The organism is Thermophilibacter provencensis, from assembly GCF_900128445.1.
GTDB lineage: Bacteria > Actinomycetota > Coriobacteriia > Coriobacteriales > Atopobiaceae > Thermophilibacter > Thermophilibacter provencensis.
On sequence record NZ_LT671417.1, the window covers coordinates 2,158,046 to 2,384,580 of the forward strand.

The 226,535-nt window shown below is 69.5% G+C and carries 205 protein-coding genes (1 of these 205 cut by a window edge); 80 read left to right on the forward strand and 125 right to left on the reverse strand.

All coding sequences use genetic code 11. The features are described from left to right. The 5 genes from BQ7391_RS09740 to BQ7391_RS09760 form a co-directional block, all read left to right on the forward strand. A protein-coding gene (locus BQ7391_RS09740; protein ID WP_083662188.1) for an ABC transporter ATP-binding protein crosses the window boundary here: on the forward strand, positions 1-1,683 show its 3' portion. It extends 342 nt beyond the left edge of the window; 1,683 of the gene's 2,025 nt are visible here — the last part of the coding sequence; its start codon lies off the left edge, out of view; it ends in the stop codon at positions 1,681-1,683. A gap of 225 nt (positions 1,684-1,908) precedes the next feature. Beyond that, positions 1,909-2,373, forward strand: coding sequence for a MarR family winged helix-turn-helix transcriptional regulator (locus tag BQ7391_RS09745; protein ID WP_083662189.1), 465 nt, complete (start codon positions 1,909-1,911; stop codon positions 2,371-2,373). Between the two features lie 23 nt (positions 2,374-2,396). Further along, positions 2,397-4,220, forward strand: coding sequence for an ABC transporter ATP-binding protein (locus tag BQ7391_RS09750; RefSeq protein ID WP_394805980.1), 1,824 nt, complete (start codon positions 2,397-2,399; stop codon positions 4,218-4,220). Next, positions 4,213-6,141 carry an ABC transporter ATP-binding protein gene (locus tag BQ7391_RS09755; RefSeq protein ID WP_075280412.1) on the forward strand — a complete coding sequence of 643 codons (1,929 nt, stop codon included), beginning with the start codon at positions 4,213-4,215 and terminating at the stop codon, positions 6,139-6,141. Before BQ7391_RS09750 ends, BQ7391_RS09755 begins: the two co-directional genes overlap by 8 nt. A 209-nt stretch (positions 6,142-6,350) precedes the next feature. After that, entirely contained in the window at positions 6,351-6,743 is a 393-nt protein-coding gene (locus BQ7391_RS09760) for a MerR family transcriptional regulator (RefSeq protein ID WP_075280414.1), read from the forward strand. Positions 6,744-6,771: 28 nt separating this feature from the next. Here the strand turns inward: BQ7391_RS09760 and BQ7391_RS09765 are convergent, their stop codons facing one another. Next, complete coding sequence (locus BQ7391_RS09765) at positions 6,772-7,608, reverse strand: MBL fold metallo-hydrolase (protein ID WP_075280416.1); 837 nt, start codon at positions 7,606-7,608, stop codon at positions 6,772-6,774. Positions 7,609-7,752: 144 nt separating this feature from the next. Between BQ7391_RS09765 and BQ7391_RS09770 the strand changes: the two genes are divergently transcribed. Then, a complete protein-coding gene (locus tag BQ7391_RS09770) occupies positions 7,753-8,229 on the forward strand; it encodes a universal stress protein (RefSeq protein WP_075280417.1) in 477 nt (158 codons plus the stop codon). A 128-nt stretch (positions 8,230-8,357) separates the two neighbouring features. On the opposite strand, the gene BQ7391_RS09775 is transcribed toward BQ7391_RS09770, so the two are convergent. After that, positions 8,358-9,035 (reverse strand): Crp/Fnr family transcriptional regulator, encoded by a 678-nt coding sequence (locus tag BQ7391_RS09775; protein WP_075280418.1) that lies wholly within the window; start codon positions 9,033-9,035, stop codon positions 8,358-8,360. Positions 9,036-9,147: 112 nt separating this feature from the next. Between BQ7391_RS09775 and hcp the strand changes: the two genes are divergently transcribed. Next, entirely contained in the window at positions 9,148-10,713 is a 1,566-nt protein-coding gene (hcp, locus tag BQ7391_RS09780) for a hydroxylamine reductase (RefSeq protein WP_200799606.1), read from the forward strand. A gap of 72 nt (positions 10,714-10,785) precedes the next feature. Beyond that, a complete protein-coding gene (locus BQ7391_RS09785) occupies positions 10,786-11,154 on the forward strand; it encodes a DUF488 domain-containing protein (protein WP_075280419.1) in 369 nt (122 codons plus the stop codon). A 166-nt stretch (positions 11,155-11,320) separates the two neighbouring features. Here BQ7391_RS09785 and BQ7391_RS09790 read toward each other — a convergent pair whose 3' ends face one another. Next, on the reverse strand, positions 11,321-11,920 hold the full coding sequence (locus BQ7391_RS09790) for a TetR/AcrR family transcriptional regulator (RefSeq protein ID WP_075280421.1): 600 nt from the start codon (positions 11,918-11,920) through the stop codon (positions 11,321-11,323). A 151-nt stretch (positions 11,921-12,071) separates the two neighbouring features. Between BQ7391_RS09790 and BQ7391_RS09795 the strand changes: the two genes are divergently transcribed. Continuing rightward, the gene (locus tag BQ7391_RS09795; protein WP_075280422.1) at positions 12,072-13,514 is read left to right on the forward strand and encodes a radical SAM protein; all 1,443 of its coding nucleotides are present in this window, start codon (positions 12,072-12,074) and stop codon (positions 13,512-13,514) included. 178 nt (positions 13,515-13,692) lie between these two features. Here the strand turns inward: BQ7391_RS09795 and BQ7391_RS09800 are convergent, their stop codons facing one another. The 3 genes from BQ7391_RS09800 to BQ7391_RS12400 all read right to left on the reverse strand — a co-directional run bounded on the left by BQ7391_RS09800 (position 13,693) and on the right by BQ7391_RS12400 (position 15,398). Beyond that, positions 13,693-14,232 (reverse strand): redoxin domain-containing protein, encoded by a 540-nt coding sequence (locus BQ7391_RS09800; RefSeq protein ID WP_075280424.1) that lies wholly within the window; start codon positions 14,230-14,232, stop codon positions 13,693-13,695. Between the two features lie 117 nt (positions 14,233-14,349). Beyond that, positions 14,350-15,255 carry a DMT family transporter gene (locus BQ7391_RS09805; RefSeq protein ID WP_075280425.1) on the reverse strand — a complete coding sequence of 302 codons (906 nt, stop codon included), beginning with the start codon at positions 15,253-15,255 and terminating at the stop codon, positions 14,350-14,352. 2 nt (positions 15,256-15,257) lie between these two features. After that, positions 15,258-15,398, reverse strand: a complete 141-nt coding sequence (locus BQ7391_RS12400; RefSeq protein ID WP_159437362.1) for a hypothetical protein — start codon at positions 15,396-15,398, stop codon at positions 15,258-15,260. 168 nt (positions 15,399-15,566) lie between these two features. Between BQ7391_RS12400 and BQ7391_RS09810 the strand changes: the two genes are divergently transcribed. Genes BQ7391_RS09810 through BQ7391_RS09820 form a run of 3 tightly spaced genes read left to right on the forward strand, consistent with a single transcriptional unit; the run spans position 15,567 to position 18,914 of the window. Continuing rightward, positions 15,567-16,724, forward strand: a complete 1,158-nt coding sequence (locus BQ7391_RS09810) for an ABC transporter substrate-binding protein (RefSeq protein ID WP_075280426.1) — start codon at positions 15,567-15,569, stop codon at positions 16,722-16,724. Between the two features lies 1 nt (position 16,725). Further along, positions 16,726-17,763, forward strand: a complete 1,038-nt coding sequence (locus BQ7391_RS09815) for a FecCD family ABC transporter permease (RefSeq protein ID WP_083662190.1) — start codon at positions 16,726-16,728, stop codon at positions 17,761-17,763. Continuing rightward, positions 17,760-18,914, forward strand: coding sequence for an ABC transporter ATP-binding protein (locus BQ7391_RS09820; RefSeq protein WP_083662191.1), 1,155 nt, complete (start codon positions 17,760-17,762; stop codon positions 18,912-18,914). The genes BQ7391_RS09815 and BQ7391_RS09820 overlap by 4 nt, the downstream gene beginning before the upstream one ends. A gap of 19 nt (positions 18,915-18,933) precedes the next feature. Here BQ7391_RS09820 and BQ7391_RS09825 read toward each other — a convergent pair whose 3' ends face one another. The 3 genes from BQ7391_RS09825 to BQ7391_RS09835 all read right to left on the reverse strand — a co-directional run bounded on the left by BQ7391_RS09825 (position 18,934) and on the right by BQ7391_RS09835 (position 22,462). Next, positions 18,934-19,743: a CHAD domain-containing protein gene (locus BQ7391_RS09825; RefSeq protein ID WP_075280428.1), complete on the reverse strand. Its 810-nt coding sequence runs from the start codon at positions 19,741-19,743 to the stop codon at positions 18,934-18,936. Between the two features lie 65 nt (positions 19,744-19,808). Next, the gene (locus BQ7391_RS09830; RefSeq protein ID WP_159437363.1) at positions 19,809-21,149 is read right to left on the reverse strand and encodes a lipase family protein; all 1,341 of its coding nucleotides are present in this window, start codon (positions 21,147-21,149) and stop codon (positions 19,809-19,811) included. Next, a complete protein-coding gene (locus tag BQ7391_RS09835; protein ID WP_075280430.1) occupies positions 21,149-22,462 on the reverse strand; it encodes a putative ABC transporter permease in 1,314 nt (437 codons plus the stop codon). The genes BQ7391_RS09830 and BQ7391_RS09835 overlap by 1 nt, the downstream gene beginning before the upstream one ends. A 224-nt stretch (positions 22,463-22,686) precedes the next feature. On the opposite strand from BQ7391_RS09835, the gene BQ7391_RS09840 reads away from it, so the two are divergent. From BQ7391_RS09840 to BQ7391_RS09860, 5 genes are all read left to right on the forward strand, one after another. Further along, positions 22,687-23,094: a hypothetical protein gene (locus BQ7391_RS09840; protein ID WP_075280432.1), complete on the forward strand. Its 408-nt coding sequence runs from the start codon at positions 22,687-22,689 to the stop codon at positions 23,092-23,094. Positions 23,095-23,256: 162 nt separating this feature from the next. Continuing rightward, positions 23,257-24,192, forward strand: a complete 936-nt coding sequence (locus BQ7391_RS09845; RefSeq protein ID WP_075280433.1) for a LysR family transcriptional regulator — start codon at positions 23,257-23,259, stop codon at positions 24,190-24,192. Positions 24,193-24,250: 58 nt separating this feature from the next. Beyond that, a complete protein-coding gene (locus tag BQ7391_RS09850) occupies positions 24,251-25,033 on the forward strand; it encodes an SDR family NAD(P)-dependent oxidoreductase (RefSeq protein WP_075280435.1) in 783 nt (260 codons plus the stop codon). A 4-nt stretch (positions 25,034-25,037) separates the two neighbouring features. Beyond that, a complete protein-coding gene (locus BQ7391_RS09855; RefSeq protein ID WP_075280436.1) occupies positions 25,038-26,180 on the forward strand; it encodes a Gfo/Idh/MocA family protein in 1,143 nt (380 codons plus the stop codon). Positions 26,181-26,232: 52 nt separating this feature from the next. Then, positions 26,233-26,517: a hypothetical protein gene (locus tag BQ7391_RS09860; protein WP_075280438.1), complete on the forward strand. Its 285-nt coding sequence runs from the start codon at positions 26,233-26,235 to the stop codon at positions 26,515-26,517. A gap of 59 nt (positions 26,518-26,576) precedes the next feature. On the opposite strand, the gene BQ7391_RS09865 is transcribed toward BQ7391_RS09860, so the two are convergent. Then, positions 26,577-27,104: a flavin reductase family protein gene (locus BQ7391_RS09865; protein ID WP_075280440.1), complete on the reverse strand. Its 528-nt coding sequence runs from the start codon at positions 27,102-27,104 to the stop codon at positions 26,577-26,579. A gap of 57 nt (positions 27,105-27,161) precedes the next feature. Here BQ7391_RS09865 and BQ7391_RS09870 point away from each other — a divergent pair, with 57 nt between their 5' ends. Together BQ7391_RS09870 and BQ7391_RS09875 are read left to right on the forward strand one after the other, a co-directional pair. Then, a complete protein-coding gene (locus BQ7391_RS09870) occupies positions 27,162-27,824 on the forward strand; it encodes an MBL fold metallo-hydrolase (RefSeq protein ID WP_075280441.1) in 663 nt (220 codons plus the stop codon). A gap of 44 nt (positions 27,825-27,868) precedes the next feature. Then, entirely contained in the window at positions 27,869-28,339 is a 471-nt protein-coding gene (locus BQ7391_RS09875; protein WP_200799607.1) for a prolyl-tRNA synthetase associated domain-containing protein, read from the forward strand. Positions 28,340-28,687: 348 nt separating this feature from the next. Here the strand turns inward: BQ7391_RS09875 and BQ7391_RS09880 are convergent, their stop codons facing one another. After that, positions 28,688-29,308 (reverse strand): DNA-3-methyladenine glycosylase I, encoded by a 621-nt coding sequence (locus BQ7391_RS09880; protein WP_075280445.1) that lies wholly within the window; start codon positions 29,306-29,308, stop codon positions 28,688-28,690. Between the two features lie 63 nt (positions 29,309-29,371). Here BQ7391_RS09880 and BQ7391_RS09885 point away from each other — a divergent pair, with 63 nt between their 5' ends. Beyond that, a complete protein-coding gene (locus tag BQ7391_RS09885) occupies positions 29,372-29,809 on the forward strand; it encodes a DUF1810 domain-containing protein (protein ID WP_075280446.1) in 438 nt (145 codons plus the stop codon). Positions 29,810-29,822: 13 nt separating this feature from the next. Here the strand turns inward: BQ7391_RS09885 and BQ7391_RS09890 are convergent, their stop codons facing one another. The 7 genes from BQ7391_RS09890 to BQ7391_RS09920 all read right to left on the reverse strand — a co-directional run bounded on the left by BQ7391_RS09890 (position 29,823) and on the right by BQ7391_RS09920 (position 37,524). After that, on the reverse strand, positions 29,823-31,070 hold the full coding sequence (locus tag BQ7391_RS09890; protein WP_075280447.1) for an MFS transporter: 1,248 nt from the start codon (positions 31,068-31,070) through the stop codon (positions 29,823-29,825). A gap of 31 nt (positions 31,071-31,101) precedes the next feature. Next, entirely contained in the window at positions 31,102-31,758 is a 657-nt protein-coding gene (locus tag BQ7391_RS09895) for a response regulator transcription factor (protein WP_075280449.1), read from the reverse strand. Further along, positions 31,755-32,900 carry a sensor histidine kinase gene (locus BQ7391_RS09900; protein WP_075280450.1) on the reverse strand — a complete coding sequence of 382 codons (1,146 nt, stop codon included), beginning with the start codon at positions 32,898-32,900 and terminating at the stop codon, positions 31,755-31,757. Before BQ7391_RS09900 ends, BQ7391_RS09895 begins: the two co-directional genes overlap by 4 nt. A 48-nt stretch (positions 32,901-32,948) precedes the next feature. Next, the gene (locus BQ7391_RS09905; RefSeq protein WP_075280451.1) at positions 32,949-34,154 is read right to left on the reverse strand and encodes an ABC transporter permease; all 1,206 of its coding nucleotides are present in this window, start codon (positions 34,152-34,154) and stop codon (positions 32,949-32,951) included. After that, positions 34,141-35,343 carry an ABC transporter permease gene (locus BQ7391_RS09910; RefSeq protein ID WP_075280452.1) on the reverse strand — a complete coding sequence of 401 codons (1,203 nt, stop codon included), beginning with the start codon at positions 35,341-35,343 and terminating at the stop codon, positions 34,141-34,143. The genes BQ7391_RS09905 and BQ7391_RS09910 overlap by 14 nt, the downstream gene beginning before the upstream one ends. 9 nt (positions 35,344-35,352) lie before the next feature. Then, positions 35,353-36,312, reverse strand: coding sequence for an ABC transporter ATP-binding protein (locus tag BQ7391_RS09915; RefSeq protein ID WP_075280453.1), 960 nt, complete (start codon positions 36,310-36,312; stop codon positions 35,353-35,355). Positions 36,313-36,618: 306 nt separating this feature from the next. Next, complete coding sequence (locus tag BQ7391_RS09920; RefSeq protein WP_075280454.1) at positions 36,619-37,524, reverse strand: DegV family protein; 906 nt, start codon at positions 37,522-37,524, stop codon at positions 36,619-36,621. A 445-nt stretch (positions 37,525-37,969) separates the two neighbouring features. Between BQ7391_RS09920 and BQ7391_RS09925 the strand changes: the two genes are divergently transcribed. Beyond that, complete coding sequence (locus BQ7391_RS09925) at positions 37,970-38,419, forward strand: MarR family winged helix-turn-helix transcriptional regulator (protein WP_075280455.1); 450 nt, start codon at positions 37,970-37,972, stop codon at positions 38,417-38,419. On the opposite strand, the gene BQ7391_RS09930 is transcribed toward BQ7391_RS09925, so the two are convergent. The 3 genes from BQ7391_RS09930 to BQ7391_RS09945 form a co-directional block, all read right to left on the reverse strand. Then, positions 38,416-38,790, reverse strand: coding sequence for a type II toxin-antitoxin system HicB family antitoxin (locus BQ7391_RS09930; RefSeq protein ID WP_075280457.1), 375 nt, complete (start codon positions 38,788-38,790; stop codon positions 38,416-38,418). The two genes, BQ7391_RS09925 and BQ7391_RS09930, sit on opposite strands and share 4 nt — an antisense overlap. A gap of 274 nt (positions 38,791-39,064) precedes the next feature. After that, positions 39,065-39,493 carry a type II toxin-antitoxin system VapC family toxin gene (locus tag BQ7391_RS09940; RefSeq protein WP_075280459.1) on the reverse strand — a complete coding sequence of 143 codons (429 nt, stop codon included), beginning with the start codon at positions 39,491-39,493 and terminating at the stop codon, positions 39,065-39,067. Beyond that, on the reverse strand, positions 39,486-39,767 hold the full coding sequence (locus BQ7391_RS09945) for a type II toxin-antitoxin system RelB/DinJ family antitoxin (protein ID WP_075280460.1): 282 nt from the start codon (positions 39,765-39,767) through the stop codon (positions 39,486-39,488). Before BQ7391_RS09945 ends, BQ7391_RS09940 begins: the two co-directional genes overlap by 8 nt. A gap of 87 nt (positions 39,768-39,854) precedes the next feature. On the opposite strand from BQ7391_RS09945, the gene BQ7391_RS09950 reads away from it, so the two are divergent. After that, positions 39,855-40,262: a hypothetical protein gene (locus BQ7391_RS09950; protein ID WP_075280461.1), complete on the forward strand. Its 408-nt coding sequence runs from the start codon at positions 39,855-39,857 to the stop codon at positions 40,260-40,262. A 228-nt stretch (positions 40,263-40,490) separates the two neighbouring features. Here the strand turns inward: BQ7391_RS09950 and BQ7391_RS09955 are convergent, their stop codons facing one another. Both BQ7391_RS09955 and BQ7391_RS09960 read right to left on the reverse strand, forming a co-directional pair. Beyond that, positions 40,491-42,104, reverse strand: coding sequence for a peptide chain release factor 3 (locus BQ7391_RS09955; protein WP_075280462.1), 1,614 nt, complete (start codon positions 42,102-42,104; stop codon positions 40,491-40,493). 253 nt (positions 42,105-42,357) lie between these two features. Continuing rightward, positions 42,358-43,371, reverse strand: coding sequence for a helix-turn-helix domain-containing protein (locus tag BQ7391_RS09960; RefSeq protein WP_235858659.1), 1,014 nt, complete (start codon positions 43,369-43,371; stop codon positions 42,358-42,360). A 134-nt stretch (positions 43,372-43,505) separates the two neighbouring features. Here BQ7391_RS09960 and BQ7391_RS09965 point away from each other — a divergent pair, with 134 nt between their 5' ends. From BQ7391_RS09965 to BQ7391_RS09985, 5 genes are all read left to right on the forward strand, one after another. Beyond that, the gene (locus tag BQ7391_RS09965; RefSeq protein WP_075280464.1) at positions 43,506-45,341 is read left to right on the forward strand and encodes an ABC transporter ATP-binding protein; all 1,836 of its coding nucleotides are present in this window, start codon (positions 43,506-43,508) and stop codon (positions 45,339-45,341) included. After that, positions 45,342-47,075, forward strand: coding sequence for an ABC transporter ATP-binding protein (locus BQ7391_RS09970; protein ID WP_075280465.1), 1,734 nt, complete (start codon positions 45,342-45,344; stop codon positions 47,073-47,075). It begins immediately after the preceding gene. Between the two features lie 99 nt (positions 47,076-47,174). After that, complete coding sequence (locus tag BQ7391_RS09975) at positions 47,175-47,843, forward strand: DUF3793 family protein (protein WP_075280466.1); 669 nt, start codon at positions 47,175-47,177, stop codon at positions 47,841-47,843. Between the two features lie 38 nt (positions 47,844-47,881). Continuing rightward, positions 47,882-48,310 carry a flavodoxin gene (locus BQ7391_RS09980; protein WP_075280467.1) on the forward strand — a complete coding sequence of 143 codons (429 nt, stop codon included), beginning with the start codon at positions 47,882-47,884 and terminating at the stop codon, positions 48,308-48,310. A 72-nt stretch (positions 48,311-48,382) separates the two neighbouring features. Further along, positions 48,383-49,015 (forward strand): DUF6796 family protein, encoded by a 633-nt coding sequence (locus BQ7391_RS09985; RefSeq protein WP_075280469.1) that lies wholly within the window; start codon positions 48,383-48,385, stop codon positions 49,013-49,015. 25 nt (positions 49,016-49,040) lie between these two features. Here BQ7391_RS09985 and BQ7391_RS09990 read toward each other — a convergent pair whose 3' ends face one another. The 6 genes from BQ7391_RS09990 to BQ7391_RS10015 all read right to left on the reverse strand — a co-directional run bounded on the left by BQ7391_RS09990 (position 49,041) and on the right by BQ7391_RS10015 (position 54,019). After that, positions 49,041-50,210, reverse strand: coding sequence for an ATP-binding protein (locus BQ7391_RS09990; RefSeq protein ID WP_075280470.1), 1,170 nt, complete (start codon positions 50,208-50,210; stop codon positions 49,041-49,043). Between the two features lie 296 nt (positions 50,211-50,506). Then, a complete protein-coding gene (locus BQ7391_RS09995) occupies positions 50,507-50,929 on the reverse strand; it encodes a YjdF family protein (RefSeq protein WP_075280472.1) in 423 nt (140 codons plus the stop codon). Between the two features lie 136 nt (positions 50,930-51,065). Further along, entirely contained in the window at positions 51,066-51,707 is a 642-nt protein-coding gene (locus BQ7391_RS10000) for a class I SAM-dependent methyltransferase (RefSeq protein WP_075280473.1), read from the reverse strand. Between the two features lie 75 nt (positions 51,708-51,782). Continuing rightward, entirely contained in the window at positions 51,783-52,373 is a 591-nt protein-coding gene (locus tag BQ7391_RS10005) for a TetR/AcrR family transcriptional regulator (protein ID WP_075280475.1), read from the reverse strand. A 191-nt stretch (positions 52,374-52,564) separates the two neighbouring features. Then, positions 52,565-53,302: an alpha/beta fold hydrolase gene (locus tag BQ7391_RS10010; RefSeq protein WP_075280477.1), complete on the reverse strand. Its 738-nt coding sequence runs from the start codon at positions 53,300-53,302 to the stop codon at positions 52,565-52,567. Positions 53,303-53,638: 336 nt separating this feature from the next. After that, positions 53,639-54,019, reverse strand: a complete 381-nt coding sequence (locus tag BQ7391_RS10015) for a hypothetical protein (RefSeq protein ID WP_075280478.1) — start codon at positions 54,017-54,019, stop codon at positions 53,639-53,641. Here BQ7391_RS10015 and BQ7391_RS10020 point away from each other — a divergent pair. The 4 genes from BQ7391_RS10020 to BQ7391_RS10035 all read left to right on the forward strand — a co-directional run bounded on the left by BQ7391_RS10020 (position 54,018) and on the right by BQ7391_RS10035 (position 58,203). Continuing rightward, positions 54,018-54,260 (forward strand): hypothetical protein, encoded by a 243-nt coding sequence (locus tag BQ7391_RS10020; protein WP_235858660.1) that lies wholly within the window; start codon positions 54,018-54,020, stop codon positions 54,258-54,260. The genes BQ7391_RS10015 and BQ7391_RS10020 overlap by 2 nt on opposite strands. Positions 54,261-54,889: 629 nt before the next feature. Next, positions 54,890-55,189 (forward strand): DUF6110 family protein, encoded by a 300-nt coding sequence (locus tag BQ7391_RS10025; protein ID WP_083662194.1) that lies wholly within the window; start codon positions 54,890-54,892, stop codon positions 55,187-55,189. A gap of 8 nt (positions 55,190-55,197) precedes the next feature. Continuing rightward, positions 55,198-57,273, forward strand: a complete 2,076-nt coding sequence (locus BQ7391_RS10030; RefSeq protein WP_075280480.1) for a heavy metal translocating P-type ATPase — start codon at positions 55,198-55,200, stop codon at positions 57,271-57,273. A 48-nt stretch (positions 57,274-57,321) separates the two neighbouring features. After that, entirely contained in the window at positions 57,322-58,203 is an 882-nt protein-coding gene (locus BQ7391_RS10035; protein ID WP_075280482.1) for an acyl-CoA thioester hydrolase/BAAT C-terminal domain-containing protein, read from the forward strand. 77 nt (positions 58,204-58,280) lie between these two features. On the opposite strand, the gene BQ7391_RS10040 is transcribed toward BQ7391_RS10035, so the two are convergent. From BQ7391_RS10040 to BQ7391_RS10070, 7 genes are all read right to left on the reverse strand, one after another. Next, the gene (locus BQ7391_RS10040; RefSeq protein WP_075280484.1) at positions 58,281-60,188 is read right to left on the reverse strand and encodes a heavy metal translocating P-type ATPase; all 1,908 of its coding nucleotides are present in this window, start codon (positions 60,186-60,188) and stop codon (positions 58,281-58,283) included. 107 nt (positions 60,189-60,295) lie between these two features. Continuing rightward, positions 60,296-60,571, reverse strand: a complete 276-nt coding sequence (locus tag BQ7391_RS10045) for a metal-sensing transcriptional repressor (RefSeq protein WP_075280486.1) — start codon at positions 60,569-60,571, stop codon at positions 60,296-60,298. Positions 60,572-60,660: 89 nt separating this feature from the next. Then, positions 60,661-61,029, reverse strand: coding sequence for a heavy-metal-associated domain-containing protein (locus BQ7391_RS10050; protein ID WP_075280487.1), 369 nt, complete (start codon positions 61,027-61,029; stop codon positions 60,661-60,663). Between the two features lie 73 nt (positions 61,030-61,102). Further along, positions 61,103-61,489, reverse strand: coding sequence for a YbaN family protein (locus tag BQ7391_RS10055; protein WP_075280488.1), 387 nt, complete (start codon positions 61,487-61,489; stop codon positions 61,103-61,105). After that, positions 61,486-61,848 carry a nitrous oxide-stimulated promoter family protein gene (locus tag BQ7391_RS10060; protein WP_075280489.1) on the reverse strand — a complete coding sequence of 121 codons (363 nt, stop codon included), beginning with the start codon at positions 61,846-61,848 and terminating at the stop codon, positions 61,486-61,488. Before BQ7391_RS10060 ends, BQ7391_RS10055 begins: the two co-directional genes overlap by 4 nt. Beyond that, positions 61,845-63,485, reverse strand: coding sequence for a thiol reductant ABC exporter subunit CydC (cydC, locus tag BQ7391_RS10065; RefSeq protein ID WP_328586776.1), 1,641 nt, complete (start codon positions 63,483-63,485; stop codon positions 61,845-61,847). The genes BQ7391_RS10060 and cydC overlap by 4 nt, the downstream gene beginning before the upstream one ends. After that, positions 63,482-65,251, reverse strand: a complete 1,770-nt coding sequence (locus BQ7391_RS10070; RefSeq protein WP_075280490.1) for an ABC transporter ATP-binding protein/permease — start codon at positions 65,249-65,251, stop codon at positions 63,482-63,484. The genes cydC and BQ7391_RS10070 overlap by 4 nt, the downstream gene beginning before the upstream one ends. 276 nt (positions 65,252-65,527) lie before the next feature. On the opposite strand from BQ7391_RS10070, the gene BQ7391_RS10075 reads away from it, so the two are divergent. Next, a complete protein-coding gene (locus BQ7391_RS10075; protein ID WP_075279029.1) occupies positions 65,528-66,646 on the forward strand; it encodes an IS1249 family transposase in 1,119 nt (372 codons plus the stop codon). A gap of 152 nt (positions 66,647-66,798) precedes the next feature. Here BQ7391_RS10075 and BQ7391_RS10080 read toward each other — a convergent pair whose 3' ends face one another. The 7 genes from BQ7391_RS10080 to BQ7391_RS10110 all read right to left on the reverse strand — a co-directional run bounded on the left by BQ7391_RS10080 (position 66,799) and on the right by BQ7391_RS10110 (position 72,338). Continuing rightward, positions 66,799-67,230: an HIT family protein gene (locus tag BQ7391_RS10080; protein ID WP_075280491.1), complete on the reverse strand. Its 432-nt coding sequence runs from the start codon at positions 67,228-67,230 to the stop codon at positions 66,799-66,801. Positions 67,231-67,467: 237 nt separating this feature from the next. After that, positions 67,468-68,262 (reverse strand): anti-sigma-I factor RsgI family protein, encoded by a 795-nt coding sequence (locus tag BQ7391_RS10085; RefSeq protein ID WP_075280492.1) that lies wholly within the window; start codon positions 68,260-68,262, stop codon positions 67,468-67,470. Further along, positions 68,259-68,744, reverse strand: coding sequence for an RNA polymerase sigma factor (locus BQ7391_RS10090; protein ID WP_200799608.1), 486 nt, complete (start codon positions 68,742-68,744; stop codon positions 68,259-68,261). The genes BQ7391_RS10085 and BQ7391_RS10090 overlap by 4 nt, the downstream gene beginning before the upstream one ends. 30 nt (positions 68,745-68,774) lie before the next feature. Further along, positions 68,775-69,074: a hypothetical protein gene (locus BQ7391_RS10095; protein ID WP_075280493.1), complete on the reverse strand. Its 300-nt coding sequence runs from the start codon at positions 69,072-69,074 to the stop codon at positions 68,775-68,777. A 153-nt stretch (positions 69,075-69,227) separates the two neighbouring features. Continuing rightward, complete coding sequence (locus BQ7391_RS10100) at positions 69,228-70,988, reverse strand: ABC1 kinase family protein (protein WP_083662195.1); 1,761 nt, start codon at positions 70,986-70,988, stop codon at positions 69,228-69,230. A gap of 171 nt (positions 70,989-71,159) precedes the next feature. Further along, entirely contained in the window at positions 71,160-71,507 is a 348-nt protein-coding gene (locus BQ7391_RS10105) for a phasin family protein (protein ID WP_075280494.1), read from the reverse strand. Positions 71,508-71,663: 156 nt separating this feature from the next. Beyond that, positions 71,664-72,338, reverse strand: a complete 675-nt coding sequence (locus BQ7391_RS10110; protein ID WP_075280495.1) for an HAD family hydrolase — start codon at positions 72,336-72,338, stop codon at positions 71,664-71,666. Between the two features lie 334 nt (positions 72,339-72,672). Between BQ7391_RS10110 and BQ7391_RS10115 the strand changes: the two genes are divergently transcribed. From BQ7391_RS10115 to BQ7391_RS10130, 4 genes are all read left to right on the forward strand, one after another. Beyond that, positions 72,673-73,929 (forward strand): DUF1015 domain-containing protein, encoded by a 1,257-nt coding sequence (locus BQ7391_RS10115; protein WP_075280496.1) that lies wholly within the window; start codon positions 72,673-72,675, stop codon positions 73,927-73,929. A gap of 41 nt (positions 73,930-73,970) precedes the next feature. Further along, positions 73,971-76,229, forward strand: a complete 2,259-nt coding sequence (locus BQ7391_RS12695; protein WP_075280497.1) for a tetratricopeptide repeat protein — start codon at positions 73,971-73,973, stop codon at positions 76,227-76,229. Continuing rightward, positions 76,229-76,891, forward strand: a complete 663-nt coding sequence (locus tag BQ7391_RS10125) for an HAD family hydrolase (protein ID WP_075280498.1) — start codon at positions 76,229-76,231, stop codon at positions 76,889-76,891. Before BQ7391_RS12695 ends, BQ7391_RS10125 begins: the two co-directional genes overlap by 1 nt. A 223-nt stretch (positions 76,892-77,114) precedes the next feature. Continuing rightward, positions 77,115-78,092: a helix-turn-helix transcriptional regulator gene (locus BQ7391_RS10130; protein WP_075280499.1), complete on the forward strand. Its 978-nt coding sequence runs from the start codon at positions 77,115-77,117 to the stop codon at positions 78,090-78,092. A 200-nt stretch (positions 78,093-78,292) separates the two neighbouring features. On the opposite strand, the gene BQ7391_RS10135 is transcribed toward BQ7391_RS10130, so the two are convergent. The 12 genes from BQ7391_RS10135 to BQ7391_RS10190 all read right to left on the reverse strand — a co-directional run bounded on the left by BQ7391_RS10135 (position 78,293) and on the right by BQ7391_RS10190 (position 94,070). Continuing rightward, positions 78,293-79,567 carry an ISL3 family transposase gene (locus BQ7391_RS10135; protein ID WP_075279643.1) on the reverse strand — a complete coding sequence of 425 codons (1,275 nt, stop codon included), beginning with the start codon at positions 79,565-79,567 and terminating at the stop codon, positions 78,293-78,295. 725 nt (positions 79,568-80,292) lie between these two features. After that, a complete protein-coding gene (locus BQ7391_RS10140) occupies positions 80,293-81,204 on the reverse strand; it encodes an IS3 family transposase (RefSeq protein WP_075280500.1) in 912 nt (303 codons plus the stop codon). Next, entirely contained in the window at positions 81,197-81,667 is a 471-nt protein-coding gene (locus tag BQ7391_RS10145) for a helix-turn-helix domain-containing protein (protein ID WP_235858661.1), read from the reverse strand. Before BQ7391_RS10145 ends, BQ7391_RS10140 begins: the two co-directional genes overlap by 8 nt. A gap of 528 nt (positions 81,668-82,195) precedes the next feature. After that, positions 82,196-83,527 carry an RsmB/NOP family class I SAM-dependent RNA methyltransferase gene (locus BQ7391_RS10150; protein WP_075280501.1) on the reverse strand — a complete coding sequence of 444 codons (1,332 nt, stop codon included), beginning with the start codon at positions 83,525-83,527 and terminating at the stop codon, positions 82,196-82,198. Next, entirely contained in the window at positions 83,528-84,481 is a 954-nt protein-coding gene (gene fmt, locus BQ7391_RS10155; protein ID WP_075280502.1) for a methionyl-tRNA formyltransferase, read from the reverse strand. An 8-nt stretch (positions 84,482-84,489) separates the two neighbouring features. Continuing rightward, positions 84,490-85,038 (reverse strand): peptide deformylase, encoded by a 549-nt coding sequence (def, locus tag BQ7391_RS10160; RefSeq protein WP_075280503.1) that lies wholly within the window; start codon positions 85,036-85,038, stop codon positions 84,490-84,492. Positions 85,039-85,082: 44 nt separating this feature from the next. Next, positions 85,083-87,386 carry a replication restart helicase PriA gene (gene priA, locus BQ7391_RS10165; RefSeq protein ID WP_075280504.1) on the reverse strand — a complete coding sequence of 768 codons (2,304 nt, stop codon included), beginning with the start codon at positions 87,384-87,386 and terminating at the stop codon, positions 85,083-85,085. A gap of 86 nt (positions 87,387-87,472) precedes the next feature. Continuing rightward, positions 87,473-88,762, reverse strand: coding sequence for a type II toxin-antitoxin system HipA family toxin (locus BQ7391_RS10170; RefSeq protein ID WP_075280505.1), 1,290 nt, complete (start codon positions 88,760-88,762; stop codon positions 87,473-87,475). Positions 88,763-88,764: 2 nt separating this feature from the next. Next, entirely contained in the window at positions 88,765-89,136 is a 372-nt protein-coding gene (locus BQ7391_RS10175; protein ID WP_129584007.1) for a helix-turn-helix domain-containing protein, read from the reverse strand. Between the two features lie 82 nt (positions 89,137-89,218). Further along, on the reverse strand, positions 89,219-90,145 hold the full coding sequence (locus BQ7391_RS10180) for a hypothetical protein (RefSeq protein ID WP_083662196.1): 927 nt from the start codon (positions 90,143-90,145) through the stop codon (positions 89,219-89,221). A gap of 127 nt (positions 90,146-90,272) precedes the next feature. Next, positions 90,273-90,665 carry a hypothetical protein gene (locus BQ7391_RS10185; RefSeq protein WP_075280507.1) on the reverse strand — a complete coding sequence of 131 codons (393 nt, stop codon included), beginning with the start codon at positions 90,663-90,665 and terminating at the stop codon, positions 90,273-90,275. 165 nt (positions 90,666-90,830) lie between these two features. Next, positions 90,831-94,070 carry an ABC transporter ATP-binding protein/permease gene (locus tag BQ7391_RS10190; protein ID WP_075280508.1) on the reverse strand — a complete coding sequence of 1,080 codons (3,240 nt, stop codon included), beginning with the start codon at positions 94,068-94,070 and terminating at the stop codon, positions 90,831-90,833. Positions 94,071-94,252: 182 nt separating this feature from the next. Here BQ7391_RS10190 and BQ7391_RS10195 point away from each other — a divergent pair, with 182 nt between their 5' ends. The 5 genes from BQ7391_RS10195 to BQ7391_RS10215 all read left to right on the forward strand — a co-directional run bounded on the left by BQ7391_RS10195 (position 94,253) and on the right by BQ7391_RS10215 (position 98,767). After that, complete coding sequence (locus BQ7391_RS10195) at positions 94,253-94,963, forward strand: response regulator transcription factor (RefSeq protein ID WP_075280509.1); 711 nt, start codon at positions 94,253-94,255, stop codon at positions 94,961-94,963. Between the two features lie 189 nt (positions 94,964-95,152). Continuing rightward, complete coding sequence (locus BQ7391_RS10200; protein ID WP_075280510.1) at positions 95,153-96,103, forward strand: ABC transporter ATP-binding protein; 951 nt, start codon at positions 95,153-95,155, stop codon at positions 96,101-96,103. Continuing rightward, on the forward strand, positions 96,100-96,900 hold the full coding sequence (locus BQ7391_RS10205; protein ID WP_075280511.1) for a hypothetical protein: 801 nt from the start codon (positions 96,100-96,102) through the stop codon (positions 96,898-96,900). Before BQ7391_RS10200 ends, BQ7391_RS10205 begins: the two co-directional genes overlap by 4 nt. Further along, on the forward strand, positions 96,897-97,718 hold the full coding sequence (locus BQ7391_RS10210) for a hypothetical protein (RefSeq protein WP_075280512.1): 822 nt from the start codon (positions 96,897-96,899) through the stop codon (positions 97,716-97,718). Before BQ7391_RS10205 ends, BQ7391_RS10210 begins: the two co-directional genes overlap by 4 nt. Beyond that, positions 97,715-98,767 (forward strand): sensor histidine kinase, encoded by a 1,053-nt coding sequence (locus BQ7391_RS10215; protein ID WP_235858662.1) that lies wholly within the window; start codon positions 97,715-97,717, stop codon positions 98,765-98,767. The genes BQ7391_RS10210 and BQ7391_RS10215 overlap by 4 nt, the downstream gene beginning before the upstream one ends. Here BQ7391_RS10215 and BQ7391_RS10220 read toward each other — a convergent pair. Next, complete coding sequence (locus BQ7391_RS10220) at positions 98,764-99,306, reverse strand: hypothetical protein (RefSeq protein ID WP_075280513.1); 543 nt, start codon at positions 99,304-99,306, stop codon at positions 98,764-98,766. The two genes, BQ7391_RS10215 and BQ7391_RS10220, sit on opposite strands and share 4 nt — an antisense overlap. A 248-nt stretch (positions 99,307-99,554) precedes the next feature. On the opposite strand from BQ7391_RS10220, the gene BQ7391_RS12540 reads away from it, so the two are divergent. The 3 genes from BQ7391_RS12540 (at position 99,555) to BQ7391_RS10235 (ending at position 101,841) form a co-directional block, all read left to right on the forward strand. Next, positions 99,555-99,860, forward strand: coding sequence for a YgjP-like metallopeptidase domain-containing protein (locus BQ7391_RS12540; protein ID WP_075280514.1), 306 nt, complete (start codon positions 99,555-99,557; stop codon positions 99,858-99,860). Beyond that, a complete protein-coding gene (locus tag BQ7391_RS12545; protein WP_075280515.1) occupies positions 99,817-100,233 on the forward strand; it encodes a M48 metallopeptidase family protein in 417 nt (138 codons plus the stop codon). The genes BQ7391_RS12540 and BQ7391_RS12545 overlap by 44 nt, the downstream gene beginning before the upstream one ends. A gap of 222 nt (positions 100,234-100,455) precedes the next feature. Beyond that, complete coding sequence (locus tag BQ7391_RS10235; protein ID WP_075280516.1) at positions 100,456-101,841, forward strand: TrpB-like pyridoxal phosphate-dependent enzyme; 1,386 nt, start codon at positions 100,456-100,458, stop codon at positions 101,839-101,841. Positions 101,842-102,245: 404 nt separating this feature from the next. Here the strand turns inward: BQ7391_RS10235 and BQ7391_RS10240 are convergent, their stop codons facing one another. Then, complete coding sequence (locus BQ7391_RS10240; RefSeq protein WP_075280517.1) at positions 102,246-104,048, reverse strand: carbon starvation CstA family protein; 1,803 nt, start codon at positions 104,046-104,048, stop codon at positions 102,246-102,248. A 212-nt stretch (positions 104,049-104,260) separates the two neighbouring features. On the opposite strand from BQ7391_RS10240, the gene BQ7391_RS10245 reads away from it, so the two are divergent. The 5 genes from BQ7391_RS10245 to BQ7391_RS10265 all read left to right on the forward strand — a co-directional run bounded on the left by BQ7391_RS10245 (position 104,261) and on the right by BQ7391_RS10265 (position 110,762). Further along, positions 104,261-104,953: a response regulator transcription factor gene (locus BQ7391_RS10245; RefSeq protein WP_075280518.1), complete on the forward strand. Its 693-nt coding sequence runs from the start codon at positions 104,261-104,263 to the stop codon at positions 104,951-104,953. Beyond that, entirely contained in the window at positions 104,950-106,002 is a 1,053-nt protein-coding gene (locus BQ7391_RS10250; RefSeq protein WP_235858663.1) for a sensor histidine kinase, read from the forward strand. The genes BQ7391_RS10245 and BQ7391_RS10250 overlap by 4 nt, the downstream gene beginning before the upstream one ends. 208 nt (positions 106,003-106,210) lie before the next feature. Beyond that, positions 106,211-106,891 carry an ABC transporter ATP-binding protein gene (locus tag BQ7391_RS10255; protein WP_075280519.1) on the forward strand — a complete coding sequence of 227 codons (681 nt, stop codon included), beginning with the start codon at positions 106,211-106,213 and terminating at the stop codon, positions 106,889-106,891. 92 nt (positions 106,892-106,983) lie between these two features. Further along, on the forward strand, positions 106,984-109,956 hold the full coding sequence (locus BQ7391_RS10260; RefSeq protein ID WP_129583959.1) for an ABC transporter permease: 2,973 nt from the start codon (positions 106,984-106,986) through the stop codon (positions 109,954-109,956). 143 nt (positions 109,957-110,099) lie between these two features. Continuing rightward, positions 110,100-110,762, forward strand: a complete 663-nt coding sequence (locus BQ7391_RS10265; protein ID WP_075280521.1) for an HAD family hydrolase — start codon at positions 110,100-110,102, stop codon at positions 110,760-110,762. 78 nt (positions 110,763-110,840) lie between these two features. On the opposite strand, the gene BQ7391_RS10270 is transcribed toward BQ7391_RS10265, so the two are convergent. Further along, positions 110,841-111,791: an SPFH domain-containing protein gene (locus BQ7391_RS10270; protein ID WP_075280522.1), complete on the reverse strand. Its 951-nt coding sequence runs from the start codon at positions 111,789-111,791 to the stop codon at positions 110,841-110,843. A gap of 121 nt (positions 111,792-111,912) precedes the next feature. On the opposite strand from BQ7391_RS10270, the gene BQ7391_RS10275 reads away from it, so the two are divergent. From BQ7391_RS10275 to BQ7391_RS10305, 7 genes are all read left to right on the forward strand, one after another. Next, positions 111,913-112,956, forward strand: a complete 1,044-nt coding sequence (locus BQ7391_RS10275) for a hypothetical protein (protein ID WP_075280523.1) — start codon at positions 111,913-111,915, stop codon at positions 112,954-112,956. 170 nt (positions 112,957-113,126) lie between these two features. Beyond that, positions 113,127-114,278, forward strand: a complete 1,152-nt coding sequence (locus BQ7391_RS10280) for an aldo/keto reductase (protein ID WP_075280524.1) — start codon at positions 113,127-113,129, stop codon at positions 114,276-114,278. 93 nt (positions 114,279-114,371) lie between these two features. Then, entirely contained in the window at positions 114,372-115,352 is a 981-nt protein-coding gene (locus tag BQ7391_RS10285; protein WP_075280525.1) for a hypothetical protein, read from the forward strand. Between the two features lie 160 nt (positions 115,353-115,512). Then, entirely contained in the window at positions 115,513-116,091 is a 579-nt protein-coding gene (locus BQ7391_RS10290) for a xanthine phosphoribosyltransferase (protein WP_075280526.1), read from the forward strand. 257 nt (positions 116,092-116,348) lie between these two features. Further along, entirely contained in the window at positions 116,349-116,672 is a 324-nt protein-coding gene (locus tag BQ7391_RS10295; RefSeq protein ID WP_075280527.1) for an ArsR/SmtB family transcription factor, read from the forward strand. A 10-nt stretch (positions 116,673-116,682) separates the two neighbouring features. After that, on the forward strand, positions 116,683-116,901 hold the full coding sequence (locus BQ7391_RS10300) for a cation transporter (RefSeq protein WP_075280528.1): 219 nt from the start codon (positions 116,683-116,685) through the stop codon (positions 116,899-116,901). Between the two features lie 83 nt (positions 116,902-116,984). After that, positions 116,985-118,889 carry a heavy metal translocating P-type ATPase gene (locus BQ7391_RS10305; RefSeq protein WP_075280529.1) on the forward strand — a complete coding sequence of 635 codons (1,905 nt, stop codon included), beginning with the start codon at positions 116,985-116,987 and terminating at the stop codon, positions 118,887-118,889. 107 nt (positions 118,890-118,996) lie between these two features. Here BQ7391_RS10305 and BQ7391_RS10310 read toward each other — a convergent pair whose 3' ends face one another. Further along, on the reverse strand, positions 118,997-119,257 hold the full coding sequence (locus BQ7391_RS10310) for a glutaredoxin family protein (RefSeq protein ID WP_075280530.1): 261 nt from the start codon (positions 119,255-119,257) through the stop codon (positions 118,997-118,999). 164 nt (positions 119,258-119,421) lie between these two features. Beyond that, positions 119,422-120,462 carry a D-alanine--D-alanine ligase family protein gene (locus BQ7391_RS10315; protein ID WP_083662197.1) on the reverse strand — a complete coding sequence of 347 codons (1,041 nt, stop codon included), beginning with the start codon at positions 120,460-120,462 and terminating at the stop codon, positions 119,422-119,424. A 100-nt stretch (positions 120,463-120,562) separates the two neighbouring features. On the opposite strand from BQ7391_RS10315, the gene BQ7391_RS10320 reads away from it, so the two are divergent. The 3 genes from BQ7391_RS10320 to BQ7391_RS10330 all read left to right on the forward strand — a co-directional run bounded on the left by BQ7391_RS10320 (position 120,563) and on the right by BQ7391_RS10330 (position 123,717). Next, positions 120,563-120,994: a hypothetical protein gene (locus BQ7391_RS10320; protein ID WP_075280532.1), complete on the forward strand. Its 432-nt coding sequence runs from the start codon at positions 120,563-120,565 to the stop codon at positions 120,992-120,994. 209 nt (positions 120,995-121,203) lie between these two features. Then, on the forward strand, positions 121,204-122,394 hold the full coding sequence (locus BQ7391_RS10325; RefSeq protein ID WP_075280533.1) for an MFS transporter: 1,191 nt from the start codon (positions 121,204-121,206) through the stop codon (positions 122,392-122,394). 312 nt (positions 122,395-122,706) lie between these two features. Continuing rightward, on the forward strand, positions 122,707-123,717 hold the full coding sequence (locus BQ7391_RS10330) for a dipeptidase (protein WP_075280534.1): 1,011 nt from the start codon (positions 122,707-122,709) through the stop codon (positions 123,715-123,717). A 143-nt stretch (positions 123,718-123,860) separates the two neighbouring features. On the opposite strand, the gene BQ7391_RS10335 is transcribed toward BQ7391_RS10330, so the two are convergent. From BQ7391_RS10335 to BQ7391_RS10345, 3 genes are all read right to left on the reverse strand, one after another. After that, positions 123,861-125,105, reverse strand: a complete 1,245-nt coding sequence (locus BQ7391_RS10335) for an FAD-dependent oxidoreductase (RefSeq protein ID WP_075280535.1) — start codon at positions 125,103-125,105, stop codon at positions 123,861-123,863. 2 nt (positions 125,106-125,107) lie between these two features. Next, a complete protein-coding gene (gene eda / locus BQ7391_RS10340; RefSeq protein WP_129583960.1) occupies positions 125,108-125,755 on the reverse strand; it encodes a bifunctional 4-hydroxy-2-oxoglutarate aldolase/2-dehydro-3-deoxy-phosphogluconate aldolase in 648 nt (215 codons plus the stop codon). Positions 125,756-125,819: 64 nt separating this feature from the next. Then, the gene (locus BQ7391_RS10345) at positions 125,820-126,851 is read right to left on the reverse strand and encodes a sugar kinase (protein WP_235858664.1); all 1,032 of its coding nucleotides are present in this window, start codon (positions 126,849-126,851) and stop codon (positions 125,820-125,822) included. Between the two features lie 132 nt (positions 126,852-126,983). Here BQ7391_RS10345 and BQ7391_RS10350 point away from each other — a divergent pair, with 132 nt between their 5' ends. Continuing rightward, positions 126,984-128,000: a LacI family DNA-binding transcriptional regulator gene (locus tag BQ7391_RS10350; RefSeq protein WP_075280536.1), complete on the forward strand. Its 1,017-nt coding sequence runs from the start codon at positions 126,984-126,986 to the stop codon at positions 127,998-128,000. A 95-nt stretch (positions 128,001-128,095) separates the two neighbouring features. On the opposite strand, the gene BQ7391_RS10355 is transcribed toward BQ7391_RS10350, so the two are convergent. From BQ7391_RS10355 to BQ7391_RS10380, 6 genes are all read right to left on the reverse strand, one after another. Further along, positions 128,096-128,935, reverse strand: a complete 840-nt coding sequence (locus BQ7391_RS10355; protein WP_075280537.1) for an IS3 family transposase — start codon at positions 128,933-128,935, stop codon at positions 128,096-128,098. 14 nt (positions 128,936-128,949) lie between these two features. Next, on the reverse strand, positions 128,950-129,447 hold the full coding sequence (locus tag BQ7391_RS10360) for a helix-turn-helix domain-containing protein (RefSeq protein ID WP_075280538.1): 498 nt from the start codon (positions 129,445-129,447) through the stop codon (positions 128,950-128,952). A 112-nt stretch (positions 129,448-129,559) separates the two neighbouring features. Continuing rightward, positions 129,560-130,096, reverse strand: a complete 537-nt coding sequence (locus BQ7391_RS10365; protein ID WP_075280539.1) for an ECF transporter S component — start codon at positions 130,094-130,096, stop codon at positions 129,560-129,562. After that, positions 130,093-130,824, reverse strand: a complete 732-nt coding sequence (locus BQ7391_RS10370; RefSeq protein ID WP_075280540.1) for an energy-coupling factor transporter transmembrane component T family protein — start codon at positions 130,822-130,824, stop codon at positions 130,093-130,095. Before BQ7391_RS10370 ends, BQ7391_RS10365 begins: the two co-directional genes overlap by 4 nt. Next, entirely contained in the window at positions 130,821-131,663 is an 843-nt protein-coding gene (locus tag BQ7391_RS10375; RefSeq protein WP_075280541.1) for an ATP-binding cassette domain-containing protein, read from the reverse strand. The genes BQ7391_RS10370 and BQ7391_RS10375 overlap by 4 nt, the downstream gene beginning before the upstream one ends. Continuing rightward, positions 131,654-132,478: an ATP-binding cassette domain-containing protein gene (locus BQ7391_RS10380; protein WP_075280542.1), complete on the reverse strand. Its 825-nt coding sequence runs from the start codon at positions 132,476-132,478 to the stop codon at positions 131,654-131,656. Before BQ7391_RS10380 ends, BQ7391_RS10375 begins: the two co-directional genes overlap by 10 nt. A 251-nt stretch (positions 132,479-132,729) precedes the next feature. On the opposite strand from BQ7391_RS10380, the gene BQ7391_RS10385 reads away from it, so the two are divergent. From BQ7391_RS10385 to BQ7391_RS10400, 4 genes are all read left to right on the forward strand, one after another. Further along, positions 132,730-133,542, forward strand: a complete 813-nt coding sequence (locus tag BQ7391_RS10385) for an FAD binding domain-containing protein (RefSeq protein WP_159437364.1) — start codon at positions 132,730-132,732, stop codon at positions 133,540-133,542. Positions 133,543-133,544: 2 nt separating this feature from the next. Then, complete coding sequence (locus tag BQ7391_RS10390) at positions 133,545-136,340, forward strand: molybdopterin-dependent oxidoreductase (protein ID WP_075280544.1); 2,796 nt, start codon at positions 133,545-133,547, stop codon at positions 136,338-136,340. Positions 136,341-136,649: 309 nt separating this feature from the next. Beyond that, entirely contained in the window at positions 136,650-138,377 is a 1,728-nt protein-coding gene (locus tag BQ7391_RS10395; RefSeq protein WP_075280545.1) for an ABC transporter ATP-binding protein, read from the forward strand. Continuing rightward, a complete protein-coding gene (locus BQ7391_RS10400) occupies positions 138,374-140,146 on the forward strand; it encodes an ABC transporter ATP-binding protein (RefSeq protein ID WP_075280546.1) in 1,773 nt (590 codons plus the stop codon). The genes BQ7391_RS10395 and BQ7391_RS10400 overlap by 4 nt, the downstream gene beginning before the upstream one ends. Positions 140,147-140,371: 225 nt before the next feature. On the opposite strand, the gene BQ7391_RS10405 is transcribed toward BQ7391_RS10400, so the two are convergent. Next, on the reverse strand, positions 140,372-141,754 hold the full coding sequence (locus BQ7391_RS10405) for a M14 family zinc carboxypeptidase (RefSeq protein ID WP_075280547.1): 1,383 nt from the start codon (positions 141,752-141,754) through the stop codon (positions 140,372-140,374). A gap of 89 nt (positions 141,755-141,843) precedes the next feature. Here BQ7391_RS10405 and BQ7391_RS10410 point away from each other — a divergent pair, with 89 nt between their 5' ends. After that, entirely contained in the window at positions 141,844-143,463 is a 1,620-nt protein-coding gene (locus tag BQ7391_RS10410; protein ID WP_075280548.1) for an ABC transporter substrate-binding protein, read from the forward strand. A 207-nt stretch (positions 143,464-143,670) separates the two neighbouring features. Here BQ7391_RS10410 and BQ7391_RS10415 read toward each other — a convergent pair whose 3' ends face one another. From BQ7391_RS10415 to BQ7391_RS10585, 35 genes are all read right to left on the reverse strand, one after another. Beyond that, positions 143,671-144,252: a DJ-1 family glyoxalase III gene (locus tag BQ7391_RS10415; RefSeq protein ID WP_075280549.1), complete on the reverse strand. Its 582-nt coding sequence runs from the start codon at positions 144,250-144,252 to the stop codon at positions 143,671-143,673. 36 nt (positions 144,253-144,288) lie between these two features. Next, positions 144,289-144,747, reverse strand: coding sequence for a PTS sugar transporter subunit IIA (locus BQ7391_RS10420; RefSeq protein WP_075280550.1), 459 nt, complete (start codon positions 144,745-144,747; stop codon positions 144,289-144,291). 83 nt (positions 144,748-144,830) lie between these two features. Continuing rightward, positions 144,831-145,886 (reverse strand): Holliday junction branch migration DNA helicase RuvB, encoded by a 1,056-nt coding sequence (gene ruvB, locus BQ7391_RS10425; RefSeq protein WP_075280986.1) that lies wholly within the window; start codon positions 145,884-145,886, stop codon positions 144,831-144,833. Beyond that, on the reverse strand, positions 145,886-146,518 hold the full coding sequence (ruvA, locus tag BQ7391_RS10430; RefSeq protein ID WP_075280551.1) for a Holliday junction branch migration protein RuvA: 633 nt from the start codon (positions 146,516-146,518) through the stop codon (positions 145,886-145,888). Before ruvA ends, ruvB begins: the two co-directional genes overlap by 1 nt. After that, positions 146,515-147,021 (reverse strand): crossover junction endodeoxyribonuclease RuvC, encoded by a 507-nt coding sequence (ruvC, locus tag BQ7391_RS10435; RefSeq protein WP_075280552.1) that lies wholly within the window; start codon positions 147,019-147,021, stop codon positions 146,515-146,517. The genes ruvA and ruvC overlap by 4 nt, the downstream gene beginning before the upstream one ends. Positions 147,022-147,084: 63 nt before the next feature. Further along, positions 147,085-148,905, reverse strand: a complete 1,821-nt coding sequence (locus BQ7391_RS10440) for a nitrilase-related carbon-nitrogen hydrolase (RefSeq protein ID WP_075280553.1) — start codon at positions 148,903-148,905, stop codon at positions 147,085-147,087. A gap of 118 nt (positions 148,906-149,023) precedes the next feature. Further along, positions 149,024-149,404, reverse strand: coding sequence for a desulfoferrodoxin (locus BQ7391_RS10445; protein ID WP_075280554.1), 381 nt, complete (start codon positions 149,402-149,404; stop codon positions 149,024-149,026). A 152-nt stretch (positions 149,405-149,556) separates the two neighbouring features. Further along, positions 149,557-153,387: a DNA polymerase III subunit alpha gene (dnaE, locus tag BQ7391_RS10450; protein WP_075280555.1), complete on the reverse strand. Its 3,831-nt coding sequence runs from the start codon at positions 153,385-153,387 to the stop codon at positions 149,557-149,559. A gap of 373 nt (positions 153,388-153,760) precedes the next feature. Continuing rightward, positions 153,761-157,315: a UvrD-helicase domain-containing protein gene (locus BQ7391_RS10455; RefSeq protein ID WP_129583961.1), complete on the reverse strand. Its 3,555-nt coding sequence runs from the start codon at positions 157,313-157,315 to the stop codon at positions 153,761-153,763. Further along, positions 157,312-160,575 (reverse strand): PD-(D/E)XK nuclease family protein, encoded by a 3,264-nt coding sequence (locus tag BQ7391_RS10460; RefSeq protein WP_075280556.1) that lies wholly within the window; start codon positions 160,573-160,575, stop codon positions 157,312-157,314. Before BQ7391_RS10460 ends, BQ7391_RS10455 begins: the two co-directional genes overlap by 4 nt. 67 nt (positions 160,576-160,642) lie before the next feature. Further along, the gene (locus BQ7391_RS10465; protein WP_075280557.1) at positions 160,643-160,948 is read right to left on the reverse strand and encodes a YerC/YecD family TrpR-related protein; all 306 of its coding nucleotides are present in this window, start codon (positions 160,946-160,948) and stop codon (positions 160,643-160,645) included. 177 nt (positions 160,949-161,125) lie between these two features. After that, positions 161,126-161,689 carry an elongation factor P gene (gene efp, locus BQ7391_RS10470; RefSeq protein WP_075280558.1) on the reverse strand — a complete coding sequence of 188 codons (564 nt, stop codon included), beginning with the start codon at positions 161,687-161,689 and terminating at the stop codon, positions 161,126-161,128. Positions 161,690-161,804: 115 nt separating this feature from the next. Then, complete coding sequence (locus BQ7391_RS10475) at positions 161,805-162,188, reverse strand: DUF956 family protein (protein WP_075280559.1); 384 nt, start codon at positions 162,186-162,188, stop codon at positions 161,805-161,807. A gap of 106 nt (positions 162,189-162,294) precedes the next feature. Beyond that, entirely contained in the window at positions 162,295-163,239 is a 945-nt protein-coding gene (locus BQ7391_RS10480) for a PTS system mannose/fructose/sorbose family transporter subunit IID (protein ID WP_075280560.1), read from the reverse strand. A gap of 18 nt (positions 163,240-163,257) precedes the next feature. After that, positions 163,258-164,070, reverse strand: a complete 813-nt coding sequence (locus BQ7391_RS10485) for a PTS mannose/fructose/sorbose transporter subunit IIC (protein ID WP_075280561.1) — start codon at positions 164,068-164,070, stop codon at positions 163,258-163,260. Between the two features lie 13 nt (positions 164,071-164,083). Beyond that, positions 164,084-165,058, reverse strand: coding sequence for a PTS sugar transporter subunit IIB (locus tag BQ7391_RS10490; RefSeq protein WP_075280562.1), 975 nt, complete (start codon positions 165,056-165,058; stop codon positions 164,084-164,086). Between the two features lie 244 nt (positions 165,059-165,302). Then, positions 165,303-166,424, reverse strand: a complete 1,122-nt coding sequence (locus BQ7391_RS10495) for a M24 family metallopeptidase (RefSeq protein ID WP_075280563.1) — start codon at positions 166,422-166,424, stop codon at positions 165,303-165,305. 85 nt (positions 166,425-166,509) lie between these two features. Further along, the gene (locus BQ7391_RS10500; protein WP_083662199.1) at positions 166,510-167,685 is read right to left on the reverse strand and encodes a hypothetical protein; all 1,176 of its coding nucleotides are present in this window, start codon (positions 167,683-167,685) and stop codon (positions 166,510-166,512) included. Next, on the reverse strand, positions 167,682-168,227 hold the full coding sequence (locus tag BQ7391_RS10505; RefSeq protein ID WP_075280989.1) for a shikimate kinase: 546 nt from the start codon (positions 168,225-168,227) through the stop codon (positions 167,682-167,684). The genes BQ7391_RS10500 and BQ7391_RS10505 overlap by 4 nt, the downstream gene beginning before the upstream one ends. Before the next feature lie 690 nt (positions 168,228-168,917). Continuing rightward, positions 168,918-169,418, reverse strand: a complete 501-nt coding sequence (locus BQ7391_RS10510; RefSeq protein ID WP_075280564.1) for a YqeG family HAD IIIA-type phosphatase — start codon at positions 169,416-169,418, stop codon at positions 168,918-168,920. Between the two features lie 9 nt (positions 169,419-169,427). Next, positions 169,428-170,741, reverse strand: a complete 1,314-nt coding sequence (gene mltG / locus BQ7391_RS10515; RefSeq protein ID WP_075280565.1) for an endolytic transglycosylase MltG — start codon at positions 170,739-170,741, stop codon at positions 169,428-169,430. Positions 170,742-170,750: 9 nt separating this feature from the next. After that, positions 170,751-171,164: a Holliday junction resolvase RuvX gene (ruvX, locus tag BQ7391_RS10520; RefSeq protein ID WP_075280566.1), complete on the reverse strand. Its 414-nt coding sequence runs from the start codon at positions 171,162-171,164 to the stop codon at positions 170,751-170,753. Between the two features lie 5 nt (positions 171,165-171,169). Further along, complete coding sequence (alaS, locus tag BQ7391_RS10525) at positions 171,170-173,833, reverse strand: alanine--tRNA ligase (protein ID WP_075280567.1); 2,664 nt, start codon at positions 173,831-173,833, stop codon at positions 171,170-171,172. 155 nt (positions 173,834-173,988) lie between these two features. Then, positions 173,989-175,296, reverse strand: a complete 1,308-nt coding sequence (locus BQ7391_RS10530; protein ID WP_075280568.1) for an AI-2E family transporter — start codon at positions 175,294-175,296, stop codon at positions 173,989-173,991. A gap of 41 nt (positions 175,297-175,337) precedes the next feature. Continuing rightward, positions 175,338-176,156: a SigB/SigF/SigG family RNA polymerase sigma factor gene (locus BQ7391_RS10535; RefSeq protein WP_075280569.1), complete on the reverse strand. Its 819-nt coding sequence runs from the start codon at positions 176,154-176,156 to the stop codon at positions 175,338-175,340. Beyond that, on the reverse strand, positions 176,146-176,514 hold the full coding sequence (locus BQ7391_RS10540) for an ATP-binding protein (protein WP_075280570.1): 369 nt from the start codon (positions 176,512-176,514) through the stop codon (positions 176,146-176,148). The genes BQ7391_RS10535 and BQ7391_RS10540 overlap by 11 nt, the downstream gene beginning before the upstream one ends. Continuing rightward, positions 176,514-177,056 carry a hypothetical protein gene (locus tag BQ7391_RS12405; protein ID WP_075280571.1) on the reverse strand — a complete coding sequence of 181 codons (543 nt, stop codon included), beginning with the start codon at positions 177,054-177,056 and terminating at the stop codon, positions 176,514-176,516. The genes BQ7391_RS10540 and BQ7391_RS12405 overlap by 1 nt, the downstream gene beginning before the upstream one ends. Before the next feature lie 53 nt (positions 177,057-177,109). Continuing rightward, the gene (locus BQ7391_RS10550) at positions 177,110-178,468 is read right to left on the reverse strand and encodes a replication-associated recombination protein A (RefSeq protein WP_075280572.1); all 1,359 of its coding nucleotides are present in this window, start codon (positions 178,466-178,468) and stop codon (positions 177,110-177,112) included. 185 nt (positions 178,469-178,653) lie between these two features. Next, positions 178,654-179,658, reverse strand: a complete 1,005-nt coding sequence (locus BQ7391_RS10555; RefSeq protein ID WP_083662200.1) for an alpha/beta hydrolase — start codon at positions 179,656-179,658, stop codon at positions 178,654-178,656. 112 nt (positions 179,659-179,770) lie between these two features. Further along, entirely contained in the window at positions 179,771-181,018 is a 1,248-nt protein-coding gene (locus tag BQ7391_RS10560) for a deoxyguanosinetriphosphate triphosphohydrolase family protein (RefSeq protein ID WP_075280574.1), read from the reverse strand. A 9-nt stretch (positions 181,019-181,027) separates the two neighbouring features. Beyond that, a complete protein-coding gene (locus BQ7391_RS10565) occupies positions 181,028-182,419 on the reverse strand; it encodes a hypothetical protein (RefSeq protein WP_075280575.1) in 1,392 nt (463 codons plus the stop codon). A gap of 187 nt (positions 182,420-182,606) precedes the next feature. After that, positions 182,607-184,415: an SGNH/GDSL hydrolase family protein gene (locus BQ7391_RS10570; protein WP_075280576.1), complete on the reverse strand. Its 1,809-nt coding sequence runs from the start codon at positions 184,413-184,415 to the stop codon at positions 182,607-182,609. Between the two features lie 115 nt (positions 184,416-184,530). Continuing rightward, positions 184,531-185,304, reverse strand: a complete 774-nt coding sequence (locus BQ7391_RS10575) for a metallophosphoesterase family protein (RefSeq protein WP_075280577.1) — start codon at positions 185,302-185,304, stop codon at positions 184,531-184,533. Between the two features lie 111 nt (positions 185,305-185,415). Next, positions 185,416-185,961, reverse strand: a complete 546-nt coding sequence (locus tag BQ7391_RS10580) for a very short patch repair endonuclease (protein ID WP_268874304.1) — start codon at positions 185,959-185,961, stop codon at positions 185,416-185,418. Further along, positions 185,955-186,920: a hypothetical protein gene (locus tag BQ7391_RS10585; protein WP_075280578.1), complete on the reverse strand. Its 966-nt coding sequence runs from the start codon at positions 186,918-186,920 to the stop codon at positions 185,955-185,957. Before BQ7391_RS10585 ends, BQ7391_RS10580 begins: the two co-directional genes overlap by 7 nt. Positions 186,921-187,139: 219 nt before the next feature. Here BQ7391_RS10585 and BQ7391_RS10590 point away from each other — a divergent pair, with 219 nt between their 5' ends. Together BQ7391_RS10590 and BQ7391_RS10595 are read left to right on the forward strand one after the other, a co-directional pair. Next, positions 187,140-188,366, forward strand: a complete 1,227-nt coding sequence (locus BQ7391_RS10590) for an MFS transporter (protein ID WP_075280579.1) — start codon at positions 187,140-187,142, stop codon at positions 188,364-188,366. 429 nt (positions 188,367-188,795) lie between these two features. Then, complete coding sequence (locus BQ7391_RS10595; RefSeq protein WP_075280580.1) at positions 188,796-189,905, forward strand: hypothetical protein; 1,110 nt, start codon at positions 188,796-188,798, stop codon at positions 189,903-189,905. 262 nt (positions 189,906-190,167) lie between these two features. Here BQ7391_RS10595 and BQ7391_RS10600 read toward each other — a convergent pair whose 3' ends face one another. The 7 genes from BQ7391_RS10600 to BQ7391_RS10630 all read right to left on the reverse strand — a co-directional run bounded on the left by BQ7391_RS10600 (position 190,168) and on the right by BQ7391_RS10630 (position 196,414). Continuing rightward, complete coding sequence (locus tag BQ7391_RS10600) at positions 190,168-191,436, reverse strand: aspartate aminotransferase family protein (protein ID WP_235858666.1); 1,269 nt, start codon at positions 191,434-191,436, stop codon at positions 190,168-190,170. A gap of 15 nt (positions 191,437-191,451) precedes the next feature. Then, positions 191,452-192,333, reverse strand: coding sequence for an acetylglutamate kinase (gene argB / locus BQ7391_RS10605; RefSeq protein ID WP_075280581.1), 882 nt, complete (start codon positions 192,331-192,333; stop codon positions 191,452-191,454). Between the two features lie 69 nt (positions 192,334-192,402). After that, complete coding sequence (gene argJ / locus BQ7391_RS10610) at positions 192,403-193,689, reverse strand: bifunctional glutamate N-acetyltransferase/amino-acid acetyltransferase ArgJ (RefSeq protein WP_075280582.1); 1,287 nt, start codon at positions 193,687-193,689, stop codon at positions 192,403-192,405. A 164-nt stretch (positions 193,690-193,853) separates the two neighbouring features. After that, positions 193,854-194,927, reverse strand: a complete 1,074-nt coding sequence (argC, locus tag BQ7391_RS10615) for an N-acetyl-gamma-glutamyl-phosphate reductase (RefSeq protein WP_075280583.1) — start codon at positions 194,925-194,927, stop codon at positions 193,854-193,856. Positions 194,928-195,078: 151 nt separating this feature from the next. Beyond that, positions 195,079-195,282 (reverse strand): hypothetical protein, encoded by a 204-nt coding sequence (locus BQ7391_RS10620; protein ID WP_075280584.1) that lies wholly within the window; start codon positions 195,280-195,282, stop codon positions 195,079-195,081. Continuing rightward, on the reverse strand, positions 195,282-195,632 hold the full coding sequence (locus tag BQ7391_RS10625; protein ID WP_075280585.1) for a tautomerase family protein: 351 nt from the start codon (positions 195,630-195,632) through the stop codon (positions 195,282-195,284). The genes BQ7391_RS10620 and BQ7391_RS10625 overlap by 1 nt, the downstream gene beginning before the upstream one ends. Before the next feature lie 59 nt (positions 195,633-195,691). Continuing rightward, on the reverse strand, positions 195,692-196,414 hold the full coding sequence (locus tag BQ7391_RS10630; protein WP_075280586.1) for a hypothetical protein: 723 nt from the start codon (positions 196,412-196,414) through the stop codon (positions 195,692-195,694). 102 nt (positions 196,415-196,516) lie between these two features. On the opposite strand from BQ7391_RS10630, the gene BQ7391_RS10635 reads away from it, so the two are divergent. Beyond that, positions 196,517-196,882: a phage holin family protein gene (locus BQ7391_RS10635; RefSeq protein ID WP_075280587.1), complete on the forward strand. Its 366-nt coding sequence runs from the start codon at positions 196,517-196,519 to the stop codon at positions 196,880-196,882. A gap of 84 nt (positions 196,883-196,966) precedes the next feature. Here the strand turns inward: BQ7391_RS10635 and BQ7391_RS10640 are convergent, their stop codons facing one another. Both BQ7391_RS10640 and fucO read right to left on the reverse strand, forming a co-directional pair. Next, positions 196,967-198,157, reverse strand: coding sequence for an Mbeg1-like protein (locus BQ7391_RS10640; RefSeq protein WP_075280588.1), 1,191 nt, complete (start codon positions 198,155-198,157; stop codon positions 196,967-196,969). Positions 198,158-198,400: 243 nt separating this feature from the next. Then, positions 198,401-199,564 (reverse strand): lactaldehyde reductase, encoded by a 1,164-nt coding sequence (gene fucO / locus BQ7391_RS10645; RefSeq protein ID WP_075280589.1) that lies wholly within the window; start codon positions 199,562-199,564, stop codon positions 198,401-198,403. 220 nt (positions 199,565-199,784) lie between these two features. Here fucO and BQ7391_RS10650 point away from each other — a divergent pair, with 220 nt between their 5' ends. After that, entirely contained in the window at positions 199,785-200,954 is a 1,170-nt protein-coding gene (locus BQ7391_RS10650) for a M20/M25/M40 family metallo-hydrolase (RefSeq protein ID WP_075280590.1), read from the forward strand. 94 nt (positions 200,955-201,048) lie between these two features. Here the strand turns inward: BQ7391_RS10650 and BQ7391_RS10655 are convergent, their stop codons facing one another. After that, the gene (locus BQ7391_RS10655) at positions 201,049-201,276 is read right to left on the reverse strand and encodes a hypothetical protein (RefSeq protein ID WP_075280591.1); all 228 of its coding nucleotides are present in this window, start codon (positions 201,274-201,276) and stop codon (positions 201,049-201,051) included. Positions 201,277-201,560: 284 nt separating this feature from the next. On the opposite strand from BQ7391_RS10655, the gene BQ7391_RS10660 reads away from it, so the two are divergent. Then, positions 201,561-202,427, forward strand: coding sequence for a LysR family transcriptional regulator (locus BQ7391_RS10660; protein WP_075280592.1), 867 nt, complete (start codon positions 201,561-201,563; stop codon positions 202,425-202,427). A 146-nt stretch (positions 202,428-202,573) separates the two neighbouring features. On the opposite strand, the gene tatA is transcribed toward BQ7391_RS10660, so the two are convergent. From tatA to BQ7391_RS10680, 4 genes are all read right to left on the reverse strand, one after another. After that, complete coding sequence (gene tatA, locus BQ7391_RS10665; RefSeq protein WP_075280593.1) at positions 202,574-202,798, reverse strand: twin-arginine translocase TatA/TatE family subunit; 225 nt, start codon at positions 202,796-202,798, stop codon at positions 202,574-202,576. Between the two features lie 137 nt (positions 202,799-202,935). Further along, positions 202,936-203,364 (reverse strand): amino acid-binding protein, encoded by a 429-nt coding sequence (locus tag BQ7391_RS10670; RefSeq protein WP_075280594.1) that lies wholly within the window; start codon positions 203,362-203,364, stop codon positions 202,936-202,938. Next, positions 203,364-204,665 carry a phenylacetate--CoA ligase family protein gene (locus BQ7391_RS10675; RefSeq protein ID WP_075280595.1) on the reverse strand — a complete coding sequence of 434 codons (1,302 nt, stop codon included), beginning with the start codon at positions 204,663-204,665 and terminating at the stop codon, positions 203,364-203,366. The genes BQ7391_RS10670 and BQ7391_RS10675 overlap by 1 nt, the downstream gene beginning before the upstream one ends. A 397-nt stretch (positions 204,666-205,062) precedes the next feature. Continuing rightward, positions 205,063-205,482, reverse strand: coding sequence for a hypothetical protein (locus BQ7391_RS10680; protein ID WP_075280596.1), 420 nt, complete (start codon positions 205,480-205,482; stop codon positions 205,063-205,065). Between the two features lie 183 nt (positions 205,483-205,665). Between BQ7391_RS10680 and BQ7391_RS10685 the strand changes: the two genes are divergently transcribed. Then, positions 205,666-206,745 carry a 6-phosphofructokinase gene (locus tag BQ7391_RS10685; protein WP_075280597.1) on the forward strand — a complete coding sequence of 360 codons (1,080 nt, stop codon included), beginning with the start codon at positions 205,666-205,668 and terminating at the stop codon, positions 206,743-206,745. 200 nt (positions 206,746-206,945) lie between these two features. Here BQ7391_RS10685 and BQ7391_RS10690 read toward each other — a convergent pair whose 3' ends face one another. The 3 genes from BQ7391_RS10690 to BQ7391_RS10700 form a co-directional block, all read right to left on the reverse strand. After that, on the reverse strand, positions 206,946-208,283 hold the full coding sequence (locus BQ7391_RS10690) for a M18 family aminopeptidase (RefSeq protein WP_075280598.1): 1,338 nt from the start codon (positions 208,281-208,283) through the stop codon (positions 206,946-206,948). Between the two features lie 289 nt (positions 208,284-208,572). Then, entirely contained in the window at positions 208,573-209,538 is a 966-nt protein-coding gene (locus BQ7391_RS10695) for a 3'-5' exonuclease (RefSeq protein ID WP_075280992.1), read from the reverse strand. Between the two features lie 83 nt (positions 209,539-209,621). Beyond that, positions 209,622-210,143 carry a nitroreductase family protein gene (locus BQ7391_RS10700; protein ID WP_075280599.1) on the reverse strand — a complete coding sequence of 174 codons (522 nt, stop codon included), beginning with the start codon at positions 210,141-210,143 and terminating at the stop codon, positions 209,622-209,624. Positions 210,144-210,496: 353 nt separating this feature from the next. Between BQ7391_RS10700 and BQ7391_RS10705 the strand changes: the two genes are divergently transcribed. Next, positions 210,497-212,431: an alpha-amylase family protein gene (locus tag BQ7391_RS10705; protein ID WP_083662202.1), complete on the forward strand. Its 1,935-nt coding sequence runs from the start codon at positions 210,497-210,499 to the stop codon at positions 212,429-212,431. Between the two features lie 71 nt (positions 212,432-212,502). Here BQ7391_RS10705 and BQ7391_RS10710 read toward each other — a convergent pair whose 3' ends face one another. Continuing rightward, positions 212,503-213,393, reverse strand: a complete 891-nt coding sequence (locus BQ7391_RS10710; RefSeq protein WP_075280600.1) for a LysR family transcriptional regulator — start codon at positions 213,391-213,393, stop codon at positions 212,503-212,505. A 272-nt stretch (positions 213,394-213,665) separates the two neighbouring features. Here BQ7391_RS10710 and BQ7391_RS10715 point away from each other — a divergent pair, with 272 nt between their 5' ends. After that, positions 213,666-213,920, forward strand: coding sequence for an HPr family phosphocarrier protein (locus BQ7391_RS10715; RefSeq protein WP_075280601.1), 255 nt, complete (start codon positions 213,666-213,668; stop codon positions 213,918-213,920). A gap of 86 nt (positions 213,921-214,006) precedes the next feature. Here the strand turns inward: BQ7391_RS10715 and BQ7391_RS10720 are convergent, their stop codons facing one another. Then, a complete protein-coding gene (locus BQ7391_RS10720; protein ID WP_075280602.1) occupies positions 214,007-214,516 on the reverse strand; it encodes a DNA-deoxyinosine glycosylase in 510 nt (169 codons plus the stop codon). A gap of 117 nt (positions 214,517-214,633) precedes the next feature. Between BQ7391_RS10720 and BQ7391_RS10725 the strand changes: the two genes are divergently transcribed. From BQ7391_RS10725 to BQ7391_RS10755, 7 genes are all read left to right on the forward strand, one after another. Then, complete coding sequence (locus BQ7391_RS10725; protein ID WP_075280603.1) at positions 214,634-215,617, forward strand: LacI family DNA-binding transcriptional regulator; 984 nt, start codon at positions 214,634-214,636, stop codon at positions 215,615-215,617. A 315-nt stretch (positions 215,618-215,932) separates the two neighbouring features. After that, a complete protein-coding gene (locus BQ7391_RS10730) occupies positions 215,933-217,912 on the forward strand; it encodes a PTS sucrose transporter subunit IIABC (protein ID WP_075280604.1) in 1,980 nt (659 codons plus the stop codon). Between the two features lie 65 nt (positions 217,913-217,977). Then, complete coding sequence (locus tag BQ7391_RS10735; protein ID WP_075280605.1) at positions 217,978-219,417, forward strand: glycoside hydrolase family 32 protein; 1,440 nt, start codon at positions 217,978-217,980, stop codon at positions 219,415-219,417. Between the two features lie 240 nt (positions 219,418-219,657). Further along, the gene (locus BQ7391_RS10740) at positions 219,658-220,638 is read left to right on the forward strand and encodes a DMT family transporter (RefSeq protein WP_235858667.1); all 981 of its coding nucleotides are present in this window, start codon (positions 219,658-219,660) and stop codon (positions 220,636-220,638) included. A 126-nt stretch (positions 220,639-220,764) separates the two neighbouring features. Continuing rightward, complete coding sequence (locus tag BQ7391_RS10745; protein ID WP_075280606.1) at positions 220,765-222,195, forward strand: 6-phospho-beta-glucosidase; 1,431 nt, start codon at positions 220,765-220,767, stop codon at positions 222,193-222,195. Between the two features lie 31 nt (positions 222,196-222,226). Continuing rightward, positions 222,227-224,149 carry a glucose PTS transporter subunit IIA gene (locus BQ7391_RS10750; protein WP_075280607.1) on the forward strand — a complete coding sequence of 641 codons (1,923 nt, stop codon included), beginning with the start codon at positions 222,227-222,229 and terminating at the stop codon, positions 224,147-224,149. A gap of 200 nt (positions 224,150-224,349) precedes the next feature. Further along, complete coding sequence (locus BQ7391_RS10755; protein WP_075280608.1) at positions 224,350-225,303, forward strand: carbohydrate kinase family protein; 954 nt, start codon at positions 224,350-224,352, stop codon at positions 225,301-225,303. A 104-nt stretch (positions 225,304-225,407) separates the two neighbouring features. Here the strand turns inward: BQ7391_RS10755 and BQ7391_RS10760 are convergent, their stop codons facing one another. Next, positions 225,408-226,118, reverse strand: a complete 711-nt coding sequence (locus BQ7391_RS10760; protein ID WP_235858668.1) for a TVP38/TMEM64 family protein — start codon at positions 226,116-226,118, stop codon at positions 225,408-225,410. Positions 226,119-226,535 lie beyond the last annotated feature (417 nt).

Here is a 226,535-nt window from a genome sequence, read left to right on the forward strand (position 1 = left end):
CTCACGCTCGTGGGCATCTACGTGGTGTCGCTCGTGCTCAGCTTCACCTGGACCCGCGCGATGGCCATCATCACGCAGGGCTCGCTCGAGAAGTTCCGCGAGCGGCTCTTCGGCCACATGCAGGACCTGCCGATCAGCTACTTCGACGAGCACCAGCGCGGCGACATCATGAGCCACTACACCAACGACATCGACGCCCTGCGCCAGATGATCGGCCAGTCGCTGCCCAACATCACGCTCACCTTCGTCACCCTCATCTCGGTCTTCTCGGTGATGATCTACTACAGCGTGTGGATGGCCGCGGTCATCGTGGCGGGCGTCCTGTTCATGAGCTACATGACCAAGGTGCTGGGCTCTCGCTCCGCGCGCAACTTCGTGGCGCAGCAGAAGGAGATCGGCGTCGTGGAGGGCCACGTCGAGGAGGTCATGAACGGCCAGCGCGTGGTCAAGGTCTTCTGCCACGAGGACGCCGCGCAGGACGACTTCGACGTGCTCAACCGCAGGCTCTTCGAGGCGAGCCGCGCCGCCAACATGTACACCAACACGCTCGGCCCCATCCTCATGAACCTCGGCAACCTGATCTATGTCATCGTGGCGCTCGTGGGCGGCGTGTTCATCGAGACCGGCGTGCCCAACCTCTCCATCTCGGGCCTGCCCTTCTCGATTGCCGTCACGGTGCCGTTCCTCAACATGACCAAGCAGTTCGCCGGCCAGATCGGCCAAATCTCCCAGCAGATCAACTCCGTGGTCATGGGCCTCGCGGGCGCCGAGCGCATCTTCGAGCTCATGGACGAGCCCGTGGAGCAGGACCAGGGCTACGTGGAGCTCGTGGCCTGCACCATCGACCGCGAGGGCAACGTCACCGAGTGCGACCGCCGCTCCGAGAACTGGGCCGGCCAGTGGGCGTGGAGGCACCCGCACGGCGACGGCTCGCTCACCTACACCCCGCTCGCGGGCGACGTGCGCCTCTTCGACGTCGACTTCGCCTACCGCAAGGGCCACACCGTCCTGCACGACGTGAGCGTGTGGGCGAAGCCCGGCCAGAAGGTCGCCTTCGTCGGCGCCACGGGCGCGGGCAAGACCACGATCACGAACCTCATCAACCGCTTCTACGACATCGAGGACGGCAAGATCCGCTACGACGGGATCAACATCAACAAGATCAAGAAGAGCGACCTGCGCCGCTCCCTGGGCGTGGTGCTCCAGGACGTGAACCTCTTCACGGGCAGCGTCATGGACAACATCCGATTTGGCCGGCTCGACGCCACCGACGAGGAGTGCATGGCGGCGGCGCGCCTCGTGGGCGCCGACGGCTTCATCAAGCGCCTGCCGGACGGCTACAACACGATGCTCACGGACAACGGCTCCAACCTGTCCCAGGGCCAGAGGCAGCTCCTCTCCATCGCCCGCTGCGCCGTGGCGGACCCGCCGGTGATGATCCTCGACGAGGCCACGTCCTCCATCGACACGCACACCGAGGCCATCGTCCAGCGCGGCATGGACGCGCTCATGACCGGGCGCACCACGTTCGTCATCGCGCACCGCCTCTCGACGGTGCAGAACTCCGACGCGATCATCGTCCTGGACCACGGCCGCATCATCGAGCGCGGCAGCCATGACGAGCTCATCGCCAAGAAGGGCACCTACTACCAGCTCTACACCGGGGCCTTCGAGCTCGAGTAGCGCGGGTCCTCGACAAAGGTTGACAAAGGTGACAGGGTCATCTGTCAGGTTTTTCCTGACAGATGACCCTGTCACCTTTGTCAACCTTTGTCATGACCTCTCGGCGACGCTGCGTCGCATTGCTCGGTACCGCGAGGTTTTTCGCATGGTACCTTGACTTCACCGCGCGAGGGTCTCAGAGTGTGGTTTGGAACGTTTTCAGATTCGGGAAGGAAGGAGGCTGCCGTGCGTGAGAAGGGGGACGGCACGCGGCCGGAGAGCGAGGCGCTGCGCATCATGCGCAACCTCGGGTTCTTTGGCTACTACCTCCACGTGCACTGGGGCGGCAGGAACGGGAAGCAGCACATCCTCGTGGAGCTTCTCGCCCACGAGGGAAGGATGACGCAGCGCGACCTCCAGGAGGCGTCGTGCATCACGTCCGCCTCGCTCTCCGAGGTCATCGCCAAGCTCGAGGCCGAGGGCCTCGTCGAGCGCGAGCGATCGGAGACCGACCGCCGCCAGCTCACGGTGACGCTCACCAAGCCGGGGACGGAGCGGGCGCGCGAGGTGCTGCGCACGCGCGAGGAGTTCGAGAGGCTCGCCTTCGACTGCCTCTCCCCCGAGGAGACCACGCAGCTCGCCAGCACGCTCGACCGCGTGGCCGCCCGCTGGATGGAGATCGAGGCCGAGAAGAGGGGTGATGACCGATGAGCCTGCTGCCGAAGAAGCCCGTCATGGACCAGGAGTTCGTCAAGACCGCCGCGCACGTGAACTACGCGACGGTGGGCCGCAAGCTCACCGAGAGCGTGCGCGAGTACAAGACCGCGGCCGTCGTCACCCCGCTGCTCGTCCTCGGGGAGGTCGTCTTCGAGGTCATGATCCCGCTCTACACGGCCGACCTCATCGACGCCATCAAGTCCGGCGCCAACCTGAGCCAGATCCTCTCCACGGGGGGCGTGCTCGCGCTCATGGCGCTCGTCTCGCTCGCCTTTGGCGCCGCGGCCGGCCTCACGTGCGCGAAGGCCTCGACCGGCTTCGCGAAGAACCTCCGCAAGGACATGTTCTATAACATCCAGACCTTCTCGTTCGCCGTGATCGACCGCTTCTCCAGCTCGTCGCTCGTGACGCGCATCACCACGGACGTCATGAACGTCCAGATGGCCTACATGATGCTCATCCGCACCGCCATCCGCTCGCCGTTCATGCTCGTGCTCGCGTTCATCGCGGCCTACAGCATGGCCGGGTGGCTCGCCCTCGTCTTCGTGGTCATCATCCCGGTGCTGGCGGTCGCCCTGTTCGCCGTGATCCGCAAGGTCGTGCCCGTGTTCCGGCGCATCTTCCGCAAGTACGACGCCCTGAACGAGCGCGCCGAGGAGAACCTCGCCGGCATCCGCGTGGTCAAGTCCTACGTCCGCGAGGACTACGAGAAGGAGAAGTACGACCGCGCCGCGACCGAGGTCCAGAACGACTTCACCTACGCGGAGCGCATCCTCGCCCTCAACGCGCCGATCATGAACTTCTGCATCTACACGGTCATGGTCTTCGTGATCTACGCCGGCTCCTTCGCCATCGTCTCCACGCGCGGCGAGCTGCTCGACGTGGGGCAGTTCTCCTCGCTCATCACCTACGGCTTCATGATGCTCATGCAGCTCATGATGCTCTCGATGATCTTCGCCCAGGTCGTCATGAGCGAGGAGAACGCGCGCCGCATCTACGAGGTCCTCGACGCGAAGACCACGATCGACCAGCCGGCAGACCCCGTGACCGAGGTCGCCGACGGCTCAATCGACTTCGACGGCGTCGGGTTCTCCTATCGCGGGGACAGGGACCACGAGGCGCTCCGAGGCATCGACCTTCACATCAGGAGCGGCGAGGTCATCGGCGTCATCGGGTCGACGGGCTCCGCCAAGTCGACCCTCGTCCAGCTCATCCCGCGCCTCTATGACGTCACGGAGGGGTCCGTCCGCGTGGGCGGGCGAGACGTGCGCGACTACGACCTCGAGACGCTGCGTGACGCCGTCGCCATGGTGCTCCAGAAGAACGTGCTCTTCTCGGGCACCATCGCCGAGAACCTGCGCTGGGGCAACGAGCACGCCACCGACGAGGAGGTGCTCGAGGCGGCGCGCCTCGCCCAGGCGGACGAGTTCGTCCAGACCTTCCCCAACAAGTACGACACGTACATCGAGCAGGGCGGCACCAACGTCTCGGGCGGCCAGAAGCAGCGCCTCTGCATCGCGCGCGCACTCCTCAAGCGCCCCAAGATCCTCATCCTCGACGACTCGACCTCGGCCGTCGACACCAAGACCGACCGCCTCATCCGCGAGGGCTTCAGGAACTACCTGCCCGAGACCACCAAGGTCATCATCGCCCAGCGCACCTCGAGCGTCGAGGACGCCGACCGCATCGTGGTCATGGACTCGGGCACCATCAACGACATCGGGACCCACGAGGAGCTCCTGCGCCGAAACGCCATCTACCGCGAGGTCTACCTCTCGCAGAACAAGCAGAGCCACGACGAGCGCGAGCTCGGCGAGCTGGAGGTGAGCGCCGATGAGTAGGAACATGCACCGCGGGCGGGCGCCCAAGTCGATGGGCAGGACCGCCCTCAGGGTCCTCAAGATGCTGCGCGGCTTCTACCCGATCATGCTGCCGGCCGTCGCGTGCTGCATCCTCATCCAGTGCGTCGTCCAGGCGATGCCGAACGTCTTCATGGAGCGCGCGCTCACCGTCGTTGGGCAGACCTGGGAGTCCGGCGACTGGGCCGCGGCGCAGCCGCAGATCTTCGCCAACGCAGCGATCCTCGCCGCGCTCTACTTTGCGAGCCTCATCTGCAACGCCGTGTGGCAGCAGTGCATGGCCATCATCACCCAGGGGTCGCTCAAGAAGTTCCGCTGCCTCATGTTCGACCACATGCAGGACCTGCCGATCAGGTACTTCGACACGCACCAGCACGGTGACGTGATGAGCTACTACACCAACGACATCGACGCCATGCGCCAGATGATCGCCCAGTCGCTCCCCCAGCTCTTCCTCACGATGCTCATGCTCTGCTCGGTCGGCTGCATCATGCTCTGGTACAGCCTGCCGCTCACGCTCGTCGTGGTGGGCGGCGCGGCCATCATGGCGCTCCTCGGCAAGACGCTCGCGAGCCGCTCGGCAAAGAACTTCCTGCGCACGCAGCGCGCCGTGGCGGCCGTGGAGGGCCTCGTCGAGGAGGTCATGAACGGCGAGAAGGTCGTCAAGGTGTTCTCCCACGAGCGCCAGATCGAGCGCGCCTTCGACGAGCTCAACGACGAGTACCAGGACGCCGCCTGCACGGCCAACTCCTACGCCAACACGCTCATGCCCATCCTCATGAACGCCGGCAACCTGCTCTACGTGATCGTCGCCGTGGCCATCGGCGTCTTCCTGGTGCTCGGCATCCCCAACCCCGCCATCTCGGGGCTGCCGCTCACCATCGCCGTGGGCGTGCCGTTCCTCAACATGACCAAGCAGTTCGCCAACCAGATCGGCCAGATATCCAACCAGGTGAACTCCGTGGTCATGGGCCTCGCGGGCGCCGAGCGCATCTTCGAGCTCATCGACGAGGAGCCCGAGCAGGACGAGGGCTACGTCGAGCTCGTGGCCTGCACCATCGACCAGGACGGTACCGTGCGCGAGTGCCAGCGCCGCGACGGGCACTGGGCCGGCCAGTGGGCGTGGAAGCACCCGCACCAGGCCGACGGCACCGTCACCTACACACCGCTCGCGGGCGACGTGCGCCTCTTCGGCGTCGACTTTGCCTACGAGCCGGGCCACACGGTCCTGCACGACGTCTCGCTCTACGCCAAGCCCGGCCAGAAGGTCGCCTTCGTCGGCGCCACGGGCGCGGGCAAGACCACGATCACCAACCTCCTCAACCGCTTCTACGACATCGAGGACGGCAAGATCCGCTACGACGGGATCAACATCAACAAGATCAAGAAGCCGGACCTCAGGCGCTCGCTCGGCGTGGTGCTCCAGGACGTGAACCTCTTCACGGGCACCGTCATGGACAACATCCGCTACGGCCGGCTCGACGCCACCGACGAGGAATGCATCGCCGCCGCGCGCCTGGCCGGGGCCGACGACTTCGTCAAGCGCCTGCCGGACGGCTACGAGACCATGCTCACGGACAACGGCACCAACCTCTCGCAGGGCCAGCGACAGCTCCTCTCCATCGCGCGCGCCGCGGTCGCGGACCCGCCGGTCATGGTGCTCGACGAGGCCACGTCCTCCATCGACACGCGCACCGAGGCCATCGTCCAGCGCGGCATGGACGCGCTCATGACCGGGCGCACCACGTTCGTCATCGCGCACCGCCTCTCCACCGTGCGCAACTCCGACGTCATCATCGTGCTCGACCATGGCCGCATCATCGAGCGCGGCACGCATGACGAGCTCATCGCCAAGAAGGGCACGTACTACCAGCTGTATACGGGCGCCTTCGAGCTCGAATAGCGAGAAGGACCCCGAGCGGGGCGACAGGGGTCATGACAAAGGTGACAGGGCCATCTGTCAGGAAAAACCTGACAGATGGCCCTGTCACCTTTGTCATGACCCCTGTCGACCTTTTTCAGGCGCCCACGGCGCAAAACTCGCAGGTTCTTCTCGCTTGACGCCGACGTTGCGTCGCCGTCTACCCTGAGGTCACAGGAAAGGAGACCCTCATGAACGCACAAGGCTACACCGTCGGCGAGCTCGCGGACCTCGCCGGGGTCACGGTATTCACCCTGCGCCACTACGACCAGCTCGGCCTGCTCCACCCGTCGCGCGACGCGCACAGCAGGTATCGCCACTACGGTCCCAAGGACGTCGACCGCCTGCAGGAGATCTTGCTGTTCCGCCGCATGGGCGCGCCGCTCTCTGACATCGCGCCCCTGCTCAAGGGCAACCGCGCGGCCCGGCGTGCGGCGCTCGCCCAGCAGCTTGAGGCGCTTCGCGCGGAGCACGAGGAGACCGACCGCCTCATCGCCACCGTCGAGCGCTCGATCGAGGCCCTCGACGGCAAGGCGAAGATGACGGACGAGGAGAAGTTCGAGGGCCTGCGCCACACGGCCTAGCCCCTCCTGCCGCGCGCGGCGCGGCGCCTCACAGCTCCGCCCGGCTCCCCACATGCAGGTAGCGCACCCGCCCGCCGAGCTCGTCTCGCAGGATGGCGAAGGCGTCGGTTCCGGTGCAGTGGAACGTGAGGTAGCTCGCCCCGCGCGCGGCGAGCTCCGCTGCGAGCGCGCGCGTGAGGGCCTCGTCCTCGACGGTGCCGCCGCTCGGGTCCATGAGGTGGAAGCCCGCGACAACCGCGTTGAGCGGCGCTCCGGCGATTGCCTCCGCCTCGTCCATGAGGTTCAGGATGCCCCCGTGCGAGCAGCCCGACACCAGGGTGCGACGCCCCTCCTCCTCGACGAGCAGGCTCTGCTCGTGCAAGAACCGGTCGGGCTCGAGCGCGCCCCCGCGACGCTCCAGGAGGCGACCGTTTGAGCGCGCGACGGGACGGGCCCGCCGCGTCGTGGTGAACAGCGTGAGCCCGCCGCCCAGGGCGTGGCGCTCCCCCACCATGCGAACGCGCGGGTCCGCCGCGAGGGCCGGGTCGAGGCCGATGGCGTGATGGCGCTCCGGCGTCCCCGACGCATGCTCCTCGAAGGCCCGCTCGCGCGCGTAGACCGGGATCTCGCGCCCCGCAGCCGAGCACATCCCGAGAAACGCGGCGAGCCCGCCGCCGTGGTCATAGTGGCCGTGGCTCACCACGGCGAGGTCCGCCTCTCCAACGTCCACGCCGAGCGCGCGGGCGTTGGAGAGAAACCCGTCGTCCGGCCCCATGTCAAAGAGGACGCGCCGGCCGTCCGCGAGCTCGAGCCAGAGCGAGAGCCCGTGGCGCGCCAGCAGGCGGCTCGAGGGCGTCGAGTTCTCCATCAGCACCGTCACGCGCATCGCATGCCTCCGCTCGTCCCAGCCTCCCCATCTCGCATCATACGCCTGCGGGCTTCTCCCGTGCGCTCGCCGAGGCAGAGGCCCCCTCGGCGCCGAGGGGGTATAACCACCTCAACAGTACGCAACGTCACGAGGGAGGTAACCATGTACTTCAAGAACATCCTGGTCCCCTATGACGAGTCCGAACACGCCAAGAGCGCCCTTCACATCGCGCTCGGGCTGGCGGGGCCCTACCCGGAGGCGCGGGTGAGCGTGCTGACCGTCATCGCCTCGGCCGCGCTGCCCAACCCCACGCTGCTCGGGGACGGGGGGATCGGCACGCCCTATGCCATCGCGGACCCGGCAACCTATGAGCGGCTCATGGACTCCGTCGTCAAGAACGCCCGCGCGGACGCGCAGGAGATCGTCGACCAGTCGCTCGACGGCGCCGAGTGCAAGGTCGTGGCAGACGCTGTCATCTCGAACTCCCCGGTCGAGGGCATCGCCGAGTACGTGAAGAGCCACGACATCGACCTCGTGGTCATGGGGCGGCGCGGCCTCGGCGCCCTGCGCGGCATGATCGGCAGCGTGAGCTTCGGCGTGCTTCGCTCCGTCGACGTGCCGGTCCTCACCGTGAAGTAGCGTGACGGGGGCGAAGGCGCCGTCGCCGCCCCGCCCCGTCACATGCGCCCAGACAGAGCCAGCCGACGTTCTTCTCCCCTTCCGGGGCTCAAAACGTCGGCTGGCTCTGTCTGGGCGAGATGGGAACGTCAGCCCCGGCGCCCACCCGGGCCGGCGAGAAGCTCGAAGTGGCTCCTGCGGGTCACGATGAGCCCGTCGCGCTGCATGCGCGAGAGCTCGGCGGACAGGGCGCTTCGGTCCACCCCGAGGTAGTTCGCGAGCTCCTGGCGGGAGAACGGGATGACGAAGGAGCGCGACCCGCGCTCGACCGCCTGCTCGGAGAGATAGGAGAGGACGCGCTCCCTGATGGTGCGCGGGGCGATGTGCATCATGCGCCGCGAGAGCGCGACGTTCTTCTCGGCGGAGACGCGCAGGAGGTTGCCGATGACGCGGTGGTGTCGGGAGCAGGCGCGCTCGCAGGTGGCGAGCAGGGAGGAGGTCCGCAGCAAGAGGACCGTCGCGTCCTCGGCGGCCACGATGTCCACCAGGGTCTCGCCGCCCGGGATCGCCGAGTACGCCTCGGCGAAGATCTGCCCGGGGCCGAGATGCGCGAAGATGGCCCGCTCCCCCCAGTAGTAGTTCGCCTCGACGTTCACGCCGCCCTCGAGCACGACCCCCAGGCGCGTGACCACGTCCCCCGCGCGATAGACGCGCTCCCCTCGCCCCAGCCTCAGCTCGCGCGCGTCCAGACAGGGGAGCATCCCCTCTATGTCCCCGGGGTCCACGCCCTCGAAGAGCGCGGAGTGTGAAAGCGCGATGTAGTCCATGGGAGCCTCCCTCTATGTTGTAGAAACAACATACGCCTTCCCCCGCGAGCGGTAAACCTTGTCAGGAAGAGGCCGTCCGCCGGATGGCCGCCCCGAGGGCAAGGAGGCCCAGATGGCTACGACAGGAAACGAGATGTTCTGCTTCCAGTGCGAGCAGACCGCGGGCTGCAGCGGGTGCACCGGGAGGGCGGGCGTGTGCGGCAAGCCCGCCGACGTCGCCCGCCTGCAGGACGAGCTCACGGGGGCGCTCGTGGGCCTCGCGCGCGCCGTGAGCGAGGAGGGCGCCCCCGCCGGGGTCGCGAGGCTCGTCCTCGAGGGGCTCTTCACCACCGTCACCAACGTGAGCTTCAACGCCCAGACGGTGCGCGAGCTCACGGCGCGGGTGCGCGGCGCGCGCGAGGCCCTCTCCCCCGCCCGCGACGCGAGGGAATACGACCTCGACCTCATCTGGAACGACCCCGACGAGGACGTGCGCTCGCTCAAGTCGCTCGTGCTCTTTGGCCTCCGCGGCATGGCCGCCTATGCCTACCACGCCATGGTGCTCGGGTACACGAGCGACGAGCTCGACCGCTTCTTCCTCAGGGCGCTGCGCTCGCTCGGCGAGCGGCTCGGCCAGGACGAGCTGCTGCCCCTCGTGCTCGAGGTCGGCGAGAAGAACTACGCGTGCATGGAGCTCCTCGACCGCGCCAACACACAGACGTACGGCGTCCCCGAGCCCACCGAGGTCTCGATGCGCATCGAGCGCGGGCCCTTCATCGTGGTCTCCGGACACGACCTCTTTGACCTGCACGCCCTCCTGGAGCAGACCGCGGGCACCGGGGTCTCCGTCTACACCCACGGCGAAATGCTCCCCGCCCACGGCTACCCCGAGCTCAGGAAGTACCCCCACCTCAAGGGCAACTTCGGCACCGCGTGGCAGAACCAGCAGCGGGAGTTCGACGGCATCCTGGGCGCCGTCCTCTTCACCACCAACTGCCTCATGCCGCCCCGCCCGAGCTACGCCGACCGCGTCTTCACCACCGAGGTGGTCTCCTACCCCGGGCTCGTGCACGTCGGTGACGACAAGGACTTCTCGCCGGTCATCGAGCGGGCGCTCGAGCTCGGCGGGTATCCCGAGGACGTGCAGATGACCGGCATCAACGGCGGCACCACGCTCACCACGGGCTTCGGGCACGGCGCGGTGCTCTCCGTGGCGGACAAGGTGGTCGACGCGGTGAAGTCCGGCCAGATCAGCCGCTTCTACCTCGTGGGCGGATGCGACGGCGCCAAGCCGGGGCGCAACTACTACACCGAGCTCGTGGAGCGGACCCCCGCCGACAGCGTGGTGCTTACGCTCGCCTGCGGCAAGTACCGCTTCAACGACCTCGACCTCGGCACGGTCGCCGGGCTGCCGCGCCTCATGGACATGGGGCAGTGCAACGACGCCTTCAGCGCCGTGACCGTGGCCTTGGCGCTGGCCGACGCCTTCGGGTGCGACGTCAACGAGCTGCCGCTCACCATCATCCTCTCCTGGTACGAGCAGAAGGCTGTGTGCGTCCTTCTCACCCTGCTCTACCTGGGCATCAGAAACATCAAGCTCGGGCCCACGCTGCCCGCCTTCGTCTCTCCCAACGTGCTCGCCTACCTGGTCGAGCACTTCGGGGTCTCCCCGATCTCCACGCCGGAGGAGGACCTCTAGCCCCGTGCGGGGGCGGGGCACCCGCCGCTCCGCCCCCGCACGAATTGACCGATCGAGAGAGGGGGACAGGGCATGTTCGAGCTGAGGTGCAGGCGCGTCTATGACGGCCCGGAGGCGGGCGACGGGGCGCGCGTGCTCGTTGACCGGCTCTGGCCGCGCGGGCTGCGCCGCGAGGCGGCGGCGCTCGACGCATGGGAGAAGGGCGTCGCCCCCTCGACGGAGCTCCGCAGGTGGTTCGGGCACGACCCGAGCCGCTTCGAGGAGTTCTCCGCGCGCTACCGCACCGAGCTCGACGCGAGCGAGGCCGCGGCCGAGTTCTCCGAAAGGTGCCGCGCCCTGCTCGCGCGCGGGCCGGTCACGCTGCTTTACGCGGCGCGCGACGAGCGCTGCAACCACGCCCTCGTGCTCGCCGGCTGGCTGCGCGAGCGTCTCATGGCGTGACGGGGGCGACCTCGCCGTCCCCGCGCCCTCCCTGTCGCATTCGCCCAGACAGAGCCAGCCGACGTTCTTCTCCCCTCCCGGGGCGTAATACGTCGGCTGGCTCTGTCTGGGCGAAATGGGGACGTCAGCCCCGGCGCCCGCCCGGGCCGGCTGAGCGGAGGGGCCGTCACACGCCGGCCTCGAGGAGGGCGCCGGCGCGGCGCGTCACCTCCTCGAGCGGCACGCTGCGGTCCGACAGCAGCCACCAGCGGTACAGCGAGAGCAGGCCGCCGACGCCGAATGCGAGCAGCATCTCCAGCTCCGTGTCCGAGAGCTCGCCGCGCACGAGGCCGCGCGCGGCGATCTGGCGGGCGAGCGGGCGGGCGAGGTGGTCGAAGAGCAGCTCGGTCGGCACGTGCTCGCAGTAGCGCTGCCGGAGCACGGCGTTCTTTCCCAGGTGCACCGAGAGCGCGTCGAAGAAGGCGGACAGCGGTCGGACGTCCTCGCCCGCCCCCACGCGACCGCGCATCGTCTCCTCCACCTCGTCGAGCAGCTCCGACACCGCCTCCTCGACGATGGCGTCGAGGATCCCGTCGACGCCGCCGAAGTGCTGGTAGACGGTCTTCCTGTCGACGTCCGCCTCGCGCGCCACGGCGCTCACGGAGATCTGCTCGAAGGGCGTCGTCATGATCAGCCGGTCGAAGGCGCCCATCATGGCGCGGCGGCTCCGGCGCACGCGCCGGTCCACGGCCCGACCGTTCTTCTCGCCCTGTGCGCAATCCCCCATTGTCCGCCCCTCTGTGGAATAGTGGCCAACTCGCTCCCCTTCATGGAAGAGACATACCTAGTATTCCACAGTTGTGGATTTATTCCTAGATGGGTATAAACAGCACCGTTCGGTTCCAGAAACCATAGGGATCGCGTCGGAAGGACCAAGGATGTCGCTTACCCAGACGGCGGAGCGCGCGGCGCTCTACAAGCTCATCGACTACGTGGACGAGGACCCGGAGGCCCGCATCCCCAAGATCATGGACACGATCGACCGCTACACGCCCAAGGACGTCTTCCCCACGCAGCGTGCGGCGTTCAGGAACGCCATCGACGGGCGCAGCAACTGGTACGAGCTCATCCTCAAGGCGTTCCGGCTCAACCCCGAGGTGCGGACGCGCCTGCTCAAGGCCCTCATCGTGGACGCCAACATCCTCGCCTGGCCCGTCCAGGAGAAGGCGCGCGAGAAGTACCGGTGCAACATCCCGTGGGCGATCCTCCTGGACCCCACGAGCGCCTGCAACCTGCGCTGCACCGGCTGCTGGGCGGCAGAGTACGGCCACGCGCTCAACCTCTCCTACGAGGACATCTGCTCGATCATCGACCAGGGCCGCGAGCTGGGCTGCCACATCTACATCTACACGGGCGGCGAGCCGCTCGTGCGCAAGGACGACCTCATCCGCATCTGCGAGAGGTACCCCGACTGCGCCTTCCTCTGCTTCACCAACGCCACCCTCATCGACGAGGCCTTCTGCCAGGACATGATCCGCGTGGCCAACTTCGTGCCCGCCATCTCCGCCGAGGGCAACGAGCACACCACCGACGCGCGCCGCGGCGACGGCACCTACGTCAAGATCGAGCGCGCGATGGATCTCCTGCGCGAGCACGAGCTGCCCTTCGGCATCTCGGCGTGCTGGACGCGCGCCAACGCAGACGCCATCGCCACCGAGGAGAACATGGACTGGATGATCGGGAAGGGCGCGCTCTTCTGCTGGTACTTCCACTTCATGCCCGTGGGGCGCTCCTCCACGCCCGAGCTCATCCCCACGCCCGAGCAGCGCGAGCGGATGTACCGCTTCGTGCGCGAGATGCGCGACAAGAAGCCGCTCTTCACGATGGACTTCCAGAACGACGGCGAGTTCGTGGGCGGCTGCATCGCCGGCGGGCGCCGCTACCTGCACATCAACGCCGCGGGCGACGTGGAGCCATGCGTCTTCATCCACTACGCCAACGCCAACATCCACGACGTGAGCCTGCTGGACGCGCTGCGCTCCCCGCTCTTCATGAAGTACTACGAGGGCCAGCCGTTCAACACCAACCACCTGCGCCCCTGCCCCATGCTCGAGAACCCCGACGACCTGCCGCTCATGGTGGCCGAGACGGGCGCCCGCTCGACGGACCTCGTGGAGCAGGAGACGCCCGAGCAGCTGCGCGAGAAGACCGAGGCCGCGGCGGCGGCCTGGGCGCCGGTGGCCGATCGGCTCTGGGCCGACGAGGGCGACCCCATGCACGAGACGCGGCAGCGGTGGAACGAGGGGCAGGCCGCGACAGACGTCTCGCGCCTCGGGCGCCTCGGGCGGGACCTCACCCGGCAGCCGGAGCCCAAGCTGTAGCCCCCCATGGCGGGGGCGGGGCGGGGGCGTCATCCCCTCCCCGCCCCTCGGCCCCTCTCCCCCGCGTGCCTTGGCGCCCGGGCCCCCGCGGGCGGGGGCGGCCTGGGCGCCGGGCTCCGCCACGAAACTTTGCGCCTTGAGGAGGCGCCGGGGGTCCTCCGCGGTGCGCCCTCGTCCCCTATCGCCCGAGTGCCTTGGCGCCGGGACGCCAGCGGGCGGGGCAGACCTGGTCGCCGTGCTCCGCAACGAACTTTGCCGCCTGGAGGAGCCGCAGGAGCTCCTCCGCGTTGCGGCCGATGCCGCTCGCGGTGACCTCGTAGACCTGGATCCTGCCCTCGGGGTCCACGATGAAGGCGCCGCGCTCGGCGATGCCGGCAGGCTCGTTGAGGACCTCGAAGTCGCGCGCGAGCACGTGCGCCGGGTCGGCGAGCATGGGATAGGTCACCCTGCCCACGAGCTCGGACCCCTCGTGCCACGCCTTGTGGACGTAGTGGGTGTCGCAGCTGACGGAGTAGAGCTCGCAGCCCTCCGCCCTGAAGGCCTCGTAGCTCTCCTCGAGGTCCACGAGCTCGGTCGGGCACAGGAGCGAGAAGTCGGCCGGGTAGAAGAGGAACAGGCTCCACCTTCCCAGCACGTCCGCCTTGGTCACGGTGCGGAACTCGCCGTTCTGGTACGCCTTGACGCTGAAGTCTGAGATCTCCTTGCTGATGAGGGACATGGTCGGCTCCTTTGCCGGTAGCGGTGGGTCCCCTCCCCTGAGGGGGTCGGTGATTTGTTACCCATTTACTAGCATTTGTAGTCACGACCGAGACGCCGCAGAGCGGGCCGGGGCGGCCTACGCCTCCCCCGCGCGCGGCGTCACGAGCCAGGCGCCGAGCACCATGAGCGCAAGGGCGAGGAGAAACGCAGGCCCCGGCACGGTCTGGAACAGCGCAAGCGAGAGCGCCGCGCCGATGAACGGGTTCACCGCGTAGTAGGCGCTCGTGCGCGCGGCGCCCAAGCCGCGCTGCGCGTACACGTAGAAGAAGATCGAGAGCCCGTAGGCGACGAAGCCCAGCGCGAGGGCCGCGGCCGCGTCCGGCAGCGCGGGCAGCGCGTCACCGGCGAGAAGCGCCACGGCCAGGGCCCCCGCGCCCGACCCCAGCCCCTTTACGACGACCACCTGCGCCGGGTCCCTCTCGGAGAGGCGGCTCGTGCAGTTGTTCTCCACGCCCCAGCACAGGCATGCGCCGATCACCATCAGAGAGCCCGCCGAGAAGCTCAGCGCGCCCCCGCCCTCCAGGCTGAGCAGCGCGCACGACAGCGTGATGACCGCGATGCCCGCCCACGTGCGCGGCGCCACCCGCTCGCCGAAGGCGAGAAGGGCGATCACGGCCGTCGCCACGATCTCGAAGTTGTTGAGGAGCGCCACGTTCTCCGGGGCCGCATGCGAGAGGCCCGCCATGAGCAGGATCGGCGCAGCCACGTCCAGCAGCACCATCGCCACGACGTACGGGGCGTCGGCGCTCTCGAGGGGCCTCTCGTCAGACGTGCCGCGACGCACTGCCGCCCGCAGGCCCGCGAGCGCCGCCATGCCCACGCCCGCGCCCAGGTAGAGCAGGGCCGCCATCATGTTGGGCGCCACGTCGGAGAGAAGGACCTTGGAGCACGGCGTGGAGAGCGCGTAGAGGCATGCCGCCAGGAAGGCCGCCGCGACGAAGCGCGCCGGGCGCGCACGCTTCGAGCCGCCCCTCTCCCCCACGGCTACTCACGCTCCATGGGCGCGCCCAGGCGCGTCAGGCGGCGCGCCGACCTGCCCTCAGCGCTGTCCCGCACAGAGGCCGCGGGCGCGGCGGCCCTGGACCCGCAGCCCGATCCGCGCGGCACGGCCTTCTCGACGCGCATGGCACCCTCCCTCGCTATCCCCTCGTGACAAGTGTACTGGTTATGGGACTCCCCCATGCGTGGCGACGGCATCCGGCCCACGGCCCCGCGCGCCGCGCGGCGCCAGCGACGGCGTCCGGCGAAGGGCGTATCATGGGTGAGTTGACCTCACCGCGAACGGAGACCCGCATGGCAGCCCGCTCCATCTCGCGCAGGGGCGCGGTTGGACTCGCGCTTCTCGCCTCCGCGTCGCTCGCCCTCCCCGGATGCTCGCCGACGGGCGAGAAGGACGACGGCGACCGCGGCCTCGCCGCGCTCGGCGAGCCGACGCCCGTGGCCCTCTCTCACGCCACGCAGTTCTCGCTTGACGCCTACGAGAGCGGCTACCGGCTCGCCACGCTCGCCAGCGGGGAGCGCCTCCTCATCGTGCCCGAGGGCGCCACGGTGCCAGAGCGCCTCCCCGAGGACATCGCCGTGATTCGCCGGCCGCTCGAGAACGTCTATCTGGCCTCCACCGGCATGATCTGCCTCGTGGACGCCATCGGCGCGCTCGATGCGATCGGCGTGTCGTCCGTCCGCGCCGAGGACTCCCCCGTCCCGGCGTTCGCGGAGCGCCTGGAGAGCGGCGAGATCTCCTACGGCGGCATCTATCGCGCCCCCGACTACGAGCTCATCGCCGCCACGGGCTGCCCGCTGGCCATCGAGAACACCAACATCGACCACGTGCCCGAGGTGCGCGCCAAGCTCGAGGAGCTGGGCGTGGCCGTCCTCATGGAGCAGTCCAGCCGTGAGGGGGACATGCTCGGCCGGCTGGAGTGGGTCAAGCTCATGGGCGCCCTCTTCGACCGCGAGGACGAGGCCGCGGAGGTCTTCGACGACGTGGCGAGGCGCGTGGAGGAGGCCGCCGCGGAGGGCCCCGCGGGCAGGACCGTGACCTTCTTCTACGTGAACGAGGACGGGGCCGCCGTGACGCGGCGCTCCGGCGACTACTTCTGCCAGATGATCGAGGCGGCGGGCGGCGCGTACGTGAGCTTTTCCGAGGAGGGCGCGACCGAATCCTCCCCCACCACCGTCACCGTCGAGATGGAGCGCTTCTACGAGGGCGCGCGAGACGCCGACGTCATCGTCTACAACGGGACGATCGACGGCGGCGTGACCAGCCTCGAGGCGCTCGTCGAAAAGAACGCGCTGCTCGCGGACTTCCGCGCCGTGCGAAACGGGGACGTCTGGACCTGCGACTCCAACCTCTATCAGCAGATCACCAGCATGGCGGACATCATCTCCGACCTGCGCTCCGCCATCGCCGGCTCGGGGGAGCCCACCACCTTCGTCTGGAGGCTCGAGTAGCGTGGGTGACGCGAAGGTCAGCGGCGGCGGACGGGGGCGGCGGGCGACGGCCTACGACCTCATCGTCCTTCTCGGCCTTCTGGCGCTCTTCGCGGCCAACCTATGCCTGGGGAGCGTGGGGACGTCGCCCGCGGAGGTGCTGGGCATCCTTCTGTCCGGGCCCGGCGACACCTCCACTGCGGCCCAGGTCATCTGGCAGATCCGCCTGCCGCGCGTCATCGAGGCGGCGCTTCTGGGAGGGGCGCTCTCGCTCTCTGGCTTCCTGCTGCAGACGTTCTTCAACAACCCCATCGCCGACCCCTTCGTGCTGGGGGTGTCCTCTGGCGCCAAGCTCGTGGTGGCCGTCGTGATGATCGTGGTGCTCGGCGCCGGCCAGCCCATGAGCCCGGCGGCATCCGTGGGCGCGGCGTTTCTCGGCTCGCTCCTCACGATGGGCTTCGTCCTCCTCATCTCGCGCCGCGTGCGCTCCCAGGGCATGCTCATCGTGGCGGGCGTGATGGTGGGCTACATCTGCTCCGCCGCCACGAACTTCCTTGTGGCGTTTGCCGACGACCAGGCGATCGTGAACCTGGACAACTGGTCGCGCGGGAGCTTCTCGGGCGCCACGTGGCCCGACGCGGGCATCATCGCCGCGGCGGTGGTCGCCATGGCGGCCGCGGTGTTCGCGCTCTCCAAGCCGCTCGGCGCCTACCAGCTCGGCGAGCCCTACGCGCAGAGCGTGGGAGTCAACGTGCTCGGCCTGCGCATGCTCATCGTGCTCGTTTCGAGCCTGCTCTCGGCGTGCGTGGCGGCCTTCGCGGGGCCGGTCTCGTTCGTGGGCATCGCCGCGCCGCACCTCGCGCGGCGCGGCGTGGGCTCGTCTCGGCCACTCCTCGTGACGCCCGCGTGCTTCCTCACGGGAGCGGCCTTCTGCTGCGGGTGCGACCTCGTCGCGCGCACGCTCTTCTCGCCGGTCGAGCTCTCCGTGAGCGCCGTCACCGCGGTCTTTGGGGCGCCCGTCGTGATTGCCCTCATGCTTCGCGGGAGGGCGGGCCGATGACGTGCAAAGGTGCCTGTCCCCCTTCCACGCCTTCCACGCTTGCGCTTGAGCTGCGGGGGCTGGACGTGGGGCACGGGCGAAGGGCGCTCGTGCGGGACATCTGCCTCGCCGTGCGACCCGGGCAGGTGGTGGCGCTGATCGGACCCAACGGCTCGGGCAAGACCACGATCCTGCGCACCGTCGCCGGGCAGCTGAGGAGGCTGGGCGGCGTCGTGGAGCTCTTCGGCCGCCCCCTCGACGGCGTCCCCGCGGCCGATCGTGCCCGCAGCATGTCCGTCATGCTCACCGGGCGCCCGCGAACGGAGCTTCTCACCTGCCGCGACGTCGTGGAGGCGGGCCGCTACCCGTTCACCGGGAGCCTCGGGGTCCTCGGCGAGGGGGACCGGGAGGCCGTCGTCTCGGCGATGGCCGCAACCGATGTGCTCGGGCTCGCGGAACGCGACTTTGCCCACGTGAGCGACGGCCAGCGGCAGCGCGTCCTTCTCGCCCGGGCGCTCTGCCAGGAGCCTCGCGTGCTGCTGCTCGACGAGCCCACCTCGTATCTGGACGTGCGCTCCCAGCTTGAGGTTCTGCAGCTCCTGCGCCGGGAGGCGCGAGGGCGCGGCATCGCCGTCGTGGCGTCGCTGCACGAGGTCGACCTCGCCCAGAAGGCCGCCGACCACGTGATCTGCGTCAAGGGCGGCCGCGTGGCGTTTCAGGGCGCGCCCGACGAGGTCTTCACGGCAGAGCGGGTCGCCGAGCTCTACGACCTCGCGCCGGGCGCCTATGACCCGACGTTCGGCAGCGTCGAGCTCGCGCGGCCAGAGGGGGAGCCCGAGGTCTTCGTCATCGCGGGGGGCGGCACGGGGGCGACGTGCTTCCGGCGCCTCGCGCGCGAGGGCACGCCGTTCGCCGCGGGGGTGCTGCACGAGCACGACGTCGACGGCCTGCTCGCACGGAGCCTCGCCGCGCGAGCCGTCTTCGAGCGGGACTTCGAGCCCGTGAGCAAGCGCGCCGTTTCCGAGGCGCGCGAGGCCCTTCTCGCCTGTCGCGAGGTCATCTGCTGCGTGAGCGAGTTCGGCACGATGAACGCCCGCAACGCCGAGCTTCTCGACGCCGCCCGCTCGGTCGGCCTCTGCAAATTGGGGACAGTCCCCGATTCGCAGATATGATTTATATCAAATATATGTGTTAATTGGGGACTGTCCCCGATTCGAAGAAGGAGTCCACAAGGGCCTGGTTCTGGGCGAGGAGGGCCCCGAGGGCGCTGCGCGCCTCGTCGGAGAGCCCCCTCGTAGGGAACTCGCGCGCCATCGCCACGTTGACGCGGGCGTCGCAGATGTCCCCGAGCTCGTCCTGCACGAGCTTCATGCGCGCTCCCTCGGCGACGGCGTCATGCCCCAGCAGGTCGCCGAAGCTCTCCCCGACGTAGCGCACGCGCTTGGCGCGCTTGCGCAGCGTGTGCACGGCGTCGGCGTCCGCGCGGTCGACGCGCGCGTAGCGCTCGTCAACGCTGCGGACCAGCTCGTCGAACGCCGCGCGCACGTCCCCCCGCGTCACGCCCGCCTCGCGAGCGCGCCGCCGCCAGGGCAGCTTCTCCATCGCCTTCCTCACGCGTCGCAGGGCGCGGCGCGCGTGGCGCCCGCGCATGACGTCGACGACGTGGTTGCGCTCGAGCTCGCGCAGCTCGCCGATCTTCTCGTCGAGCTCGCCGTAGGGGACGTCGAGCGCGCGGACCTGCCTCAGCAGCACGTCGTACTCGCGAAGGCGCGAGGTCTCTATCACCACGGAGCGCAGGTCGTCCTGGAGCAGCCGGTACCGGCGACGCCTGAGGAACGGCGAGGAGAACGCGAGCAGGCTGCGCAGGGTGCGGATGGAGATGCGCAGGCGGTGGATGGTCTCGACGTCGTCCGGGTCGGCGAGAAACGCCTCAAGCCGGCGCTCCACCGTCCGCTCGCCCTCGCGCAGCACGCGTGCGAGCTCCTTGCGCACGTCCCCCATCGCCCGTCTCCCATCCGTCCGTCTGCAAATTGGGGACAGTCCCCAATTTGCAGATATATTTTATATCAATCAGTTGTGTCAATTGGGGACTGTCCCCAATTGACAGACTGCATGTAGGCGATGTAGACGCTCGGGTAGTGGCCGTAGAGCACCTGCACGGGGTTCACGTCGGCGAGGAGGTCGTGCGCGAGGGAGAAGACCCCGCCCGCGCTCGCGAGGTCGTCGGCCGTGGGAATCTCGCGCGCGAGGTCCTCCACCAGCCTGTCCACGCGCTCGCGGTCCTCGGGAACGTAGGGGCACCCCACGCCGGTGTTAGCCTCGAAGATCTTGCACATAGCCTCGTACTTCTCGCCAAAGCCCTCGTCGCCGTGGCCGGGAAGCCAGAGGTCGTGCCCGTAGCGTTCGTAGCCCCAGGAGGCGAGCGGCAGGCGCGGTACCAGGTCGCTCGGGTTCATGACGTTGAAGACGTTGTCGTAGAGGGCGTCGCGCGCGTTGTCGAAGGTCGTGACCTCGGGCGTGGCGAAGGTGTAGCAGTAGATGCCCTCAAGCGGCGCCAGCACGCGCAGGCCCTGCGACATCTCGTCGGCGTACGCGGCGGCGATGTTGGCCACGGCGGCTCCGCGCGAGTGCCCGGTGAACAGCAGGCAGATGTCGTCCGTGCCGTCGAGGCCCGCCTCCTCGGTGACGCGCTCGGCGAGCACGTCCACGATCTCGCGCGCGGCCTGGGCAAAGCCCTCGTGCGTGATCTCGTCCATGTCGTAGGCGGCCGCGTCGCCCATGTTGAGGTCGCTCAGCCACTCGGAGCCGTAGCTCCCGCGGATGGACACGAGGAAAAGGGTCTTCTCGGCGGCGCCCTCGCCCGTCACGCGCTTGGCGGCAACCGAGTAGGCAACGACGTCATCCGTGCCGGTGATGAGGTCTACGACCTCGTCGAAGATCTCGCTGCGGTATTGATACGACGCCGTGGAGATCTCCTCGAAGCCCAGCGCCGCGAGCGCAGCCTCCATGTGGGCCGGCGAGTCCGAGCCCGCCTGGTAGTACGCCGACTCGGAGTTGGCCACGGTAGAGAGCACCGAGCACGTGGTGGCAAGATCGTGGTTGTAGACGGTGGGATCCCGGAAGAACCAGTCGTCGTCCCAGGCCACCTCCGTGGAGATGGTCTCCGAGCCCGTGGCCATGCTCGTGAAGTCGATGCGCGTCGAGAAGGACCCCGTGCGCCCGGACGAGCCCTCCAGCGCCGCGAACTCGCTCGGGGCCTGGACCACGCCCAGGCCCGCCTCCCTCTGCGCGAGGCGCCGCTGCACCGCCAGCCCGAGCGCGACGACGGCGACGGCCAGGGCCGCCAGCAGGGCAAGAAGGACGCGCCGCCCCCAGCGCGGCCTCGCCGGGGCCTCACCCGGCGCCATCATGCCTCCGGGGCCGCCGAGACGTCAGCCACGGCGCGCGCCGCCCCGTCCACGCGCGCGGAGTCGTCCGGCGTGATGGTCATGGACTCGAAGCGGTGCGCCATGTAGTCGTTATCGTAGTTCTCGGCATAGAACCGCTCGACGGGCGTGGTCTGCGGGATGCCCGAGAGGCGCTCGAACCAGCAGTCCAGCGCCTCGAGCGTCATGACGCCGTTCACGAGCATGAGGACGGCGCAGAGCGTGGTGAAGGAGTAGCGGACCTTCCACGGGATGAGGTTGATGAGCCTGAGCATCCACGGAAGGCAGAGCTTGATCCACATAAGGCCGAGGGCGCCCCACATGCACATGAAGAGGGTCGAGGTGCGCCCGCCAAAGACGGCCGCGATGGGGTCGGGGAAGGCCCCGAAGATCGTGGAGCCGGAGTAGTCCCAGGCCACCGCGCCGAAGCCGAACTCCATGAAGAGCGAGGTCGCCGCCTCGAAGAGGCCGCCGATCACGGCGGAGACGGCGAAGATGACCACCGGGTTGGCCTTGTAGAAGCGGTTGAGCGCCGCCGTCATGAGCACGGCGCCAAAGCCGTAGATGGGCGAGAACGGGCCAAAGAGCAGGCCGGCGCGGTCCTGGATCTCTCCGGGCACCACGATGACGAAGTGATACACGGTCTCGATGACGAGGCCGAGGAAGCAGCAGATCACGAAGACCCAGAACAGGTTGAAGAAGTTGAGCTCGATGTAGCCCTTGCCCTCGACGTCGCGGCCGAGCATGCCCTCCTCGGCAGCCTCGCGCTCCACCATGTCGCGCACGTGGCGCTCGAGCGCGCGCTCCTTCTTGAGCGACGGATCAACTGTGACGGAGACCGCGATCAGCAGGAAGAGCTGAATGGCGTCGGGGATGAGCGAGAGGTCGATGCCCTGCAGCATGATCTTGAGCAGGACCTGGACGACCGACGTGCCGATGAGCACGTGCGACCAGCGCGCCGCGTTGCGGCGCCGGCTCTTGCGCAGCGAGCGCCCAAAGACGACGAGCGCCGCGCCGTTGCCAATGGTGACGAGGTAGCTGATGGCGAGAAGGACCACGGGCAGCGTGGGGTCGGTGCCCACGATGATCAGGGACGGGTCGGTCTGGAGCGCCCACGTCATGAGGGCGGCGAACACGATGACAGAAAACAGGGTGAACACGCCGAGGACCGTGCAGAGGGCCCCGTAGAGCCGCATCGCGAGCGGGATCTTCGCGGCCGCGGCGTCGCCCTCCGAGGCGGGGGCGCCCGCGCGCATGTCGGCGTCGATGGTTTCTGGCTGCGCCTTTGGGGTCATGTGAGCTCCTCGAGGCCCGGTCCAACCGAAGGGTAAGCAAGCGTTCCCACGATAACCGAGAGGCCCTCTCGCCCCGATGGGAAGGGCCCCGCCGCCCCATACTCAAGGAATCGTTGAATCGCCCCGTTCTTCTCGCCCCGATTGACCGGGCGGAGGCCGCCTGCGTATACTTCCCGGTTTGATGTGCAGCCAGCCCCACGATACGGCACCACGGAGGGAAGCCCATGACCAAAGAATGCAGCATCGTGAAGGGAATCAGCATCTTCCTTTCCCTTATCGGCATCGCCTCGATCGCGATGGCGGCGATCGCCTACTTCCTCGGCCCCACCGTCGACCTGGGCATCGAGGACCAGGGGGCGATGGTCCTCGCGGCCGCCGTCGTCCTGCTGTTCATCGGGGCGCTCGAGCTTGTCACGGGCGTCATGGGCATCCGCCTCTCCAAGGACCCCGCGCGCCTCAAGCCCTTCGTCGTCTCCGCGACCATCCTCACGCTCGTGAACCTCTTCGAGGTCTTCATGAAGATCGGCTCCGACGAGGACGGCCCGATCTGGGTCAACCTGCTCTACGCCGCGCTCGCCTTCACGGCGATCGTCTATGCCTCGCGCGCCATGAAGGGTGCCGACGCCCAGTAGCGCCCCTTGGCCTCGCCCGCCCCAGGAATCCGGGACGGGACGTCGGCTATAGTCTCTGTATGGCCGAGACCAGACGGTCCTTCTCCGGCCGCCGCCACCCCCGACATGGCGGCGGCCGCACTCTTTGCCGGAACATATCTCCTTGCCGGGACATGGGGGCGCATGAACGTCAGACAGCTCAGATTCTTCTGCCTCGCCGCCCGCGACGGCACCTTCTCCGCCGCGGCGAGGGAGGAGGGCGTCACAGTCCAGGCGGTCTCCAAGTCCATCCACGAGCTCGAGGAGGAGCTGGGCGGGGCGCTGTTCGCCAGGGCCGGCAAGGGGATGGCCCTCACGCCCCTTGGCGAGAAGATCCTCGAGCCGGCGCGCGCCGCGGTCATGAGCTTCGAGTCCGTGGAACGCGCCGCGGGCGCCGGGCGCGCGGCCGAAAGAAGGGACGGCCTGGAGCTCGCCCTCGTCTCTCCGCCCTTCTCCAAGCATGAGTTCATCTGCGGCGTCATCTCTCGGCTCGCGACGCATGCCCTCGGGGTCAAGACCCGCCTCTCGGTCTCGGTGGGGGCCAAGGCGCTCGCGGGCCTTCGGGCGGGAACGGTGGACGCCCTGTTCACCATCGGCCGGCTCAGGGCGCCGCAGTGCGAATGCACGCAGATCGGGTCGGTCTCGCCGGGCGTCTTTCTGGGGAGGGGCCACCCGCTGCGCGGGAAGGGGACGCTCTCCTTTGCGGACCTGGAGCCGTACCCCGTCCTCTGGTCAGACGAGGTCGACGGGTTCAACGAGACGGTCCTCGTCACCTGCCAGAGGGCCGGACTGAGCTCACCCGTGGTCCCCATCGAGACGAGCGAGGAGGTCGTCGACTTCCTCGAGAGCCGCAACGGGTTCATCATGGGCGTGAACCTCAAGGCGCTCAGCATCAGGCCCTTCGCCATGATGCACGGCCTCGACCCGGCGGACGCCCCCTCGGTCCCCGTCTGTATTGTCACGCTCGAGGGATCGTGCCGCCCGGAGGTGGAGCGCCTGAGGCAGTTCGTCTGCAACGAATTCTCCCTCCTGGCGCGCACGCTGGGGACGGCCTCCGGCCCGCAGAAAGACCTATCATAAAGCCGGACAGGCGGGGGACCGTTCCCAGCGCGCGCCGCCGCGCGGAAGGAGGCCGACCATGACCAGCATCGCGATCGTCACCGGAGCTTCGTCCGGCCTTGGCGCCGAGCTCGTGCGCCTGCTCGTCGAGGGCGCCTTCGGGCCGCTCGACGAGGTCTGGGCCGTCTCGCGCCATGCCGCGCGCACGTCCCCGCGCGTGCGCCCGTTCGCGCTCGACCTCACGGAGCCGGCGTCGTTCGACGCGCTCGAGGCGGCGCTCGCCGAGACGCCCGGCGCCCGCGTGGCGCTTCTCGTCAACAACGCCGGCTTCGGGACGTTCGGCGACTTCGCGGACATGCCCGCGGCCGACAACGCGGACATGGCGCGCCTGCTCATGCTCGCGCCCGTGGAGCTCACATACCGCGCGCTGCCGTACATGGCGGCGGGCTCGCGCGTCCTCAACGTGGCCAGCGTGGCCGCCTTCATGCCGCAGCCGGGCCTCGCCACGTACTCGGCGGCCAAGCGGTTCGTCCTGGACTTCTCGCGCGCGCTCGACGCGGAGCTCGGGGACGTGGGCATCCACGTGACGGCGCTCTGCCCCAAGTTCATGCGCACGGGGTTTCTCGACCACGCGGGGGCGGGCGACGTCGCCGCGCGCATGGCGGGCCTCACCGGCTTCGAGGACGTGGCGCGCGTGGCGGAGCGCGCCCTCGCGGCCGCCCGCGCCGGGCGGGCGCTCTGTATCCCCTCCCCCGACATGCGCGCGTTCTACGTCGCCGCCAAGCTGCTCCCCTACCCGCTGCTCCTGCGCGCCGAGCGCGCCCTCATGGGCCTCGGGGCCGCGCACGGGGAAAGGGGCTGACGCCATGGGCGAGAAGGACCTGGGCGGGGGCGCCGCCACGAGGGACCGCGGCGCGGCGGGCGCCCGCGCGGTGCGCTGGGGGATCGTCGGCGCGGGCAGGATAGCCCACCGGTTCGCGCGCAGCCTCGTGCACGAGGGGCGCTCCGAGCTCGTGGCCATCAGCTGCCGCCGCGCCGGGCGGGCGGAGGCCTTCGCCCTCGAGCACGGCGTCCCCGAGGGCGGCGCCCTCTCCGACGAGGCGCTCGGCGGAGTCGCGGGGGCGGCCCACGCGGCCCTTCTCGCCCGGCCGGACGTCGACGCCGTCTACCTCGCCCTCCCCCATGCGATGCACCTCGAGTGGGCGCTCGCGGCGCTGCGGGCGGGCAAGGCCGTGCTCTGCGAGAAGCCGGCCTGCGTGGACGCCGAGGAGGCGCGCGAGCTCGCGGGCGCGGCCCGCGAGACGGGGACCCTCTTTATGGAGGCGATGAAGACGCGCTTCTCCCCGCTCTACCGGCGCGTGCGCGAGCTCGTCGCGGAGGGCGCCATCGGCGAGGTCCGCCGCGTGGAGGCGCTGCTCGAGAACGACATGGGGGAGCGCATCGCGCGCGGGGGCGACTACCTCTCCGCCGCGCGCGGGGGCGGCATCCTGCTGGACTCCGGCATCTACTGCTCCTCCTGGGTGGAGGACTACCTGGGCGGCCCCCTCGAGGTCGTGGGCGCGGCCGCGCGCTGGGACCACGGCCACGACTGCTTTGTCGAGGCCGAGCTCGCGCGCGGAGAGATGACGGCGCGGCTCGTCACCGCCGCCGACGCGGCCGGCCCCCGGGAGGCCCGCATCATCGGGGCGGCGGGGACCATCGTGGTGGAGGACATGCACCGCCCGCAGCGCGCCCGCCTGGAGCGCCCGGGCGAGGACCCCGTCGGGCTCGAGCTCCCCTACCCCGTCGACGACTTCTACGACGAGATCGGGCACTTCGTCGACCTCGTGGTCTGTGGAAGGGCGGAGTCTGACGTCATGCCGCTCGCGGCCACGCTGCGCTGCGCCGAGCTGCTCGACGCCGTGCGGGCCGCCATCGGACCGGAGGGGGACGGGCCGCGCGCGGACCGCCCTCAACCGCCCGCGGACGCCGGCCGAACGCGGCTCGCCCCCGAGCGGGCCAGCAGGTAGTCTAGAGCCCCAGAGTCGAACGCGCCCCCGGCGCCCAAAAGAAAGGACCCCCATGGACATCCAGGCCATCATCTCCCAGGTCTCCGCCGCCCTCGCGGACGCCCCCGAGAGGCTCCAGGACCTCCTTGCCGACCCCAAGGGCACCATCGAGGAGCTCACCGGCCAGCCAATCGGAGACGCCGACCTCTCGCAGATCGTCGACGGCGTGAAGAGCGGCATCGCCGACGGCAGCCTCGACCTCGGCGCGCTGGACCTCGGCAACCTCGACCTCGGCGCGCTGGCCGGCGGCCTCGGCGGCATGCTCGGCGGCCTGGGCGGCCTTTTCGGCAGGAAGTAGCGCCCGCATAAGCGCGTGACAGGGGGACGGAGCGGTGACAGGCCCTCCGTCCCCCTGCCCTATCTCAGGACGTAGGCGGAGACGATCTCCGCATAGTACGCGGTGTGCGGGGCGTCCGTGGAGTAGTACCTCCCGCGCAGGTCCTCGCGCAGCAGCGACTCGTCCTGCTCGCGCCTGTAGAGCACGCGGCACTCCAGCGTGAGCGGGAGCTCCCGGACGGCGGGGGCGCCGACCTCCTCCCCCTCGACGAGCGTGAGGCCGAGCTCGGCCACCTTGTCCAGGTCGCGCCCGCTCTTGGAGCCGCAGACCGCAAGGATCTGGCTGATACGCCGGTCGTGGTCCTTCTCGCCTGCGCGCATGGGCACGCTCACCGTGAACTCGCCGCTCTTCTCGATGAGGCCGTACGTGAAGCGGCTGCTGCGGACGTAGGCCACGAAGAGGAGCTTGCCCCATTCGACGCCCAGCGTGCCCCACCCGATGGTCATGGGGTTGGCGCGACCACCCGCGCGGGCGGTGAGCAGCACGCCCTTGGGCAGCTCCCGCAGGATGGTGGGTGCGTACTCGGCGACGTCGATCTTCTCGCGCATGCGTGCCTCCCGCCCAACGTACAATCAGATAACCCGATTATAAGGAGGGGAGCCGCCATGGGCAGCCTCGAGAACGTCCGCGTGTTCACCCAGAGCGCCATCCGGATCGAGGGGGCGGGAGGGACGGTCGCGTACTTCGACCCCTTTTCGCTCGCGGCCGCCGAGGCCGCGCACGACGCGGGCTACGTGCTGATCACGCATGCCCACTACGACCACCTCTCGCCCGAGGACTACGCGCGCGTGGCCGGCGAGAATACCGTGGTCGTGGCGCCGGCGAGCATGGCGGGCGAGATAGCGGGGCTGGGCGCCGCCGCGACGCACCTCATGGGCGCGGGCGAGAGGATCGAGCTGCCGGGGATCTGCGTGGAGGCCGTGCCCGCCTACAACGTGGAGCCCGAGCGCCTGGGGATGCACCCGCGGGCAAACGGCTGGCTCGGCTACGTGGTCACGCTCGACGGCGAGCCCACGCGCTACTACGTCTCCGGCGACACGGACCAGAACCCGGACAACGAGGCCGTGGGCTGCGACGTCGCCCTCGTGCCGATCGGCGGCACCTACACCTGCGACCCGCACCAGGCCGCGGCCTTCGTGAACGTCCTGCGCCCCGCCGCCGCGGTGCCCACCCACTACGGCAGCATCGTCGGCACCTACGCCGACCTCGACGCCTTCGCCGCCGAGGTGGACCCCGCCATCGCCGTCATCCCCAAGCTCGAGCGATGACGTGCAAAGGGGACAGGCACTTTTGCACGCTTGGCAAGGGCGAGGTGCTGCGGCTGCTTGACCGGTCCGGAATAGCCTACGAGCTCTACGAGCACGATGCCGTCTTCACCGTGGAGCAGGCGCATGCCGCGGGCATCCCCCATCAGGAGCTCGGCGCCAAGAACCTCTTCCTGAGGGACGACAAGCACCGTGCGTACTACCTCGTCTGCCTTCCGGACGAGAAGAGCCTATCGCTGCGGGAGGTCCAGGAGCGCCTGGGCTCGCGCCGCCTCTCGTTTGCGAGCGAGAAGGACCTGGGGGAGATGCTCGGCCTCGCGCCCGGCTCCGTCACGCCGCTCGGGGTGCTGAACGACGCCGAGAGGCGCGTGGAGGTCGTGATCGACCGGGAGCTCGTCGACGCCGGCCGCGTGACCGTGCACCCGTGCGACAACACCGCCACTGTCCTTCTCGCCACCACGGACCTGATTGCGCTGCTGCGCGGGCGCGGCCGCACCGTACGCGTGGTCGACCTCTAGAAGTTGCGACCTGCAATCTCCCGGTTTTTTAAGCGGCAAATGCAATCGTTCTACCTGCTATTATTCGAGTTTCCTCAGGTAGAAAGCTGCTTAAGAATCTGGGGTAGTTGCAGCTCATCTCACAGCGAGAAGAACACTCCCGCGGTGGGAGACACCAATTCGAGACACGGCGCGTCTCGAATTGTGCACACGATGTGTGCACTTTCTTGACGCATTGCGTCAAGAATCTTCAGCCCAAGGATTCGGCACACGGTGTGTGCCGAATCCAAATTGTGAGCGCATTGAGCTCACAATTAGTCTGTCGCAAACTTCGCGTTCTGATCCAAAAGGGGCCTGTCCCCTTTTGACTTACTCGTAGTGCCGCACGTCCTTCTCGAGGTAGCGGCGCCTCTCGACCGTGGGGCCCATGGCGTTGACCGCGGCGTAGCGCGGGCACTCGCGGGCGTGGTCGTTGATGATGCCGCAGGCCTGCAGGTGCGAGTAGACCGTCGTGGGACCCAGGTACTTGAAGCCGCGACGCTTGAGGTCAGCCGCCACGCGCGCCGAGAGGCCGTTGCTCACCGGAATCCACCCGTCGGCGTGCTTGTTGTAGAGGATCGTCTTGCCGTCCGAGAAGCCCCAGAGATAGGCGTCAAAGCTGCCGAACTCCTCACGAACCTGCTGGAAGCAGCGCGCGTTGTTGATGATAGCCTTAACCTTGCGGCGGGAGCGGATCATCCCCGGCGTCTCCAGGATGCGCTCGACGTCCTCCGGCCCGAACGCCGCCACGGCATCGTAGTCGAAGCCCGCGAAGCACGCGCGGAGCACCTCGCGCTTGTGCGGCATCATGGTCCAGTTGAGCCCGCACTGCATGACCTCGAGCGAGAGGAACTCAAACTGCCCGCGGTCGTCGTGCAGGGGCACGCCCCACTCCTCGTCGTGGTAGCGCAGGCAGAGCTCGTCGGTGGTGCCCCAGTCGCAGTAGGACATACAGGTCTCCGCTCTTCTCGGCAGGCAACGGGTCTATTATCTGACAAACGGGAGGGGTGGCGCATGACCGCAGGTTTTGACATCGAGCGCTTCGTGCGCGCACAGGCGGGCGGCGTCTTTGAGGAGGCGCTCGCCGAGATTCGCGCCGGCCGCAAGCGGAGCCACTGGATCTGGTTCGTCTTCCCGCAGGCACGCGGGCTCGGGCGCAGCCCCATGGCGGAGCGCTATGGCATCGCCAGCCGCGACGAGCTTGACGCATACGTCAACCATCCCCTGCTCAGGGGGCGTCTTCTTGAGATCTCGCACGCACTTCTCGCCCTGCCGGGAGGCGACCCCGTCGCCGTGCTGGGGAGCATCGACGCCCTCAAGGTCCGCTCGTCGATGACGCTCTTCGAGCTCGCGGGCGTCGACCCCGTCTTTGGTGATGTGCTGGACAAGTACTATGCCGGCGGCCGCGACGAGCTCACGCTGAGGATTGTGAACGAGTCCTGGGCTCGGTAAAACACGTCCCCAATTACTCCTCGATGCGGCGGATGGCGGGGATTGACCAGGTCACGCCGGCGAGAAGGACCATCGCAGCCCCGGCGCCCACGAACCACGCCGGGGCGCCCACCGCGTCCGCAAAGACGGACGAGAACGCCAGGCCCAGCGGCAGCGCCCAGGACATGATGGCCCCGTAGAGGCCGAAGACGCGCCCCAGGTACTCGGGCGGGACCTTCTCCTGCATGAGGGCGGTCTGCGGGCCGGAGTAAAACGGCGAGCTCAGACCCATGAGGAAGCTCATGGCGAGAAACGCGACAAAGCCGCCGGCGTCGAGCAGGCCCGCCGCGAGCGTGGCTACGCCGTAGAGCGCCGTCGCCGCCACGACGGTGAGCGCACGGTTCTTGAGGCCGCCCGTTGCCGTGAGCAGCGCCGAGCCCGCGATCATACCCACCGAGAACACGATCTCCGCCGTGGCCGCGTCGCCCGTGGTGCCGCCGAAGTGGTCGAGCGTCATGAGCGGGAAGAGCGCCGAGATGGGCGAGAAGACCAGCGTGAAGGCAAAGCCGCACCAGAGAAGCGCGAAGAGGCCACGGTAGCCGCGCAGGACGCGGTAGCCGTCGGCGGTCTCGGCGGCGAGGGCGCGGGCCTGCGCCGCGAGGCCGAGGTTCTTCTCGCCCGCCTGTGTGCCCTGCCCCGCGCCGCCCACATTGAGCCGCGCCGCCAGCACCGCCGCCGTGGCGATGAGCGCCCCGGCCACGTCGAGCGCAATCATGGCCGTAAGACCCCAGAGCGGGTAGATCACCGCCGCGATGGCCGTGCCGAGGATGTAGCCGCCGGACTGCACCGCCTGCGTCACGCCCGCGAGGCGCGTGAGGTGCTCGGCAGGCGCCACGAGCGGCGTGAGCGCCTGGAAGGCCGGCGTGTGCAGGGAGCTGCCGATGGCGCGCACGAAGAGCGCGGCCATGACCACCCACACGGGCAGTGTCCCCGTGAGCGAGACCACCGCCACGACGGCGCTCACCGCGGCGATGAAGAGGTCGGCCCCCACGAGCGTGACCCTGAGCGGCAGACGGTCCACGACGGCCCCCGCGAAGGTGCCAAAAAGCGCGAGCGGCAGGAAGCCCGCGAGGGACGCCAGCGAGAGCATGCTCGCCGAGTTCGTGGTGAGCGTGATGTGCCAGACGAAGCCCATCTGCAGGACGGAGCTCGTGAGCACGGAGACCAGCTCGCCGCCCCACACGCACGCGAGCTTGGCCTTCCAGCCGCTCTCCTCGTTCATTGCACTCCCTCTCTGGTAATTGGGGACGGGTTCATCTGAGCGCCCTCCAGTATGCCACGGCGATCTGCGTGCGGTTGCGCAGGTGCAGCTTGGCCAGGATCGAGCTGATGTGGTTGCGGACGGTGCCCTCGCCCATGTAGGCGGCCGCGGCCACCTCGCGGTTGTCGAGGCCCTCGGCGATGAGCGCCACGACCTCGCGCTCGCGGTCTGTGAGCTGCGGGAAGACCGTCGCGAGGTCGGGCTTCTCGGCTGTCGCGCCGGACGCTCCGGCGGCCCCGCCGGCGCCGAGCGCGACCGCCCGCTCGAGCACCTCGCCCTCGAGGACGCTCCGCCCCGCCATGACCGCGCGCAGCGCCGACGCCACGCCTGCCACGTCCTGCTTGATGAGGTAGCCCGCCGCCCCCAGGGAGAGCGCCCGCACGATGTACTCGTCATCGGAGAAGGTGGTGAGAAAGACCACGCGCGGAGGCCGCGGCGTGGCGAGGATCTGCTCGGCGGCGGCCAGGCCGTCCATGCCGGGCATCTGGATGTCGAGAAGGACCACGTCGGGCGCGGCGTCCGCCGCCAAGCGCACGGCGTCGGCCCCGTCCGTCCCGCAGCCCGCGACCTCGATGTCCGGCTGCGCGTCCAGTACGATTCTGAGCGACTCCACCACCACGGCGTCGTCGTCTGCGATGACCACCCTCATGTCTCTCCCCTCGAGCGTGGAAAAGTGACTGTCCCCTTTCCACGCGGGACGCTGGCGAAGACGGTCCAGCCGCCGCGCTCCCCGGGGCCGGCGCGGAAGGTGCCGCCGAGCGCCCGCACGCGCTCCTCCATGGAGGCGAGCCCCATGCCGGAGCCGTCGCCGCGCCCGGCGCCCCCGCGACCGTCGTCTGTCACCGTGAGCCGCCAGAGGCCGGGATGCTCCACGAGCTCCACGCCCACGTGGCGCGCGTCCGCGTGGCGCAGCACGTTGGAGACGGCCTCGCGCACGACCGCCGTGAGGCAGCTCGCCACGGCGGCCGGCGCCTCCCCCGCCTCCACGCGCACCGTGGGCGCGAGCGGCGTCCCCGCGCAGGCGCGCTCCACGACGGCGCGCACCTGCACCGAGAGGTCGCACGCGTCGTCGCGCAGGTCGTGCACACTCGCGCGAACCTCGTCGAGCGCCGCGCGCACCGTGTCCGCCACGGCCGCGAGGTCCTGGGCCACCGGCTCCCCCGCGTGCGCCACGCGGTACGCCTCCGCCTGCACGACGGCGCGCGTGAGCAGGTGGCCCACGTTGTCGTGAATCTCACGGGCGATGCGCGCCCGCTCGGAGAGCGTGGCCAGGCGCACCTCGTAGTCCTGGGCGTCCAGGAGCTCGCGGTTCTTCTCGGCCAGGGCGAGGCGCGCGGCGGTGAGGTCGTCCCGGGTGCGGAGGGCGTCGCGGCGCCGCAGCTCGGACGCCCCAACGCGCAGGCCGAGCCAGCCGCCCACAACGACCCCGACCGCGGCGAGAAGAACCGCACGTTCGTCAGGCACGCCGCGCGCTGCGCCACAGGCGAGCGGCACGAGCACGGCGGCGGGCACGGCACGCACGCATCCCCGCTCCCCGGCGCTCACGCGGCACAGATCGTAGGCGGCCACGCCGAGAAGCGCCACGGCCTCGGACAGAACGCACGCGAGAACGCAGAGGACAAGCGGCGGCACGAGGACCGACCGGCCGCGGGCGAGCTCGCAGAGGGACGCCAGGGCAACCGCCGCCAGCAGCGCGACCACGAGGCCGGCGCCGGCCGACCCACCCGCCGCCGCGACGAGCGCGGGCAGGCAGGCGACGAGCACCACGAGCTTGTCGGCCAGTCTCTCCATGGGGCGATTCTAGCAGCGCGGCCGGACAACAACACACACGGGCGTTGCTCACGCCGCGCCGGCGACGCGGCGGCGCGCGCGGCCGAGCGCGAGTCCCACGGCAAAGAGCGTCACCGCAAAGAGCAGAACGATCCCCAGGTTGGTCCCCAGCTCGGCGGCCAGCTCGGGCGTGAGCGCCTCGGCGTGCAGCGCCGCCGCGACCGCCTGGCTCACCCAGTACGAGGGCGAGAGGCGCGCCGCCATCTGAACGACGTCGGGCAGCATGGAGAGCGGCACCCACGCCCCGCCGAGAAACGAGAGCATCGTGGCGCCGATGTTGCCGCAGGCGTTGACCGCGTCCTCTCCGAGGCCGAGCTGCGCGAGCAAAAACGCCAGCGCGAGCGGCACCAGGGCAAAGGGCAGCACGCTCGCGAGCGCGCAGGCCACGAGCGCCGGATCCGTCCCCGCGAGCGCTCCCCCGCACGACGCGAGGGCCACGGCGCAGGTCCACGCCCACACGGCCACCGCGAGCACGAGGCACGCCGCGACCTGCCCCGCAGAGAGGCATGCGGGCGAGACGGGACCCGCCGCCGTGCGACGCCGCAGCTCCGGGCGCTGGAACGCCGCGAGCGAGACCCCAGCCACCACCACGATGGAGCTCATGACGGAGTACGTCGAGAAGTTCAGGTACGTGGCGAGCCGGTCGGCACCGCCGAGCGCACCCTCTGACTCCCGCACGTCCACCTCGGCCCGCTCCGCCGCCGCAACCAGCGCGAGGTCCGCGACCTCGGACGCCGACGCCTGCGGCTCGAGCGCCGCCGCGGCGGCCGCGAGCGAGACCCAGCGTGACGCCGCCTGCGCCGCGAGCGCCCCCGCCTGCACGTCCTGGCCGTAGGCGACCTCGAGCGCCGGCACCTCGTCCCCCGCGCGCGCCGCCTCGAGCAGCTCTCGCTCGAAGCCCCCCGGCAGCACCACGAGGCAGTCCGCCTGACCCGTGGCCACGGCATCCTGCAGCGCGAGCGGCTCGTCCGCAACGTCCACGAGCTCGAAGGCGTCACTCACCCACGCCGCAAGCGCGTTCGAGAGCGCCGTGCCGTCGCGGTCCACCACCGCGACGCGCGCCTCGTAGGCGGCATAGCCGCCCTTCTCGCCCGCGGTGGCCGCACCCATGTCCCCCACCACGAACACGCCCATGAGGGAGAGAAACACCACGTAGACCGCGAGGTAGATGGGGTGTCCGGCAACCACGCGCAGGGCGGTCCTAAAGGTGCTCATAGCTCTGCCTCCTAAAGATGGCGCCGGCCACGGCGAGAAGGGCGAGCGCGCCCGCCACGCAGGCGGCGAGGCGCGCGGCAAACGGCGCGAGCGAGGTGTAGTAGTAGAGCGCGTAGAACGTGTCGCACACGAGCTTGGCCGGGTTCACCCAGCTCGTCCACGGCAGCGTGTGGGCGAGGTTGTCCGCGAGCTCCATCGCCGCAGTTCCGTAGAGGCCGGCAAAGAGCGAGAGCACGCAGGTCAGCGCCGTGAGGATACCCGAACGTGCGGAGATGCCGGCCGAGAGGGGCAGCGCCCCCACGCACGCACCGAGCGCCGTGGCGAGCAGCGCGCAGACGGCAACGGCCACAAGCGCGAGCCCCTCTCGGCCGCCAAAGTCCACGCCCACCACGAGGCGCAGAAACGCGAAGGCCAACGTCAGCGCCACGGTCGAGACCGCCCATGCACCGAGCACGCAGCCGGCGAGCTGTCGCAGGCGCGAGGTGCCCGAGACCGCCCGGCGCGCCCCGAGCGCCGAAACGCCGGGCTGGGCCTGCGCCACGGCGAGCATGCCCGCCTGGGTGGCCATGAGCGCGCCCATGCCGAGAAGCGCGTAGTAGTAGCGCACGATCTCCTCCGGCCGGGCGTGCGTTATCTGCGTCTGCTCCACGTCAACCTGGGTGCCCAGGGCATCCGCCACCGCGGCGGGGTCTGCGAGCGCCGCGGAGTCGCGCTGCGCCACCTCCTCCAGAAGGGCCCGCGACTGCACGTAGGAGCTGGCGACGGTCTCCAGGATCGTGCGGTTGACCGCCGTCGCGCCGTCCGCGCTCGCGAGCGTGTAGGCCGAGCCCACCGTGAGCGCGGGCGTACCGTCGGGTGCGAGCTCAAAGTAGCCGTCGACCTCGCCGGCAGCGAGAAGGTCCGCAGCATCGGCGGCGGTCTCCACGTGCCGCAGATCGAGCAGCTGGTCCTCCCCCGGCTCCGCGAGGACGTCCACGACCTGGGCGAACGAGCCCGCGGGCGCGCCGTCCTTCTCGCCCGCCGGCGCCACGAGCGCCACCGGCACCGGATCCACCACGCCGTCCGTACGCATGCCGGAGAACATGAAGAGGAAGATGGCGGACATGATGAGGGGAAACGCCAGCACCCACACGATCACCGCGGGCGTGCGCGCGAGGCTCTTGACGCTCACCAGAAACGAGGTTCCCATGGCAGCCCCCTAGTCGCGCAGCTCGCGGCCGCAGAGCTCGAGGAAGACGTCGTTCAAGGTGGGCGGCTCGGACCACACGCGCCCCAGGCGCACGCCGGCCGCGGTCAGCACGCCGAGCGCGTCGGTAAGGTTGTGCGCGCTCGCCTCGCAGGTCAGGCTCAGCATGCCGTCCGCGCAGTCCGCTGAGAGCACGTGCGAGAGGCCGCGTAGGCGCTCGAGCGTGCCCTCGGGAAGCTCGCCCACCTCGGCCGTGATCTTCTCGCCGAGGCTGATCATGCGCTTGAGCTCGTCGGCGGTGCCCTGCGCCACGGCGCGCCCGCGGTCGCAGATCATGATGCGGCCGCATATCTGCTCGACCTCCTCCATGTAGTGGCTCGTGTAGACCACCGTGGCACCCTCGTCGCGCAGGCGGCAGATGCCGTCCAGGATGTTCGCGCGGCTCTGCGGGTCCACGGCGACGGTGGGCTCGTCGAAGAAGATGAGCTCGGGGCGGTGCGCGATGCCGCACGCGATGTTGAGCCGCCGCGCCAGGCCGCCGGAGAGCTTGGCCGGGCGGAAGCGCGCGTAGTCGCCGAGGCCCACGAAGTCGATCGCCTCGTCCACGAGCTGGCGGCGCCGGCGGCGATCGCGCACGTAGAGCGCGCAGAAGGCGTCCACGTTCTCGCGCACGGTGAGCTCGTCGAAGACGGCCACCTGCTGCGGGACCACGCCCACGCGCGCCTTGAGGTCGTAGCGGTTGGGTGCCATCGGCTCGCCGAAGAGCTCGATGGTGCCGCGGTCGTAGGAGAGCAGCTGGAGGATGCAGTTGATGGCCGTGGTCTTGCCCGAGCCGTTGGGGCCAAGAAGCCCGAAGATCTCCCCCTGGCGGACGGCGAGGTCCAGGTGGTCGAGCGCGACGAGCTCGCGGTAGCGCTTGACGAGCCCGGTGACGCGGACGACGTCGGGTGATGCGGCGTGCGTGTGTGGCATGGCGGCCCCTTTCTCTTGGCGCCATTGTCACAGGCGGCCCGCACCCGCGGAAGTGAGTTTTGTCACGAGTGCGGCGGCGCGGCGCGGAACACGGACCGGCTCCCGCGTGCCTCCAGCCAGCAGAAACGAAGATTGCTGGAAAGATGCGATTTTGCATGCCGAGAAGGACGCACGATCGAAATTCCTTGGCTCAAGCGTCGCTTTTAAGCCGCACGCGGACAGTTTTTCTCGTCCGTGCGTTCTTTTAGCATGCAGCATCGAAGGTTGCCAGTAATCTTCGTTTCTGCGTTCGGGCACCGCACGATCTTACAGCGACAAGAACATCTCCTCGCTCCTGAGCGTCGGGCTATGAAGGGACGCCGGGTAGCTCATGACCCCGATCGCGCCCTCCCCCACATGCGTGGCGATGCAGGGACCGATGGTCGCGCAGCCTCCGCACCAGCTGACTGCGCCATGCTCACCGATGGCGTTAGCGAGGCGCTCGACGCTCTTCTCGGCCCGGGTGTGCAGCGTGAAGTAGATGAGCTCCCCCTGCTCCTGCCCCTGGTCGGCAAGGCTGCGCGCCATGTAATCAGCAGCCCGCCCCATCCCGTGCGCCTTATGGACAACCTGCATCTCACCCTTGCAGTTGAAGCTCATGACGGGCTTCACGCTGAGTGCCGAAGCAGCGAACGCCTGCAGCACGGTCGCCCTCCCTCCCTTGACCAGGTTGGTGAGCCGCTTGGGAACAAACTGGATTTTGATGAGATCTCGAATGGTGAGCGCCTTCGCGGCCGCCTCCTCGATACTGCCCCCTGCTGCGGCAACCGCCGCTGCCTCGAGGACCATCGCCCCCTCCGCGACCGATGCGGCCCGGCTGTCGATAACCTCGATGTGGACGTCGTTGAACATCGTGCCCGCAAGGAACCTCGGAATCTCAATGGTCGAGGACAGCGAGCGCGAAAGGTGGATGGACAGGATGTCGGTGTACCCCTGTATCGCAAGAGAGCGATACGTCTCCATGAAGTCGGTCGGGCTTGGCATCGACGTCCTCGGCAGCTGCTGCAAGCTTCCCAGCTGATCAAGGTACGGACCAATCTGCACGTCAACACCATCGCGCAGGTCATCACCACCCATGTTGATACGCATGGGGGCCACGCGCACCCCAAGCTTTCGGGCCGTTGCGGGAAGGATATCCGCCGCGCTGTCCGTGACGATAGCCAGTTTTCTCATGATGCATCCCCTCGTTATGCCGCCGTTCTGCCAGCGCCAGGCGCATGCCGACCTGTTCGCCCGGACCCGGCCTTCCCCCTTCGCGCGGACGCCTTGCCCGAGTCGCCCAGCTCCTTGTCGAGTCTCTGCACGGCTCTCTTGAGGAAGCCCCTCACGTCGAGGCCGAGCCCCTCACCGACGAGGCCCGCTCCGACAAGAATGAGTGCCACCCCTGGGCCGGGAAGGATGAGCAGCGGAACCCCGACGAGCGCAACCAGCGAACCCCCCCGCGATCTTAACGAGACGTCTTGAGAACTCTCGCCTGCTCATGTCGTCCTTCATGCCACGTCGCCTCGGCTCTCTACACATAAGTACGAATTCGGATTTCTAGCTACTCGGAATGATATCCAAATTCGGATTACAATTATCGACAAACGCGCTCCCGACGAAAAAACACGAGGTGCCCATGTCCCAGACAGAAGACCACGTCACCGCCCGGCTCAACCAGCTCTACCTGGAGATCGAGGGGCTCTACCATGACTACGCAAAGCGTCACGGCCTCTCCGACTCCATGCTGTGGCTGCTCTACTCCCTCCAGCTGCACCGCGAGCAACCAACGCAGCGAAGGCTCTGCGACGAGTGGCACACCTCGCCGCAGACCATGAACTATGCCCTGAAGACCCTTGAGGGGAAGGGCTACGTCAGCCTCGAGCCGCTGCTCGGAGGTCGACATGACAAGGCGATCGTCATCACGGAACGGGGGCGGACCCTCATCGATGACGCCATCGAACCGCTCATGCAGGGAGAGCGGCGGGCATTCCACGCCCTCGAGAAGGACGAGCAGAGCCAGCTGCTCTCGCTGACCGGCAAGCTCGTGACCGCCCTGCGCGACGCGCTGGAGCCCGGAGAGAGCTAGACATCCTTGCTGAGCACGGCAACGCGTTGCTGCGAGAGCCCAACGAGAGACGCGATGTCTCGCAGGGTGAGGCCCTCGTCACGAAATCGCCTAATCACCTCTCTGGTGAGTCCCGAGGAGATACGCTGCTTCTCCTCTGCCTCCTTGCGTGCAGCCTCGAGTTCTTCAAGCATTCTTTGCGAGTCAGAATCAAGAATGGGCGCAACCTCAACGGCTCCCACGTCAACACCGAGTAGAGAACCCGCCTCGCGAACCATGTCGGCGACCTGATCGAGCCTACGAGCCTGCGTGAACAAACCCGGAATCTCATCGACCGAGACTGCCCACCAACCGTCACTGCGCGTTACGCGTGCCGTCACGTCCTTTGCCATGTCACTCGCCCCCAAATAGGTAGCGAAGTATCGCGCGGGAGGTAATCTCGTTGACCTCAGAATGACGAGGGATTGTCGTCTGCTTGCCCCCAACACTCACCTTTGTATGGCTCGAACCCTCTTCCCAAACTACCAAAAGCCCTTTTGACCTTGCCAACTCGGAGATTCGTCTTCTGAGAACACGATACTTCATTAAGTACACCCCCATTGATAACACAACTCAATAGATATTGTCTAAATAAGGTTATGGGGATTGAGTTGGACAAGCGAATGCCTAGCCAAAGAGCTCCAGGTACTCCGCGCAGGTCATGGCGCGGACCTTGGAGCGCTTGAACGCAGCTGTGTCGCGCGTGAGGATCACGTCCACGTCGTTGAGCTCCGCACAGGCGCGAATGAGCCCGTCCTCAAAGTCCGGCTCCCCGCAACCGAGCGAGAGCTCGCACTCCTCCGCGCCCAGCGGCGCAATCACGAGCAGTTCGCGCAACCACTCGATCGACCTTCTCGCCCACACCTCGTCGTACTGACGTTGAAGCACGTAATACGCGTCCTTGAGGGACCCCACGGCAACGATCCCCAGGTCTCCCCCGCCATTGCAGCGGCGCAGCACCTCGCAGGCCTCCGCAGACTGCGGCCGCTCCCTGCAGACCGCGTCGAGAAGAACGTTGGTGTCAAAAAGCAGCCTCCTGCTGTTGAAGTCACGCATAGCGGCTCGCAATCATGTCACGCATCTGCTCCTTGGTAAGGTTCACCAACCACGGCTCGGCCTCGGGAAGGCTCTCCCGGAACTCCATGAAACGTTCCCAGGCGCCGCGAGGCTCCTCCGCCTGCTCCTCAGTCGGCACCTCGCCCGTGCGCGCGATGTTCTCCCACACCACCTTGATCACCTCGGCGGGCGTGGACCCCGCCGCGCGGATGTAGGCGTCCGCGCGCTGACGGACCTTCTCGTCCACTCGCCCCGACACCACTGCCGTTGCCATGCGCGCCTCCTTCGTAGACGTGTCTACATACAACATAACACGACAGCGCATGGGGTACCCTAGAGACAACCCCAGAGGAGGTGCCCCATGAAGAAGCGTCTCATCAAGGCTACGCTCATCTACGGCGTGACCTGGCTCGCCTGTCTTGTCCTGTACTGGGGGTCCCTCGCGACGGGTGTGCTCGGCGGCGGTGGCATCATGGGTTACACGATCTTGTCGCTCTACATTGCCCTGCCGATAGCCGGCATCGTCTCAGCGTTTCTGATTGGCCGCATGACCGAGCTCCGCTGGCGGCGCCTGGCCGCACCGGTCGCTATCGACGCGCTCCATGCGCTCTTCATCGCAGCGACGTTTGGCCTCTCCAACGCCCTCGGTCTCACCAACATCGCGGCCGCCGACCTCTCCGCATTTGCATACGGCCTCGCTCCCGCGATGGTAGGTCTGGCAATCGGCTGGGTCACCGCGCGCCACCCCGCGACGACATCCAAGCTCTGACGAACGTGTGAGCGCTCAACATTATCGACTGATTCGGCTTCATTTTCATACAGGCAAACGAGCGCTCCGTCCTTCTCGCCAACCGAGAAGGACGGAAAGCGCGCTTGGGGACGGGTTATTTCTCTCAGAGCTTTTGGGACAGGCCCCGCCGGCTGTGTAACCGGCGGGGCCTGTCCCAAAAGCTCTGAGAGAAATAACCCGTCCCCAAATGCCGCCCGTCCCCAAATGCTAGAACGTGACGTTGCCGAACTCGGAGAGGCGCAGGTCCGGGTTGTGCTCGATCGCCCAGTTGAGGTTCCACGGGCTCGTGAAGAGAAGCAGCCTGCCGCCGCGCATGTCCTCCACGCGCAGGGTCTCGCGCGTGAGGTTGAGCCTGGCCACGTCGACCTCGCCGTCCTTCTCGTCAATCCAGCGGATGAGGCCGTAGGGCAAGGGCGAGCGGCGCACCTCGACGTGGTACTCGCTCTTGAGGCGCTGCTCCAGGACCTCGAACTGCAGCACGCCCACCACGCCCACGATGACGCGCTCCATGCCGGCGCCGAACTCGCGGAAGATCTGGATGGCGCCCTCCTGGGCGAGCTCCTCCATGCCCTTCACGAACTGCTTGCGCTTGAGGGTGTCCACCTGCTCGATGCGCGCAAAGTGCTCCGGCGCGAAGGTGGGGATGCCTGCAAACTGCACGCGGCGGCCCACCTTGCAGAGCGTGTCGCCGATCGAGAAGATCCCGGGGTCGAAGAGGCCCACGATGTCGCCGGCGCTCGCCTCGTCCACCGTGGCGCGGTCGTCAGCCATCATCGCCGTGCCCGTGGCCAGCTTGATCTTGCGGTCGCCCTGCACGTGGAAGGCGTCCATGCCGCGCACGAAGCGCCCCGAGCAGATACGCAGGAAGGCGATGCGGTCGCGGTGGTTCTTGTCCATGTTGGCCTGGATCTTGAAGACGAAGCCCGAGAAGTCCGGGTCCGTGGCCTCCACGGGCTCGCCCGTGAGCGCATCCGTGTGCGCGCCGGGAGCCGGCGAGAGGCGTAGGAAATCGCGCAGGAACGGCTCCACGCCAAAGTTGGTGAGCGCCGAGCCAAAGAAGACCGGCGTGAGCTTGCCCGTGCGCACGGCCTCGAGGTCGAACTCGTGGTCCGCGCCGTCCAGAAGCTCGATGTCGTCCATGAGGGCGCGGTGGTTCTCCTCGCCGATGAGCTCGTCGAGGGCGGCGTCGCCAAGCTCCGCCTCCACCTCGGCCACGCGCTTGGTGGCGTTGGCGCGGCCGTCGCCCTCGAAGGCGAGCACGCGGCGGCTCGCGCGGTCGAAGACGCCGCGGAACGTCCGCCCGTTGCCGATGGGCCAGTTCATGGGGTAGGTCCCGATACCCAGGACGCTCTCGATCTCCTCCATGAGGTCGAAGGGGTCGCGCGTCTCGTGGTCGAGCTTGTTCACGAAGGTGAAGATGGGGATGCCGCGCAGCGCGCACACCTTGAAGAGCTTGACGGTCTGGGCCTCCACGCCCTTGGCGCCGTCGATCACCATGACCGCGGAGTCCGCTGCCATGAGCGTGCGATAGGTGTCCTCGGAGAAGTCCTGGTGACCCGGGGTGTCGAGGATGTTCACGCAGTGGCCCTCGTAGGTGAACTGCAGGACGGACGAGGTCACGGAGATGCCGCGCTGCTTCTCGATGTCCATCCAGTCGGAGACCGCGTGCTTGGCGCTGGCCTTGCCCTTGACCGAGCCCGCGCTCTGGATGGTGCCGGTGTAGAGCAGCAGCTTCTCCGTGAGCGTGGTCTTGCCCGCGTCCGGGTGCGAGATGATGGCAAAGGTGCGGCGAGAAGAGATCTCCTCCTCAAGGCTTGGCATGCGCGTCCTCCTATGCAGATGATACGAAGGGACAGTCCCTTCGTATCATTTTGTGGCTCGAGCCCAGCTATTGTAGCGGATGCGTCTCCCCCGGGACATGGATGCTGCTCTCCGGAGGCACACCCCATCTCCGGGTGCGTACGAAGTTGCAAAAATAATGATGTACCGAACAATCAAAGAAACGCAGGTGGAGCATTTGGCGAGAAGAACATCAATTGTGCAATCTCGTACACACCCGGAGGAGGCCATACGCTCATCGGGTACATCGGGTAGGTGCGCCATCCTCCATCGCAGCGCGCTCCCTCCATGCACGAGGGGGCATGCCCGTAAAGTCAGAGAAGGCGTGGCAGAAGGCCGAGGGGCTCGGGTAGCCGAGAAGGACGGCGACCTCGGAGACGCTACGATCCCCGTCCCCGAGGAGTCGGCACGCGCGCTCCATCCGCAGCTGGCGCGCATATGCGCCCACGCTCTGTCCCATCTCGCGCCTGAACGCGTCGCAGAGCCGCGACCGGCTCACGTAGAGCCTGCGCGCGAGCGCGTCGACGGAAGGTGGTGCGTCACCCTCCTCGACCGCAGCCGACAGGAGCCTCCTCGCGTGGCTCACCAGCGCACCCTCGTCTTGACCGAAGCCCTTCTCGTCCGCCGCCAGAGACGCCACGAGGGAGGTGACGGTCGAGAGAAGCCCGAGCGACCCACCGGGGCCGAGCGGAGGACTCGCGGGTAAGCTGTCGAGCGCATGACGAATCGCCCCCTTGGACTCGGGACCCCAGGCGCCGTCAAACGCCGAGAAGAGCCCGCCGAACTCCCCCGGATAGCTACGATCCAGCTCGTCGAAGAAGTCGGGCAGACAGATGATGGAGCGGGAGCGGTAGACGTGGTCGGCGAGCAGGCGACTCGAGAGCGAGCGGGGGCCGTGCTCAACGAACGTGGCAACCTCGTCATGCGGACGGCGCGCGCCGCCCCCGGCGCCGACGAGCCTGATCGGCAGGCCACAGTCCCGTGAGCACGCCACCGCGTCGTCCCCCATCGTGCAGGCGCAGGCATACGACCCGAGCGACCCCTCGAAGAGCGGCATGTCCTCAAGCGGGGTGACGTCGTGGCAGAGCACGAGGCAGTGCGGCATAGGCGCGCAAAGCCACATCGAGCCTGTCGCCACGGAGCCCCGCGCCTCCCCCACCCAGATGCCGCCCCGGCGCTCGAGGAGCACGCCGAGCTGCTCGACCTGCGGCTCGAAGAGCGCGACGAGCTCGCGGGGAATGTCGCCCATGCCCGTCATCTTGAGGGTTCGTCCGCCTCCCTTGAGGAATCGTCCACAGTTAGTTAACCGTAGCTAACAAGTAACGGATCCCATGATACGGTGCGGCGGAATGCCAATCAAGACACGAGGGCAAGGAGGCTTCGATGTCTGACACTCAAGCAACCAAGGCGAGTGACGTGCGCGGCAAGGGCGCCGTGAGCCGTCTGCTCGCCTTCGCCGGTCCGCGCAAGGCGCTCACGTACCTGGGCTGCGCGCTCTCGGCAGTCTCGATGCTCGTGAGCTTTGGCCCGTACGTCTGCGTCTGGCTCGTGGCGCGCGACCTCATCGCCGTGGCCCCCGACTGGGGCGCGGCCACTGGCATCGCAGCGTACGGCTGGTGGGCGTTCGGCCTTGCGGCCGCGAGCATCCTCATCTACTTCGCCGGGCTCATGTGCACGCACCTCGCGGCCTTCCGCTGCGCGTCCAACATGCGCAAGCGCACCACGGACCACCTCATGCACGCGAGCCTCGGCTACTTCGACACGCACGCGAGCGGCGCGCTTCGCCGCGTCGTGGACGGCTGCGCCGCCGAGACCGAGGGTCTTCTCGCCCATAAGCTCCCGGACACCGCAGGCAGCATTGCCATGATCGTCGGCATGCTCGTGCTGTTCTTCGTCTTTGACTGGCGACTCGGTCTCGCGTGCCTTGTCGCGGTGATCATCTCGCTCGGCTGCATGTTCTACATGATGGGCGGGCGTGGCATGGACTTCATGACGCGCTACATGGAGTCGCTCGTCAAGATGAACAAGACCGGCACCGAGTACGTGCGCGGCATCCCCGTGGTCAAGGTCTTCCAGCAGACGGTCTACAGCTTCCGCGCGTTCCATGACGCCATCGAGGAGTTCACGCGGCTCGCGCAGGACTACGCCGTAAAGTGGTGCCAGACGCCGCAGTCGCTCTCGCTCACCATCATCAACGGAGTCGCGATCTTCCTCGTGCCGGCGGCGATTCTCGTTGCGCCCGGAGAGGGGGACTTTGCGCGCTTTTTGGCCAACGTCGCGTTCTACGCGATCTTCTCGGCCGTGATTCCCACCGCCATGACGCGCGTGATGTTCATGTCCGAGGCGTTCCAGTCCGCCGCGGACGCGGTCACGCGCGTCGAGGAGGTGCTGGCCGCACCCGTGATCTCCGCCCCTGTCGCACCTCGCACGCCCGCGGGCAACGCCATCCGCTTCGAGGACGTGAGCTTTACCTACGAGGGCGTGGACGCTCCGGCGCTCGACCACGTGAGCTTTGAGGTGCCGGCCGGCGCGACGGTGGCGCTCGTGGGCCCCTCCGGCGGCGGCAAGACCACGGCGGCGAGCCTCGTGCCTCGCTTCTGGGACGTGGGCGCCGGACGCGTGACGCTCGGCGGCGTGGACGTGCGCGAGATGGACCCGCACGACCTCATGGACCGTGTGGCCTTTGTCTTCCAGGCCAACCGGCCCTTCCGCCAGACGATCCTGGAGAACGTGCGCGCCGCGCGCCCCGAGGCCACTCGCGAGGAGGCGCTCGCCGCCCTCGAGGCCGCCCAGTGCGCGGACATCCTGGAGAAGCTCCCCCAGGGCGCCGACACGCTCGTGGGGACAGGCGGCACCCACCTCTCCGGCGGCGAGGTGCAGCGCCTCATGATCGCCCGCGCGATTCTGAAGGACGCTCCGGTGGTGGTGCTCGACGAGGCGACGGCCTTCGCCGACCCTGAGAACGAGGTCAAGATCCAGGCCGCCTTCAAGCGACTCGCCCGCGGGCGCGACGGCTCGCCGCGCACCGTCCTCATGATCGCGCACCGCCTCTCCACGGTGCGGAACGCCGACAAGATCGTGGTGCTCGACGCCGGGCGCGTGGTCGAGCAGGGCACGCACGACGAGCTGCTGGCGGCGGGCGGCCTCTACGCCCGCATGTGGGCCGACTACGAGAAGTCCGTGAGCTGGCGCATCACGAGCGCCGCGGAGGTGGAGTAGATGAGTATCCAGGAGAAGTACGCCCTCACCGACGAGGGCATGCGCAATGTCAAGCTCGGCGCCGTGTGGACCGCCGCCTCGAACCTCGTGGTGTTTGGCGGCGTGGGTGCCCTCTACCTGCTCATGAGCGAGCTCGTGGCGCACCTCACCGAGGGCGCGCCGCTGCCGGACCTCCTCCCGTACGCAGCTGGCCTCGTCGCCTTTGCCGTCGCGCTCTTCGTGGCGGAGTACTGGGCCTACTACTACCAGTACGGCGTCATCTACAAGGAGAGCGGCCGGCAGCGCATCGGCCTCGCCGAGCGCCTGCGCAAGCTGCCCCTGGGCTTCTTCGGCCGCCGCGACCTCGCCGACCTCACCGAGACCCTCATGACCGACGTCAAGACCACCGAGCACGCCTACAGCCACGTGCTGCCCGAGCTCTACGGCGCCTACATCACGCTCGCCGTGGCGGCCGTCTGCCTGTTCTCCTTTGACTGGCGGCTCGCGCTCGCGTCGCTCTGGAGCTGCCCGGTGGGGCTCGCCATCCTCTTCGGCGCGCGCCGCGCTCTCCAGCCCATGATGGAGGCCACGCGCATGCGCGGCCTTGCAACCTCGGAGGACATCCAGGAGGCGCTCGAGTGCGTGCGCGAGGTGCGCGCTACCAACCAGGAGGGGCGCTACCTCGAGCACATCCACGCCGACGTGGACGCCGCGGAGCGCCAGGCCGCCCGTTCGGAGATCGCCTGCGGCATCGCCGTCAACGGCGCCCAGATCGTGCTGCGCTTGGGCCTCGCCACCACGGTCCTCGTGGGCGCGGCGCTCATCCTGGAGGGCTCCTGCACGTTCATGACGCTTTTCGCGTTCCTTCTGGTGGTGAGCCGCATCTACGCGCCCTTCGACCAGTGCCTCATGCTCATAGCCGAGCTTTTCTCTGCCAAGACCGCTGCGGCACGTATGAAGAGCTTCTACGAGGAGCCGCTCGCCGAGGGCGGCGAGACGTATGAGCCTGCCGGGCACGACGTCGCCTTCGAGGACGTGTCCTTCTCCTACGATCGTGGCGAGAAGGTCCTGGACGGCGTGACGTTCACGGCGCGCGAGGGCGAGGTCACGGCGCTCGTGGGTCCGTCCGGCTCCGGCAAGTCCACCTGCGCCCGTCTGGCAGCGCGCCTGTGGGATGCCGACGCGGGGCACGTTGCCGTGGGAGGCGTTGACGTGGCGGCCGTGGACCCCGAGGTCCTTCTCGGCGACTTCTCCGTGGTCTTCCAGGACGTGCTGCTCTTCGACGACACGGTGATGGGCAACATTCGCCTGGGTCGGCGCGGCGCCACCGACGAGGAGGTGCTCGCCGCGGCGCGCGCGGCCAACTGCGACGAGTTCGTGAGCCGCCTGCCGCAGGGCTACGACACGATGATCGGCGAGAACGGCGCGCGCCTCTCCGGCGGCGAGCGCCAGCGCATCTCAATCGCCCGCGCGCTGCTCAAGGACGCGCCGGTCGTGCTTTTGGACGAAGCAACGGCGAGCCTGGACGTGGAGAACGAGACGCAGGTCCAGGAGGCGCTCTCGCGCCTGCTCGCCGGCAAGACCGTCATCGTGATCGCCCACCGCATGCGCACCGTCATGAGCGCGGACAAGATCGTGGTGCTCGAGGACGGCCGCGTGGCCGAGCAGGGCTCTCCGGAGGAGCTGCTCGCCGCGGGCGGCCTCTTCGCCCGCATGGTCCGCCTGCAGACCCAGAGCGCAGACTGGACGCTGTGATCCAAAAGGGGACAGTCCCCTTTCGGATCATGGACAATATGTTAGCTATGGTTTACTCTATGCTCAACAGAGTTAGACACAGCTAACTATTGGAGGCGTATGGGTCAGGGGATGGACATCTGTCTTGCCGTTGACGCCAGCGACGCCTCGCCTCACGAGCGTCTTGAGGCGAGGTTCGTGCGCTGCCTCGTCTGTCAGGCGGGCATCGTGCTTGCGGGATGCAAGCCGGCCGCAGTCTTTGGCTTCCGGATGCCGCCCGACGATGCCGCGCGTCCGACGTCCATGTGCCGCCTCCGCGTAAAGACCCTCATCGGGACCTACGCGTGGCACCTCCTACGCTTTGGCGTGCGCGCTTCCCTGCTGGGATGGCGAGAAGGGCGGGCGATGCTGCTCGTCTGGCGTCCGCGCCGCATCCGGCGTCTTCTCTCCGACGCGGGGGCGCACGAGTTTCTCGCCAAGAACCACCTCCCCTCTCGAAGCGGGGCGCTCATGGGAGAGCTCAGGCGTCGCCTGCGCGCCTACTACAACGACAGGACCCCCTTTCCCCATGAGATCGGCTTTGTCCTCGGCTACCCCATCGAGGACGTCGACGGCTTCATGTCGGACGGGGGCCAGGGAGCACGGGCGTGCGGACGCTGGAAGGTCTACGGAGACGTGGACGAGGCGCTGCGGCGCTTCAAGGAGCTCGAGCGCGAGGAGCTCAGGATCAGGAGGCTCTACTCCGAGGGAACGCCCCTGCGGGGGCTTCTTCGGATGGCAACGGCATAGCAAGGGCGGCCGAGCCCGCACGACGGAGGGAGACTTCCATGAGCAAGAACATCGCAATCGTGTACTGGACGGGAACGGGCAACACCGAGGAGATGGCCCGTGCGCTCGAATCGGGCGTCGCCGCAGCAGGGGCCGAGGCTCGTGTCGTGCCCGTCGCGGACTTCTCGGCAGAGGATGTGTCCGGCTATGACGCGCTTGCCTTTGGCTGCCCCGCCATGGGCGCCGAGGAGCTTGAGTCCGACGAGTTCGAGCCCGTCTGGGAGGCGTGCCGCGACGCGCTGGGCGACAAGCCCGTGGCGCTGTTCGGCAGCTACGGCTGGGGCACCGGCGAGTGGATGGAGGCCTGGCGGGCAGACGCGGAGGGGGCTGGCGTGAACGTGGTCTGCACCGTGATCGCCAACGAGGCCCCCGATGACGATGCCATCGCCGAACTCGAGACGGCCGCAAGGAGCCTCGTCGAGGCGTAATGGCTCAAGCTGAGGCCCCGGAGCCGAGAGGGCTCCGGGGCCATCTGACGCCCACGATGGATGGGAGGCGCCATGCCGTTGACACTCGTACTTCTCGCCCTGGGACTCCTGGGCTCGATTCTCATGTTTGCCGGGGACATGCTGCTCTACTTCACGCCCGGCGCCTACGACATGGACGGCACGCTCAGGCCGTATATGCGCATCATGCGCGACGTGCCCGCCGGCCGCGCGCGGCTTGGAGGGGTACTTGGGCCGATCGCCGCGTTCCTGTACGTGCTCGGCTTTGCCGGGCTCGCGCTCACGGCGCGCGGCGAGATGGACTGGCTCGTCTGGCTGGCCGCGGTGCTGCTCGCCTTCGCCCTCATCTGCGGCGGCGCCTATCACGCTCAGTACGTCTATCTCTCCGTCATCGCCAAGGCGGGGCGAGAAGAACTGTACGACGAGATCGCGGGCAACATCATGTTTGTCATGCGGTTTGCCACCGTGCCCATGTACCTGGGCTTTGTTGTGCTCGGCATTGCCATAGCGCTGGGACAGACGGTCTTTCCCGCGTGGTTTGTCGTCCTCACGCCGCTGGTCACGAGCTTTCTCGGCCTTGAGTGGATGCGCGTGCCGCAGCCGGCGCGGTGCATTCTCTTCGGAGGGTGGAGCAACCTCGTCTTCACGGTCATGTTCGCCGCGATGCTCGCGTTCGTGGTCGTCTGATGACAAGTGGACGACGTCATCCATGCTACGAAAGCAGCCGCTCCATCTCCGTCCACGAAACGAGCTCCCCCATCCGCGTGGAGAGACACTCCGCACCACCATATACCACGGCCTGCCGCTTGGCATCGAGCTCCAGGCGCTCGCCGGCAATGCGGTTGAGCGTCTCGAAGTAGCGGCTGCGATATGTCGCGGAGGACTTGCACTCCACCGCTCGAGCGACATCTCTCCCCCGCTCAATGAGAAGGTCTATCTCCTGCTTGTGGTCGTCTCGCCAGAACGAGAGGCGCGGCGTCCTTTTGCGCGCATACAGGCGCTTCGATACTTCGGCAACGACCGCGCACTCGAAGAGCCGACCCGTTGCCTCATCCTCATACAGGTCGTCGGCGGATTCGAGCCCTATGAGATGCGCCGCCAACCCAGTATCATGGAAATAGAGCTTAGGTGACTTCACGAGTCGCTTCGTGCGGTTTGAATAATACGGGCGCAGCAGAAACACGATGTGGCTCGCCTGGAGAATGGAGAGCCATTCGCGGGCCGTGGTGGGTGAGATGCCGCAGTCGGCAGCCAGCGAACTCACGTTAAGCAGCTCCCCGCACCGCAGCGCGCAGAGCTGCAGGAAGCTTTGGAAGCCGGCAAGGTTTCTCACGCCCAGCTCGGCACGGACATCGCGCTCGAGATACGTCTGCACGTAATCGGGAAAGAAGTCTCGCGGGTCGCGGACGGCATCGTACAGGCGCGGGTACCCACCCCTGAACAACCACTCTTGTAGTGTCGACGGCAATTTGCCCGATGCGGCAAGCTCGAACTGAGAAAGCGGGAGGAGGGTGAACAGCGCGACCCTGCCCGCAAGCGACTGGCTGACAGATTTCATGAGCAGGAAGTTCTGAGAGCCCGTGATGACAAACTGCCCGAGCTGTCCCGACTCGTCGACGACTCCCTGCAGATACGAGAAGAGCTCCGGAACACGCTGCGCCTCGTCAAAGATGACGTGCGACCCATGACGTCTGAGAAAGGTCACCGGATCATCCTCGAACGAACTCCGGACATCAGGATTCTCGAAGGATAGGTACTCATAGTCGGGGAAGGAGCTCTTGGCAAGGGTGCTCTTACCGCTCTGCCTGGGACCGGTAATCGACACGATGGGATACTGCTCGGAGAGCTCGAGCAGCTTTGCCGTCATCTCACGCTCGATCATGTTGACCGCTTTCCTGGGGCGTTTACTTTATACTGGTCGATTATCGCATATTCTACTAGTCAATCACCGCAAGTTCCAGTAGCCCATTGGCGCAATTCGATGAATCTGCCCTGGCTGCCGCAACACGAATGGTGGAGATTCAGGGCGAGAGGTCGGTGGGCGTCTATGCGCGAGCGGTCCATGGCGGCTTCCTTCTTCACGAGCAGCTACAGGACGACGCGGGTGAAGTCAGAAGCCATATGGCGCACGCGGTATAACAGCACTGTCTTGCGCTTCCCGTCCGCCCGATTGGCCCGCTAGCGTCCCCGACGCTTCCGCTTCGCCTTCTCATGCCTCTGCTCGAAGCGTCGGCGCCTCTCCTCTTCTCTGCGCTCCTTGTCGCGGGCGGCGGACTCCTGCGCCAGGGCCTCGCGCTGCTCGGCGAGCGCGACCTGGGCCTTCGTCGAGGGACCGCGCTGCTTCAGCTCGCGGGAGGCCTGGCGTGCACGGCGCTTCGGGTTTCTCGCCATCGCCCGCTCCTCGCAGGCGACGGCGGGGCCGAGGGGTAGCCTCGCCCACTCCCTGAGCACGAAGTCGAGGACCTCCTCGTTCGAGGGCTCGGCGCCGAACACGACGCGGCACGAGCTCAGGGCGCCGTCCTCGACGCGCTCCACGATCCCCACCCAGAACTGGCCGTCGAAGCACACGGTAAGGGTGGAGGACACGGTTGTCTTCCGCATGGCAAATTCCTCCTTTATGTGAGAGCCACGCGGAGAAGGGACAACCAAGGAGGCAGGTTACTGACGGGCGGCGCCCGCACCCCGACTACCCAACGGGGTCGTGTTTTCATCTCCGATGCGCCGATTATATCGCTCCTCAGGCACCCTTGCGCGCGACGGCGACGCAGGCGGCCGAGCCCACGCGGCGCCAGGACACGTCGCTGAACCAGGTGCCGAGGATGCGGCGCATCTCGACCTCGGAGTAGATGCGGACGTCGCCCTCCTTCGAGTGGGGCATCCACGCGTTCATGATCGCGCGGGCCGGTGCCGGCTGCCACGCGTCACCGATGATAAAGGTGCCGCCGGGCGCGAGCACGCGCCACGCCTGGAATGCCGCGCGCTCGGGGTCCGGGTAGTGGTGGAAGGAGTCATTGCACCACGCGGCGTCGAACGAGCCGTCGCGGAAGGGCAGGCGCTCGGCGTCGCAGAGCAGGACGTCGGCCCGCTCTCCCAGGCGCGCGCGGGCCGCCTCGGCCATCCTCGGCGACAGGTCCACGCAGCTGAGGCGCGCGCCCGGGACCCCCTCGAGCACCAGCGCGGCGAGGGAGCCCGTGCCGCAGCCCAGGTCGAGCAGGCGCGGGGCTGGGCCACCCGCCACGGCGCGCCTCACCTCCGCGAGCACGTGCGGGTAGAGGCGCCTCGCGTGCTCTCCCTCCGTCCCGGTGTCGTAGGTCGGCGCCTGCGCGTCGAAGGCCGCGCGGGAGCGCGAGCGCAGCAGCTCGGCGTTCTTCTCGTCCATCTTGTGTCCTTTCTGTTGAGCATTGTTCAATACAATCGGCCGAAAAGAGCCCCGGCCGAAGCCGGGGCGGGATCCCTAGTCGGCGGCGCCCGCCGAGCGAAACTCGGCAAGAAGTGCGCAAAGGTAGCGGCGGGCAGCGGCGGCCGCGGCCCCGTCCGGCATGCCCGGACCCGAGGCGAGGCCGACCGCGCCGTAGGTCATGATCGCGGCGAGCTCGTCGGCGTCGGGCGCCGATGAGCCGCGCGAGGCGGCGTCGGCCTCGAGCGCGGCGCGCAGGTGCGGCCGCACCGCCTCGCACATGGCGAGCGAGAGCCGGTCGTGGAGGGCGCCGTGCCCCTCGGCGTGGAAGTACGCCTCGTGCGGGAAGGAAGCGTGGCCCGACGCGAGGGAGACGGCGCGGTCGAGCCTCTCGTCCAGCGAGGGGCCCTCCTCGTCCAGGATGGCGTTTATCCCCTCGGCGCAGCGGCGAGCGTAGTCCCCGATCGCCTCGGCGAACATCCTCTCCTTGGAGTCGAAGTAGTGGTAGGCGAGCCCCGGCGCCACGCCCGCGGCGCGCGCCACGGCGCGCACGGACACGTTGTCGTAGCCCTCCTCGGCGAAGAGCCTCATGGCGCACGCCAGCAGCTCGCGCCGGCGCTCCCCGGGGTCCATCACGGTTCTGGTCACGGCGGCCACCTCCTCGGGAGGGATCGTACACCTCTATTGAACATTGGTCAATACTGAGGCATGTACGGAGGTCCGCCCGTGGGGACTGTCTTTTGGGCTGCCTGCCCGGGGAGGCGCCGCGCGGGCGTTCTTCTCGTCCAATTTTGATACGCAACGCCTTGCATCTGCCGTAGCGGTGCTCGGGCGCTTGCTTATGGACGACCCTCGAGCGCCTCGAGATAGACCCCGGGATGCCACAAGCTCGCCTCGCCGTGCCGCCAGCCAGGGTGCTCGACAAGCGTGCTGCCCGGCATGGCCTCAGCCAGGGCGCGCGCCGAGCGCACCATGATGCGGGGCTCCTTCCCGCCGACAAGGATGGTGGCCCGCGCCCCGCAGCCTGCGAGCTCGGGCTTCAGCCGGTAGGAGCTGTTCGCCCGCATGAAGGCGATCATGTCCCGCTTTGATATGGCGCAGCTGTCACGGTAATAGGACTCGTAGAGCTCCTTGGGGAGGTGGAGGCTCGCGAACTGCGCCCGCGAGAACCAGGGACGCCGCACGAGCGGGTAGCTCAGGGCGACGGCGGGCGCGACGAGGGCGCGGGCGGCGCGCATGGGGAGCACGAGCGCGCTCTCGATGACGGCGCGCTCCGCGATCCGCGGCCGCTGCGCAAGGGCCTCGAGAGCGACCTGCGCCCCGAGGGAGACGCCGCCGAGCGCGTCGACGCGCCCGCCGAGCTCGCGGTCGATGAAGGCAACGAGCTCGGAGGCATTGTCCTCGATCGAGGTGAACGGTCGGTCCGAGCCGGCGTGTCCGTCGAGCACGGGGAGCACGACACGGTACCCGTTGGCGGCGAGCAGGTCGGCGACTGCCCGGTAGTTCCACCACGAGAGGCCGCCCCCGTGCAAGAGCACCGCCGTCCGCGTGCCCGTGCCGAGCGTATGAGTGATCATCTGGATCCTTTCGACGGGGACATTGCCCGGGCGGCGCCGTTGGAGGCGGGCGCGCTTAGGCCAGCGCATGGTCGCGCGGCTCTTCTCGTCCCGTGCGCCCCATTATAAGGGCGGCGTGCGGGAGTTTCCCACATCGGGGGCCCCGGGCGCTCTTCTCGGCATGAGACGCTTTGGAACACGGGGCGACGCTTCGCGCGGAGCGCCGAGAGGTTGTCGACAGGTTCTCGCGGGAATGTGCAAAATCGCTGGTGGCGGTGCATGCGCGGTCGTTCTTCTCGCCTATAGCATTAATTAAGTTGATTACTGAATTGAGGGCGTTCTTCTCGCCCGGCGAAACTACCTCGCGCCCGCCGCCTTGGCCTGCTTCCAGACCTGGTAGAGGATGTCCTTGAGCGCGAGCATGGCGTCGAGTTCGGAGTAGCCGCGCTCGGCCTTGAGCTCGTCGAGCATCTGGCGGATGCGGCGGGCGTAGAGGGGCACGTTGACCTCGCCCTGGTAGCGGGCGAGGATGGGGTACCTCTTGGCCCAGGCGCTCCAGTCGACCTTCTCCGTGACCTCGTCGCTCGTGCGCTCGATGGCCTCCTCTACCTGGGCGACGTCGAGGTCGAACGAGATGAGCTCGTCGAGCGTCACCCCGTAGGCCGTGGCGAGCCGCTTGGACTGACGGATGTCGGAGAGCGTCTCGCTGGCGGAGCACCCGGATTTTCCCCGGCTCATGGCTGACCTTGAAATCTATGTGAACGGCGTGGCAGTGAAGCAGGTGCAGACCGCAAACGCTATCGTGGACACCATGGGCGCAACGATTATGAAGCAATATAATCCCGGCTTGACCGACCCGCAGTTAAGACAGCTTGTTGCCGCCCACATTAACGATGACAGCTTTTGCCGCTATGTTATACAGCAGGACATAAACGGAATAGCCCTTGACCTGCGAGAAGCCCACAGGGACGATTTTTAGGTCTCGTGTGGATGCGCGTGCCGCAGCCAGCGCGGTGCATTCTCTTCGGCGGGTGGAGCAACCTCGTGTTCACGATCATGTTCACTGCGATGCTCATCTGCCTGCTCGCCTAATCACCACCGGACCTATACTATATGTAGACCGTCACGATCGTCTGTGGATCGCTTATCGGGGAGTCTCTTTGAAATCCACGCGAACGACCCGCAAATGCAGCGACAGTCGACGAACCGGGCAAGAAGGCGGTGGACGGGCGGCACGCCCGGCACCTTGAGCTTCTGTTAGCCCTGCATGTACCCGCAACTGGAAACGGAGAGCAGCGGCAACCAGGGCTCCAACTACGCTTGCGCATCCTTCACGGAGAAGTACGCGCCGATGTCCGCGATGCCCGTCTGCTTCACCCAGGTCTTGAGCATCAGCTTGACGGCGGTTCTCCCTCGCCACATCGAACGCTAGCCGCCCGCCGGGAAAGCGCTCCGCCATGAATGCGACCAGCCGCCGCATTCTTTCGAATTCTTGGCGGCAAGTTCTTCCCAATTCACAAATCACACCACTCCTCTCCTCAAAGTGAACTACAGTTAACTTGAAATTGTTTACCAAGGCGTACTGTTGTGCGCAGAGAGGAGTTTTGCATGAGTACTCTGGGCTTTCTCAAGGGGACGCACGGCCTGCTTTTGGGAGCGGGCGTACTGATCGGGTCTGTTGGCGCCAAGGTGCTTACGAGCGACGGGGCGAAACGCGTCTACGTCGAAGCCGTCGCGGCAGGGCTGCGCGCGAAGCAGGCCTGTGAAGACACCGTCGAACGCGCACGCGCCGAGATGGACGACATCGTCGCCGAAGCCGCGTATCTCAATGAAACCGTCTACGGCGTCGAGGACGAGGAAGACAGCGCGTCGGATACCGCCGCAGAGACCGTCCCCGCTAAGGCGTAGGCGCGCCCGTGCGATACGTCATCGAACACGAGGTGCCGGGGCGGCTGCGCCTTACGTTTGCCGATCACCTTGACGCGTCCGACGCCCTCGCCCTCGAGACCTCGCTCTCTTCGTGGACAGGCGTCGAGCGCGTGCGCTCCTACCCGCGCATTCGCTCGGTCGCCATCTGGTACCGCGACGCCCTTGCAAGAACCGCCCTGCTCGATCGGCTGAACGAGCTCAGCCGCGTCCAGCTCGATGCGGCGCGCGCCCAGGCGCCCACGGCGCTCGCGCCCGCGGTCCCGTCCGCCGCGCGCAGCATCATCCGCCTAGTGGGCAACCATCTCATCCGCCGCTGGCTCCTCCCGCCCGCACTGAGGGCGGTATGGGCCGGCCTTCACTACCTCGGGTTTCTTCGCGCCGGCCTCACCTCGCTCATGCGGCACCGCCTCGATGTGCCGGTACTCGACGCCACGGCCATCGGTCTGTCGTTTGTCAAGCGCGACCCCAAAACCGCGGCGAGCACCATGTTCCTCCTCGACCTGGGAGAGGTCCTCGAGGACGCCACTCGTGAACGCTCAGAGCACGAACTCATTCGCTCCCTCATGGCCATTCCCCAAAACGCCCGGCGCCTCGAGGACGGCGAGGAGGTCACCGTGCCCGCCCAGAGTCTCCGCGCGGGCGACCTCGTCGTGGCGCGCGACGGCATGCCCGTGTGCGTCGACGGCGTGGTGGTACGCGGTGCGGCCATGGTCAACCAGGCGGCACTCACCGGCGAGCCGCTTGCCGTCGAGCGCATGGCCGGCGACGACGTCTTCGCCGGCACCGCGGTTGAAGAGGGCGAGATCGTCATCCGCGTGGGCGCCGAGCCCGCATCGACCAAGCTCCGCTCCATCGTGAATCTCGTTGAAGCCTCCGAGCAGCTCAAAAGCGAGATCCAGACGCGCCGCGAGCACCTCGCGGACCGCTTCGTGCCGTGGAACTTCCTGCTTGCGGGGCTTGTGGCGGCGACCACGAAAAGCCTTGCCAAGACATCGGCCGCCCTCATGGTCGACTACTCCTGCGCCCTCAGGCTCACGTCGTCCATCAGCGTGCTCGCCGCCATGAGCCAGAGCGCGCACGAGGGCATGGCCGTCAAGGGTGCCAAGCATTTCGAGGCCATCGCCGCCGCCGACACCATCGTGTTCGATAAGACGGGAACGCTCACCGAGGCGACGCCCCGGGTCGCGCGCGTGCTCGCCCTCGTGCCCGATTGGACCGAGGACGAGGTGCTGCGCACCTCGGCCTGCCTGGAGGAGCATTTCCCGCATCCCGTGGCGCGCGCCGTGGTGGCGGCCGCCGCCGCGCGCGGCCTCGAGCATCGCGAACGCCATGCCGAGGTCGCCTATATCGTGGCGCACGGCATCGCATCGGCGCTCGATGGCAAGCGCATCGTCATCGGTGGTCGCCACTTCGTGATGGAGGACGAGCACGTCGAAGTCGCCCCCGAGGCAGAGGCGCGCATCGACGGCGACCTCGAAGGCCTCTCACCGCTCTACCTCGCCCAAGACGGAAAGCTGGTGGGCGTGCTCGGCATCGAAGATCCCTTAAAGGCAGGAGTGCCCGAGGCAATTGCGGCACTTCGCTCACAGGGCATCGGCCACATCATCATGCTCACCGGCGATAACGAGCGCACCGCCGCACGCATCGCCGCCGAGGCGGGCATCACCGAGTACCGGGCTGACCTGCTCCCCGAGGACAAGCATGCCTACGTGGAGGCGCTCGTGGCTCGCGGACAACGCGTCGTCATGGTGGGTGACGGCGTTAACGACGCGCCGGCGCTCTCCGCCGCCGATGTGGGCATCGCCATGGGCACGGGCACCGCCATCGCGCAGGAGGTCGCCGACGTCACGCTCGCCGCGGGCGGGCTCGACGCCATCGTGCGCCTGCACGCGCTCAGCCGCTCCCTCATGGGGCGCCTCGACCGCTCGTTCACCGCGGTTATGGGCATCAACTCGGCGCTTCTCGCTGCGGGAATCGTCGGCATCATCCGACCCCAGACCTCGGCGCTCCTGCACAACGGCACCACCATCGCGCTGGCCGCAGAAAGCGCTCGACGTCTCTAGGAAGCATCAATCGGTCCGCTGTGGGGCCTGTCGTTGGGAAGTGGAGACATGGAGCGGTTCACCGTCGAGCAAGACGGCTTCTTCGGATTCCTCCACTTGCCGGAGCGGCACGTCGAAGCGTACTCCGGCAAGGCGCTCATCGTGCTCGGCGGCAGCGAGGGCAACGAGAACATCCCGCGCAACCTCGGTGCGCGTTTCGCACGGGAGGGCATCGCCGCGCTCGGCCTGTGCTACTGGAACGTGCCGGGACTCCCCGATGAGCTCATCGAGGTGTCGATCGAGCCAATCGAGCGTGCCGTCGCCTATCTCCGGCAGCGTGGCTTTGACCGCGTGGGGATCTACGGCATCTCCAAGGGCGGCGAGCTGGCGCTTCTCGCCGCCTCGCTCATGCCTCAGATCACCTGCGTCGTCGCCATCTCCCCGCTCGCCTGCGCCATGCCGGGCATCACCGGCAACAAAAGCCTTGCCGGCAAGGGTCTGAGCGACCGCTCGAGCTGGACCTGGCGCGGCGAGCCCGTGCCCTGCGCGCGGGGCGGCGGGAGGCTCCCCTACCTCGGCATCATCCGCCGCATCGTCACCGAGCGCCAGCTCGACATGCGCTTCGTCTACGAGCGGATCGTCGAGCGCGCGCCCAAGGAGGCCTGGATTGCCGTGGAGCGCATCAACGGGCCCGTCCTTCTCGCCAGCCCCTCGCATGACGCCATGTGGCCGAGCGACGAGGCCTGTCGGATCGTCGAGCAGCGCCTCGCCAAGCACGCCCATCCCTTCGAGATCACGCGACGCTCCTACGAGTACGCGAGCCACATCCTCGTGCCCATGGAGACACCCTCGCTCAAGCTCTTCCGCGTCGAGCGCGCCCACCCCGAAGCATGCCGGCAAAGCCGCGAGGACGCCTTCACCCAGACGCTCGCGTTTCTCGCCCGGTGGTAACGGATGCTTCTACAGCGACGCCTCGTAAGCGTCAATCATCAAGCTCGCCGCTAGGCCGAATACCGCCCCTAGCAGCCTTACCGAACGCGCGGCTTCCATCCCAGTAGAAGCGCGGAGTTGACGATGACGAGCACCGACCCCGCATTGTGCACGAGCGCCCCCACCACGGGGTTCAGGACGCCCGAGATGGCAAGTGCGATCGCGATGAAGTTGAGGGTCATCGAGAACGTCAGGTTGATCCTGATGGTCGTCATCATGCGGCGCGCGAGGCGCAGGAGGTGCGGTAGCTCGGCGATGTCATCGTTCACGAGTGCGATGTCCGCCGCGTCGACGGCGATATCGCTGCCGATGCCGCCCATGGCGATGCCCACGAGCGCGCGCTTGAGCGCAGGCGCGTCGTTGACGCCGTCGCCGACCATACAAACTCCCTTGCCCGCGCGCTCCGAGTCATCGATGAAGGAGAGCTTGTCCTCGGGCAGGCAGGCGGCCTTGTAGGTGGTGATGCCGAGTTCGGCAGCCACGTGGGCGGCAGCCGCCTCGTGGTCCCCCGTGAGGAGCACCGGCTCCACGCCCGTCTCCCGCACTGCCGAAAGCGTAGCGGTGGCGTTCTCGCGCACGCGGTCGGCGAGCGCAATGAACCCCGCTGCCGCGTCGCCCCAGCCGAGATAGGTAATCGTTGCCCCCTCGGCGCGCGCAGCGTCCACGCGCCTCCCCAGCGCGTCCGGTATAGCCAGACCGTGCTCCGCCAGCAGCGCGGCGCTGCCGGCGTACACCGTGCGCCCGCCCACCTCGGCCACCACGCCGCGACCGGGCACCATGGCAAATGACGTCGGGTCCTTCGGCGCCGCTCCGGCGTGCTCCGTGGCCGCGGCCACGATGGCGCGCCCGAGGGGGTGCTCGGATCGCTTCTCGGCCGCGCCAGCAACCGCGAGCAACGCGTCCTCGCTCACGTCCTTCTCGCCCGCGCACACGGAAACCACCTGCGGCTCCCCCGTGGTGAGCGTGCCCGTCTTGTCAAAACACACGCGCCTGACCTGCGCCAGGCGCTCGAGCGCGTCCCCCTCGCGCACCAGAAAGCCGTGCCTGGTGGCGTTGCCGATCGCCGCCATGATGGCTGTGGGCGTGGCGAGCACGAGCGCGCACGGGCAGAAGACGACGAGGATGGTGACCGAGCGGATTATCTCGCCCGTCACGAGATAGGTGAGAACTGCTGCCACAAGGGCGATGACGACGATCCACACCGCCCAGCGGTCGGCGAGGTTCACGATCTTGGCCTTGCCGGCGTCGGCCGACTGCACGAGGCGAATCATCCGCCGGATGGACGAGTCCTCGCCCACGCGTGTCGCGGCCATGTCGAACGAGCCGAACTGGTTGACCGTGCCGGACGACACCTCATCCCCCGGGCCCTTGTCCACCGGCAGGCTCTCGCCGGTCATGACCGCCTGGTTGACCGAGGTCTGACCGGAGACGATGACGCCGTCTACGGGCACGGCCTCCCCGGGCAGCACGCGCAGGATGTCGCCCACCTGAACGGCTTCCGCCGCGATGGTCTCCTCCGCCACGGGGCGCGGCTCGGCCCCCTCGGCGGACGCGCGGGCGATGCGCCGTGCCGTGCGCGGCGTCAGATGGACGAGCCGTTCGATGCCGGCACGGGCGCGCGCCACGGTGAGCTCCTCGAGCAGGCCGCCGAGCTGCATGATGAAGGCGACCTCGCCCGCAGCGAAGTCCTCGCCGATGAAGACGCTCGCGATGAGGGCGAGCGAGACGAGCACGTCGGCCGTGACGTCGAACTCGGTCACGAGGCCGATGACGGCCTCTAGGATGATGGGCACGCCGCACAGGATGATGGCCACCCACGCGATCGAGAACGGGAACGGCTCGACGCCCGCGAGCGAGAGCACGAGTGCCACGCCCGAGACGGCGAGAAAGGCAATGTCGCGCCTGGTTCCGCCCCACGCCAGCAGTTTCTCCAGGCCTTCGATCATGAGCGTCCCCGTCCTTCTCGCCGGCGCGTTTTGATACCTATACCCCTATGGGTATATCGCTTTGAGGAAGAGGGGTCAAGCCGAAGTTCTTTTTTTCAGCTGGGGCACTAGATCATGTTGGCGAAGCGCTCGACGGCCTTGGTGAAGTCGGCGACGGTCTTGTCCGCGTCCCCGTGCTCGATGCCGTCGCGCACGCAGTGCTGGATGTGCCCTTCGAGCACAACCTGGCCGCACCGATGCAGGGCGCTTTTCGCAGCGTTAATCTGCGAGAGGATGTCCTCGCACGGCACGTCCTCGTCTACCATGCGATCGATGGCCTGCACCTGGCCGATGATCTTGTGCAGGCGCCTGTGGAGGTTCGCCGCATCCATGCACTGCCTCATCGAGTCTCCTCCCCGCACGCGCACTGCCGCAATAGCATCCTGCCATCATAGCGCGTCGGGTGATTCAAAGGGGGGCGTCTCCTTTTGAATCACCCTTGGGTCACCCGGTAGCCGGCGGACTCCACGGCTGCGGCCAGCGCCGCAGGGTCGATCGGGTCCTTGGAGAGCACGCGCACGCGGTCGGGCAGGCTCGCACGCGCCCACACGCCGCCGATGCCGTCGAGCGCGGTCTCCACGGCCGCGAGGCAGTGCTCGCAGCGCATTCCCTCGACGGTGAGGTCGGCCGAGTAGGGGTAGTGCGCCTCGTTGGTGTCGGCAACCGTCGGGCGCGCGACGTGGGACTCTCCCCCGCCGGAGCACCCGCAGCCGCAGCCGCCCTGACGGAGCGTCCGCAGGTAGCGACGGGCGGCGAGAAGGACGACCGCCACCACGGCCAGGACGATAACGACGTTGATCATGGCAACCCCCTTACGAGCTCACGTTCTTCTCGCCCGCCAAATGGGTCAAAAGGGACTGTCCCCTTTTGACCCATTACGCCTCGGCGGGGACGCGGCGGGTCTTCACGCCGAAGCAGAAGTACAGGATGTGGAACACCCACACGCACGCGAGGACGATCTGCCCCACGCGCACCTGATGCATCATGACAAAGCCGATGGACATGAGCATGGTCACCGTGACCATCACGCGGATCTTGGCGGCCCAGTCCATGCCCTGGCCCCTCACGTAGCTCTCGAGGTTCTTCTTGTAGAGCTTGGTGCTCGTGAACCACGTGTGCAGCCGCTCGGAGCTCTTGGCAAAGCAGAACGCCGCAAGCATGAGAAACGGAAACGCCGGCAGCAGCGGCACCACCGCTCCCACAGCCCCCAGAACAAGCCCCACGCAGCCCAGCGCAACGAGCAGCACCTTCTTGACGTTCATGCATCCTCCCTGGAAAGTCGTCTCTTCTCGGCCTTGGTCTCCATGACGTGGCGGATGGCCGCCACGGGGTGATGGAAGATCATGCGCGGCCCCGAGAAGCGCATGACCTCGCGGATCTTCTCGCGCATCTCGGGCTTGTAGCAGTGCACGCGGCAGTTGGAGCAGAAGGTCTTGGTCTCCATGAAGGGGCAGCGGTCGCTGCGGCTGCGCGCGTACTTGGCGAGCTCGGCGCACTCCGGGCAGAGCGCGCCGCCGCGCGTGCCGTGGCGCCTGCGACAGTAGAGCGCGATCATCTCGGACACCATGCGCTTCTCGCGCTCGCGCTTTTTCATGACAGATGACCCTGTCACCTTTGTCATGAGACCCTCCCGTCCTCGACGCTGACAACGGTGTCGGCGATGCGCATCGTGGACGGCCTGTGGGAGACGAGAAGGACCGTCCGACCGGCGCGCTCCTCGGCTATCGCGCGCAGGATGACGGCCTCGTTCAGGCTGTCGAGGTTGCTCGTGGGCTCGTCGAGCAGCATGAACGGCGCGTCGTGGAGGAAGGCGCGCGCGAGCCCCAGACGCTGGCGCTCGCCGCCGGAGAGCGTGTCGCCGAGCTCTCCGACCGGGGTGTCGTAGCCCTTGGGCAGGCTCATAACGAAGTCGTGGACCGATGCCTTGCGGCAGGCCTCCTCGATCTGGTCGTCCGTGGCGTCGAGCCGCGCGATGCGCAGGTTGTTGCGGATGCTGTCGTGGAAGAGGTGGGTCTCCTGCGTGACGAGGGACTCCAGCTCGCGCAGGTTGGCGGTGTCCACGCCCCGCACGTCGCGCCCGGAGACGGAGACGCTCCCCTCGTCCGCATCCCAGAACCGCATGAACAGGCGCAGGAGCGTGGACTTGCCCGAGCCGGAGCGGCCGGTGATGCCCACGATCTTGCCTGCGGGAGCCTCGAGCGAGACGTCCGCGAGCACGCGCTCGCCCCCGTAGGAGAATCCCACGTGGCTCGCCGCGGCGCCGTCGAAGCCCACGCGCGCCCGGCCCGTGACCTCCGGCGTGACCGGCTCCTCGTCCAGGATGGCGAGCACGCGCTCCCCCGCCGCGAGGGTGGGCTGCAGCGTGGACCCCAGGTTCGCGAGCGCCACGACCGGGCCGAACGAGCCCATGAGCGCGAGCACGGGGATGAGCACCCCGTCAAAGCCCACGGTGCCGGCGCGGTGAAGCGCCGCCGCCGCGAGCAGCATGACCAGGTCGCAGGCGAGAATGACCGTGTTGGTGAGCGCCGTCGCGCGACCGGCGGCCCGCTTCATGCGCTCCTCGTCCGAGGCGAGGGCGCGAGACCGCTCGTCCATCTGGGCCAGGCGATCCGCGCCCGCGCCGTACTGCAGGACCTCGTCCAGGCCGCGCAGGCCCTCCAGCACGAAGCTCGAGAGCTCGCCCGCTCCGGCGCGGAACCGCGCACCGGCGTCCCCGGCGAGGCGCGCCGCGACGAGCGGGCACGCCACGCCCACGGCAAGATACGACGCCACGGCTACGACGGCGAGCAGCGGGTGGAAGCTTCCGATGAAGGCGCAGGCGCCCGCGCAGAAGAGCAGCGCGATCGCCGCCGGTGATATGGTGTGCGCGTAGAAGACCTCGAGGAGCTCGATGTCCGAGGTGATGAGCGAGATGAGGTCGCCGCGGTCGCGCCCCTCGAGCTTGGCCGGGGCAAGCCGGCGCAGCGCGCGGAACACGCGGTCGCGGACGAGCGCGAGCAGCTTGAACGCGATGAAGTGGTTGCACGCCTGCTCGCCGTAGCGGAGAAGCCCGCGTGCCACGGCGCAGGCCGCCATCGCCCCGACGAGGCCCGCAAGCGGGCCGGCGGCGGCGCCTGCGAGCACCGCGAGCGCGCCGTAGCCGCCGAGCACCGTGATCGCCGCCGCGCAGACGTGGCCGAGAAGGCCCATGAAGATCGCCAGCGCCATGAATCCCGCGAGCGGGCGCACCAGGCCCACGAGCCGAAGCATCACCCTCATGCGCTCCCCCTCTCCGTCGTGACAGACGACCCTGTCACCTTTGTCACGACGCCGTAGTCCTCGAGCTCGCGCTGGGCACGCCAGAGCGTGGCGTAGCGCCCGCCGGCGGCGACGAGCTCGTCGTGGCGCCCGCACTCTGCCACGCGCCCGTCGTCGAGCACGAGGATCTTGTCGGCCCCCATCACGCTCGCCAGGCGGTGAGAGATGAGGATCACCGTCGCGCGCCCCGCCAGGCCGCGCACCGCGCCCATGATGGCGTCCTCGCTCTCCGCGTCCACGTTGGAGGCGGCCTCGTCAAAGACGTAGACCGGCGTCTCGTGCAGGAGCGCCCGGGCAATGGCGAGGCGCTGGCGCTGCCCGCCCGAGAGGTTGGAGCCGCGCTCCGCGAGCATCGTGTCCAGCCCGTCCTCACCGCGGAGGAAGGGCGCCAGGCGCGTGGCCTCGAGTGCGGACCACAGCGCATCGTCGCTCGCACCAGGAGCTGCGACCAGCAGGTTCTCGCGCACCGTCCCCTTGAAGAGGTAGCTCTCGTGCCCCACGTAGGTCACGTGGGCGAGCAGGTCGGCCGCGTCGAGCGCGCCGACCTCCACGCCGCCCACCGTGAGCGAGCCGCGATACCCGCGCAGCCGCCCCAGAAGGAGCGCCGCGAGCGTGGACTTGCCGCAGCCGGACTCGCCCACCACGGCAACGAAGCCGCCGGCCGGCACGTCCAGGCTCACGCCGCCCAGCACCTCACGCTCGCCGTCGTAGGAGAAGCGCAGGTCGCGTGCGCGCACGTCGCAGCGCGCGGGGAATGCCTCCCCGCCCGCCGGGGGCTCCGGCAGGCCCAGCAGCCGGAAGATCTTCTCGCTCGCGGCCATGCCGTTCATCGCCACGTGGAAGAACGACCCCAGCTGGCGCATGGGAATGAAGTAGTCCGCCGCCAGAAGGATGACGGCAAGGCACCCTCCCAGGTCAATCGCGCCGGCGGCCATCTGCGAGAGCGCCACCGCCACGCCGGCGGCCGCCCCGCCATACGCCACGAGGTCCATGATCGTGATGGAGTTGAGCTGCATCGTGAGCACGCGCATCGTGATGCGCCGGAACTTCTCGGCCTGCTCGTTCATCTCCGCCTGCTTGAACTCGTCGGCCTGGTAGACCTTGAGCGTGGTGAGGCCCTGGAGGTTCTCAAGGAACGTGTCTCCGAGCTCGGTGTACTGGCCCCAGTAGCGGCCGAGCAGCCTCTTTGCCCAGGTCTGCACCGCTGCGATGGCGACCGGGATGAGCGGTACGCACACGAGCAGCACCACGGCAGACGGAACGTTCACGAAGGAGAGGGCCACGAAGAGCGTGAGCGGCGCGAGCATGGCGTAGAAGAACTGCGGCAGGTACGCGCCGAAGTAGGTCTCGAGCTGGTCGCATCCCTCAACGGCCACCTGCACGACCTCGGAGGTGCGCACGTCCTCGCGGTAGCTCGGCCCCAAGCGCAGGAGCTTCTCATAGATGCGATGGCGCAGCGTGCGCTTGACCTCGCGGCTGGCGAGAAACCCCATGCGCGCGGAGCCCATGGCGGCAAGCCCGCGCACGACGGCCGCCGAGACCACGCAGACGGCGAGAAGCACGAGGTCCTTCTCGCCCGCCGTGCCCGCCCGGAGCGCGGAGAGCGTCCGGCAGATGGCGAGCACCATCCCCATGTTGGCCACGAGCGACGCCCACTGGAGGGCCACGCTCACGCCCACGTACCTCATGCTCCCCGGCACGATGCCGATGAGCCGCTTGTCGATCATCACGCGCGTCGCCCCTCACGTCCGCCTTCATCTGTTAGAAACAGTAAACTATCTGGACGTAGAGGTTAGACGAATGCAACTCAATTTGTGGGATATAGGACAAAATGTGTGTCCGTTTCAGGGGCATCGACGCAGGTCGATGCCCCTTTTTCTCGGCCTTAAATCCATGTGGCGAATTTAACCACTCGGACAGAAAGTGTGTCCGTTCGCAACTCGTTTCCGCAGGTCGATGACGGAAAATCCGACCGTTAAACCCGGCGGAATCGAGGTTCGCGGATGAAGGCGGTCAGGTGCCCCTCCTGCGGGGCGGCGATGAAGAGGAACGGGAAGACGAGCGCAGGCGCGCAGAGGTGGAGGTGTGGCTCCTGCGGCGCCTCCACGACGCTCTCCTACGACGACACGGCCGCGAGGCTCGGTGAGTTCCTGGCGTGGCTGACCTCGAAGGACACCCAGCTCTCGATGCCCGGCCAGGGGCGCACGTTCAGGAGGAGGACCGCCGGGTTCTGGCGGGTGTGGCCCATGCCCGAGCCGACCGGGGAGGTCCGCAGGGTGCTCTTCGTCGACGGGATATGGCTCGCCCGCGACCTCGTGGTCCTGATCGCGCACGACGGGAGCTTCGTCGTGTCGTGGTACATGGCGCAGTCGGAGACCTCGAGGGCGTGGGAGGCCCTGATGGCGCCGATCCCGGCCCCGGACGTGGTGGTGTGCGACGGCGGGACGGGCTTCGAGAGGGCCAGGCGCCGCGCGTGGCCGAGGACGCGCGTGCAGAGGTGCCTCTTCCACGCGTTCTGCCAGGTGAGGCGCTACACCACCTCGCGCCCGAGGCTCCAGGCGGGCAGGGAGCTCTACGCGCTCGCGCTCGAGCTGATGCACCTCGAGACGCTCCGCCAGGCCGACTGGTGGGTTGAGCGCTACCTGCAGTGGTGCGAGTTCTGGGCCGACTTCCTCGAGGACGTCTCGTACGTCGACGGGAGGCGCCAGTTCACCCACGAGAGGCTCAGGAAGGCCCGCTCCTCGCTCTCGCGGCTCGTCTCGCGGGGGACCCTCTTCACCTACCTGGACCCCGCACTGACGGCGGAGGGGCCGCTGCCGCGCACCAACAACGCGATCGAGGGAGGGGTCAACGCGCAGCTCCGGGACATGCTCAGGAACCATCGCGGCATGTCGACCATGCGGCGCGTGAAGGCGGTCTTCTGGTGGTGCTACCTGCACACAGAGAGCCCGAGGGACGCGCGCGGAATCCTCGCCTCCATGCCAACGGACGACGACATCGACCTGCTCTACAGGACCTACTCGGCATCACCCAAGCGCGACGACGGGGGCCCGGAGTGGGGCGACCGGGTAGTCTGGGAGGAGCTCCACCACAAGGACCCGTATACCTTCTGGCTGGACTAGGACAGGCGTTCCGCCGAGACACACATTTTGTCCTATAACCCCAATTTGTTAGATGCACATAACTTTATGCCTCCGGCATGACAAAGGTGACAGGGTCAACTGTCAGGAAAAACCTGACAGTTGACCCTGTCACCTTTGTCATGCCGAGAGCGCTACAGGGCGGCAGAGATCTTGTCGATGAGCTCGGCATACTCGGCGTCGGAGAGCGTCACGCGGCCCGGGTTCATCGCGAACACGTCGCCGAACTCGAAGGGGTCGTCCGCGTACTTGGGCACGAGGTGGAAGTGCAGGTGATGCATCGTGTCTCCATACGCCCCGAAGTTGATCTTGTCGGGAGAGAAGGCCCGATGCAGCGCGGAGGCCACGTGGCGGACGTCGGCCATGAAGGCGGCCGACTCCTCCTCGGTGAGGTCGCTGATGTCGTCGACGTGGCGCCTGGAGGCCACGATGCACCGGCCGCGGTGGCTCTGCTCCCTGAAGAGTATCAGCTGGCTTGCCGGCAGCTCGCGTATGGGGATGCCGAAGGCGCCCACCAGCTCGTCCTTCTCGCCAATCATGCAGTATGCGCAGCTTTCGTCCCTCATGGTCTCCCCTTTCTCGCATGCTCCCGATGGCTCAACTGTAGCGCCGGGGTCGCCGCGCGCGGGGGACACGTCGGCAAGCGTGCGACGCCACGTTTGCGCGAGCAGCCATCCGCGGCCGCCGCGTTTGCACGAGCAAACGTCACGCCAGGGCGGGGCGAGAAGAACCGACCTGCGGAAACGTCGCCGAAGAGGAGGCGCCCGCCGCGTTTGCACATGCAAACGCGGCGGGTCGGCGGGTCAGTCGTGCCCGGCCCGCCCCCGGTGCCGCCCTCCGTGATGGCTGGAAGAGGACCCCGCGCCCTCCAGCAGCTCCGCGAGCTCGCGCACGCTCATGTCCGCCGCATCCTCGGCGGTGAGGTCGGAGCCCGCGTCCACGAGCTCGCGCCAGACGCGCCACTTCCCCACGCCGAGCCCCTCCTCGTGCGCGGCATGGTGCTCCTCCTCGCTCGCGTGCGAGCAGCTCACCTCGGCGGCGGAGGCGCCCAGGCACCGATGGCTCGCATCCTCGATGGCGCCGTACTGGGCATCGTCCCCGCAGCTCACGGTCACGCTCACCGCCGAGTCCGCCGTGAGGTAGCCGGCGGCCTCCATGCCCTCGACGAGCGCGCGCACGGCATCCTCGTACCCCATCCACGTCACGTCCGTGGCGGAGAGCACGTCCTCCCCGTCCTCGTTGAGGCCCCGCGCGCTGACCACGTGGTCGAAGCGGTTGAGGCCGAGCTCGATCGAGGGGTTCACGTCGATGTCCACGTACGCGGTCGGGGTGGCGACGGCAAGCCCGAGAAGGCCCGCGCCCACCGCGGCGACCACGAGGCAGGCGGCGAGCAGCAGTCGCGCGCGGCGCCGGGCGCGCGGGCGAGAAGGACGCGACCCCGTCGCGGCGACGCTCGCGGCGGGCGCGGGCGCGTCGGCGCGCTCCCCCTCGCCGTGGCGGGCCTCGATCGCGGCAAGCGCGCGGGCCTTGACGCCCTCGGGGGCATGGACGGACGCGAACGCCTCGCGCACGCGCCTCTCGGCGGCACCCTCCCTCATGACAGCACCTCCCTGAGCCTGCGCTTCCCCCGCGAGATCCAGGAGTAGACCGTGCCCACGGGCATGTCGCAGATCCCGGCTATCTCGCGCGCGGTGTATCCCTCGCACAGGGCGAGGTAGAGCTGGGTCCGGGGCGGGTCCCCGAGCGCGGACATGGCGTCGAGCACCTCGCGCAGGCCGAGCTCGGAGGGCACCTCGGCGTCGACGGCCCCCTCGCCGAGCCGCTCCATGCGCTCGTCGAGCGAGACGTCGCGCCTCCGGGCCGCGCGCAGGGCGTCCTTGCAGCCGTTGATGGCCACGCGCAGGAGCCAGGCGCGGGCGTGGGCGTCGTCGCGGAACGGCCCGTCGTGCAGCGCGTACTTGAGGAAGGTCTCCTGGAAGACGTCCTCGGCATCCGCAGCGGGCAGGTAGACGAGGCAGGCGCGCCACACTGCGTCGGCGTGGGCGCCCATGGCGCGCTCTATGTCCGCCGCGTCGCGCACGTGACCTCCCCCTCGCTTCCCTCCATCATGCTACCAGCAACGATGCGCCCCGCCGCGGCCGCTCCGCACGCCGGAGCCGCAGCCCCGGCCGGAATGGTGGCCACGTCCGCAGCCCCTCCCGGCGCACGTCCCGTCCTCGCGGTTGTCGCACACCCCGTCGGCGTCCACGTCCACGTAGACGCATCGGTCCGTGGCGGCGTCGACCCTGCGCTCGATCGCCTGGCCCGTGAGCGACGACCGCGCCGCGGCGGCCGGCGTCGCCAGGCATCCCAACGAGAGCGCCCCCGCCGCGGCGAGGCCGGCAAGCCCCAGGCAGATTCCCCTCAGCATCGCAATCACTCCCCCGCTCCGTGGGGCGACCCTCTCGCCCCTCATCACAGACACGAGCCAGGGACGGGAATCCTTGCAGGCCTTCTCGCGTTTTTTTCGCCACGCCCTTCTCGCCCAGTGCGGGCCATCGACCGGCGACGGCGAAACGGGAGGCTACCTGCGCCGGCGACGGCGGCTCTCGCGGATGACGTCGTGCGCGACCCACACGCCGAGGATGAAGGCGGCGAGGTAGCCGATGAAGCCGATGATGGGGATGCCAAAGATGACCGGCTGGATGCGGGCGTAGTAGACGACGGACGATCCGATGAACAGGCCCGCCACGATGACGCTCATCGTGAGGCGGTTGGCGATGCGCGAGAGGTCCTCGAGCGGGTCGGCCGTGCCGGCGAGGTCGAGGTTCACGCGGAGCTGGCCGCGCGTGAGCATGCGCGTGATGAGGCTGAGGTCGCCCGCCGCCCCGAGCAGGCCGTGCGTGGCGGCAACCGTCTCGCGCGAGAGGCGCGAGAGCTCCTGGCGCACGAGCTCGTCAGGCGCGGCGTGCGCGCGCAGGTGGCTCTGGATGATCTCCACGATCGAGGCATCCGGAAGGAGCGTGTGCACCACGCCCTCGAGCGTCACGAGGGAGCGGGCGAGCATGGTGACCGACCCCGGGAGCTCGATGCCGTTCTTCTGCGCCATGGAGATGAGCGCGTTCATGAACGAGCCGATATCGAGGTCGGAGAGGTCGGCGAGGCCGTAGTCGGCGACGATCGCGTCGAGGTCGGCGAGCAGGTGCGCGTGGTCGACCTCCGAGGTGTCGGACGTCGAGAAGCGCAGCAGGCCGTCGGCGAGCGCCGGCGAGTCGCAGCGCGCGACGGCGAAGACCATGTCGCGCACCGCGCCGCGGTCGTGGCTGGAGAGGCGGCCCATGATGCCGAGGTCGAGGTAGACGATCTTGCCGCCGTTGATCACGAGGTTGCCGAGATGAGGATCCGCGTGGAAGAAGCCGTCGTCGAGCATCTGGCTCGTGTAGTTGTCCGCGAGCTTGGTGCCGATCTCCGCGAGGTCGTAGCCCTCGGAGACGAGGCGCGCGGTGTCGTTGATGGGGATGCCCTCGACGTAGTCCATGACCACCACGCGCCGCGTGCAGAGCGCGGGGTAGGGCTTGGGGCAGTCGACGAACCGGCAGCCCGCGTTGTTGCGGCGGAACTCCTCGAGGCTGCGCGCCTCCACGAGGAAGTCCGTCTCCTCGCGGAACGACTGCCAGAGCTCGTCCACCACCGACTGCAGGTCGATGAACTGCTCGTCCCCCATGAAGCGGCTCGCGTAGCGCGCGAGCGAGCGGATGATGGAGATGTCGCGCGCCATGATCTCCTGCACGTGCGGCCGCTGGAGCTTCACCGCCACGACCTCGCCCGTCACGAGGCGCGCCTTGTGCACCTGGGCGACGGAGGCCGAGCCGAGCGGGCGGTCGTCGATCGCGTCGAAGATGTCCTCGAGCGGGCGGTCGTACTCGGCGCGCAGGGCGGAGATCACCGTGTCGCGGTCCATGGGCTCCACGCTCGTGCGGAGCTTCCCGAGCTCGCGCGTGAAGCTCTCCGGCAGGATCTCCGAGCGCATGGAGAGGATCTGCCCCGCCTTGACGAAGGTGGGGCCGAGCTCCTCGAGCATGCGCCGCAGGCTCTTCGGCGTGAGGCCGTGGAAGATGTCGTAGCGTCGGACGATGTTGACCATCTCGCCGATGCGCGCGAGGCGCGACCCCGTGGTGAGGCCGTAGTCGTCCGCCCCGTCCGCGCGCCCGCCGAACAGCCCGATCGTCTGCGACGAGTCGCGCTGCTCCTCCCGCTTCCTCACGGCGGAGTACCAGGCGTCCAGGATGTCGTCCGGGGTCTTTGCCGTGGTGGGGACCTGCCGCCTGGGCAGCTCGGTGCCCATGACGCAGCCCCACGCGCGCCGCCCCTCCCCCTCGGGGGGGACGTCGCCCGCGGGGGGCGCCTGCTCCGCGGGCGACGTCGTGGCCCGCGGGTCCTGCCGAGCCGGGGTCGCGTCGTCGGCGCGACCCCGGCCTGTGTCGCTTCGAGCTTCCGTCACGTGCTCCCCAAGCCGCTACTCGGCGTCTTCCTCTTCTCCCTCGGCGTCCTCGACGTCGACCGTGACGGTCTGCGCGTCGATGTCCGCGGACATCTGGGCCACCTTGGCGGCGTACGCCGCGCGCTCCTCGGGCGTCATGGACTCAAGGCGGGCGCGCAGGGCGGAGTCTCCGGCGCCGTCGATGACCTCCTTGGCCTTGCGGGTGAGCTCCTGGTTGAGCGTCTTGCCCTGCTCGACCGTCAGCTCGCCCTTCTTGACCAGCTCCTCGACGACCTCCTGGGACTTCTCGGCCCCCATGGCAACCGCGCCCACGCTGGCCAGGAAGAGCTTGCGGATGCCCTCGGTCACGTCAAAGTCTGCCATGTCTGCTCCCATCTCTCGAGACCGGCGGGACGCCCCTCGCATCCCTCTATGCTCGTCCTTCTACCCATATCCCGGCGGCGGGGCCCGGCATTTCTCGGCAAGCGGCATGGCCCGGTCCGCCTGGAGACGGCCGCAGGAGGGGGCCGCGCGCGGCGGTCACGAGCCGAGAAGGGCGCGGCGGAGCTCGTCGACGCTCGCCGCCACGGCGCACGCCCCGGCGGCCTCGAGCTCGCCCGGGGCGGCGGTGCCCGCGTACGTCACGCCCACGCAGGGCACGCCGCACGCCGCAGCCGCCTCCACGTCATGGTGGCGGTCCCCCACCATGACGGCTTCGCCCGGGCCCACTCCAGCGCGCTCGAGGACACGCCCGATCGTCGCGGCCTTGTCCCCCTGCGCGTCGGACGCCTTGCCGAGCACCGCGAGGAAGAGCCCCTCGACGCCGTTGTCGGCGACGGCGCACTCCACGATCCTCTGGCGCTTGGAGGAGGCGACGGCGAGCGTCCTGCCCGCGGCGCGCAGGTCGACGAGGAGCTCGCGGACGCCCGGGTAGAGCGGCCATCCCTCAGGGCCGAGGCCCAGGTAGATGGCACGATACTCCTCGGTCACCTGCGCGGCTTCCTCCTCGGAGAGCCCGTAGACGCTCGAGAACGCCTGCGGGAAGGGCGGCCCGATGATCCTGCGCACGTCGCCTATCTCCTCCTCGGTGAGCCCGTGGCGGAGCAGGACCGTGCGAGCCGTTGAGATGATGCCGGCTATCGTGTCCGCAAGCGTCCCGTCAAAGTCGAAGATCACGAGCCCTCTTCCGGTGACGTCCTCGCCTGTGAGCGCCATGCGCGCCTCCCTTCGTCCGTATCAGGGTAGCACCCCTGCCGGCGCCCTGCGCGGCGCGCGGGCAAGGCGCGGCGGGCCCAAGCGGGCCCGGGTCCGCGCTGCGGTCGAGCATGCCCCCGCGCCCAGACAGAGCGAATCGACAAAAACGCGCCCTCGGGCGGCCAAAAACGTCCGCTCGCTCTGTCTGGGCGCACAGCGCGGGCCGGGGGCGGCGCGCAAAGCGCGGGCCCGGGCGGCGCCGGGCGGCAAGGCGCGGCGTCGAGCGGAGGGAGCGGGCGGGCGACGGAGCGCGCCCGCGGGGTATCATGTCCTCATACGCAAGCGAGGAGGCCCCATGCACGCTGAGCCCATAACCTGCCACCGCCCGCGACCGGACGCCGCCCCGGAGTTCGCCGCGCCGCCCTATGACGTGTTCGACCGCAACGGGGCCGCCGCGTACGCGTCCGAGCACCCGCGCTCCTTCCTGGCGATCGACCGCCCGGAGACCGCCTTCCCGCCCGGGCACGACCCGTACGCGGAGGACGTCTACGAGCACGCCCGCGACCTGCTCGCCGAGCGCGTCGCCGACGGGACGCTCCTGCGCGACGCCACGCCCTGCTACTACCTCTACCGCCTGCGCAGGGACGGCCGCGAGCAGACCGGCATCGTCGCCGGGGTGGCGATGGACGACCTCGCGGACGGGACCGTGCGGGCGCACGAGCTCACCCGCCCGGAGAAGGAGGCCGACCGCGCCCGCCACATCGAGGCGACGGGCTGCCAGACCGGCCCCGTCTTTCTCGCCTACCGCGACAACGCGGTCATGGACATCCTCGTGGAGGCCGCGAAGGCGGCCGACCCCCTCTACGACTTCACCGACGGGGAGGGCGTCCGCCAGACGGTCTGGCGCGTGGCGCGCCCGGCGGCCGTCGAGAGCTTCCGCGCGATGCTCGGCCAGGTGGACCGCGCCTACATCGTCGACGGGCACCACCGCGCCGCCGCGGCGGCGGGCGTCTGCCGGCGCATGCGCGAGGAGGCGGGCTCGGGCCTGTCCGGCACCGAGCCCTACAACTTCCTGCTCTGCGCCCTCTTCCCCGCGAGCCAGCTCGCCGTGCTCCCGTACGACCGCGTGGTCGCGGACACAAACGGGCTCGACGAGGGCGGGCTCGTGGCGGCGCTCGAGGCGGCGGGCGTCACCGTCGGGGGGCGCCAGGAGGCGCCGGTGTGCCCGGCGCGGCGCGGGCAGGTGGGCATGCGCGCGTTCGGGGCGTGGCGTGAGCTCTCCCTCGGGGACGCGCGGTCGGACGATCCGGTCGACGGCCTCGACGTCGCCATACTGCAGGACCGGGTGCTCGGCCCCGTCCTCGGCATCGGGGACCCGCGCTCCGACGGGCGCATCTCGTTCGTGGGCGGCGCCGAGGGCCCCGAGGCGCTCGCGCGGCGCGCGGGCGAGCGGGGCGTCGCGTTCTCGCTCTTCCCGGTCTCCATGGGGGAGCTCATGTCCGTGGCCGACGCCGGGAGGCTCATGCCGCCCAAGTCGACCTGGCTCGAGCCAAAGCTCAGAAGCGGGCTCTTCATCAGGAGGGTCGGCCCCGGCGGGAGGGGCGCGCGCTAGGCCGCGCGAGGGACGGCAAGGGGACGAGAGGGGGCAAGGCCATGGCAGAGGAGGAGCGGACGGGACGGCTCGGGAGGCTCTTCGCCGCGCTCGTGAACGTGGGGGACGAAGACGGGGGCGAGGCGTCGCCCGAAGGGGCGGGCCCCGCCGGCCAGGATGCCGAGAAGGACCCGGCGGGTGGCAACACCACCGTCCTCGACCTCGAGGGGCTCTCGCGCTCCCTCGCCTCGTCCCCCGACCCCATGGCCCTTCTCGCGGGGCTCGTCGTCGACGTCCGCGCGCGGGTCGGGGCGACCGGGGCGCCCGAGCTCCCGGGCGAGGCGCCCAAGCTGCTGCCGAGCCCGCTCGAGGTGCATCTCGCCACGAGGCTCGTGGAGGCGGGCCTCCTGGAGGCAGACGTCGAGCTTCCGGGCGTCCGCGTGGTACGCCCGCGCACCTCGGGCCTCTTCTACCTGCGCATCGAGGAGGAGCGGGTCAGCTACCTCGCCAAGCTCCGCGTCCTGCAGGTCGAGTCCGCGCTCAACTCCGTCCTTCTCGCGGCCCATGCCCTCGCGAACCCCAACGACGCCCCGCTCGATGCGATCGTGCGGGCCGAGCAGCGCGTCACGAGGTCCGTCGCCGGCCAGGCGCGCGAGGTCGCGGAGCGACTCGAGGGGCCCGTGCGAGGGGAGTGGGACGTGCGCTACGCGCTCGCCTACGGCATCGAGGCCTTCCGCCTCCCCCACCGCCTCACGGCGCGCTTCCGCGTGAACGCGCGGGCGGGGGTCGCCGCCTTCGAGCTCGACCTCGTCCCGCCGGAGGCGTGGCCGCGCTCGGCCTTCGTCGACGGCCTCGGCGTGGTCCCCGCGACCGAGCAGATGCGCCGGCGCGCCGCCGGCACCTACAACGCCCGGCTCGCGGCGCTCGTGGCGGGCTACGCCCTGGCCGCCGCCCCCGAGCTCGGCGAGGTCTGGGTGGCGGGCGTCATCGACACCGCGCGCGACCACGCCTGCCTCTACTCCGCCCGCATCTCGCGGGAGGCCCTGGAGGCCTTCGACCGAGGGGGCTCGTTCGACCCCGTCGCGCTGCTGCGCTCCTGCGGGGCGGCCATCTCCCCCGACGAGACGGGCGGCCTCGCCCCGGTCCGCCAGGGCTTCTCCCTCGACGACGAGACGCTCTGCCCGCGCGAGCGCTACGACGCCCCCGAGCTCTCCGAGGCGACGCTCGCCGGCGAGCTCGGCGACGCGCTCGGCTGCTGGCGCGTGAGCGACCTCGGGATCGACGAGGGCGCCCGGCGCAGGCACGTCGCCGACGAGCTCGCGCGCCACCTGACGGGCTCCACCGAGAAGAACGTCCAGGCGATCCTCGCCGCGGCGCGCGAGGACGGGCACCCCGACGTCATCGAGGCGGCGCGGCGCTGCGTCTCCGGCCTCATCGACGGAGAGCTGGAGGACGACGCCCTCGCCATCGGCGAGTCCTTCGTGGAGGGCGGCGACCTCCAGCGCGGCTGCGCCCGGGCGCGCGACGCGCTGCTCTCGCACGACCTCGAGGCCGCGGGGAAGTACGCGACGGACGCGCTCCTGCCCATCGACGGGCTCGGGTCCTTCGACGGGTCGGACGGGCTCGTCTGGCGCGGCTTTGGGTCCTATGCCGACCGCGCGCTCTACAACCGGCTGATCGCGGCCCCCGGAGAGCGCTGCGCCCTCGTCCCCGCCGCCTACCTCGAGGCCCACACCATCGCCGCCGCCTCCGCCCTCGCCCGGGGCCGCGCCGAGGAGGCGCTCGAACACGCCCGGCGCGCCGCGGAGGTGGCCCCGCTCTCCTCGCAGGCGAGCCTCAACCTGGCGCAGTGCCTCGAGGCGACGGGCGACCCCGAGGCCGCCGGGCGCGAGCTCTGCCGCCTGCTCTCGCTCGCGCATGACCCGGAGTCGATCGGCCTCGGCTACCTGGGCATGGCGCAGCTCCAGTGGCAGGGCGGCCACGTGCTCACCGCTCAGGCCTGCTACCAGCGCGCGACCCGCCACCTCGGCGCGCCCGCGCTCGTGGCGCGGCTCGCCATGGCGGCCCTCATCGGCCAGGCTGGGGCCTCGGCGGGAGGCGAGCTCTCGCCCGACCAGGCGGACTCACTCCTGGAGGCGGCCGGGATCCCGCTCGCCCCGACCGAGACCGTGAGCGCAGCCTTCCTCGAGGCCACGCGCGCCGCCACGGACGCCGGCATCTTCCGCGTGGCGCGCGACCTCCTGCGAAAGCTCTGCATGATCTCGCGCGACGACGTCTACTTCGGCATGCTCCGCTCCGTCGAGGACGAGCCGGACCGCTGATGGCCGCGCCCTCGCTCCTCCCGCCGTCCTTCTCGGCGGGCATCTTCGACTTCGACGGGACGCTCGCGGAGACCTGGCACCTCTGGCGGCGCGTCGACGAGATCTTCTTCTCCACGCGCGGGCTGCCCTTCGACGAGGATGCCTCCGCCACGCTCGCCACGCTCGGGTTTTCCGCCGGGGCCCGCTGGTGCGTCGAGCGCTACCGCCTGCGCGACGAGGTGTCCGACATCGTGGACGAGTGGAACCGCCTAGGTGCGGCGCTCTACGAGGAGGAGGTCCGCCTGCGCCCGGGCGCCGAGGCCTACCTGCGCGCGCTCCGGGAGGCGGGCGTACCGCTGGCCCTTGCCACCACAAACGACCCGCACGTGCTGGGCGCCATGCGGCACGTGGACGTCTACGGCCTCTTCGACGAGGTGGTCTGCGGGCGCGAGGTCGCGCGCGGGAAGGACCACCCCGACATCTACCTCGAGGCGTCCCGCCGCCTGGGCGCGGCGCCGGGCGCGTGCTGCGTCTTCGAGGACATACTGCCCGGCACGCTCTCGGCCGCCCGCGCCGGCATGACGACGGTGGCCGTGCGCTGCGAGGACCCGCGCCAGCCCGCCCGCGAGCTGCGTCGCGCGGCCGACCTCTGGATCGAGGGCTGGGAGGGGCTCGCCGACTGAGGGCCCGCCGTCCCCGCCGAGCACCCGAACTTCTGTACATTGCTGCCATAGTGCGCCGGGAATCGCGCCTCCTACAATGCAGGATATGCCTCGGCGACGTCGAGAAGATTGACCCATCGCACATCAAAACCCGTGGCAATCGGGATTCATGCCCTCTTAGCACAGACCTCCTCACTACGGGGATATACGATGCTCGAAAGAGGCCTAGGTGATAGGAGCTACCATGAGCGACCAGCGACGTTCCACCCATGAGACGCCCGGGATTCCGCACGCCTCCGACGAGGCCGAGCGCTCGTTCTCTGAGCATGGCCTCACTGAGCGAGAGGTCGACGCCGCGCGCTCCGTACTCGCCGGCATGACCGCTGAGATGGCGGCGAGGGAGATGGGCATTGAGGCATCAACGGTGGGTGGCTTCAGGCAACGGGCGTATCACAAGCTCGGCGTGGAGGACGGACGCGAGCTCGTGCGACGCTACGGGCCACATGGCGACAAGGACGTGAACGAGCTCGCGAACAATATCGAGGGCTTTCGCAGCGCCCTTGAGAACAGGGGCCTTTCGGACACCCAGCTCGACGTCCTCGCACGTGCTGCGGCGGGAGTTCCCACGACAGAGATTGCCCGGGAGCTCTGCGTGGCGCCTGGTACCGTCGGATGCGCGAGGTCCAACGGGTACCGGCTCCTCGGCGTTCGCTCACGAGAGGAGCTCCTCTCCATGCTCGAAGGCGAATGCGCGGAACGTGAGAGGAGGCAGAGGAGGGGAAAGCGTCTCGCTCTCGGATGCATGGTCACGGTAATTGCCGTCGCCGCGCTTCTCGCAATCGCTGAAACTTTTCTCCCAGTCGACGCCATTAGGGAATTCCTGAGCGGCGAGGCCGTGGGCATGCGCAGCGTCAACGGCGTCCTTTATGCAATCAACGAGAATGACCAGACCTTTGGCTCAATCGAACGCGCTAACCTGCCCGAACCATGGGACGAGTTTCTTGAGCATCCCTCTGTAACGGAATCCGATATGCGTGAATGCCTGCCCGACCTCATTGCGACAACGTCAACGTCCTGGAACACATATGGAGAGGCCGGCTACATCAGGAAAGAAGACTTCTTAAGCGGCGCGAGAAGCCCCGATGGTTACGTGATTGTCTGGGAGGCCAACGGGAGGAGGGAGATGGGCTCGATACAAATCGGCAAGTTCACAGCACGATAAGCGAAAGGAGCACGTCTTGAAACCGAAAAACAAATAGCTGGATTTTATTATTTGCCTTCTCTTCGTCATGGGTATCGTTATTTCCCCAATGACCGCGCAGGCGGGGGAAATCGCGGACTCAGTCAACGGCGTTATTTCCTTTGAGGAATACTATGCAACCCTCCGTTCGGAATACTCAAAAAGGGGGCTCTTCCGCGTTTCTAGTGGGTAGCACATGCCGACGCGGGCCGGGCCGAGAAATCCAGCCTCCCCAGCCTGAGGAAGATCATCGTTGTGAAGTAGCCGACGTTCCTGAAGCCCCTGGACGCCCTCTTGAGCGACTGTATGATCGAGTTCATGCCCTCCAGGAAGCCGTTCGAGGACCTCGCGGAGAACCAGTTGAGAACGCCCTCCCGCTCGTCGCGGATCGTCCGCGCCGCCGCCTTCATCAGGGGCACGTTCGAGTGCATGATCCAGGAGATCGCCCGGTCGAGCTCGGCTGCGGCCTCCTCCCTGGTCGCGCACGAGTAGACCGCGCGGACCGCCTCCACCATCGCGCAGGCGCGCGCCGTGAGCAGGTGCTCGGAGGCGAGCGACGCCCTCGTCTCGGCCTGCCGCCCGGTGAGGTTCTCCGGGCGCTTGAGCCAGACGTACTTGGTGCCCCTGAGCAGGCGCCTCTTCTCCTCGCAGCTCCTCGCCTCGGCGTTCCTGGTCCTGTCGAGGGCCCTCGTCAGCAGCTGCATGACGTGGAAGCGGTCCACGGTCTGGGCGGCGCCCGGCATGGCGTCGGCGCAGCCCAGCGAGTAGGAGCTCGCCATGTCGCGCGTCACCTCGGAGATCGCGGACCTGTCGCCGCCGCGCTCCTCGAGCTGGTCGCAGAGCCTGCCGGCCGCGCCGCGGTCCCTGCCCTCGGTGACGGCGACCACGCGCCGGCCGTCGACGTCGGCCATCACGGATATGTAGCGCTGGCCGCGGGCGCGGGCCGTGTCGTCGATGCCGACCCTCGTCACGTCCGAGTAGTCGGCGCCGGCCCTCGCCTCGGCGACCGCGCGGCCGAGCATCGCCCATATCCTCGAGTCGGACTCGCGGACCCGGCGCGCGATCTCCGTCACGGTCGCGCCGGACATCGCCATCACGAGCACCTGCGCCTCGAACAGGGCGGTGAAGTGGGAGTTCGGGCGCACCTCCCAGGGCATGCGGACGGTCCTGGGGCCGTGCTCGGGGCAGTCGGCCCGGGGCACGCGGCAGTGCACGACGGTGCGGAACTGCCAGATGTCGAGGTGGCGCCAGGTGCGCTCGCGGGCGTCGTAGACCCCGCAGCGGGCGCCGCACTCGGGGCACCTCACCGCCCTGCCGGGGACCCTGCCCACGCGTATGTGCAGCTCCTCGTCGCCGGACTCGGGCGACTCGAACCAGACGTCCTCGACCCGCCATTCCTCCCCGAGCCCCATCGAGTGCTCGAAGAGCCTCGCCAGCATCACCGCCTGAGCGTCCATGTGGGAGCCCCTCTCCTCCGCCCGTCGGCAGAATGGTACCGCTCGGGGTACCCGCGGTCACGGGGGACGGGGCGTGCTACCCACCAAAAGCTTCGATGAGCCAAAAAGGGGCGTCAACTTCACCATCATTAACCCAGACACTACGAAGACTTATACGAAAGAACAGCTCGAAAAAGAGATCTCACAGATTTGCGAGGAACCCGTCAGGGAAGTAGCCGTCCAAGATAGTACGACAGAGCTTCTCAGAAATCTCTCACCGCAGTCAGTAAATCGGACGCCCATGCCCATAAATAAAACCTATCATACCGAGAGAGTAGTATCACCCAACAACAGGCCAAGCTGCTATGCCACCATCCGTATGGAGGCAAGTGCGGTGATAGATCTGCAGTACAACCAAATCATGTCTGTAAGTGGCTGTACTACCTATCGAACTGGAGAAGCATCAAATTTCTATTCTTGGAGACAAAACGGCGCACGAGCATGGTCCGAAGGCACCAAAACAATAGCGGCAACCGCAAACGGACAGGTAGTGTTCCACGAACAGGCTGACGGAGGTCAAGTCAATGTATACGAGGTGAATGTTAACTTTGGCACTATGCATTGGACAGCATAGGACAAGGGTCGTTCAGCACGTACAACTCGACACCCGAACCAAAGCAATAGCGTGCCCTCCCGGGCCCTCCATGAACTGCGCCCCAAAACTTGGATGCGTTAAATCATAACCGCTAGGCTGCCGCTCGAAGGGCCTGCTCCCGGAACTCGACCGGGGTCAGGCCCTTCAGCCTGACCTGGCGCCTCACGTGGTTCCAGTGGTGTATGTACTCCTCCAGGTCGCGCTTAAACTCCTCGAACGTGCCCCAGTCCCTGCCCCTGAAGAACTCGTCCTTCAGGTAGCCGAAGACCTGCTCGGTGGCCCCGTTGTCGATGCAGTTGCCCTTGCGCGACATGCTCTGGGTGAAGCCGTTCTCCTCGAGCCTCTTCACGTAGGTCGCGTGCTGGTACTGCCAGCCCATGTCGGAGTGCAGGATGGGCCTCGCGCCCTCGGGTTTGGCCCCGATGAGCATCCCGAGCATCTCCTCCTGCTGGGCGAGGTCCGGGTGCTCCGAGACCGACCACGCCACGATCTCCTTGCTGCCGAAGTCGTAGACGGGAGCGAGGTAGGCCTTGCCGAAGGAGAGCCTGAACTCGGTGACGTCGGTGCCCATCTTCTGCCACGGGCCGTCGGCGGCGAAGTCGCGGCCTAGCACGTTCTCGAAGGTCTCGCCGACCTCGCCCCTATACGAGTTGTACCTGTGGTAGTCGGTCTCGCGGCGTATGCCGCACCTGAGCCCCATCTCGTTCATCATCTTGAGCACCGTCTTGTCCGCTATCCGGGCGCCGTCGACCGCCCTCAGCTCCATCGCCACCTGCCGGTGGCCGATGCCGTTCGGCAGCCTCCCGAAGATCTCGGCGACTCTGGGCCGGAGCTCGGGCCTCGTTGGGGCCTTGGGGTGCGCGAGCGCGTAGTGGTAGCTCGACCTCGCCAGGCCGGCGGCCTCCAGTAGGTCGGACGTCCTGTGGCCCAGCCCTGAAAGCTCGGCGACCGCTAGGGCCTTCTCCCGGTTCGGGAGCGCAGCTCCGCCTTCAGGGCTATCGATTTTTTAGGTACGCCACCTGGGCCTCGGGCCTGCGGACGCGCTCCTCGAGCTCCTGCTCGCGGGTCTTGGGCGCGCCCTTCGCGCCGGGTCCCCTGGGCCTGCCCTTGGGCCTGGGCCGGAGCGCCTCCGCGCCGCCCTCGCGGTACAGGCGGCACCACTGCTTCAGCGGCGTCGCGCTCGCGATCCCGAAGCGCTCCATCGCCTCGGGCTTCGCCATGCCGCCGTCGACCACGGCGCTCGCCGCGGCGACCTTGGTCTCGTAGTCGTATCTTGCCTGTCCTCCACCCATGGCGAGAAGTCCGTCCCTCCCGGTCGCGCGGTACGTCTTCTGCCAGTTTCTCACGGCCTCGTCCGGCACGCCAAGCTCTCTGGCGGCGGATTTGTAGCCGAGGCCCCTCTCGAACATCTCGGCTGCGCGCTCGCGCAGCGAGCGGTCGTGCCTCAATCTCAGGTCGACGGACATGAAGAAGCCTCCCATCTCTCGGACTTCAATTTCCTTGTCCAAGAAATGGGAGGCAGTTCACCATGGAACTCGGGAGGGGCTTAGCTATTTCTAAGGCGGGCGCCGCGCGCTTAGGAATCGCCGGTCGTTGCGGGAATACCGGGCACTCGGGTTAGAGACTCGGGGTCGTTGCGCGACGGTGCCGTCGGCCGATTAGGAATCGCCGCCCGTTGAGGAGCACGTGCCACAACGGCCGGCAATCCCTAGCAAACGGCGGCCCGATGGCCCTTCTCGCCCCGACGCCTCCTGCAACGGCCGCCATTCCCTAACGCGCGCCCGCCGAAATCCCGCAACGACCCCAAAAGACTAAGCAGCCCCGACGGGGCTCGGGGCGGAGTATCCAAACTTCTGCATATTGCTGGCGAGAAGAACGGTCTCTCGTTGCGTTATCGCAGGTGAAGACGTCGGGCGTACCGACGTGGTCCTCGGGCACGGCACAATGTGCAGAAGTTTGCCCGGAGCGGCGACGGGTCGGCGCGCGGGCGCGCCCTACCGGCGACGCAGGCGCGCCACGAAGTGGGTGTCCGAGCCCGGCTGGTCGGTGCGGCGGGCGTCGAGCAGCTCGAACCGCCCGCCCGTGGGGCAGGAGAGAAGCGCCTCCACGACGCGCTCGTCCTCCTCGGCGAGGACCGAGCAGGTCGAGTAGACGACGAGCCCGCCCGGCGCCACGCGCGCCGACGCGGCGCGCAGGATGTCCGCCTGGAGCGCGGCGAGGCCGGGGAGCGCCTCCTCGCGAAGCGACCACGCGATCTCCGGATGGCGCGCGAGCGTGCCCGACCCCGAGCACGGGGCATCAACGAACACAAGGTCGAAGCTGCCGAGAAGGTCGTCGGGCAGGCCCTCGCCCGCGAGGGCGCGCCCGTCGGCCACGACGCAGCGGACGTGCTCGGAGATCCCGGCCGCCGCCATGCGGCGCCCGGCGAGCTCGGACTTGGAGGCGTCAACCTCCACGGAGACGATCTCGCAGGGGCCGCCCGCGGAGACGGAGGCCCCCTCGATCAGCACGGTCTTGGTGCCCCTGCCCTGGCCGACCTCGAGCACGCGCGAGCCGGGCTCGGGCGAGCAGGCGAGCGCGACCTCCTGGGCCGCGAGGTCGCACGGCAGCACGTCGACGCGCTCCACGAGTCCGGAGGCGGCGAGCCGGGCGGGGGCGCCGAGCGTGAACGACCCGGCCAGCGGCCCCTCCTCGGGCGCGCAGCCGGCGGCCTCGAGCAGGCGGCGGGCCTCGTCGTCCTTCCAGCGCGCCCGGTTTGCGGCGACGGCGGGGGCGGCGGGGGCGAGTGCCGTCACGGCCCAGTCGGCGGCGCGCCCGTTTCCGAGCGAGGCGAGCGCCCGCGCGCAGAGCCACTCGGGAAGGGCGCCGACGCGGGCGAGGTCGCGGGCGTCAAAGGCCCCGGCCGCGACGCGCTCCCGCGCTCGGGCGAGCGCGGGGACGTCCTTCTCGGCGACGCGACGCAGCACGGCGTTGGCGAGCCCGGCGGCACGCGGGGACACGCCGCGCACGAGCTCGACGCCCTGGCTCACGCAGACGTCGTCGCGCGTGCCGAGGTAGAGGAGCTCGAAGGCGGCGAGGCGCAGAGCGTCGCGAACCCGCGGCTCGAGGCGCGCGCCCCGGCGGAGGTGGGCGTCGATGACGCGGTCCAGCTCCCCTTCCGCGGCAACGGTCCCGAGCACGAGGCGCGTGGCCTGGGCGCGCTCGCGCTCCGAAAGGGCCGAGAGCTCATCGGATGCGCGCAGCAGCTCGCGGGCGCGGGCGTCGCGGCGGCGACGCTCCGAGACGAGCGAGAGCGCGCTGCGCCGGGCTGCCGTCGCGCGCGCCACCTAGACGCGCCCCCAGGAGAGGCCGCCGCGCAGGCCGGCGGCCCAGGCGGATGCCTCCATCTCCCGCTTGCCGTCGGGCTTCACGCGCATGACCTCGAGCGAGCCCTCGGCGCAGCCGAGAAGGACGCGCCCGTGCGCGGCCGCGACCTCTCCCGGCCCGACGTTGCCCTCGCCCCGGCGGGCGAGGGTGACGCGGGCGCCGCGGCCCGCCACCGAGCAGCGGGCCGGCGCGGCGTCCGAGGACGCCAGCACGCGCAGGACGTTGTCGGCAGCGGGGTCGGCCGGGTCCAGCATGAGCTCGGCCTTGGAGATCTTGGCGGCATGGGTGACGCGCGCCTCGTCCTGCTCCACCCATGAGGCGGTGCCGCCCACCACGGCGGGGAGCGTCTCCACGAGAAGGTCCGCCCCCAGGCGGGCGAGCTCGCGCGTGAGCTCGGTCGCGGTCTTTCCGGCCACCGCCGTCGAGGCCTGCGCGCAGTAGGCGCCGGTGTCCACGCCATGGCCGATGCGCATGATCGAGACGCCCGTCTCGGCGTCCCCGGCGAGAATCGAGCGCTGGATGGGCGCCGCGCCGCGCCAGCGCGGGAGGAGCGAGGCGTGCACGTTCACGCATCCGGCAGGTGCCATCGTGAGCACCTCGTCCGGCAGGATGCAGCCGTAGGCGGCCACGCAGAACACGTCTGCCGTCGCTTGGGAGAGGGCCGCGAGCGTCTCCGGCGTCATGCGGGAGGCCTCGAGCACGGGAAGCCCCAACTCGAGCGCGCGGGCCTTCACCGGAGAGGGCTCGAGTCGCCGTCCGCGCCCGCGCACGGCGTCCGGGCGCGTGACCACGAGGGCCACGTCGCACGCCTCGGCGAGCGCGGAGAGGGACGGCACGGCGAACTCCGGCGTCCCCATGAAGACGACGCGCGGGCGGCGGGCCCCCGGGGCGGCCGCGTTCTTCTCGTCAGCCATGGCGCCCCCTACTCCACCTCGGTGTCGCCGGGGCGCGCGCCCGCGGCGAGGGCGGCCTCGTACTCGCGCTGCGCCTCGGCGCGGCGGATGGGCGGCAGGTGGTCGAACATCGTCACGCCGTGGACGTGGTCGATCTCGTGCTGGAGGCAGACGGCGAGCAGGTTGTCCGCCGCCTCGTACTGCATGAGGTCGCCGTCCAGGTTGAGCGCCTGCACCACCACGTGGGAGGGGCGGCTCACGCGCACGCTCACGCCCGGGAAGGAGAGGCAGCCCTCCGAGCCCTCCCTCTCGGGCCCGTCGGCCGCGACGATGCGCGGGTTGATGAGCACGTACGGGTTCTTCTTGCCCCCGCGCCCGGCGTAGTCGACGTCGATGACCACGATCTGGCGCATCTCGCCAATCTGCGGGCCCGCGAGGCCGCAGCCGTCGGCGGCGTACATGACCCTGAGCATGCGCTTGGCGAGGGCGCGGACCTCGTCGTCGATCTTCTCGACGGGGGCGCACTCCTGGGAGAGGCGGGGGTCGGGCGAGAGCACGATCTCTTTGAGCTCGTTCATGGTCCTCCTTCCGGGCGCCGGGCTCTGGGCCCCGGCGCCGAGGGTCACATCATGTCGTATGCGTCGATGTCCACTGCCATGTTAATACCCGGCAGGCGGCCAAGCGAGGCGGCACACGCGGAAAGCATCCCGCCGAGGTCCGCCCCCACGGGGGCCTTCACCATCACGTGGCGGCGCACCTGGTCCTTCGCCCGCGCCCTGACGCAGTCGGCGGGGCCGAGCACCTCCCAGCCGGGGGCGTCTGCCACGCGCTCGCGGACCGCGTCGGCGAGGCGGGCCGAGGCCTCCCGCACGCCCCGCTCCGAGCGGCCCCACACGACGGCGTTGGCGAGGCGGCCGAACGGCGGGTATCCCGCCTCGGCGCGCTCGGCGAGCTCCGCCTCGAGGAAGACGGAGCGGTCGTGGGACGCCACGGCGCGCATGGCGGGGTGCGTGGCCCACCAGGTCTGCACGATGACCTCGCCGGGACGCTCCCCGCGGCCCGCGCGGCCCGCGACCTGCTCCAGGAGGTCGTAGGTGCGCTCGGCGGCGCGGAAGTCCGGGAGCTTGAGCATCGTGTCCGCGTTGATGACGCCCACGAGCGTGACCTCCGGGAAGTCGAGCCCCTTGGCGATCATCTGCGTGCCCACGAGCACCGCGCACCCCGCGGCGTCGAACTGCTCGAGCAGGCGCTGGTGGGCGCCCTTGGCGCGCGTGGTGTCCGCGTCCATGCGGATGACCTCGACGTCTGCGGGCAGCAGCATGGAGAGCTCGTCCTCGACGCGCTGCGTGCCCACGCCGAAGGCGGCGAGGTAGCGGCTCCCGCAGTTGGGACAGCTCGTCGAGGGGTCGGGGTAGGCGCGCACGGGCCAGCTCCTCCCGCAGGTGTGGCAGGCGAGCAGGTGCCCGCGCTCGTGGTAGGTGAGCGCCGTGGAGCAGTGCGGGCACTCGGGCACGCAGCCGCAGTCCCGGCACATGAGGAAGTTCGCGAAGCCCCGGCGGTTGAGCAGCAGCACGGCCTTCTCGCGCCGCTCCGCGACGCCCTCGAGCGCCCTCACGAGCGGCGCCGAGAAGATCGAGCGCCCGCCGCCCCTGAACTGCTCCCCCATGTCGACCACGGTGACGCGCGGCAGCACCGACGCGCCGGGGCGCTCCGGCATCTCCACGCGCGTCCAGCGGGCGCCGCCGAAGCCGCCCTCGCGGCAGCGCTCGAGCGCCTCGAGGGAGGGCGTTGCCGACCCCAGCACGAGCGCCGCCCCGCGCTCGCGGGCAAGCCGGGCCGCGACCTCTCGCGCGTGGTAGCGCGGGGACTTGTCCTGCTTGTAGGAGCCCTCGTGCTCCTCGTCGATGATGACGAGCCCGACCTCGGCGAGCGGGGCGAAGAGCGCCGAGCGTGCGCCCACCACCACGTGGGCGCGACCGGCGCGGACGAGGTCCCACTGGTCGAAGCGCTCGCCGGCGGAGAGGCGCGAGTGGAGCACGGCCACCTCGTCGCCGAAGCGGCTGCGAAAGCGGCCCACGGTCTGCGCCGTGAGCGAGATCTCGGGCACGAGGACGAGCGCGCCGCGGCCGTCCGCGAGGGCGCGCTCGATGGCCGCGAGGTAGACCTCGGTCTTGCCGGAGCCGGTGACGCCGTCGACGAGCACCACGTCTCCCCGGCCGGCGGCGCGCGCCTCGTCGATGGCGGCAAGGGCGCGGCGCTGCCCCTCCGTGAGGCGCTCGGGCCGCGGCGCCGCGGCGGACGAGAGCGTGGTGTCGTCCGAGCCGCGGATCTGCCGACGGCTCTCAACCGCCACGACGCCCCTCTTGGCGAGCGCCGCCACGGCGGACGTGGCGCCCGGGATGGTGGCGGAGAGCTCGGCCACGCGCTGCGGGCCCTGGCGCAGGGCCTCGATCACCGCGCGCTGGCGCGAGGCGGTCCTGGCGGGGACGAAGTCGTTCGCCGCGGGGGTGAGGCTCGCCCAGCGGACGTCCACGGCGCCGGCGCGCTCGGTCTGGAGCTCCCAAGGGGCGTCCTCGGCAGCGCGCGTCACGCGGAGCTTCTGCCCCGGGGCCAGAAACGGGCGCACGGCATCACAGAGCGGGCACGCGTACTCGCGCGCCATCCACATGGCCACGCGGGCGGCCGCCTCGTCGAAGGCGGGCGGCGCGAGGACCTGGAGCACGGGCTGGACCCGCTGCGCCGAGACGCCCTCGGGGGGCTCCTCGGAGACGGCGAGCACGTAGCCCACCGCCATGCGGTGCGAGAAGGACACGAGGACCGTCGAGCCCGTCCTGGCCTCGCCCGCGAGCTCGGGCGGCACCGCATAGGAGAACGCGCCCTCGAGGTGGCGCGTCGGTATGTCGAGCACGACGCTCGCGTAGGGCATGGACTCGGGTCCCCCGTTCTTCTCGCTGGGTGTCCGGACTCTCAATTGTACCCGGCGGCGCCGTCCGCGGCGCCGCGCCGCGCGGGCTAGAGCAGCGCCAGCGTCTGCCGACAGTTCTCAGTCACCGGGCCGAGCAGCCGCTCGCGCAGCTCGTCGGCGCCCGGCAGCGCGAATGACTCCTCGAACACCTCCTCCATGGCAACGGGGACCTCTTGCGCGAGGTCAGCCATGAGCGCGAGGCACGACTTCGTCGTGAAGCCCGCACGGCCGAGCAGCCCCGCGAGCTCAGCGTCGCCCTCGCCCGCGTAGCGGCGGATGGCTCCAGCGCCCACGCGCCCCACGCGATTCTCTCCGCCGACGGACATGGCAAGACGCGCGCGGCACCTCATGCGCTCGTAGGCAAGGCCCGAGGCGACGTCGTACATGGGGGCAAGGCCGGCGTTTCTCCCCAGGCCGAGCAGCACGGAGTAGTTCTTGGCATGGGCGTCGGGCGCGCCAATGAGCACGTTGAAGAAGAGCTGGTGGGAGAAGAGCAGCAGATTGAGCTTGCTGTGGACCGTCCTGGCGAACAGCCTCAGGACGTCACGCGCCGTAGGGCCTCCGTCCGCGGTGTACTTGTTGTCCGGCATCACCGAGAGCGCCTGGCAGAGGTCCTCCTGGTGCAGGCGCGCCACCGCGCCCGTGGCGTCTACCACGCGGTCGTAGCGCTCCACGACAAGCGCCGGCTCGTCCTCGAAGAAGCGGTAGTCCACGCTTGCGGCCGAGACGCCGCAGCGCTGGGCGCACCGCATGCACACGTACTCGTTGAGTGCCTGCAGGCGAAAACCCGCCACCCCGCTCTTGAGGATGTGCGTGGTCGGGGCTGCACCGCGGCACTCGTACCATCTGCCGCCCCTCCCCGCAAGCGCTAACTTGCCCTGGCTCCCGCCGAGCGACCAGCGCTCCCCCATGCCCATCCACGTGACGTCCCCCTCGTCGCGCACGGTCCTGAGTCGCAGGGCGACCTCGTGGTCCGCGAGCTCGCGGAGCTCCCCCGTGCGCGTCACGACCTCCCCAAGGCGCTCCGGACGCACGAACTGCACCGCCCCCGGGCAGTCCAGGCCAATGTGATCGAGCAGCGCCACGGGGTTGTTGGCGCTCACGTCATGCTCGCGCCCTATGGCGCGACGCTGGCGCTCGCCGTCAGGAAGCAGGCCGAAGAGGTACGGGCGAACCACGTCCTGCCCGTAGGTCCGGTTCGAGACGGGCATGGAGAGCGAGAGCGGGACGCCGCGGTAGGACTCGTCGTAGCGAAAGCTCATCAGACCGCGCCCGTCCTGGTGAAGCGTCCCTGCGGGAACGCCGGCGATAAGGACGCGGAGATCGACGACGGCCACGGCTACGTCCCCTCTCCGACAAGGGTGATTCCCTGCTCGCGCGCGATCTCGCGATAGAGCTCGTCATAGGAGGACACCTGGGGCGACGGGGCGACGGGCGCCTGTCGCGGGGCGGGATCTCCGACCGCGGGGAGCGCGACGCCCGCCGAGCCGGCGGCAACCCCCTCCCCCTGCACCGTGAGGGAGAGCCCGAGCGCCCCAAAGACCCCGAGTAGCTTGTCCAGCCGGATTCCCGTGGCGTCACCGAGCTCGAGCGAGGCGAGCAGCCGCTCCGAGACGCCCGACTCCGCCGCGAGCCGGGCACGGGTCATGTCCCGCGCCTCGCGGGCGCGTCGCACGTAGATTCCCGCCTGGCGCGGCACGTCGATGGGCATCGCGTCCACGTTCTTCTCCCCTCACGACATGCAAAACTTTGCAGATAGATTAATATGCAGAGTTTTGCATGTCAACGCGGGGCTAGCGACCCCTCCGCGCGGGGACGAGGCGCCGCGCCCGGCCGCGGAGCGCCCCCATGGGGGCGCTGACGTCGATCCCGAGGATGGCGTTTGCCACCCAGAGGAAGAAGAGCAGCACGATCACGGGGATCACGCAGGACGTCACGATCATCACGGCGAGCCACTCTATGAGGGCGTTCACCTGGTCGAGGACGCCGTCCGTGATGCTGGTGAGCCCGTCTGCCACCATGCTTGGCAGTTTGAGGATGAAGTCGAGCGGAGAGCCGCCCTCGTCCGACTGCTCGTCCGGCTGCGTCTCGGCGACCTCCTCGACCGGGGCGACGGAGTCCGCATAGGTGTCGTCGATCATCCGCGTGACGGCGACGCTCGCCGGGATCGTGACGAGGATGACGAGCGCGAGCGCCACGAGCTTGGCGGCGAGCCGGGCGAGCGCCCCGTCCCAGGAGACTCTCCCGGCGAGGAGCACGGCGGCGGCGAGCAGCGCGCAGGCGGCGGGGACGAGTATCCCGAAGGCGGCGAGGCCGAAGATGGTGAGCAGGTACTTCTCGAGGTAGAGGACCGAGAGCACGATGCCGAGGTCCCCGGAGACCTCCATGAGCTTCTCGGCGACGGGGGTCCCGGTGTCATCCGGGATGGCGGTGATCGCGGCGGAGAGGGCGGTCGAGCTCGCCACGAGGCCGAGGACGTTTGCCTTCTTCTCGTCGATGGTGGCGATGGTGTCGGCGTAGGTCTCCGGCGCGGAGAAGTGCTCGCGCAGCGGGAACCCGCTCACGAGGGCCACGACCACGAGCGCGACGGCGATGGCCGCCCGCGCGCGCAGGGAGAGTCCGGACGCGGCCGAGGGCCTGTCGAGCTCATCCGCGGGAAGCACGTAGACGGCCTCCCCCATCTCGTCGTCGGCGGCCTGGCGGCGCTCGAGCTTGTCCATGTTGGCCTCCCCCTCATTCTTGGCGCGTCGTCACAACCTTACGTCCCCCGAGGGCGGCCGCGCAACGCCAGGCCCCGCAGGGGGCCGTCGCCGCGTCTGCATGGCGCGCGGACGGGCGGCGGGCGCCCTACGAGAAGAGCTCGGCGTCGAGCGAGGAGAGCTCCGCGGGAACCGCGGCGGGGTCGCAGTCGAAGGACTCCGCAACGGCGCGCGCCTGAAGGCGCCTGAGCCCGGCGAGGTCGCCCTCGCCGCGCGCCTCGTAGACGCGCGAGAGCCTGTCGAGCGCATAGCACACGTACGCGGCGACCGTGTCGCCCATGCCGGAGAGAACCATCATCGTCACGAGGGAGTCGGGGGCGAGAGAGAGCGCCGTCGCGCGGTCGAGCTCGAGGAGCTCCGCCACCTGCGACTCAACGTCCTCGCACGCGCCGGCCTCGCCACCGAGCGCCCGGCGCAGCGCCTCGCTCACGCCGTCCACGAACTGACCCACGATTTCCAGGATATAGTCTCGCTGCAGCATCGATGCTCCTCTCGTCACCCCGAAAGCATAGCGCGGACGCCAGCGGAGGTTGCCGACAAAGGTGACGGGACCTGACAAAGGTGACAGGGTCAACTGTCAGGAAGCCTTTCCTGACAGTTGACCCTGTCACCTTTGTCAGCATCGTCCCTGTCAGCGCGCTCTCCATCACTCGCTCCTCAGGGCCTCCACCGGGTCGCGGCGGCTGGCGGCGGAGCTCGGGATGAGGCCCGCCACGAGGGTCAGCACGACCGATATGCACACGAGCACGGCGGCCGAGGTCCAGGGTAGGCTCATGATGTTTTCCACGTTGTAGTCCGCGAGCACCCAGGCGTTCACCGGGACCGAGACGGCCACCACCACGGCGATGGCGAAGAGGCCCGAGATGAGACCCTCGATGAAGGTCTCGGCGTTGAACACGCTCGCGACGTTGCCCTTGGAGGCGCCGATGGCGCGCAGGATGCCGATCTCCTTCTTGCGCTCGAGGACGGAGATGTAGGTGATGATGCCGATCATGATGGAGCTCACCACGAGCGAGATGCTCACGAAGGCGATGAGCACGAGCGAGATCATGTTCACGATGTCGGTGACGCTGCCCATGATGACGCCCATGTAGTCGGTGTAGGTGATGACCCCCTCCTCGTTGCCGGCGGCGCGCTGCTGGTCGTTGTAGGCGTCGATGACGTCGATGACGCGCTCCTTGGCCTCGAAGTCCCTGGGGTAGATCTCGATGGCCGCCGGGTCGTCGGGCGTGGCGTAGCCGAGCGTCTGGAGGTTGTTGTCGTAGGTGAGCTGGCTCGCGTTGGCGTAGCTCTCCATGAGCGAGGTCAGGTCCTCGGCGTCCATGTTGAACTGCACCGCGCTCGAGAGCGCGTCCACGTCCACCGAGAACGCGTCCTGGAGGTTGGAGAGGCTCGCGGCGGCCTGGCTCGCGTACTGGGAGAGCACCTGGGTCATGGCGGCCTGGAGCTGGGACGAGATGGCCGAGCCGATCTGGGAGGACATGCTCTGCATGAAGCCCTGGAGGTAGGGGGCGAGGTCGTTCGAGACGTAGCCGCGCACGATCTCCTCCACGCGGCCGCGGACGGCGGGGCCGGCCACGGCGTCGATCTGGGCCAGGATCGCCCGCGCGCCCTCGGTCGCGAGGTACTGCTCGAAGTACCCGACCACCTTCTGGGCGAGGTCGGGGTCCTCGGGGTCGAGGGCGCCGGCGTTCGCGCCCCACCACGCGACGAAGTCCTGCGCGAGCTGGCCGCCAAGGGTCGCGACCTCCTCGAGCTGCTCGGTGGTGAGCGTGGGGTCGGAGAGCTCCTGATCGAGGATGGACGAGAAGTCCGGGGCGGGCACCCCCGCGACGAGCGACTCAACGTCGATGGAGTCCGCCACGCCCGAGAGGTCGACCGAGAGCCCCGAGAGGTCGAGCCCCGAGGGGTCGAAGCCCGCCGCGAGGCCGGAGGTGTCGAAGGAGAAGGCGGAGCGCAGCCTGTCCTCGTCAACGGTGAAGAGGCTCTCAAGGTCCACGCCCTGGCGCGCCTCCTCCTGGAGAGTATCGAAGGACTTGCCGGTAAAGACGTCGACCTCGGGGTCTGCCAGCTGCTGCTGGACGATCTGCGAGCTCGCGGCGCGGTCCATCAGCTCGAGCGTGAGCTCGGGGGTGTAGGCGATGCCGGCGGAGAGCGCCTTGGCGTCGGAGGACTCGTTGGGGCGCACCACGCCCACGACGTGCAGGTCGAGCCCGTTGTCCACGGCGCTGGCCATGAACTGCTCGTCGGAGGACATGTTCGTCCAGCCGCCGGTCTCCTCGTTTCTTCGATAGGCGTCCGTGGGGGCGATCACCTTGAAGGAGAGGCCGAGCGCGTCGTCGTAGGTGAAGTCGACGTCCTCCCGCTCTACCGTATTGTCGCCCGCCGTGCCGCTCATCGCGGAGTTCACCATCTTCGTGAGCTCGGCAGGGTCGAGCACGCCGATTCCGTAGAGCGTGTAGTCGCTGATGCGGCCGCTCTGGGTGAGCACGAGCACGCACTCGTCGGCCGCGATGGCCCAGCGTCCGGCCACGACGTCGTACTGGGACTCGAGGAGCTCCTGGTCGTCGATCATCTCGTTGAAGACCGACATCCCGCCGGTGGACATGCCCGCCGTGGCGGTTCCGGACGCGCCGCCGGTCATGGCCGTGGAGAGCGCGTTGGGGTTGAGCTGGACCGCTCCCCCCGAGGTGTCCGCCTTATAGACGAGCGGCGTGAGGCCGTAGTCGTACTGGATGGCGTTGACGTCCTCGTCGAGGCCCTCAGGGTTGGTCTCGAGGTAGGACTTGAGACCGGAGAGGTCGTTGGAGCCAACGGAGGCGAACATGTCCGTAAGCATCATGAACTCGGGAATCTGCCCGTCCCCGTCCTTCTCGCCGTCCCCCTCGCCCTCCTCGGACGCGGCGGCGCCGTCGCCCGGGCCCGCGTCCTCCGAGAGCATGCCCGAGATGTCCATGCTCTGCTTGCTGATGGTGAGCGGGTAGCTCGAGAGCGTGTCCTCCTCAACCTTGGCGATGTACTCGTTGACGCCGTTGGCCAGGGCCAGGATCGCGGCGATGCCGATGATGCCTATGGAGCCGGCGAAGGCCGTCATGATGGTGCGGCCCTTCTTGGTCATGAGGTTGTTGAAGGAGAGCCCGAGCGCGGTGAGGAAGCTCATGGAGGTGCGCCGGGCATGCTTGGCCTCGCGGCGCGGAGCCGTGGCCGGGTCGAAGGGGCCGGAGTCCGCCGTGATGCGGCCGTCGGCAAGCTCGACGATGCGCGTCGCGTACTGGTGGGCGAGCTCGGGGTTGTGCGTGACCATGATGACCAGGCGGTCCCGCGCGACCTCCTTGAGGAGGTCCATGACCTGCACGGAGGTGGCCGAGTCGAGGGCGCCGGTGGGCTCGTCCGCGAGCAGGATCTCCGGGTCGTTGATGAGGGCACGCGCGATGGCGACGCGCTGCATCTGGCCGCCGGAGAGCTGGCTCGGGCGCTTGTTCACGTGGTCGGCGAGGCCCACGCGCGCGAGGGCGTCGAGCGCGCGGCGGCGGCGCTCGGCACGCCCCACGCCCGAGAGCGTGAGCGCGAGCTCGACGTTTGCGAGGATGGTCTGGTGCGGGATGAGGTTGTAGCTCTGGAACACGAAGCCGATGCGGTTGTTGCGGTAGGCGTCCCAGTCGCGGTCCTTGTACCTGCGGGTGGAGATGCCGTCGATCACGAGGTCGCCCTCGTCGAAATGGTCGAGGCCGCCCACGATGTTGAGCATCGTCGTCTTGCCGGAGCCGGAGGGGCCGAGCACCGCCACGAACTCGCTGTCGCGGAAGGCCACTGAGACGTGGTCGAGCGCGACCTGCGTGAAGCCCGCCGTGACGTAACGCTTGCAGATGTCATTGAGCTCGAGCATGTGGTTCCTCCGGAATGGCAGCAGATCCATTCATGGTACCCAAACCACCCTCCCCTCAGACCTTGCCTCACAATCGACGCCGCGGAGACACCCCGGTCGCGGGGGCGCCGCGCGCGGCGCCCTCCCGCCGCCGCCCGCCCGAAGATTTGGCACAATGGGGGCGGTCGAGAGGAGTCAGGCGCATGGCACGGGTTCTGGTCATAGAGGACGACGCGGCGATCAACGAGGTGGTGGCGACGAGGCTCTCCCGCGACGGCCATGCCGTGACGCAGGCGTTCTCCGGGTCCGAGGCGCGTCTCCTCCTGGGCTCGGCGGGCGAGAAGAGCAGCGGCTTCGACGTCGTTGTCTGCGACCTCATGCTGCCCGGCGCCACCGGCGAGGAGCTCGTCGGCCTCATTCGCTCCCGCGGCTCCGAGACGCCCGTCGTGGTGATCTCCGCCCGCACGACGGCCGCCGACAGGGTGGACCTTCTGCGCCTCGGCGCGGACGACTATCTCTCCAAGCCCTTTGACCTCGACGAGCTCGCCGCGCGCGTCGAGGTGCAGCTGCGCCATCGCGGAACGCCCGCCCCCGACGGCAGGACGCTGCGCTGGCGACGCTGGGAGCTCGACCCGGAGGCCCGCACGCTCGCGGTGGCCCCCGGCGAGGGGGACGAGCGGGGCGGCGCCGTCTCGCTCACCAGAATCGAGTTCAACATCCTCGAGGCGCTCGTCCGCCGGCCGAACCGCGTGTTCTCGAAGTCGGAGCTCTTCGAGCTGGCCTGGGGCGAGCCCTTCGCCGGAGACGACTCCACGGTTGCCGTGCACGTCTCAAACATCCGCTCCAAGCTCCGCGAGACCGGCACGGACGACTACGTCAAGACCGTCTGGGGCATGGGCTTCAAGCTCGCCTGAGGCGGCGAGGCGGAGCCTGACAAAACCTGACAGAGGTGACAGGGTCAACTGTCATGAGCCTTTCATGACAGTTGACCCTGTCACCTCTGTCGGGTTCCGGCCGCATCCTCAAACTTTCTTAAGACTTGCCTCATGGTTTCTAAAGGCCCTCCTGCCAGACTGGAGGCAGCCTCTAGAAAGGAGCTCAGCGTGAACGTCATCGAGACGCACGGCCTCACCAAGCGCTATCGCCGCAAGCTGGCCGTGGACGGCCTTGACATGACCGTCGCCACCGGCGACATCTACGGCTTCGTGGGCAAGAACGGGTCGGGCAAGTCCACCACGATGAAGATGGTCTGCGGCCTGGCACGCCCCACGGCGGGCGAGGTCATCCTCTTCGGCGACCCGGAGCGCGGCGGCGCGACCCCGCAGGGCTTCTCCCGCATCGGCGCGCTCATCGAGAGCCCGGGCGTGCTCGCCAGCCTCACCGCGCGCGACAACCTCGTCGCCAAGGCGCTCGCGCTCGGCATGACGCACGCGGGCCAGGTGGCGGACGACCTGCTCGCCCTCGTGGGCCTGGACCCCGCGGACCGCCGCCGCGTGAAGGCCTACTCGCTCGGCATGAAGCAGCGCCTTGGCCTGGCGCTCGCGCTCGTGGGCGGCCCCGACCTCCTGCTTCTGGACGAGCCGTTCAACGGGCTCGACCCCGAGGCCACGCGCGCCATGCGCCTCGCGCTCGTGCGCCTCAACCACGAGCGCGGCGTCACGATCATGATCTCCAGCCACGTGCTCGACCAGCTCGACCGCGTGGCCACGCGCTTCGGCGTCATCGCGGACGGCCGCCTCGCCGCCGAGTTCACGGACGAGGAGCTCCACGAGCGCTGCGGCAGCTCGGTGCGCGTGCGCCTGGCCGCCCCCGAGCGCGGCCTCGCCCTGCTCGAGCAGGCGCTGCCGCAGGCGACCTTCCGCGCGGAGCCGGACGGGGCGCTCGTGGTGACGGGCGCCGCGCTCGGCGAGGTCAGCTCCGCGTGCTTCTCGTCCGGCGTCGAGGTCCGCGAGCTCGCCCAGCAGGAGCGCGACATCGAGGAGTACTTCGTCGAGCTCATGGGCGTGCAGAAGGGACAGGCACCTTCGCACGCGGAGGACGGTGAGGCACGATGATCGCCCTGCTGCGCTCCGACGCCTACCGCGTCCTGCGCTCCCGGTGGATCTGGGCTGTTGCCGCCATCGTGGTGTTTCTCACGCTTGCTCCCGCCCTCATGATGCGCTGGACCAACATGGGGCCCGTCTGCTACGACAATCTCACCGGCTCGGCGCTCGCCATGAGCGGCGTCCAGCTACTCGCCGCGGCCCTGACGTCGATCGTGTGCTGCGACCGAACCGACATCGGCTTCGCCCGCTCGATACTCTCGTCTCTCGGCGGGCGCGCCCGCATGGTCTGGTTCGCCGAGAAGAGCGTCTTCTCGCTGGCGCTTGCCGCCGCGCTGACCGTGCTCGCGTTTGCGGTTGGGCTTCTCGGCCTGCTGGCCTCCGGGGTTCCGGTGGCGAACCCCGAGCCCGCGTGGCAGGTGGCGGCCTGGCTCGGCTGCACGTGGCTCTGCGCGGCGCCTTATGTCGTGCTCACGGTGCTCGTTGCCCATCTCACGCGCAGCGAGGGCGTGACCATTGCGTTCGCCATGCTCGGCGCCGGGGGGCTGCTCGAGGGCGGCCTGCTCATCGGGATAGACTTCCTGCACGCGCTTGCCGGCGGCGAGTTCCTCGCGGTGACGTCCGCCGTGGGTCCGTGGCTGCCTGCTGAGATTGCGTCTGCGGTCGGTGCCGGCGCGCAGGCGACGCTCTCCGCCGAGAACGCCGTCCAGCTGGCTCCCGCCCTGCGCGCGCTCATCGTCTGCCTGCCGCTCGCCGTTGCCGCCATCGCCGCCGACGCGCTGCTCGTCTCGAGGAGGGATGCCGCATGATGGCACTGCTCAGGTCCGACCTCCACCGCATCCTGCGCTCGCGTTGGCCGTGGGCGGTGCTTGGCATCGTCGCGCTCGCCACCTTGGGCTCCGCCATCCTCACCATCTGGTGGCCGCTCGAGTCCGGCGTCGTCTATGACGGCCTCACCGGGCGCGCCGGGGCGCTGCGCCTCGCCGGGCGCGGGTCCTCGATCTCGCTCGTCTCGACCATCGCCCCCTTCGTGGCGGCCCACCTCTCCTGCGCGGACTCCGACGCCGGCTTTGACCGTACGCTCCTGTCATCCCTTCACGGTCGTGCCGCATACTACGCCGAGAAGTACCTGCTCGCGGCCCTGCTCTCCGGCGCGCTTCTCGTCGCCTACCTCGCATTCGGGGGGCTCGGCGTGCTCGTGACCATGCGGCCCGTGGAGAACGTCGAGCCGCTCTGGCAGGTCGTCGCCTGGGCGGGCGAGGGCTGGCTCATCTCATGCGTCTACGCCCTCGCCGTCCTGCTCGTGGGGCAGCTCGTCCGCAGCCGCGCGATTGCGTTCATCGCCGCGTTCCTCCTGACGTCGGCAGCCGTCGAACAGGGGTTCTTCTCGTTCCTGCTGCTCGTTGACTCGGCGCTCGGCTTCGGCTGGGCCCCGGCGCTCGAGGCGGCCCTCGCCTGGATGCCCTACGCCGTGCTCGTCTCCGTCGGCAACGGCGCCGCCGACATGCTCGCCGTGGACGCGACGGGCCTCTCCCCCGCCTTCCGAGCCCTCGCGGTCTGCGTGCCGCTCTGCGCGGTGCTCGCCGGCGCGGGGACGCTCGCGACCTCCCGCCGCGACGTCTCATGACAACGGACGCGCTCCTCGAGCCGCTCTACCGCTGGCTGCGATCCGCGGCGCGGTGGCTGCTCGCGAGCTCTACCATGGACGGATGGCTCGACCTCTACGAAAGGCTCCACATGGCTGAGGGACTCCTGCTCGTGGCGATGCTCGCGCTTGGCCTGGCGATCGGCGCTGCGCTCGTCGTTGCCTGCTACGCCACAGAGCTCGGGCGCCAGGCGCGCTTCCTCTCCCGGCGCGAGCGCCTGAGCAACGCGCGGCTGACCTGCGGGAGCCGCCTGCCGGGCACGGTCGGCATGGTCGACGCCGTGAACGCCGAGATCGACGCCGCCGACGCCGAGCGCGTGGGGGCCCTGCGCGCGGCGGACGAGTTCTCGCGCGGGCTCACCGCGCTCAGCCACGATGTCAGGACGCCGCTCACGGGCGCGCGCGGCTACCTGCAGCTCGCGCTCGGGGAGGCGGACCCGGCGCGCAGGGACGCGCAGCTCGCCGCCGCCGACGCGCGGCTGGCGGCGATGTCAGGCCTTCTGGACGAGCTCTTCTCGTACGCCCGCGCGACAGACCCCGACACCCCGCTCGATCTGGGGCCGGTCGCCCTGCGCCCGATGCTCGAGCAGGTCCTTCTGGGCCACTATCCCGAGTTCGAGAAGCGCGGCTGGGAGCCTGCGCTGACCTGCGGAGACGTCATGGTGGACGCCGACGCCGAGGCGCTCGCGCGCATCGTGGAGAACCTCGTGGCAAACGCCCTCCGGCACGGCTGCGGCCCGCTCTCGGTGAGCGCGCGGGCGGAGGAGGCGCCGGGGGGCGAGGGGGGCGGCGTCGCCGTGGACTTCTCCAACCCCGTGCCCGACCCCTCCGCCATCGACGCCGACCGCCTCTTCGAGCGGTTCTACCAGGCAGACGCGTCGCGCGCCACGGCGGGCTCGGGTCTCGGCCTCTCCGTTGCCGCAAAGCTCGCCGAGGCCCAGGGGATGGGCCTGTCCGCCCGCCTCGACGGCGACGTCCTCACCATCACCCTGGCGATGGCAGGAGGCCGCATCCCCCCGTCCCCCCTCTAGCGAGCCGTGCCCACGAGCGCCCCGGCGGCATACGCCACGCGGCCGGCCCTTACCAGGAGGTCGTCGTCGACCGCCCCCGACCCGAGCGCCGAGAGCGCGTTGGCGAGAAACGCGTTGACGCCGTCGTCCGACCTCCCGACGCGCGCCGCACGCCGGGCGTCCGCGGCGACTCCCCGGAGCGTGGCGAACAGAAGCGCGGCGCGCGCGTCGTCGAGCATGGGAAACACCGCCGCCCCCAGCGCGACGCCGCGATGCTCGCTCACGTGCTCCGCGCGGGCGCGCGCGGACGCCCCGGCGGCCGCGAGCTCGCGCGCGTCATCGGACCCCGTCACGGCGCAGAGGCCCTCGACGAGCTCACCGAAGGCGTGCCCGCAGGGGACGAAGCCCGGGGCGGCGTCCATCGCGGACGTCATCGTGGACCCGAGGGCGCAGAGCTCCGCCATGAGCTCGAGGCGGGCCCGCTCGACCTCCGCCTGGGCCTCGGGGGTCGTCGTTGCGACGACGTCGCCGTGTGTCACCCGGACATCATTGCTGGACATGGCATGTCTCCCTTCTCGTGTTCCTCCCTTGAGCCTACGCGCCCCGGAACCCCCGCCCCCTCCCTTCCCATAAATGACACAAAATGAATAGCAATTAAGCCTGACAAAGGTTGACAAAGGCGAACGGGGAAACTGTCAGGAAAGGCGCCTGACAAAATCGAACGGGGCAACTGTCATAACCGGGGAAACTGTCATGAACGGGCGTCTGCCATGAGACACTCTCTTGCCCGGCGCGCTACAATGCCCGCATGGAGAAGAACCCGACAAAGCGGACGCTCTTCGCGGGAGGCCCGCGCGGCGTTGCCGTCGAGGTCGAGCGCAGGCGCGTGCGACGCCTCAACCTGCGCGTGCGCGCGGACGGCACCGCGCACCTCTCCATCCCGCCGCGCGTCACGCTCGCCGCGGCCCAGCGCTTCATCGACGGGCACGCCGACTGGCTCCGCCGGCACGTCGACCGGCGCCTGGCGTCTGCGGCCGAGGCCACGCCCGCAGACGGGCTCGTCCCCCTCTGTGGCCGGCTCGTCCCGCTGCCCGGGGGCGCCGCCCCCCGATGAGGTCTACCGCGCCGAGGTCGCCCGCCGCCTGCCCGAGGTCGCCGCGCGCATGGAGAGGGCCGTGGGCGCACGCGCCTCCGGCTGGCAGCTGCGCGCGATGTCCACGCGCTGGGGCTCCTGCACGCCCGGGACGGGGCGGATCCGCATCAACGTCCGGCTTGCCGCCTATCCGCCCGCCTGCCTGGACTACGTCGTTGCCCACGAGCTCACGCACCTCCTGGAGCCCGGACACGGCGAGCGGTTCCACGTCCTTCTCGCCCGCGCGTACCCAGACGAGCGCGCAATCCGGGCCCTGCTGCGCAGGCCCCCGCACGACGTCGCGGCGACCGATTCGTTTCCTGCCGGCAACACGCACGAAACAGCCGCCGGGTAAGCTCCCCTCAACCGTCACCGAAAGGACGAGACCCATGACCCTCCTCGCGCACACCGCACTTCTCGGCGCCCCGGCCGCGGCCGGCGCTGGCGCGTGGTGGTGGACAAGGACGACTCCCCTCTCGGACTGACGAGGCCACTCGCGCGTGCATAAGGGCCCTCGGACTCAGCTCCGGGGGCCCTTTTCTTGTGCGCCGAGAAGCAACCACGAAAGGAGCGCGTCATGACCGGCACCACCCCCTACCGCACCTACCTCAGCGAGCAGCAGATTCCGACCGCCTGGTACAACCTGCGCGCCGACATGCCCGGGAAGCCCGAGCCCATGCGGCTGCCATCAGGCGCCGTGGCCACGCACGCCGACCTCGCGCCCGTCTTTGCCGACGCCCTGATCGACCAGGAGCTCGACGACGAGACCGCCTACTTCGAGATCCCCGAGCCTGTGCGCGAGATGTACAAGGTCTACCGCCCGAGCCCGCTCTGCCGCGCGTACAACCTCGAGCGCGCGCTCGGCACGCCGGCCCACATCTACTACAAGTTCGAGGGCAACAACACGAGCGGCTCGCACAAGCTGAACTCCGCGCTCGCGCAGGCCTACTACGCCGCCGCGCAGGGCCTCACCAACATCACCACCGAAACCGGGGCCGGCCAGTGGGGCACCGCCCTTGCCGAGGCCGCGGCGCACTACGGCCTTGACCTCGACGTCTTCATGGTCAAGTGCTCATACGAGCAGAAGCCGTTCCGCCGCAACATCATGGAGACCTTCGGCGCCACGGTGACGCCGTCGCCCAGCGCCACGACCGAGGCCGGCCGCAAGATCCTCGCCGCGCACCCCGACTCCTCCGGATCGCTCGGCACCGCCATCTCAGAGGCCGTGGAGCGCGCGCTCCACGTGCCCGAGAACCGCGGCCGCTACCAGCTCGGCAGCGTCCTCAACCAGGTGGTGCTGCACCAGAGCGTCATCGGCCTCGAGAGCTACGAGGCCCTGCGCGAGCTCGGCGAGTACCCCGACATCGTGATCGGATGCGCGGGCGGCGGGTCCAACCTCGGCGGCCTCATCGCCCCCTTCATGCGCGACAAGCTCCGCGGCGAGCGCCCCGACACGCGCTTCATCGCCGTCGAGCCCGCGAGCTGCCCCTCGCTCACGCGCGGCCGCTACGCCTACGACTTCGCCGACACGGGCCAGACCTGCCCGCTCTGCAAGATGTACACGCTCGGCAACGGCTTCATCCCGAGCCCCGACCACGCGGGGGGACTCCGCTACCACGGCATGAGCCCGATCGTCTCCAGGCTCAGGCACGACGGCCACCTCGAGGCCGTGGCGGTGCGCCAGACCGAGGTCTTCGAGGCGGGCGAGAGGTTCGCCAGGCTGGAGACCATCCTGCCCGCCCCCGAGAGCGCCCACGCCATCCTCGTGGCCATGCGGGAGGCCGAGCGCTGCCGCGAGACCGGCGAGGCCAAGACCATCCTCTTCGGCCTCACGGGCACGGGCTACTTCGACATGGTCGCCTACGACAGGTTCAACCGCGGCGAGATGGAGGACCACGTGCCCTCCGACGAGGAGCTCGAGGCTGGCTTCGCCACGATCCCGAGCGTCCCCGGGATCCAGTAGCGCCCGCGCGCGGCGAGAAGGACCTGGAGCCGCGGGTCCTTCTCGCCCGGCGGCCACCCGGCCGCTGCGGAATCGGGAGTCGTGGCATTTTCTCGGCCCGCGGCGTTGCGCCGTTGGGGGGTTATGGCAGGCGAGAAGAACGGCGACCTGCGGGTCTCTCGGCCTCCGTTGCGAGATTCGGGCTCATGGCAGGGCAATCGCTGCCATGAGCCCGAATCCCGCAACGCTCCCCCGCCGCGGGCCGCCACGACCCCGGATCTCGCAACGCTCCCCCGCCGCAGGCTGCCACGACCCCGGATTCCGCAACGCGACAGGGCCCGAGCCGGGGCCAGAGGCGGGGCCCGCCACGAGAAAGGCCCCGTCGTCCCAGGACGACGGGGCCGCGGGAGGGCTGTCGACGGGCCCTACTCGCCGCAGTTCCTCCGGCCGAGCTCGGACCACTCGGGCTCCTCGTCGGGCAGGGAGCCCGCGCTCTTGGTGAAGAGCTCGCGCAGGCAGTTGTAGGCCACGATGAGGCCGAGCACCACGAGCAGAATCGCGAAGACGAGCTGCAGACCCGAGGTGGCGATCACGGCCGCGCCGCTCGCGGAGAGCGCGCTCACGCAGCCGATGATGCTCTGGACGAGCGAGGTGAAGGTGCTCACCAGCAGGAAGGCCACGGGCACGTAGAGCATGAAGCCCTTGCGGCCGGTGCACTTGCAGAAGACCGCGAGCATGATCATCGTCATGCCGCCGAGCAGCTGGTTGGACGCGCCGAAGAGCGGCCAGATGTTGTTGTAGCCGCCGAAGGCGAGGGCGAGACCCAGCGCCAGCGTGAGCACGGTGGCCACCCAGGTGTTGGAGAAGAACCTGGCCGCGCCCTCGGCGCCCGCCCCGGCCTCCTCGGCCGCGTCGTTGCTCTTGGCGAAGAACTCCTGGAAGGAGAGGCGGCCGATGCGCGCCACGGCGTCGACGGACGTGAGCGCGAGCGCGGAGACGCACATCGTCATGAAGACGGTGGCGAGCGTGGAGTCCACGCCGAAGGCCGTCATGCCGCGCGCGACGCCCTGCGAGAAGATCTGGAACGGGGTCGCAGCGGCGCCGTTGTTGAGCAGGCCCGTTCCGGCGGTGTTGAGGTCGGAGAACATGATCGCCGCGAAGACGATGGCGAGCACGCCCACGAAGGACTCGAGCACCATGGCGCCATAGCCCACGGGCAGCGCGTCCTTCTCGCTCGACACCTGCTTGGAGGAGGTGTTGGTGGAGACGAGGCTGTGGAAGCCGGAGAGCGCGCCGCACGCCACGGAGACGAAGAGCAGCGGGAAGACGTAGCTGCCCTTGGACGCGAGGGCGCCGAGGTCGGCGACCATCGGGGCAGTCATGGTGGCCTGGCCGCCCGCCCCGAGCACGAAGACCCCGATGACGGCGCACACGATCATGACGAGCATCATGATCGAGGTGAGGTAGTCGCGCGGCTGCTTGAGCGTCTGGATGGGCATGGCCGCAGCGAAGAGCAGGTAGACCATGATGACGGCGAACCAGCCGTTCTTGTCCAGGTAGACCGGGAACTGCATGCCCACGGCGAACATCAGGACGAAGAGGACGACGGCGAGCAGGAGCTCCTTCCACCCGGTGAGGCCGAAGCGGCGGTTGATCCATCCGAAGGCGATGGCCACGAAGGTGAAGAGGATCGAGATGGTGCCGGCCGCGCCGCCCGCATAGGAGGCGGCGGCGTCGACGGCGCCCGCGGCGTCGAAGGTCGCCCTGAACGTGCCCGCGACCATGTCGACGAAGGCGGCGATCACGATGATTGTGAAGAGCCAGGAGAAGATCAGGAACAGGCGTCGGCCGGTGTGGCCGATGTACTTCTCGATGAGCTGGGCGAGCGACTTGCCGTTGTTGCGCATCGAGGCGTAGAGCGCGCCGAAGTCGTGCACGGCGCCGAAGAAGATGCCGCCCACGAGGACCCACAGCAGCACCGGCAGCCAGCCGAACATCATCGCGGCGATGGTGCCCGTGACGGGGCCGGCGCCGCAGATGGAGCTGAACTGGTGCGAGAAGGCCGTGAAGCACGATGCGGGCGAGAAGTTCTTCCCGTCCTCCATGCGACGCGCCGGCGTGATGGCCTCGGCGTCGATGCCCCACGTGCGCGCGAGCCAGCGGCCGTAGAGCAGGTACCCGGCGACCAGGACCACGGCCGCAACGAGCACGATGACGATTCCGTTCATGTTTCCCCCTTACGCTTGCAGGAACCCCGGACATGTTGCGCGCGCAACATCCGCTCGGACCTCCACGATTCCCACATAGTTCCCGACCGCTAACCGGCAGGAAACATGCCGTTCACGGACAGGCATGCCTCCGGCGTCGGCGGCACGTGACGAAACCGTCATGCGAGGACGCGCAGCGCCACCCTATACTCTGAGGTGACGAAGGGAGTGCCATGCAGCGCATACTTCTCGCGGAGGATGACCAGCTCATCGTGGAGGGGCTCTCGGAGCTCCTCGCCAACGAGGGCTTTGTCGTTGACTCCTCCCCCACCCAGGCGGGCGCCGTCGAGCTCGCCTGCCGGCCCGGCGCGGGCTACGCCCTCGCGCTCGTGGACCTCACGCTCGCAGAGGGCAACGGGTTTGCGGTCTGCAACGCCATCAAGACCGCGGCGCCCGACGTGCCGGTGATCTTCCTCACCGCGGCCGACGACGAGCTCAACACCGTGACGGGCCTCTCCATGGGGGCGGACGACTACGTGGCCAAGCCCTTCCGCCCGCGCGAGCTCGTGGCCCGCATCCACGCCGCCATCCGCCGCGCGCACCCCGAGCGCACCGTGCTGCGCCTGGGGCGGGTTGCCATCGACCCCGACCGCGCGCACGTTGAGCTGGACGGCCAGGAGGTCGCGCTCTCCGCGCTCGAGTACCGGCTGCTGCTCCTCTTTGCCAAGAACGCGGGACGGCTGGTCACGCGCGACATGATGCGCGAGGCGCTCTGGGACGACGCGGGCGCCTACGTGGAGGAGAACACGCTCTCCGTCTACATCAAGCGCCTGCGCGACAAGCTCGAGGACGACCCGTCCGACCCGCAGCTCATCGTCACCGTCCGCGGCCTGGGGTACCGTGCCGGCGGGGAGGGCGCGGCGTGATCGGAAGGAACCGCGAGGTGCTCCGGACCGTCGCGGCGTTTCTCGCCGTGGGAGCGGCGTGCGCGCTCGCGGCCTGGCTCGCCGTGGGCGCCGAGGCGGCGGCCTGCGTCGGGTGCGCGACGGCGGCGCTGCTCGCCGTCCTGCTCCTCGCGACCAGGGCCCGCTACCGCGCGCTCGCGCGGCTCGCGGAGCAGGTGGACGAGGTGCTGCACGGCGGGCGCGACGTGAGCTTCGAGCGCATGCGCGAGGGGGAGCTCGCGATCCTCGCCTCCGAGCTCGACAAGATGAGGAGCAGGCTCACCCTCGCCGCCGAGGACCTCGAACGCGAGAAGAACGCGCTTGCCGACGCGCTGGCCGACATATCGCACCAGCTCAAGACCCCGCTCACCTCGCTCGGCCTCATGACGTCGCTCGTGCGCGGCCGGCTCGCCGCCGCAGGCGGGCACGAGGCGGAGGTCGCGCGGCTGCGCACGATGGAGCGTCTCGAGGACCGCGTGGAGTGGCTCGTCTCGTCCCTGCTCAAGCTCGCGCGCATCGACGCCGGCGCGGTGAGGCTCGCGCGGACCCGCGTGGACGGAGCGGAGCTCGTCCGGCACGCCGCCGAGCCGCTCGCCGTGGCCTTCGACCTCGCGGACGTGGCGCTCGTGTGCGACGTGCGCCCGGGCGCCGGCTTTGAGGGGGACCTCGCCTGGACCGCCGAGGCGCTCGAGAACGTCCTCAAGAACTGCCTCGAGCACACGCCCCCCGGCGGCGAGGTACGCGTAAGCTGCACGGAGGACGCGCTCGCCTTCCGCCTGCGCGTCGAGGACACGGGGCCCGGCATCCCCGAGCGGGACCTCCCGCACGTGTTCGAGCGCTTCTATCGCGGCGCCCCCGCTCCCGGCGCGGCGGCCGTGCCGGGCGGCTCCGAGGTCGACCCCGCCGGCGTGGGCATCGGCCTCGCGCTCGCGCGAAGCCTCGTGACGGCGCAGGGCGGCTCCATCCGCGCCGGCAACGCGCCCGGCGGCGGGGCGCGCTTCGACATCGTCTTCTTCAGGGCCACGGTGTGACGCGAGCGGCGTGCAAGGCGTGCGAAGGGGGCAGCGTGCAAAGGGGACAGTCACTTTTGCACACAAGCACCTGTGCAAAAGTGACTGTCCCCTTTGCACGCTGCCCCCTTCGCACGGCCGGGTGACGAATCCGTCACGCGCGCGTCATCGCGGCGCCGGGATCCTCTGCCATCATAGGGTCAACCGAGAAGGAACCGAGGAGGGACGATTGGACATCCTGCAGGTGGAGCACCTCACCAAGACGTACGGGAGCGGGGACACGGCCGTCACCGCCCTCGACGACGTGAGCTTCTCCGTCGCCGCCGGCGAGTTCGTGGCCATCATCGGAAGCTCGGGCTCAGGCAAGTCGACCCTGCTGCACATGATGGGCGGCGTGGACCGGCCCACCTCCGGCACCGTGCTCCTGAATGGGGAGGACGTCTTCCGGCGCACCGACGAGCAGCTCGCGGTCTTCCGCCGGCGCGAGGTGGGCCTCGTGTACCAGTTCTACAACCTCGTCCCCGTGCTGGACGTGGTGGAGAACATGTGCCTGCCGGTCCTCATGGACGGGCGGGCGGTGAACGAGGGGCGCCTCGTGGGGATGCTCCGCGCGCTCGGGCTCGAGGGGCGCGAGCACCACCTTCCCAACCAGCTCTCGGGCGGTCAGCAGCAGCGCGTGGCCATCGGCCGCGCGCTCATGAACGCGCCGGCGGTCGTGCTCGCCGACGAGCCGACCGGCAACCTCGACTCCCGCAACTCCGCCGAGATCATGGCGCTCCTGCGCGCGTCCAACCGGGACCTCGGCCAGACGCTCGTCGTGATCACGCACGACGAGGACATCGCCCTCTCCGCGGACCGCGTAATAGCGCTCGAGGACGGCCGCATCGCCTCCGACACGAGGGCGAGGTAGCCGTGGCGACCAACAGGCCGTGCAAAGGGGACAGGCACTTTTGCACGCGTAGCCGTGCAAAAGTGCCTGTCCCCTTTGCACGGTCCGTGTTCGTGAGGTACACGCTCCGCTCGCTCGCGGCCAACCGGGTGCGGACCGCCGTCACCGTTGTGGGCATCGCGCTCGCGACGGGCCTGCTCATGGCCGTGCTCACGAGCGTGACGAGCCTCCAGAACGGCCTCGCCAACCAGAGCCGCGAGAGCGGCGGCGTCTGGCAGGTGGAGTTCAGGGAGACCGACGACGGCGAGCTCCAGGCCCTGCGCGACGCCGCCGGCGATCTGCTCGACCGGCTCGCCCTTCGACGGGACCTCGGGGCCGCGCCCTTCTCCGCCGAGGACGCGGAGCGCCGGGGCACCTACCTCTCGGTGCTGACGCTCCCCGAGGAGCAGGGCGGCACGGCCCGCGCCAGGGGCGACCTCGACTACGAGGTGACGCCCGCGCCCACGCTCGCGTCAGGGCGGCTCCCCGAGAGGGACGGCGAGATAGCCCTGGACTCCGGCCTCATGGGGGCCGAGCTCGCTGAGGGCGCCTCGGAGCTCCCCGGCACGGAGGCGGGCGTGTCGGCGGACGGGCCGATCGAGGTGGGCTCCACGGTCACGCTCTCCCTCGGCAGGCGCGTCGCCCACTTCGAGGACGGCACGAGCCAGGAGGTCGGCGCGGAGACCGGAGTGATGTACCAGAGCGTCATCGAGGGGACCGACCCCGACGGCACCCCCAACGTCGAGCCCGTCCAGATCGCCGAGACCCTCGATGGCGTCTCCGCGCCGCGCTCCTACACCGTCGTCGGGTTCGTCGAGCCCGACTGGTCACTCCCGGGCACCGTGGCCTACGTGAGCCCCGACGACACGGGCGGCGCCGCCTCGACGCGCGCCGACGCGTACTTCTCGACAAGCTGCGCGAGCCACGAGGAGCTCACCTCCCTCGTGAATACCGTGCGCCCCGCCGCGGGCGCACGGCCCACGGTCCTGAACGGCGGCCTTCTCGCCTACGAGGGGCTCACGGGAGACCGGCGCGTCTTCGACAGCCTCGGCATGTTCGCGGCCACGCTCGCGACGGTGATCGTCGTCGCCGCCGTGAGCCTCATCTCGAACGCCTTCACCATCTCCGTCTCGGAGCGCACGCGCCAGTTCGGCCTGCTCTCCTCGCTCGGCGCCTCACGGCGCCAGCTGAGGGGCGCCGTCCTCGTGGAGGCGGGGGCGCTCGGGCTCGTGGGTATACCGCTCGGCGTGGCGCTCGGAATCGCGGGCGCCGCGGCCGCCTTCGCCGTCACCGGCACCGGCTGGGCGCGCATCGTGGGGACCGACACCGCCGTGACGCTCGTCGTGCGCCCGTGGTGCCTCTGGCTCACGGTGCTTCTCGCCTCCGCGACGCTGCTCGTGAGCGCCGCGGTGCCGGCACTCCGCGCGGGACGCGTCTCCGCCGTCGACGCCATCCGCGGCTCGCGCGACGTCCGGCCGGGCAGGCGGCTGCGCCGCGCCTTCTCGCGCCGTCGCCGCGCCATGGACGACTTCTCGGAGGACGGCAGCAGGCCGCGCGGGCTCGCAGCGCGCCTCGGCGGCGTCCCGGCGTTCCTCGCGCGGCGCACGCTCGCCGCCAGCGCGGGCAAGGCGCGCGTGGCCGTGGTCTCCCTCGCCGTCTCGGTGGCGCTGCTCGTGACGGCGGGCGTGACGGGAGACATGCTCTCGGGCGCGACGGGCGCGGGCCCCCTCACCATGACGGGCTACGACCTCGAGCTCGTGGCCGCCGACGAATCCGACGCGCTGGAGGCCCCCGAGCGCTCCGCAGTCCTCGACGGGGCGGACGAGGCGCTCGAGGAGATCGCCGCGCTCGACGGCGTCGAGGGCGCCGCCTACGTCTGCGAGTCGTCGACGACCGTGCGCCTCTCGGGAGGGCTTCTCGGCTGGAACGCGTCCGCGGACGCGGGCGGGGAGCTCTCGGGCAGCCTCGCCGTCGCCGCGGACGGGATCGCCACCGCGAACGTGCACCTCGTCGACGACGCCACCTGGCGCGCGCTCGCGGAGGCAGGGCACGTCTCCCCCGAGGCGGCCGACCCCGCGCGCCTCTCCGCCCTGCTCGTCGGAACCGTGGACGTAAACGACGGGGTTCGCTACGGCACGCGCCAGGCGCTAGCCGCCGGAACGACGGGCACCGTCGAGCTCCTCGTCCTCGAGGGCAGGGAGGGCTATGACGACCCCCTCGTCTCCTGGGGGCTCGACGAGGCGAGCGCCTACTACCCGCCGCTCTCGGGGTCGGACGGCGCCGAGGGTATCGAGCTCCCCGTGAGCGAGGTCGCGAGCGTCGTCGCGGAGGTTCCCACGACCGTGGTCCCCGACGACCTCGGGAGGGACTTTCCCGTGGCGGCGGCGCAGATGCGCGCGCAGTTCCCCACGCTCGTGATGCCCGCCCGGGCGGTCCGCGCGTCCGCGAGCGCCCTCGGGGCGCTTCGCCAGGGTCGCCAGACGACCTGGGCGTACTTCTACGCGCGCCTCGCCGAGGGTGCCGACGCCTCCCAGGCGCTGAGGGGGATGACCGACGTCGCGACCGGCCTGCCCGGCGTGGAGTCGCTCGGGACCACCAACCTCGCCGCCGTCCAGCGCGACGCCCGCGCGGTGTCGTTCACGGTGCGCGTCTTCCTGTACTGCTTCGCCGCCATTCTCGCCCTCATCGCGGTGGCCAACGTCTTCAACACCATCGCCTCGGGCATGATGCTGCGCGCGCGCGAGTTCGCCGCGCTGCGCTCCGCCGGCATGGGCGAGCGCGCGTTCCGGCGGATGATCCTCGTGGAGTGCGCCGATTACGCGCTGCGCGGGCTCGCGCTCGGCGCCTTGCTCTCTCTCGTCGTGGAGCTCTTCCTGTGGCAGGCGATGTCGCTCTCCGTGAGCGGGATCACGCCCGCGGTGCCCTGGGCGCACATCGCCATGGCGTTTGCCCTGGTGGTGGCCGTCCTCGCCGCAAGCGCCATCTACGCGCTCAGGAAAACGCACGCGATGAACCTCGTGGAGGCGCTGCGCGCCGACGCGCTCTAGCCCGACACAGGCGACCTGACAAAGGTGACAGGGTCGTCTGTCATGTTTTTCATGACAGACGACCCTGTCACCTTTGTCAGGTCCGCGGTGGAGGTCCTGCGATACAATGCGGCCTCGAACGAGACTCAGGCGAGAGGAACCCTATGCAGACGCCCCGGGCGGTTATCTTCGACATGGACGGAACGCTCGTCGACACCGAGCGCGTGAGCCAGACGGCATGGCGTCGCGCGGCGTCCGACCTCGGTATCGAGGTCCCCGAGCGCATCTGGGACGCCTTCGTCGGCTGCAGCATGCCCGACGCCCGAGCGATGATCGACGCCGAGTTCGGCAACCCCGCCCTCACCGACCGGCTCTTCTCGCGCCAGCACGATCTCTACTTCGTCATTCGCGAGCAGAGCCTCGAGCCCTGCGAGGGCGCGCTCGACGCACTCCGGGCGCTCGCGGACGCCGGCATGACGCTCGCGCTGGCCACCTCCACCGCCCGCGAGCACGCCCTGCCCCTCATGGAGCGCTTCGGGATGACGCCGTTCTTCTCGTCCATGACCTTTGGAGACCAGATCGAGCACGCCAAGCCGGCGCCCGACATCTACCTCGAGGCAGCCAGCCGGCTTGGCATCGACCCCATCAGCTGCGCCGCCGTGGAGGACTCGGTCAACGGGGCGCTCGCCGCCTGCGCAGCGGGCATGACCACCTACCTCGTGCCCGAGTGGGCCACCCCCACGCCCGAGGTCATCGAGAGGTGCGCCGCAGTGCTGGGAAGCCTGCGCGAGCTCCCCGCCGCCGTGCTGGGCCGGAGCCCTCGCTAGGCGAGAAGGGCGGGCCGGGCGCCCTCGACAGGAGGGACGACCCAAGCCCGCCCAAAGCGGAACTCGAGAAAGCGGGGGCTACTTCTGCGGGGACGCAGGCGGGACCTTGGAGCCCTCGTTCGCCTGCCCGGCCGCGAGCATCTGCTCGAACATGCCCGCGGTCTGCGTGAAGTCGCTCGGCAGCACCACGGTGGACGCCTTGCCGGTCTTGGCGAACTCACCCATCATCTCGGTCCACTGCGTGAACATGAAGAGCTGGTTGGCCTCGGCCGCGGAGACGCCCGTCTCCTGGATCGTGGCGAGGGAGTCGGAGATGCCGGCGGCGATGGCCTTGCGCTGGTTGGCGATGCCCTCGCCGGACTTCTCCATGGCCTCGGCCTCGGCCTGGGCCTCGGTCACGCGGCGGATGCGGTCTGCCTCGGCCAGGTCCTGCGCCGCCGCCTTCGTGCGCTGTGCGGCGTTGATCTGGTTCATCGAGTCCTCGACCTCGGCGGGCAGCGCGATCTTGGTGATCAGCGTCGAGACGAGCGTGAAGCCGTAGGCGGTCATCTGCTCGGACACGGTGTCGTTGACGTCACGCGCGATGTCGTCCTTCTTGGCAAAGACCTCGTCGAGCGTGTAGACGGGGATCGACGAGCGCAGCGCGTCGGTGATGAAGTCGCGCATCTGCGCCACCGGCTGCTGGAGCATGTAGTAGCTCTTGTACACGCCGGACTGCTGCGGGGTGGCACCCGTCTCGTAGCTCACGTGGTACTGCGCGGAGACCTCGAGGCCAATGGTGACGTTGTCCTGCGTCTTGACGTCGATGTTAAAGCCGTTCTTCATCGTGCGCAGAGAGACCGTGGCGGCCTTGCGGTCCACGAACGGAATCTTGGCGTGGAAGCCCGCGCCAACGATGCGGTGGAACTTGCCCAGGCGCTCGATGATCACGGCGTGCTGCTGCTTGACCACATAGAACAGGTTGCCCGTGACGAGGCCTACGATCAAGAACACAACAAGGACGAGAAGAACGAAGCCGAAGAGCTCCATGGTCACTCCCTAGAACGGCCAATAGGTTCCTCTCAGCATACCCATCTGGCCGGACAACAATATACTGGGAGCAGAGTTTTTACCGTGAGCTGGCATTTCCGCCGGATGGAGGGAGCCTCCCATGCCCGCTTTCCGCTTCTCGCGCCACGACGAGTCACAGGTCGACCCCTTCAACGCGGGCGAGCCCGTCCTGCCCTGGGACGAACCGGGCGCGCTTGCGGACGAGGGGGACGTCTTCGACGACCGCCCGTACGAGCGGATGGGAGAGCCGGAGCAGCAGGCGGGACCCGTCGAGTACGCGCCTCACGGCGAGCCAGGCGGCCAGCCCCACAAGCTCGAGGACAACTACCAGGCGCCCACCACGCGGGGGCGCGACTACGACGCCCCCTCCGTCGACGAGCCGGCGGCGAGCCGGCGTCGGGCGCGACGAGCGCCGCGGCCCGCGGCGGCCGAGCCCGTCAGCGACCGCAGGCCCTCGAGCGCGAGGCTCGGAAGGCTCATCGCGACGGTCGTCGTCGTCATCATCGCCGTGAACGTGGCGGTGCCCGTCATCACGCTCGTGGGCGAGTTCGCGGGGGACGCGTCCTCGTCCACCGAGGACACGTCCTACCTGATCTACGAGAGCGACGAGGCGGACGAGGGCGCCATGGAGCTCGCCGCGTCATCCGCCCTCTCGGGCGCGCTCGCAGACCCCGAGTCCGGCGCCCTGCACGACCTCATCGCCGGCTACCTGGACGACAAGCTCCTCTCCATCGAGGGCTACACCGCGGAGGAGCTGGGGATAGACGCGGACGCCTTCGCCTCGTGGGCGATCGCCAGCACGTCCTTCTCGACCGACGGCGCGTACGACCGCGGGGACGGGACGGCCGTCGTGTACGCCGACGTCGTCGCGCCAAGCGTCAGCGACGTCTTCTGGGCCTTCGACGACGCGATCGCGGACTACCTGGTGGAGCAGGACCTCTGGGGCATCTACGGAGGGGGCCAGGCGTCCGACCTCACCGACGAGCAGCGGGCGCACGTGGGAGACGTCTTCGCGGGCGTCCTCGAGGAAGCCGAGGGCGTCGAGGGCTTCAGCTCGATCAGCCTCCGACGCGATGGCGACGGATGGGCGGTCGACTCCGACGGGCTCGCCGACGCCTTCACGAGCATCTACGGCCTCTGGTAGGGCGCATGTCGCCCGCAGCCCATGGGCCGTGCGAAGGGGACAGTCACTTTTGCACGCAATCCACCTTGCGTGCAAAAGTGACTGTCCCCTTCGCACGGCCCGCGACCGTAGGCCACCTCCTCGGGGGGACGGCGTACAATGGACCCGGGTCAACGAGGGAGAGGGAGCCCATGATCGAATCGAAGACCACGCGCGTCGCGCCGTTCCAGGACGCTAGGGGCAAGCTCGGCTTTGGCTGCATGCGCCTGCCCAAGCTCGAGGACGGCAGCATTAACATCGCCACGTTCACGCAGATGGTGGACGCCTTCCTCGACGGGGGCCTCAACTACTTCGATACCGCGCGCCCCTACCACTCCGGCGGCTCCGAGCCGGCGCTCGCGCAGGCGCTCGCCTCCCGCCACGACCGCTCCGAGTTCCTGCTCGCGGACAAGCTCTCCCCCAACGGCTTCGAGCGCCGCGGGGACATCCGCCCGCTCATCGAGGACCAGCTGCGCGCCTGCGGCGTGGACTACTTCGACTTCTACCTCATGCACTCGCAGGGCATGGGCAACTACGAGAAGTACCAGAGCGAGCACGCCTACGAGGAGGCGTTCGCCGCGCGCGACGCGGGGCTCGTCCGTCACGTGGGCTTCTCGTTCCACAGCAATGCGGCCTTCCTGGATCGCATCCTGACCGACCACCCCGACGTCGAGTTCGTCCAGTTGCAGGTCAACTACCTCGACTGGGAGAGCGGCGTCATCCAGAGCCGCGCGTGCTGCGAGGTCGCCGCCGCCCACGGCAAGCCCGTCATCGTGATGGAGCCCGTCAAGGGGGGACGCCTGGTCAACCTGCCCGACGAGGCCCGCGATGCGCTCGCCGCCGCAGGAGAAGGCTCGCCCGCGAGCTTCGCGCTTCGCTTTGCCGCGGGGCTGCCGGGCGTGGAGATGGTCCTCTCCGGCATGGGCACGCCCGAGATGATTGCGGAGAACGTCGCCACCTTCTCGCCGCTCAGGCCGCTTTCCCCCGCCGAGTGCGACGCCATCGACCGCGCGACGCAGATTCTGCGCGGCCAGAACGCGATCGAGTGCACGGCCTGCCGATACTGCGTGGACGGCTGCCCCAAGAAGATCAACATCCCCGACGTCTTCTCCTGCCTCAACGCGAAGCGCGCCTACGGGGAGGGCTCCGCCGGCTTCTACTACAAGTCGGTCCACACGGGCCACGGCCACGGCCTTGCGTCCGAGTGCGTGGGCTGCGGCGCCTGCGAGCGCGCCTGCCCGCAGCACCTGCCCATTCGCGAGCTCCTCAAGGAGGTCGCGGCGGAGTTCGAGGACGAGGCCTAGACGAGCCAGATGGTTTTTCTCTCCACGTGAATACGAGCGGGTCTCGCGGGGAACAAAACACTGTCTGAAAAACGATGAGACCCGGGAGGCCCCATGGAAGAGACGCACGCCGAGAAGGACACGGCCCCCGAGCAGGTCGCTCACTTCGCGAGCCCCGGTATCTTTGAGGTCGGCCGCTCACCCAACGAGATCGTCCCCGCCGCGGACGGCCCCGAGCCGATTGAGGGGCGCCTCCGCAAGGCGCCGCTGCGCGTGCCGGACAACTACGAGGAGTGCAGCGGGTTCACGCTCTTCGGCCGCCGCATCCGAACGCTGCTCTACTCCACCGACGTCGCCGCGATCCGCAACTCCAACGCGGACGCGATCTTTGCCGTCTACCCGTTCACGGCACAGCCCGCCATCACGCAGGCGCTGCTCACGGTCGCCGAGGCTCCGCTCTTCGTGGGCGTGGGCGGCGGCACCACCACGGGTCGGCGCGCCGCGGAGCTCGCCGCCGTCTCCGAGATGCAGGGCGCCGCCGGCGTGGTCCTGAACTCCCCCGCCACCCCGGAGATGGTCGCGCAGGTCGCCTCCACCGTGGACATCCCCGTGATCGCCACGATCACGCGCTTTGACAACGAGGCCGCCGAGAAGATCCAGTCCGGCGCGCGCGTCATCAACGTGGCCGCCGGGCGCCGCACGCCCGAGGTCATCGCCGAGCTGCGCGCCGCCTTCCCCGCGCTTCCGATCATCGCCACTGGCGGGCGCGACGACGCGACCGCGGCCGCCACCATCGCCGCAGGCGCGAACGCGCTCATCTGGGCGCCGCCGAGCGTCGTGGAGCTGCAGCGCAACATGATGGTGCGCTACCGCGAGAAGGCGGAGGCGGCCGCCGAGGCCGCGGGCGAGGAGCGCCCCGTCGCCACCGTCGTCCCCGACATCACCGACATGCCCGTCGCCGACGTACCCAACGGCGTGGTGGAGAGCGTGCCGCCCGAGGTCGAGGCCGCCGAGCAGATCGGGGACGAGGACTTCGTGAGCCCGTACCGCGGACGGCTGCCGCGTCTGCCGTTCTTCGGACGGCGCGCCAAGTAGCGGGCGCACGTCCTTCTCGCCTTGCCCCTGGCACGCGCCCCGGCGCCGCCGGCTGTTGGCTCTCGATAATAACGGGCAAAGTTTCAGGTGAGCGAAACCAAAGGCGCGTCGAGCGTGCATAATGGACGGAACGCCAACACCACACGAGAGGGGCAGGCACATGCTGGAGCTTGAGGACCGCATCCGCAGGGACGGGATCGTTCGCGAGGGCAACGTCCTCAAGGTTGACAACTTCCTCAACCACCAGTGTGACGTGGCCCTCTACGACCACATGGGGGCCGAGTGGGCGCGCCTGTTTGCCGGGAAGCGCATCGACAAGATCCTCACGATCGAGGCCTCGGGCATCGGCATCGCGTGCGTGGCGGCAACCCACTTCGGCGGCGTGCCCGTGGTCTTTGCGCGCAAGACCGAGTCCAAGAACCTCGACGGCGACCAGTACCGCACCAACATCACGAGCTACACCAAGGGGCGCGAGTACCAGGTCATCGTCGCCAAGCGCTTCCTCACGCCCGGCGAGCACGTGCTCATCATCGACGACTTCATGGCCATGGGCTGCGCGATGAGGGGCCTGCTCGAGATCTGCGACGAGGCCGGCGTCGTCGTCGAGGGCATCGGCATCGCCATCGAGAAGGGCTTCCAGCCGGGAGGCGACGAGCTGCGTCGCCGCGGCTACCAGGTGGAGTCGCTTGCCGTGGTCAAGTCGATGGACGCCGAGACCGGCGAGATCGTGTTCGCGTAGACGCGGCCCCTCCCCTGGCCTCGGCTGCTGGCGCCTCTCCGGACGAGCCTCTCGCGCTGCCCTGACCGCGCCCTTCTCTGCCTGCGCTTCTTGGCTCCTCGCGTCTCCTCCGCCGAACCTCCCGCCCCAACAGCCACCGCGGAGAAGCAAGGCGCAAGATTCCCGTTGACATATGAACAGATGCTCATATAATCATGTGTAAGAAAACGTATGAGCATCCGTTCAGATGTTCATTCTCACGTGAGAGGAGGCCCATCATGGCCGAGAAGGTGGCTGCCGGGGAGGCTCCCGACGAGATGCCCGACGAGGAGCTGCTCTACGACCTCGCCGACCTGTTCAAGGTCTTCAGCGACACCACGCGCATCAAGATCCTCTACGCGCTCATGGGCCGCGAGCTCTGCGTCGCGGACATCTCCGAGGAGACGGGCTCCACACAGAGCGCCGTCTCCCACCAGCTGCGAACCCTCAAGTCGGCACGCCTGGTGAAGTTCCAGCGAGACGGGCGCAACGTCCTGTACTCGCTTGCCGACGACCACGTCTACACGATGCTCAACCAGGGCATGTCCCACATCTGCGAGTAAGGAGGCCGCGATGCGAAAGTCATACAGGCTCGACGAGATCGACTGCGCCAACTGCGCGCGCAAGCTGCAGGAGGAGCTCGCCAAACTGGACGGCGTGGACGCCGTTTCGGTGAACTTCATGACGCAGAAGCTCACGCTCTCCGCGGCCGACGACCGCTTCGATGACGTGCTGGGCCGCGTGGTCGCGCTCGCGGCCAAGATCGAGCCCGACTGCGAGATCATCCGCTAGCTCTGCAAATTGGGGACAGTCCCCAATTTGCAGAAAGGTTTTATGTGAAATGGGGACTGTCCCCAATTTGCAGAGGAGCTGCTGTGAACAAGAAGCAGAAGCGGTGGCGCAACCGCATCATCATCGCCCTGGCCCTCTTCGCCGCGGCGTTCGGCCTCGAGGAGAGCGGCCTTCTCGCCGCGCTCTTCGGGACGCCGGGCGACGTCTACGCGAGCTTCGCGCTCTTCCTCGTCCCCTACCTCGTCGCCGGCCACAAGACGCTCCTCGAGGCGGCGCGCAACATCCGTCGCGGCGACCCCTTCGACGAGGCGTTCCTCATGTCGGTCGCGTCCCTCGGCGCCTTTGCGATGGTCCTCTTCCCCGAGACGGAGCCCCATATGGCGGAGGGCGCCGCGGTCATGCTTTTCTATCAGGTGGGAGAGCTCTTCCAGAGCTACGCCGTGGGCCAGAGCCGCAAGTCGATCGCGGCCATGATGGACATCGCCCCCGAGTACGCCAACGTCGAGAAGGACGGCCGGCTCGTGGAGGCCGACCCTGCCGAGGTTGCCGTGGGAGAGACGATCGTGGTCAAGCCCGGCGAGCGCGTGCCGATAGACGGCGTGGTCACAGACGGCGTCTCCCAGCTCGACACCGCCGCCCTCACCGGCGAGTCCGTCCCGCGCCACGTGGAGCCGGGCTCCGAGGTCATATCCGGCTGCGTCAACATGACGGGCGTCCTGCGCGTCCGCACGAGCAAGCCCTACGGCGAGTCCACGGTGGCCCGCATCCTCGAGCTCGTGGAGAACGCGAGCGAGAAGAAGGCCCGCACCGAGAACTTCATCACCCGCTTCGCCCGCGTCTACACGCCGGCCGTAACGCTCTCGGCGCTCGCGCTCGCGGTGATCCCCCCGCTCGTCGGCATGGGCGCGTGGTCCGACTGGATCTTGCGCGGCCTCACCTTCCTCGTGGTGAGCTGCCCGTGCGCCCTCGTCATCTCCGTGCCGCTCAGCTTCTTCGGCGGCATCGGCGGCGCCTCGCGCCTCGGCATCCTCGTCAAGGGGTCCAACTACCTCGAGCTTCTCGCCCACGTGGACACCGTCGTCTTCGACAAGACCGGCACGCTCACGAGCGGCACCTTCAACGTGGTGGCCATCCACCCGGAGACCGGCGTGGACCCCGACTACGTGCTATCCATGGCGGCGCACGCCGAGTCCTTCTCGGACCACCCCATCGCCGTCTCCGTGCGCGCCGCCTACTCCGGCCAGATCGACCGCGGGAGGATTGCCGAGGCGCGGGAGGAGTCCGGCCACGGCGTCAGCGCGCTCGTGAACGAGCACCTGGTGCTCGTGGGCAACGACAAGCTCATGGCCGAGCACGGGGCCGCCTGGCACGACTGCGACCTCACGGGAACGATCCTGCACGTCACGGTCGACGGCGAGTACGTGGGCCACATCGTGATTGCCGACGTGGTGAAGGACGACGCCGAGGAGGCGGTCCGAGACCTCCACGCCGCCGGCGTGCGCCGCTGCGTCATGCTCACCGGCGACCGCCAGGACGTGGCCGAGGCCGTGGCGGGACGCCTGGGAATCGACGAGGTCCACGCGCAGCTCCTCCCCCAGGACAAGGTCGACGCCGTGGAGCACTTGCTCGCAGGCGAGAAGGACGGCGCGCGTCTGGCCTTCGTGGGCGACGGCATCAACGACGCGCCCGTGCTCATGCGCGCCGACGTGGGCGTCGCCATGGGTGCGATGGGCTCCGACGCCGCGATCGAGGCGGCCGACGTCGTCCTCATGGACGACCGCCCCTCCAAGATCGCCCAGGCCATGCGCGTGGCGCGCAAGACCATGCGAATCGTCTGGCAGAACATCGTATTCGCCATCGGCGTGAAGGTGCTGATCCTCCTGCTCGCCGCGTTCGGCATCGCCAACATGTGGCTCGCCGTCTTCGGCGACGTGGGCGTTGCCATGATCGCGATCCTCAACGCCATGCGCTGCATGCGCACGGAGTAGCCGCGCAGAGGCCGCGTGAAGGGGGGCGTGCGAAGGGGACGGTCACTTTTGCACGAATTCTACCCGTGCAAAAGTGACTGTCCCCTTCGCACGCCCCCCTTCACGCGCTAGCGGAGGTTCGCCCCAAGGTAGGCAATGATGTCATCCGACTCGTACATCGGCTCGCCATCGACGAAGAGGCAGGGAACCTGGCCCTTGCCGCCCACGCGGACGAGCTCGTCGCGCGCGGCGGGGTCGGAGGTTATGTCCTCCACCGCCACGCGCCCGTCATCGAGCCCGACGCGGGCGAGGTACGCGAGGACCTTCTGACAGTAGGGGCAGCCGGGCATGACGAACAGGCGGTATGAGGGGGAATTGGGCGCGGGCATGGGGGCTCCTCTCTGGTCGGGTTCTTCCGCCCGTATCCTACCCACGAAGCGCCATAGGATGCGCCCTCCACGAAATCTCGCCCGGAGAGCCGGCGCGAGGGGGCGGCGTGCGCGCGTCCGGCGGCCTCGGCCACGCGGGCTCGGGGCCGCCCTGGCGAGCGCGCCTAGGCGAGCCTCTCGGCGACGAGGGACTCGAGCACGTCGCCGAGCTCGTGGCCGGCGACGCGCATCATCTGGGGGAAGCGCGAGTAGTACGTGAGGCCAGGCATGGAGTTGACCTCGTTGAAGACGACCTCGCCCTCCGGCGTGACGAAGAGGTCCACGCGCGCGAGGCCCTCGCAGCCGAGCGCCTCGTAGACGGCCGTCCCGGCGGCGCGGACGCGCGCGAGGACGTCGTCGGGGAGCTGGGCGGGGCAGCGGAGCTCGGTGTTTGCGCCCGGTTCCTTCTCGAGGTGGATGCGGAAGAACCCGTCACCGGAGACCACGATCTCGTCGGGCTCGCCCATCCAGGTGCCGCGCACGGCGTCGCCCACGATGGCGCAGCCCACCTCGACGCCCGTGATGGCCTCCTCGACGGCGACCTTCTCGTCGAGCGCGAACGCGGCGTCGAGCGCCCCTGCGTACGCGGCCTCGTCGGCGACGCGGGAGACGCCGATCGAGGAGCCGCCGCGCGCGGGCTTCACGAAGACCGGGTATCCGCCGCAGGCCGCGACGGCCGCGGCGCACTCCTCCGGGGAGCACCCGCGCCAGAGCACCTCGCAGCGCGGCGAGCGAACGCCGGCCGCCGCGGCCAGCCGGTGAGACGCGTCCTTGTCCATGCACACGGCGCTCGCCATGACGCCGCAGCCCACGTACGGGACGCCGGCGACCTCGAGCGCGCCCTGGACGGTCCCGTCCTCCCCGCCCTGGCCGTGCAGGACGGGGAGGGCGACGTCAACCGCGAGGGGACGCGTGGCGCCGCCCTCGGCCAGCTCGACGAGGCCCGATCCCGGGAGGAGTGCCACGGGCGTGCAGTCGTGCCCCTCCCACGACCCGGTGAGCTCTGCCGGGTCCCCCGCGTAGCGCAGCCAGCGCCCGTCGCGCGTGATGCCCACGAGCACGAGCTCGAAGCGACCGTCCAGCGCGGAGACGACGTTGTCCGCGGACTTGCAGGAGATGTCGTGCTCGGTGGAGACGCCACCGAAGATGAGTGCAACCCTCGTCATGACCAACCCTTCGTCGGATACCTTCACGCGCCCCATTATAAGGATGGCGGGGTGACGGCTCGCGGTATAGTTGGGGTGACCGTCACCCTAAGGAGGAACCATGTCAAAAGAGCGCAAGCTCCTCAAGATCGTCTGCTTCCTGTACGTCCTCGATGCCCTCGCCTGCCTCGTCTTCGGCGGCTTCACGCTCGCCGGCATGGGGCTTCTCGACCCGGCCGACGTCGTGAGCGTGGGCGGCATCGACTTCAACCTGCAGGCCTGGGCCGTCGTCTTCGGCATCTGGGGAATCGCGTCCGGCGTCTTCTACCTCATCTACGCCGGGGCGGGCATCCGCGGGGCCAACACCCCGCGCAGGATCGGGCCCTTCCGCGCCATGAGCCTCGTCGCCGTCGTCTTCTCGGTGGTCGGCCTCGTGCTCGGCGTCGCGCTCGATGGCGCTGCCGCCAACATGAGCATGTACGTGGTCTCGATCGCCTTCGCGGTGCTGTGTTTCGTGCTGTCCGGCAAGATCAAGGAGCAGACAGATCGCTAGGGCGAGAAGGACGTGCCAGCGGGCCCCTTCCATGCGCCGCCCGCCCCACGGGGGCGGGCGGCGCTCGCATGTGCGCAGCGCCTTCGGTCCGCCCGAGGAAGACCTCGCAAGGGGATATGGCACCTAGCACCATGCTGCTATCCCCCGGAACCTGATTGCGCTAGAGTCTCCCCCGGAAAAGCCGGACCACGACCGCACGAAGGGAACCCATGGCCGACCCCACACCCCGCATGTCGACGCGAGAGCTCCTGCCGCTCGTCGCCCTCACCCTGTCAGCCTTCCTGCTCAACACCTCGGAGTTCGTGCCCATCGGCCTGCTCACGGACATCGCCGGGGCGTTCTCCCTCAGCGAGTCGGGCGCCGGTGCCATGATTTCCATCTATGCGTGGGCCGTGGCGCTTCTCTCGCTGCCGCTCATGCTCGCCGCGAGTCGCGTCCCCCCGAGGGCCCTCATCGTCTCGGTGCTCGCCGTCTTCTGCGGCGGGCAGGTTGCCTCCGCCCTCGCCCCCACGTTCGAGCTGCTCGTGGCATCTCGCCTCATCGTCGCCGCCGCGCACGCGGTCTTCTGGTCGGTGGCCTCCCCCTTTGCCGTGCGCGTGGCGGCGCCCGAGCGGTCGGCGCTCGCCATGAGCATGATCGTCACGGGAACCTCGGTCGCCATGATCTTCGGGCTGCCGCTCGGGCGCGCGCTCGGGCTCGCGCTCGGCTGGCGGATGACCTTCGTATGCGTGGGGGCGGCCGCCGCGGCGGCGCTCGCCGGCCTCATCGCGTTCTTCCCGCGGCTCGAGGCGGGCAAGCCGTTCACGCTCGACCGCCTGCCCGAGCTCGCTCGCAACCGCGCTCTCATGGGGCTCTACCTCGCCACCATCCTCTTCGCGACCGGCTACTACACGGGCTACAGCTACATCGAGCCCTTCCTCCAGCAGGTGGCAGCCATGCCCGACGCGCTCATCACCGCCGCGCTCACCGTGTTCGGAGTCGCGGGGCTCGTCGGAAGCGGGCTCTTCGCCCGCTTCTTCGACGCGCACCGACGCCCCTTCCTCACCGCCACGATGCTCGGAATGGCGGCGGCGCTCCTCCTGCTCCTCCCCCTCGCAGGGGTGCCGGCCGGGCCCTTTGCGGTCTGCGTCATCTGGGGCGTCTCTGCGACGGCATACAACGTCGCCGCGCAGGCCGAGGTCATCCGCAGCACCTCGCAGGCCACCACCCCGGTCGCCATGTCGGTCTTCTCCGGTCTCTTCAACGTTGGGATCGGCACGGGCTCGATCGTCGGCGGCCTGGTGTGCGACGCCGCGGGCCCCGCCGGCGTGGGGCTCGTGGGAGGCGCCGTCGCGGCCGCCGGGGCGCTCTACTGCCTCGTGCGCCTCGGGAGCCTCCTCGAGGGCGAGGCGCAGCGCTGAGCCCGGCTCCCCGATGCCCCGGTGCGGCCATCGTCTGCAATTTGGTCGATAGTGCGGAGTTTTCCCCGCGCGGCCTGCAATCAGGCGGATAGTGTGAAGCCTTTTTTCTGCCTCGCCCTCAAGGGGCACCGTCGCCAACTGGCCTTTTTGCCTCGGGTGGGACATGGCCACCCGACGGGGCGCCTCGGAAGGCGGAAAATTGCTTCGCACTATCCGCCTGACTGCAGGCCGGTCTGCAGATTCTTCGCACTATCCGCCTGATTGCAAGGCGGGCGGGCCCCGCCCCCCCGCTCGCGCTCCCAAGGAGGCCTCATGAGCCACCCTGTCTTTGACCTGCATTGCGACACCGCCGACCGCCTCGCGTGGCAGACGCTGCCGGAGGACCTGCGCCTCGCCTGCGGAGCGGACTTCTACGGCCCCGACGACGGGGAGGACCCCACGGGCTGCCGCGAGCTCGCCCGAAACCGCTGTCACGTCTCCCTCGAGGTCGTCGGCGAGACGCCCTGGGCGCAGTGCTTCGCCTGCTTCATCCCCGACGAGCTCGCCCCCGAGCCCGCCGTCCGCTTCTACCGTCACGTCGCGGCATACCTCGAGGCCGAGGTTCAGAAGAACGCGAGTGCCGTGGCCCTCGTGAGCGGCGCCGACGAGATCCGCCCCGTCCTCCAGTCAGGCCGCATGGCGGCCATCCGCACGATCGAGAACGCGCGCCTCTTCGCCGCGGACCTCGGGCTCGTCGGGCGCCTCGCAGAGCGGGGCGTCCTCATGGCCTCTCTCAGCTGGAACGCGGAGGGCCCGCTCGCGAGCGGCTGCGACTCCCATGCCGGGCTCACTCGTCTCGGCGAGCAGACGCTGACGGAGATGGAGCGCGCGGGCATGGTGCTTGACGTCTCCCACCTCAACGACGAGAGCCTCGCGGACGTGCTCGCCCGCGCGACGCGCCCGGTCGTGGCGAGCCACTCAAACTCCCGCGCCGTCTGCGCGCACCCGAGGAACCTCACCGACCGGCAGTTCCTGGAGATCCGCGACCGGGGAGGCCTCGTAGGCCTCAATCTCTGCCGTCACTTCCTGCGCGAGGGGGAAGGCGACGTCACGTTCGATGACGTGGTTGCCCACATCGAGCACTGGCTCGACCTCGGGGGCGAGGGGGTCGTCGCGCTCGGGGCCGACTTCGACGGAGCCACCGTCCCCGCCTTCCTCGACGGCGCACAGACGCTGCCCTCCCTCCAGGCCCTTCTCGCCAGGCGCCTTGGCGAGGGGGTCTGCGAGCGGATCTGCGCGGGCAACGCGCTCGCGTTCTTCGAGCGGGTCGGACGCGGGCGCTAAGGCTCCTCGGCGTTCGCTCTGCGCACCGGGCCTTACGAAGACGCCGCGCCCCACCTGCTGTGAGGTGGGGCGCGGCACTGGAAAGGAGGCTCGGCGAGGGGTGCATGGCGGGACCCCGCGTCGAGAAGGGTCATCGATGACGGCTAGGGCGCTGTCGGGGCAGCGTCGGCGGAAAGGCCCATGTAGGCGAGCATCCCCTCGACGGCACGCTTGGCCCCTGCGACGGCGTGGACCACGGTGCGCGGGCCGGTGGCCACGTCGCCCGCGGCGAAGACGCCCGGGACGGTGGTCATGCAGGACTCGTCGACCTCGAGCAGGCCGCGCTCGTTGGTGGCAAGCCCCGTCGTGGTGAGCACGAGCTTGTTCTTGGGGAGCTGGGACACGGCGATGATCACGGTGTCGCAGCGCACGTGGTCGGGCTCGTCCTCGTAGCCGACGACGTCGTTCTTCTCGTCGAAGATCGCGGTGCGGAAGGTCGGGCCCTCGTCGTCGATGGAGACGACGTCCTTGCCGTAGACGATCTCGGCGCCCTCGAGCTCCGCGTACTCGACCTCCTCGGAGCTGGCGGTGACGTCGCGCGTGTTGGAGTAGAGCGTCACGCGCCGCGCCCCGTGGCGCAGAGCCGAGCGGGCCACGTCCATGGCGACGTTGCCCACGCCAATGATGGCCACGTCGCGGCCGATGGAGACGCTCGAGGGGTCGACGAGGTAGTCGATGCCGAAGAAGACGTTTCCGCGCGCCTGGCCCAGGATGTCGAGCTTGCGGGCGCGCCAGGTGCCGGTGCCCACGAAGACCGCATCGTAGCCGTCGCGGAAGAGGTCGTCGATGTGCAGGGCTCCTCCGATCGTGGTGGAGGGGCGCACGCGAACGCCGAGCGCGCACATGACCTCGCGATACCGCTGCACGAGCTCCTTGGAGAGGCGGAACTCGGGGATGCCGTACTGCAGCACGCCCCCGATCTCCGTGCGCTGCTCGAAGACCGTGACGGCGCAGCCGCGCTCGGCGAGCTTGATCGCCACCGTGATCCCCGCCGGGCCCGAGCCGATGACGGCGACGGACTTCCCGCAGGGCTCCGGCCGCTCGGGCTCCAGCCGGTCGAGGTAGGTGCTCGAGATGTAGTGCTCGATGCTCGAGAAGTGCACGGGGTTGCCCCTGCGCGCCTGGACGCAGTTGCCCTCGCACTGGTTCGAGTGGTTGCACACGAGCGAGCACACGGCGCTCATGGGGTTGTTCTCGAAGAGCAGGGCTCCAGCCTCATCCATCCGGCGCTCCTTGAAGAGCCGGATGACCTCGGGAATGGGGGTGTGGACGGGGCAGCCCCGCTCCTGGCACATCGCCCGTCGGCAGCCCAGGCAGCGGTTGGCCTCCTCGATGACGTGAACGGCCACGGCTAGCCCCTGATCTCGCGAACGAGCGCGGCGGCCTCGGAGGTGAGCTCGAGCATGCGGTCGAACTCGCCGGCTCGGATGAGGTCGGGCTTGACCATCCAGGTGCCGCCACAGGCGAGAATCGCCGGGCACTCGAGATACTCGCGCAGGTTGGACGCGGACACGCCGCCGGTGGGCATGAAGCGGTGCCCCACGAAGACAGAGGCGAGCGCCTTGATGGTGGCGAGCCCTCCGTACTGCGCGGCCGGGAAGAACTTGGTGACCTCGAGCCCCGCGTTCACGAGTGCGGTGACCTCGGTGGGGGTGACGCCGGCCGGCAGCACCGGCACCTCGTGCTCGAGGCACCAGTTGACCACCTGCATGTTGTAGCCCGGAGAGACGATGTAGCGCGCGCCCGCGTCCACGGCCCGGCGCGCCTGCTCGAGGTTGAGCACGGTGCCGGCGCCCACGAGCAGGTCGGGGCACTTCTCGCTCATCTCGTGGATTGCGTCGGCGGCGCAGGCGGTGCGGAAGGTGACCTCGGCCGAGGGCAGGCCGCCCTTCACGAGCACGTCAGCCACCGGCAGCGCGTCCTCGACACGGTCGAGCACGACGACCGGCACCACGCCGACCCTCTCCACCTCGCGATAGAACCCGTCCATGTACCCCATGTCTCTCCCCTCCTGCCGGAAGCCCCGGCAAAACCTGACAGTTGACCCTGTCACCTTTGTCATGCTAGCGGGCGACGCGCGTGCCGGCGCCCTTCGATGCCACTGCCTCGATCTCGGCGGGCGTCACGAGGTTGGAGTCCCCGTGGATCGTGAGCTTGAGGACGCTTGCGGCGATGGCGTACTCGCTCGCGTGGTCGAGGTCGAAGCCGTGGAGCAGCGCGTGGACAAGCCCCGCGCCGTAGGCGTCTCCGGCGGCCACGCCCTCGAGCACGTGCACGTGATGGACGGACGAGAAGTGCGGCTCGCCGTCGGCGTAGACCATGCCCATCCAGTCGGAGTCCTCGACGGAGCGGACGTCGCGGATGACGGAGGCGACCATCCCGCACCCGTAGCGCTCGCAGATCTGACGAGCCATCTCCACGTAGTCGTCGCGCTCCTCGATCCCGTTGGAGAGCGAGCCGGAGACGCAGGTCATCCCCAGGGCTGAGGGCGCGTCCTCGTCGTTGGCCACGCAGACGTCGACGTGCGGCATGAGGCGCGCCATCACGGCCTGGGCACGCTCCGGGCTCCAGAGCTTGCCGCGGTAGTTGAGGTCGAGGATGGTGGTGATGCCGCGCTCGCGGCAGGCGGCGAGCGCCTCCTCGCAGGCGAGGGCCATCTCCTCGGAGACGGCGGGCGTCACGCCGGAGACGTAGAAGGCGCCCACGCCCTCGAGGATGGCGCCCCAGTCGAGCTCGTCGTGGCCCGCGAGCGAGATAGCCGAGTACTTGCGGTCGTAGACGCAGCCGTTGGAGCGCACCGACGCGCCCACCTCGAAGAAGTAGGACCCGAGGCGGTCCCCCGAGCGGACGACGCGGGAGACGTCGACGCCGTAGGACGCGAGCGAGCGCAGCGCGCAGTCGCCGATGCGGTTGGCGGGGACGATGGAGACGAAGGCCGCGTCATCGCCCTGGTACGCGAGGGAGAGCGCCGCGTTGGCCTCGGCGCCGCCGTAGCGCACCTCGAACGTCGATGCCTGCTCGAGCCGGAGGTTGTCCGGCGGCGAGAGCCGCATCATGATCTCGCCGAACGCGAGCACCTTGGTCTTCTCGTTCACCACGTCTCCCATCTTTAGCGTGTCTAGCTTTAGGAAATCGATTTCCCAACAGTATGTAGTATAGTACCGAGAAGAACAATCTGCGCGCGGAGGAGCGCGCACACGAAGTCTCGACAAACACGAGGGGGCGGCATGGCGCGCACGAGCATCAGGGACGTCGCACGCGAGGCGGGAGTGAGCCCGGCCACGGTGTCGCGGTTCCTGAACGGCCGCTGGACCTCCATGTCCGCCGAGACGCGCGAGCGCATCGCGGAGGTGGTGGAGCGAACGGGATACCGGCCGAGCAGCGTGGCGCGCAGCCTTCGCCTCGAGACCTCCCACACGCTCGGGGTGGTCATGGCCGACGTCCGCAACCCCTACTCCGGAGAGGTCCTGCAGGAGCTCTGCGACCAGGCCGAGTCCGCTGGCTACACGCTCATGTGCTCCTTCTCGGAGAACGACCCCACTCGCGAGGCCGAGGCCGTCGAGCGGCTCGTGGACGCACGCGTCGACGGCCTCGTGGTCAACACGACCGGCGGCAACGACGAGCTCATCGCCAAGACCGCGGCGCGCGTCCCAACCTGCCTGCTCGACCGCGCGATCTCGGGCCCGGACGGGAGCACGTGCGCGGTCGACCTCGTGACCTCGGACAACGCCCGGCTCGTGGAGAACCTGCTCGACCTGCTCGCGCGGCGCGGGGCGAGAAGGGCCGCGCTGCTCACGGAGCCCGTCTCCACGAGCGCCACGCGGCGCGCCCGCGCCGACGCCTTCGCCGAGGGCCTCTCCCGGCACGGCATGGGAGGCTCCGTCGAGGGGCTCGGCGAGGGGGGCGAGGGCATCGAGGAGGTGCTCGCCCGCCTCGCTCGCGGGCGCGGGGAGGGGCCGCTCGCCATCGTTGCGGTGAACGGCCTCGTCTTCCTGCGCCTCGCCGAGGCGATCAGGGGGAGCGGCCTTGCGGTCGGGCACGACGTCGCCCTCGCAACCTTCGACGACTACGCCTGGAACCGCGTGCTCTTCGGCGGCGTGACCACGGTCGCGCAGGACACCGCGCGCGTTGCCGGCGAGGTCCTCGTGCGCGTGCTCGCGCGGGCGAAGGACCCGACCCGCCCGACGGGGCGCGTGGAGGTGCCCGGCACCGTCATCGAGCGCGCGAGCACGCGGCTGTCGTGACGGCGAGGCGTCCCTCCCCTCATGCCGGAAACGTCGCGACGGCCCCGCGGGGCAGTGAACTGCGGCCCAAAACTTGGACGCAATAATAATAGCCGCTAGGCGGCGTCGCGAAGGGCCTGCTCCCGGAACCCCACCGGGGTCAGGCCCTTCAGCCCGACCTGGCGCCTCGCGTGGTTCCAGTGGTGGATGTAGTCCTCGAGATCCGCCTTGAACTTCTCGAACGTGTCCCAGTCGCGCCCGCGGAAGAACTCGTCCTTGATGTGCCCGAACACCTGCTCGGTGGCGCCGTTGTCGATGCAGTCGCCCTTGCGCGACATGCTCTGGACGATCCCCATCCCCTCGAGCGCGGCGACGAACTCGGCGTGCTGGTACTGCCAGCCCATGTCCGTCTGCATGACCGGGCTGGCCCACCCGGGCTTGGCCTCCGCGAGCATGGAGAGCATCTCGCGCTGCTGCTCGAGGTCGGGGTGCTCCGAGATCGAGTGCGCCACGATCTCCTTGCTCCCGAAGTCGTACGCCGGCGCGAGGTAGGCCTTGCCGAAGGAGAGCCTGAACTCGGTGACGTCCGTCCCCATCTTCTGCCACGGGCCGTCCGCCTTGAAGTCGCGCCCGAGCACGTTCTCGAAGGTCTCGCCGACGACGCCCTTGTACGAGTTGTACCTGTGGTAGTCGGTCTCGCGGCGGATGCCGCAGCGCAGGCCCATCTCGCGCATCATCCTGAGGACGGTCTTGTCGGCCATGCGGGCGCCGCCCACGGCCCGCAGCTCCATCGCCACCTGCCGGTGGCCGACGCCGTTCGGGAGCCTTCCGAAGATCTCGGCGACCCTGTCCCGGAGCTCCGGCCTGGTCGGCCCCTTCGGGTTCGCGAGCGCGTAGTAGTAGGTCGACCTCGCGAGGCCGGCCGCCTCGAGCAGGTCGGCGAGGTCGTGCCCCAGCCCTGAAAGCTCGGCTACGGCCGCCGCTCGCTCCCGAGCGGCAAGCCCAGCTCCACCTTCAGGGCTATCGTTTTATTTAGGTACGCCACCTGCGCCTCGAGCCTGCGAACCTCGCGCTCGGGCTCCTCCTCGCGCGTCGCCGGGGCGCCGGGAACCTTGCGCGGCCTGCCCTTGGGCCTGGGCCTGAGGGCCTCGGCGCCGCCCTCCCGGTAGAGCCGGCACCATGCCTTCAGGGGTGATACGCTGGCGATTCCGAAGCGCCTCATCGCCTCCGGCTTGGCCATCCCGCCGTCCACGACCGCGCTCGCGGCCGCCACCTTGGTCTCGAAGTCGTATCTCGCATGGCTCCCCATGTCCAGCAGCGCATCCCCTCCCACGGCGCGGAACGTCTGGTGCCATTTTCTCACGGCCTCGACCGGGAGGCCGAGGACGCCTGCGGCTGCATCCCGGCCCAGCCCGCGGTCGAAGAGGTCGCACGCGCGCCCCCTCGCCGACCTGTCGTAGATCGTCATGGAAAAAGCCTCCCATCACTCGGACTCTACTTTCCAGTCCAAGAAATGGGAGGCAGTTCACAACCATGCGGGGCCCTGGCGACGAATACGAACGGACGGGACGACCGCTCGGCTACTCCTCAGGGTAGCGCGGCGGGACGAGCCCGGCGCGCTCGAGCGAGACCACGATCGGCACCACGACGGCAAGCTGCAGGACTATGCCCATGATGGCCGTCACGAAGGAGGCCGTGAGCCAGGCCTCGAGCGAGTAGGCGCCCGGAGAGAAGATCAGCGCGCGCAGCACGCCCGCGACCACGCGCCCGGCGAGCATGGCGCCCACGAGCGAGATGTAGAGGTCGGCGGTGGCGTTGCCGGTGCGCACCACGCGGGAGAGCAGGCCGGAGACCAGGCCGTAGACAAGAAGCTCGCAGGTCATGGGCGGCAGCATCGGCGCGGGGGGCATGCCCGTGAGCAGGCCGGACAGCACGGGCGCGAGCACGCCGGTCGCGGCGCCCGCGACGGGGCCGGCCACGAGGCCGGAGATCATCACGGGGATGTGCATGGGCAGCCACGTGGCGCCCGCGTTGGGGATGGAGTGGAATGCCATCGGGAGCACGATCCCGAGCGCCGCGCACACGGCGGCGACGACGACCTTCTTCACCTGGCTCATTGGTGCCTCTTTCCCTCTCCCGCCGGAGCGGCGGCGCGCGGGCGGTCGATCCGGTACCCGCGGGCTTCCATGGCGCAGGAGAGCTCGTCGGCTCGCCTCATCGCCGAAACGAAGATGGGTACGAGCAGCCGTACGTAGCTGACGGCTCGTCGCACAATACCATGAGAAGCGACGCCTCCGCAACGTATTTCCTGGGCCCGCATGAGCTGGCGGCTCTCCCGCAGGAGCGTCGGCACGAACTGCACCGTCACGCCCACGGCGAGCGCGGCAGCCTCCGCGGGAAGGCCCAGGCGGCCGAGCGGGCGCAGCAGGCGCCTCACGCCGCCCACGAGCTCCTGGGGGCGCGTGGTCGCCGTGAGGAGGGTGCCCAGGACCACCACCAGAAGCGTCCGCACCACCACGCGCGCACCCTGCGCGAGCCCCGCGAGGGTGAGGTGCGCGGGCCCGAGCGAGATGAGGGGGGCGGCGTCGCTGAAGAAGAGCGCGTTCATCGCAAGGACCATGAGCAGGAACCAGCGCAGGCCCCACGCAGCCCGTCCGGCGGCGCGCCAGCCCACGCGCGAGGCGGCAACGAGGGCGCAGGAGCCCGCCGAGACGGCGAGCAGCTCAAGCGGAGTCGTGGCGAGCACCACGAGAAGGGCGCAGGCGAGAAGGCCGACGAGCTTGAGGGCGGCCCCCATGCGGTGGAGCGGAGAGTCCGCCCACACGTATCCGGAGGGCGACCTCACGACGCCCTCCCCCGCGCGATGGCCGACGCGAGCTCCTCGGCCGTGAGGGGGGTGCCCGGCACGTCGACGCCGGCGCGCCTCAGAGCGGAGGCGGCGCGCGCGGCGCAGGCGCCCTCGAGGCCGTGGGCGCGCATGAGCCCCGCGTCGCCGAGAAGGGCGCGCATCGGCCCGTCGAGCGTCACGCTCCCCGCCTCGAGCGCCACCACGCGGTCCGCGACCGCGGCGAGCGTGTTGGCGTCGTGGCTGGCCACGACGACCGTCGCCCCGCCCTCGGCCGCGGCGCGCACCGCAGCGAGGCACGCCGCGCGTGCGCGCGGGTCGAGCCCGGCCGTCGGCTCGTCGAGCAGCAGCAGCGCGGGGCGCAGCGCCAGCACGGACGCGATGGCGACGCGCCGCTGCTGGCCCCCCGAGAGCGCGAACGGGGAGCGGCGGCCGATCTCGTCGAGGTCGAGCCCCATGAGCGCGAGCGCGCTCGCCGCCCGCTCGCGCGCCTCGCGGGCCCCCGCGCCGCGGGCGAGGAGGCCGAAGCAGACCTCGCGCTCCACCGTGGACTCGAAGAACTGGCGCTCGGGGATCTGGAACACCAGCCCGACGGACGCGGCGAGACGCCGCGCCCCGGGGCCTCGCAGGGCGTCCGCGCCGTCCACGAGAAGGCGCCCGGAGTCGGGCGGCAGCACGCCGGCGAGGACCTCGAGCAGGGTCGACTTGCCCGAGCCCGTCTGGCCCATGAGCCCGGTGACGCCGCCGTCGAGCGAGAGCGTGACGTCGTCGAGCGCGCGGTTTCTCTCGCCCGCCGCCCCCTCGTAGGTGACGCTCGCCCCCTCGAGCCTCACTCGCACAGCGCGCTCACCAGCCCCTCGACCGTCACGGGCGCGGGGCCGGCCACGACGCCGGCCCCCTCGAGCTCGCGCCAGACGCGAACCACGAGCGGCGGCTCCAGGCCGGCCCCCTCGAGCAGCGCCTCATCGGCGAGGACGTCCGCCGGGATGCCGTCGGCCGCGACCTCGCCTTCGCGCATGACCACGACGCGGTCGGCGCGGGCGGCGAGCTCCATGTCGTGGGTGATCCAGATGACGGTGGTGCCCCGCTCATCGCGCGCCCGCGCCACAGCACGCACGAGCTCGTCGCGTCCCCGCGGGTCGACCATCGAGGTCGCCTCGTCGAGCACGATGACGTCGGCGTCGCACGCGAGCACGCCCGCGAGGGCCACGCGCTGCTGCTGGCCTCCGGAGAGCGCGTGCGTGTCACGTCGCTCGAAGCCCGCGAGCCCCACCGCGGAGAGGGCCACCGACGCCGCCTCCCGCGCTTCGGGCTCGTCGGCGCCGAAGTTCAGCGGCCCGAAGGCCACGTCCTCCCCCACCACGGAGGAGACGAACTGGTTCTCGGGGTTCTGGAAGACCATGCCGCAGGCGCGGCGGAGCTCCCAGACGCGCGACGGGTCGCCGGCGTCGATCCCGGCGACGCGCAGCTCGCCGTCCTGCAGGGGGATGAGCGCGTTCAGGTGGCGCGCGAGCGTGGTCTTTCCGGAGCCGTTCTCGCCCACGATCGCCACAAGCTCGCCCCGGGAGATGTCGAGCGAGACGCCACGCAGCGTGGTGCGGCCCCTCACGTACGCGTGGCCAATGTCGCGCGCTTCCACGATCTTCTCGCCCATCCCACCCCCTCGATAGCCGACGCGGAGTCGATTATTTTACCTCACGCCCGGGTGCCGGGGCGGCCTGACAAAGGTGACAGGGTCGTCTGTCATGATTTTCATGACAGACGACCCTGTCACCTTTGTCAGGCCGCCCCGCCAGGCCCCACATGCTGTCCGTTGTCTCGCCGAAAGTATAACGACGCAACGCGCGATGCCGCCTACCTGCGGTATTCTTGATGTGCTACCGAGAAAAACCAAGAGGAGGACACGTGCTCACCTTCGAGAAGTACGTCCGCCCCGGCACCACGCGGCAGGCCTACGAGCTCCTGCGGGAGAACCGCCAGGCCACGGTGATCGGCGGCATGATGTGGCTTCGCCTCGCCGACCGGACCTCGCCGCTCGGGATAGACCTCTCCAACTGCGGCCTCGACAAGATCGAGGAGACGCCCGCCGGGTTCAGGATCGGGGCCATGGTGACCCTGGGCCAGCTCGAGGGCCACGAGCGCTTCCAGGCGGCGACCTGCGGCATCTTCGCCGAGGCGGTCCGCGACATCGTGGGGACGCAGTTCCGCAACCTCGCCACCGTGGGAGGATCGCTCTATGCGCGCATGGGCTTCTCGGACGTCGTGTGCGCGCTGCTCGCCCTGGACACCGAGGTGGAGCTCGAGGGCGCGGGCACCATGCCCATCATCCCCTTCGTGGAGCGCGGCGCGAGAAACGACGTCCTCACGCACGTCGTCGTGCGCAGGCACCGCTACCGCGCGGCCTTCGAATCCGTGCGCAACGCGGCCACGGACTTCTCCGCCCTCAACGCGGCGGCCGCCTGCTGGCAGGGCTCCTGGCACGTCGCCGTGGGCGCGCGCCCCAAGAAGGCCACGCTCGTCACCGGCGGGGAGCGCATCCCGCTGCGCGCCGAGTTCTCCCCCGCCGAGCTCGACGGCGTCTGCGAGCTCGCCGAGAGCCTGGACTTCGGCGACGACCTGCGCGGCACCGCCGCGTGGCGCCGCGCCGTGGCGCCCGCGCTCGTCCGCCGCGCCGTGGAGCGCGCCTCAGGGAAGCCTCACGCAGAGAAGGAGGCCTAGGGATGCTCGTCAACCTCACCTTGAACGGCGCGCGCCTCGAGGAGGACGTCCGCCCGGACATGACGCTCCTCGACTTCTGCCGCGCCCACGGCTACAAGTCCGTGAAGTGCGCGTGCGAGACCTCCAGCTGCGGGCTCTGCACCGTCCTGCTTGACGGCGAGCCCGTGCTCTCGTGCTCGATCATGATGGCTCGCGCCGACGGCCACGAGGTCACCACGCTCGAGGGCATGCGCGACGGACGCCGCGAGCTCTTGGCCCAGTGCCTCGCCGAGGAGGGGGCCGAGCAGTGCGGCTTCTGCGCGCCGGGCCTCGAGATGGCCGTGCTCGCGCTCGACGCGGCGCACGCGCACGCCGACGACGAGACCGTGCGCCGCTACCTCTCCGGCAACCTCTGCCGCTGCTCCGGCTACGCGAGCCAGATGCGCGCGATCCGCCGCTTCCTCGCCCGTCACGAAGCCGGCGGCGAGCTGCCACCGCGCGAGGTCCCGGACGACCCGACCACCGAGTCGGGCGAGAGGCACGCCCAGATCGCCCGTCCCGTGGCCAAGAAGGACTCCGGCGCGCTTCTGGCCGGCGCGCCCGTCTACACCGCCGACCTCGCGCCCGAGGGCGCCCTCGTGGTGAGGCTCGTGCGCAGCCGCCACGCCAACGCGCTCGTCACGGACGTCGACAAGAGCCGCGCGCTCGAGGTCCCCGGCGTCGTCGCGGTCTTCGGCCCGGACGACGTTCCGCACAACCGATTCACCCTGGCGGGCCAGAGCTTCCCCGAGCCGAGCCCCTACGACACCGTCCTTCTCGACCGCCACGTGCGCTACGTGGGCGACGAGGTGGCCATGGTCGTGGCCGAGACCGAGGCCGCTGCCGCCGCGGGCGTGAAGGCCGTGAAGGTCGCCTACGAGCAGCTTCCCGCCGTCGTCGACGTGGAGGAGGCGCTGGACAACGCCACCGTCATCCACGACGAGGACGACTGGACGCCCGGCGGCGACAGGTCGGGCGACCCGTCGCGCAACCTCGTGGCGCACGGCGAGCGCGTCCACGGGGACCTGGACGCCGCCTTCGCCGCCTCCGACGTGGTGATCGAGCGAACCTATCGCACGCAGGCCACGCAGCAGTCCATGATGGAGACGTTCCGCTCCTTTGCCTACACCGACGCCTTTGGCCGCCTCACCGTGGTGAGCTCCACGCAGGTGCCCTTCCACATCCGCCGCCAGGTGGCAAACGCCCTGGGGATCCCCAAGCGCCAGGTGCGCGTCATCAAGCCGCGCGTGGGCGGCGGCTTTGGCGCCAAGCAGAGCGGCTGCAACGAGCCCTTCGCCGCGTTCGCCGCGATGAAGACGGGCCGCCCGTGCGTGTGCACCTACACGCGCGCGGAGACCATGAGCTGCTCAAACACGCGCCACGAGATGGTCCTCAAGGTGCGCGTGGGAGCCCGCCGCGACGGCACGATCGAGGCCATCGACCTCTACGCGCTCTCCAACGCCGGCGCCTACGGGTACCACGGCACCACCACGGTCACGCTCGTGGGCGGCAAGGCGCTGCCGATCTACAACCACGCCTCGGCTAGCCGCTTCAGCTATGACGTGGTCTACACCAACACCACGCCAGGCGGCGCCTACCGCGGCTACGGCGCGACGCAGGGCTGCTTTGCCGTGGAGTCCGCGGTCAACGAGCTGGCCGACGAGCTGGGCATGGACCCGTGCGAGCTGCGCCTCAAGAACCTCGTCAAGCCCGGCGAGACACTCTGGCAGCTCAACGACGAGCACCTCTACAGCTGCCGCCTCGACGAGTGCCTCGAGCGCGCGATGGACATGGTGGGCTGGAAGGGCCGACCCCTCCGCGAGGACCTCGGCGACCGCGTGCGCGGCCTGGGCGTGGCCCTCACGATGCAGGGCTCCGGCATCGCGATGGTGGATATCGCCAACGTGGACATCCGCCTCGAGGACGATGGCTTCTACGTGCTCTCCATCGGCGCCACCGACGTGGGCACCGGCGCGGACACCATCCTCGCCCAGATGGCGGCCGAGGCGCTCGGCTGCGACGTGGACCGCATCGTCACCAAGGGCGTGGACACCGACACCTCCCCCTTCGACACCGGCGCCTACGCTTCCTCGGGCACCTACACCACCGGCGGCGCCGTCGTGCGCGCGGCCGAGGACCTCGTGCGACAGATCCGCGAGCAGGCGGCGCGCGTCTTCGGCGTGACGGCTGACGACGTCGAGTTTGACGGCGAGTCCGTGCGCTGCGCGGGCGCGGGCGGCGCCGAGCAGGAGATGACCGTCGCCGCGCTGGCCAACAGGCTCATCGGCTTCGGCCTGCACCCCGGCATGCTCGAGGGCCACGGCACCAACGCCCAGCCCACCTCGCCGCCGCCCTACATGGCCGGCGTCGCCGAGGTCGAGGTCGACAAGGCCACCGGCAAGGTCACGGTCACCGACTACGCGGCCGTCGTGGACTGCGGCACCGTCATCAACCCGGCGCTCGCGCGCGTGCAGGCCGAGGGCGGCATCGCCCAGGGCATCGGCATGGCGCTCACGGAGCAGGTCTCCCGCGACGAGCGCGGCAACCTGCGCACCGGCGACCTCATGACGTACAAGCTGCCCACCCGCATGGACGTGCCCGAGCCGCGCGTCGAGTTCATGCCCAGCTTCGAGCCCACGGGGCCCTTTGGCGCCAAGTCCATCGGCGAGGTCGTCATCAACACGCCGTCGCCGGCGGTCATGAGCGCCGTAGCGCACGCGACCGGCCGCTATGTGCGCGACCTGCCCATCACGCCGAGCAAGGTGCTTCTCGGCGAGTAGCCGCCGCGGCGGGCGGCGAGACGGCCCGCGAGCGCGCGGATTCGCAACCTGGGATTGTCGAGAATCCCCGCCCACGCATTGGCCTTCGGATGCGTGGGCGGGGATTTCTCGTCATGGTGCGCTCGTTTCCGCGGCGGCGCATCTGATGGTTCAGCCTATATGACGCGCAAGCTCAGATGCCCGGCAGCGGCGAGCCGCGCACGACGAGGCAGTCGGGCACCGCGCCACGGACGGCGGAGGGGCCGAGAGGGGCCTCGGCCCGCGGCGCGCGCTAGAATCAAACGGTTGACCGCTCTTTCCGGAGGCCAGATGTTCAGGCTCAGACGCTACCTCGCCGGGCACTACGCCGAGTGCGTGCTCGCCCCGCTCTTCAAGATGCTCGAGGCGCTGCTCCAGCTCCTCGTCCCCCTTGTGATGGCGCAGGTGATCGACGTCGGGATAGCCACGCGCGACGTCCCCTACGTGCTCTGGCACGGCGCGCTGCTCGTGGGCATGGGCGTCTTCGCCTGGGCAATCTCGGTCACGGCGCAGTACTTCTGCTCCAAGCTGGCCTCCGCCTTCGGCACCGCCCTGCGCGACGACCTCTTCCGCCACGTGCTCAGCCTCTCGCGCGCCGACGTGGAGCGCCTGGGCAAGTCCACGCTCGTCACCCGCATCACCAACGACTCCCAGCAGGTGCAGGACGGCCTCAACATGTTCTTCAGGCTCATCCTGCGCTCGCCCTTCGTGACCTTCGGCACCGTGGTCGCGGCCTTTCTCGTGGACGGCGTCGAGGGGGCGGCGCTGCTCGCCGCCGTGATCGTCTCGGGCGCCGTCGTCATGGGCTTCATGCGCGTGACCACGAGCCGCTACCGCGAGATTCAGCGGGGCCTCGACGACGTGCTCCTGGCCACCACGGAGAACCTCGAGGGCGTGCGCGTGCTGCGCGCCTTCCGCCGCGAGGCCGCGGAGCGCGCCGCCTTCTCCGATGCGGCCGGCACCGTGCGCGACCGCCAGGTCTCCACGGGAGACGTCTCCGCCCTCGTGAACCCGCTCACCTACCTCGCCATAAACTGCGGCCTCATAGCCCTGCTGTGGTTCGGGGGCCTGCGCGTCGACGCCGGCCACCTCACGCAGGGGCAGCTCGTGGCGCTCGTGAGCTACGTGAGCCAGGCGCTCGTCGAGCTCCTCAAGCTCACGAACCTCATCGTGCTGCTCTCCAAGGCCTCAGCCTGCGCCAAGCGCGTGAACGAGGTCTTCGAGACGCGCCCCTCCATGGCCGACGGCCCGCGCGAGGCCGCGCTCCTGCCGGGCGAGCCCGCACTCGCCTTCGACGACGTGAGCTTCACCTACGCCGATGGCGCCGGGCACGCCCTCAGCCACGTGAGCTTCGCGCTGGCGCCCGGCGAGACGCTCGGGGTCATCGGCGGCACGGGATCGGGCAAGTCCACGCTCGCGAGCCTCGCCATGCGCTTCTACGACGCCACCGAGGGCGCGGTCCGCGTGGGCGGCGCCGACGTCCGCGAGCTCACGCGCGAGAGCCTCCGGCGCGAGGTCTCGCTCGTGGAGCAGGGCGCCGCGCTCTTCTCGGGAACCATCGAGTCCAACCTGCGCTGGGGCGACGCAGGCGCGGGCGAGAAGGACCTCGAGGCCGCGCTCGCCACGGCGCAGGCCGCCTCGGTCGTGGACGGCAAGGGCGGGCTTGCCGCAGATGTCGAGCAGTTCGGCCGCAACTTCTCCGGCGGGCAGCGCCAGCGCCTCGCCATCGCGCGGACCCTCGCGCGGCGCCCGGGCGTCCTCATCCTCGACGACGCCTCGTCGGCGCTCGACTTTGCCACGGACGCGGCGCTGCGCCGGGCCATCGCCCGCGACTGCGCCGGCACCGCCGTCGTGACCATCTCGCAGCGCGTGACCGCCGTGCGCCACGCCGACCAGATCCTCGTGCTCGACGGTGGGCGCCAGGTGGGGCTCGGCACCCACGAGGAGCTCCTTGAGGGCTGCCCCGTCTACCGCGAGATCTGCGAGTCCCAGCTCACCGCCGAGGAGGTGTCCCGATGAGCGAGAAGAACCCGCGCGGGGGCGTCACGCGCCCCTCGGACGGCACCGTCCGCCGCATGGCCGGCCTGTTTGCCGGGCGGCGCGGTGCGCTCGCGCTGACCGCCCTGCTCACCGTCGCCGTCGTGGTGGGCACGCTCTCGCTGCCCGTGCTCTCCGGCCGTGCGGTCGACTGCGTGGTGGGCCCGGGCGAGGTCGACTTCGCCGGCCTGCGCGCCTCGCTCGCCTGGATCGCCGGGGCGCTCGCCGCCACGGCTGCCTGCCAGTGGGCCCTCACGGCCGTGACCAACCGACTCGCCTTCGGCGCGACGCTCGACCTGCGTCGTCGCTGCTTCGACCACCTGCAGGAGCTCCCGCTCTCCTACCTCGACTCCCACGGCCACGGCGACCTGGCGAGCCGCATCGTCACGGACGCCGACATGCTCACGAACGGCCTGCTCATGGCCTTCCAGCAGCTCCCCACGGGCATCCTCACCATCGTGGTGACGCTCGTCTTCATGTTTGCGCTCAACCCCGCCATCGCCGCCGTGGTGGCGCTGCTCACCCCCGTCTCGGTCTTCACGGCGCGCTTCATCGCCACGCACAGCGCGAAGCACTTCTCGGGCCAGTCGCGCATCCGCGGCGAGCTCACCGCCTACGTGGAGGAGATGGTCGGCGGCATCTCGGCCGTCGAGACCTTCGAGACGCAGGGGGCCGTCGCCGCGCGCTTCGCCGAGACGGACGACGCCCTGGGGGAGGAGAGCTTCAAGGCGGTGTTCTTCTCGTCCCTGGTGAACCCCACGACGCGCTTCGCGAACTCCCTCGTGTACGCGGCGATCGGCATCTTCGGCGCGTTCGTGGCCATGGGCGGCGGCATCACCGTGGGCGGCCTTTCGGCCTTCCTCGGCTACGCCGACCAGTACGCCAAGCCCTTCAACGACATCTCCGGCGTCGCCACGGAGCTCCAGAACTCCGTGGCGTGCGCGCGGCGCCTCTTCGCCCTGCTCGACGAGCCCGCCGAGGCGCCCGACGCCGAGGACGCGGCCGCGCTCGCCGAGCCCCGCGGCGAGGTGCGCCTGGACCACGTGGCGTTTGGCTACGACGCCGACCGCCTGGTGCTGCGCGACGTCGACCTCGAGGTGCGCCCCGGCATGCGCATCGCCCTCGTGGGCGAGACCGGCTGCGGCAAGACCACCCTCATCAACCTCATCATGCGCTTCTACGACGTGAGCGCGGGAGCCGTGCGCGTTGACGGGCGTGACGTGCGCGAGTGGACGCGCGAGAGCCTGCGCGCCGGCTGGGGCATGGTGCTGCAGGACACGTGGGTCCGCCGCGCGACGGTGCGGGAGAACGTGAGCATGGGCCGGCCCGACGCCACGCTCGAGGAGGTCCGCGCCGCGTGCCGCGAGGCCTACGCGGACGACTTCATCATGCGCCTGCCGCAGGGCTACGACACGGTCCTCGACGGCTCGAGCGCGCTCTCGGCGGGCCAGCGACAGCTCCTGTGCATCGCCCGCGTGATCCTCGCGCGCCCGGCGATGCTCATCCTCGACGAGGCCACCTCGAACATCGACACGCGCACCGAGCTCCTGGTCCAGCGGGCCCTCGCCAACCTCATGGCGGGTCGCACGAGCTTCGTCGTGGCGCACCGCCTCTCCACCGTGCGCGACGCCGACCTCATCTGCGTCATGGCCGACGGCGTGATCGCGGAGCGCGGAACCCACGACGAGCTCCTTGCCGCCGGCGGGCGCTACCGGCACATCTACGAGTCCCAGTTCGCCCCCACGGAGTAGGCGACCTGACAAAGGTGACAGGGTCATCTGTCATGTTTTTCAGGCGTGCAAAGGGGACAGGCACTTTCGCACGGGCGCGCCCGTGCGAAAGTGCCTGTCCCCTTTGCACGCCCCTGCACGCCACAACTGGCCGAGTGACTGGTTTCGTACCAACGGAGCCCCCCATGGGGCCTCATCCGTCCAAAACCCGTCACTCACGCAGAGGGGCCGAGCGGGGTGGGCGCGTCACATGAGCCCGCGCACGTGCGCGACGGCGAGAAGGGCGCTCTCGAGCTGGGTGGCAACGAGGTCGCGGATGGGAATCGCCCGGTAGCTCGAGCGCGCCTCGAAGTCGGCGCAGGCCTCGCGCAGCCACGACTCCGCCTCCGCCCCGACCTCCGCCGCGACGACGCGCTCGGAGGAGGAGAGCCGGCGCTCGGACGCCTCCCAGTCGATCGCGGAGAGCAGCATGCCCACGTTCCTTGATCGGTAGAAGCGGCGCACGACGTCGGCGTCAAAGGCCTCGGCGACGGTCGCCTCGCGCGCGAACGCCGGGTCGTCCCGCGCCTGACGCCGCAGGGCCGCGTCGGAGGCCGCGAAGGACTCCGCGGCAAGCGCCCGGCGATACGGGTTCTTCTCGCCCAGGACGCCGCCGAGCTCCCCAATCCACCCCTCGACGAGCCTCCCGCACGCGCCGACCCAGTCGAGCCGGGCGAGAAGTACCTCGGAGAGGGTGCGCCCGCACCCCGAGCCGTCCTCGATGGCGCGGTCGTAGAAGTAGGGGATCTCGCACACGAGGCCGAAGGTGCCGTGGCGGCGCGCCGCATAGGCCGCGCTCGTCGTGCCGTGCCCCACGAGCGCGGCCGGGTCCTCGGCACCGAGGGACTCATAGTAGTCGTAGGCGTCCTCTGCCCCGAGGGCCCCCAGGACGGCGGGCGCGAGCTGTTTGGCGTAGGGCATCTCGGGCGTCGAGAGGTCGAGCGGGACGCCCCTGCGGCGAGCCGCGTCGCGGAGCGGCTCCCAGAGCGCGGGGGTGGGCTCCGTCTCGTACCAGTAGGCCCCGCCGAAGCTGCAGTTGTGAAGCGAGAGCAGAAGGTCGGGCCGCACCTCGTCGATGAGGAGCATCCCGCAGGACGCCTCGGGCGTGGGCGCATTGAACGCGAGCCGCTTGTGCCGCACGGGGAAGGTCCAGTCCGGCTGGTCGGCGAAGTCGGGGCGGAAGTAGTGGCGCGCGTAGTCGAAGAGCGTGTAGGGCCCCTTGAGCCAGCCCTCGTTGAAGGCGAGCCCGTCTATGTCCCACGCCTTGACGAGGTACCAGGTGACGCCCAGCTCCGCGGCGAGACCCGGGTCGGCGGCGAGGCGCTCCGCGAGGTAGCTCACCGCCATCACGCCCACGGGCTCGTTGGGGTGGGGCGCCCCGAGCGCCGCAGCGGCGCACTCCCCCGCCCCGACGGTGAGGCACCTGACGGGCCGGCCGCCCCGCGAGCGCCCGAGCTCCGTCACGCGCACGGCGTCGGGATGGGCTCGGGCGAGCCCGTCGGTGGCCGCCTCGAGCTCGTCCACGGTCAGAAAGCACGGGTAGTCCGGAACGCCCCGGAGAAGGTTCTCGCACGCGCTGGCAAACGACATGGCGCCTCCCGCAGACCTGATGACGTAGCGTCGCCTTATAGTTGCTACGATACGCTACATCCGCACATTAAGATACCTTGGAGGCCACCATGTCGCACCCTGACCCCACGACAGCTCCGCTCATCACCCGTCGCTGCGCGCTCGCCGGAGCGGGGGCGCTCGCGCTCGGGCTCGCCGCGTGCTCGGATGAGGGGGGAGCATCAGGCGACGCCGCCCAGGAGCGCATCTTCACCTGGGGCGTCAAGAACACCAAGGAGACGCTCGACATGCAGCACTCCACGCAGAACGGGACCATCCCGGGCGCGATCTGCGAGTGCCTCGTGTCCTTCTCGCAGGACGACGGCACCGTGTCCCCCGTCCTCCTCACCGGCCTTCCCGAGGCGAGCGAGGACGGCCTCACCTACTCCTTCGAGCTCGCGGAGGGCATCGCCTTCCACGACGGGTCCACCCTCACCGCGGAGGACGTGCGCTACACCTTCACTCGCATGTTCGTCCCCGAGCAGGCGTCCGTGTGCTCCGGCTACTACGTGATGATCGTCGGCGCCCAGGCCATGCTCGACGGCGAGGCCACCGAGCTCGAGGGATTCACCGTGGAGGACGATCGCCACTTCACCATCCGGCTCGAGTACCCCTACTCCCCCTTCGTGAGCGCGCTCACGCTCGCCTTCGCGGAGATCTTCCCCCGCGAGGCCTGCGAGGCGGCGGGGGACGACTGGGGCATCGGCACGCTCGTGGGCACGGGCCCCTACCGGCTCGTCTCCAGCACCGAGACGGGCGTCTCGCTCGAGGCCTTCCCCGACTACCACGGCGGGGCGCCGGCGCTCGACCGGCTCGAGATCGTCTACATCGACGACAACAACACCAAGATGCTCAACTACAAGGCAGGCGACGTCGACGCATGCGAGCTCGACGCGACCCTGCTCTCCCAATACCAGGGAGACGCCGAGGTGGCCGACCAGATCGTCTCCTACGAGCCGATGGGAACCTGCTTCGTCAACGTCAACCTCAACATGCCTGAGTTCTCCGACACGCGCGTGCGCGAGGCGCTCTCCCTCGCCATCAACCGCCAGGAGCTCGTTGACACCCTTCTCTCGGGAGCGGGCACGCCCGCGACGCAGTTCCTGAACCCGCGAGAGATCGGCTACGACGACTCGCGCGAGGCCTACGCCTACGACCCCGAGCGCGCCCGCGAGCTGCTCGCCGAGGCCGGGGCCGAGGGCCTCTCCTTCACCGCGATGACGCGCGCCTCCGAGCAGAACATCATGGTGGCGCTCCAGGCCTACTGGGCCGAGATCGGCGTCGACGTGAGGGTCGAGACGCTCGACAACGGCGTCTGGACGGACACGCGCGCCCAGGGCGGCATGCCCGCGACCATCGTCACCTGGCTCACCACCGTGCCGCTCGAGGGTGCCGTGCACCTCTCGTCGTGGTTCAAGACCGAGAACGCGTCCAAGAGGAGCTCCTTCTACGCCAACCCCGAGTTCGACGCCACCTGCGACGAGGCCCTCTCCGAGCTGGACGAGGACAGGCGCGCCGAGCTCGCCCAGCAGGCCGACCGCATCCTCACGCAGCAGGACTGGGGCACGATCCCGCTCTACTATCCCAAGCGCCAGATCGTCCAGAGGCCGTGGGTGTCCGGCATCGAGTTCCAGAACGCCATCATCGTGCTGAACGACGTCTCGGTGGACATGGGGCAGAAGAGCGCGTAGCGAGAAGGACCGCGGCGCCAGCGAAGGCGTGCAATGGGGACAGGCACTTTCGCACGGACCCTCCGTGCGAAAGTGCCTGTCCCCTTTGCACGGCCCCCTTTGCACACCGACTCGTTTTGAACAGACGAGGCCCCAAAAGGGGCCTCGTCTGTTCAAAAGCTGTCACTCTCCCTCGCCCGGGACGGGACGGGCCGCAGGTCGGGAGGCCTAGCGCAGGACGACGCCCTCGCGGACGCGCCCCACCGCCTCGTCCCCCAGGTAGTGGCGGACGATCTCGAGCGCGAAGAGCATGGCCGTGCCCGCGCCCTGGCTCGTGATGAGGTTGGCGTCCACGACCACCGGCTCGTCGGCGAGGAGAACGGCGCCGTGCTCGGCGAGCACGTGCTGGAAGCCGGGGTTGGAGGTGGCGCGCCGCCCCTCGAGCAGGCCGAGCTCGGCAAGGATGGACGGGGCGGCACAGATCGCGGCGAGCGGCCGGCCCGCCGCGGCGCGGGCGGCGAGCTCCTCGCAGAGGGGCGCGCACGCCCTCAGGTTCGGCGTGCCGGGGATGCCCCCGGGCAGCACGAGCATGTCGTAGTCGTCAAACGAGAAGTCCTCGTCGAAGAGCGAGCGCTTGCAGACGATCGTGACCTCATGCGATGACGTCACCGTGCGCTCGGGCGTAATCGCCACGGTGTCGCAGGGGATGCCCGCACGAAAGAGGAGGTCAACGACCGTGAGGCCCTCGATCTCCTCGAGTCCCGGCGCCACGAACACGGCCACGCGCTTCTCACTTGCCTGCTTGAACATGTCATCCTCCTCCGAGCTGCGTCGCGCGCCGCCCTACTAGTCCATCTCTATTCCCGCGTTGATGGCGTCCGCGATGGCCCGCGGGTCGTCAGTGCCGCGAATGACGGTCTTGAAGTCGTCCTTCATGAGTAGGACGGCGGTCTTGGAGAGGAGCCTGATGTGCGTGGTGCCCGCCTCCCCCTCCGGGACGAGCAGGGAGATGGCAACGTCGATGGGCTTGTCGTCGAAGCTCGGCCAGGGGATGGGGTGGTCGTTCTTCACCACGATGACCGAGGCCTCGAGAATGGCGGGCGACTTCGCGTGGGGCACGGCGAAGCCGTCGGTCATGCCCGTCTCCCCCATCGCCTCTCGGGCGAGGAAGGCGTCGCAGACCACCTCGGCGTCGCTCGCAAAGCCGAGCTCGACCGCCCGCTCCGAGATGAAGCGGAGCATGTCCTCCCGCGTGTCGATGCTCTGGCCGATGAAGACGCTCTCTGCCCTGACGAAGTCGCTCACGTGAGTCTCCTTTGTTCCCGCGGGCCCCCGAGGCCCGCCCTGTGCCCCATGATAGCGGTTGCGCGGTGGAGGCGCAGGACACGCTACCGTGCCGGAGGCTCGATCCCCAGGTGGTCGAAGGCCGCAAGCGTGGCCTGGCGGCCCTGCGGCGTTCGCACGATGAGGCCGCGCTGCAGCAGGTACGGCTCATAGACGTCCTCGAGCGTGGAGGGGTCCTCGGAGACGGCGCTCGCGACCGTGGTGAGCCCCACCGGACGGCCGCGGAAGGTGCTGCAGAGCGCGGTCAGTATGCGCACGTCCATGGTGTCGAGGCCCATGGCGTCGATCTCGAAGAACTCGAGCGCCTCTGCGGCGACCTCCCAGGTAATCGTTCCCTCGCGCTTGACCTGCGCATAGTCGCGCACGCGCTTGAGCAGGCGGTTGGCGAGGCGCGGCGTGCCGCGCGAGCGCGAGGCTATCTCGGCCGCACCCTGCTCGTCGATCTCAACGCCCAGGATGTGCGCCGAGCGGCTCACGATGACGCCGAGCTCCGCAGGGGTGTAGTAGTCGAGGCGGTACGAGATGCCAAAGCGGTCGCGCAGGGGGCCCGTGAGCAGGCCCGTGCGCGTGGTTGCGCCCACGAGCGTGAAGTGGGGGACGTCGATGCGGATGGAGCGCGCCGCCGGCCCCTTGCCGATGACGATGTCGAGGAAGAAGTCCTCCATCGCGGGATAGAGGATCTCCTCGATCTGGTGGTTGAGGCGATGTATCTCGTCCACGAAGAGGACGTCGCCCGCCTCGAGGTTGGTGAGGATGGCGGCGAGGTCCCCAGCGCGCTCGATGGCGGGGCCCGAGGTGGTGTGCATCTTGGCCCCCATCTCGTTTGCCACGATGCCCGCGAGCGTCGTCTTGCCGAGGCCCGGGGGGCCCGAGAAGATCACGTGGTCGAGCGCCTCGCCGCGGTCGCGCGCGGCCTGGATGAGCACGCGGAGGTTCTCCCGCACGCGCTCCTGGCCGATGTACTCGTCGAGCGTCCTCGGCCTGAGCGTGCGGTCCTGGTCGAGGTCGTCGGCGGTGAGCTCGCCCGTGACGTCACGCGGGCCCGCGGGGCGGGCGGGCGCGGCGCCGGCGAAGAGGTCCTTCTCGCTCGCCTCCCACATCATCGGCCACTCCCCAGGCGCCTCAGGGCGTAGGCGAGGACCTGCTCGATGGTGACGGCGCCGGCCTCCTCATGCCCCTCGAGGGCGAGCTCGGCCTCCTGGGAGGTGAAGCCCATCGAGAGCAGCGCCTCGGTCGCCTCGGCGGCGACGCCCGCGCCCGAGGCGGCCACCGGCAGCGGCGCGGCGTCGGGCTCGGAGAGGCCGACGAGCCCGCGCAGCTCGGCGCTCTTGGAGAAGACGTCGGAGAGCTCCACGATGAGGCGGCTCGCCTTCTTGCGGCCCACCCCCGGGACCTGGGCCATCCGCGCGGCGTCCTGCGTGGTCACGATCTGCGCGAGCACGGAGGGCGAGAAGGTCGAGAGCACCGAGAGGGCGAGCTTGGAGCCCACGCCCGAGATGGCGCGCAGCTGGTCGAAGAGGGCGCGCTCCTCGCGGGTGGCGAATCCGTAGAGCTCCATCGAGCCGTCGCGCACCACCATGCGCGCGAGCAGCGTCACGCCCGCCTCGCCCACGTGGGGCAGCGAGGCTGCCGTGGTCGACGAGACGCCGAGCTCGAAGCCGACGCCCCCCACGTCGAGCACGACGTGGGTCGGCAGCGCCTCGATGAGCGTGCCGGTGAGCTGGACTATCACGTGAGGACCCTCCTTGCCTCCCCAAGGCTCTTCGTTCTGACGACGTTCGCGTGGCACACGGCGGCGGCGAGCGCGTCGGCCGCATGGTCGGGGCGCGGGTCGTGGTCGAGCGCCAGGACGTTTCTCACCATGTAGATGACCTGGTGCTTGTCGGCCGCGCCGGTCCCCACGACGGCCTGCTTGATCTGCATGGGAGTGTACTCCCCCACGGCGAGCCCCGCCGTCGAGCATGCGACGATGGCGGCGCCGCGGGCCTGCGCGGTGGCGATGGCCGACTTGGTGTTCTCGCCGAAGTAGACGCTCTCGATGGCGAGCTCGGTGGGGCCGTAGCGGTCTATGACCCCTCTCAGCTCCGAGTAGATCCTGCCCAGACGCAGGTCGATCGGCTCGGAGGCGCGCGTCGTCACGCAGCCGTACGCCCGCGCCCGACAGGTGGCTCCCCTGGTCTCAACGACGCCCCAGCCCGTGTGCGCGAGCCCCGGGTCGATGCCGAGTACGACCATCTGCCTCCTCCCATGATGCGAACGTTCGTTCTATCATAGCACGGGAGGCCCCTCTCGCAAGCCTCAGTTTTCCGAGAAGGGGCCATCCCAGAGCGGGTGCGGCCCCTCCCCCGGAGCGCCATGCCGCCCGCCAGGCTCCCCCGTTGGCTGCCCGAGGGGCGAGAGCCCGCCCCCTTGGGAGAAGTCGCGCAGGTAGCCGAGAAGGTCGCGGACGTCACGCTCGTGCCCCTCCCCCGTCGGCGAGGAGGCCCGGGGAGCGGCGGGCGCCTCGGCGCCCCCCTCCTCGGCCTCGCGGAGTCGCTCGAGGGCCTCGGCGGCCCGGCCCATCGCCCGCTCGTCATCCGCCCGCACCCGGTCTCGCCAGGCGAGCCCGCGGGGCGAGCGCGCCTCTGCGAGCGTCTTCGAGGAGAGCTCCAGGACGAGCCCGCGCGTGACCCGCGCGGAGTCGAGGTCGCGCAGGCGCCCGACGATGGCGTTGACGACCTCCTCGTGCCCGCGCTCCGACACGATGTCCGAGACGGGAAGCTCCCACTCGACGTAGCTCGAGAGCACGAGGTCGACGAAGCCGAGGCGCGCCTCTGGCGTGGGATGGGAGCGCTCGAGCCCCGAGAGGGGGAGCTCCGGCCGGGGAACGGCCGCGTCGGCGGGGATCACGGGAGAGATGGTGTTGCGCAGGTGGGCGAGGGCCACGACGTCCGACCGGTAGAGGTCGCCGATCGGCTGGAGGCGCGCCGCGCTCGCGCGGGCGCGGCCGTCGAGCGCGAGCGCGGTCTTGTCGTCGGACCCCAGCGGAACCGCGCCCGTGCGCCGGGCGAGGGCGGCGAGGCGCGCCTCGGCGAGGTCGCGCGAGAGCTCCTCGTCCGCCCCGTCAGCCGGCGCGAGCCGCTCGACGCGCTCGTCAGGAAGGCGCAGCGCGCGGACGAGCGCCTCCGCCACCGCATCGCGCCGCGCGTCGCCCGTGAGCCGCACGAGCGCGCGGACGCGGAGGGGCCCGAGCGCGTCGGTCGCGAGCGTGGCTACGAGCTGGGACCCGATCTGGTCGTCCACCAGAACGCATGCGCCGGCCCCGCCGCCGCACTCCTCGGCGAGGCCCGCCGTGAGCGCCCCCCACGTCATGAGCGGCGCGTCATAGACCTCGGGCGCGAGGGGCTCGGCGAGGGGACCCTCCGCGGAGGGGTCCACGTCGCACACGATCAGCGCCTCCTCGAAGCTCGGCGCCTGGGCGGCGAGCTCGCCCCACGGCGCGAGCACGAAGCTCGACCCGCAGAAGACCTGCCCGTCATAGCACCCCACGCCCCCGACGCCCACGACCCAGGCCCCGGTCGCCTCGGCGTCGGCGGGGTAGCGCCCCTCGGAAATCGAGCTGCCGAGCGCGCTCGAGACGTCGTCTGCCGCGAAGCCGTAGCCGGAGAGAAAGAGGATGACGTCGACGTCGTACTCGAACTCGTCGTACTCGTCGAGGTCCTCGTAGGTGAAGGCAATGCCGATCCGGGCGCCCGCGAACTCGAGCTCCGGCAGGGCGTGCACGTCCCCCTCCTCGGACGCCGCGGCCTCGAGGTACGACGTCAGGCGCACCGGCACGACCCTCCCCGACGTGACGAGCATCGCCTCGGGCATCGCGACCCCGTCGAAGTCCGTGAGCACGGGGACGAGGCACGGGCAGGCGAGCTCGTCGGCCAGGTCGAGGAGGCACTCGGCCAGGTCGAGGAGGAACCCCTCTCGGTCCACGTAGGGCACGGGCGAGGCGCCGCAGAGCGCGGTCGCGGGAAAGACGAGAAGGTCGACGTTCTTCTCGGCCGCCGAGCGCGACTGCTCGGCCATGCGCCTCGACGTCTCCTCGAAGTCGCCCGCGCGGGTCCCCATCTGCGCAATCGCAATCCTCATGTCCGCCCCCGTCCTCTCGTCCCCGCTTCCATCCGATTGTGCCACAGCGCGGCCCCTCCATGCGAAGGGCCCCGGTTCCCCGGGGCCCTGAGTCGCCGCGCGGATGCCGAGCGATGCGCTAGAGCTCGGACTTCCAGAGGCCGTGGAGGTTGCAGTACGCGTAGACGGTGCCGCCCTCGGAGCAGCAGGCGCCGAACGTTGCCTTGGGCTCGTCGCCCGGCTTCAGGTGCTTGAGGCAGAGCTTGCCGTCGGTGGCGAGCGCGACCCACTCGATGTAGTGCTCCTCGGCCATGGGGTGGGCGACCTCGCCGACGGTCACGACGATGTGGTTTCCGTCCTTGACGGCCACGGGGACGTGCTTCTCTGTGGCGGCGTCGGTGGAGCCGGCGACGAGCAGCTCCATGGGCTCGCCGCAGCAGCTCGGGGTCACGCCCCCGTCCTTGACGACGGCCACGATGTTGCCGCAGTGGTTGCAGCGATAGAACTTGACCTCAGCCATGGTGGGTCCTCTCTCTGGGATCGGGCGACGCCCTCTGCATCGCCTTTTCCCATTGATACCCAACAGACTGCATTTTTAGCCACGGCTCGGGCGAACGGCCGTGCAGGGGCGTGCAAAAGTGACTGTCCCCCTCGCACGCCCCTCGCGCGGCGCTACGCCACCTTGACGTGGCCCTGGCGACCCACGAGGTCGACCATCTCGGCGAGAAGGACCATGTTGCGCGCGTCGATGCGCGCGGGGAGCTCCATGCGCATGATGTCGCCCGTGCTCGACTCGACGCGCATCTCAACGCGGTCGAGGCCGGGGTAGCGCCCGAGGATGGAGCAGAGGCTGTCCATATAGGGCCGCGTGAGCAGCCCGGCGGGAATGTTCACCTCGAGCACCTTGGGGCGGTTGCTCCGCTCGTCCAGGACCAGGGGCTCGACGTTCATGCAGATGACCTGGTTTCCGCGGTCGCCGCGCTCGAGCTTTCCCTCGACCTTCACGAAGACGTCGCCCTGGGTCTCGCCCGTCTCCTCGTCGACCTGGCCCACGAGGGCGCCGGCGCACTTCTTGTAAAGCTTGGGGAAGACCACGAGCGTGACCTCGCCCTCCATGTCCTCGAGGGTGACGATGGCCATGGAGTCGCCGTTCTTGGTGGTCTTCTTCTGCACGGCGTTGACCATGCCCGCGAGGCGGATGACCTTGCCCTCGGGCACGCGGAAGCGCTCGTGCACGCCGCCCGAGGGGTCCGTGTACTCCTCAGCCACCTCGATGTCCGCGATCGTGTAGTCGCGGTTCTTGGCCAGCGCGTACTCGTACGGGCGCAGGGGGTGGTCGGAGACGTAGAGGCCGAGGACCTCGTGCTCCTTGGCCAGCTTGACCGAGCGGTCCCACTCCACGCCGTCAGGCTCGGGCACGGTGTTCTCGAAGCCGGACCCCTCCACGTCGCCGAAGAGGTCGAACATCGAGAACTGCCCCGCGGCGCGCGTCTTCTGCCGCTTGGCGGCGGCGTCGATGATGTTCTCGGGGTTCGTCTTGTCAACGAAGCGCATGAGCTGCATGCGGGTGTATCCGGTGGAGTCGAAGGCGCCCGAGCAGATGAGCGCCTCCACCACGCGGCGGTTGGCCTGGCCGGTGTCCATGCGGTCCACGAAGTCGTGGAGGGTGGCGAAGGACCCGTTCTTCTCGCGCTCCGCCATGATGGCCTCGCCCACGCCCTCGCCCACGCCGCGGATGCCCGCGAAGCCGAAGCGCACGCCCTCGGGGACGGCGGTGAAGTCGCGGCCGGACTCGTTGATGTCCGGCGGCAGGATGGCCACGCCCTCGTGGCGATAGGCCGTGACGTAGTGGACGATCTTGTCGGTCTTCCCCATGTAGGACGTGAGGACCGAGGCCATGTACTCGCGCGGGTAGTGCGCCTTGAGCCAGGCCGTCTGCATGACGAGGATGGCGTAGCCCGCGGAGTGCGACTTGTTGAACGCGTAGGACGCGAACTCGAGGACGTCGTCCCAGATCTTCTGGGCGATCTCCTTCTTGTAGCCGTTCTTGACGGCGCCGTTCATCCAGTGGTCGTAGGTGGTCTCGTCCTTGCCGTCGTCCCAGTGGAAGACCGTGGAGGTGAGGAGCTTGATCTTCTTCTTGGCCACGGGCTTTCTGATGCGGCTGTCCGACTCGCCGGCCGAGAATCCCGACATCTTCATCGAGATCTTCATGACCTGCTCCTGGTAGACCATGGTGCCGTAGGTCTCGCCCAGGATGTCGTCGAGGCGCGGGTCGTAGGAGACGGCCTCCTCGCGGCCGTTCATGCGGTTGATGTAGCTCGTGACCATGCCGGCGCCCAAGGGACCCGGGCGGTAGAGCGCGATGAGGGCGACGACCTGCTTGTACTCGGTGGGGCGCATGTTCTTGATCGTGGACGTCATGCCGGCGGACTCGATCTGGAAGACGCCCGCCGTGCGGCCCTCGCGCATGAGCCGGTAGATCTCGGGGTCATCGAAGGGGATCTCGTCGACGTTGATGTCGATGCCGTGGTTGGCCTTGATGTTGGCGAGGGCCTTGGAGATGACCGTGAGCGTGCGCAGGCCCAGGAAGTCCATCTTGAGCAGGCCCATGTCCGCGACCGAGTGGCCCTCGTACTGGGTGATCTCCACGCCGCCCTTGGTGTCCACCTTGGTGGGCACGTGGTCGTTCACCGGCGTGGGGGCGATGAGGACGGCGCAGGCGTGGACGCCCTCGCCGCGGTGCATGCCCTCGATCGAGAGCGCCGCGTCGATGATGGAGCGCGAGTCGGCGTCGTTCTTGTACGCGTCCTCGAAGTCCGGGGAGTACTGGTCGGGCGTCTTCTCCGACTTGTGGAGGGCGTGGTCGAGCGTGAGCTTGGGGTCGTTGGCGAGCATCTTCGAGAGCTTCTGGCCCTGCCACACGGGGAAGCCCAGCACGCGCGCGGCGTCGTTGATGGCCTGCTTGGCCTTGATCGTGGAGTAGGTGATGACGTGGCAGACGCGCTCGGGGCCGTAGAGCTGGCGGACGTGCTCCACGACCTCGAGGCGGCGCTCATCGTCGAAGTCCATGTCGATATCGGGCATCTCGGAGCGCTGCGGGGAGAGGAAGCGCTCGAACATGAGGCCGTTGTCGAGCGGGTCGAAGGTGGTGATGTCCATCGCGTAGGCCACGATGGCGCCGGCGGCGGACCCTCGGCCCGGGCCTACGCCGATGCCGTTGCGCTTTGCCCAGCGCACGTACTCCTGGACGATCAGGAAGTAGTCGGCGAAGCCCTTCTCGCAGATGACCTTGTACTCGTACTCGAAGCGCTCGCGGACGTTCTCGCCGCCGATCTCGAGCTCGCGCCAGTTCTCGCCGTAGCGCTTGGCCAGCCCCGTCTCGCACTCCTTCCGGAACCGCTCCTCCGAGGTCTCGCCGGGGTCGAGGTCCGGGAACTTGGGCAGGTACATGTGCGACCAGTCGAGCTCAAAGCTGCACTTCTCGGCCACCTCGAGCGTGTTGTCAATCACCTCGGGGGCCCACGAGAAGAGCTCGCGCATCTCCGCCTCGCTCTTGAGATAGAACTCGGTGCCGGTCATGCGCTTGCGGTTCTCGTCGTCGAGCTTCGAGGCGGTGCCGATGCAGGAGAGGACGTCCTGCGTTGGCGCGTCCTCGCGGGTGAGGTAGTGGTTGTCGTTGGTGGCGACCACCTTGATGCCGAGCTCGTGGCCGAGCCTCAGGATCTGCTCGGAGAGCGTGCGGTCCGTGAAGCCGCCCCAGTTGGGGTCGGCCAGGCCGTGGTCCTGCACCTCGAGGTAGAAGTCCTCCCCGAAGATCTCCCTGTAGGCGAGCGCCCAGCGCTTGGCCTCGTCGGGACGGCCCTGGAAGTACATGCGCGGGATGATGCCCGAGACGCAGGCCGAGGTGCAGATGATGCCCTCGTGGTAGCGGCGCAGCATGTCGAGGGTTGTGCGCGGGTAGTAGTAGAACATGTCGCCGGAGGCCGCCTCGCTCATCATCTTCATGAGGTTGACGTAGCCGGTCTCGTTCTTGGCGAGCAGGATCAGGTGGTAGCGGTGCTGCTTGGTGCCCTTCTCGATGCAGTCGTCCGTTATGAAGTACGCCTCGCAGCCAAAGATCGGCTTGATGAGCAGGCTCGGGCGGTTGGCGCGCACGGCGTCGAGGTCGTGGGTCTCGTTCCAGATCTTGACGTCCGCGGCCCACTGGGCGTGGACGCGGTCGTGCGGCTTGGCGTCCGCGGCGTCCGGCTCGGGCTCCTCGAGCTCCCACCCCTTCTGGAAGCACTCCACGTCGTGGCGCCACTGCCCCATGTCCTTCTGGGCGTCGTTGTACTTGCGGCACTCGAGGTCGAAGTCCGGGATGCCGAACATGTAGCCGTGGTCCGTGAGCGCGAGCGCGGGCATCTCGAGGTCGACGGCGCGCTTGACCATGTCCGAGACGCGCGTCGCGGCGTCAAGGATCGAGAAGTCGGAGTGGTTGTGCAGGTGAACGAATGCCATGCGTGGTCCCGTCAGCTGTGCGTCAGTCATGTGTCACCTAGTCTAGCCGATGGCCCGGACGCAAGGCGCCGGGGCCGTGGGCACCCGACCTGCGACGAGTCGCGTTTCCGCAGGTGACAACCACAGGAATTCTTCATGGCGGCTGGCGAGAAGGACGTGCGGGACCGAGGCGACGCTTCCGGCCGACGGGGCGTCGCCAAGCCTCCGCGCAGTCCCTATGCGGGGGCGAGGCGACATCCCTGCGGCGCGCGAGAGGACGGCGTCACACCGCCCGGCCCATGCCGAGAAGAACGCGCGCAGGCAGCTGTGCAGGTGCGTGCCCCGGCTCGGGTGGGAGCGCCCTTCTCGTCATGGCCGTCCGCGGCATCGCGCCTCACCCCTCCCGAAAGGAAGTGCCGCCTCTCCCCCCGCCGAACTCGTAGCGGGCCACGAGGGGCTCGCCGGGGCTGGCCGGGTCGTCGCGCTCCACGCAGACGAAGGCGCACGTCACCCGCTCGAAGCCCTCGCGGAGCAGGACCCCCGCGTAGAACTCCGCCTGCATGGCGTGACGCTCGCGCACCTCGTCGGGCGAGAGGCCGGCGTCGCCGGTCTTGTAGTCGACCACGAGCGCGCGCCGTCCCGCCGCGTCCGTGCAGAGAAGGTCGATGGCCCCCTCGAGGTGGTCCCCGTAGTCGGACTCCACCCGCTGGAAGAACGGGACCTCGGCGCGCGTGAGCGGCCACGAGAGCGCCTCGGCGCGAATCCTCGACCCCTCCCAGCGCGTAAGCGAGGCGCGCAGGCGTCCCTCAGCGCGCGGGGACAGGTTCCAGCGGCGGACCTGCGCGGCGACGCGGGCGTCATCGGCGGCGCGCCCGGACTCGACCATGGCCTGGGCGAGCTCGTGGAAGGCGGAGCCCAGGTTGGTCGCCCGGTCGGCGTCCTCGGCCGCGGGGGCGCCCGCGGCCTCGGCCTCGCGCTCCTCGCGGGTGGGGAGCGCCCGGGGGGCGGGGCCGGCGTCGAGCAGGGCGCGCACGCTCGAGTAGCTGAAGACGCCCTCGCGGGCGCGCCAGGTCCCGGGCGCGCCGGGATGCGCGGCGAGGTCCCGCTCGTAGAGGTCGAAGGCGTCGGGGTTGTCGGACACCGGGCGCGCCGCGGCGTCGACCCCCAGGCGGGCGAGCGCGGCGGCGTCGGCCGGCAGCTCGCCGTCGAAGCCGGGAAGCGTCCCGGCCGAGTCCGCGACGACAGGCGCCCCCGCGCCGCTCCCCTGGCTCTCCACCGTGACGCAGCGCAGGCGAGCCGGCGCGGAGCCGCCGTAGTCGAGTTCCCGGACGCCCGGGGCGGGGTCCCAGTCGCCGCCCGAGAGCGCGCGGAGCGTGGCGGCGGCGAGCGCCGAGGAGACGCCTCCTTTGCCCGACGCCGCGGAGACGCCCACCACGAGCGCCTCGCGGGCGCGGGTGAGGGCCACGTAGAGGAGCCTCGCGCGCTCCTGCGCCTCGGCGGCATCGTCCGCCGCACGCAGGGCGAGGTAGCGGGCGGCGAGCGGCAGGCCCCGCGAGCGGTCCGCGCTCTCCTCGAGCTCCTCGGGGTCGACGTCCGCGAGCCTGGGCGCCTCGGCCGGGCGGAGCACGAAGACGCGCCCGCCCCCGGCCGCGGGCCCCGAGGCGACCTGCGCGTCGCCGCGCGGGTTGCCCCAGCACTCCGCCACGGCGCACACCCCGAACTCGAGACCCTTCGAGGCGTGCACCGTCATGACGCGCACGGTGCCCTCGCCCGCTTCCCCCTCGCCGCCCGCGAGCGAGGCGGGCGGGACCTTGGACGACGCGAGCCAGAGGTCGAACTCCGTCGCGGCGCGCGCCGCGCCGAGACCGAGCTCGACGGTGAGGTCGCGCACGTAGCGCACCGCGGCCAGGACGTTGGCGGCTCGGGCGAGCCCCTCGGCCCCGCCCGCCTCGAGGCGCGCGAGCCAGCCCGAGTCGCGCACCACGTCGGCGACGACGTCGGCCACGGGCCGGCGACGCACGTCATCGAGGGCGCGGGCGAGGACCTCGTGGGCGAGCTCCAGGCGGCCCGAGGGGGCCGCGTCGCGATAGAACGTCATGTCGGCGAGGCCCCGGTCAATCGTGCGCTTGGTGGGGGCGTCGAGCTTGACCTGGGGGCGCGTCCCCAGCTCGCAGAAGTCGTTGGCGTCGAGACCGAACATCTCGCTCGCGAGGAGGGGGAAGAGGCCCGACTGGGTGTCCGCGGGGTTGGCGAGGGCATGGAGCAGCGCTCGCACCACCTTGACCTCGTCGGTGGAGGTGAAGGTGGAGCCGCCCGTGACCACGCACTCCATCCCCCGCGCGCGGATGGCATCGATGTAGGCGTCCGCGTGCGTGGTGACCCCGAGGAGCAGCGCCATGTCACCGGGACGCTCGCCCGCGTCGCGGTACCGCGCGAGGGCGTCCGCCACCTGCGCCGCCATCGCGGCCGTCTGATGGCGGGTCGCCCTGCCCGACCGGCCCTGCCCCGCGCAGACCTCGATGTCAATGCGCGGCAGGTCGCGGGCGCGATAGCGGTCCTTGCGCGTGGGGCTTGCGTCGAGGTGCATGAAGTCGGGCATGACCCCCCGTCCCGCCGCGCCGCCGGCGCACACGCGCTCCACGAGCGCGAGCACGTCCGCGTGGCTGCGGTAGTTGGTGTCGAGCCTGACCGAGTTCCTCTCGTCCACCTGGGCGCCGCGCCCGCGGAAGACGCCCACGTCCGCGCCGCGGAAGCGGTAGATCGACTGCTGGGCGTCGCCCACCGTGCAGAGGTGGCGGGCGTCGTTGCCCGAGAGGAGGCCTATGAGCTCGAGCTGCATCTCATCGGTGTCCTGAAACTCGTCCACCATCACGAGCCTGAAGCGCCCCGCGTACGCGCGGCGCACCTCCTCGTGGTCGCGCACGGCGAGAAGGGCGAGGCGCACGAGGTCGTCGTTGTCCAGACAGGCCTGGTCGAGCTTGAGCTCGTCATAGCGGGCGCGAACCCTGCGGGCGAGCTCGAGCAGGCCTTCCGCGAGCGGGGCCACCCGCGCGAACTCGGCCTCGGCGCGGGCGAGCGCGAGCGCGGACTTGGCCGCGGCCACCTCGGACTTGATCGCGCCGCGCGCCTGCGGCAGGGAGACCTCGCGAAGCGCCGCGGAGACGGCCTCCGGGGTGAGCTCCGCGGGGGACGCCCCCTCCAGACGGCGCAGCGCCTCGAGGGAGGGCCCCACCTTCGCGGCTGCCGCGGGGGTGAGCCGCAGGGCGCCGAGCTCCTCGACGCGCATGGCCAGGTCGCGGACCGCATCGGAGACCGCGCCGGGGTCGCGGGGCGCCGGCACGAGGTCGTCGAGCCCGCCCGGAAGCGAACCGCCCTCCCGCACGAGGCGCTCGACGAGGCCCATCGCCCCCGTGTAGCCGCTCTGCGGAGCGTAGGCGCCGAGCTCGAACTCCGCAAAGACGGGCGCGAGGGCCGCCTCGGAGCGCGCGGCGCGCATGACGTCATCCATGGCCCGGTCGAAGAGCGCCGCCTGCCGGGAGTCGGCGATGACCGAGAAGGACGGGTCGAGCCCGAGGTCGAGCGCGTGGCGGGAGAGTATGCGCCGGCACATGCCGTGAATCGTTGAGATCCAGGCCTCGTCCACGGCGAGCGCGGCCTCCCCCATGCCCGCGCGGCGCAGCGTGGAGCGCACGCGCTCCTTGATCTCGCGCGCGGCGGCCTCGGTGAAGGTGATTACGAGCACCTGCTCGAGCCCGTCGAGGAAGGGGGCTCCCCCCTCGCCCGAGCCCGGCGAGAGCGCCCAGGCGACGCGCTGCGTGAGCGTGAAGGTCTTGCCCGAGCCCGCGCCCGCCTCCACGAAGAGCGGCTCGTCAAGGGTCTCGGCGATCTTTCGCTGGCGGTCGTTCAGGCAGGAGAGGTCGATCGACGGCGTCAGGTCCTTCTCGCTCACTTCCCGAGCCTCCTCTCGCAGTTGAGCACCGGGCAGAAGAGGCACGCGTCCGCATCGACCGGCGCCGCCTCGATGTCCCCCGCGAGCATGCGGGAGATCGACGCCGCGACGGCCTCCTCGCAGGAGTCGAGCAGGGCCTCCATGCCGCCCTCCCCCGCCCGGCCGAAGCCCTCCGCCCGCGGGACGCAGATCCGCTCGAGGCGCGAGGCCGAGGGCGGGCGGCCCCCGAAGACGTTGTCCGCGAGGTTCTCGTCCACGGCGCCGGCGAGCGCGTGGCGCCCCTTGGTGCAGAGGTAGACCGCGGCGCGCACGGTGAGGTCGGGGAAGGCGCGCCGCACCACCTGACCGTAGATGAGCGACTGGACGCGGCGGGGGAGCGCCGACGCCCCGGGCGCGGGGCCGCCCTTGGGAAAGACGTCGTACTCCCGCGCGAAGCCCGCGTCGGACTTGTGCTTGTAGTCGATCACCACCGCCTGGCCGTGGGCGTCCACGTCAACGCGGTCGATGGTGCCGGTGAGGCGCACCCCGGCGTACTCCACCTCCGCGCCGCCGCGGCCGAACCCCCATTCAAAGAGACGCGGCTCGAAGCCCTCAAAGAGGCCCGCCTCGTAGTCGAGCAGCGTCGCGAGGTCGCGCCTGAGGGCCCGCAGCTGCCCGGCCTGCTGCGCGCTGTGGGCGACGAGCGCCTGCGGCAGCGGGCGGGGCCGCTTGCGTCCCATAAGCTGGTACTGGTGGGAGAGGTGCGCGTCGAACTCCTCCTCGAGGACGGCGCGGGCGCGCTCGAGCTCCTCGGGCGAGCGCGGGGCCGACCCGGGGACGCGCTCGGCGGGCGCCCCCTGCGAGAGGGCGACGAGCTCCTCGACGCGCGCGCGGTACTCGTCCGACTGCGTGGCGTCCGGGGACGCCGCGCGCAGGTCCTCGAGCACGTGCGCGCCCAGCCGGCGCTCGAGCGCCCGGGCCAGCAGGTCGCGGCGGGTGACCTCGAGGACGCGGTGCGCGAAGGTGCCCATCTCGGCCCCGGTGAAGCCGGCGTCGGCGTCACGCAGGCGGAGGCGACGCAGGCTGAACCACTTGTAGGGGCACTCGAGGTAGGTCTCTATCTGGGAGGCGGAGAGGAGCGGGCGGGCGTCCTCGGCGGGGATCCCCTCGGGAGGGGGCGAGACGAGCGGGCGGCACGCGTCGTCGATGCGGCCCGCGGGCGCGGGCGTCTCGGAGCCCATGCGGGCGGGGGCGCGCCCGGTAGTCGCGGCGTTCTCCCCCACGGGCGTCTCCGACCCCGAGGCCACGGACGAGGCGCCCAGAGCCGCTCGCAGGTCCTCCGCGCCCGCGTCCGCCGCGAGGCCGTAGCACGCGAGGAGCTCCGTCAGCATGACGGACGGGTACGCGGGGCGCCCGTCGGCGCCGAAGAGCGGCCGCTCGAGCGCCACGCGGCGGCGCGCGGAGCGCAGGGTCGCGAGGAAGGCGTCGCGCGCGGCGCGCAGGGCGTCCGAGCGCCGCTCGACCCCATAGGCCTCGAGCAGCGCCGAGGCCACGTCGTCGGCGACGGGAACCGCGGACTCCGTGGAGGTCTGGCCGAGGAGGACCAGCGCGTCGACGGAGCCGGGCGCGAGCGACGCCGCGGCGGACGGGGACATGACCCGCGCCGCGCACGACGCTCCCGGGACCGCGCGCTCGAGGCGCATCGCGGCGGGCTGGGCCTCGAGCGCGGCCTCGGCGACGGAGACGAGCTCCGCGAGGGGAACGGCGCCCGGCTCTGAGGGGTCGGCGGTGAGCCCAAGCTCCTTCAGGCACTTGGCCACGCCCAGAACGGCCGAGAGCACTGCCGACGCCTCGGGTGCCAGGGGCGAGGCAGCGTCCTCCCCCTGCACGTACGACGAGAGGAGCTTGGACGCCGCCGATCCGAGCCTGCCGCGCATGAGCTCGCGCGTGGCGGCGGCGACCTGCGGCGAGACGTCCCGCTCCGACGAGAGCTGGTCGAGCAGCGCGGCGGGCGCGAGCAGGCGGTTCGAGCGCCAGGAGGCGTCCAGCGCCCGGGCGCGGGCGACGTCGACGTGGGAGATCTCCGAGAGGAGGAAGTCAGAGAGCTCGCGCGGCGGCCACCAGGACATGTCGGCGAGCGCCACGCGCACGCCCCCCTCGACCGGCGTGGGCGCGGGCCAGGAGACTGCGAGCTCGGAGAGGCGCGCGACCGAGCGGACGAGCTCGAGGTAGGCACGGCAGCACTCGGTCCCGCCAACGGGAACGGAGAGCTGGGCCCGCACCGAGACCCCCCGCGCGCAGAGGCGGCCCGAGAGGTCGCGCCACGCCGCGGCCGGGTCGGGCGCCACGACGACCACCTCGGACGCCCCCTCCCGCGCGAGGCGCTCGACCTCGCGGGCAACGAGCTCGGCGCGCGCCGACGGGCCGGCGGGCAGCAGCACGCACACGGCGCCCTCCGGGCGGCACGGGCCCGCATCGGCCCGGAAGAGCGATGCGAGAAGGGCCTGGAGCTCCCCCTCGCGCGCGACCGGCTCGGCCGCGGCAGGCGCGCGGGACTCGGAGACGTCGGCGCCGCGCCCCACTGCGAGGCGGGCGAGCTCGCCGGCGAGCGCCTCGCGCCCGGCGAGCGCCGGGGTCGTGGCCCACTGGGACACGAGCGTCACCGTACCTCGGGCCGCGAGCCCGACGACAAGCTCGCGCACGGCGCGGGACATCTCGGCGAACCCGGCAACGACCACGGGGGGCACTGCGGCGGCCTCGTCATGGAGCAGGTCGGCGAGGCCCGCCATGACCTCGCACTCCTCGACGAGGCCCGCGGCGGCGAGCTCCGACCGGTAGTCCCCGAGAAGGCCCACGAGCGCGCGCTCTGACGCGCTCACGCCCCCCGCGGCGCCGGCGTCGAGCATCCAGGGGAGGCCGCGCCGCGCGAGGCGCGCGAGGAGCGCGGACGTGCCCGGGGACGGGCGCGGCGAGCCGGCCGGCCGATCAGCCGCTCCGGCCAGGACGCGCGAGCAGAGGACCTCGCGCGAGGCGGCGTCGACGACGCGTCGGCCGTCCCCCCAGACCTCCCATCGCTCCTGGGCCCAGGCGGAGGGGGTGGTGACGGTGACGCCGAGGGCAAGCCCGCGCGCCGCGAGCGAGCGCTGCGCGTCGAGCGCCTGGGCGAAGCTCGGGACGAGCAGCGCCACGCGCCCGCACCCCTCGAGCCCCTCTCTCAGCGCCCGCTCGACGGCGGCGCCGGCAAGGGCCTCCTCGGTTGTTCTCACGACATGCAGCGACATGCGATCCTCACGACGCGACGGTTCTTCTCGCCTGAAATCGTACCGCAGCGCATGGACAGAAACGCGGTTACGCCTCGTCGCCGATGCGCGCGAGGACCATCCGGTAGCCGCCCGCAGGGCCGTTGAGGCACTTGGAGACGCGCGAGACCGTCGTCGACGACGCGCCGGTCGCATGCGAGACGTCGACATAGGAGGCGCCCGCCGAGAGCATGGAGGCGACCGCGAGCCTCTGGGAGAGGTCGTCTATCTCGCGCGCGGTGCAGAGGTCGGCGAGAAACGCGCGCGCCTCCTCGGGCGTCGAGAGCGAGCAGAGCGCGGCGAGGAGCCTCGCGGTCTCGTCCTTCTCGGCGTTCTCTGTGCCCCGTTCGACCATCTCGCTCCCCTCTCGTCTGCGTCCGGGAATACTTTAGCGGAATAAAGCAATCTGGCAAGCGGAACCTTAGGCTCGGCCCCTCTCGCGTTTGCTCGTGCAAACGCGAGAGGGGCTGCGCCCAAAAAACGGCCGGCGCCCTGAGGCGTCGGCCGTCGCGGTTGCGCTCTGGGAGGCGGGCTACACGCGGCTCACGAACTTGCCGGTGCGGGTGTCCACCTTGATGCGCTCGCCCTGGTTGAGGTACATCGGGACCTGGATCACGGCGCCGGTCTCGATGGTGGCGGGCTTGGTGCCGCCCTGGACGGTGTCGCCCTTGAACCCGGGGTCGGTCTCGGTGATCTCGGCCTCGATGAACATCGGGGGCTCCACGCCGAGCAGCTCGGTGTCGGCGTAGAGGAGCTGCGCGTTGTCGTTCTCCTTGAACCACTTCGCGTTGTCGCCGATGAAGTCGGCGGGCAGCTCGACCTGCTCGTAGGTCTCGTTGTCCATGAAGTAGTAGGTGTCGCCGTCGTTGTAGAGGTACTGCATCTCCTTGGTGATGAGCTGCACGTTCTCGAACTTGGTGCCGGCGTTGCAGGTCTGGTCAATCACGCGGCCGCTCTTGAGGTCGCGGATCTTGTAGCGGACGAATGCGCCGCCCTTGCCGGGCTTGACGTGCTGGAACTCGACGATCGTGTAGTACTTGTCGTTGATCTTGAGGCCCATGCCGTTCTTGAAGTCTGCGGTGCTGATGGTTGCCACGTGTGCTCTTTTCCCTCTATGCCCCTGCGGGGCGCGTACATACGGCACTGTATTCTATCACGCACGCGGCACGGCCATCAAAACGCCCAAATCAGAGCGGCGCGTCAGGGGCGCGTCAGCGACGGGCGATGCGGCGCCAGATCCCGCGCAGGCCGGCGCTGACCACGTCGAGGAAGTTGAGCGACCGCACGACCTTCTCGTTGCCGATGTGGTCGCGGATGGCACGCAGCGTGGCGTGGTTGTTGCGGGTCGAGAACGCGTAGTGCCCATTCTGCCTGGTGAAGATGGCGAAGCGCGGGATGAGCCGGCCGCCGAACATGACGGACGCCGCCACGTGATCGATCTGGTCCCAGGGAATCTGGATGTAGTCCTCGACGTTCTTCTCGTTGTAGTACTCGAACGCCCGGTCCCCCACCATGACGTTGCCATAGGAGGAGAGCCCCGAGAAGGACGACGCGGGGGTCGTGAGCTCGACCTTGGTGTTCTGAGATTGGGCCATCGTGGAAGCTCCTCTCCGTGGTACAAGAGCGGGGCCGCGCCCCGGAAGGTCATTGTGACACTTCCTGCGGGACGCGGCCCCGAGAAGTCGGGCCTGGGCCTGAGGCTTAGAGCAGGCCGATGAGGTGACCCACGATGCCGATGGCAAACATGCCGATGATGATGGCGATCGGGGAGACCTTCTTCTTGAGCAGCCAGCAGCACAGCAGCGTCACGCCCACGGCGGCGAGGCCGGGGATGAGGCTGTCGAGGTTGGCCTGGAGCGTGGTGACCTTCTCGACCTCAAGGCCGGTCGCGCCGAGCGAGGAGAACTGGGACAGCGCGCTGTGGATGGCGTCGGCAACGCCCTGGCCGCCGTTCTCGGCGGTCTCGGCGATGGCAGTCCAGTCGATGTAGGCGCCCTCGGACTGCGTGACCGTGGAGACCACGGGCGCGAAGGAGATGGACACCCAGCGCTGGACCAGGCCGCCGATGACGAACATGCCGAGGATGGAGGCGCCCTCGGTGATCTTGCCCATCAGGCCGCCGGAGAGGTCCTTGGTGATGGAGGTGCCGAGCTTGTAGCCGAACTCCTGGGTGTACCACATGAACGCCAGGCGCATGACGTTCCACACCACGAAGAAGAGGATCGGGCCGAGGATGGAGCCGCCCATCGCGAGCGAGGCGCCGAGGGCGCCGAGCAGCGGGCGGGCGGTGAACCAGAAGACGGGGTCGCCGACGCCGGCGAGCGGGCCCATCATGCCGACCTTCACGCCCTGGATGGCGGTGTCGTCGACGGGCGCGCCGTTGGCGCGGTCCTCCTCGAGGGCGAGCGTGACGCCGATGACGGGGGACGACACGTACGGGTGCGTGTTGTAGAACTCCATGTGGCGCTTGAGCGCCGCAATCTGGTCATCCTTGCTGGGGTAGAGCCTCTTGATGGCCGGAATCATGGAATAGCACCAGCCACCGTTCTGCATGCGCTCGTAGTTCCAGGAGCCCTGGAGGAACTGGTGGCGCCACCAAACGGAGATGCGGTCCTTCTGGGACAGCGTGATCTTGTTCTCTGCCATGTGTGCTCTCCTCCCTTCCTACTCGTAGTCGTCCAGGATGTCGCCGAGCGGGTCGCCCGAGCCGATCGCGCCGGCGCCGGACTTGGCGACGTCCTTGAGGCCCAGGTAGATGAGGGCCAGGGAGAGGCCGATGGCGCCGAGGGCGATGAGGGTGAGCTCGGAGATGGCGGCGAGGCAGAAGCCGAGCGCGAAGAACGGCCAGACCTCGTTGGTCGCCATCATGTTGATGACCATGGCGTAGCCGACGGCCGCGACCATGCCGCCGCCGATTGTCATGCCCTCGTTCAGCCACGCGGGCATCATGTTGAGGGCGCCCATGACGGCGTCGGACGGGATGAAGCAGAGGGCCGCCGCCGGAATGGCGATGCGGATGCCCTGCATGCAGATGGCGATGATCTGCCAGAGCTCGATGGCGGCGAAGTTGCCCTTGGCCGCCGCGCCGTCCTGGATGTGGACGACGGGGATGGCGAGCGTACGGACGATCATCGTCAGGAAGAGGCCGGCCACGGAGAGGGGCACGGCCACGGCGATGGCCGTGGAGATGGCGGTGGACTGGTCGGAGCCGCCGTTGATGGCGATGACCATCAGAATCGCGGAGGCGACCGACGCGAGGGCCGCGTCAGGGGCGACGGCCGCGCCGACGTTGGCCCAGCCGAGGGCCATCATCTGCAGGGTGCCGCCGAGGATGATGCCCGCCTCGAGGTGGCCGCTCACCAGACCGATGAGCGTGCACGCGACGAGCGGCTGGTGGAACTGCCACTGGTCAAGGACGCCTTCCATGCCGGCGAGGAAGGCAACGATGACAATCAGGATGATTGTGAAAACCGACATGTTTCCCTCCTTCTTATGCCTGTGCGGCCAGCTCGGACTTGGCCTTGTTCATCATGGAGTCGAAGTTCTCGGGCGAGTCAGCGGGGACCTTGCGGACGTCGAACTTGATGCCCTTGGCCGCGAGCTTCTCGATCGTGTCGTAGTCGTCCTGGTCCATGGCGATGGCCTGGGTCACGACGACCTTGCCCACGGAGTGGGCCATCGAGCCGAGGTTGACCTCCTTGATGTCGACGCCGCCCTCGACGCAGGCGAGAAGGTCCTGCGGGGTCTCGAAGAGCAGCATCGCCTTGGTGGCGCCGAAGCGCGGGTCCTTGGCGACCTCGATCATCTTCTTGATCGGGATGACGTGGGCCTGCTGGATCATCGTCTTGCGCAGCTCGTCGTGTGCGACGCCGTCGGAGACGACGATGATGCGGTCGGGGTTGGTCTGCTTGGTCCACGTGGTCGCGACCTGGCCGTGGAGCAGGCGGGTGTCGACGCGGCACATGACGAACTTGATGTGCCCGTCGCCGAGGACGGTGCCCTCGGGGATGGCGCCGGTCGGGGCGGACGCCGGGGCGGCAGCGGCCGCGGGCGCGGCCTCCGCGGGGGCGAGCTCCTCGGGCTTGATGCAGACGCCGGCCTTGGCCTCGGGATAGATGGCCTTGGCGACGTCCGCGGCGGTCTCGGCTCCCATGCGCTCACCATAGGCCGAGATGAGCATCGGCAGGTTCATCCCGCCGACGGCGACCCAGGTCGGGTGCTCCTCAAGGAGCAGGGAGACCTGGTTCCAGGGCGTGCCACCCTGGAGGTCGACCAGGAACAGGACCTGATCCTGGTCGTCGAAGCCGGAGACAGCTTCGAGGATCTTCGCCCTGAGGTCATCTGGCCCCATGTCGGGCGTGAGCGTCACGGCGGCGACGTTCTCCTGAGGGCCAAAGATCATCTGGCCGGACATCTTGATGCCCTCGGCGAACGAGCCGTGACTGGCTAGGACAATGCTAACCACCGCTTACCTCCTTTTCCCAAACGCGGACTCTTACCGAACGGACAGTGCGTGCAGCACCGGGTTCCCCCTGCACAGTTTCTCCCCCGTTGCTCCACGTACCGTCCATATTCTAGCAACTTGTGTGCATGACGTGAAGATGTTTCGTTGACATTTCCTCGGCTAACGAGAGGGACGGAAGCGGGCGCCGGGCCGCGGACTCCCCCGCGGCCCGGCGCCCGCTCCAAGGCCAGGCCCCTTTCGCCGGCTATCCGACCACGACGAGGTCGTGGGTGGACTGGGTGAAGGGCTCGAAGCCGTCCTCGGTCACGAGGCCGAAGTCCTCGAGGCGGATGCCGAAGCGCCCGGGCAGGTAGATGCCCGGCTCGATGGTCACGACCGAACCCGCGGGCACCGGGCGGTCCCAGAGGCGGTTGAAGTTGGGGCGCTCATGGATCTGGAGCCCCACGCCGTGGCCGAGGCCGTGGCCGAAGAACTCGCCGTAGCCCGCCTCGGAGATGACGTCCACGGCCACCTGGTGGACGTCGCGGCCGATCACGCCGGCGTGGACGGCGGCGGCGCAGGCCTCGTGGGCGCGGCGCACGACGTCGTAGACGCGGCGCTGCTCGTCTGACGGCTCCCCCACGCACACGGTGCGCGTCATGTCGGAATGGTAGTCGCAGGTGGCGGCGCCGTAGTCCATCACGATGAGGTCGCCGCGCTGGACGACGTAGGGGCCCGGCTGCGCGTGCGGGTTCGCGCCGTTGGGGCCGGCCGCGATGATCGTGCCGAAGGAGAGCGCGTCGGCGCCATGGCTGAGCATGTAGTTCTCGAGCTCGACGCGGATCTCCTGCTCGGTCTGGCCGGCATGGATGAAACCGCAGATGTGGTCGAAGGCGGCGTCGGTCACCCGCTGCGCGCGGCGCATGAGCTCGACCTCCTCGGCGTCCTTCACCATCCTGAGGTCGCAGATGTCGCCGTGCAGGCGCGGGGTGAGGCAGGCGACGGACGAGGCGGCGCAGGCGCCGTTGAAGGCGTCGAAGAACGCGAGGTCGCAGGTGTCCTCCACGGCAACGACCCGGGCGCGGGCCTCGACGACGCGCGCGGCGGCCCAAGCGGCGGGGGCGACCGCCTCCTGGTCGATCTCCCAGGCGCATCCCTCCCCGAGCCGCTCGCGGAACGTGTTGTAGTAGCGCGAGTCCGTGTGGAGCCAGAGGCGCCCCGCGGTGACGACGGCCGTGTGGGCCACCTCGTCATCGAAGGTGCGCTCGGCCCCGGTGAGCCAGCGCAGGTCTGGGTTGTTGCGCAGGATGACCGCGTCATAGCCGCGCTCCGCCATGAGGGATCGGAGGCGCTCCACGCGGGCCGCGCATGCCGTGCTGTCTGCCATGTTCTTCTCCTTACGTGTTGTCGGTCGTGCCGCCCGAGGGGCGGCGTGAGGTGCCGAGGGGGGGCGCGGGCGCGCCCCGAGGCCGTCAGACGGGGCGCGAGTCGCACCAGGCGGCCACGTGCTCGGCGAGGAGGTCGTCGGGCACCATGGAGAGGCGCACCCGGCCGAGCGAGCGGGGCAGCGCGAGCATGAAGCGGTTGGTGCGGCGGTAGCGCTCCTCGCGCATGGCGGCGAGAAGGGCGTCCGGGTCCACGGGCGCCTCGACGGTGCCGAGCCCGAGGCGCTCGAGCAGCTCGTCCTGCGTGAACATGTCATCGATAGAAAGCTGGTCCTGCGCGGCGGAGAGGCGCGCGGCGAAGCGCATCCCGTCCGCGATCAGGGTCGAGTCGGGGACCTCGGGGCCGAGGAGGGCGCGCAGCGGGCGGGCGAGGTCCATCGCGTACGCGATTGACTGGCGGGTGGAGACCGCCGTGGACGAGACGACCCTTCCCCGGCTCTTGACCGTGTCGAGGAGCTGCGTGAGCGTGGCGGCAACATCACCTGCGACGAGGTCATCCGTGGCGTCCCACAGCCGCTCGAAGGCCTTGTTCGAGTCGCACGTCGCCGTCTGCGCCATGAGGGCGAAGGAGAGTCGCGCGGGCTCCCCGGCGGGGTCGAGGTCGAAGAGGCCGATGTCGACGATGGAGAAGCGCGCCGAGCCGTCCTGGGTCACCATGCGCGGGAGGCCGGGCAGGTCGAGCGCGCGGGGCGTCGCGCCAGCGACGATGGCGCTCGCGGCATCGAGCGGGACCTCGGCGAGCGACGTTCCCCCGCACCACGACGAGCACGCGAAGGAGGCCACGGAGAGCGTCTCGTAGCCGCCCACGGCGACGACGAGGTCGTCTGAGGTGATGCGCTCCTCGGCGAGAAGGCCGTCGAGCGCCTGAACGCGCGCGAGGTCGCAGGCCCCTCCGGGCATCTCGAGCCGCCGCACGGAGAAGCCCTCGTCGGAGAGGTCGCGATGGAGCCCCTCGAGGAGGGCCTCCGGGACCCCCGGCTCGCTGACGAGCGCGCAGGAGTGAGGCTTCCCGACGACCGAGCGCAGGTCGTGCGCGACGCTCGAGGAGATGCCGAGGCCCCCTCGCACGTCCATCGAGCCGCCGCGCAGCGTCACCCACTGGCGCTGCCGGCGAACCTCGGGTGCCGCCGCCTCGGCGGCCTCGGGCGCGGATGCGGTCTCGGCCCCGGGCGCCTGCGCCGGCGTGGCCTCGTGCTCGATCATAAGAGCCCCCTCTCCCAGAGCAGCTGCGCCGCGGCATGGGCGACCTGCTCGAAGGTCCTGTTCCTGATGTCGATGGTGACGTCGGCCGCCTCCTCGTAGAGCGGACGGCGATGGCGGTACACCAGCTCGGCATGCTCGGCCGAGCCGAGGTCCGGGCGGCGCTCGGGGCAGCGAATCTGCCTGAGCGAGTCGGCGAGGTCGCCGTCGAGGTACACGATGACCCCCATCTCGTGCATGAGCGAGCAGTTCTCCTGACGCTCGACGATGCCGCCTCCGCAGCTCACGAGCAGCGACTTCCTTCGCGCGAGTCGACGCAGCTCGGCGGTCTCCGCGTCGCGGAACGCCTCCTCGCCCTCCCGCGCGAAGATCTCCGTGACCGACCTGCCGAGCCTGCGCTCGACGAGCCGGTCGGTGTCAACGTACGGGCGGTGGAAGAGGGCACCGAGGTTCCGGGCGAGGGTAGACTTGCCCGCGCCGAGAAACCCGACGAAGAAGATATGGTCGCAGCCCTCGTGAACGACGTATCCCCCACCCTGTGCCAGCACCGAACCTCCCTTGCATGACGTGCCGCCCTCGATTCTAGCAGGAGCCGCGAACGACGTCTGCCCGACCCCGCCCCGCGCAGCCGGTACGCAGTTGCGGAAGTGCGTACGGGCTGGTACTCAGCTGCGGAAGTGCGTACGGGCCAGCGGTGGCTCGGAGCGTGGCGGCCACGGGAGCACGCCGACAGGCATAAAACCGCGCCCGAAGCGTACGCAGTTCCGGAACTGCGTGCAAGACGGCCCGTGGTCGGTACTCAGTTGCGAAAGTGAGTACCGGCTGTCACGCACGTCCAGAAATGAGTACGAGACGGCAAATGCGGGCGGTACGCAGTTGCGGAAGTGCGTACGGGACGATACGCAAATCCGGAAGTGAGCACAGCCCGATGCGCAGATGCGGAAGTGAGTACCCCCTGGCGGCGGAGCGAAGAGAAAAACCTTATCAATAGGCACAAAAACGCGCCCGATGGGCACGCGCATCCGGAAGGGGATGCAGAGCGGGGCGCAGCCGGCACTCAGTTGCGCAACTGAGCGCCGGTGGGTACGCACTTCCGGAAGTGAGTGCCCGCGGATACGCGGCGGAACCAGCCTCGAGACCTGCGTCGGGGCATGCGGCGAGAAGGGCCACCGAAAAGCGCGGGCGAGAAGGACGAAGCGAGAAGGGCGGCGCGGCGCGCCGGAGCCGCCCCGGCGTCACTCCCCCTCGAAGGTGACGCCGCGTAGGGCGAGGCGCTCGAAGACACGGAAGATGTGCGTGTACCAGAGGTCGCTGCGCGACTGCGGGCGCACGAGGATGGTGCGGACGCCGGCGAGGCTGCCGGCGGCGACGTCGGTGAACACCTGGTCGCCGATCATCACGGTCTTTTCGGGCGAGGCGCCCATGAGCCGCATCGCGCGGCGCAGGGCGAAGGGCGCCGGCTTCATGGCGTGGTCGACGACCTCGACCCCGAGCTCGCGGGCCGTGCGGCCCACCTGGCTCGAGTGGAAGTTGTTGGAGACGAGGCAGAGCCCGATCCCCGCCGCGCGCGCGGCGTCAAGCCAGGCCACGACCTCGGGCGGCGCCGAGGAGGCGTCGCGCGGCACGCAGGTGTTGTCACGGTCGAGCAGGACGAGCCGCACGTCCTTCTCGACAAGCTCCCCCACGTCAACGAGGGGGAGCGATGCCACATAGCGCCAGGCGCGGAACAGACCCATCGGATGCGCCTACGAGTTGTTGGCGATGGCCTGCAGGTGCTCGTCGTAGGTCCTGCTGAAGGCGTACTCGGTCTCGCCGGCGTCGTTGGTCCAGAAGAAGAAGTAGAAGTAGCCGCCGTCGATGTAGTCCATGTCAGGCGAGCAGACCGCCTGCAGCGACTCGAGGCCCGGGCTGCAGATCGGGGTCGGCGGCAGACCCTGGTGGGCGTAGGTGCTGTAGGGATCAGACTCGTCGTGAACCTCATCCGCGGAGGGGTCGTGGCCCACCGAGTATGCCGTCGTGGCGTCAGACTGCAGGAAGCCGTAGTTGGGGTCGCCCATGTTGTCCAGCCGGTTGTAGAAGACGGAGGCAACCTGGGCGCGCGTGCTCGGCGTGGACTCCTTCTCGACGATGGAGGCGAGGTTGACCATCTGCGCCACCGAGAGGCCGTCGGAGGTGGGATAGCTCAGGTCGAGCGAGGCGAGCTCGGTCTCAAACTGGTCGAGCATCATGCGGATGACCTCGTCGGCGGTGACCTCGGTGCTGGAGAAGCTGTAGGTCTTGGGGAAGAGGAAGCCCTCGAGCGAGTCGTTCTCCACGCCCTCGAGGAAGGAGTAGTCGGCGACGTAGTTCGAGGCCTTGGCCTGGGCGAGGAACTCGTCGGACGTGATGGGCAGCACCTCCTGGACCGCGGCCGCGATGCTTGCGAGCGTGTAGCCCTCAGGGATGGTGAGCGTGATCTCGGCGTTGGGGCCGGCCGTCAGCTGGTTGATGATCGAGGGGAGGTCGGAGCCGGCGGTAAAGGCGTAGCTGCCGCTCTTGATGCTCTGCTCTGCGTTCATCTGGCGCGCCTGGCTGAGAAACTCGCTCTTATTGGAGATGAGGCCGGCGTCGTAGAGCAGATCGGCCACGGCGGAGGCACCCGAGCCCTCGGGGATGCTCACGGAGACGACGGTGCCCTCGGCGGCGGACTGGGGCTCGCCCTGGTTCCCCTGCGAGCCGAGGCTCGGCAGGATGACGAAGACCACCGCGAGCACGGCCGCCACGGCAACGAGGCCGAGCACGATGAAGGGCGCCCTGCTCCTGCGCCGGCTTCTCCCGCCGTGGTGAACGTTGCGGCTGCCGGCGCGTCGGGTGGCGGCGGCGGTGCGACTTGAGACGCGGGTGCCCGCGAGGGCGGCGCGCGGCGCCGTTGCCCCCTGAGAGGAGGCTCCCGCCTGGGCACGCGGCCCGCGCTGCCGGCTCACGGGCTGCGAGGAGGCGGGCTGGGGCGCCTGCGCCTGGCCGCTCGTTCCAAAGTGAGACCCGCCATGCCGCGGGGTCCGGTTGGTGGGTGTTGCCATCGTGCCCTCTCAGTTGTGTCTGGCGTCGAGCCAGGCTTGCAGAAACAGGCTCGCGGCCACCATGTCGACCTTGCCACGCATGGCACGCTCGCTGAGCCCCTGTTCCCTCAGGATACGCTTAGCCTCGGCTGAGGACAAACGTTCGTCCTCAAACTCCAGCGGAAGACCGCATGCCGCCGCGACCCGCTCGGCCTGCTCCCGCACGCGCGCCGCCTGGGGGCCCTCCTCGCCGGCAAGCGTCATCGGCCTGCCACAGACGAGAAGCTCGGGCTCCCAGTCCTCGAGCACCCGCCGGAAGGTGACCGCGTGCGCGAGCACCTCCTGCGCGGGGAGGACGCAGACCGGCGAGGCCACGCGTCCGGCCGGGTCGCTCACGGCAACGCCGACGCGGACCTCGCCGATGTCGAGCGCGAGGACCCTCATGGCCGCTAGATTCCGAGCGCGGCGCGCGCGGCGTCGAGCGCGGCATCGATGCCGGAGACGTCGGAGCCGCCGGCCTGCGCCATGTTGGGGCGCCCGCCGCCGCGGCCGCCCACGAGGCCGGCGATGTCCTTGATGATGGAGCCCGCGGCAAAGCCCGCGGAGACCGCCCCGTCCGTGCCGCCGGCGAGAAGGGCGACCTTGCCGTCGGGCGTGGCGGATGCGATGACACAGGCCACGGCCTCGCCGTTCGCGGCGTCGCGGATGCCGTCCCAGGCGGAGCGCATCTCCTTGCCGGAGAGACCGTCGATGCGGGCGACCACGGCCTTGTAGCCGTCGAGCTGGACGGCAGCCTTGTAGGCGTCGGCGACCTTCGTCGCGCCGGCGCCGGTCGTCGCGGCCTCGAGCGCCTTCCTGGTCTCGCGCAGCTCGTGCTCGAGCGCGGCCACGCGCTCGGAGACGGCGTCCGGGCGGCACTTGAGCTCGCGGGCGACGTCGTCGAGGGCGAGCAGGCGCTCGTCCACGTACTCGATGGCGCCCATCGAGGTCACGGCCTCGATGCGGCGGGCGTTGGAGCCGACGGACCCCTCGGAGACGATCTTGAAAAGGCCGAGGTCGGCGGTGTTGCGCGCGTGGGTTCCGCCGCAGAGCTCGCGCGAGAAGGGCGCCTCGGACTCGCCGGTGGAGACGACGCGCACGACGTCGCCGTACTTCTCGCCGAAGAGGGCGACGGCGCCGGAGGCCTTGGCCTCGTCGATGCCCATGACGCGGGTGACGATGGGCTCGGCGGCGAAGATCTCGGCGTTGACCATGCCCTCCACGCGGGCGAGCTCGTCGGGCGTCATGGCCTCGAAGTGCGTGAAGTCAAAGCGCAGGCGGTCGGGGGCCACGAGCGACCCGGCCTGGGAGACGTGGTCGCCCAGGACCTTCTTGAGCGCGGCGTCGAGCAGGTGCGTGGCGGTGTGGTTGCGGCGGATGAGCTCGCGACGGCCCGCGTCGATCGCGGCGCTGACCTCGTCGCCCACGGCGAGCGAGCCCTCCTCCACGACGGCGACGTGCGCGTAGATGCCGCCCCTGACCTTGGTGTCGGTGACGCGCAGGCGCGCGCCGCCGACCGTCGTGATGGAGCCGGTGTCGCCCACCTGGCCGCCCATCTCGGCGTAGAACGGCGTGACGTCGAGAACCACATCGACCTCGTCGCCCTTCTCGGCGCGCTCGACCTCGGCGCCGCCCGCGACGATGGCGAGCGCGTGCGCGGACGCCTCGCGCTCGTCGTAGCCGACAAACTCCGTGGCGGCCAGGCGGTCGGAGAGCGCAGTCCACACGTCGTTGAAGGTGCCCCAGGCGTCGCGGTTGGCGCTCGCGCGGGCGCGCTCGCGCTGCTCGGTCATGCAGGCGTCGAAGGCGTCCATGTCGACGGAGCGGCCGGCCGCCTCGCAGATCTCGCGCGTGAGGTCGATCGGGAAGCCGTAGGTGTCGTGAAGCCTGAAGGCCACGTCGCCGGGGAGGGCGGCGCCCTCGTCGAGCTTCTCGAGCTCCTGCGAGAGGCTCTCCTCGCCGGCGTCGAGCGTGGCGCCGAAGCGCTCCTCCTCGGCGCGGACGATGCCGTCGATGAGCGAGCGGCTCTCCACGATCGCCGGGTAGTTCTCGCCCATGAGCTCGCAGATCTTCTCCACGTAGGAGCCGAGGAACTCGCCCTCGATGCCCATGAGGCGGCCGTGGTAGACCGCGCGGCGCAGGAGGCGCCGCAGCACGTAGCCTCGGCCCTCGTTGCCGGGAAGGATGCCGTCGCCAATCATGAACGTGACGGCGCGGGAGTGGTCGGCCACGATGCGCAGCGAGCGGTCGCGCGCGGCGTCGGTGCCGTAGGCGTGGCCCGAGAGGCGCTCGCCGACGCCGATCAGGCCCTGCAGCAGGTCGCCGTCGTAGTTGGTGGACTTGTGCTGCATGATGGCCGCGATGCGCTCGAGGCCCATGCCGGTGTCGATGTTGCGGTGCGGAAGCTCGGGCAGCGACCCGTCCTCCTGGCGGTCGTACTGCGTGAAGACGAGGTTCCAGAACTCGAGGAAGCGGTCGCAGTCGTCGCAGCCCGGGCCGCAGTGCTCGCCTCCGCAGCCGAACTCCTCGCCCTGGTCGAAGTAGATCTCGGAGCAGGGGCCGCACGGACCGGTGGGGCCGGCCGCCCAGAAGTTGTCATCGGCGCCGAGGCGGGAGATGTGGTCGTAGGGGACTCCCTGCTTGTGCCAGAGCTCGATGGCCTCGTCGTCGTCCTCGAAGACGGTCATGTAGAGGCGCTCCTTGGGCAGGCCCAGGTGATCGGGGTTGGTGATGAAGTCGTACGCCCACTCGATCGCGTTCTCCTTGGAGTAGCCGCCGAAGGAGAAGTTGCCGAGCATCTCGAAGAAGCTGAGGTGCGTGGCGTCGCCGATGTTGTCGATGTCGTTGGTGCGCAGGCACTTCTGGCACGAGCAGGCGCCGATCTCGGACATGGTGCGCTTGCCCTGGTAGTACTCCTTGAACTGGTTCATGCCCGCGTTGGTGAGCAGCAGCGACGGGTCGTCCGGGACGAGCGACGAGGACGGGTAGAGCTTGCAGCCCTTCTCCTCGAAGAAGCGCAGGAAGTCCTCGCGGATCTCGGCAGTGGTCATGGTCTTGTAGTCGGCGGTGCTCATATCGCTCCCCTGCGGTCGGGTCCTGATGCGCATACAACCTTGTTAGTATAGCGCGAGCGGCCCATTCGCGCGGCGCGTCACGCAATCGCCGGGTTTTCAGTCAGGAGGTGCGCGGCCCCAGGGCGCGACGCGACGAGAAGGACGACGGCCCTCCCCTACTTCTCGCCCTTCTCGCCCTTCTCGCCCTCGCGGAGTCGCTCGACGAGGCGCTCGACCGGATGCTTGGGACGCGGAGCGGCGGTGGCGGACTCGTGCTCGCGCGTCGCCGGCAAGATCTCTGACTCCGCGAAGCGCTCCTCGCCGAGGGCGTCGCTCGCGGGGACGGGGTTTCCGGAGGCGTCGTGGAAGGGGGTGCCCTTGAAGAGCGCGCCGTCATAGGAAACGATCTGCTCGCCCGTGCGCGTCTCGAAGTAGAAGACGAAGAGCCCCTTGGCGATGGCGCAGAGCGGTATGGCCACGACCATGCCGAGCGGCCCCAAGAGCGCCGAGCCGATCATGATGGCGAGCAGGGACAGCACGGGGTGAATCTGCATCGTGGACTGATTGATGCGCGGCACGATGAGGTTGTCCGTGACGTTTTGGGCGACCATGGCAGCCACCATCGTCCAGAAGGCCATCGTGGGGCTGTAGAAGAGGGCGACCCCGGTGGCTATGATCGCGGACACCGAGGGGCCGACCACCGGAACGAAGTTCAGCACGCCGGAGAGCACGCCCATGAGACCCGCATAGGGGTGGCCGGCGATCATGAAGCCCACGCACGCCAGGCTGCCCTGAATCAAGGAGTCGATGATCGTAGAGCGGAGGTAGCCGCCCACGGACCGGGAGACCACGGCGAGCGTGACGCGGTAGTCGTCAGCGCGGCGAGAGCCCAGCACGAGGCAGATCTCATCGTTGATGCGCGGGTAGTCGCAGACGAGCCAGAAGGCGAAGACCAGGCCGAGAAACACCGTGAACACCGCGGAGGCGAGGTTGCTCACGGCCGGCACGATCCCGTTGCTGAACGCCGAGAGCAGCGCCGAGATAAGCCCCGTCAGCACGCTCTGGAGCGTGCTGACGAGCTCGCCGGTGTCAACGTACTCGCTTATCTGCTGAAAGACGTCGTACTGGCTCTCGAGGCTCGAGACCCACGAGCCGAGTCCCGAGATGCGCGCGGGCAGGTCGCGCAGGAGGTCGGTCATCTGCGCGAAGAAGAGCGGGATGATGAGCGAGAAGAGCAGCACCACCGCAAGGGCGACCACGATGACGCCCAGAATCGACGCGACGCCGCGTGGCACGCGATGGCGCGCGAGCCAGTTGACGAGCGGCGAGGCCACGTACGCGATGAGGCAGCCCGTCACGAGGAACAGAAGCACGCTCGAGAGGCGCCCCAGCACCATGAGCACGACGGCCGCCACGATGATCGCCCCAACGACGGTCCACACCCTGAGGCAGGCGAGGCGCACGCGCGCCGCCCTCTGATCCATGTCTCTCCTCTCCTGGGCGCCCGGCCGGCCGGGCGACGCCGTCAGGCCAGCCGGCCCTCCGGGTCTATCTTGTCCTGAATGCGGCGCAGCGTCCGACGCAGAAGGCGCGAGACCTGGACCTGCGAGACTCCCAGGCGCTCAGCGATCTCCACCTGGGTGAGCCCGTCCTCGAAGCGCATCTTGACGACCTCGCGCTCGCGCGGCGAGAAGTCGGCGACGGCCTGCTCGAGCACGATGCGGTCGTCGGTGGCGGCGAGGTCGGCGTCCTCGGTGGCGTAGTGGTCGATGACCGAGGGGGCCTCCACGTCGTCAGATGACCCGCCGCCCTCGAGCGGCACCGAGCTGTAGGCGCTCGAGGACTCCATCGCCTCGAGCACCTCGTCGACCGAGGCGCCCAGGTAGTCTGCGATCTCGGCCACCGAGGGGCTGCGCTGCAGCTGGTTCACGAGCTCGTCCGTGGCCTGGTTGACCTTCGCCGAGAGCTCCTGCAGGCGGCGCGGGACGCGCACCGACCAGCCCTTGTCGCGGAAGTGGCGCTTGATCTCTCCCATGATCGTGGGCGTGGCATAGGTGGTGAACTCCAGGCCCCGCTCCGGGTCGAAGCGGTCGATCGCCTTGATGAGGCCGATCGTGCCCACCTGGACGAGGTCCTCGAGGGACTCGCCGCGGTTCTTGAACTTTGACGCGAGGAAGCGGACGAGGTTGAGGTGGCTCACGATGAGCTGGTCGCGCGCCTCGGTGTCCCCCTTCTGCTTGTAGCGGCGGAAGAGCTCCCGCGTACGGTCCTTGTCCCAGGCGGCGCGACCCGCGCGCGACCCCGCCCGGGCGGCACGTCGCCCGGAGGGTCCCCTACTCTCCATGGGCGTCCCCCGCCCGCTTGACGAGGTGCAGGACGCGCCCGTCCTCGGAGACCGAGAACACGTCGCACACGGCCGAGAGCAGCACCTCGACGAGGTCTATCGACTCGTCGTCGGGCTCCTCCTCGCCAAGCGAGAAGTCCATGGTCATGGCGTCCGGCGCAAGCGAGAAGGACACGTCGACGGCATCCGGAGACGTCGCGCACGCGTAGACGAAGCCCTCCTCCGCGGCCATGCGCACGTCCTCCACGTCATCGACGCTCATGTCGCAGCAGACGGCCAGGGTTGAGGCCGTCATGCGGACGGAGCGGGCAAATCCGGCCTCTGCGGGAACGCAGAGGCGCACGTTCTTCTCGGTCATCACTTCTCCTGCTCGGCGTCCTCGGTGGCGGGGGCGTCGACGGCGGACACCTCGCCGTAGTCGACGTAGCGGACGGGGGCGCGGTCCGGGCGCTCGGCGCGCTCGACCTCCGGCGCCTCCTCGAGCTGGGCGGCGTGCTCGGCGGGACCGGACCCGGTGATTCGGGACATGACGCTCGCCACCCCCGATGCGGCGCTCTCGGCGACGCGGTTGACCGCGCCGGTGACGCTCGAGGCGGTGCCGGAGACGGCGGAGACGTCCGCCAGTATGCCGTTCAGGCGCTCCACGGAGACGTTGGCCGCGGCGATGGTGGTCTCGGCGCTCTCGGCGAGCGGCGCCATGTGCTTGGCGGCGGGCTCGAGCTCGTCGACCACCCCGTCGAGCTTGGCCACGACCGGCTGGACCTGTTCGATGAGGTCGTTGGCCGAGGTGGTGACCTTCTCGATGTCGCGGCGGGCGCTGCGCATGGTAAGGGCGATCTCGACGACGGCCCACACCCCTACGACGACCAGCACGAGCAGAGCGATTTGCAGGTAGTCCATAGCGCCCTCCTTAGAGCGTCCGCCTCGGGGAGATGATGCCCCGGACCCTCATTCTACCCAAGTGAGCCAAAGTCATGCCCGCTCTTATCGGCGTCCGCGACATCCCTGCCGATCGCCTCCTGCCGCCAGGCCTCCCAGCCGCGCGGGCTCGCCTGGTAGAAGCACCCGCGCTCGAGGCCCTCGGGCAGGTAGCGCTGGGGGACCCATCCGCCCGGGTAGTTGTGCGGGTAGAGGTAGGGCCCGTACTCGTCTGAGCCGGGACGGTGCCGGTCGCGCAGGTGGCTGGGCACCTCGCGGCGGGGACCCCGCCGGACCTCCTCGAGGGCGGCGTCAATGCCCGCCTCCGCGGCGTTGGACTTGGGCGCGAGGGCGAGGTAGGTAGCCGCCTGCGCCAGGTTGATGCGGCACTCGGGCATGCCGATGACCTCGGTGGCGCGGAAGGCGGCGTGCGCCACGAGCAGGGCCTGCGGGTCGGCGTTGCCGATGTCCTCGGAGGCGCAGATCATGATGCGCCGGGCGATGAACTTGGGGTCCTCCCCCGCGTCGAGCATGCGGGCGAGCCAGTAGAGGACGGCGTCCGGGTCCGACCCGCGCATGGACTTGATGAAGGCGGAGATGACGTCGTAGTGCATGTCGCCGGACTTGTCGTAGGGCAGGCCCCGGCGGGGGTTTGCCTCGGCGACGTGCTCGCGCGTGATGACGAGCGGGGCGGGACCGCCCTCCCCGTCCGCAGGGGCGTCCACCATCTGGGAGGCGAGCTCGAGCGAGGTGAGGGCCGCCCTGCCGTCCCCGCCGGCCAGCGTCACGATCTCGTCCTCCGCCTCGGGCGAGAGCTCGAAGCGCGCGGCAAGGCCCTCCGGCGCCGCCACGGCACGGCGCACGAGCTCGCGGACCGAGGCGTCGTCGAGCGCGGTGAGCTCCACGACGCGGCTGCGGGAGATGAGGGCCGAGTTGACCTCGAAGTAGGGGTTCTCCGTGGTGGCGCCCACGAGGACCACGATGCGGTCCTCGACGGCGTGGAGGAGCGCGTCCTGCTGGCTGCGGTTGAAGCGGTGGATCTCGTCCACGAAGAGGATGGTGCGCCGGCCGAGCGTGAGCAGGCGGGACTCGGCGGCCTCGATCTCGCGCCGGAGGTCCTTTACCGTTCCCGTGATGGCGCTGACCTCGACGAACTCCGCGTGAGTGGAGTTGGCTATGATTCGCGCGAGCGTGGTCTTGCCCGTGCCGGCGGGGCCGTACAGGATGACCGAGGAGAGGGTGTCGTGCTCGATGGCGCGCCGGAGCCACGAGCCCGGGCCCACGGCCTGGGCCTGGCCGACGTAGCCGTCGAGCGTGGTGGGCCGCATGCGCGCGGCGAGCGGGGCGTTGTCGTTTTTGCGCGCGGTCTCGACGCGCGTGAACAAGGTATCCATGAGAACGATTGTACGCCATCGAGCCGGCCGCCGCGACGCGCAGCCCCGGGGCCCGCGCGCCGCCGTGCCCGCGGCGCCGTGCCCGCCGACACCCCCGATTAATGCACAGAATCTGCTTTCACTTTATATAATCAGGGTTTCAGGTTTGTGATTTGGCAAAATTTGTGCGTTAACGCCGGCCAACCCTAGAGGTAGCGCCCCACGAACGCATCAACGGTGCCCCAGTAGAGCTCGGGGTCGGTGCTCGCGGAAAGGCCGTGGCCGGCCCCGGGGACGACGAGTCTCTCCTTCTGCTCGCTCGCACAGACCTCGTAGCACTCGTCGAGCATCGAGAAGGGCACGAAGTCGTCCTCGTCCCCGTGGATGAAGAGCATGGGGACGCTCGCCTGGCGAAGGCTCTCCACCGCCGAGGCCGACTCGAAGGTGTAGCCCGCGCGCAGCAGACACGCCGCGTCAGCCACGTTCAGGATCGGGAAGCTCGGCAGGCCGAAGACGTTGTCGAGCTGGACCACGAACTCGTCCCACACGCTCGTGTACCCGCAGTCCTCCACGGCAAGGCATACGTTCTCGGACAGGCCGTCCAGCCCGGAGGCAGCCATGACCTCGAAGCCTCCCATCGAGACGCCGAAGAGCATGATGCGGGCCTCAGGGTCGGCGGCGACGATGTCCTCGATCCAGCCGATAAGGTCGCGCGCGTCCTGCCAGCCCATCTGGATGAGGCCGGTGTCGACGTTGCGCTCGTGCCCGCGCGCCGCCGGCATGAGCACGCTCATCCCCATCTGCGCGAAGTGGTAGGCGTACTTGGCCATGTCGGCGGGCTCGCCCACGTAGCCGTGGCAGACCACGGCCCAGGTGTGCCCGTCGGAGTAGGCGGCGTCCTCGGCGCCGTCGAGCCTCCAGCCGAGAAGGACCGTGCCGTCCTCGGCCTGGTGAGAGACGCTCTCGCGCGTGGCGTCGAACCACGCGGCGGCCGTCTCGGCGTAGGCGTCATCGGCCTTCGCCTCCCGGCTCCCCTCGAGCCCGCTCACCCTGCCGGAGCCCATCGAGCGAGCCATCGAGACCTCCGCGTGCGGGTTGAGCGCGAAGTCCACGAGGAAGTTCCCCACAAATCCCAGGCCAACGAGCGTGAGCGCCACAAGCGCGCCCACCACCGCGGTCACAATCCTCTTGGTCCTTCTCGCGAGCGCCATGCGTCCTCCCCTGTTCTGCTCCGGGCGGGACATTATAACAGTCTGTACTGTTTCTTCCTCGCGATGAACGGGACCCGGGGCGGCGACCTGACAGAGTGCCCCGGCACCTTTGTCAGGCGCGGACGCCGGCCGAGAAGTACCCGCGCTGCGGGAAGAGGGCTGCCGCGTGGGGGAAGAGCGCCTCGCAGGTGGCGATGAAGTAGTCGTCCGTCATCGAGGAGATGAAGTCCACGACGGTCTGGTCGGGGTCGGACTCCCAGTCGTAGGTGCGGCCGTAGTGCGCCAGGCGCCGCTCGGTGGGCGCCACGTGGTGCGCGAAGACCGCCGCGGACTCGTCGCCGGCCGCAAGGGCCGCGAGCTCGTGCTCGTAGAGCGCCGAGAAGAGCTCGCGCACCTCGGCGGAGAAGTCTCCGTTGACCTCTCCCGCGCCGTAGATCTTCTCGTAGTTCTCGCGCTTGGCGCGGCGCATCTCGGCAAAGCCCTCCGGGCTCATCTCGATGCGGTCGCGGCCCACGCTGTGCTCCACGACGTCGGCGACGAACGAGGAGAGCGCCCAGGCGTTGTAGGCGCCGCCGAGGCCGTCGTCGAAGGTGTCCTCCGAGCAGAGGCCGGCGCGGATGGCGTCCTGGCGGTCCTTGCCCACGTAGGCGATGATGTCGGAGACGCGCACGACGCAGCCCTCGAGCGTCATCGGGCGCAGGTGGGAGATGGTCTCGTCGCCGCACTCCCAGCAGGAGGCGACCACGCGGTCGAAGGTGTCGAACTCCGCGAGGCCGCTCGTCTCGAAGACCTGCTGCTCGAACTCGCCATTGTGGCAGAGGGCGCCGTCGAGGGTCTGCAGGCTCACGTTGCGTCCGGCGAGCACGTCGACCACGCGGACGCTCTGGACGTTGTGGAAGAACCAGCGCCCCGTGCGGGCGTGGTAGACGTCGTTCAGGAAGCGCTCGCCGGCGTGGCCGAAGGGCGTGTGCCCGAGGTCGTGCGCGAGCGCGATGGCCTCGACGAGGTCGAGGTTGAGCCCGAGCGCGCGGCCGATGTCGCGCGCCACGCGGGCCACGAGCTGCACGTGCAGGCCGCGACGCGCGAGGTCGTCGTTCGCGCGGAACGAGAAGACCTGCGTCTTTCCCGCCATGCGGTTGTACGCCGGGAGGTGCACGACCTTCTCGGCGTCGCGCACGAAGGCAGGGCGGACGCAGGTGTCGCGGTCGCGCTCGCAGGAGTCGCGGCGGATGGCGGAGGCGTCGCGGCACGCGAAGGGCGAGAGCTCGCCGGACGCGAGCCGCTCCCTGACGGCAGCGGCCGCCGCCTCGGAGAGCTGCCCGGTGAGCCTGGGCGCGAGCCTGTTCTCGCCTTCCGCCATGTCAGCCCCCTACTCGTTGACGACGAGGCAGCCCATGTCGAGACGGTGGCCCCACTCGCCCATGACGCCCTCGTATGCGCAGCGGGCGTAGACGCCGCCGAACTTGCCGCGGAAGAGGAAGAGGCCGAGGAGGTTGTTGGCCTCGATGGGCTCGGCCGGATCGGAGCCGTCCGGGCGCGGGGTAGCGCCGCCTACGATGACGGGCGTGCGGTAGGCGGGGTCGCGCCGAACGATCGTCGCACCCTCCTCGCACGCGGCGAGAAGGACGCGCCACCACTCGTCGCGGTCCATGCGGTCGACGCCGGCGACGGTCTCCGGGGCTCGATAGGGGCCGGCGGGGCGGACGAGCCAGTCGTCCTGCTCGGAGAGGTAGCGGTTGATGTCGCTGTCGCGCGTGAGGACGTGGGCCTCGGGGACGTGGGCGCGCACGAAGGCGAGCTCGATCGGGTCGAGGATGGACTCGACGGCCTCGGAGTGGAGGACGGCGAAGAGCGAGTTCACGGACGCCGGCCAGGTGCGGAAGCCGCCGATGACGCAGGCGAGTCCGCGACGGGTCGCCTCGACGAGCGCGTCGACGCCCTCGCAGGGCTTCTCGATCATCTCACCGACGAGCGCGCGGCGGTAGACGCAGGCGATGGGGCCCTGGGAGTCGACGAGGCGACGGGTGCCCGCTGCCTCCTCGATGCGCAGGTCGCGGATGTCGACGAAGCGCGCGAAGACGCCCTCGTCCGCCATGCGCTCGATGAGGTCGGCGAACTCGCCCTCCGAGGCGCTCTCGGCATAGTCGACGATGCCCACGACGGGGCGCTCGGGGTGGTGGGTGCCCGCGTCGGCGTTTGCCCAGGACTGGTAGGTCTCGCGCAGCGCCGCGATCATGCCGTCCGCGATGTCGAAGGTCTCGATCGAGCGGTGGCGCTCGGCGAAGCGGCGATAGGACTCGGTGCGCTGGATGGCTCGGGTCACGTCGACGGAGACGGTGGTGCCCACGGCGCTGTCGGTGGACACGCCGGCAAAGGCGAAGTCGCCGGTCTCCTCGTTGAAGAGGACGTCAAGACGGGCGAAGGGGATGACCTGCTCGTAGCCCGTGGGGATGAGCGTCAGCTCCTCGGCCCGAGGGTCAAGCCCGAAGAGTGCCCTCAGGTCGGGGTCGACGAGATAGCGCTTGGTGACCTTCTCGAGGATGCGCCCCATGGTCTCGGCGGCCTCGGTCAGGATCTCGATCTCAGCGGTGCCGAGGACCTTGGGCGTGAGCGCCCACGTGGACGTGCCGTCATGCTCGACGATCGGGTGGGAGGCCTCGAGGTAGGCGTCGCCGGCGGCGCGGCCCTCCGCGTCACCGCCCAGCTCCCTCACGATGCCGCAGAACTCGTCCTCAAGCGCACGGCCCCTCAGCTTGCTCATATATGCTCCAAACGGTCAGACAGTTGCTCACGCGCGCGGGTCCCGACCCGCCACGCGGCGAGCATTGTAAGCGTTACCAGCGAAAAGCACAAATTTCACAGTCTTTTTACGCGAAGATTTTATCAATTTGTGGACCCTTGGTGGAGCAGGGCGGCAAAACGCTGCGCCAGGCAAGCGGCACGCCCCCCTACGAGACGAACCACAGGGCGTCCTCCGGGCGGACCTCAAACCCCATGGCCCGCTCGAGCGCGAGCGACGCGTCGTTCTCCGGCCAGACCTCCGCCCACGGGAGCTCGCCGGCGGCGAGGTGCGCGGCGACCTTCGCCGCGGCGAGCGCCGTCCCCCAGCCCTCGCGCCGATGCCCCTCGAAGACCTCGAGCATGCCCATCGAGCCCTCCTCGTGCTCCCCTACGAAGCCCACGATCCTTCCCGCCTCGAAGCCGCCGAGGAACTTTCCCGCCTCGAGCGCCGCCTCCAGCTCGCCGGGGGCGAGGTACTCCGGGTGCGCGTAGCGCTCGCGCACCACGCCGGCATAGGCCGGCGTGAGCACGCGGATGTCGCGCGAGGGGTCGGTCGGGGGCTCGCCCCCGCGCCACACCACCACGTGGCAGGCGCGCTCCCGGCCCCCGAAGGCGCGGGCGACCTCGCGGGCGAGCGCGCGCTTGCCGCAGACGCAGGTGGTCCCCCCGGCGGCGCCAAGACAGGTGAGCGCCCGGCGCACGAGGCGGCGGCTCGGGCCCGCCACGATCCTCATGCCGCCCGAGAGGCCCACCACGACGGCGCCCTTCTCGGCGAGAAGGACCTGGCCCGCGCCCCGGCGCAGGCACTCTGCGAGCGGCAGCGCATCGTCGCCGTACCCCTCGGCGATCTGGAGCGCGCGCTCGCGGCGCGCCGCGGGGTCGTCGCGCGTGGCGTCGACGACGAAGGAGAGCCGCTCCGCCATCATCTCCTGGCCGAGGGGGCCGGGGTGGTCGGAGCCGTCGGCGAGCAGCTCCGGCAGGCGGTCCGCGTCAAGCAGCGGCGCAGCCTCCACAAGGCGCATCTGCGCGTGGGCCCCCGCGGCGGCGCGGACGATCGCGTCCACCTCCGCGGCGCAGCTCCTCGGGTGCGTGGGGTAGACGTCCTCGGTGTGCGGCGGGCAGGTGAGGACCCAGATCGGCGCGTCCGGGAACCCCTCGGCCAGCTCGTAGAGGTAGGTTCGCACGTCGCGCTCGACGCGCGCCGCCTGACAGGGCTCGTAGCGATAGTTCTCCCCGAACTCCACCACGACGCCCGCCGCGTCCACGCGCTCGGGGAGGCCGACGAGCGAGCCGGGCTGGAAGACCTGGCCGCCCAGGCCCTGGTTCACGAGGTCGAACCCCAGGTGCTCGGCGAGAAGCGCGCACCAGGAGCGCGAGGGGTCGCGCGCGACGAAGCCCTGCGCGACGGAGTCCCCCAGCACGACGAGCTGGCGACGAGCGGCCACGGGCTCGAGATAGGTCCCGTCGCAGGTGACGGCACGCACGGCACAGGAGGTGAGGCACGGCAGCCAGACCCGGACGTGATGGGGCTCGCCCATGCCGGGGAGGTGCTGGAGGCCGGGCTCGGGGCCGGACGCTGGGTCGTCGAGCAGCCACGTGATGAGGTTCTTCTCGTCAGGCAGGGCAAGCGGGAGGCGTCGGCCGTCGACGACGGCGGACACGCCGTCGAAGGGCGGCCGCGGGCCGTGCGGGTGGCGCTCGACGTCCGCGAGCACGGAGGCCGCGCCGCGCGGGGTGGGGTCCACGCGCACCTCGAGCGCGAGGCGGGTGGCGTCGGTCTCCATCTCGAGGCAGACGCCCGCCGTGGCCACCGCGAGCTGCCGGTAGAGCCCGGGGTGCCAGGCGCGGACGCTCCCCACGGCGCGCAGCTGCTCCGGCGCGAAGCGTGACGGCCGGACCCAGCCGTCCTTATCGGTTGTGAATCCGAGCGCGCCGTGGAGGAAACCCGACGCGCCGGCGCTCATCTCAAGGCCCATGCTCCCTCTTGCGAATCAGCGTCGATTGCGGCCTGACCATTGTGGCACATGTGGCCCGAGGGGCGTCCCCGCACGGTCTGGATGCCTGGGGCCGGGCGCGCGGAGCCCCCGGCGGCTACTCGCCCTCCAGGACCGGCTCGTAGAACTCCTCCTCGTCTTCGAGCCTGAGGACGAGCACCTGCCCCAGGCCCGCGCCCGCAGCGGCGGCGCTGTCCACGTCCCAGCGGTCCGCGCCCACGCGCACCATCCGGGCGAGCCCGTCTGCCCCCACGGCCGGGCGGTCCACCTCGTGGGCCATGCGCTCGAGGTAGGGGGTCGGGGTGTGACCCGCCACGATGACGGGGCCGCGCGCGTCCCCGCCCGAGAGCCCCTCGGCGGCCCCCCAGAAGTCCTCCCTGATCCACGTGAGGTCCTCGGGGTCCTGCGACGAGAAGAACGTCTCCACGGCGGCGTCCCCCCACGCCTCCGGCGTGACGTGGCCGAGCCGCACGCCGGCGTGCACGAAGAGGAAGAGGCGCCCCGCGACGCGCGCGCTCGACCAGCGCGGCAGCCCGGCGACCCACCCGAGCAGCTCGCTCGCCTCGTCGTCCTCGACCTCGGAGAGGCCCGCGGAGGTCATGGCTCCGCCGTTGAGCCCCCAGTTCATGGCGGCGAGGCCGTCCCCCGGGTTGTTCACGCAGTCAATCATGAGGTCCTCGTGGTTGCCCATGAGGACGGTCACGTTGGGCAGGCCCCGCACGACCCGCAGGACGCCCACCGGGTCCGGCCCGCGGTCGATCATGTCGCCCAGGCAGAAGAAGCGGTCGTCCTCGGAGGGGGACACGCGGTCGAGGGCGCGCTCGAGCGCGGCGCGGTGACCGTGCACGTCCGAGAACACGTATGTAGCCATCTCGGGCCCTCCCTGACCGAATCCTGTGCGGGGCGCACCACCCCTCCCGCTAGCCTACACCCTCGCCGTCCCGGGTGAGCCCCGCGGGCGGGCGAGCGGTCGGAGCATGGCCTAGGAGCGTCGCGTTTTGCGGCGCGAGCGGCGCATCCTGAGCACCCAGGCGGGCGAGGAGCCGACCTCGATGACGCGGGCGGGAAGATGGCCCTCCCCCGCCGCGCGCACCACCGAGACCACCTCGCGCATGGTCGGCTCGAGGCGGGCGCCCTTGAGGCGGCACTCCCACACCACCACGACCGTCCATCCCGCCTCCACGAGCCGGGCGCTGTCGCGCGCGTCACGGGCGCGGTTGCGCGCGAACTTGTCCTGCCAGAAGGCAGAGTGCGTCTTGGGGCGCGAGGGGGAGCAGTGGGGGCAGCGGTGCCAGAAGCACCCGTGCACGAAGATGGCCACGCGACGCCCGGGGAAGCACACGTCCGGGCGGCCCGGCGCCTTCTTCCAGTGGAGCCTATAGCCCGTGAGCCCCGCCTCCCGCAGCGCGGCGCGCACCTTGAGCTCAGGCTTGGTGTCCTTGCTCCGGTTTGCCTGCATGACGTGACGGGTGGCCTCCGATGAGGCGGGCGGGGTGTCCGGGCGCGGTCGTGCGGCGCGCGCTACCACGTGAAGGGCGCGTCCGGCGCCGAGGGAGCCCCCTCGAAGCTGAGGTCGCCCGTGAGCTCGCGCATGGCGGCGAGGTCGATGTCCGGCGAGCAGAGCCCTGGGATGACCTCGCCCACCCGGCCGCGGGCCCTTGCCCAGAGGTCCCAGAAGCCGTCCTCGCTGACCTCGCCCGTGAAGGGGTTCTCCCAGGCGCCGTGCTCGCGGTTGTCGAAGGCGGAGCGGGTGTCGGCCCGGTCGCGGTGCGACATCGCGCAGACGAGCGAGAAGGGCGTGCGGCCGAGAGCCCGCTCGAGGGTGCCGATGACCGCGCGCTTGCGGCCGCCCGGCGAGTCGAAGACGCGCTGCACCAGGCGGAACTCAATCGCCGCCGTGGAGAAGGTCCTCGGATCGATGGCCTTGCCGTAGACCCACAGGGCAACGTAGAAGTACACCTTGTCCACGGCCGCAAGCACCTCATGGCTCGCGGCGAGCGTGCGGGCGTGGGGGCGATACGTCGCGACCGTCTGGCCGGTGAGCGAGAAGAGCACGGCCTCGTCGAGGTCGCGCTCGATCTCCGCATGGACCTTCGAGGCGGCGCGCTCGTCGAGCCCCTCCACGCCCGCGTCGCAGATGCCGTTCTGCCAGTGGTAGACGAGGGGGTGCACGGTGGAGTCGAGCAGCCAGTGGCAGGCGAAGCCGGCCACGTAGGCCCGCGCGAGGGTGCGCTCGCGGCCCTCGAGGCCGGCGGCGGCCTCGCGCATGGCGAGCAGCAGAAGCGCCGGGCGCGCCGCGTGCATGGCGTTGCCGAGCGGCGACCACTTGCGCATGAGCGGATCGATCACCAGGTAGAAGAGGGGGTCCGGCCCCTGGTTGCCCAGGAGGAACGCGTCGGTCTCGTCATCTGTCCTGAAGCCGAGCAGGTCCCGTACCTCGTCGAGGGACTCCCGGCCAAAGAGGTCGTGCGTGAGGATCGCGGGCATGGCGCGCCTTTCGTCGTGTGTGCTCACCCGATTATGCCACGCGGCCGCGCCGGAGGGTCGCGCCATCGGCGTCGGGTTTGTTTGCCTCACGCGGCGCGCGTGCCATGCAAGCCAGGCGCCCATGGCGCGGCCCGGCCGCTTTTACGCACTTCTTACCGCCCGCATGCCCCGCGCTCGACTACCATGGAAACGCTGCGTCGCCACAACGGGAGGAGCCTCATGGCTAGCCAGAAGATGACCAGGGCAGAGAAGAGCTGGATTGTCTACGACGTGGGCAACTCCGCGCTCGTTCTTCTCGCCACGAGCGTGATCCCGATCTACTTCTCCTCCCTCTCCCCCGACGGCGGGGTCGTGGTGGCGTGGAGCTATGCCGAGACGGTGGCGTCCCTCATCATCGCGCTGCTCATGCCCGTGCTGGGGTCGATTGCGGACATGCAGGGCATGAAGAAGAGGTTCATCGTCGGCTGCGTGGGCACGGGCGTGGTGGCCACGGTGGCGCTCGGCTTTGTGACCGCGGCCCTGGCGTTTCTGATCATCTACGTCATCTCCTCGGTGGCGCTGAACTCCTCGATGGTCTTCTACGACGCGCTGCTGGTCGACACCACGACCGACGACCGCATGGACGAGATCTCCTCCCAGGGCTACGCCTGGGGCTATATCGGCAGCTGCGTGCCCTTCATCGCGTGCCTGGGCGTGGTCCTGGGCTACGAGGCGCTGGGCATCGCCCTGCAGACCGCCATGCAGATTGCGTTCATCATCACCGGCGCGTGGTGGGCCGTCTTCACCGTCCCGCTGCTCAAGAACGTCCAGCAGAGGCACTTCAAGCCGCGCGAGCCGCACGCCGTCTCCCGCGCCATCCGCGGCCTCGCGGGGACGCTGCGCGAGATTTGGGCCAACCGCGCCATCCGCTACTACATGATCGCGTACTTCTTCTACATCGACGGCGTGCACACCATCATCAAGCTCTCGACGAGCTACGGAACCGAGCTGGGGATCGACTCCACGCAGCTCGTGCTTGCGCTCTTGGTCACGCAGTTCGTGGCGTTCCCGAGCGCCATCATCTACGGGCGCCTCTCGTCCAGGTACGGCACGCGCCGCATGCTTCTCATCGCGATCGCGGCCTACTTTGGCATCACCCTCTTCGCCGCGTTCTTCCTGCGCTCGGCCGCCGAGTTCTGGTTCCTGGCCATCCTCGTGGGCATGTTCCAGGGCGGCATCCAGGCGCTCAGCCGCTCCGAGTTCGGCAAGCTCTGCCCCAAGGAGCGCGCCAACGAGTACTTCGGCTTCTTCGACATCTTTGGCAAGTACGCCGCCATCCTGGGCACGTTCCTCGTGGGCACGTTCACCGCGCTCACCGGCAACTCCAGCCTCGGCGTGCTCTCGATCGCGGTGCTCTTCGTCGTGGGGTTCGTCGTGATGCTGCGCGTCCCGGAGCGCACGGCGTAGGCCTGGCCGGCCGCGGCATGGTCCGGGAGGCACGCGCAATCTCGCCTTTTCAGCAATCCCCGCTTGCGCGTCCTCCTGAAGATGCGTAGACGGGGATTTCCCATACATCTGCATGCATTTTCTAGATTACGCGTCATCTAGTTAGATATTTTGCACGCGTAATTTGAGATGTCCGAAAACCGCAGTCCGCGCATCCTCACGCGGCCGCCCGCATCAACACCGCCTGTAAACGTGTAGTTCCTAAGAATCCGCAAGCTCTCGCGCAAACAGGCGAAACACGCCTCACGTTCTCTCGCAGGAGCCCCACCTCGCCCTAAACCGCCCGCACCCCCCTCGCGGAAAGCCTGCCGCACGCCCAGGGGAATGGAATCGTCAGCTTCGTGAAAGCCCCCTCTGCTAGCCTCCCGTCACCACGAAGAGAGGAGGCTCATGGACATCTTCCTTGCGCACGAGGACTCCCTGAAGGTATTACGCCACGCCCGAAGAACAGAGGACCTTGCGCTGATTCCCGCGGACAGGGAGGAGATCCACCGCGACCATGGTCGGATCGACGCCTCGAGCCTGACCTCCGCTCTTCCCGAAGGCATCCTCGCGCCCACGCGCATGCAGCCCGTCTCCCTGCGCTTTGCGGACGATGCGTCCCGCAGCCAGTGCGGCATCGTCCGAGCGGTCCCCAACCTCGCCCGCCTGCCCGACAGCTCGTACCTGGAGCTCATCAGCTCGACAGGAGGACCGCCCCCCACTGCGGCAGGGGAGCCCGTTCACGTGTTTGTCGAGGCGGCCGGGCTCTCGCTCCTCAGCGCTGCCCAATCCCTCGGCAAGCTGGTCCGCAGGGGGCGCCTCACGAGAAACGCCGCACTCGTCCGCCTCAGCGGTTTTCTCATGGAGCTCTGCGGCTCGTACGCGCGCGACCCCCTCTCCCCCGCCTCGGGCGAGGTCGTCTATGACCTTCCCCCGGTCTCCTCAGTCGCCGAGGCAGCGTCGTTCCTCGAATCAGCGAGCGGCCTTCATGGTCACACACTCGCGCGCATGGCAGCTGGATATGCCAACGACGGCTCGGGCTCCACCATGGAGACGCTGTGGTATCACGCGTTCTGCCTTCCGCCGCGCCTCGGCGGCATGCACCTTCAAAGGCCCCTCCAGAACGTCCCTCTGGAATGGCCCGACGAGGTCAGCGCGCTCGTCAGCCACCAGACCATGCGCCCCGACTTCTACTGGGCGCTCTACCGCGCGGCATGCGAGCACCAGGGGAAGGACCATGCGAGCGAGGAGGCGCTGGCCGAGGACTGCAATCGGGCACGAGACTACGAGCTGTGCGGCATCGACTACTTCCCCGTGACCAAGAAGGACGCGCACAGCGAGAAGGCCGTCCGGGCGTTTCTCGCCCAGCTCGTTGAGAAGTTCGCACCGTACGAAGGCCCGTCCTTCAAGCGAAGGATGCGGCAGCGCCTCGATGACCCTGACGTCGTTCTGGCACGAAGCGTCCTTCTCTCCCAGCTGATGCCGGCATCACAGCGCTGGCATGACGAGGATGCGTAAATCCCGATTGGTGGACATTGGAGTTTCCGCGTCCTTCTCGGCACGCGCATCTTCAGATTTGCGGCCAAATGGGGCCCTCATTCCAAGTTGCGCATGCGGTAGTTCAAAGTTTTGCACGCGCAAACTGCAATGTGCGAAAACCCCGGAATACGCATGGCGAGAAGGACGAGGACAGACGGGCCGGCGAGAAGAACGGGCGGGGCCCGGACGCCCCAGGGGACGTCCGGACCCCGCCCGAGATGGCAGTGATGCGAGCGAAGGCCTACGCCAGGCGCGCGATGATCTTCTCGAGGCGGTCGCAGGCGTCGTCGACCTCGGCGCGCGTAATCACGAGCGGCGGGAGGAAGCGCAGGATGGAGTCGCCGATGTGGTTGAGCACCAGGCCGTCGGCGAGGCCCTCCTCCACCACGCGCGCGGCGATCGGCGCGTCGAGCTCGGCCCCGCGCATGAGGCCGTGCCCGCGCACGTCCACCACGTGGTCCATGGCGGTGAGGCGGTGGCGCAGGTGCCGGCCGACGGACAGGACGTGCTCGCCGATGCCCAGGTCGGTGAGGGCGCTCACGCAGGCGAGGCCCGCCGCGCAGGCGAGCGGGTTGCCGCCGAACGTGGAGCCGTGGTCCCCGGGGCCCATGAGGTCGGCCACCTTCGCGCGGGCGGCGACGGCCCCCATTGGGAACCCGTCCGCGATGCCCTTGGCCATGCTCACCACATCGGGCTCGATCTCCGAGCGCTGGTAGCAGAACGGGGAGCCGCAGCGATAGAAGCCCGTCTGCACCTCGTCGATGACGAGCAGGATGCCCTTCTCGGTGCAGAGATCACGCACGTCGCGAAGGTAGTCGTAGTTGGCGTTCCAGACGCCGCCCTCGCCCTGCACGCACTCGAGCATGACGGCGCAGACGCCGCCGCGCTCAACGCGCTCGCGCAGTGCGTAGATGTCGTTCAGGGCCACGGTGACGAAGCCCTCGGGCAGCGGGCGGAAGCTGCGGTGGAACTTGTCCTGGCCCGTGGCAGCAAGCGTGGCGAGCGTGCGACCGTGGAAGCTCTTTCGCGCGGTCACGATGGTGCTCGCGCCGCCCAGCTTGACCTCGCCCCAGCGGCGAGCGAGCTTGATGGCGCCCTCGTTGGCCTCGGCGCCGGAGTTGGCGAAGAAGGTGCGCCAGCGCGTGCCGGTGGAGCCCACGACGTGGCCGCCCTCGTCGGTGGTGGTGGAGAGCATCGTGGAGAGCGCCGCGGCGAGGCGGGCGCGCTTCTCGTCATAGAAGTAGTTGCTCGTCTGCCAGACGAGTCCGAGCTGGTCTCGGATGGCGTCGGCGACGGTGGGGTTGCAGTGGCCGAGGCTCGCGCAGCCGATGCCGCCGAGCAGGTCGAGATACTCCCGGCCCGTGGAGTCCACGAGCGTGGCGTCGTGCCCCGAGACGAACTCGACGGGATAGCGACCGTAGGTGTGCATGACGTAGTCGGCGTCAGCCTTCATGACCCGCTCCGAGACGGTCGAGAAGGTCGGCATGTCGTTCTTCTCGTCAGCTGGCATGGGACATCCTTTCCCCTAGGCATTGTCCTGCGTGAACATGGTACCGCAGCCCGCGTCGGTGAAGATCTCCAATAGCAGCGAATGCGGGAAGGTTCCGTTGAGAATGACGACCTCGGAGACGCCCGCGTCGAGGGCCTCGGCGATGGAGCGGATCTTGGGCAGCATGCCGCCGTCGAGCGTGCCGGAGTCGAGCAGATCGTGGGTCTCGGAGCGCGTGAGGCTCTGGATGAGCGAGTCCTCGTCGGCGACGTCGCCGTAGAGGCCGTCGACGTCCGTGAGGTAGATGAGCTTGTCGGCGCCCATGGCCTCGGCAATCTTGCCGGCCGCCACGTCCGCGTTGATGTTGAAGAAGCCGTCCGGCGCGCACCCCACCGTGGCGACCACGGGAATGTAGCCGTCCTCGAGGATGGTCTCGATGAGGCTCGGGTCCACCTCGCGGATGCGGCCCACGCGGCCGAGCTCGGGGTCGATCTGCTCGGCCTTCAGGGTCTTGCCGTCCGCGCCGGAGATGCCCACGGCGTTGTGCCCGTACTCGTTGAGCGCCCAGACGAGGTCCTGGTTGACCTTGCCCACCAGCACCTCGCGCACGGCCTCCATCGTGGCGTCGTCGGTCACGCGCAGGCCGCCCTTGAAGGTGACGGGGAGCCCCAGCGCCTTCACGTGCGAGCTGATGGCCTTGCCGCCGCCGTGCACGAGCACGATGCGGATGCCCAGCAGCTTGAGCATCTCGATATCCGCCACGACCTGGCGGCAGAGCTCGGGGTTCTCCATGGCCGATCCGCCGTACTTGATGACAAAGGTCTTGCCTGCCATGCGGTGGATCCACGGCAGGGCCTCGTTCAGGACGTCGACCTTCGAGGACGCGCGCTCGCGCTCCTGCCTGTCGCGCTGCTTCATGGTTGCTCCTTTAGACTTGCTGGAGAGAAGAACGTGGGGTCGTCCGCGGCCGCGGACCCATACGGGGCGCTACGTGCGGTAGTCTCCGTTAATCGTGACGTAGTCATGGGTGAGGTCGCAGGTCCAGACGCGGGTGGACGCCTCGCCCATGCCCAGGCTCACCGTGATGTCGATCTCCGGCGCCTCGAAGCGGCGCAGCATGTCCTCCTCGTCCATGGGGACGGTGAGGCCGGCGCGACAGACCGGCACGCCCAAAAAGTCGATGTCCACGGCATGCTGGTCGAAGGGCACCCCGCACTTGCCGGCGGCGGCGGCCACGCGCCCCCAGTTGGCATCGTGGCCGAAGATCGCGGTCTTCACGAGCGGCGAGTTGGCGATCGCGCGAGCCACGGCGTCCGCGTCGGAGTCCGTGGCGGCGCCCGTGACGGTCACGGTGACGAGCTTCGTGGAGCCCTCCCCGTCCGCGGCGATCTTGCGGGCCAGCTCCACGCACGCGCCGCGCACCGCCGCCGCCACGACCGGGTACGCGGGATGCGAGAGGTCGATCGCCTCGCCGCCCGCCGCGCCGGTGGCGAACAGGATGCAGGTGTCGTTGGTGGAGGTGTCCGAGTCAACGGTCACCTTGTTGAAGCTCTGGCCCACGGCGGAGCGCAGGGCCTCGCGCGCCGCCTCGGCCGTGAGCGGGGCGTCCGTGGCGAGCACCGCGAGCATCGTGGCCATGTTGGGCTGGATCATGCCCGAGCCCTTGACGAAGCCGCCCACGCGCACGGCCACGGTTCCGCCGCCCACCTGCGGGGCCTCGCCCGCAAGCGAGACCTCCTTGGGCACGGTGTCCGTGGTCATGACGGCGCAGGCCGCGTCATGCGCGCCGGAGGCGTCGGGCGAGAGCGCGGCCACGGCGGCCGGCACGCCCGCCTCGTAGGGCTCCCACGGCAGCGGCACGCCGATCACGCCCGTGGAGCACACGAGCACGTCCTCGGCGGCGCACCCCAGCTCGGCGGCCACACGCCCGCAGGCGCGCTCGGCGCAGGCAAGGCCCGGCTCCCCGGTCGCGGCGTTGGCGTTGCCGGAGTTGAGCACCACGGCGCGGGCGCGCCCGTCCGCCGCGTGCGCTCGGCTCACCGTGACGGGCGCCGCGCAGAAGCGGTTGGTCGTGAACGTGGCCGCCACGACACAGGGCTCGTCCGCGACGACGAGCGCGAGGTCAAGGCGGTTGGGGTTTCTGCGGAAACCCGCCGATACGCCGGCGGCGCTGATGCCGGAGGCGGCGCAGACGCCGCCCTCGCAGGGAGAGAAGCCGCAGGCCTCGGGCGCATCGGACGCCGCGGGGACCGCAAGCGGCTGGATGTCGTTCATGTTCTTCTCCATTTGGTCGGCCGTCCCGGACGGGGATGCCTGGCGAGCACGGGAAGCGACGCGCTTCGGTTTTGGAGGCCGGCGTGCTCCCGGCCGCCCTTCATGAGGCCCGACGTGAGCGTACGTCATGCTCCAATCAGTCCCGACCAGGCGGGACGGACGTTTCAGATGAGGGGGGCCGGGGCGAGGAGCCCGGCGGTCTCGGGGAGGCCCAGCACGATGTTGGCGCACTGGACGGCCTGGGCGGCCGCCCCCTTCCCGAGGTTGTCGATCGCGCAGGACGCGATGATCGTGCGTCGTCGTCGCGCGTCGAGCGTCACGCCCACCTGGGCGCGCGCGGTGGCGGCCACGGAGGCGGTGGCGGGCATGCTCCCCGCGGGAAGCGTCGTGACCAGCGGCTCGTCGGCGTAGGCGCGCTCATAGGCCGCCTGCACGTCCTCGACGGTCACGTCAGGGGCGGCCTCGAGGTAGACCGTGGAGAGAAGCCCGCGCGTGAGCGGGGCCAGATGCGGCGTGAAGACGACGGACACCTCGCGCTCCGCCACCTCGGAGAGCGTCTGCTCGATCTCCGGCGTGTGACGGTGCTTGGCCACGCCGTAGGCCTCGACGGACTCGTTGGCATGGCAGAAGTGCGTGCGCGCGTTGCAGCCGCGCCCGGCGCCGGAGACGCCCGAGATGGCGTCCGCGATCACGAGGTCGCCCATCGCAAGGCCCGCGGAGAGCGCCGGCGCTGCGGCGAGCGCCGTGGCCGTGGGATAGCAGCCCGGCACGGCCACGAGCACCGCCTCCCCGGCGGCGCGGCGGGCGGCGAGCTCGGACAGGCCGCCGCGGAAGAGCTCCGGCAGGCCGTAGACGGTCTGCGCGAGGAGCTCGGGGCTCGTGTGCGGGGTGGCGTACCAGGCCTCGTAGACGGCCGGGTCGTGCAGGCGGTAGTCGGCGGAGAGGTCAATCACGTGCACGCCGCGCGCGAGCAGCTCCGGAGTGAGCGCGAGGCTCGCGGTGTGCGGCACGGCGAGGAAGGCCACGTCGGCCGCCGCGGCGATGGCGTCGGGCTCCGGGAGCGAGAGCACCACGTCGCACGCGCCCGCCAGCGACGGGTAGACGTCGTCCAGGCGCGTGCCGGCCTCCTTGCGGTCCGTTGCCATGGCCAGCTCGAGCTCGGGGTGACCGAGGACCAGACGACAGGCCTCGACGCCCGCGTATCCCGTCGCCCCCACCACGCATGTCCTGATGCCCATGACGCAATCCCCCACGTTCTTCTCGCCTGCTGCACTACGCACAACTTAGGCGGGGCGTCGCCGGGTGTCAACGACGCAAGGGCATTCGGACACCGGACGGATACACTACCGCGGGGTCGCCAGGGTCTGTGAATTGGGGACTGTCCCCAATTCACAGACCGCGCTCGCGAAGGCGCGCGTCGATCTCCCTGAGCGTGACGCGCGCGGCGAAGAGCTGGCGGTACGTGGCGCTCTTCACCCTGCCGGCCGCCGCCAGCTCGCCCATGCGCGCCTTCGTGGCCTCGAGCTCGTCACGCACGCCGGCGGCGAACTCGTCGTAGGCGGCGAGGCGCGCCGCGTCATCCATCTCGCCCATCAGAAGTTGGCGCCGTTCCAGCCGAAGCTCGGCGTCCAGCCGTAGCGGATGTAGACCCGGGCGGGATCCACGCCCAGCTCGCGGCAGATCGCGGGCGTCACCTCCTCGGTGAAGCGCTCCCATGCGGACGCGGGCACCTCGGAGCGCGCGAACACGCTCACGTCGACGAGGGCGCACGGCTCGGAGTCGTCGCCCGCGAAGTAGATGTGGGCGTCGTCCTCGAAGAGGCACATGAGCCAGGACTCGGACTTGCCGGGCACGGCCTCGATCGCGCGGCCGTAGGCGGACTTGAGCGCCTCGCGGGCCTCGGGCGCGATGGGCGCGGAGCAGTAGGTGTGGACGACGGGCATGGCGGCTCCTCTCGGTCGGGTGCACCCAGCATAGCGCAGCGCGGCGCGCCCGCGGAGCGCTAGCGCGAGAGCTCGTCGAGCGTGCGCCCGGCGTCGTCGCGCAGCACGAGCCAGCTGTTGGTCCCTGCGAAGTAGAGCAGGTGGCCAACCTCGTTCACGCTCCTGAGCACGATGTCCTCCGTCGTGCGCGCGCCCGAGATGGCATCTGCGTGCTCCTCGCGCAGCCGAAGCGCGAAGCGCGCGGCAAACCCGAGGCTCCCGTCGCGGTTGAGCGGGGGCTCAGCCCGAAGCGTCGCCCCGGCGAGGACCCGCAGGCGGTCGCGAGCCTCCCAGACGACCGTGGCCTCGCTCCCCTCGTGGCGAACGCGGAGCGGGAGCTCGGCGAGCTCGGGGCGCCAGCGATGCCGGGCCTTGCCCGCGGAGCGGCCCCCTGAGGGCCCGGGGGCCTCCCCCGGAAAGACCCCCACGGCGCGAAGGGCAAGAAGGACGGGGGCGACCTCGTCGGCGCGCCCGGGGCCGGGCTCACGGGGAGACGCGATGGCCCGGCGCAGCTCCGTCGCGGACACGCCCGTCGCACGAACCGTCGCCAGGCGCCGGGCGCTGGCTGGCACCTCGCCCCCGACCACGCGGGCCGTCCCGTCGGGAAGCACGGCAAGCTGGCAGGAGCCCTCGTCCAGCGACCCCGGAGCGGGCACAACCTCGACCGAGACGGCTCCGTCCGGAGTCTCCGCGCAAACGCGCTCGCCGCCCGACGCGTCCTCGATGCTGACAAGCAGCTGCATGCTTCCTCCCTCGATGCGGACCCCGCGCCGACGGTCGGCCGCAAGGCGTGTCATCCTGCGCCATCTTGGGTATCCTACCCGCAGGAACGAAAGGAGAATCTGATGGGCTTCCTCGGAAAGTGGTTCGTGACGGCCATCGCGTGCGCGGTGGCCGTCTGGCTCGTGCCCGGGATCGTGCCGGTCGGTGGCACCTGGGTGGGGCCAATCGTCTGCGCACTCGTGCTCGCGCTGCTCAACGCCACCGTGAAGCCGGTGATGCAGGCGCTCGCCATACCCTTCACCATCGCCACGCTCGGCATCTTCTATCTGGTGGTCAACGCGTTCGTGCTCGAGCTCGCGAGCTGGCTCTCGCGCAACATCTTCCACGCCGGCATCGCCATCGACTCGCTCTTCTCGGCGATCCTCGGCTCGATCGTGATCTCGCTCGTGAGCATGCTCGTGGGCGGCGTCATCGGGGCGGACGACTAGGGGCCCAAAATAATAATCCGCCCTGTGGGCGCGACGGCTTCTGCTCAACAGGGAAAACGCTCCGGAGGGCTCCCAGAGGGCGGATTAATTCTCCTCCCCCTCCTGGTCCCTCGGCGCGCCGACGAGTCCGGCGACCCGACGCGCGGCCCGCGTCGCCGCGCCAGCGGCGGCATCCGTGATCGCCTCTCCCGCAGCCGCCACGCCAGCCCCCACGAGCTCCCCGAGGAGGCTGCGCATCATGTCGCGCGTGCGCGGGTCGACCTCCCTCAGCGAGCCGATGACCTTCTGGATGGCGGCCGGCGTGGCACAGAGGTCCTCGAAGGTCGTGGCGCCACCGGCCGAGAGCGCGTCGAAGAGCTCGTCGGTGAGCAGACGGCGGTCCTCGGGGTCGAGCCGCGCGAGCCATGCCGAGAACGAGCGCGCCACGACGAGGCACTCCGGGTCAGGACCGTCCGCCTCCACGAACCCCGCAGGGCCCACCTGCCAGGAGATCGGGTCGTGCTGGAGGCTGCGCTCCGCGGAGCTCCTCACGATGGTGGCGGGAGCGTCGTCCGAGAAGAACCGACCCACGACGCTGTAGGAGGGGATGATGCGCGTGTAGCGCTCCCCCATCACGTCATGGCAGCTCACGGGCAACACCGAGCGGTCCATGCCGGGTCCGTCATTGCTGTAGACGCGCTCGATCGCGCCGGAAAGAAGGACGGGCGCGCTCGCGGCGGCGTAGGCGGCGAGGTTCCCGCCCTTCGAGTGTCCGCCCACGCGCACGCGGCAGCCCCGCGCGGCGGCACGCTCGAGCTCTCGGGCGAGGTAGTCGGCGGCGGCGCGCTGCGCCTGCGTGACGGCGAAGCTCAGGACGAAGTTCTCGCGCCAGCCCACGAGCGTGGTGTCGGTGCCCCGGAAGGCGACGTAGGTCTCGCCGTTGTCGAGATCGGCGGTGACGGCGGAGAACTGAATCACGCGCTCGTCGTCGCGCACGTCGACGTAGTCGCGCAGGAGGGCGTCGCCGAAACGGGACGAGCCGCCGGCCGCCACCACGAATCGCTCGTCGATCGTCGCGAGCGAGCGCACGCGCGAGGCCAAGTCCCCGCCCGAACGGGCGAGCAGCTCGCCGCACGCGTCCGTAAGGCGCGTGCCCGGCTCGTCAGGGCCCCCGACGACGCCCGTGAAGTCGAGGTAGGAAAGGGTCGCCAGCACGAGGTTGTCCACGTCGTTGAACGGCCGCTCGGCGAGCGTGATGTCCCCGCGCAGCTCCAGATAGTCCCGAACGTCCGCCACAGCCCCTCCGTCCTTCTTGCCACGCTGCTCTTATTCCCCGTCAAGGAGCCCCGAAACGGCGAGCCCCGCCCTTCTCGCAAAGCAAGCTTCCTGAGCGCAAAGCGCGAAGCAGCATTCTTTTCCAGCGGTAAAGCAGCCCCGAAACGGCGGCGCCCCGCCCCTTTGCAAAGCATGTTTCCTGAGCGCTATGCGCGAAGCAACATGCGTGCAAAGGGGCGGGGCGCCCCAGCGACGGTAAGGACGCTACGCCATCACCTTGCGGAAGAGCTCGACGACGGCGGAGTGGTCGGCCTCGCGCGGGTTGCCCGGGAAGCAGGCGTCGGCGATGGCGTCGTCGGCGAGCTGGTCGAGGTCGGCCTCCAGCAGGCCGTCGCAGGTGGGCTTGATGTTGACGTCGGCAGAGAGCTGGCGCACGGCGGCGATCGCGGCGTCTGCGGCCCCTTCGTCGGTCATGCCGGTGGTGTCGACGCCCATGGCCACGGCCACCTCGGCCAGGCGCTTGGTCACGACGGGCTTGTTGTACTCCATCGCAACCGGGAGCAGCATCGCGCAGGCGACGCCGTGCGGGGTGTCGTAGTGCGCGGAGAGCGTGTGCGCCATGGCGTGGTCGATTCCCAGGCCCACGTTGGAGAAGCCCATGCCGGCGATGTACTGGGCGAGCGCCATGCCCTCACGGCCGGAGCCGGGCACGCCGCTCTTGGCCTCGGCCACGGCGTCGCGCAGGTGCTTCGAGATGAGCTGGATGGCCTTGTAGTGGAACATGTCGGAGAGCTCCCAGGCGCCCTGGGTGGTGTAGCCCTCGATGGCGTGCGTGAGCGCGTCCATGCCGGTGGCGGCGGTAAGGCCGGCGGGCATGGAGGCCATCATGTCGGGATCGACCACGGCGACGTCGGGGATGTCGTTGACGTCGACGCACACGAACTTGCGGACCTTCTCGGGGTCGGTGATCACGTAGTTGATCGTGACCTCTGCCGCGGTGCCGGCGGTGGTGGGCACGGCGATGGTGAAGACGGCGTGCTTCTTGGTGGGGGCCACGCCCTCGAGGGAGACGACGTCGGCGAACTCGGGGTTGGCGACGATGATGCCAATGCCCTTGGCGGTGTCCATGGAGGAGCCGCCGCCGATGGTGACGATGCAGTCGGCACCGGAGGCCTTGTACGCCTCGACGCCGTCCTGGACGTTCTTGATCGTGGGGTTGGGCTTGATCTCGGAGTAGAGCTCCCAGGCGATGCCGGCATCGTCGAGCAGGTCGGTCACCTTGGCCACGACGCCAAACTTCACGAGGTCGGGGTCGGAGCAGACGAAGGCCTTCTTGTAGCCGCGGCGCGTAAGCTCGCCGGGAATCTCCTTGATCGCGCCAGAGCCGTGGTAGGAGATGTTGTTCAGGACGAAGCGGTTGACTGCCATGCTGTGATTCCCCCTTGGGTCGCGAGTGCCGGAATGCCAGCCGTCCGCAGGGTAGTATGCGCCCAAAGCGTCATGTTGGCGGAAGCCGACTCCGCGGGCGGCGCGTTCTTCTCGGCAAAGCACGACAGAGGTTGACAAAGGTGACAGGGTCAACTGTCATAAGAGAATAGTGTGACAATTGACCCTGTCACCCCTGTCATGAGACGCGCCGGGAGCCATCGTGAACGAGAAGATCAAGCAGCTTGCCACCGCCTACGCCGACGAGTGCCATGAGGAGGAGCTCGAGCTGCTCCGCACGCTCGCGCAGATTCCCGCCCCCTCCGGACACGAGGAGCGCCGCGCCGAGTTTATCCGCGACTGGCTGCTCGCGCAGGGCGCCCCGGTGGGGTCCGTGCGCATCGACGACGCGAAGAACGTGATCCTCTCGCTTCCCGCCGGCGCCGGCGCGGCGGACGACGGGATCGCCGTCTTTGCCGCCCACACCGACGTAGTCTTCCCCGACACCGAGCCGCTGCCGCTCGCCGAGAGCGCGACGCGCCTGCTCGCGCCCGGCGTGGGCGACGACACCGCCAACCTCGTGGGGCTGCTCCTCGCCGCCCGCTACCTCATGCGCAACCGCATCGCCCTCGACCGGCCGCTGCTCGTCGTGGCCAACTCCTGCGAGGAGGGGCTCGGCAACCTCGCCGGCACGCGGGAGCTCTTCCGCCAGTACGACGGCCGCGTGCGCGAGTTCACCTCGTTCGACCTCTACCTGGGCATGCACGTGGTGTCGGCCGTCGGCTCGCATCGCTGGAGGGTCATGTGTCACACGCAGGGCGGACACTCGTGGGAGAACTTCGGGCGCGACAACGCCATCGAAGAGCTCTGCTCCCTCATCGAGGACCTCTACGCGATGGAGCTCCCCACCGCCGCCAAGACCACCATCAACGTCGGCCGGTTTGAGGGCGGCACCACCGTGAACTCCATCGCCGAGGACGCGAGCGTGCTCGTCGAGTACCGCTCCGCGTCCGAGGAGTGCCTCGAGCTGATGTACGGGAAGTTCGTGGGGCTCGTGGAGGAGCACCTGCGGAAGGGCTCGCGCATCGACGTCAAGCTCATCGGCCGACGCCCCGCGTCCGGCGAGCGCATCCCCGCGGGACAGGGCGAGCTCATCGCCCGAACCGACGAGGTGCTGCGCGAGCTCGGCGGCGTGACGCCCATCCACCAGGAGTCCTCGACCGACGCGAACATACCGCTCTCGCTGGGAGTCTGCGCCCACACCGTGGGCACCGTGGAGGGAGACCTCCTCCACACGCGCGAGGAGTGGATCGAGAAGGACAGCCTCCGGCGCGGCCTCGCCGTCATACTCGCGCTCATGCTCGCGCACGCGACCGACGTCGGGAGCCGCTGAGCAGGACCCAGTCGGCGCGTTTGACGCACCCCGACCTCGCGGCAAAAAAATGGAGCCCGCAGGCTCCGCTCGACCTCTCGTTAGGGCGCTGGCGCTACGCCGCGCGGACGCACTTGACGAGCAGGTGCGAGTCAGCGTGGTTCTGCTCGTGAGCGGAGAACCACTGGTCAACGTCGTTGAACAGCATCTTGGGGCTGTCAGCCCAGAAACGACGCTCGTGGCCGTCGAAGAGCGCGCGGTACTCGCCGCTCATGAACCAGCCGTTGTGGCACGCCCTCAGCACCTTGCGCTGGCGGGAGCCCATGTTCTTGACCTTGGTCATATCCTTCCCTCCTTTCCTCTCTTCCGGTTACATCGTTCGTTATACCCAATTCGCCCATCTGTCGAAAAGGTCTTGACAAAATCACAACAACTCCCTACTCAGACTCTTCGCCTGAAGATAAGCCCAGCGTCAGGGCTTTGGCAGGAACGCGTCATGGGGAACGCCGCCTGAGCGTGACGGGCCGCCGCGGGACCTCAGCAGCCCCGGCCCGGCAGCGCGCTCTCGGGGCCGGCGCGTGCGAGCGATACAATCCTTCTATACCGCACGGGCTCCCGGGAGGAACCATGAATCTCAAGCAGCTCGAGTACTTCGTCGCAATCGTCGAGGAGGGGCAGGTCACTGCCGCCGCGAGGCGCCTTCACATCTCGCAGCCGCCGCTTTCCTACGAGCTTGCGCAGCTCGAACGGGAGCTCGGCTGCAAGCTCGTCCACCGAGGGCCGCGCGGCGTCACCCCCACCGACGCCGGCAGGCTCCTCTACGAGCGCGCCGCGCACATCCTCGCCATGGCCACCGCCACGGCGCGCGAGGTCTCGAGCGTGGGGAGGGGCCTCACGGGCACCGCATGCCTCGCGGTCTGCGCGGGGGCGGCCGGGCTCGTGCCCAGCGCGCGGCTCCGAGAGCTTGCCGGCAGCGAGAGCGTGTCGTTCGAGGTCCGCGAGGGAAGCGTCCCCGCCGTGATCGAGCTCGTGACGAGCGGCATCGCCGAGGTCGGCGTGGTGCGAACGCCCTTTGCCAGCACCGGGCTGCGCTGTCGCTACGCTCCCTCCGAGCCCCTCGTCGCCGTGATGCCGCCGTCGATGGAGACGGGCGGCGAGCTTGAGGTCTCGCTCGAGGAGCTCGTCTCAAGCCCGCTCATCTGCGACCGGCGGCTCTCCGAGCGGGTGGGCCACGCCCTCGCGACGCGCCACCTCGAGCCGCGCCTTGCCTGCGTCACAGAGGACGAGCGCACCACCTGCGCGTGGGCGGCGGCAGGCCTGGGCGTGGGGCTCGTCCCCCGCTCGATGCTGAGGGTCTGCGACACCGGGGAGCAATTCATCAAGACGGTGACCGAGAAGGACCTCGAGACGCGTGCGGCGGTCATCTGGAAGGCGGACCGCGCGCTCACGACGCTCGCGGAGCGCGTCGTGGCACTCCTCGGCGAGCTGGGCTAGGGGCAGCAGCGCGGGAGAGAAGGACGAACGGGCCGCCGCCTCCCGCGGACCCGCCGCGCGGGGTCCCGGCGACAGGCCGTCCCGGCATGGGGGCGCCCCCGGGCGGGAAGGAGGTCCCGGGGGCGCGGGGTCAGCCTGCAGATGCGTTACCGGAGGCCATCGTCCTTCTCGGCATCCGACGCCTCGATGGGAGAGACGGAGGGCTCGGAGGAGGGGCCCGAGTCGCCGGAGCCCTCCTCCATGCCCTCGCGCACGTTCTTGACGGTCTTCCCGATGGCAGAGCCGATCTTGGGCAGGTTCTTCGGCCCGAAGATCACGAGGACGATGACGAGAATGACGGCGAGCTCGGGAACGCCCATGCCAAGAATCATGCGCTGCCTCCAATGACGCGGTTGGAACGCCCTCTATGGTAGGCGGACGAGGACCCTCGGTAAAATACATATGAGACGGTCCTGCCATACATGCGTTGTATGGCAGGACCGTCAAGGGGCAGGCGTGCGAAAGGTGCCTACTCGATCTCGTCCTGGTCAAAGACGTGGAAGCCGGCCTTCTCGATGGCCCAGCTCGCCTCAGCGGCGCTCGCGGGATCGGAGATCTTGAGCGCCAGTACCGCGAGGTCGTCTGTCGTGGAGAAGCAGTAGAAGTACTCGATGTCCACGTCGAGGTCGTCGAGCTTCTCGAGCAGGTCCGCGGCACCGCCCGGGTGGTGCGGGACGGCGATGGCCATGACCTTGGTCTTGACGGCGCGATAGCCGCCGGCGTCGAGCGCGGCGATCGCGGCGTCGGTGTCGCTGCAGATGATGCGCACGATGCCGTACTCGGTGGTGTCGGCCACGGAGAGCGCGGCCATGTTGATGTTGGCGTCACCGAGGGTGCGGCACAGAGACGCGATGCGGCCGCGCTTGTTCTCGAGGAAAACCGTAATCTGGTCAATCATTACTTGATCCCCTTTCGCAGGTCGACGATGCGCTTGGCCTTGCCCTCGCTGCGCGCGATGGTCTTGGGCTCCACGAGCTTGACCTTGACTCCCACGGAGAGCGCGGTCTTGAGGCGCGCAGAGATCTCCTTCTGCAGGCGCTCGACCGCGGCGACGGAGTCAAAGGCAAAGCCGGGGTTGACCTCGGCCTTGAGCGTGACCATGTCGAGCGAGCGGTGGTCGGTGTCGACCTCGATCTGGTACCAGGACGAGACCTGGTCGAAGGTCTTCATGACGTCCTCGATCTGGCTCGGGAAGACGTTGACGCCGCGGATGATGAGCATGTCGTCGGTGCGGCCGTGGATGCGGTCGATGCGGCGATGCGTGCAGCCGCAGGCGCACTCGCCCGGCAGGATGCGCGTGATGTCACGCGTGCGGTAGCGCACGACCGGAGATGCCTCGCGGTCGATGGTGGTGAGCACGAGCTCGCCCCACTCGCCGTCGGGCAGGACCTCGCCGGTGTTGGGGTCGATGATCTCCGCGTAGAAGTGGTCCTCGGCCAGGTGCAGGCCGTCCTGCTCCCAGCACTCGATGGCCACGCCCGGGCCCATGGTCTCGGTGAGGCCGTAGACGTCGAGCACGTGGTAGTTGAGCTTGCGCTCGAGGTCACGACGGAAGTTGTCGGAGAAGGGCTCGGCCCCGTGGATGCCCGCGCGCAGGTGGAAGTCGCGCGCCGGGTCGATGCCCATCTCGAGGGCGGTGTCGGCGATGTGCATGGCGTAGCTCGGCGTGCAGCAGATGATCGTGGAGCCCATCTCCTTGAGCACGCGGATCTGGCGCTCGGTGTTGCCCGCAGACATGGGGATCGTGGTGGCGCCGGAGTAGAGTCCGCCGTAGTGCGCGCCCAGGCCGCCGGTGAAGAGGCCGTAGCCGTAGCAGACGTGGACGACGTCGTCCTTGCCACCGTTGGCGTACTCGATGCCGCGCGCGAAGCACTCGCCCCAGATGTCGAGGTCATGCTGCGTGTAGCCGCCCACCGTCGCCACTCCGGTGGTGCCGGAGGACATGTGGATCTCCTTCACCTCGGAGAGGGGCGTGGCAAACATGCCGTAGGGGTAGTTGTCGCGCAGGTCCTGCTTGGTGACGAACGGCGCCTTCTGCAGGTCATCGAGGGTCTTGACGGCATACGGGTCAAAGCCGGCGTCGTCGAAGCTCTTCTTGTAGAACGGCACGTTCTCGTAGCACGCGATCACGGTCTTCTTGATGCCCTCGAGCTGGATCTGCTCGATCTGCTCGTGGGGCGCATGGAGAATCTCCTGCATTTGCCCTACCCTTTCTGGAACCCAAACCACAGATGGGGAGATTTTATGGCGAATGTATGGCGAATGGGGCGGGCTCGCCACGGGCGTTCGCAAACGGAAACGGTTGTCTACGGGAGTCCGCCCCCGCGGAACGCATTTTCCCGACAATCTGACCGACTCGCTCTTTTGTAGTGTAGTTTGCGGCCGCCCCGTGAAGTACTGCCCAGCTGGTGGCAATTCGTGTGCCAGCGGATTTGCTCGTCACGCGGCGAGAGGCTACTTGAGGGGGCGCCCGCAAACTACACTACTTACGCAGGCTAATCCTCAGAGAGGCGCACAATCCCATGGCGAGGCCTTCTGCCAGGATAGAGAGACCCGATGGGGGCAGCATCCCGTTGGCCGGCGCGCCCCGGGAGCCTTAGCTCAGTGCCTCGAGGCGGCGGAGCACCGTCTTGGTTGCCTTGATCGCCGCCTGCACGTTCTCCTCGGCGTCATCGATGCGCTTCTGCACGTAGAGGTCAACGAAGGGATTGTCCACGAGGATGTCGAGCGCGGAGGCGAGGCCACCCACGTTCACGCGGAGCTCCTCGATGCCGCGGACGTCCGAGACCTCGCGCGTGAACGCATAGAGGTCGGCGCGGGCGCGCTCGAGCGCCTCCTCGGCGTCATCGAGCCGGGAGCGTTTGACGAGGCTCGAGATGATGCCGCCGGCGAGGATGTCGAAGAGGCCCCAGTTGCTCGCGCTGCCGAGGGCGTCCGCCGCCGTCTCAAGCGAGGTGAGCGCGCGACGTCCCGCCGCCACTGCCTCGGCCACCTCTCGTCGCTCGTCAGCCCTCATGGCTCCTCCTCAGCTCGACGCTCTTATCGTCATGGTAGCAGTGGTGACAGGGGGACAGAGCGGTGACAAAGCCTCCGTCCCCCTGTCACACTGGGAACGATACCGCTCACGGAGATTATTCCGCATCACACCGAACGAGGTGCATACTTTGACTATCTGTGAGCACGAGGGGAAGGATGCACCATGCTTCGAGTCGGTCTTCTCACGAGCGGCGGCGACTGCCAGGCGCTCAACGCAACCATGCGCGGCATCGTCAAGACGCTCTACCGCCAGTCCAAGGAGCCCGTCGAGGTCTATGGCTTCGAGGACGGCTACCAGGGCCTCATCTACGAGCGCTACCGCATGATGGACAACCGCGACTTCTCCGGCCTGCTCACCCGCGGCGGAACCGTCCTCGGCACGAGCCGCACCCCCTTCAAGCTGCTCGACACGCCCGAGGCCGACGGCGTCAACAAGGTCCAGGCCATGAAGGACACCTACAGGAAGCTCAAGCTGGACTGCCTGTTCATGCTCGGCGGCAACGGCTCCACCAAGACCGCCAACCGCCTCTCCCAGGAGGGCCTGAACGTCATCGCGCTTCCCAAGACCATCGACAACGACACCTACGGCACCGACATGACCTTCGGCTTCACGAGCTCCGTCGAGGTGGCCACCCGCTGCATCGATGAGATCCACACCACCGCGAGCTCCCACGGTCGCGTCTTCGTGATCGAGATCATGGGCCACAAGGTCGGCTGGATCCCGCTCTACGCGGGCGTGGCCGGCGGCGCCGACGTCATCCTCATCCCCGAGATCCCCTACGACATCGAGAACGTCATCCGCGTCATCGAGGACCGCGACAAGGCCGGCTCGCGCTTCACCATCGTCGTGGTGGCGGAGGGCGCCATCTCCAAGGAGGAGGCCGCGCTCTCGAAGAAGGAGTACAAGAAGCTCGTGGCGGCACGCACCACCCCGTCGGTCGCCTACGACATCGCGGCGGAGATCGACAAGCGCACCGGCCGCGAGATTCGCATCGCCATCCCCGGCCACACCCAGCGCGGCGGGCAGCCGGACGCCCAGGACCGCATCTTTGCCACCCAGTGCGGCGTCGAGGCGGCGCTCTCCTGCCTCAAGGGCAAGTACGGCGTCATGATCGCGCAGGTCAACGGCAAGATGTGCCGCGTGCCGCTCGAGGACGTGGCCGGCAAGCTCAAGTACGTCGACCCCAAGGGCGACCTCGTCAAGGAGGCCAAGGCCCTCGGTATCAGCTTCGGCGACGAGTAGGGCGCGTCCAACGGGCGAGAAGGCGGGCGCGGGGTCCTCGACGGGGCCCCGCGCCCTTTTGCGCCCCGCGTCCCCACGCCCGGGCGATTCCCTGCGCGCCGCGCGGACCGAGGCTGCCCGCCCGCGAATTTGCGCCCGCATCCCGGCAGACCGCATGCTGGCGGCGGACTGGACGGCACCGGCGCGGGCGACGCCGACCCCTAGCGGATCTCCACCCCGTCGGCGCCGTCGATGAGGAGGTCCGCCTCGTAGAACGCCTCGAGCGCCGCGATCCCGAGGGCCGTGTCGCGCGCGCCCGCCGTCTCAAAGACGGAGTGCATCGCAAGCTGCGGGAGACCCACGTCCACGGCGTGCACGCTCACCTGGGTGTTGGAGAGGTTGCCGAGCGTGGAGCCGCCGGGCACGTCCGAGCGGTTGGCAAAGGTCTGATACGGCACCCCCGCGCGATCGAGAACGGCAATGAAGGCGGCGCGGCTGAACGCGTCTGTGCAGTAGCGCTGGTTGGCCGCCTCCTTGATGACGAGGCCGCCGTTGAGGCGACACCGGTTCGCCGCATCGTACTTCTCGGGGTGGGCCGGGTGAACGGCATGCGCGTTGTCGCAGCTCACGAGCATGGAGCTGGCAAGCGCGCGCAGATGCTCCTCGGGCGTGCGGCCGAGCGCCGCGCTCGTGCGGGAGAGCGTGTCGGCGAGCAGCGTGGACAGCGCCCCCTGCTTGGTGCCCGAGCCCACCTCCTCGTTGTCGAAGCACGCGTAGACGCTCACGTCGCCCGGGTTATCCGCCGCGAGGAAGGCCTCGAGCGCCACATAGGCGCACTGGAGGTCGTCGAGATGGCCTGCGGAGACGAACTCGCCAGCGCGGCCCCAGACGCGCGGCTCCTCGTGGGCCACGAGGAAGAGGTCGCGCGCGAGGACGTCCGCCGGCTCGCAGCCCGCGGCCTCGGCCACCATCTCGTCGAAGGCCCCCGCGGGAAGCTCGCCCGCCGAGAAGAGCGGGCAGAGGTCCACCGCGCGGTTGAGCTCTGGCGAGAGGCCGCTCGTGCGGTCGAGGTGGATGGCGAGGCTCGGGATGAGGCAGACGTCATCCGCGATGTCCACGAGGCGGCTCTCCACGCGCGCCCCGTCGCGCACGAGCACGCGGCCCGCAAGGCCGAGCGGGCGGTCCAGCCACGTATGGTCGAGCATGCCGCCGTAGGCCTCGACGTCAAGGCGGAGGTACCCCTCCGGCCCCTCGAGCACGGGCACCGCCTTGACCTTGTAGGTGGGCGAGTCGCCGTGCGCGGCGGCCATCTGGAAGTGGTGGGGCGCCCTGCGGGACGGGGCGCCGAGCTCGTCGCCCACCTTCAGGGCAACGACGCTCGAGTTGTTGCGGACGACGTAGTAACTGCCCCCCGGCACCATCTCCCAGGCATCCGCCTCGCGCAGGCGGGTAAAGCCGGCGGCGTCGAGGCGGCGGCAGATCTCAGCGGCAGTGTGGAACATGCTCGGGCACGCACGGACGAACTCGACGAGCCCGGCGGCGGCGTCCTTCTCGCTCATAGGTCTCCTTCGGTCGCAGATTCAATCGCAAGCCGTTGCGAAGCGCGGCCGATAAGCCTAGCACTTCTCGGCGCGGCGGGCGCCTCCGGATGCCCACTCTCCCGGGTACGCACACCCCACCTCCGGGTGCGTACAAAATTTCATAATTCATGCGGTACCATGCAAACAAGGAGCCGCAGGCAGCTCGCTTGGCGAGAAGGACGTCGACCCCCGAGGTGTGTACGCATCCAGAGATGGGGCGTACGTACCCGCGGCGGACGCCGAAGGGCCCGGCCCGCTCGCCGGGACGTCAGGCGAGCATGTTGCGGGCCGTGAACTCCGCCTGGACGGTGGCGAGCATGAGCTCCACGTCGTCGAGGCCGAGGTGGCGCTCGGATTCCCCCGCCTTGAGCGTGCCGCGACGGCGCGCCCAGCTCTCAAGCGACGCAGGCCTCTGCTCGTGGGGCAGGATTCGCGTCTCGGGGTCCACGCGGCGGCAGATGTCGCGCGAGTCCACAACCACCACGCGCCCGGCCTTGCGGGCCTCGGCGTAGCCGTCGATGTGCAGCATGAACCACGAGTCCTCGAAGGCGGCGTTGTGCGCCATGAACGGGTAGGCGGTGAGCGCGGCGAGCAGGGCCCTCTGCACCTGCTTGTCCTCTCGGAAGGGGGTCTTCCCGTCGAGGTCGGACCACTGGATCTTGTGGATGTCCGCGAGCGGCACGCCCTTCTCGGCATACATCTCGGGCAGGCCGAAGTAGCCGGCAAAGGGGTCGTGCGGCCTGGCCTTGGGCCCGATGGTCATGAACTCCAGGCCCACGTTGATGATGTAGCCGCGCGCCGGGTCGCGGTCGGTGGTCTCGATGTCGATCCCCACGACCATGCCGGAGACCGGAGCGTCCACCCAGGCCACGTTGAGGTCGCGCGCGTCCGCGCCGGCGAGCGCCGTCACCTGCGCGTCGGTTCGGTGCTGGAGCACGGCGACGGCATGGATGAGGTCGGCCGCGGAGAGGCCGCGCGCGAGGCTCGAGGGAGAGAGGTCGCGCAGCTTCTCTATGCCAAAGCGGTCGCAGACGTCGCGGTTGCGGTCCGCGAGGGAGAGGACGAGGTCGTAGGAGAACGGCTCGCGGCCGGCAGGCGCCTCCGCCCACGCGGCGCGCAGGACCCCGAGCGCCTCCTCGTTCTTGGCGCGCTCGGCGGAGAGCGAGGCGTCATCCGTGAGGAACCCGGGGAACACGAAGGCGCTCGCGCACTCTATGGCTTGGCTGAGGTCCACGTTGCTCACTCCCGTCCACGAAAAAAGACGCCGAGAAGAACCCGGCGCCTTCCTAGGCTAACAGAACGCGCGGCCGGCTCGGCCTACTCCGCGTAAAACACGCGACCGTCTCTTCTCGGCTTGGGCTCCGGCGTCTCGGCCGGGTACCCCAGGATGCAGTGGCCGATGCCCTCGTAGTCGCCCTCGATGCCCAGCTCGGTGAGGATGGCCTTGCCCTCGGGGGTGTCGAACTCCTCGCGGGCGCGGTGGATCCAGCAGCTGCCGAGCCCCAGCGCGTGCGCGGCGAGCATTAGGTTGCCCATGACGAGGCTTCCGTCGTAGACGCGGTTGCGCTCGCCGCGCGGGGCGAGCACCACGAGGACCACCGGCGCGCCATAGAACGGGTCGCGGCTGGGGTCGCCGATGACCTCGGCGTTCATGGCGGAGAGGCGATCGCGCAGCTCGCGGTTCGTGACGGCCACGATGATGGGGCCCTGGCGGTTCATGCCGCTCGCAGCCCAGAGGCCGGCCTCGACGACCTGGTCGATCAGCTCCCGGCTCGGCACCTCGTCGGTGTACGCGCGGATGCTCCTGCGGTCGAGCATGCCCTGGATGATGTCGCTCATGGCTCCTCCTCGCCTCGATTGCCGCCTGAGGCTGTTATACCCAAGTGCGCGACGTCCCACCCTGACGCCCCTCCCGCGTTTGCACGGGCAAACTCCACAGACGGGGACACTGGGATGACGATCATTTGCGTCTTAGCAGGTAGAGGCGTTGTCCGTTCTTCTCTCCACGCGCTGTGGCGAGTTTGCTCGTGCAAACGCCGAACGGGGGCGGCAGGCGGCCGCCGTCCACGTGGAGCGCGCGTGAGGGAACGTTCCCACCCCTCATTGGCTACGTCTACGGAATCGTTCCCATCCCCAGGCGGGAACGCCGCTACAATGCGTCCGGGAGCATACGGAGAGCGAAAGGAACCGCCATGACGGAGAAGGCCAGCAGGAAGGGCCCCGCCAAGAAGACCGCCGCGAGAAGGACGCGGAAGGCCGTCGCCGCGCCACGCGTCGGCGGGGCGGAGCGCGTGAGGGCCGACGCCGTCTTCCAGGAGCGCCTGGCCCGCCACCACGACGAGCTCCGCTGGCTCTACATGGAGCTCTACGACAACGGCGACATGTTCGCCGAGCTGCTCGATCAGATGCGGGCCTACTACGACGCACGCTCCGAGCGGCTGCGCGCCCTCGACGCCGAGCGCGAGGCCGCCGGCGAGTGGTACCGCAGCCGCGACATGCTCGGCATGCAGATGTACATCGACAACTTCGCCGGGAACATCAGGGGCGTGGAGGACCGCCTGGACTACCTCGAGCGCGTGGGCGTGAACTACCTCCACCTCATGCCGTTCCTCGACACCCCCGCGGACAGGAGCCGCTCGGACGGCGGCTACGCCGTCAAGGACTTCCGTCGCGTCAAGCCCGAGCTCGGGACGATGGAGGACCTCGCCCACCTCGCGGGGAAGTGCCACGAGCGCGGCATCAGCCTCTGCATGGACTTCGTCATGAACCACACCTCGGAGGAGCACGAGTGGGCGCGGCGGGCCCGCGCCGGCGAGGGCGAGTACATGAGCCGGTACTTCTTCGAGGGCAACCAGGCGGTGATCGACCAGTACACCCGCGACGTGCCGCAGGTCTTCCCCACCACGGCGCCCGGCCACTTCACCTACCTGCCGGAGCTGGGCCAGTCCGTGATGACGCAGTTCTACCCCTACCAGTGGGACCTCAACTATCGCAACCCGCGCGTCTTCAACGAGATGATGTACAACTTCCTCTACCTGGCCAACCAGGGCATGGACATCATCCGCATCGACGCCGTGCCCTACATCTGGAAGCAGCTCGGCACCAACTGCCGCAACCTCCCCCAGGTCCACACCATCGTGCGCATGATGCGCATGATCGGCGAGATCGTGTGCCCCGGCATCGTGCTCCTGGGCGAGGTGGTCATGGCGCCGGTGGAGGTGGTCCCCTACTTCGGGACCGTGGAGAAGCCCGAGTGCCACATGCTCTACAACGTCACGACGATGGCCACCACCTGGAACTCGGTGGCGTGCCGCGACACGCGCCTGCTGCGCTCGCAGCTCGACGCCGTGTGCGGCCTGCCCAGCCAGTACACCTTCCTCAACTACCTGCGATGCCACGACGACATCGGCTGGGGCCTCGACTACGCCACACTCAGCACCTGGGGCATGGAGGAGGTTCCGCACAAGCGCTACCTCAACGACTACTTCCAGGGCCGCGTGCCGGGCAGCACCTCGCGCGGCGAGCTCTACAACGCCGACCCGGTGACCGGCGACGCCCGCTTCTGCGCCACCACGGCCTCCATGTGCGGCATCGAGGCGGCGGGCTTCGAGGGCGACGAGGAGGCGATGGAGGTCGCCATCCGCAAGGACGTCATGCTCCACGCCTACCTGCTCGCGCAGTCCGGCCTGCCGATCATCTACAGCGGCGACGAGGTGGCCCAGGTGAACGACTACGCCTACAAGGACGACCCCGAGAAGGCCGACGACTCGCGCTACATCCATCGCGGCCGCTTCGACTGGTCGCTCGTCGACCGCGTTGACGAGAAGGGCAGCGTCCAGGAGCGCATCTTCGACGCGCTCGGCGAGCTCGAGGCCATCCGCCGGCGCGAGGACGTCTTCGACGCCGACGCGGAGGTGGGCATCGTCGACTACAGCGACCCCTCGATCCTCTGGATCCGCCGGAGCGCCGGGGGCCGCACGCTCAACGCGGTCTTCAACTTCTGCGACGCCGAGAAGACCGTCTGGATGCCGGCCTGCGCCGAATACACCAACCTGCTCACGGGCGAGACCATGGGCTTCGAGACCTTCCAGCTGCCCGCCTGGGGCTTCGTCTGGTACCTCGCGTAGACGCCAAACCTGACAGATTGCCCTGGCACCATTGTCATCATGACAGAGGTGCCAGGGCAATCTGTCAGGTCCTAGGAGAGGATCTTCATCTTGGAGAGGGCGCGGCTGAGCTCGAGGTAGCTGAAGCTCGCCCCCTTGAGCGAGGAGAGGCAGATGGGGATCGCAAGCCGGTCCTTCTGCGCGATCGGCCTCATGACGCAGCCGTCGAAGGGGCCGATGAACTCTCCTCCCACGATGAGCGAGAGGCCGTTTCTGTGCTCCATCAGGTCGCCGTACGACTCGAGCGTGGGAATCTCGACGAGCTCCGAGGTCATGCCGTGCGCCGCGTAGGCGCGGCAGACGGACTCGTTGAAGTGGTCGAACTCCGGCGCGAGGGCGACGGGGCACGCGTTGATGTCCTCGAGCGTGAGCTCGCTCTTCTTGGCGAGCGGGTTGGACCCCGCCATAACCACGTAGGGGGACATCGTGCCGAGGCTCCCCGTGACGACGCCCCGCTCCTTCAGCGATCCGACCGTCACGAGGGCGTCGAAGCGCCCCTCCCTGAGCTCGTCGATGCAGGCCGAGCAGGTCGTGAGCACGACGTCGACCTCGCATCCGAGGGCGCGGCCGGCCACGACGCTGATCATCGTGCAGATGCGCTCGATGCCAGGGAACCTGGGCACGCAGAGACCGAGGCGCAGGGCGCGCGAGACGCCGGCCTCGCGAGCGCTTGACCGGGCGAAGCTTACGAGCGCGTCGTACTCCGCGAGCACCCGCTTGGCACGGGCGCCGAAGGCGCGGCCGAGTGGCGTGGGCGTCACCCCGGAGCTCGCGCGGTTGAAGAGCGGGGCGCCCGTCCTCCCCTCGAGCTCGGACATGGCCTTGGAGACTGCCTGGACGGAGACGCCCTCACGCTCGGCAGCGGCAGAGAAGCTCCCCGTAGCGAGGATCGCCACGACGTATCTGAGCTGCTTTATGTTCACGAACGGGCCTCCCCGGAGAATGCGCTGCCGAGAGCTGGAGATACATCAGCGATATATGGCTAGTTTGTCACAGGGGCATTTCGGACGGAGAACATGCGCCCCCTCCTCAAAGCGGAGTTGACGTAACGCCATCTCCCTCCGCTCGGAAGGCCGCCCCCATTTGCGCGGGTTTTCTCGCCACGCGCCGAAAGCCCCTCTCCCTCGGCGAGGGTTGAGGGCTATCGTGTGGGGGCAAGGCGGCCCGTTTCCCCCGCCCCCCGAGAGGACGCCCCATGCACGAGATACCCTGCGACATCACAGACCCGCTGGGCCTGCACATCCAGCTCGCCGTCCTGCTGGCGAGCGAGGCCGAGCGCTGGAGGAGCGACGTCACCCTGGAGCACGCGGGGCGCGTCGTGGACGCCAAGCAGCTCATGCAGCTCCTGATGCTCGGCGTGCGCACGGGCGAGCACGTGGTCGTGACCGTGAGCGGGCCGGACGAGGACACCGCCGCCGGGGCCATCCGGCAGATCACGCGGACGTTCTAGCGCGGGGAGTCGGGCGCCCGGCGTTCTTGTCGCCTTGGCCCCGCAGACCTGCCGTGCGGGGCCAAGGCGACAAGAACGTCCGGCCGTCAGCCCAGCAGCCCGTCGAGCTCCTCTCTCCACCGCGCGACGAGACGGTCGAGCGACCACGCGGCGTTGGCGGGGCTCGTGGACGGCAGCACCCGCGCCGAGAGGCCGCACGCGGGCTCCAGCCAGCGACGATAGAGCCGCCCCGCCGTGCCGCCGTTGCAGAGCACGGCCTCGACGGGCGCCGCGCGCAGGACGCGGGGGACGTCGGCCGGGACCACGTTCTTGATGGAGGCGTCCGACGACCCACGGATGTCGCAGCTCTCGATGACGTCCCAGAGCGCGATGCCGTGGCGCAGCAGCAGCGAGCGCTTGGCCGCGACGTCGCCGTCCGCCGGGACGGGCTCGCCCGCGCACGCAGCAATCACCCGCCAGAAGCGGTTGCGCGGGTTGCCGTAGTAGAAGCGGTTCTCGCGCGAGAGCGCCGAGGGGAGCGAGCCCAGCACGAGAACGCGGGAGCGCTCGTCGAACACCGGATCGAACTCATGGACTATGTGCTCGTAGCCTACCATGACACGAGCATAGCGCCCCGAGGCGCCGCCTGCGGCCTCAGTCTGCCCTCTCGTGGGTGTTTGGTGAGAAGGGTCCCGCCCGCGCTACACTCGTTACGTTGAAGGGAGTCCCCCAGGATGGACATCAACCAGATCGCGCAGATGGCAGGCGTCTCGCGGGCGACGGTCTCGCGCTATCTCAACGACGGCTACGTCAGCCAGGAGAAGCGCGCCGCCATCCGCCGCGTCATCGAGAAGACCGGCTACGTGCCTTCCCAGCACGCCAAGACCCTGCGCACGGGCAAGACCAACGTCGTGGGGATCATCATCCCCAAGATCAACTCCGCCTCGGTGAGCCGGATGGTCGCGGGCATCACGCCCGTGCTCAACGCCGCCGGCTACCAGGTGCTGCTTGCCAACACGGACAACAACGCCTCGCGCGAGGTGGACTTCCTGCGCCTCTTCTCTGAGAAGAACCAGGTTGACGGCGTCATCCTTATCGCCACCGTCATCACCGAGGAGCATCGGGAGGCGATCTCCTCCCTTCCCGTGCCCATCGTGGTGCTCGACCAGGACGTGGACTTCCGCTCGTGCGTCTTCCAGAACGACTACGAGGGCATGCGGGAGGTCGCCTCGATCGCGCTGCGCTCCGCCAGGCGTCCGGCCTACATCGGCGTCTTCGAGGAGGACGTCGCCGTCGGGCGGATGCGCCGCCAGGGGTTTCTCGCCGCATGCGCCGAGGCCGGCGTGGAGGTGCCCGAGCGCGCGATGCGCATCGCGGAGTTCACCGTTGACTCCGGATACGAGCAGGCGGAGGCCCTGCTCGAGACCTACCCCGAGCTCGACGGCATCGTGTGCGCCACCGACTCCATCGCCTACGGCGCCCTCACCTGCCTGCGCGAGTACGGCCACCGCGTCCCCGAGGACGTGGTGGTGACGGGCATGGACGACTCCGAGATCTCCCAGATCGTCACGCCGACGCTGACCACGGTGCACCTTCACTACAAGTCCTCCGGCGCGCAGACCGCCCGGATGCTCGTGGGCTTCATGACCGGCGAGGAGTACGTGGCGCGCAAGGTCAAGATGGACTACGAGGTGGTGGCGAGGAACTCCACGCGGTAGACCGCGCGCCATGGCCCCGCGCAACGCGCGGGCGCGCCAGATTGCCACGACCCCCCTCGCAGCGACGTACCAGCCCGAGCGCCCGCAAGCGTGACGAGAAGGACGTGCGGTCGAGCATGCCCCCGCGCACGGAAGCGCCCCGACGCGACCGCGATCCGTGCGCGGGGGCATGCTCGGCCAAACCACCGTTCACCGACAATTCCATGCCGTTGGCGACATCTCCCCGCTCGCACGTTTTTCTCGCCGTATTGTGAGAACGATTCCATATGGGAACGTTCTCACGTGGTATGATGAGGCGGAGAAAAAGGTGGTCACATGGCACTCGACTATCGGCAGGCGGCTCAGGAGATCCTGGACGCCATAGGCGGCCCGGGCAACGTGGTCTCGGCGGCGCACTGCGCCACGCGCCTGCGCCTGGTGCTCGCGGACGACGCGAAGGTGGACCAGGCGGCCGTGGACAATGCGGCCGGCGCCAAGGGCAACTTCAAGGCGTCCGGCCAGCTGCAGGTCATCTACGGCACGGGCACGGTGAACAAGGTATACGACGAGTTCATCGCGCTCGGCCACATCACGGCCGCCACCAAGGCGGAGGTGAAGGAGGCCGCCGCGCAGCAGCAGACCAACCCCTTCATGCGCGCGATCAAGCTCCTGGGGGACGTCTTCGTGCCCATCATCCCGGCGATCGTGGCCTCCGGCCTGCTGCTGGGCATCATGAGCGCGCTCTCCTTCATGGACGCCAACGGATTCATCGCGCTTGACACCAACAACGCCTGGTATCAGATCCTGAACCTCGTCTCCAACACGGCGTTCACGTTCCTGCAGATCCTCATCGGCTTCTCCGCGGCCAAGGCATTTGGCGCCAACCCCTACCTCGGCGCGGTCGTGGGCATGCTGCTCATCAACCCGGGCCTCCAGAACGCCAACACGGTGGCCACCGAGGGCGTGCTCCAGACCTATCCCGTCATCCCCGGCCTCTACTCCATCGAATGGACCGGCTACCAGGGCCACGTCATTCCCATCGTCATCGCCTGCGGCATCCTCGCCTTCATCGAGAAGCGCCTGCACAGGGTGGTGCCCGAGGCCTTCGACCTCTTCGTGACGCCGCTCGTCTCCGTTGCCGCGACCGCCTACGTCACCATGCTCGCCGTCGGGCCCATCTTCGTGTGGGCCGAGAACGCCATCCTCGGCGGCATCCAGTTCCTGCTCACGCTGCCGCTCGGCCTGGGCTCGCTCATCATGGGCGCGCTCTACGCCCCCACCGTGGTCACCGGCATCCATCAGATGTACACCACGATCGACCTCGGCCAGATCGCCACCTACGGCGTCACCTACTGGCTGCCACTCGCCAGCGCCGCCAACATCGGCCAGGCCGGCGCCGCCCTCGCCGTGGCCCTCAAGACCAAGGATGTCAAGGTCCGCTCGCTCGCCCTCCCCTCCTCGCTCTCCGCCTTCATGGGAATCACCGAGCCCGCCATCTTCGGCGTCAACCTGCGCTTCTTCAAACCCTTCGTGGCCGGCTGCATCGGCGGTGGCCTGGGCGCCATGTTCGCCTCCATCGTGGGGCTCGCCGCGGCGGGCACCGGCGTCACCGGCATCTTTGGCATCCTGCTCTGCCTCAGCCAGCCCGTGCAGTACGTGATCATGTTCGCCATCTCCGGAGTCGTGGCCTTCGCCATCTCCTACGCGCTCTACAAGGACCCCGAGGCCGCGACCCCCGCCGAGAAGCCCGTCGTCCAGGCCTCCGTCTCCGCGCCCGCCACTGACGCCGCCAACGCCGCGGCCCTCTCCGCCGCCGCTGCCGACGCCGCCGTCGCAACCGTGACCGACGCCGCGCCCGCCATGCGAGCAGAGGTCCTTCTCGCCCCGATGACGGGCGCCGCAATCAGGATGACCGAGGTCCCCGACCCCGTCTTCGCGAGCGAGGCCATGGGCACCGGCGCCGCCGTCCGCCCCACCGAGGGAAGGCTCGTCGCCCCTGCCGCGGGCACCGTCACCGTGCTCGCCGAGACCGGCCACGCCCTCGGCATGACCACGGACGCGGGCGCCGAGGTACTCATGCACATCGGGATCGACACCGTGACGCTCGAGGGCAAGCCCTTCGCCGCGCACGTCAAGGTGGGCGATCACGTGGAGGCCGGGCAGCTCCTCATGGACGTCGACCTCGACGCCATCCGCGCCGCGGGGCTCGACCCGGTGACCCCGGTCATCGTGACCAACGCCGATGCCTACGCCACGGTCGCGCCGCATGTCGGCATGGCCGTGCGCGCCGGCGAGAGCCTCGTCGAGCTCTCCTAACCGTCCCTCCTCGCACGGGGCGGCCCGCGCCGGACGGGCCGCCCCCCTCACACTCGGGAGCCATCATGTCACACGATCTATGGAGAATGGGCTTTCACCTCATGCCGCCCGTCGGCTGGCTCAACGACCCCAACGGCCTCTGCCAGCTGGGCGGCACCTACCACGTGTTCCATCAGTACAGCCCCGACTGGCCCATGCCCGGCGCGGCGCGCGGGTGGGGGCACCTCTGGAGCCACGACCTCGTCCACTGGCAGGGCGGGGGCAGCGGCTTCGCCATCGCGCCGGACACGCCCGACGAGGCCTCGGGCGCCTACTCGGGCTGCGCCGTCCCCTTCGAGGGCGGGGTGCGCCTCTACTACACCGGTAACGCCAAGGAGCCGGGAGACTTCGACTACGTGCGCGCGGGGCGCCGCTCCGCGCAGATCCTCATTGAGGCCGAGGCGGACCCCGCCGCACCCGGAGGCCTCGCGCTCGGCAAGAAGGACGTGCTGCTGAGAAACGCCGACTACCCCGCGTTCTGCTCGTGCCACGTACGCGACCCCAAGGTCTGGCGCGAGGGCGGCTCGTGGTGGATGCTCCTCGGGGCGCGCGACCTCGACGACCGGGGGCTTGCGCTCGTGCTGCGCTCGGGCGACGGCGTGGCCTGGGAGGGCACGGGCACGGTGCGCCCGCGGGAGACGTTCGGCTTCATGTGGGAGTGCCCGGACCGCGTGGCGCTCGCCGGGCGCACGTGGCTCTCGCTCTGCCCGCAGGGCATGGAGGGCCGGCCCTGGTCCTTCGGGCAGCGTGATGTGGCGGGCTACGTCCCGCTGCCGGAGGGGGCGAGCCTCGCGCGCGCGGGCGAGCTTGTGGTGGACGAGGGCCGCTTCCGCCTCTGGGACCACGGCTTCGACTTCTACGCGCCGCAGACCTTCGTGGACGAGTCCGGCCGCACGCTGCTCGTGGGCTGGATGGGGCTTCCCGAGGCCCCCTACGGGAGCGCGCCGGAGGGGCTCACCTGGTGCCACTGCCTCACGGTGCCGCGCGAGGTCACGGCAGGCGCGGACGGCGGGCTGCGTCAGTGGCCCGCCCGCGAGCTCGAGGGGCTGCGCGGCGCGCGGCACGAGCTCGCGGGCGCTGCGGGCGCGCTCGAGCTGCCCCGCCACCGCGCGGACGTGGTGGCGGAACATCCGCACGCCCGAGGCGAGCTCGCCCTCGACGGGGCGCTCTCGATTGGCTGGGGGGACGGCGCGGTCTGCCTGCGCTTTGCGGACGACGCCGTGGGATGCGGCCGCACCGAGCGCGCCGCGCGCTGCGGGGACGTCCGCGACCTGCGCGTCCTTGTCGACAGCTCGGCCGTCGAGGTCTACGTCAACGAGGGGGCGCTCGTGCTCTCCACGCGCTGGTTCCCCCGCTCCCCCGCCCTCTCGCTCGCGGCCTCCGGCGTAGACGGCGTCACCGCCTGGGAGATGGGCGACGGGATGTCCGGGACGTACCCGCCCGCAGGGCAAGACGGCGTTATGTAGCAGGGAGTTTTTTCTTCAGCTCCCTTGACGTCGCCACGCCGCCGTAGTACGCTGTCCGCGTCTAAAAACGCGTGGACTTTTCTGGGCGCTAGCCACCTTTTCGCCACGCAACCGAGTAGTCGGTTGCGTGGTTTTTTGGTGCCGAGAGCACCGCGGCAGGGCCGGACGAACCCCACCTTCCGACTGCGAGAGGCAGACGCACGACACGTGTGCCCGCTCAGGCGGGCGGAAGGGAGCATGATGGCAGAGACGACGATCGAGCGGCAGGCTGCCGGGACGCAGGGCGCCGCGGCCTCCGGGCAGGCCAAGGCGGCACTTCAGGTGTTCGCGGGAGGCGCCTGCTACGGCGCCATGGCCACGACGTACAAGCTCGCCTACGCCGCGGGCTTCACCTCGGCGCAGGTGGTGGCGAGCCAGGCGTGGTTCGGCTGCCTCTTCTTCGCCCTCGCCACGCTCGCGGGGCGCGCGCTCGGCCACCGCTGGCAGCACGTGGGCTGGAGGCTCGCGCTCAAGCTCATGGGCCTGGGAGCCCTCACCTGCTTCACCTCGATCCTCTACTGCTACGCCATGAGCGTGCTGCCCGCCCCGGTGGCGCTCACGCTGCTCTTCCAGTTCACGTGGCTCGGGCTCGTGTGGCAGACCATCATGACGCGCCGGCCGCCCAAGGCCGTCCAAGTCGTCTCCGCCCTGGTCATCGTCTTCGGAACGGTCTTCGCGAGCGGCGTCTACAAGACCGGCATCGCCGGGTACGACCCCGTGGCCCTGCTCTGCGCGCTGGGGGCGGCCGTGTCCTGCTCCCTCTTCGTCACCCTCTCCGGCAAGGTCGAGGCCCCCTGCTCCAGCGAGCAGCGCGGCGTCATCGTGTGCGCGGGCTCCGTGGTCATGTCGCTCACGGTCTGCCCCGACTACCTGGTCTCGGGCGTCCTCGTCCAGGGCATCCTCCCCTTTGCCGTCATCGCCGGGTTCTTCGGCCTGCTCTGCCCGGTCCTGCTCTTCGGCATGGGCTCCCCGCACCTGCCCGCGGGCCTCTCCACCGTCATGGCCGCCGCGGAGCTCCCCGCCGGCCTGCTCATCGCCATGATCGTCCTCGGCGAGCCGCTCGGCGTCGTCGAGTGGCTGGGCGTCGCCATCATCCTCGCCGGCGTGTGCCTGGCGCAGCTGCCCTCCCTGCTCGGCGGCAGGGCGGCCCGTCGCGCCGCCGCGGGCCAGGCAGCCAGCTAGCAGTCATCCCTTCGTGAGCGGCTCCGCGCGTTCCAGGGGGAGGGCCCGAGGGCCCGGCGCGCGAGACCGCAAGACGTGGCACAGCGCCCCCCGCGAAGGTGGGGGCGCCAGAGAGAAGGAGGCACCATGCCGTTTCCAGAAGGGTTCCTGTGGGGAGGGGCCACCGCCGCCAACCAATGCGAGGGAGGCTATGACGAGGGCGGCCGCGGCCTTGCCAACGTCGACGTCATCCCGCACGGGCCGGAGCGCAACGACGTGAGCCGCGGCCTGAGGCGCATGCTCGACTTCGAGCCCGGGTACTACTACCCGGCCCAGACGGGCATCGACTTCTACCACCGCTACCGCGAGGACATAGCCCTCTTCGCGGAGATGGGCTTCAAGGTCTTTCGCCTCTCCATCGCCTGGAGCCGGATCTTCCCCAACGGCGACGAGGAGGAGCCCAACGAGGCCGGGCTCGCCTTCTACGAGGACGTGTTCCGCTGCTGCCGCGAGCACGGGATCGAGCCCCTCGTGACCATCACGCACTTCGACTGCCCCATCCACCTCGTCGAGAAGTACGGCGCCTGGCGCAGCCGCACGCTCATCGACCTCTACAAGCGGCTCGTGACGGTGCTCTTCAACCGCTACCGCGGCCTCGTGCGCTGGTGGATCACGTTCAACGAGATGAACATGATCTTGCACCGTCCCTTCATGGGCGCCGGCATCGTGCTCGAGCCCGACGAGAACCCCCGCGAAGCGGAGTACCGCGCCGCGCACAACGAGCTCGTGGCGAGCGCCTGGGCCACCAAGATCGCCCACGAGGTCGACCCCGAGAACAAGGTGGGCTGCATGCTCGCCGCGGGAAGCTACTACCCCTACTCCTGCCGTCCCGAGGACGTCCGCGCCGCGCAGCTCAAGAACCAGGAGGACTTCTTCTTCGTGGACGTGCAGGCGCGCGGCCGCTATCCCGGCTACGCCCTCAGGATGCTCGAGCGCGAGGGCATCGACGTGGGCATGACCGCCGAGGACGAGCGCATCCTCGCCGAGAACACCGTCGACTTCGTCTCGTTCAGCTACTACTCCTCGCGCTGCGCCGCGGGCGACCCCGACTCCGTGGGCGGCATCGCCGAGGGGAACGCCTTCGCCGGCGTGGAGAACCCCTACGTGCGCAAGAGCGACTGGGGCTGGGTCATCGACCCACTGGGCTTCCGCATCACGATCAACGACCTCTGGGACCGCTACCAGAAGCCGCTCTTCGTGGTCGAGAACGGCCTCGGCGCCCATGACGAGGTGCTCCCCGACGGCACGATCGAGGACGACTACCGCATCGCCTACCTGCGCGAGCACATCGAGGCCATGCGCGACGCCATCGAGCAGGACGGCGTCGAGATGCTCGGCTACACCACCTGGGGGCCAATCGACCTCGTGAGCGCAGGCTCCGGCGAGATGGAGAAGCGCTACGGCTTCATCTACGTCGACCGCGACAACCTGGGGCGCGGCACGCTCGAGCGCAGGCGCAAGAAGAGCTTCTACTGGTACCGACAGGTCATCGCCACCAACGGAGGCGACCTGGGCTAGCCGCCCGGGCAACATCCCTAAGGAGAGACTCATGGCAGGAAAGTACGACGATCTGGCCAGGTCCATACTCGAGAACGTGGGCGGCGCCGAGAACGTCACGAGCGTCGCGCACTGCATCACGCGCGTGCGCTTCAAGCTCAAGGACGAGTCGCGCGCCAACACGCCCAAGATCGAGGCCCTGAAGGGCGTCATCCAGGTCATCCAGGCCAACGGCCAGTACCAGGTGGTCGTGGGCAACATCGTGGAGGACGTCTACGACGCGGTCCTGGAGGCCGGCGGGCTTGCGGGCGGCGGCAGCGCCGCCGAGGATGAGCCTGAGGGCGAGAAGACCGTGGCGTCGGTCATCATCGACCTCATCTCGGGCATCTTCCAGCCCATCCTGGGACCGCTCGCCGCCGCGGGCATCATGAAGGGGCTTCTCGCCCTCTTCACCTACTTCGTCCCGGACTTTGCCAACGACGGCCTCTACACGCTGCTCTACACCGTGGCGGACGGCTTCTTCTACTTCCTCCCCGTCGCCCTGGCGTTCAGCGCCGCGCGCAAGTTCCGCATGAACGAGTTCACCGGCGTGGCGATAGGCGTGGCGCTCGTCTACCCGACGATGGTCGCCCTGACCTCGGGCGAGGTCCTCGGCAGCATCGACCTCGGCGTCGCCGGCACGTTCTCGTGGTACGCGACCGCCCTCGGGATCCCCATCATCATGCCCGCCTCGGGCTACGCGAGCTCGGTGATTCCCGTCCTTCTCATGGTGTGGTTCGGCTCGCTCGTGGAGCGCTGGCTCAAGGGCTGGATGCCGGCGGCGCTCAAGATGTTCCTCGTCCCGCTCGCCACGATGACGGTCTCCATCGTCCTGGGCTACCTCGTCATCGGCCCGGTGGCCACCCTCATCACCAACCTGCTGAGCGCGGCGTTCTCGTTCATCTTCCAGCTCCCCGTGGTGGGCGCGGTCCTGGGCAGCGCCCTGGTCGGCGGGCTCTGGATGTGCCTCGTCATCTTTGGCTTCCACTGGAGCCTCATCCCCATCTCCATCATGAACCTGAACACCCTCGGCCACGACTACGTGCTCGCCGCCACCATCGGGCACGGGTTCGCGCTCGGCGCGGTCATCTTCGCCATGTACCTCAGGAACAGGGACGAGCGCTTCCGCGGCATCGCCCTCCCCGCGATGATCTCCGCGTTCTTCTTCGGCGTCACCGAGCCGGGCATCTACGGCGTCGCCCTCCCCAACAAGCGCGCGTTCGTCGTGGCGTGCCTGAGCTCCGCCGTGGGCGGCGCCATCGTGGGGATGACGGGCGCCCTCATGTACATCTCGGGCGGGCTCGGCGTCTTCAACCTGCTCAACTTCATCGACGAGACCCCCGGCGGCGCCGGGATCTCCCACATGGTCTTCGCGATCGTCGCCTCGCTCGTCTCGGCGGTCCTGGCCTTCGTCGTCGAGTTCGTCACCTACCGGCCTGATGCCGAGGAGGGCGCGCCCGAGCTCGCGCCCGTCCAGACCGAGTACGAGCGCGGCACCGTCTGCTCCCCCGTCACCGGCTCCGTGGTCCAGCTCTCCGAGACCGCCGACCCCGTGTTCTCCTCCGGGGCGATGGGCGCCGGCGTCGCCGTGAGCCCCGCCGAGGAGACGGTCTTCTCGCCGGTCTCCGGCACCGTGCTCTCCGCCATGCCGCACGCCGTGGGCATCCTCGCCGACGACGGCTCCGAGGTACTCGTGCACGTGGGCATCGACACGGTGGAGATGGCCGGTGACGGCCTGACCTGCCACGTCCAGCAGGACGCCCGCGTGACGGCGGGAGACCCCATCGTGACCTTCTCCAAGGCCAAGGTCGCCGCGGCGGGAAAGCAGGACACGGTCTTCGTCATCGTGACCAACACCGACGACTTCGCCTCCGTCCAGCCGCGCGAGGACGGTCCCGTCACCGCCGGCAGCCCGATCATCCGCGTGACGCGCTAGCCTCCTGGCGCGTCCATCCCCTCCTGGCCCCGCCGGTCTCCCCCACCGGCGGGGCCCTTCTGTGGGTGGCCCCGCCCCGGCGGCGCTCCCCGCGCCGCGCGCGCCGCCGTTGGCCGAGAAGGGCGCGAGGCAGGCGGCACGGGCTTTCCCGACGGGCGATAATGGGCATGGAATCGATTCCGCAAACGAAAGGATCCAACATGTTCTCTGTCAGCGCACTGGGAGAGCTCCTCATCGACTTCACCGACGCCGGCACGTCCGAGGGCGGCCAGCAGCTGTTCGAGCGCAACGCCGGCGGCGCGCCCGCCAACGTGCTCGTGGCCCTGGAGAAGCTCGGCCACAAGACGGCGTTTCTCGGCAAGGTGGGCTGCGACATGCACGGCGAGTTCCTGCGCGCCACGCTCGAGGCCAACGGCATCGACACCACGGGCCTGATCAGCGACCCGGACGCCTTCACCACGCTGGCGTTCGTTGCGCTCTCCCCGGACGGCGAGCGCGAGTTCTCCTTCGCGCGCAAGCCCGGCGCGGACACGCGCCTCACGGAGGGGGAGCTGGCGCGCGACGTGATCGCCGCCTCGCGCGTCTTCCACGTGGGCTCGCTCTCGCTCACCGACGAGCCGGCCCGCTCCGCCACGCTCGCCGCGCTCGCCTGCGCGCGCGAGGCCGGCTGCACCCTCTCGTACGACCCCAACTACCGCGCGAACCTCTGGCCCTCGGTCGAGGCCGCCGTGGAGCAGATGCGCGCCGTGGTGCCGCAGATGGACCTCATGAAGATCTCCGACGAGGAGTGCGAGCTGCTCACGGGAGAGAAGGACCCGGAGGCCGCGGCCGCCGCGCTGCTGGGACGCGGTCCCAAGGTCGTTGCCGTGACGCTCGGCGCGGGCGGAGCGTACGTGCGCTGCGCCGGCGGCGGCGCCGAGGTCGCCGGCTTCCCCGCCGATGCCGTGGACGCCACGGGCGCGGGCGACTCCTTCTGGGGCGGCTTCCTCGCGGGCTTCTGCGAGAGCGGCAAGGCTGCGGGAGAGGTCACCGTCGAGGATGCCGCGAGCTTCGCGCGCCTGGGAAACGCCGTCGCGTCCCTGTGCGTCCGCAGGCGCGGCGCCATCCCCGCGATGCCGGAGCGCGCTGACGTGGAGGCGCTCCTCGCCGAGTAGCCCGCAGAGCCCGTCACTCTGCCAAGGCAGCATGAGACCTGACAAAGGTGACAGGGTCGTCTGTCATGAAAAACATGACAGACGACCCTGTCACCTTTGTCAGGTCACGAGCGGGCGAGGGACTCAAAGCGGCGATAGAGCAGCCCTCCCGCGGCGGCAAGCGCCACCGCCACGACGATGGACGCGGCGGCGACCCCGTAGTTCCCGTTCCCCAGGGCGGACGCGGCAACCGTTGACGTCACGATGGAGGGGATGCGGCCGAGCGTGGTGATGCCCAGCACCGCCCCAAAGCGCATGTCCGTAAGCCCCGCAAAGTACGTGAGGAAGTCCTTGGGCGTCCCCGGGATGAGAAAGACGACGAGCATGACGAGCTCGAGCCGCCGGGCGTCGCGCAGCCACGAGAAACGCTCGAGGTGGGAGCGGTCGAAGAAGACGCCCACGAGCGACCATCCCCAGCGGCGCACCGCCCAGAAGATGGCGCTCGACGCGACGGCGCTCGCGGCCATGCACACGAGCGTGCCCTCCCAGAAGCCGAAGGCGTATCCGCTCGCCAGCTCGACGGGCTCTCCCGGGAGGAAGGCGAGCGCGATCTGAAGCGCGTTCGCGCCGCCGATGACGAGCCGCGAGAGGATCGCGTGCTCCGCAACGAAGGACCGCACCGCAGCGGGGTCGCTCGCCCAGGCATAGGCATCGGGGGCCCAGCGCAGGCACATGGCCGCGAGCGCGATCGCCACCGTCACGAGCGCGCCGATGACGAGCGCCCTTCTTGCCCTCAGGTCGCGATCCGCGACGTCACGCCGGTTCTTCTCGCCCAATGCGCACCTCCCCACGTCCATCTTGCCACCCGCGGGCATCGCCGGGAGGCCTCCGCGAGAACCCTTGCCCGATGCTTGCGCCGCCCTTACAGAGCCAGCCGGGGAGGCAGATGCGGCCGAGACCGGGGCTCGGCGGACCTAGAGCGTAGCCGCGTGGACGAGCATCGCAAGCGCGAGGCTGCCCAGAAGCGTCGAGGTTACCAGGCAACCGAGAAGAACGGCCTTCTCGGACATCCTCTTGATCATGGTGCCTCCCCTCCTCGCTGCCACCCCTCCCCCAGGGACCGGGCACGCCGAGTCGCCTGCGTGCCCGCTCCTGGGAGGGTGACTCCATTCTTGCAGCTCAGAAGGACGGGACCAATCGATTGGACTTACTGTCGGGTGACGCTTTGGTAAGATTCGCGCCGCGCCTCGCCA

Excerpts from the sequence above, each read along its gene's own strand:
- BQ7391_RS10215 (WP_235858662.1), top strand. The coding sequence starts at position 97,715 with ATGACAACGGACGCGCTCCTCGAGCCGCTCTACCGCTGGCTGCGATCC.
- BQ7391_RS10750 (WP_075280607.1), top strand. The coding sequence starts at position 222,227 with ATGGCAGGAAAGTACGACGATCTGGCCAGGTCCATACTCGAGAACGTG.
- BQ7391_RS10240 (WP_075280517.1), bottom strand. The coding sequence starts at position 104,048 with ATGAACGGAATCGTCATCGTGCTCGTTGCGGCCGTGGTCCTGGTCGCC.
- BQ7391_RS10020 (WP_235858660.1), top strand. The coding sequence starts at position 54,018 with ATGGCTGACCTTGAAATCTATGTGAACGGCGTGGCAGTGAAGCAGGTG.
- BQ7391_RS09940 (WP_075280459.1), bottom strand. The coding sequence starts at position 39,493 with ATGCGTGACTTCAACAGCAGGAGGCTGCTTTTTGACACCAACGTTCTT.
- BQ7391_RS09810 (WP_075280426.1), top strand. The coding sequence starts at position 15,567 with ATGGCAGCCCGCTCCATCTCGCGCAGGGGCGCGGTTGGACTCGCGCTT.
- BQ7391_RS10295 (WP_075280527.1), top strand. The coding sequence starts at position 116,349 with ATGGCCGAGAAGGTGGCTGCCGGGGAGGCTCCCGACGAGATGCCCGAC.
- BQ7391_RS09925 (WP_075280455.1), top strand. The coding sequence starts at position 37,970 with ATGTCCCAGACAGAAGACCACGTCACCGCCCGGCTCAACCAGCTCTAC.
- BQ7391_RS10730 (WP_075280604.1), top strand. The coding sequence starts at position 215,933 with ATGGCACTCGACTATCGGCAGGCGGCTCAGGAGATCCTGGACGCCATA.
- BQ7391_RS09885 (WP_075280446.1), top strand. The coding sequence starts at position 29,372 with ATGACCGCAGGTTTTGACATCGAGCGCTTCGTGCGCGCACAGGCGGGC.
- BQ7391_RS10040 (WP_075280484.1), bottom strand. The coding sequence starts at position 60,188 with ATGATCGAAGGCCTGGAGAAACTGCTGGCGTGGGGCGGAACCAGGCGC.
- BQ7391_RS10145 (WP_235858661.1), bottom strand. The coding sequence starts at position 81,667 with ATGTCCGTCGACCTGAGATTGAGGCACGACCGCTCGCTGCGCGAGCGC.
- BQ7391_RS09785 (WP_075280419.1), top strand. The coding sequence starts at position 10,786 with ATGTTCGAGCTGAGGTGCAGGCGCGTCTATGACGGCCCGGAGGCGGGC.
- BQ7391_RS09970 (WP_075280465.1), top strand. The coding sequence starts at position 45,342 with ATGAGTATCCAGGAGAAGTACGCCCTCACCGACGAGGGCATGCGCAAT.
- BQ7391_RS10705 (WP_083662202.1), top strand. The coding sequence starts at position 210,497 with ATGACGGAGAAGGCCAGCAGGAAGGGCCCCGCCAAGAAGACCGCCGCG.
- BQ7391_RS10310 (WP_075280530.1), bottom strand. The coding sequence starts at position 119,257 with ATGCCCGCGCCCAATTCCCCCTCATACCGCCTGTTCGTCATGCCCGGC.
- BQ7391_RS10070 (WP_075280490.1), bottom strand. The coding sequence starts at position 65,251 with ATGATCGACAAGCGGCTCATCGGCATCGTGCCGGGGAGCATGAGGTAC.
- BQ7391_RS10680 (WP_075280596.1), bottom strand. The coding sequence starts at position 205,482 with ATGAGGGCTGACGAGCGACGAGAGGTGGCCGAGGCAGTGGCGGCGGGA.
- BQ7391_RS10195 (WP_075280509.1), top strand. The coding sequence starts at position 94,253 with ATGGCACGGGTTCTGGTCATAGAGGACGACGCGGCGATCAACGAGGTG.
- BQ7391_RS10185 (WP_075280507.1), bottom strand. The coding sequence starts at position 90,665 with ATGCTGCAGCGAGACTATATCCTGGAAATCGTGGGTCAGTTCGTGGAC.
- BQ7391_RS09910 (WP_075280452.1), bottom strand. The coding sequence starts at position 35,343 with ATGGGAACCTCGTTTCTGGTGAGCGTCAAGAGCCTCGCGCGCACGCCC.
- BQ7391_RS10100 (WP_083662195.1), bottom strand. The coding sequence starts at position 70,988 with ATGGGCACCGAGCTGCCCAGGCGGCAGGTCCCCACCACGGCAAAGACC.
- ruvX (WP_075280566.1), bottom strand. The coding sequence starts at position 171,164 with ATGAGGGTCCTCGCGCTCGACATCGGCGAGGTCCGCGTCGGCGTTGCC.
- BQ7391_RS10500 (WP_083662199.1), bottom strand. The coding sequence starts at position 167,685 with ATGATCGAGCACGAGGCCACGCCGGCGCAGGCGCCCGGGGCCGAGACC.
- BQ7391_RS10670 (WP_075280594.1), bottom strand. The coding sequence starts at position 203,364 with ATGATTGACCAGATTACGGTTTTCCTCGAGAACAAGCGCGGCCGCATC.
- BQ7391_RS09870 (WP_075280441.1), top strand. The coding sequence starts at position 27,162 with ATGGGCAGCCTCGAGAACGTCCGCGTGTTCACCCAGAGCGCCATCCGG.
- mltG (WP_075280565.1), bottom strand. The coding sequence starts at position 170,741 with ATGGCAACACCCACCAACCGGACCCCGCGGCATGGCGGGTCTCACTTT.
- BQ7391_RS10740 (WP_235858667.1), top strand. The coding sequence starts at position 219,658 with ATGGCAGAGACGACGATCGAGCGGCAGGCTGCCGGGACGCAGGGCGCC.
- BQ7391_RS10300 (WP_075280528.1), top strand. The coding sequence starts at position 116,683 with ATGCGAAAGTCATACAGGCTCGACGAGATCGACTGCGCCAACTGCGCG.
- BQ7391_RS09755 (WP_075280412.1), top strand. The coding sequence starts at position 4,213 with ATGAGTAGGAACATGCACCGCGGGCGGGCGCCCAAGTCGATGGGCAGG.
- BQ7391_RS10700 (WP_075280599.1), bottom strand. The coding sequence starts at position 210,143 with ATGAGCGACATCATCCAGGGCATGCTCGACCGCAGGAGCATCCGCGCG.
- BQ7391_RS09895 (WP_075280449.1), bottom strand. The coding sequence starts at position 31,758 with ATGAGGGTGGTCATCGCAGACGACGACGCCGTGGTGGTGGAGTCGCTC.
- BQ7391_RS10125 (WP_075280498.1), top strand. The coding sequence starts at position 76,229 with ATGGCCGCGCCCTCGCTCCTCCCGCCGTCCTTCTCGGCGGGCATCTTC.
- BQ7391_RS10275 (WP_075280523.1), top strand. The coding sequence starts at position 111,913 with ATGCCCGCTTTCCGCTTCTCGCGCCACGACGAGTCACAGGTCGACCCC.
- BQ7391_RS09845 (WP_075280433.1), top strand. The coding sequence starts at position 23,257 with ATGAACGTCAGACAGCTCAGATTCTTCTGCCTCGCCGCCCGCGACGGC.
- dnaE (WP_075280555.1), bottom strand. The coding sequence starts at position 153,387 with ATGGCATTCGTTCACCTGCACAACCACTCCGACTTCTCGATCCTTGAC.
- BQ7391_RS12400 (WP_159437362.1), bottom strand. The coding sequence starts at position 15,398 with ATGCGCGTCGAGAAGGCCGTGCCGCGCGGATCGGGCTGCGGGTCCAGG.
- eda (WP_129583960.1), bottom strand. The coding sequence starts at position 125,755 with ATGGGGTACATGGACGGGTTCTATCGCGAGGTGGAGAGGGTCGGCGTG.
- BQ7391_RS09820 (WP_083662191.1), top strand. The coding sequence starts at position 17,760 with ATGACGTGCAAAGGTGCCTGTCCCCCTTCCACGCCTTCCACGCTTGCG.
- BQ7391_RS09960 (WP_235858659.1), bottom strand. The coding sequence starts at position 43,371 with ATGGGCGACATTCCCCGCGAGCTCGTCGCGCTCTTCGAGCCGCAGGTC.
- BQ7391_RS10210 (WP_075280512.1), top strand. The coding sequence starts at position 96,897 with ATGATGGCACTGCTCAGGTCCGACCTCCACCGCATCCTGCGCTCGCGT.
- BQ7391_RS09830 (WP_159437363.1), bottom strand. The coding sequence starts at position 21,149 with ATGGCGCCGGGTGAGGCCCCGGCGAGGCCGCGCTGGGGGCGGCGCGTC.
- BQ7391_RS10060 (WP_075280489.1), bottom strand. The coding sequence starts at position 61,848 with ATGACAAAGGTGACAGGGTCATCTGTCATGAAAAAGCGCGAGCGCGAG.
- ruvB (WP_075280986.1), bottom strand. The coding sequence starts at position 145,886 with ATGTGGGAGGCGAGCGAGAAGGACCTCTTCGCCGGCGCCGCGCCCGCC.
- BQ7391_RS10010 (WP_075280477.1), bottom strand. The coding sequence starts at position 53,302 with ATGATCACTCATACGCTCGGCACGGGCACGCGGACGGCGGTGCTCTTG.
- BQ7391_RS10360 (WP_075280538.1), bottom strand. The coding sequence starts at position 129,447 with ATGACGATCTACGACAGGTCGGCGAGGGGGCGCGCGTGCGACCTCTTC.
- BQ7391_RS10290 (WP_075280526.1), top strand. The coding sequence starts at position 115,513 with ATGCTGGAGCTTGAGGACCGCATCCGCAGGGACGGGATCGTTCGCGAG.
- BQ7391_RS10080 (WP_075280491.1), bottom strand. The coding sequence starts at position 67,230 with ATGAGGGACGAAAGCTGCGCATACTGCATGATTGGCGAGAAGGACGAG.
- BQ7391_RS10440 (WP_075280553.1), bottom strand. The coding sequence starts at position 148,905 with ATGAGGATTGCGATTGCGCAGATGGGGACCCGCGCGGGCGACTTCGAG.
- BQ7391_RS10535 (WP_075280569.1), bottom strand. The coding sequence starts at position 176,156 with ATGGAGAGTAGGGGACCCTCCGGGCGACGTGCCGCCCGGGCGGGGTCG.
- BQ7391_RS09840 (WP_075280432.1), top strand. The coding sequence starts at position 22,687 with ATGACCAAAGAATGCAGCATCGTGAAGGGAATCAGCATCTTCCTTTCC.
- fucO (WP_075280589.1), bottom strand. The coding sequence starts at position 199,564 with ATGGCAGTCAACCGCTTCGTCCTGAACAACATCTCCTACCACGGCTCT.
- BQ7391_RS10285 (WP_075280525.1), top strand. The coding sequence starts at position 114,372 with ATGGAAGAGACGCACGCCGAGAAGGACACGGCCCCCGAGCAGGTCGCT.
- BQ7391_RS10035 (WP_075280482.1), top strand. The coding sequence starts at position 57,322 with ATGGAGCGGTTCACCGTCGAGCAAGACGGCTTCTTCGGATTCCTCCAC.
- BQ7391_RS10270 (WP_075280522.1), bottom strand. The coding sequence starts at position 111,791 with ATGGAGCTCTTCGGCTTCGTTCTTCTCGTCCTTGTTGTGTTCTTGATC.
- BQ7391_RS09950 (WP_075280461.1), top strand. The coding sequence starts at position 39,855 with ATGAAGAAGCGTCTCATCAAGGCTACGCTCATCTACGGCGTGACCTGG.
- BQ7391_RS10550 (WP_075280572.1), bottom strand. The coding sequence starts at position 178,468 with ATGGATACCTTGTTCACGCGCGTCGAGACCGCGCGCAAAAACGACAAC.
- BQ7391_RS10625 (WP_075280585.1), bottom strand. The coding sequence starts at position 195,632 with ATGCCCGTCGTCCACACCTACTGCTCCGCGCCCATCGCGCCCGAGGCC.
- BQ7391_RS09915 (WP_075280453.1), bottom strand. The coding sequence starts at position 36,312 with ATGCCACACACGCACGCCGCATCACCCGACGTCGTCCGCGTCACCGGG.
- BQ7391_RS10135 (WP_075279643.1), bottom strand. The coding sequence starts at position 79,567 with ATGGACGCTCAGGCGGTGATGCTGGCGAGGCTCTTCGAGCACTCGATG.
- BQ7391_RS10630 (WP_075280586.1), bottom strand. The coding sequence starts at position 196,414 with ATGCAGCTGCTTGTCAGCATCGAGGACGCGTCGGGCGGCGAGCGCGTT.
- BQ7391_RS10540 (WP_075280570.1), bottom strand. The coding sequence starts at position 176,514 with ATGACCGAGAAGAACGTGCGCCTCTGCGTTCCCGCAGAGGCCGGATTT.
- BQ7391_RS09920 (WP_075280454.1), bottom strand. The coding sequence starts at position 37,524 with ATGAGAAAACTGGCTATCGTCACGGACAGCGCGGCGGATATCCTTCCC.
- BQ7391_RS12540 (WP_075280514.1), top strand. The coding sequence starts at position 99,555 with ATGGAGAAGAACCCGACAAAGCGGACGCTCTTCGCGGGAGGCCCGCGC.
- BQ7391_RS10725 (WP_075280603.1), top strand. The coding sequence starts at position 214,634 with ATGGACATCAACCAGATCGCGCAGATGGCAGGCGTCTCGCGGGCGACG.
- BQ7391_RS10050 (WP_075280487.1), bottom strand. The coding sequence starts at position 61,029 with ATGATCAACGTCGTTATCGTCCTGGCCGTGGTGGCGGTCGTCCTTCTC.
- BQ7391_RS09945 (WP_075280460.1), bottom strand. The coding sequence starts at position 39,767 with ATGGCAACGGCAGTGGTGTCGGGGCGAGTGGACGAGAAGGTCCGTCAG.
- BQ7391_RS09835 (WP_075280430.1), bottom strand. The coding sequence starts at position 22,462 with ATGACCCCAAAGGCGCAGCCAGAAACCATCGACGCCGACATGCGCGCG.
- BQ7391_RS10575 (WP_075280577.1), bottom strand. The coding sequence starts at position 185,304 with ATGGCTACATACGTGTTCTCGGACGTGCACGGTCACCGCGCCGCGCTC.
- BQ7391_RS10460 (WP_075280556.1), bottom strand. The coding sequence starts at position 160,575 with ATGTCGCTGCATGTCGTGAGAACAACCGAGGAGGCCCTTGCCGGCGCC.
- BQ7391_RS10720 (WP_075280602.1), bottom strand. The coding sequence starts at position 214,516 with ATGGTAGGCTACGAGCACATAGTCCATGAGTTCGATCCGGTGTTCGAC.
- BQ7391_RS10660 (WP_075280592.1), top strand. The coding sequence starts at position 201,561 with ATGAATCTCAAGCAGCTCGAGTACTTCGTCGCAATCGTCGAGGAGGGG.
- BQ7391_RS10445 (WP_075280554.1), bottom strand. The coding sequence starts at position 149,404 with ATGGCTGAGGTCAAGTTCTATCGCTGCAACCACTGCGGCAACATCGTG.
- BQ7391_RS10115 (WP_075280496.1), top strand. The coding sequence starts at position 72,673 with ATGCACGCTGAGCCCATAACCTGCCACCGCCCGCGACCGGACGCCGCC.
- BQ7391_RS10180 (WP_083662196.1), bottom strand. The coding sequence starts at position 90,145 with ATGGACAAGCTCGAGCGCCGCCAGGCCGCCGACGACGAGATGGGGGAG.
- BQ7391_RS10365 (WP_075280539.1), bottom strand. The coding sequence starts at position 130,096 with ATGAGCCAGGTGAAGAAGGTCGTCGTCGCCGCCGTGTGCGCGGCGCTC.
- BQ7391_RS09775 (WP_075280418.1), bottom strand. The coding sequence starts at position 9,035 with ATGGACTACATCGCGCTTTCACACTCCGCGCTCTTCGAGGGCGTGGAC.
- fmt (WP_075280502.1), bottom strand. The coding sequence starts at position 84,481 with ATGGCTGACGAGAAGAACGCGGCCGCCCCGGGGGCCCGCCGCCCGCGC.
- alaS (WP_075280567.1), bottom strand. The coding sequence starts at position 173,833 with ATGAGCACCGCCGACTACAAGACCATGACCACTGCCGAGATCCGCGAG.
- BQ7391_RS09890 (WP_075280447.1), bottom strand. The coding sequence starts at position 31,070 with ATGAACGAGGAGAGCGGCTGGAAGGCCAAGCTCGCGTGCGTGTGGGGC.
- BQ7391_RS10205 (WP_075280511.1), top strand. The coding sequence starts at position 96,100 with ATGATCGCCCTGCTGCGCTCCGACGCCTACCGCGTCCTGCGCTCCCGG.
- BQ7391_RS10570 (WP_075280576.1), bottom strand. The coding sequence starts at position 184,415 with ATGGGCCTTGAGATGAGCGCCGGCGCGTCGGGTTTCCTCCACGGCGCG.
- hcp (WP_200799606.1), top strand. The coding sequence starts at position 9,148 with ATGGCTACGACAGGAAACGAGATGTTCTGCTTCCAGTGCGAGCAGACC.
- BQ7391_RS10175 (WP_129584007.1), bottom strand. The coding sequence starts at position 89,136 with ATGCCCATCGACGTGCCGCGCCAGGCGGGAATCTACGTGCGACGCGCC.
- BQ7391_RS09795 (WP_075280422.1), top strand. The coding sequence starts at position 12,072 with ATGTCGCTTACCCAGACGGCGGAGCGCGCGGCGCTCTACAAGCTCATC.
- BQ7391_RS10075 (WP_075279029.1), top strand. The coding sequence starts at position 65,528 with ATGAAGGCGGTCAGGTGCCCCTCCTGCGGGGCGGCGATGAAGAGGAAC.
- BQ7391_RS10390 (WP_075280544.1), top strand. The coding sequence starts at position 133,545 with ATGCTCGTCAACCTCACCTTGAACGGCGCGCGCCTCGAGGAGGACGTC.
- BQ7391_RS09760 (WP_075280414.1), top strand. The coding sequence starts at position 6,351 with ATGAACGCACAAGGCTACACCGTCGGCGAGCTCGCGGACCTCGCCGGG.
- priA (WP_075280504.1), bottom strand. The coding sequence starts at position 87,386 with ATGCCCTACGCGAGCGTCGTGCTCGACATACCGACGCGCCACCTCGAG.
- BQ7391_RS10190 (WP_075280508.1), bottom strand. The coding sequence starts at position 94,070 with ATGCTCGAGCTCAATGACATCTGCAAGCGTTACGTCACGGCGGGCTTC.
- BQ7391_RS10220 (WP_075280513.1), bottom strand. The coding sequence starts at position 99,306 with ATGTCCAGCAATGATGTCCGGGTGACACACGGCGACGTCGTCGCAACG.
- BQ7391_RS10330 (WP_075280534.1), top strand. The coding sequence starts at position 122,707 with ATGAGCCACCCTGTCTTTGACCTGCATTGCGACACCGCCGACCGCCTC.
- argJ (WP_075280582.1), bottom strand. The coding sequence starts at position 193,689 with ATGAACGACATCCAGCCGCTTGCGGTCCCCGCGGCGTCCGATGCGCCC.
- BQ7391_RS10325 (WP_075280533.1), top strand. The coding sequence starts at position 121,204 with ATGGCCGACCCCACACCCCGCATGTCGACGCGAGAGCTCCTGCCGCTC.
- BQ7391_RS09990 (WP_075280470.1), bottom strand. The coding sequence starts at position 50,210 with ATGATCGAGCGTGAGATGACGGCAAAGCTGCTCGAGCTCTCCGAGCAG.
- BQ7391_RS10245 (WP_075280518.1), top strand. The coding sequence starts at position 104,261 with ATGCAGCGCATACTTCTCGCGGAGGATGACCAGCTCATCGTGGAGGGG.
- BQ7391_RS10130 (WP_075280499.1), top strand. The coding sequence starts at position 77,115 with ATGAGCGACCAGCGACGTTCCACCCATGAGACGCCCGGGATTCCGCAC.
- BQ7391_RS09865 (WP_075280440.1), bottom strand. The coding sequence starts at position 27,104 with ATGCGCGAGAAGATCGACGTCGCCGAGTACGCACCCACCATCCTGCGG.
- BQ7391_RS10465 (WP_075280557.1), bottom strand. The coding sequence starts at position 160,948 with ATGGTCGAACGGGGCACAGAGAACGCCGAGAAGGACGAGACCGCGAGG.
- BQ7391_RS10475 (WP_075280559.1), bottom strand. The coding sequence starts at position 162,188 with ATGGCCCAATCTCAGAACACCAAGGTCGAGCTCACGACCCCCGCGTCG.
- BQ7391_RS09850 (WP_075280435.1), top strand. The coding sequence starts at position 24,251 with ATGACCAGCATCGCGATCGTCACCGGAGCTTCGTCCGGCCTTGGCGCC.
- BQ7391_RS10265 (WP_075280521.1), top strand. The coding sequence starts at position 110,100 with ATGCAGACGCCCCGGGCGGTTATCTTCGACATGGACGGAACGCTCGTC.
- BQ7391_RS10595 (WP_075280580.1), top strand. The coding sequence starts at position 188,796 with ATGGACATCTTCCTTGCGCACGAGGACTCCCTGAAGGTATTACGCCAC.
- BQ7391_RS09800 (WP_075280424.1), bottom strand. The coding sequence starts at position 14,232 with ATGTCCCTCATCAGCAAGGAGATCTCAGACTTCAGCGTCAAGGCGTAC.
- BQ7391_RS10380 (WP_075280542.1), bottom strand. The coding sequence starts at position 132,478 with ATGGGCGAGAAGATCGTGGAAGCGCGCGACATTGGCCACGCGTACGTG.
- ruvC (WP_075280552.1), bottom strand. The coding sequence starts at position 147,021 with ATGGTCGTACTCGGCATCGACCCGGGGCTCGCGCACACGGGCTGGGGC.
- BQ7391_RS09965 (WP_075280464.1), top strand. The coding sequence starts at position 43,506 with ATGTCTGACACTCAAGCAACCAAGGCGAGTGACGTGCGCGGCAAGGGC.
- BQ7391_RS09860 (WP_075280438.1), top strand. The coding sequence starts at position 26,233 with ATGGACATCCAGGCCATCATCTCCCAGGTCTCCGCCGCCCTCGCGGAC.
- BQ7391_RS09770 (WP_075280417.1), top strand. The coding sequence starts at position 7,753 with ATGTACTTCAAGAACATCCTGGTCCCCTATGACGAGTCCGAACACGCC.
- BQ7391_RS10280 (WP_075280524.1), top strand. The coding sequence starts at position 113,127 with ATGATCGAATCGAAGACCACGCGCGTCGCGCCGTTCCAGGACGCTAGG.
- argC (WP_075280583.1), bottom strand. The coding sequence starts at position 194,927 with ATGGGCATCAGGACATGCGTGGTGGGGGCGACGGGATACGCGGGCGTC.
- BQ7391_RS10485 (WP_075280561.1), bottom strand. The coding sequence starts at position 164,070 with ATGTCGGTTTTCACAATCATCCTGATTGTCATCGTTGCCTTCCTCGCC.
- BQ7391_RS10410 (WP_075280548.1), top strand. The coding sequence starts at position 141,844 with ATGTCGCACCCTGACCCCACGACAGCTCCGCTCATCACCCGTCGCTGC.
- BQ7391_RS10715 (WP_075280601.1), top strand. The coding sequence starts at position 213,666 with ATGCACGAGATACCCTGCGACATCACAGACCCGCTGGGCCTGCACATC.
- BQ7391_RS10755 (WP_075280608.1), top strand. The coding sequence starts at position 224,350 with ATGTTCTCTGTCAGCGCACTGGGAGAGCTCCTCATCGACTTCACCGAC.
- BQ7391_RS09900 (WP_075280450.1), bottom strand. The coding sequence starts at position 32,900 with ATGGAGAGACTGGCCGACAAGCTCGTGGTGCTCGTCGCCTGCCTGCCC.
- BQ7391_RS10635 (WP_075280587.1), top strand. The coding sequence starts at position 196,517 with ATGGGCTTCCTCGGAAAGTGGTTCGTGACGGCCATCGCGTGCGCGGTG.
- BQ7391_RS10620 (WP_075280584.1), bottom strand. The coding sequence starts at position 195,282 with ATGGGCGAGATGGATGACGCGGCGCGCCTCGCCGCCTACGACGAGTTC.
- BQ7391_RS10530 (WP_075280568.1), bottom strand. The coding sequence starts at position 175,296 with ATGGATCAGAGGGCGGCGCGCGTGCGCCTCGCCTGCCTCAGGGTGTGG.
- BQ7391_RS10025 (WP_083662194.1), top strand. The coding sequence starts at position 54,890 with ATGAGTACTCTGGGCTTTCTCAAGGGGACGCACGGCCTGCTTTTGGGA.
- BQ7391_RS10085 (WP_075280492.1), bottom strand. The coding sequence starts at position 68,262 with ATGAGGGAGGGTGCCGCCGAGAGGCGCGTGCGCGAGGCGTTCGCGTCC.
- BQ7391_RS10315 (WP_083662197.1), bottom strand. The coding sequence starts at position 120,462 with ATGACGAGGGTTGCACTCATCTTCGGTGGCGTCTCCACCGAGCACGAC.
- BQ7391_RS10560 (WP_075280574.1), bottom strand. The coding sequence starts at position 181,018 with ATGGCGGAAGGCGAGAACAGGCTCGCGCCCAGGCTCACCGGGCAGCTC.
- BQ7391_RS10235 (WP_075280516.1), top strand. The coding sequence starts at position 100,456 with ATGACCGGCACCACCCCCTACCGCACCTACCTCAGCGAGCAGCAGATT.
- BQ7391_RS10565 (WP_075280575.1), bottom strand. The coding sequence starts at position 182,419 with ATGAGCAAGCTGAGGGGCCGTGCGCTTGAGGACGAGTTCTGCGGCATC.
- BQ7391_RS10675 (WP_075280595.1), bottom strand. The coding sequence starts at position 204,665 with ATGCAGGAGATTCTCCATGCGCCCCACGAGCAGATCGAGCAGATCCAG.
- BQ7391_RS10350 (WP_075280536.1), top strand. The coding sequence starts at position 126,984 with ATGGCGCGCACGAGCATCAGGGACGTCGCACGCGAGGCGGGAGTGAGC.
- BQ7391_RS09980 (WP_075280467.1), top strand. The coding sequence starts at position 47,882 with ATGAGCAAGAACATCGCAATCGTGTACTGGACGGGAACGGGCAACACC.
- BQ7391_RS10105 (WP_075280494.1), bottom strand. The coding sequence starts at position 71,507 with ATGGCAGACTTTGACGTGACCGAGGGCATCCGCAAGCTCTTCCTGGCC.
- BQ7391_RS09790 (WP_075280421.1), bottom strand. The coding sequence starts at position 11,920 with ATGGGGGATTGCGCACAGGGCGAGAAGAACGGTCGGGCCGTGGACCGG.
- BQ7391_RS09930 (WP_075280457.1), bottom strand. The coding sequence starts at position 38,790 with ATGGCAAAGGACGTGACGGCACGCGTAACGCGCAGTGACGGTTGGTGG.
- BQ7391_RS09975 (WP_075280466.1), top strand. The coding sequence starts at position 47,175 with ATGGGTCAGGGGATGGACATCTGTCTTGCCGTTGACGCCAGCGACGCC.
- def (WP_075280503.1), bottom strand. The coding sequence starts at position 85,038 with ATGAACGAGCTCAAAGAGATCGTGCTCTCGCCCGACCCCCGCCTCTCC.
- BQ7391_RS10055 (WP_075280488.1), bottom strand. The coding sequence starts at position 61,489 with ATGAACGTCAAGAAGGTGCTGCTCGTTGCGCTGGGCTGCGTGGGGCTT.
- BQ7391_RS10585 (WP_075280578.1), bottom strand. The coding sequence starts at position 186,920 with ATGCCCGCGATCCTCACGCACGACCTCTTTGGCCGGGAGTCCCTCGAC.
- BQ7391_RS09985 (WP_075280469.1), top strand. The coding sequence starts at position 48,383 with ATGCCGTTGACACTCGTACTTCTCGCCCTGGGACTCCTGGGCTCGATT.
- BQ7391_RS10045 (WP_075280486.1), bottom strand. The coding sequence starts at position 60,571 with ATGAGGCAGTGCATGGATGCGGCGAACCTCCACAGGCGCCTGCACAAG.
- BQ7391_RS09955 (WP_075280462.1), bottom strand. The coding sequence starts at position 42,104 with ATGCCAAGCCTTGAGGAGGAGATCTCTTCTCGCCGCACCTTTGCCATC.
- BQ7391_RS10510 (WP_075280564.1), bottom strand. The coding sequence starts at position 169,418 with ATGGGTCTGTTCCGCGCCTGGCGCTATGTGGCATCGCTCCCCCTCGTT.
- BQ7391_RS10735 (WP_075280605.1), top strand. The coding sequence starts at position 217,978 with ATGTCACACGATCTATGGAGAATGGGCTTTCACCTCATGCCGCCCGTC.
- BQ7391_RS09825 (WP_075280428.1), bottom strand. The coding sequence starts at position 19,743 with ATGGGGGACGTGCGCAAGGAGCTCGCACGCGTGCTGCGCGAGGGCGAG.
- BQ7391_RS10395 (WP_075280545.1), top strand. The coding sequence starts at position 136,650 with ATGTTCAGGCTCAGACGCTACCTCGCCGGGCACTACGCCGAGTGCGTG.
- argB (WP_075280581.1), bottom strand. The coding sequence starts at position 192,333 with ATGAAGCAGCGCGACAGGCAGGAGCGCGAGCGCGCGTCCTCGAAGGTC.
- BQ7391_RS10685 (WP_075280597.1), top strand. The coding sequence starts at position 205,666 with ATGCTTCGAGTCGGTCTTCTCACGAGCGGCGGCGACTGCCAGGCGCTC.
- BQ7391_RS10400 (WP_075280546.1), top strand. The coding sequence starts at position 138,374 with ATGAGCGAGAAGAACCCGCGCGGGGGCGTCACGCGCCCCTCGGACGGC.
- BQ7391_RS10495 (WP_075280563.1), bottom strand. The coding sequence starts at position 166,424 with ATGGCAGACAGCACGGCATGCGCGGCCCGCGTGGAGCGCCTCCGATCC.
- BQ7391_RS10590 (WP_075280579.1), top strand. The coding sequence starts at position 187,140 with ATGGCTAGCCAGAAGATGACCAGGGCAGAGAAGAGCTGGATTGTCTAC.
- BQ7391_RS09855 (WP_075280436.1), top strand. The coding sequence starts at position 25,038 with ATGGGCGAGAAGGACCTGGGCGGGGGCGCCGCCACGAGGGACCGCGGC.
- BQ7391_RS10405 (WP_075280547.1), bottom strand. The coding sequence starts at position 141,754 with ATGTCGTTTGCCAGCGCGTGCGAGAACCTTCTCCGGGGCGTTCCGGAC.
- BQ7391_RS10015 (WP_075280478.1), bottom strand. The coding sequence starts at position 54,019 with ATGAGCCGGGGAAAATCCGGGTGCTCCGCCAGCGAGACGCTCTCCGAC.
- cydC (WP_328586776.1), bottom strand. The coding sequence starts at position 63,485 with ATGAGGGTGATGCTTCGGCTCGTGGGCCTGGTGCGCCCGCTCGCGGGA.
- BQ7391_RS10690 (WP_075280598.1), bottom strand. The coding sequence starts at position 208,283 with ATGAGCGAGAAGGACGCCGCCGCCGGGCTCGTCGAGTTCGTCCGTGCG.
- BQ7391_RS09880 (WP_075280445.1), bottom strand. The coding sequence starts at position 29,308 with ATGTCCTACTGCGACTGGGGCACCACCGACGAGCTCTGCCTGCGCTAC.
- BQ7391_RS10000 (WP_075280473.1), bottom strand. The coding sequence starts at position 51,707 with ATGGACGAGAAGAACGCCGAGCTGCTGCGCTCGCGCTCCCGCGCGGCC.
- BQ7391_RS10110 (WP_075280495.1), bottom strand. The coding sequence starts at position 72,338 with ATGGCGCTCACAGGCGAGGACGTCACCGGAAGAGGGCTCGTGATCTTC.
- BQ7391_RS10555 (WP_083662200.1), bottom strand. The coding sequence starts at position 179,658 with ATGGCGCTCGCGAGAAGGACCAAGAGGATTGTGACCGCGGTGGTGGGC.
- BQ7391_RS10600 (WP_235858666.1), bottom strand. The coding sequence starts at position 191,436 with ATGCCAGCTGACGAGAAGAACGACATGCCGACCTTCTCGACCGTCTCG.
- BQ7391_RS10745 (WP_075280606.1), top strand. The coding sequence starts at position 220,765 with ATGCCGTTTCCAGAAGGGTTCCTGTGGGGAGGGGCCACCGCCGCCAAC.
- BQ7391_RS10320 (WP_075280532.1), top strand. The coding sequence starts at position 120,563 with ATGTCAAAAGAGCGCAAGCTCCTCAAGATCGTCTGCTTCCTGTACGTC.
- BQ7391_RS09750 (WP_394805980.1), top strand. The coding sequence starts at position 2,397 with ATGGACCAGGAGTTCGTCAAGACCGCCGCGCACGTGAACTACGCGACG.
- tatA (WP_075280593.1), bottom strand. The coding sequence starts at position 202,798 with ATGATTCTTGGCATGGGCGTTCCCGAGCTCGCCGTCATTCTCGTCATC.
- BQ7391_RS10655 (WP_075280591.1), bottom strand. The coding sequence starts at position 201,276 with ATGACCAAGGTCAAGAACATGGGCTCCCGCCAGCGCAAGGTGCTGAGG.
- BQ7391_RS10480 (WP_075280560.1), bottom strand. The coding sequence starts at position 163,239 with ATGGCAGAGAACAAGATCACGCTGTCCCAGAAGGACCGCATCTCCGTT.
- BQ7391_RS10415 (WP_075280549.1), bottom strand. The coding sequence starts at position 144,252 with ATGTTCAAGCAGGCAAGTGAGAAGCGCGTGGCCGTGTTCGTGGCGCCG.
- BQ7391_RS09765 (WP_075280416.1), bottom strand. The coding sequence starts at position 7,608 with ATGCGCGTGACGGTGCTGATGGAGAACTCGACGCCCTCGAGCCGCCTG.
- BQ7391_RS12695 (WP_075280497.1), top strand. The coding sequence starts at position 73,971 with ATGGCAGAGGAGGAGCGGACGGGACGGCTCGGGAGGCTCTTCGCCGCG.
- BQ7391_RS12405 (WP_075280571.1), bottom strand. The coding sequence starts at position 177,056 with ATGGACTACCTGCAAATCGCTCTGCTCGTGCTGGTCGTCGTAGGGGTG.
- BQ7391_RS10095 (WP_075280493.1), bottom strand. The coding sequence starts at position 69,074 with ATGCTGAGGGGAATCTGCCTGGGGCTTGCCGGCCTCGCCGCGGCGGGG.
- BQ7391_RS09905 (WP_075280451.1), bottom strand. The coding sequence starts at position 34,154 with ATGAGCACCTTTAGGACCGCCCTGCGCGTGGTTGCCGGACACCCCATC.
- BQ7391_RS09995 (WP_075280472.1), bottom strand. The coding sequence starts at position 50,929 with ATGCGGAAGACAACCGTGTCCTCCACCCTTACCGTGTGCTTCGACGGC.